General features: G+C 72.6%; 213 protein-coding genes, 1 tRNA gene and 2 pseudogenes (1 of these 216 only partly in view). 136 read left to right on the top strand and 80 right to left on the bottom strand.

Annotated features, from left to right (window positions below; all coding sequences use genetic code 11):
* Positions 1 to 266 precede the first annotated feature (266 nt).
* From ACGFZN_RS22195 to ACGFZN_RS22145, 11 genes are all read left to right on the top strand, one after another.
* Positions 267 to 1,916: a CTP synthase gene (locus tag ACGFZN_RS22195; protein ID WP_393860211.1), complete on the top strand. Its 1,650-nt coding sequence runs from the start codon at positions 267 to 269 to the stop codon at positions 1,914 to 1,916.
* Between the two features lie 84 nt (positions 1,917 to 2,000).
* Positions 2,001 to 2,627: an NUDIX domain-containing protein gene (locus ACGFZN_RS22190; RefSeq protein ID WP_393860185.1), complete on the top strand. Its 627-nt coding sequence runs from the start codon at positions 2,001 to 2,003 to the stop codon at positions 2,625 to 2,627.
* A 181-nt stretch (positions 2,628 to 2,808) separates the two neighbouring features.
* Positions 2,809 to 4,869: a tetratricopeptide repeat protein gene (locus tag ACGFZN_RS22185; RefSeq protein ID WP_393860184.1), complete on the top strand. Its 2,061-nt coding sequence runs from the start codon at positions 2,809 to 2,811 to the stop codon at positions 4,867 to 4,869.
* A gap of 144 nt (positions 4,870 to 5,013) precedes the next feature.
* A complete protein-coding gene (gene ald / locus ACGFZN_RS22180; protein WP_393860210.1) occupies positions 5,014 to 6,129 on the top strand; it encodes an alanine dehydrogenase in 1,116 nt (371 codons plus the stop codon).
* A gap of 413 nt (positions 6,130 to 6,542) precedes the next feature.
* The gene (locus ACGFZN_RS22175) at positions 6,543 to 7,676 is read left to right on the top strand and encodes a ParA family protein (protein ID WP_330340898.1); all 1,134 of its coding nucleotides are present in this window, start codon (positions 6,543 to 6,545) and stop codon (positions 7,674 to 7,676) included.
* Positions 7,661 to 8,221: a hypothetical protein gene (locus tag ACGFZN_RS22170; RefSeq protein WP_393860183.1), complete on the top strand. Its 561-nt coding sequence runs from the start codon at positions 7,661 to 7,663 to the stop codon at positions 8,219 to 8,221. Before ACGFZN_RS22175 ends, ACGFZN_RS22170 begins: the two co-directional genes overlap by 16 nt.
* Positions 8,222 to 8,239: 18 nt before the next feature.
* On the top strand, positions 8,240 to 9,274 hold the full coding sequence (locus ACGFZN_RS22165) for a segregation and condensation protein A (protein WP_393860182.1): 1,035 nt from the start codon (positions 8,240 to 8,242) through the stop codon (positions 9,272 to 9,274).
* On the top strand, positions 9,271 to 9,918 hold the full coding sequence (gene scpB, locus ACGFZN_RS22160; protein WP_393860181.1) for an SMC-Scp complex subunit ScpB: 648 nt from the start codon (positions 9,271 to 9,273) through the stop codon (positions 9,916 to 9,918). The genes ACGFZN_RS22165 and scpB overlap by 4 nt, the downstream gene beginning before the upstream one ends.
* Before the next feature lie 12 nt (positions 9,919 to 9,930).
* A complete protein-coding gene (locus ACGFZN_RS22155; protein ID WP_393860180.1) occupies positions 9,931 to 10,992 on the top strand; it encodes a pseudouridine synthase in 1,062 nt (353 codons plus the stop codon).
* Between the two features lie 67 nt (positions 10,993 to 11,059).
* The gene (locus tag ACGFZN_RS22150) at positions 11,060 to 12,067 is read left to right on the top strand and encodes an ADP-ribosylglycohydrolase family protein (RefSeq protein WP_393860179.1); all 1,008 of its coding nucleotides are present in this window, start codon (positions 11,060 to 11,062) and stop codon (positions 12,065 to 12,067) included.
* Between the two features lie 4 nt (positions 12,068 to 12,071).
* On the top strand, positions 12,072 to 12,821 hold the full coding sequence (locus ACGFZN_RS22145; RefSeq protein ID WP_393860178.1) for a DNA polymerase beta superfamily protein: 750 nt from the start codon (positions 12,072 to 12,074) through the stop codon (positions 12,819 to 12,821).
* A 60-nt stretch (positions 12,822 to 12,881) separates the two neighbouring features.
* Here ACGFZN_RS22145 and ACGFZN_RS22140 read toward each other — a convergent pair whose 3' ends face one another.
* The gene (locus ACGFZN_RS22140) at positions 12,882 to 13,583 is read right to left on the bottom strand and encodes a DNA polymerase beta superfamily protein (protein ID WP_393860177.1); all 702 of its coding nucleotides are present in this window, start codon (positions 13,581 to 13,583) and stop codon (positions 12,882 to 12,884) included.
* 22 nt (positions 13,584 to 13,605) lie between these two features.
* Entirely contained in the window at positions 13,606 to 14,034 is a 429-nt protein-coding gene (locus ACGFZN_RS22135) for a Rieske (2Fe-2S) protein (protein ID WP_393860176.1), read from the bottom strand.
* 154 nt (positions 14,035 to 14,188) lie between these two features.
* On the opposite strand from ACGFZN_RS22135, the gene aroH reads away from it, so the two are divergent.
* From aroH to der, 5 genes are all read left to right on the top strand, one after another.
* Positions 14,189 to 14,551 (top strand): chorismate mutase, encoded by a 363-nt coding sequence (gene aroH / locus ACGFZN_RS22130; protein ID WP_393860175.1) that lies wholly within the window; start codon positions 14,189 to 14,191, stop codon positions 14,549 to 14,551.
* A complete protein-coding gene (locus ACGFZN_RS22125) occupies positions 14,548 to 15,633 on the top strand; it encodes a prephenate dehydrogenase (RefSeq protein ID WP_393860174.1) in 1,086 nt (361 codons plus the stop codon). Before aroH ends, ACGFZN_RS22125 begins: the two co-directional genes overlap by 4 nt.
* 116 nt (positions 15,634 to 15,749) lie before the next feature.
* Positions 15,750 to 16,445, top strand: coding sequence for a (d)CMP kinase (gene cmk / locus ACGFZN_RS22120; RefSeq protein WP_393860173.1), 696 nt, complete (start codon positions 15,750 to 15,752; stop codon positions 16,443 to 16,445).
* 53 nt (positions 16,446 to 16,498) lie between these two features.
* A complete protein-coding gene (locus tag ACGFZN_RS22115; RefSeq protein WP_393860209.1) occupies positions 16,499 to 17,101 on the top strand; it encodes a lysophospholipid acyltransferase family protein in 603 nt (200 codons plus the stop codon).
* Positions 17,102 to 17,164: 63 nt separating this feature from the next.
* A complete protein-coding gene (gene der / locus ACGFZN_RS22110) occupies positions 17,165 to 18,649 on the top strand; it encodes a ribosome biogenesis GTPase Der (RefSeq protein ID WP_393860172.1) in 1,485 nt (494 codons plus the stop codon).
* Positions 18,650 to 18,713: 64 nt separating this feature from the next.
* Here der and ACGFZN_RS22105 read toward each other — a convergent pair whose 3' ends face one another.
* Positions 18,714 to 19,118, bottom strand: a complete 405-nt coding sequence (locus ACGFZN_RS22105) for a hypothetical protein (protein ID WP_393860171.1) — start codon at positions 19,116 to 19,118, stop codon at positions 18,714 to 18,716.
* 109 nt (positions 19,119 to 19,227) lie between these two features.
* Entirely contained in the window at positions 19,228 to 20,028 is an 801-nt protein-coding gene (locus tag ACGFZN_RS22100; RefSeq protein WP_393860170.1) for a hypothetical protein, read from the bottom strand.
* Positions 20,029 to 20,567: 539 nt separating this feature from the next.
* On the opposite strand from ACGFZN_RS22100, the gene ACGFZN_RS22095 reads away from it, so the two are divergent.
* On the top strand, positions 20,568 to 21,230 hold the full coding sequence (locus ACGFZN_RS22095) for a transglycosylase family protein (protein ID WP_393860169.1): 663 nt from the start codon (positions 20,568 to 20,570) through the stop codon (positions 21,228 to 21,230).
* 444 nt (positions 21,231 to 21,674) lie between these two features.
* Complete coding sequence (locus ACGFZN_RS22090) at positions 21,675 to 21,890, top strand: I78 family peptidase inhibitor (RefSeq protein ID WP_330340914.1); 216 nt, start codon at positions 21,675 to 21,677, stop codon at positions 21,888 to 21,890.
* Positions 21,891 to 22,015: 125 nt separating this feature from the next.
* Here ACGFZN_RS22090 and ACGFZN_RS22085 read toward each other — a convergent pair whose 3' ends face one another.
* Positions 22,016 to 23,044 carry a phosphatase PAP2 family protein gene (locus ACGFZN_RS22085; RefSeq protein ID WP_393860168.1) on the bottom strand — a complete coding sequence of 343 codons (1,029 nt, stop codon included), beginning with the start codon at positions 23,042 to 23,044 and terminating at the stop codon, positions 22,016 to 22,018.
* Positions 23,045 to 23,281: 237 nt separating this feature from the next.
* The gene (locus ACGFZN_RS22080) at positions 23,282 to 24,592 is read right to left on the bottom strand and encodes a glycosyltransferase family 39 protein (RefSeq protein ID WP_393860167.1); all 1,311 of its coding nucleotides are present in this window, start codon (positions 24,590 to 24,592) and stop codon (positions 23,282 to 23,284) included.
* A gap of 259 nt (positions 24,593 to 24,851) precedes the next feature.
* Here ACGFZN_RS22080 and ACGFZN_RS22075 point away from each other — a divergent pair, with 259 nt between their 5' ends.
* Together ACGFZN_RS22075 and ACGFZN_RS22070 are read left to right on the top strand one after the other, a co-directional pair.
* On the top strand, positions 24,852 to 26,468 hold the full coding sequence (locus ACGFZN_RS22075) for an MFS transporter (RefSeq protein ID WP_393860166.1): 1,617 nt from the start codon (positions 24,852 to 24,854) through the stop codon (positions 26,466 to 26,468).
* 87 nt (positions 26,469 to 26,555) lie between these two features.
* Positions 26,556 to 27,746: an acyl-CoA dehydrogenase family protein gene (locus ACGFZN_RS22070; RefSeq protein WP_393860165.1), complete on the top strand. Its 1,191-nt coding sequence runs from the start codon at positions 26,556 to 26,558 to the stop codon at positions 27,744 to 27,746.
* A gap of 37 nt (positions 27,747 to 27,783) precedes the next feature.
* On the opposite strand, the gene ACGFZN_RS22065 is transcribed toward ACGFZN_RS22070, so the two are convergent.
* Positions 27,784 to 28,221 carry a cell division protein SepF gene (locus ACGFZN_RS22065; protein WP_330340919.1) on the bottom strand — a complete coding sequence of 146 codons (438 nt, stop codon included), beginning with the start codon at positions 28,219 to 28,221 and terminating at the stop codon, positions 27,784 to 27,786.
* Positions 28,222 to 28,490: 269 nt separating this feature from the next.
* Here ACGFZN_RS22065 and ACGFZN_RS22060 point away from each other — a divergent pair, with 269 nt between their 5' ends.
* The 8 genes from ACGFZN_RS22060 to ACGFZN_RS22025 all read left to right on the top strand — a co-directional run bounded on the left by ACGFZN_RS22060 (position 28,491) and on the right by ACGFZN_RS22025 (position 39,498).
* Complete coding sequence (locus tag ACGFZN_RS22060) at positions 28,491 to 29,660, top strand: DUF5685 family protein (RefSeq protein WP_393860164.1); 1,170 nt, start codon at positions 28,491 to 28,493, stop codon at positions 29,658 to 29,660.
* 375 nt (positions 29,661 to 30,035) lie between these two features.
* Positions 30,036 to 31,862 carry an FAD/NAD(P)-binding protein gene (locus ACGFZN_RS22055; RefSeq protein WP_393860163.1) on the top strand — a complete coding sequence of 609 codons (1,827 nt, stop codon included), beginning with the start codon at positions 30,036 to 30,038 and terminating at the stop codon, positions 31,860 to 31,862.
* A 134-nt stretch (positions 31,863 to 31,996) separates the two neighbouring features.
* Positions 31,997 to 32,218 carry a hypothetical protein gene (locus tag ACGFZN_RS22050; RefSeq protein WP_393860162.1) on the top strand — a complete coding sequence of 74 codons (222 nt, stop codon included), beginning with the start codon at positions 31,997 to 31,999 and terminating at the stop codon, positions 32,216 to 32,218.
* The gene (locus ACGFZN_RS22045; protein ID WP_393860161.1) at positions 32,215 to 32,349 is read left to right on the top strand and encodes a hypothetical protein; all 135 of its coding nucleotides are present in this window, start codon (positions 32,215 to 32,217) and stop codon (positions 32,347 to 32,349) included. The genes ACGFZN_RS22050 and ACGFZN_RS22045 overlap by 4 nt, the downstream gene beginning before the upstream one ends.
* 182 nt (positions 32,350 to 32,531) lie before the next feature.
* Positions 32,532 to 33,431, top strand: a complete 900-nt coding sequence (locus ACGFZN_RS22040; RefSeq protein ID WP_393860160.1) for a S1 family peptidase — start codon at positions 32,532 to 32,534, stop codon at positions 33,429 to 33,431.
* Between the two features lie 334 nt (positions 33,432 to 33,765).
* The gene (locus ACGFZN_RS22035; protein WP_393860159.1) at positions 33,766 to 34,848 is read left to right on the top strand and encodes a S1 family peptidase; all 1,083 of its coding nucleotides are present in this window, start codon (positions 33,766 to 33,768) and stop codon (positions 34,846 to 34,848) included.
* A 223-nt stretch (positions 34,849 to 35,071) separates the two neighbouring features.
* Positions 35,072 to 38,491 carry a DNA polymerase III subunit alpha gene (locus tag ACGFZN_RS22030; protein ID WP_393860208.1) on the top strand — a complete coding sequence of 1,140 codons (3,420 nt, stop codon included), beginning with the start codon at positions 35,072 to 35,074 and terminating at the stop codon, positions 38,489 to 38,491.
* Positions 38,488 to 39,498 carry a hypothetical protein gene (locus ACGFZN_RS22025; protein WP_393860158.1) on the top strand — a complete coding sequence of 337 codons (1,011 nt, stop codon included), beginning with the start codon at positions 38,488 to 38,490 and terminating at the stop codon, positions 39,496 to 39,498. The genes ACGFZN_RS22030 and ACGFZN_RS22025 overlap by 4 nt, the downstream gene beginning before the upstream one ends.
* On the opposite strand, the gene ACGFZN_RS22020 is transcribed toward ACGFZN_RS22025, so the two are convergent.
* Positions 39,476 to 39,850 (bottom strand): cupin domain-containing protein, encoded by a 375-nt coding sequence (locus ACGFZN_RS22020; RefSeq protein WP_393860157.1) that lies wholly within the window; start codon positions 39,848 to 39,850, stop codon positions 39,476 to 39,478. The genes ACGFZN_RS22025 and ACGFZN_RS22020 overlap by 23 nt on opposite strands.
* Positions 39,851 to 39,935: 85 nt before the next feature.
* Between ACGFZN_RS22020 and ACGFZN_RS22015 the strand changes: the two genes are divergently transcribed.
* From ACGFZN_RS22015 to ACGFZN_RS22005, 3 genes are all read left to right on the top strand, one after another.
* Positions 39,936 to 40,382, top strand: a complete 447-nt coding sequence (locus tag ACGFZN_RS22015; RefSeq protein ID WP_393860156.1) for a MarR family winged helix-turn-helix transcriptional regulator — start codon at positions 39,936 to 39,938, stop codon at positions 40,380 to 40,382.
* Between the two features lie 157 nt (positions 40,383 to 40,539).
* Positions 40,540 to 41,406, top strand: coding sequence for an esterase/lipase family protein (locus tag ACGFZN_RS22010; RefSeq protein ID WP_393860155.1), 867 nt, complete (start codon positions 40,540 to 40,542; stop codon positions 41,404 to 41,406).
* Positions 41,407 to 41,618: 212 nt separating this feature from the next.
* Entirely contained in the window at positions 41,619 to 42,077 is a 459-nt protein-coding gene (locus ACGFZN_RS22005) for a GNAT family N-acetyltransferase (protein ID WP_393860154.1), read from the top strand.
* A gap of 22 nt (positions 42,078 to 42,099) precedes the next feature.
* On the opposite strand, the gene ACGFZN_RS22000 is transcribed toward ACGFZN_RS22005, so the two are convergent.
* Positions 42,100 to 42,234, bottom strand: a complete 135-nt coding sequence (locus ACGFZN_RS22000) for a hypothetical protein (RefSeq protein WP_393860153.1) — start codon at positions 42,232 to 42,234, stop codon at positions 42,100 to 42,102.
* Positions 42,235 to 42,346: 112 nt separating this feature from the next.
* Between ACGFZN_RS22000 and ACGFZN_RS21995 the strand changes: the two genes are divergently transcribed.
* The gene (locus tag ACGFZN_RS21995; RefSeq protein ID WP_393860152.1) at positions 42,347 to 42,970 is read left to right on the top strand and encodes a class I SAM-dependent methyltransferase; all 624 of its coding nucleotides are present in this window, start codon (positions 42,347 to 42,349) and stop codon (positions 42,968 to 42,970) included.
* A 34-nt stretch (positions 42,971 to 43,004) separates the two neighbouring features.
* On the opposite strand, the gene ACGFZN_RS21990 is transcribed toward ACGFZN_RS21995, so the two are convergent.
* Together ACGFZN_RS21990 and ACGFZN_RS21985 are read right to left on the bottom strand one after the other, a co-directional pair.
* Positions 43,005 to 43,505 carry a DUF402 domain-containing protein gene (locus ACGFZN_RS21990; protein WP_393860151.1) on the bottom strand — a complete coding sequence of 167 codons (501 nt, stop codon included), beginning with the start codon at positions 43,503 to 43,505 and terminating at the stop codon, positions 43,005 to 43,007.
* A complete protein-coding gene (locus ACGFZN_RS21985) occupies positions 43,486 to 44,415 on the bottom strand; it encodes a GNAT family N-acetyltransferase (protein ID WP_393860150.1) in 930 nt (309 codons plus the stop codon). Before ACGFZN_RS21985 ends, ACGFZN_RS21990 begins: the two co-directional genes overlap by 20 nt.
* Before the next feature lie 71 nt (positions 44,416 to 44,486).
* Here ACGFZN_RS21985 and ACGFZN_RS21980 point away from each other — a divergent pair, with 71 nt between their 5' ends.
* The gene (locus ACGFZN_RS21980; RefSeq protein WP_393860149.1) at positions 44,487 to 44,855 is read left to right on the top strand and encodes a GntR family transcriptional regulator; all 369 of its coding nucleotides are present in this window, start codon (positions 44,487 to 44,489) and stop codon (positions 44,853 to 44,855) included.
* A gap of 14 nt (positions 44,856 to 44,869) precedes the next feature.
* On the opposite strand, the gene ACGFZN_RS21975 is transcribed toward ACGFZN_RS21980, so the two are convergent.
* From ACGFZN_RS21975 to ACGFZN_RS21960, 4 genes are all read right to left on the bottom strand, one after another.
* Positions 44,870 to 45,640 (bottom strand): DUF72 domain-containing protein, encoded by a 771-nt coding sequence (locus ACGFZN_RS21975; RefSeq protein WP_393860148.1) that lies wholly within the window; start codon positions 45,638 to 45,640, stop codon positions 44,870 to 44,872.
* Positions 45,641 to 45,655: 15 nt separating this feature from the next.
* Positions 45,656 to 46,750, bottom strand: a complete 1,095-nt coding sequence (locus ACGFZN_RS21970; RefSeq protein ID WP_393860147.1) for a DUF5925 domain-containing protein — start codon at positions 46,748 to 46,750, stop codon at positions 45,656 to 45,658.
* A 127-nt stretch (positions 46,751 to 46,877) separates the two neighbouring features.
* Complete coding sequence (locus tag ACGFZN_RS21965) at positions 46,878 to 48,029, bottom strand: hypothetical protein (RefSeq protein ID WP_393860146.1); 1,152 nt, start codon at positions 48,027 to 48,029, stop codon at positions 46,878 to 46,880.
* Complete coding sequence (locus ACGFZN_RS21960) at positions 48,026 to 49,465, bottom strand: hypothetical protein (protein WP_393860145.1); 1,440 nt, start codon at positions 49,463 to 49,465, stop codon at positions 48,026 to 48,028. The genes ACGFZN_RS21965 and ACGFZN_RS21960 overlap by 4 nt, the downstream gene beginning before the upstream one ends.
* Positions 49,466 to 49,734: 269 nt before the next feature.
* Between ACGFZN_RS21960 and ACGFZN_RS21955 the strand changes: the two genes are divergently transcribed.
* A complete protein-coding gene (locus tag ACGFZN_RS21955; protein WP_393860144.1) occupies positions 49,735 to 51,153 on the top strand; it encodes a xylan 1,4-beta-xylosidase in 1,419 nt (472 codons plus the stop codon).
* 18 nt (positions 51,154 to 51,171) lie between these two features.
* On the opposite strand, the gene ACGFZN_RS21950 is transcribed toward ACGFZN_RS21955, so the two are convergent.
* The 5 genes from ACGFZN_RS21950 to ACGFZN_RS21930 all read right to left on the bottom strand — a co-directional run bounded on the left by ACGFZN_RS21950 (position 51,172) and on the right by ACGFZN_RS21930 (position 58,333).
* Positions 51,172 to 54,972, bottom strand: coding sequence for a lipopolysaccharide biosynthesis protein (locus ACGFZN_RS21950; protein ID WP_393860143.1), 3,801 nt, complete (start codon positions 54,970 to 54,972; stop codon positions 51,172 to 51,174).
* Positions 54,965 to 55,765 carry a polysaccharide deacetylase family protein gene (locus ACGFZN_RS21945; protein WP_393860142.1) on the bottom strand — a complete coding sequence of 267 codons (801 nt, stop codon included), beginning with the start codon at positions 55,763 to 55,765 and terminating at the stop codon, positions 54,965 to 54,967. Before ACGFZN_RS21945 ends, ACGFZN_RS21950 begins: the two co-directional genes overlap by 8 nt.
* Positions 55,758 to 56,747, bottom strand: a complete 990-nt coding sequence (locus ACGFZN_RS21940) for a glycosyltransferase (protein WP_393860141.1) — start codon at positions 56,745 to 56,747, stop codon at positions 55,758 to 55,760. The genes ACGFZN_RS21945 and ACGFZN_RS21940 overlap by 8 nt, the downstream gene beginning before the upstream one ends.
* Positions 56,744 to 57,565: a glycosyltransferase family 2 protein gene (locus ACGFZN_RS21935; RefSeq protein ID WP_393860140.1), complete on the bottom strand. Its 822-nt coding sequence runs from the start codon at positions 57,563 to 57,565 to the stop codon at positions 56,744 to 56,746. The genes ACGFZN_RS21940 and ACGFZN_RS21935 overlap by 4 nt, the downstream gene beginning before the upstream one ends.
* A gap of 369 nt (positions 57,566 to 57,934) precedes the next feature.
* Positions 57,935 to 58,333, bottom strand: a complete 399-nt coding sequence (locus ACGFZN_RS21930; RefSeq protein WP_393860139.1) for a hypothetical protein — start codon at positions 58,331 to 58,333, stop codon at positions 57,935 to 57,937.
* Positions 58,334 to 58,617: 284 nt separating this feature from the next.
* On the opposite strand from ACGFZN_RS21930, the gene ACGFZN_RS21925 reads away from it, so the two are divergent.
* Positions 58,618 to 59,412, top strand: coding sequence for an SGNH/GDSL hydrolase family protein (locus ACGFZN_RS21925; RefSeq protein WP_393860138.1), 795 nt, complete (start codon positions 58,618 to 58,620; stop codon positions 59,410 to 59,412).
* Between the two features lie 18 nt (positions 59,413 to 59,430).
* Here the strand turns inward: ACGFZN_RS21925 and ACGFZN_RS21920 are convergent, their stop codons facing one another.
* The gene (locus tag ACGFZN_RS21920; protein WP_393860137.1) at positions 59,431 to 61,056 is read right to left on the bottom strand and encodes a serine/threonine-protein kinase; all 1,626 of its coding nucleotides are present in this window, start codon (positions 61,054 to 61,056) and stop codon (positions 59,431 to 59,433) included.
* 167 nt (positions 61,057 to 61,223) lie between these two features.
* A complete protein-coding gene (locus ACGFZN_RS21915; protein ID WP_393860136.1) occupies positions 61,224 to 61,400 on the bottom strand; it encodes a hypothetical protein in 177 nt (58 codons plus the stop codon).
* Positions 61,401 to 61,646: 246 nt separating this feature from the next.
* Between ACGFZN_RS21915 and ACGFZN_RS21910 the strand changes: the two genes are divergently transcribed.
* Positions 61,647 to 62,240: a sigma-70 family RNA polymerase sigma factor gene (locus ACGFZN_RS21910; protein WP_393860207.1), complete on the top strand. Its 594-nt coding sequence runs from the start codon at positions 61,647 to 61,649 to the stop codon at positions 62,238 to 62,240.
* Positions 62,237 to 63,055: an anti-sigma factor domain-containing protein gene (locus tag ACGFZN_RS21905; RefSeq protein ID WP_393860135.1), complete on the top strand. Its 819-nt coding sequence runs from the start codon at positions 62,237 to 62,239 to the stop codon at positions 63,053 to 63,055. The genes ACGFZN_RS21910 and ACGFZN_RS21905 overlap by 4 nt, the downstream gene beginning before the upstream one ends.
* Before the next feature lie 169 nt (positions 63,056 to 63,224).
* On the opposite strand, the gene ACGFZN_RS21900 is transcribed toward ACGFZN_RS21905, so the two are convergent.
* A complete protein-coding gene (locus tag ACGFZN_RS21900; protein ID WP_393860134.1) occupies positions 63,225 to 63,359 on the bottom strand; it encodes a hypothetical protein in 135 nt (44 codons plus the stop codon).
* A gap of 176 nt (positions 63,360 to 63,535) precedes the next feature.
* Positions 63,536 to 64,744 carry a CaiB/BaiF CoA transferase family protein gene (locus tag ACGFZN_RS21895; protein WP_393860133.1) on the bottom strand — a complete coding sequence of 403 codons (1,209 nt, stop codon included), beginning with the start codon at positions 64,742 to 64,744 and terminating at the stop codon, positions 63,536 to 63,538.
* A gap of 87 nt (positions 64,745 to 64,831) precedes the next feature.
* On the opposite strand from ACGFZN_RS21895, the gene ACGFZN_RS21890 reads away from it, so the two are divergent.
* Entirely contained in the window at positions 64,832 to 65,341 is a 510-nt protein-coding gene (locus ACGFZN_RS21890) for a nucleotidyltransferase domain-containing protein (protein ID WP_393860132.1), read from the top strand.
* Here ACGFZN_RS21890 and ACGFZN_RS21885 read toward each other — a convergent pair.
* The 3 genes from ACGFZN_RS21885 to hmgA form a co-directional block, all read right to left on the bottom strand.
* The gene (locus tag ACGFZN_RS21885) at positions 65,338 to 66,489 is read right to left on the bottom strand and encodes a type ISP restriction/modification enzyme (protein ID WP_393860131.1); all 1,152 of its coding nucleotides are present in this window, start codon (positions 66,487 to 66,489) and stop codon (positions 65,338 to 65,340) included. The genes ACGFZN_RS21890 and ACGFZN_RS21885 overlap by 4 nt on opposite strands.
* Positions 66,490 to 66,514: 25 nt before the next feature.
* Positions 66,515 to 67,264, bottom strand: a complete 750-nt coding sequence (locus ACGFZN_RS21880) for a GntR family transcriptional regulator (RefSeq protein WP_393860130.1) — start codon at positions 67,262 to 67,264, stop codon at positions 66,515 to 66,517.
* 100 nt (positions 67,265 to 67,364) lie between these two features.
* Entirely contained in the window at positions 67,365 to 68,675 is a 1,311-nt protein-coding gene (gene hmgA, locus ACGFZN_RS21875) for a homogentisate 1,2-dioxygenase (protein ID WP_393860129.1), read from the bottom strand.
* Positions 68,676 to 68,932: 257 nt separating this feature from the next.
* Here hmgA and ACGFZN_RS21870 point away from each other — a divergent pair, with 257 nt between their 5' ends.
* The 10 genes from ACGFZN_RS21870 to ACGFZN_RS21825 all read left to right on the top strand — a co-directional run bounded on the left by ACGFZN_RS21870 (position 68,933) and on the right by ACGFZN_RS21825 (position 80,814).
* Complete coding sequence (locus ACGFZN_RS21870) at positions 68,933 to 69,484, top strand: hypothetical protein (protein ID WP_393860128.1); 552 nt, start codon at positions 68,933 to 68,935, stop codon at positions 69,482 to 69,484.
* Between the two features lie 64 nt (positions 69,485 to 69,548).
* Complete coding sequence (locus tag ACGFZN_RS21865; RefSeq protein WP_393860127.1) at positions 69,549 to 70,166, top strand: TetR family transcriptional regulator; 618 nt, start codon at positions 69,549 to 69,551, stop codon at positions 70,164 to 70,166.
* Positions 70,167 to 70,290: 124 nt separating this feature from the next.
* Positions 70,291 to 72,522, top strand: coding sequence for a molybdopterin oxidoreductase family protein (locus tag ACGFZN_RS21860; RefSeq protein WP_393860126.1), 2,232 nt, complete (start codon positions 70,291 to 70,293; stop codon positions 72,520 to 72,522).
* A gap of 124 nt (positions 72,523 to 72,646) precedes the next feature.
* A complete protein-coding gene (locus ACGFZN_RS21855; RefSeq protein ID WP_393860125.1) occupies positions 72,647 to 74,035 on the top strand; it encodes a CitMHS family transporter in 1,389 nt (462 codons plus the stop codon).
* Positions 74,036 to 74,058: 23 nt separating this feature from the next.
* On the top strand, positions 74,059 to 75,294 hold the full coding sequence (locus ACGFZN_RS21850) for an MFS transporter (protein WP_393860124.1): 1,236 nt from the start codon (positions 74,059 to 74,061) through the stop codon (positions 75,292 to 75,294).
* Positions 75,295 to 75,394: 100 nt separating this feature from the next.
* Positions 75,395 to 76,072, top strand: a complete 678-nt coding sequence (locus ACGFZN_RS21845; protein ID WP_393860123.1) for a hypothetical protein — start codon at positions 75,395 to 75,397, stop codon at positions 76,070 to 76,072.
* Entirely contained in the window at positions 76,059 to 76,721 is a 663-nt protein-coding gene (locus ACGFZN_RS21840) for a class F sortase (RefSeq protein WP_393860122.1), read from the top strand. The genes ACGFZN_RS21845 and ACGFZN_RS21840 overlap by 14 nt, the downstream gene beginning before the upstream one ends.
* Positions 76,722 to 76,855: 134 nt before the next feature.
* Positions 76,856 to 78,202, top strand: coding sequence for an ABC transporter ATP-binding protein (locus tag ACGFZN_RS21835; protein ID WP_393860121.1), 1,347 nt, complete (start codon positions 76,856 to 76,858; stop codon positions 78,200 to 78,202).
* A gap of 125 nt (positions 78,203 to 78,327) precedes the next feature.
* Positions 78,328 to 79,716, top strand: a complete 1,389-nt coding sequence (locus ACGFZN_RS21830; protein WP_393860120.1) for an aldehyde dehydrogenase family protein — start codon at positions 78,328 to 78,330, stop codon at positions 79,714 to 79,716.
* A gap of 15 nt (positions 79,717 to 79,731) precedes the next feature.
* Entirely contained in the window at positions 79,732 to 80,814 is a 1,083-nt protein-coding gene (locus ACGFZN_RS21825; RefSeq protein ID WP_393860119.1) for a Zn-dependent alcohol dehydrogenase, read from the top strand.
* 177 nt (positions 80,815 to 80,991) lie between these two features.
* Here ACGFZN_RS21825 and ACGFZN_RS21820 read toward each other — a convergent pair whose 3' ends face one another.
* Together ACGFZN_RS21820 and ACGFZN_RS21815 are read right to left on the bottom strand one after the other, a co-directional pair.
* A complete protein-coding gene (locus ACGFZN_RS21820; RefSeq protein WP_393860118.1) occupies positions 80,992 to 81,705 on the bottom strand; it encodes an ArsR/SmtB family transcription factor in 714 nt (237 codons plus the stop codon).
* Positions 81,706 to 81,745: 40 nt separating this feature from the next.
* Positions 81,746 to 82,393 carry a TetR/AcrR family transcriptional regulator gene (locus ACGFZN_RS21815; protein WP_393860117.1) on the bottom strand — a complete coding sequence of 216 codons (648 nt, stop codon included), beginning with the start codon at positions 82,391 to 82,393 and terminating at the stop codon, positions 81,746 to 81,748.
* A gap of 116 nt (positions 82,394 to 82,509) precedes the next feature.
* Here ACGFZN_RS21815 and ACGFZN_RS21810 point away from each other — a divergent pair, with 116 nt between their 5' ends.
* The 3 genes from ACGFZN_RS21810 to ACGFZN_RS21800 all read left to right on the top strand — a co-directional run bounded on the left by ACGFZN_RS21810 (position 82,510) and on the right by ACGFZN_RS21800 (position 84,730).
* A complete protein-coding gene (locus ACGFZN_RS21810) occupies positions 82,510 to 83,661 on the top strand; it encodes an acyl-CoA dehydrogenase family protein (RefSeq protein WP_393860206.1) in 1,152 nt (383 codons plus the stop codon).
* 84 nt (positions 83,662 to 83,745) lie between these two features.
* Positions 83,746 to 84,033, top strand: a complete 288-nt coding sequence (locus ACGFZN_RS21805) for a YiaA/YiaB family inner membrane protein (RefSeq protein WP_069783954.1) — start codon at positions 83,746 to 83,748, stop codon at positions 84,031 to 84,033.
* Between the two features lie 73 nt (positions 84,034 to 84,106).
* Entirely contained in the window at positions 84,107 to 84,730 is a 624-nt protein-coding gene (locus tag ACGFZN_RS21800; protein WP_393860116.1) for a TetR/AcrR family transcriptional regulator, read from the top strand.
* Between the two features lie 9 nt (positions 84,731 to 84,739).
* On the opposite strand, the gene ACGFZN_RS21795 is transcribed toward ACGFZN_RS21800, so the two are convergent.
* Positions 84,740 to 85,201 carry a MaoC family dehydratase gene (locus tag ACGFZN_RS21795; RefSeq protein WP_393860115.1) on the bottom strand — a complete coding sequence of 154 codons (462 nt, stop codon included), beginning with the start codon at positions 85,199 to 85,201 and terminating at the stop codon, positions 84,740 to 84,742.
* Between the two features lie 102 nt (positions 85,202 to 85,303).
* Here ACGFZN_RS21795 and soxR point away from each other — a divergent pair, with 102 nt between their 5' ends.
* A complete protein-coding gene (soxR, locus tag ACGFZN_RS21790) occupies positions 85,304 to 85,762 on the top strand; it encodes a redox-sensitive transcriptional activator SoxR (RefSeq protein WP_393860114.1) in 459 nt (152 codons plus the stop codon).
* 45 nt (positions 85,763 to 85,807) lie between these two features.
* Here soxR and ACGFZN_RS21785 read toward each other — a convergent pair.
* Positions 85,808 to 86,253: pseudogene (locus ACGFZN_RS21785) on the bottom strand (hypothetical protein); the annotation flags it as partial.
* A 103-nt stretch (positions 86,254 to 86,356) separates the two neighbouring features.
* On the opposite strand from ACGFZN_RS21785, the gene ACGFZN_RS21780 reads away from it, so the two are divergent.
* Positions 86,357 to 87,091, top strand: a complete 735-nt coding sequence (locus ACGFZN_RS21780) for a hypothetical protein (protein WP_393860113.1) — start codon at positions 86,357 to 86,359, stop codon at positions 87,089 to 87,091.
* Here ACGFZN_RS21780 and ACGFZN_RS21775 read toward each other — a convergent pair.
* Positions 87,037 to 87,765, bottom strand: coding sequence for a 3-keto-5-aminohexanoate cleavage protein (locus ACGFZN_RS21775; protein ID WP_393860112.1), 729 nt, complete (start codon positions 87,763 to 87,765; stop codon positions 87,037 to 87,039). The genes ACGFZN_RS21780 and ACGFZN_RS21775 overlap by 55 nt on opposite strands.
* Positions 87,766 to 87,882: 117 nt before the next feature.
* Entirely contained in the window at positions 87,883 to 88,485 is a 603-nt protein-coding gene (locus tag ACGFZN_RS21770; protein ID WP_393860111.1) for a hypothetical protein, read from the bottom strand.
* A gap of 220 nt (positions 88,486 to 88,705) precedes the next feature.
* On the opposite strand from ACGFZN_RS21770, the gene ACGFZN_RS21765 reads away from it, so the two are divergent.
* Positions 88,706 to 91,492, top strand: a complete 2,787-nt coding sequence (locus tag ACGFZN_RS21765) for a penicillin acylase family protein (protein ID WP_393860110.1) — start codon at positions 88,706 to 88,708, stop codon at positions 91,490 to 91,492.
* 76 nt (positions 91,493 to 91,568) lie between these two features.
* On the opposite strand, the gene ACGFZN_RS21760 is transcribed toward ACGFZN_RS21765, so the two are convergent.
* On the bottom strand, positions 91,569 to 92,873 hold the full coding sequence (locus ACGFZN_RS21760; RefSeq protein ID WP_393860109.1) for a serine-threonine protein kinase: 1,305 nt from the start codon (positions 92,871 to 92,873) through the stop codon (positions 91,569 to 91,571).
* Positions 92,874 to 92,970: 97 nt separating this feature from the next.
* Entirely contained in the window at positions 92,971 to 94,203 is a 1,233-nt protein-coding gene (locus ACGFZN_RS21755; protein WP_393860108.1) for an exo-beta-N-acetylmuramidase NamZ domain-containing protein, read from the bottom strand.
* Positions 94,204 to 94,307: 104 nt separating this feature from the next.
* On the opposite strand from ACGFZN_RS21755, the gene ACGFZN_RS21750 reads away from it, so the two are divergent.
* Genes ACGFZN_RS21750 through ACGFZN_RS21740 form a run of 3 tightly spaced genes read left to right on the top strand, consistent with a single transcriptional unit; the run spans position 94,308 to position 97,365 of the window.
* Positions 94,308 to 95,081 (top strand): SDR family oxidoreductase, encoded by a 774-nt coding sequence (locus tag ACGFZN_RS21750; protein WP_393860107.1) that lies wholly within the window; start codon positions 94,308 to 94,310, stop codon positions 95,079 to 95,081.
* On the top strand, positions 95,078 to 96,745 hold the full coding sequence (locus ACGFZN_RS21745) for a class I adenylate-forming enzyme family protein (RefSeq protein ID WP_393860106.1): 1,668 nt from the start codon (positions 95,078 to 95,080) through the stop codon (positions 96,743 to 96,745). Before ACGFZN_RS21750 ends, ACGFZN_RS21745 begins: the two co-directional genes overlap by 4 nt.
* 26 nt (positions 96,746 to 96,771) lie before the next feature.
* Complete coding sequence (locus tag ACGFZN_RS21740; RefSeq protein ID WP_393860105.1) at positions 96,772 to 97,365, top strand: TetR/AcrR family transcriptional regulator; 594 nt, start codon at positions 96,772 to 96,774, stop codon at positions 97,363 to 97,365.
* A 60-nt stretch (positions 97,366 to 97,425) separates the two neighbouring features.
* On the opposite strand, the gene ACGFZN_RS21735 is transcribed toward ACGFZN_RS21740, so the two are convergent.
* From ACGFZN_RS21735 to ACGFZN_RS21725, 3 genes are all read right to left on the bottom strand, one after another.
* The gene (locus ACGFZN_RS21735) at positions 97,426 to 98,640 is read right to left on the bottom strand and encodes an acyl-CoA dehydrogenase family protein (protein ID WP_393860104.1); all 1,215 of its coding nucleotides are present in this window, start codon (positions 98,638 to 98,640) and stop codon (positions 97,426 to 97,428) included.
* Between the two features lie 6 nt (positions 98,641 to 98,646).
* On the bottom strand, positions 98,647 to 99,669 hold the full coding sequence (locus ACGFZN_RS21730) for a phosphotransferase family protein (RefSeq protein ID WP_393860103.1): 1,023 nt from the start codon (positions 99,667 to 99,669) through the stop codon (positions 98,647 to 98,649).
* Positions 99,670 to 99,856: 187 nt separating this feature from the next.
* On the bottom strand, positions 99,857 to 100,156 hold the full coding sequence (locus ACGFZN_RS21725; protein WP_393860102.1) for a hypothetical protein: 300 nt from the start codon (positions 100,154 to 100,156) through the stop codon (positions 99,857 to 99,859).
* Positions 100,157 to 100,212: 56 nt separating this feature from the next.
* Here ACGFZN_RS21725 and ACGFZN_RS21720 point away from each other — a divergent pair, with 56 nt between their 5' ends.
* Entirely contained in the window at positions 100,213 to 101,217 is a 1,005-nt protein-coding gene (locus tag ACGFZN_RS21720) for an NADP-dependent oxidoreductase (protein WP_393860101.1), read from the top strand.
* On the opposite strand, the gene ACGFZN_RS21715 is transcribed toward ACGFZN_RS21720, so the two are convergent.
* Genes ACGFZN_RS21715 through ACGFZN_RS21700 form a run of 4 tightly spaced genes read right to left on the bottom strand, consistent with a single transcriptional unit; the run spans position 101,214 to position 103,391 of the window.
* A complete protein-coding gene (locus tag ACGFZN_RS21715; protein WP_393860100.1) occupies positions 101,214 to 101,537 on the bottom strand; it encodes a DUF202 domain-containing protein in 324 nt (107 codons plus the stop codon). The two genes, ACGFZN_RS21720 and ACGFZN_RS21715, sit on opposite strands and share 4 nt — an antisense overlap.
* A complete protein-coding gene (locus tag ACGFZN_RS21710; RefSeq protein ID WP_393860099.1) occupies positions 101,525 to 101,917 on the bottom strand; it encodes a YidH family protein in 393 nt (130 codons plus the stop codon). Before ACGFZN_RS21710 ends, ACGFZN_RS21715 begins: the two co-directional genes overlap by 13 nt.
* 21 nt (positions 101,918 to 101,938) lie before the next feature.
* Entirely contained in the window at positions 101,939 to 102,454 is a 516-nt protein-coding gene (locus ACGFZN_RS21705) for an NUDIX domain-containing protein (RefSeq protein WP_393860098.1), read from the bottom strand.
* A 22-nt stretch (positions 102,455 to 102,476) separates the two neighbouring features.
* A complete protein-coding gene (locus ACGFZN_RS21700; RefSeq protein WP_393860097.1) occupies positions 102,477 to 103,391 on the bottom strand; it encodes a DMT family transporter in 915 nt (304 codons plus the stop codon).
* Positions 103,392 to 103,700: 309 nt separating this feature from the next.
* Between ACGFZN_RS21700 and ACGFZN_RS21695 the strand changes: the two genes are divergently transcribed.
* From ACGFZN_RS21695 to ACGFZN_RS21685, 3 genes are all read left to right on the top strand, one after another.
* Positions 103,701 to 104,678: a hypothetical protein gene (locus ACGFZN_RS21695; protein WP_393860096.1), complete on the top strand. Its 978-nt coding sequence runs from the start codon at positions 103,701 to 103,703 to the stop codon at positions 104,676 to 104,678.
* Positions 104,679 to 104,780: 102 nt separating this feature from the next.
* A complete protein-coding gene (locus ACGFZN_RS21690; RefSeq protein WP_393860095.1) occupies positions 104,781 to 105,509 on the top strand; it encodes a molybdopterin-dependent oxidoreductase in 729 nt (242 codons plus the stop codon).
* Positions 105,493 to 106,119, top strand: coding sequence for a cytochrome b/b6 domain-containing protein (locus ACGFZN_RS21685; RefSeq protein WP_393860094.1), 627 nt, complete (start codon positions 105,493 to 105,495; stop codon positions 106,117 to 106,119). Before ACGFZN_RS21690 ends, ACGFZN_RS21685 begins: the two co-directional genes overlap by 17 nt.
* On the opposite strand, the gene ACGFZN_RS21680 is transcribed toward ACGFZN_RS21685, so the two are convergent.
* Genes ACGFZN_RS21680 through ACGFZN_RS21665 form a run of 4 tightly spaced genes read right to left on the bottom strand, consistent with a single transcriptional unit; the run spans position 106,116 to position 109,879 of the window.
* Entirely contained in the window at positions 106,116 to 107,138 is a 1,023-nt protein-coding gene (locus tag ACGFZN_RS21680) for an L-idonate 5-dehydrogenase (RefSeq protein ID WP_393860093.1), read from the bottom strand. The genes ACGFZN_RS21685 and ACGFZN_RS21680 overlap by 4 nt on opposite strands.
* Before the next feature lie 14 nt (positions 107,139 to 107,152).
* Complete coding sequence (locus tag ACGFZN_RS21675) at positions 107,153 to 107,914, bottom strand: SDR family oxidoreductase (protein WP_393860092.1); 762 nt, start codon at positions 107,912 to 107,914, stop codon at positions 107,153 to 107,155.
* 10 nt (positions 107,915 to 107,924) lie between these two features.
* A complete protein-coding gene (locus ACGFZN_RS21670; RefSeq protein WP_393860091.1) occupies positions 107,925 to 109,322 on the bottom strand; it encodes a gluconate:H+ symporter in 1,398 nt (465 codons plus the stop codon).
* A 38-nt stretch (positions 109,323 to 109,360) separates the two neighbouring features.
* Positions 109,361 to 109,879 carry a gluconokinase gene (locus ACGFZN_RS21665; RefSeq protein WP_393860090.1) on the bottom strand — a complete coding sequence of 173 codons (519 nt, stop codon included), beginning with the start codon at positions 109,877 to 109,879 and terminating at the stop codon, positions 109,361 to 109,363.
* A gap of 141 nt (positions 109,880 to 110,020) precedes the next feature.
* Here ACGFZN_RS21665 and ACGFZN_RS21660 point away from each other — a divergent pair, with 141 nt between their 5' ends.
* Positions 110,021 to 110,722: a FadR/GntR family transcriptional regulator gene (locus tag ACGFZN_RS21660; protein WP_393860089.1), complete on the top strand. Its 702-nt coding sequence runs from the start codon at positions 110,021 to 110,023 to the stop codon at positions 110,720 to 110,722.
* A 21-nt stretch (positions 110,723 to 110,743) separates the two neighbouring features.
* On the opposite strand, the gene ACGFZN_RS21655 is transcribed toward ACGFZN_RS21660, so the two are convergent.
* Positions 110,744 to 111,118 (bottom strand): YchJ family protein, encoded by a 375-nt coding sequence (locus ACGFZN_RS21655; protein ID WP_393860088.1) that lies wholly within the window; start codon positions 111,116 to 111,118, stop codon positions 110,744 to 110,746.
* A gap of 88 nt (positions 111,119 to 111,206) precedes the next feature.
* On the opposite strand from ACGFZN_RS21655, the gene ACGFZN_RS21650 reads away from it, so the two are divergent.
* A complete protein-coding gene (locus ACGFZN_RS21650; protein WP_393860087.1) occupies positions 111,207 to 111,521 on the top strand; it encodes a dsRBD fold-containing protein in 315 nt (104 codons plus the stop codon).
* A gap of 30 nt (positions 111,522 to 111,551) precedes the next feature.
* On the opposite strand, the gene polX is transcribed toward ACGFZN_RS21650, so the two are convergent.
* A complete protein-coding gene (gene polX, locus ACGFZN_RS21645; RefSeq protein WP_393860086.1) occupies positions 111,552 to 113,273 on the bottom strand; it encodes a DNA polymerase/3'-5' exonuclease PolX in 1,722 nt (573 codons plus the stop codon).
* 63 nt (positions 113,274 to 113,336) lie between these two features.
* Positions 113,337 to 113,424, bottom strand: a tRNA-Leu gene (locus ACGFZN_RS21640).
* Between the two features lie 214 nt (positions 113,425 to 113,638).
* On the opposite strand from ACGFZN_RS21640, the gene ACGFZN_RS21635 reads away from it, so the two are divergent.
* The 3 genes from ACGFZN_RS21635 (at position 113,639) to ACGFZN_RS21625 (ending at position 116,363) form a co-directional block, all read left to right on the top strand.
* Positions 113,639 to 114,964: a M20/M25/M40 family metallo-hydrolase gene (locus tag ACGFZN_RS21635; protein ID WP_393860085.1), complete on the top strand. Its 1,326-nt coding sequence runs from the start codon at positions 113,639 to 113,641 to the stop codon at positions 114,962 to 114,964.
* A gap of 144 nt (positions 114,965 to 115,108) precedes the next feature.
* A complete protein-coding gene (gene chpH / locus ACGFZN_RS21630) occupies positions 115,109 to 115,342 on the top strand; it encodes a chaplin ChpH (RefSeq protein WP_351804149.1) in 234 nt (77 codons plus the stop codon).
* A 211-nt stretch (positions 115,343 to 115,553) separates the two neighbouring features.
* A complete protein-coding gene (locus tag ACGFZN_RS21625; RefSeq protein ID WP_393860084.1) occupies positions 115,554 to 116,363 on the top strand; it encodes a chaplin in 810 nt (269 codons plus the stop codon).
* Between the two features lie 67 nt (positions 116,364 to 116,430).
* Here ACGFZN_RS21625 and ACGFZN_RS21620 read toward each other — a convergent pair whose 3' ends face one another.
* Positions 116,431 to 116,619, bottom strand: coding sequence for a DUF5703 family protein (locus ACGFZN_RS21620; protein ID WP_043407302.1), 189 nt, complete (start codon positions 116,617 to 116,619; stop codon positions 116,431 to 116,433).
* A 47-nt stretch (positions 116,620 to 116,666) separates the two neighbouring features.
* Here ACGFZN_RS21620 and ACGFZN_RS21615 point away from each other — a divergent pair, with 47 nt between their 5' ends.
* Positions 116,667 to 117,401: a hypothetical protein gene (locus ACGFZN_RS21615; protein ID WP_393860083.1), complete on the top strand. Its 735-nt coding sequence runs from the start codon at positions 116,667 to 116,669 to the stop codon at positions 117,399 to 117,401.
* Between the two features lie 168 nt (positions 117,402 to 117,569).
* Here the strand turns inward: ACGFZN_RS21615 and ACGFZN_RS21610 are convergent, their stop codons facing one another.
* Both ACGFZN_RS21610 and ACGFZN_RS21605 read right to left on the bottom strand, forming a co-directional pair.
* Positions 117,570 to 119,987 (bottom strand): helix-hairpin-helix domain-containing protein, encoded by a 2,418-nt coding sequence (locus ACGFZN_RS21610; protein ID WP_393860082.1) that lies wholly within the window; start codon positions 119,985 to 119,987, stop codon positions 117,570 to 117,572.
* Entirely contained in the window at positions 119,984 to 120,967 is a 984-nt protein-coding gene (locus tag ACGFZN_RS21605) for an aldo/keto reductase (RefSeq protein ID WP_393860081.1), read from the bottom strand. Before ACGFZN_RS21605 ends, ACGFZN_RS21610 begins: the two co-directional genes overlap by 4 nt.
* Before the next feature lie 137 nt (positions 120,968 to 121,104).
* On the opposite strand from ACGFZN_RS21605, the gene ACGFZN_RS21600 reads away from it, so the two are divergent.
* Both ACGFZN_RS21600 and ACGFZN_RS21595 read left to right on the top strand, forming a co-directional pair.
* Positions 121,105 to 122,160 carry an LLM class F420-dependent oxidoreductase gene (locus tag ACGFZN_RS21600; RefSeq protein WP_393860080.1) on the top strand — a complete coding sequence of 352 codons (1,056 nt, stop codon included), beginning with the start codon at positions 121,105 to 121,107 and terminating at the stop codon, positions 122,158 to 122,160.
* Positions 122,161 to 122,408: 248 nt separating this feature from the next.
* Positions 122,409 to 123,197: a ferritin-like domain-containing protein gene (locus ACGFZN_RS21595; RefSeq protein WP_393860079.1), complete on the top strand. Its 789-nt coding sequence runs from the start codon at positions 122,409 to 122,411 to the stop codon at positions 123,195 to 123,197.
* A 16-nt stretch (positions 123,198 to 123,213) separates the two neighbouring features.
* Here ACGFZN_RS21595 and corA read toward each other — a convergent pair whose 3' ends face one another.
* Positions 123,214 to 124,209, bottom strand: a complete 996-nt coding sequence (gene corA / locus ACGFZN_RS21590) for a magnesium/cobalt transporter CorA (protein WP_393860078.1) — start codon at positions 124,207 to 124,209, stop codon at positions 123,214 to 123,216.
* 62 nt (positions 124,210 to 124,271) lie between these two features.
* Between corA and ACGFZN_RS21585 the strand changes: the two genes are divergently transcribed.
* From ACGFZN_RS21585 to mshC, 4 genes are all read left to right on the top strand, one after another.
* The gene (locus ACGFZN_RS21585) at positions 124,272 to 124,958 is read left to right on the top strand and encodes a histidine phosphatase family protein (protein WP_393860077.1); all 687 of its coding nucleotides are present in this window, start codon (positions 124,272 to 124,274) and stop codon (positions 124,956 to 124,958) included.
* 98 nt (positions 124,959 to 125,056) lie between these two features.
* Positions 125,057 to 125,647 (top strand): DUF3090 domain-containing protein, encoded by a 591-nt coding sequence (locus ACGFZN_RS21580; RefSeq protein WP_393860076.1) that lies wholly within the window; start codon positions 125,057 to 125,059, stop codon positions 125,645 to 125,647.
* Positions 125,611 to 126,450: an SCO1664 family protein gene (locus ACGFZN_RS21575; protein ID WP_393860075.1), complete on the top strand. Its 840-nt coding sequence runs from the start codon at positions 125,611 to 125,613 to the stop codon at positions 126,448 to 126,450. The genes ACGFZN_RS21580 and ACGFZN_RS21575 overlap by 37 nt, the downstream gene beginning before the upstream one ends.
* A 125-nt stretch (positions 126,451 to 126,575) precedes the next feature.
* Positions 126,576 to 127,805 (top strand): cysteine--1-D-myo-inosityl 2-amino-2-deoxy-alpha-D-glucopyranoside ligase, encoded by a 1,230-nt coding sequence (gene mshC / locus ACGFZN_RS21570; protein ID WP_393860074.1) that lies wholly within the window; start codon positions 126,576 to 126,578, stop codon positions 127,803 to 127,805.
* Positions 127,806 to 127,914: 109 nt separating this feature from the next.
* On the opposite strand, the gene ACGFZN_RS21565 is transcribed toward mshC, so the two are convergent.
* The 6 genes from ACGFZN_RS21565 to ACGFZN_RS21540 all read right to left on the bottom strand — a co-directional run bounded on the left by ACGFZN_RS21565 (position 127,915) and on the right by ACGFZN_RS21540 (position 135,069).
* A complete protein-coding gene (locus ACGFZN_RS21565) occupies positions 127,915 to 128,826 on the bottom strand; it encodes a PAC2 family protein (protein WP_393860073.1) in 912 nt (303 codons plus the stop codon).
* A gap of 163 nt (positions 128,827 to 128,989) precedes the next feature.
* A complete protein-coding gene (locus tag ACGFZN_RS21560; protein WP_393860072.1) occupies positions 128,990 to 129,661 on the bottom strand; it encodes a FadR/GntR family transcriptional regulator in 672 nt (223 codons plus the stop codon).
* 223 nt (positions 129,662 to 129,884) lie between these two features.
* A complete protein-coding gene (locus ACGFZN_RS21555; RefSeq protein WP_393860071.1) occupies positions 129,885 to 131,501 on the bottom strand; it encodes an FAD-dependent oxidoreductase in 1,617 nt (538 codons plus the stop codon).
* 48 nt (positions 131,502 to 131,549) lie between these two features.
* Positions 131,550 to 133,088 carry a glycerol kinase GlpK gene (gene glpK, locus ACGFZN_RS21550; RefSeq protein ID WP_393860070.1) on the bottom strand — a complete coding sequence of 513 codons (1,539 nt, stop codon included), beginning with the start codon at positions 133,086 to 133,088 and terminating at the stop codon, positions 131,550 to 131,552.
* A 63-nt stretch (positions 133,089 to 133,151) separates the two neighbouring features.
* On the bottom strand, positions 133,152 to 133,946 hold the full coding sequence (locus ACGFZN_RS21545) for an MIP/aquaporin family protein (RefSeq protein WP_393860069.1): 795 nt from the start codon (positions 133,944 to 133,946) through the stop codon (positions 133,152 to 133,154).
* A 358-nt stretch (positions 133,947 to 134,304) separates the two neighbouring features.
* Positions 134,305 to 135,069 (bottom strand): IclR family transcriptional regulator, encoded by a 765-nt coding sequence (locus ACGFZN_RS21540; protein WP_393860068.1) that lies wholly within the window; start codon positions 135,067 to 135,069, stop codon positions 134,305 to 134,307.
* Between the two features lie 295 nt (positions 135,070 to 135,364).
* Here ACGFZN_RS21540 and metH point away from each other — a divergent pair, with 295 nt between their 5' ends.
* The 4 genes from metH to ACGFZN_RS21520 all read left to right on the top strand — a co-directional run bounded on the left by metH (position 135,365) and on the right by ACGFZN_RS21520 (position 143,476).
* Positions 135,365 to 138,880: a methionine synthase gene (gene metH, locus ACGFZN_RS21535; protein WP_393860067.1), complete on the top strand. Its 3,516-nt coding sequence runs from the start codon at positions 135,365 to 135,367 to the stop codon at positions 138,878 to 138,880.
* Positions 138,881 to 139,056: 176 nt separating this feature from the next.
* Positions 139,057 to 139,758 carry an HAD family hydrolase gene (locus ACGFZN_RS21530; RefSeq protein ID WP_393860066.1) on the top strand — a complete coding sequence of 234 codons (702 nt, stop codon included), beginning with the start codon at positions 139,057 to 139,059 and terminating at the stop codon, positions 139,756 to 139,758.
* A gap of 436 nt (positions 139,759 to 140,194) precedes the next feature.
* Positions 140,195 to 141,799, top strand: a complete 1,605-nt coding sequence (locus tag ACGFZN_RS21525) for an ABC transporter substrate-binding protein (RefSeq protein WP_393860065.1) — start codon at positions 140,195 to 140,197, stop codon at positions 141,797 to 141,799.
* 96 nt (positions 141,800 to 141,895) lie between these two features.
* Positions 141,896 to 143,476, top strand: coding sequence for an ABC transporter substrate-binding protein (locus ACGFZN_RS21520; RefSeq protein ID WP_393860064.1), 1,581 nt, complete (start codon positions 141,896 to 141,898; stop codon positions 143,474 to 143,476).
* 88 nt (positions 143,477 to 143,564) lie between these two features.
* Here ACGFZN_RS21520 and ACGFZN_RS21515 read toward each other — a convergent pair whose 3' ends face one another.
* The gene (locus ACGFZN_RS21515; RefSeq protein ID WP_393860063.1) at positions 143,565 to 144,236 is read right to left on the bottom strand and encodes a response regulator; all 672 of its coding nucleotides are present in this window, start codon (positions 144,234 to 144,236) and stop codon (positions 143,565 to 143,567) included.
* A gap of 53 nt (positions 144,237 to 144,289) precedes the next feature.
* A pseudogene (locus tag ACGFZN_RS21510) lies at positions 144,290 to 145,108 on the bottom strand (RecB family exonuclease); the annotation flags it as partial.
* A 619-nt stretch (positions 145,109 to 145,727) separates the two neighbouring features.
* On the opposite strand from ACGFZN_RS21510, the gene ACGFZN_RS21505 reads away from it, so the two are divergent.
* From ACGFZN_RS21505 to ACGFZN_RS21490, 4 genes are all read left to right on the top strand, one after another.
* Positions 145,728 to 145,964 carry a hypothetical protein gene (locus ACGFZN_RS21505; RefSeq protein WP_393860062.1) on the top strand — a complete coding sequence of 79 codons (237 nt, stop codon included), beginning with the start codon at positions 145,728 to 145,730 and terminating at the stop codon, positions 145,962 to 145,964.
* Positions 145,965 to 146,114: 150 nt separating this feature from the next.
* Positions 146,115 to 147,722, top strand: coding sequence for a site-2 protease family protein (locus ACGFZN_RS21500; RefSeq protein ID WP_393860061.1), 1,608 nt, complete (start codon positions 146,115 to 146,117; stop codon positions 147,720 to 147,722).
* Between the two features lie 38 nt (positions 147,723 to 147,760).
* Positions 147,761 to 148,663: a tRNA (adenine-N1)-methyltransferase gene (locus tag ACGFZN_RS21495; protein WP_393860060.1), complete on the top strand. Its 903-nt coding sequence runs from the start codon at positions 147,761 to 147,763 to the stop codon at positions 148,661 to 148,663.
* 244 nt (positions 148,664 to 148,907) lie between these two features.
* Positions 148,908 to 149,489, top strand: a complete 582-nt coding sequence (locus ACGFZN_RS21490) for a hypothetical protein (protein ID WP_393860059.1) — start codon at positions 148,908 to 148,910, stop codon at positions 149,487 to 149,489.
* Positions 149,490 to 149,508: 19 nt separating this feature from the next.
* On the opposite strand, the gene ACGFZN_RS21485 is transcribed toward ACGFZN_RS21490, so the two are convergent.
* A complete protein-coding gene (locus ACGFZN_RS21485) occupies positions 149,509 to 149,811 on the bottom strand; it encodes a ferredoxin (protein WP_393860058.1) in 303 nt (100 codons plus the stop codon).
* A 528-nt stretch (positions 149,812 to 150,339) separates the two neighbouring features.
* Here ACGFZN_RS21485 and arc point away from each other — a divergent pair.
* The 6 genes from arc (at position 150,340) to prcA (ending at position 156,509) form a co-directional block, all read left to right on the top strand.
* Positions 150,340 to 152,106: a proteasome ATPase gene (gene arc / locus ACGFZN_RS21480; RefSeq protein ID WP_393860057.1), complete on the top strand. Its 1,767-nt coding sequence runs from the start codon at positions 150,340 to 150,342 to the stop codon at positions 152,104 to 152,106.
* A 232-nt stretch (positions 152,107 to 152,338) separates the two neighbouring features.
* Entirely contained in the window at positions 152,339 to 153,850 is a 1,512-nt protein-coding gene (gene dop, locus ACGFZN_RS21475; protein ID WP_393860056.1) for a depupylase/deamidase Dop, read from the top strand.
* A gap of 172 nt (positions 153,851 to 154,022) precedes the next feature.
* Positions 154,023 to 154,241 (top strand): ubiquitin-like protein Pup, encoded by a 219-nt coding sequence (locus ACGFZN_RS21470; protein WP_393860055.1) that lies wholly within the window; start codon positions 154,023 to 154,025, stop codon positions 154,239 to 154,241.
* A gap of 49 nt (positions 154,242 to 154,290) precedes the next feature.
* Positions 154,291 to 154,896: an endonuclease VII domain-containing protein gene (locus ACGFZN_RS21465; protein ID WP_393860054.1), complete on the top strand. Its 606-nt coding sequence runs from the start codon at positions 154,291 to 154,293 to the stop codon at positions 154,894 to 154,896.
* Positions 154,848 to 155,693 carry a proteasome subunit beta gene (gene prcB, locus ACGFZN_RS21460; RefSeq protein ID WP_393860053.1) on the top strand — a complete coding sequence of 282 codons (846 nt, stop codon included), beginning with the start codon at positions 154,848 to 154,850 and terminating at the stop codon, positions 155,691 to 155,693. The genes ACGFZN_RS21465 and prcB overlap by 49 nt, the downstream gene beginning before the upstream one ends.
* Positions 155,694 to 155,756: 63 nt before the next feature.
* On the top strand, positions 155,757 to 156,509 hold the full coding sequence (prcA, locus tag ACGFZN_RS21455) for a proteasome subunit alpha (RefSeq protein ID WP_393860052.1): 753 nt from the start codon (positions 155,757 to 155,759) through the stop codon (positions 156,507 to 156,509).
* Positions 156,510 to 156,600: 91 nt separating this feature from the next.
* Here the strand turns inward: prcA and ACGFZN_RS21450 are convergent, their stop codons facing one another.
* Complete coding sequence (locus ACGFZN_RS21450) at positions 156,601 to 157,617, bottom strand: LacI family DNA-binding transcriptional regulator (protein ID WP_393860051.1); 1,017 nt, start codon at positions 157,615 to 157,617, stop codon at positions 156,601 to 156,603.
* Positions 157,618 to 157,711: 94 nt separating this feature from the next.
* Here ACGFZN_RS21450 and ACGFZN_RS21445 point away from each other — a divergent pair, with 94 nt between their 5' ends.
* From ACGFZN_RS21445 to ACGFZN_RS21370, 16 genes are all read left to right on the top strand, one after another.
* On the top strand, positions 157,712 to 158,971 hold the full coding sequence (locus ACGFZN_RS21445; protein ID WP_393860050.1) for an MFS transporter: 1,260 nt from the start codon (positions 157,712 to 157,714) through the stop codon (positions 158,969 to 158,971).
* Between the two features lie 9 nt (positions 158,972 to 158,980).
* The gene (gene pafA / locus ACGFZN_RS21440; protein ID WP_330341031.1) at positions 158,981 to 160,342 is read left to right on the top strand and encodes a Pup--protein ligase; all 1,362 of its coding nucleotides are present in this window, start codon (positions 158,981 to 158,983) and stop codon (positions 160,340 to 160,342) included.
* Positions 160,343 to 160,485: 143 nt separating this feature from the next.
* Positions 160,486 to 161,496 carry an FKBP-type peptidyl-prolyl cis-trans isomerase gene (locus ACGFZN_RS21435; protein WP_393860049.1) on the top strand — a complete coding sequence of 337 codons (1,011 nt, stop codon included), beginning with the start codon at positions 160,486 to 160,488 and terminating at the stop codon, positions 161,494 to 161,496.
* A 130-nt stretch (positions 161,497 to 161,626) separates the two neighbouring features.
* Positions 161,627 to 161,998 carry an FKBP-type peptidyl-prolyl cis-trans isomerase gene (locus tag ACGFZN_RS21430; RefSeq protein WP_393860048.1) on the top strand — a complete coding sequence of 124 codons (372 nt, stop codon included), beginning with the start codon at positions 161,627 to 161,629 and terminating at the stop codon, positions 161,996 to 161,998.
* 181 nt (positions 161,999 to 162,179) lie between these two features.
* A complete protein-coding gene (locus ACGFZN_RS21425; protein WP_330341034.1) occupies positions 162,180 to 163,133 on the top strand; it encodes a WYL domain-containing protein in 954 nt (317 codons plus the stop codon).
* 14 nt (positions 163,134 to 163,147) lie between these two features.
* Entirely contained in the window at positions 163,148 to 164,140 is a 993-nt protein-coding gene (locus tag ACGFZN_RS21420; protein ID WP_393860047.1) for a helix-turn-helix transcriptional regulator, read from the top strand.
* A gap of 110 nt (positions 164,141 to 164,250) precedes the next feature.
* Positions 164,251 to 164,511, top strand: a complete 261-nt coding sequence (locus tag ACGFZN_RS21415) for a hypothetical protein (RefSeq protein WP_393860205.1) — start codon at positions 164,251 to 164,253, stop codon at positions 164,509 to 164,511.
* Positions 164,512 to 164,553: 42 nt separating this feature from the next.
* Entirely contained in the window at positions 164,554 to 164,748 is a 195-nt protein-coding gene (locus ACGFZN_RS21410) for a hypothetical protein (RefSeq protein ID WP_393860046.1), read from the top strand.
* 284 nt (positions 164,749 to 165,032) lie between these two features.
* Positions 165,033 to 165,320 carry a Sec-independent protein translocase subunit TatA gene (gene tatA / locus ACGFZN_RS21405; RefSeq protein ID WP_393860045.1) on the top strand — a complete coding sequence of 96 codons (288 nt, stop codon included), beginning with the start codon at positions 165,033 to 165,035 and terminating at the stop codon, positions 165,318 to 165,320.
* Positions 165,321 to 165,368: 48 nt separating this feature from the next.
* Positions 165,369 to 166,310, top strand: a complete 942-nt coding sequence (gene tatC / locus ACGFZN_RS21400) for a twin-arginine translocase subunit TatC (RefSeq protein ID WP_393860044.1) — start codon at positions 165,369 to 165,371, stop codon at positions 166,308 to 166,310.
* Positions 166,311 to 166,401: 91 nt separating this feature from the next.
* Positions 166,402 to 169,254, top strand: a complete 2,853-nt coding sequence (locus ACGFZN_RS21395) for a DEAD/DEAH box helicase (protein WP_393860043.1) — start codon at positions 166,402 to 166,404, stop codon at positions 169,252 to 169,254.
* Between the two features lie 385 nt (positions 169,255 to 169,639).
* Positions 169,640 to 171,307 (top strand): sensor histidine kinase, encoded by a 1,668-nt coding sequence (locus tag ACGFZN_RS21390; RefSeq protein ID WP_393860042.1) that lies wholly within the window; start codon positions 169,640 to 169,642, stop codon positions 171,305 to 171,307.
* Positions 171,304 to 171,708 carry a roadblock/LC7 domain-containing protein gene (locus tag ACGFZN_RS21385; protein ID WP_393860041.1) on the top strand — a complete coding sequence of 135 codons (405 nt, stop codon included), beginning with the start codon at positions 171,304 to 171,306 and terminating at the stop codon, positions 171,706 to 171,708. The genes ACGFZN_RS21390 and ACGFZN_RS21385 overlap by 4 nt, the downstream gene beginning before the upstream one ends.
* Entirely contained in the window at positions 171,705 to 172,124 is a 420-nt protein-coding gene (locus ACGFZN_RS21380) for a DUF742 domain-containing protein (protein ID WP_393860040.1), read from the top strand. The genes ACGFZN_RS21385 and ACGFZN_RS21380 overlap by 4 nt, the downstream gene beginning before the upstream one ends.
* Complete coding sequence (locus ACGFZN_RS21375) at positions 172,105 to 172,725, top strand: ATP/GTP-binding protein (RefSeq protein WP_393860039.1); 621 nt, start codon at positions 172,105 to 172,107, stop codon at positions 172,723 to 172,725. Before ACGFZN_RS21380 ends, ACGFZN_RS21375 begins: the two co-directional genes overlap by 20 nt.
* 73 nt (positions 172,726 to 172,798) lie before the next feature.
* The gene (locus tag ACGFZN_RS21370; RefSeq protein WP_393860038.1) at positions 172,799 to 174,265 is read left to right on the top strand and encodes a cytochrome P450; all 1,467 of its coding nucleotides are present in this window, start codon (positions 172,799 to 172,801) and stop codon (positions 174,263 to 174,265) included.
* Between the two features lie 725 nt (positions 174,266 to 174,990).
* Here the strand turns inward: ACGFZN_RS21370 and ACGFZN_RS21365 are convergent.
* On the bottom strand, positions 174,991 to 175,992 hold the full coding sequence (locus ACGFZN_RS21365) for an RluA family pseudouridine synthase (RefSeq protein WP_393860037.1): 1,002 nt from the start codon (positions 175,990 to 175,992) through the stop codon (positions 174,991 to 174,993).
* Between the two features lie 64 nt (positions 175,993 to 176,056).
* Here ACGFZN_RS21365 and ACGFZN_RS21360 point away from each other — a divergent pair, with 64 nt between their 5' ends.
* From ACGFZN_RS21360 to ACGFZN_RS21340, 5 genes are all read left to right on the top strand, one after another.
* The gene (locus tag ACGFZN_RS21360; RefSeq protein ID WP_393860036.1) at positions 176,057 to 176,638 is read left to right on the top strand and encodes a GNAT family N-acetyltransferase; all 582 of its coding nucleotides are present in this window, start codon (positions 176,057 to 176,059) and stop codon (positions 176,636 to 176,638) included.
* Positions 176,639 to 176,740: 102 nt separating this feature from the next.
* Positions 176,741 to 177,364, top strand: coding sequence for a PadR family transcriptional regulator (locus tag ACGFZN_RS21355; RefSeq protein ID WP_393860204.1), 624 nt, complete (start codon positions 176,741 to 176,743; stop codon positions 177,362 to 177,364).
* Positions 177,365 to 177,536: 172 nt separating this feature from the next.
* Complete coding sequence (locus tag ACGFZN_RS21350) at positions 177,537 to 178,544, top strand: ATP-binding cassette domain-containing protein (RefSeq protein ID WP_393860035.1); 1,008 nt, start codon at positions 177,537 to 177,539, stop codon at positions 178,542 to 178,544.
* Positions 178,541 to 179,317 carry an ABC transporter permease gene (locus tag ACGFZN_RS21345; protein WP_393860034.1) on the top strand — a complete coding sequence of 259 codons (777 nt, stop codon included), beginning with the start codon at positions 178,541 to 178,543 and terminating at the stop codon, positions 179,315 to 179,317. Before ACGFZN_RS21350 ends, ACGFZN_RS21345 begins: the two co-directional genes overlap by 4 nt.
* A gap of 11 nt (positions 179,318 to 179,328) precedes the next feature.
* On the top strand, positions 179,329 to 180,261 hold the full coding sequence (locus tag ACGFZN_RS21340; protein ID WP_393860033.1) for a 5'-nucleotidase: 933 nt from the start codon (positions 179,329 to 179,331) through the stop codon (positions 180,259 to 180,261).
* 12 nt (positions 180,262 to 180,273) lie between these two features.
* Here the strand turns inward: ACGFZN_RS21340 and ACGFZN_RS21335 are convergent, their stop codons facing one another.
* The 3 genes from ACGFZN_RS21335 to ACGFZN_RS21325 form a co-directional block, all read right to left on the bottom strand.
* On the bottom strand, positions 180,274 to 181,119 hold the full coding sequence (locus ACGFZN_RS21335) for a siderophore-interacting protein (protein WP_393860032.1): 846 nt from the start codon (positions 181,117 to 181,119) through the stop codon (positions 180,274 to 180,276).
* Positions 181,120 to 181,229: 110 nt separating this feature from the next.
* The gene (locus tag ACGFZN_RS21330; RefSeq protein WP_393860031.1) at positions 181,230 to 182,159 is read right to left on the bottom strand and encodes a 5'-3' exonuclease H3TH domain-containing protein; all 930 of its coding nucleotides are present in this window, start codon (positions 182,157 to 182,159) and stop codon (positions 181,230 to 181,232) included.
* A 29-nt stretch (positions 182,160 to 182,188) separates the two neighbouring features.
* Positions 182,189 to 182,545, bottom strand: a complete 357-nt coding sequence (locus ACGFZN_RS21325) for a hypothetical protein (RefSeq protein ID WP_393860030.1) — start codon at positions 182,543 to 182,545, stop codon at positions 182,189 to 182,191.
* Positions 182,546 to 182,677: 132 nt separating this feature from the next.
* On the opposite strand from ACGFZN_RS21325, the gene ACGFZN_RS21320 reads away from it, so the two are divergent.
* The 4 genes from ACGFZN_RS21320 to ACGFZN_RS21305 all read left to right on the top strand — a co-directional run bounded on the left by ACGFZN_RS21320 (position 182,678) and on the right by ACGFZN_RS21305 (position 187,273).
* Complete coding sequence (locus ACGFZN_RS21320; protein WP_393860029.1) at positions 182,678 to 183,760, top strand: glycine betaine/L-proline ABC transporter ATP-binding protein; 1,083 nt, start codon at positions 182,678 to 182,680, stop codon at positions 183,758 to 183,760.
* The gene (locus ACGFZN_RS21315) at positions 183,753 to 185,570 is read left to right on the top strand and encodes an ABC transporter permease/substrate binding protein (RefSeq protein ID WP_393860028.1); all 1,818 of its coding nucleotides are present in this window, start codon (positions 183,753 to 183,755) and stop codon (positions 185,568 to 185,570) included. The genes ACGFZN_RS21320 and ACGFZN_RS21315 overlap by 8 nt, the downstream gene beginning before the upstream one ends.
* Positions 185,571 to 185,981: 411 nt before the next feature.
* Positions 185,982 to 186,554 carry a helix-turn-helix domain-containing protein gene (locus tag ACGFZN_RS21310; RefSeq protein ID WP_393860027.1) on the top strand — a complete coding sequence of 191 codons (573 nt, stop codon included), beginning with the start codon at positions 185,982 to 185,984 and terminating at the stop codon, positions 186,552 to 186,554.
* A complete protein-coding gene (locus ACGFZN_RS21305) occupies positions 186,554 to 187,273 on the top strand; it encodes a helical backbone metal receptor (protein ID WP_393860026.1) in 720 nt (239 codons plus the stop codon). The genes ACGFZN_RS21310 and ACGFZN_RS21305 overlap by 1 nt, the downstream gene beginning before the upstream one ends.
* On the opposite strand, the gene ACGFZN_RS21300 is transcribed toward ACGFZN_RS21305, so the two are convergent.
* Positions 187,221 to 188,351 carry a TDT family transporter gene (locus ACGFZN_RS21300; RefSeq protein ID WP_393860025.1) on the bottom strand — a complete coding sequence of 377 codons (1,131 nt, stop codon included), beginning with the start codon at positions 188,349 to 188,351 and terminating at the stop codon, positions 187,221 to 187,223. The two genes, ACGFZN_RS21305 and ACGFZN_RS21300, sit on opposite strands and share 53 nt — an antisense overlap.
* 79 nt (positions 188,352 to 188,430) lie before the next feature.
* On the opposite strand from ACGFZN_RS21300, the gene ACGFZN_RS21295 reads away from it, so the two are divergent.
* Positions 188,431 to 189,387 carry a LysR family transcriptional regulator gene (locus ACGFZN_RS21295; protein ID WP_393860203.1) on the top strand — a complete coding sequence of 319 codons (957 nt, stop codon included), beginning with the start codon at positions 188,431 to 188,433 and terminating at the stop codon, positions 189,385 to 189,387.
* 324 nt (positions 189,388 to 189,711) lie between these two features.
* Here ACGFZN_RS21295 and ACGFZN_RS21290 read toward each other — a convergent pair whose 3' ends face one another.
* Positions 189,712 to 190,410, bottom strand: a complete 699-nt coding sequence (locus ACGFZN_RS21290) for a gamma-glutamyl-gamma-aminobutyrate hydrolase family protein (RefSeq protein ID WP_393860024.1) — start codon at positions 190,408 to 190,410, stop codon at positions 189,712 to 189,714.
* A 47-nt stretch (positions 190,411 to 190,457) separates the two neighbouring features.
* Positions 190,458 to 191,195 carry a FadR/GntR family transcriptional regulator gene (locus ACGFZN_RS21285; protein ID WP_393860023.1) on the bottom strand — a complete coding sequence of 246 codons (738 nt, stop codon included), beginning with the start codon at positions 191,193 to 191,195 and terminating at the stop codon, positions 190,458 to 190,460.
* Between the two features lie 98 nt (positions 191,196 to 191,293).
* Between ACGFZN_RS21285 and ACGFZN_RS21280 the strand changes: the two genes are divergently transcribed.
* From ACGFZN_RS21280 to ACGFZN_RS21270, 3 genes are read left to right on the top strand one after another with little or no spacing between them, the layout of a single operon-like run.
* The gene (locus tag ACGFZN_RS21280) at positions 191,294 to 192,658 is read left to right on the top strand and encodes a glutamine synthetase family protein (RefSeq protein ID WP_393860022.1); all 1,365 of its coding nucleotides are present in this window, start codon (positions 191,294 to 191,296) and stop codon (positions 192,656 to 192,658) included.
* A gap of 11 nt (positions 192,659 to 192,669) precedes the next feature.
* Complete coding sequence (locus tag ACGFZN_RS21275) at positions 192,670 to 194,043, top strand: aldehyde dehydrogenase family protein (RefSeq protein WP_393860021.1); 1,374 nt, start codon at positions 192,670 to 192,672, stop codon at positions 194,041 to 194,043.
* The gene (locus ACGFZN_RS21270) at positions 194,040 to 194,822 is read left to right on the top strand and encodes a 3-oxoacyl-ACP reductase (protein WP_393860020.1); all 783 of its coding nucleotides are present in this window, start codon (positions 194,040 to 194,042) and stop codon (positions 194,820 to 194,822) included. The genes ACGFZN_RS21275 and ACGFZN_RS21270 overlap by 4 nt, the downstream gene beginning before the upstream one ends.
* Before the next feature lie 9 nt (positions 194,823 to 194,831).
* Here ACGFZN_RS21270 and ACGFZN_RS21265 read toward each other — a convergent pair whose 3' ends face one another.
* Positions 194,832 to 196,034: an amino acid deaminase/aldolase gene (locus ACGFZN_RS21265; protein WP_393860019.1), complete on the bottom strand. Its 1,203-nt coding sequence runs from the start codon at positions 196,032 to 196,034 to the stop codon at positions 194,832 to 194,834.
* A 1,631-nt stretch (positions 196,035 to 197,665) separates the two neighbouring features.
* Between ACGFZN_RS21265 and ACGFZN_RS21260 the strand changes: the two genes are divergently transcribed.
* On the top strand, positions 197,666 to 198,466 hold the full coding sequence (locus ACGFZN_RS21260) for a hypothetical protein (protein WP_393860018.1): 801 nt from the start codon (positions 197,666 to 197,668) through the stop codon (positions 198,464 to 198,466).
* The gene (gene mycP, locus ACGFZN_RS21255) at positions 198,463 to 199,656 is read left to right on the top strand and encodes a type VII secretion-associated serine protease mycosin (RefSeq protein ID WP_393860017.1); all 1,194 of its coding nucleotides are present in this window, start codon (positions 198,463 to 198,465) and stop codon (positions 199,654 to 199,656) included. The genes ACGFZN_RS21260 and mycP overlap by 4 nt, the downstream gene beginning before the upstream one ends.
* 44 nt (positions 199,657 to 199,700) lie before the next feature.
* Here mycP and ACGFZN_RS21250 read toward each other — a convergent pair whose 3' ends face one another.
* Positions 199,701 to 200,657 carry a serine hydrolase gene (locus ACGFZN_RS21250; protein WP_393860016.1) on the bottom strand — a complete coding sequence of 319 codons (957 nt, stop codon included), beginning with the start codon at positions 200,655 to 200,657 and terminating at the stop codon, positions 199,701 to 199,703.
* A 153-nt stretch (positions 200,658 to 200,810) separates the two neighbouring features.
* Here ACGFZN_RS21250 and ACGFZN_RS21245 point away from each other — a divergent pair, with 153 nt between their 5' ends.
* On the top strand, positions 200,811 to 201,542 hold the full coding sequence (locus ACGFZN_RS21245) for an SseB family protein (RefSeq protein ID WP_393860015.1): 732 nt from the start codon (positions 200,811 to 200,813) through the stop codon (positions 201,540 to 201,542).
* A 1-nt stretch (position 201,543) separates the two neighbouring features.
* Here the strand turns inward: ACGFZN_RS21245 and ACGFZN_RS21240 are convergent, their stop codons facing one another.
* The gene (locus ACGFZN_RS21240; protein ID WP_393860014.1) at positions 201,544 to 201,909 is read right to left on the bottom strand and encodes a DUF1844 domain-containing protein; all 366 of its coding nucleotides are present in this window, start codon (positions 201,907 to 201,909) and stop codon (positions 201,544 to 201,546) included.
* Positions 201,910 to 202,286: 377 nt separating this feature from the next.
* Here ACGFZN_RS21240 and infC point away from each other — a divergent pair, with 377 nt between their 5' ends.
* The 7 genes from infC (at position 202,287) to pheT (ending at position 209,741) form a co-directional block, all read left to right on the top strand.
* Entirely contained in the window at positions 202,287 to 202,949 is a 663-nt protein-coding gene (gene infC, locus ACGFZN_RS21235; protein ID WP_225098250.1) for a translation initiation factor IF-3, read from the top strand.
* A gap of 113 nt (positions 202,950 to 203,062) precedes the next feature.
* Complete coding sequence (gene rpmI / locus ACGFZN_RS21230) at positions 203,063 to 203,257, top strand: 50S ribosomal protein L35 (RefSeq protein ID WP_003977225.1); 195 nt, start codon at positions 203,063 to 203,065, stop codon at positions 203,255 to 203,257.
* Between the two features lie 97 nt (positions 203,258 to 203,354).
* Positions 203,355 to 203,738, top strand: a complete 384-nt coding sequence (rplT, locus tag ACGFZN_RS21225) for a 50S ribosomal protein L20 (protein WP_004002577.1) — start codon at positions 203,355 to 203,357, stop codon at positions 203,736 to 203,738.
* A 192-nt stretch (positions 203,739 to 203,930) separates the two neighbouring features.
* Positions 203,931 to 204,785, top strand: a complete 855-nt coding sequence (locus tag ACGFZN_RS21220; protein ID WP_393860013.1) for a TrmH family RNA methyltransferase — start codon at positions 203,931 to 203,933, stop codon at positions 204,783 to 204,785.
* A 51-nt stretch (positions 204,786 to 204,836) separates the two neighbouring features.
* A complete protein-coding gene (locus tag ACGFZN_RS21215) occupies positions 204,837 to 205,970 on the top strand; it encodes an ATP-binding protein (protein ID WP_393860012.1) in 1,134 nt (377 codons plus the stop codon).
* Positions 205,971 to 206,097: 127 nt separating this feature from the next.
* Positions 206,098 to 207,219: a phenylalanine--tRNA ligase subunit alpha gene (gene pheS, locus ACGFZN_RS21210; protein WP_393860011.1), complete on the top strand. Its 1,122-nt coding sequence runs from the start codon at positions 206,098 to 206,100 to the stop codon at positions 207,217 to 207,219.
* Complete coding sequence (gene pheT / locus ACGFZN_RS21205; protein ID WP_393860010.1) at positions 207,219 to 209,741, top strand: phenylalanine--tRNA ligase subunit beta; 2,523 nt, start codon at positions 207,219 to 207,221, stop codon at positions 209,739 to 209,741. The genes pheS and pheT overlap by 1 nt, the downstream gene beginning before the upstream one ends.
* A gap of 183 nt (positions 209,742 to 209,924) precedes the next feature.
* On the opposite strand, the gene ACGFZN_RS21200 is transcribed toward pheT, so the two are convergent.
* Entirely contained in the window at positions 209,925 to 212,333 is a 2,409-nt protein-coding gene (locus ACGFZN_RS21200; protein WP_393860009.1) for an ATP-binding protein, read from the bottom strand.
* Between the two features lie 202 nt (positions 212,334 to 212,535).
* Here ACGFZN_RS21200 and ACGFZN_RS21195 point away from each other — a divergent pair, with 202 nt between their 5' ends.
* The 5 genes from ACGFZN_RS21195 to ACGFZN_RS21175 all read left to right on the top strand — a co-directional run bounded on the left by ACGFZN_RS21195 (position 212,536) and on the right by ACGFZN_RS21175 (position 216,943).
* Positions 212,536 to 212,991 carry a carboxymuconolactone decarboxylase family protein gene (locus tag ACGFZN_RS21195; RefSeq protein ID WP_393860008.1) on the top strand — a complete coding sequence of 152 codons (456 nt, stop codon included), beginning with the start codon at positions 212,536 to 212,538 and terminating at the stop codon, positions 212,989 to 212,991.
* 119 nt (positions 212,992 to 213,110) lie between these two features.
* The gene (locus ACGFZN_RS21190) at positions 213,111 to 213,506 is read left to right on the top strand and encodes an iron chaperone (RefSeq protein WP_393860202.1); all 396 of its coding nucleotides are present in this window, start codon (positions 213,111 to 213,113) and stop codon (positions 213,504 to 213,506) included.
* Positions 213,507 to 213,697: 191 nt separating this feature from the next.
* Positions 213,698 to 214,807, top strand: a complete 1,110-nt coding sequence (locus ACGFZN_RS21185) for a PP2C family protein-serine/threonine phosphatase (protein WP_393860007.1) — start codon at positions 213,698 to 213,700, stop codon at positions 214,805 to 214,807.
* 193 nt (positions 214,808 to 215,000) lie between these two features.
* Positions 215,001 to 216,341, top strand: coding sequence for a transcriptional regulator (locus ACGFZN_RS21180; RefSeq protein WP_393860006.1), 1,341 nt, complete (start codon positions 215,001 to 215,003; stop codon positions 216,339 to 216,341).
* A 65-nt stretch (positions 216,342 to 216,406) separates the two neighbouring features.
* Positions 216,407 to 216,943: an NUDIX domain-containing protein gene (locus tag ACGFZN_RS21175; RefSeq protein ID WP_360161070.1), complete on the top strand. Its 537-nt coding sequence runs from the start codon at positions 216,407 to 216,409 to the stop codon at positions 216,941 to 216,943.
* Between the two features lie 13 nt (positions 216,944 to 216,956).
* On the opposite strand, the gene ACGFZN_RS21170 is transcribed toward ACGFZN_RS21175, so the two are convergent.
* The gene (locus ACGFZN_RS21170; RefSeq protein WP_393860005.1) at positions 216,957 to 217,214 is read right to left on the bottom strand and encodes a hypothetical protein; all 258 of its coding nucleotides are present in this window, start codon (positions 217,212 to 217,214) and stop codon (positions 216,957 to 216,959) included.
* Positions 217,215 to 217,445: 231 nt separating this feature from the next.
* Positions 217,446 to 218,321 (bottom strand): 3-hydroxybutyryl-CoA dehydrogenase, encoded by an 876-nt coding sequence (locus tag ACGFZN_RS21165; RefSeq protein ID WP_393860004.1) that lies wholly within the window; start codon positions 218,319 to 218,321, stop codon positions 217,446 to 217,448.
* A gap of 170 nt (positions 218,322 to 218,491) precedes the next feature.
* Here ACGFZN_RS21165 and ACGFZN_RS21160 point away from each other — a divergent pair, with 170 nt between their 5' ends.
* Positions 218,492 to 219,739 (top strand): glycoside hydrolase family 10 protein, encoded by a 1,248-nt coding sequence (locus ACGFZN_RS21160; RefSeq protein WP_393860003.1) that lies wholly within the window; start codon positions 218,492 to 218,494, stop codon positions 219,737 to 219,739.
* Here ACGFZN_RS21160 and ACGFZN_RS21155 read toward each other — a convergent pair.
* Together ACGFZN_RS21155 and ACGFZN_RS21150 are read right to left on the bottom strand one after the other, a co-directional pair.
* Positions 219,709 to 219,930, bottom strand: coding sequence for a DUF1918 domain-containing protein (locus ACGFZN_RS21155; protein ID WP_393860002.1), 222 nt, complete (start codon positions 219,928 to 219,930; stop codon positions 219,709 to 219,711). The genes ACGFZN_RS21160 and ACGFZN_RS21155 overlap by 31 nt on opposite strands.
* Before the next feature lie 20 nt (positions 219,931 to 219,950).
* Positions 219,951 to 220,862 carry a DMT family transporter gene (locus ACGFZN_RS21150; RefSeq protein ID WP_393860001.1) on the bottom strand — a complete coding sequence of 304 codons (912 nt, stop codon included), beginning with the start codon at positions 220,860 to 220,862 and terminating at the stop codon, positions 219,951 to 219,953.
* Here ACGFZN_RS21150 and ACGFZN_RS21145 point away from each other — a divergent pair.
* Positions 220,861 to 222,294 (top strand): PLP-dependent aminotransferase family protein, encoded by a 1,434-nt coding sequence (locus tag ACGFZN_RS21145; protein ID WP_393860000.1) that lies wholly within the window; start codon positions 220,861 to 220,863, stop codon positions 222,292 to 222,294. The genes ACGFZN_RS21150 and ACGFZN_RS21145 overlap by 2 nt on opposite strands.
* On the opposite strand, the gene ACGFZN_RS21140 is transcribed toward ACGFZN_RS21145, so the two are convergent.
* Positions 222,291 to 222,905, bottom strand: coding sequence for a DUF6461 domain-containing protein (locus ACGFZN_RS21140; protein WP_393859999.1), 615 nt, complete (start codon positions 222,903 to 222,905; stop codon positions 222,291 to 222,293). The genes ACGFZN_RS21145 and ACGFZN_RS21140 overlap by 4 nt on opposite strands.
* A 94-nt stretch (positions 222,906 to 222,999) precedes the next feature.
* Here ACGFZN_RS21140 and ACGFZN_RS21135 point away from each other — a divergent pair, with 94 nt between their 5' ends.
* Together ACGFZN_RS21135 and ACGFZN_RS21130 are read left to right on the top strand one after the other, a co-directional pair.
* Positions 223,000 to 223,449, top strand: a complete 450-nt coding sequence (locus tag ACGFZN_RS21135) for a GNAT family N-acetyltransferase (protein WP_393859998.1) — start codon at positions 223,000 to 223,002, stop codon at positions 223,447 to 223,449.
* 73 nt (positions 223,450 to 223,522) lie between these two features.
* Positions 223,523 to 224,116 (top strand): histidine phosphatase family protein, encoded by a 594-nt coding sequence (locus ACGFZN_RS21130; RefSeq protein ID WP_393859997.1) that lies wholly within the window; start codon positions 223,523 to 223,525, stop codon positions 224,114 to 224,116.
* On the opposite strand, the gene ACGFZN_RS21125 is transcribed toward ACGFZN_RS21130, so the two are convergent.
* Positions 224,113 to 224,565 (bottom strand): DUF6314 family protein, encoded by a 453-nt coding sequence (locus ACGFZN_RS21125; protein WP_393859996.1) that lies wholly within the window; start codon positions 224,563 to 224,565, stop codon positions 224,113 to 224,115. The two genes, ACGFZN_RS21130 and ACGFZN_RS21125, sit on opposite strands and share 4 nt — an antisense overlap.
* Positions 224,566 to 224,881: 316 nt before the next feature.
* Between ACGFZN_RS21125 and ACGFZN_RS21120 the strand changes: the two genes are divergently transcribed.
* On the top strand, positions 224,882 to 225,445 hold the 5' end (the start) of the coding sequence (locus tag ACGFZN_RS21120) for a YfhO family protein (RefSeq protein WP_393859995.1). It continues 1,983 nt past the right edge of the window; 564 of the gene's 2,547 nt are visible here — the first part of the coding sequence; its start codon is at positions 224,882 to 224,884; its stop codon lies beyond the right edge, outside the window.

Here is a 225,445-nt window from a genome sequence, read left to right as displayed (position 1 = left end):
GTGGTGACACGTGTGGCGGGAGGGCCGCTGCGGGTGCCCGCGGGCTCCCGGGCGCCGTCCGGCGGGGGCGCCCCGTGCCCGGTCGGACGCGGAGCGTGGCCGGGAGCCATCCCGGCCGGGCGCTGATACCCTGGTAGCCCGTGGACCGGTGGGCCCCGAAGGAAAAAGGGGCGTCCCCCGAACCGCAGCGACGGCACCCCCGGACTCGTCCGGACCGAAGGCCGTACCGCACGACAGACCGCGACCACGGGAGCCCCCTCTTGGCCATGCCGCCGAAATCTACGACGACCAAGCACATCTTCGTCACCGGGGGTGTCGCCTCCTCGCTCGGCAAGGGCCTCACCGCCTCCAGCCTGGGCATGCTGCTCAAGGCCCGCGGCCTGCGCGTCGTGATGCAGAAGCTGGACCCGTACCTGAACGTCGACCCGGGCACGATGAACCCCTTCCAGCACGGTGAGGTGTTCGTCACCAACGACGGCGCCGAGACCGACCTGGACATTGGACACTACGAGCGCTTCCTCGACCGCGACCTGGACGGCACCGCCAACGTCACTACAGGCCAGGTGTACTCCACGGTCATCGCCAAGGAGCGGCGCGGCGAGTACCTGGGCGACACCGTGCAGGTCATCCCGCACATCACCAACGAGATCAAGCACCGCATCCGGCGCATGGCCACCGACGAGGTGGACGTCGTCATCACCGAGGTCGGCGGCACCGTCGGCGACATCGAGTCGCTGCCGTTCCTGGAGACCGTCCGCCAGGTCCGCCACGAGGTCGGCCGCGACAACGTCTTCGTGGTGCACATCTCGCTGCTGCCCTACATCGGCCCCTCCGGCGAGCTGAAGACCAAGCCGACCCAGCACTCCGTCGCCGCGCTGCGCAACATCGGCATCCAGCCCGACGCGATCGTGCTGCGCTGCGACCGCGAGGTCCCGACCGCCATCAAGCGCAAGATCTCGCTGATGTGCGACGTCGACGAGGCCGCCGTCGTGGCCTGCCCCGACGCCCGCTCGATCTACGACATCCCGAAGACCGTGCACGGCGAGGGCCTGGACGCCTACGTGGTGCGCAAGCTCGACCTGCCGTTCCGCGACGTCGACTGGACGACCTGGGACGACCTGCTCGACCGCGTCCACAACCCCGAGCACGAGATCACCCTCGCGCTGGTCGGCAAGTACATCGACCTGCCCGACGCCTATCTGTCGGTGACCGAGGCGCTGCGCGCCGGCGGCTTCGCCAACCGCGCCCGCGTGAAGATCAAGTGGGTGACCTCGGACGACTGCAAGACCCCGGCCGGCGCCAAGGCCCAGCTGTCCGACGTCGACGGCATCTGCATCCCCGGCGGCTTCGGCGACCGCGGTGTGCTCGGCAAGGTCGGCGCGATCAAGTACGCCCGCGAGAACAAGATCCCGCTGCTCGGCCTCTGCCTCGGCCTGCAGTGCATCGTGATCGAGGCCGCGCGCAACCTGGCCGGCATCCCGGACGCCAACTCCACCGAGTTCGACCCGGCCACCGCCCACCCGGTCATCTCCACCATGGCCGAGCAGCTGGACATCGTCGCCGGCGAGGGCGACATGGGCGGCACCATGCGTCTCGGCATGTACCCGGCCAAGCTCGCCGAGGGCTCGATCGTGCGCGAGGTGTACGACGGCAAGGAGTACGTCGAGGAGCGGCACCGCCACCGCTACGAGGTCAACAACGCCTACCGCGCGGAGCTGGAGAAGAAGGCGGGCATCCTGTTCTCCGGCACCTCGCCCGACGGCAAGCTCGTGGAGTACGTGGAGTACCCGCGCGACGTGCACCCCTACCTGGTCGCCACGCAGGCGCACCCGGAGCTGCGCTCGCGGCCGACGCGTCCGCACCCGTTGTTCGCCGGCCTGGTGAAGGCCGCCGTCGAGCGGAAGATCTCGCAGTAACACAACAGTTGTACGGTGGCCGGGGCGCGCGGGTTCAAGACGATCGCGCCCCGGCCGCTTCGCGCACGTGTGGAAGGACAGGGCATGACGATCAAGGACACCCCAGAGGAGTGGGAGATCCGGGCGACCGAGATCCCCTTCCGGGGCAACAAGACCTCCGTCCGCACCGACGACGTGGTCATGCCCGACGGCTCGGTGGTCCGCCGCGACTACCAGGTCCACCCCGGCTCGGTCGCCGTCCTCGCCCTGGACGAGGAGGACCGGGTGCTGCTGATCAACCAGTACCGCCACCCGGTGCGGCACAAGCTGTGGGAGATCCCGGCCGGCCTGCTCGACGTGCCCGGCGAGAACCCGCTGCACGCCGCCCAGCGAGAGCTGTACGAGGAGGCGCACGTCAAGGCCGAGGACTGGCGGGTGCTCACCGACGTGTACACCACGCCCGGCGGCTGCGACGAGGCGGTGCGGATCTTCCTCGCCCGCGGCCTGTCCGACGCCGAGGGGGAGCGGTTCGCCGCGGAGCACGAGGAGACCGACATGGAGCACGCGCGCGTGCCGGTCGAGGAGCTGGTGCGCCGGGTGCTGGCCGGGGACGTGCACAACAACTGCCTGGTCGTCGGCGTGCTGTCCCTGGTGGCCGCCCGCGCGGGCGACGGCCTCGACGCGCTCCGCCCGGCCGACGCCCCGTGGCCGGCCCGCCCCTTCCAGTCCTGAGGGCGGTCTTCCCCCCTTCCACCGCGGCCGTTCGGCCCACTGGTGTGACGATCGCCTGATCCGATCAGGGGACGTTTCGGCCGCGCCCGTCACGGCACGTCGCAGAGCGTGAACTAGGCTCTGAAGGGCTCGTACCGGAAGATCCGGTGAGCTTGCGTGAGGTGGGACGGGAGCGTGGCCCGTGACGGATCAGGCGGTGGACACAGGCGGCGTACGGCTCTCGGCGCAGGGCGGCCCGCACGACCATTTCCTGGGCCGCGTACGGGAGTTGAAGGAGCTGCGCGCCGACATCGAGCGCGCCGGCCTCGACACCCTCTCCGGCCGCAAGGCGCCACGCGCGCGCGTGCTGCTGATCGCGGGCCGCCCCGGCTCCGGCCGCACCGCCCTCGCCGAGGAACTCGTACGCCAGGTCGCACACCGTTACCCCGACGGGGTGCTGCGGACCCGGCTCAGCGAGCCCGACGGCACCCCCGTCCCGCTCGTGCGCGCCGCCCGCGACCTGCTCACCGCGCTGCAGCGGCCGGCCCCCGCCGGCGCCGCCGAGGACGACCTGACCGAGGCGCTGCGCACCGCCCTCGCCGGCCGGCGCGCGGTGCTGCTCCTGGACGACGCGGCCGGCGCCGAGCAGGTCGACGCGCTGCTCCCCGAGGCCCCCGACTGCCTGGTGGTGGCCGTCTCCTCCGGCCCGCTCACCGGCATCGCCGACGTCCGCCCCTGCACCCTGGGCGGCCTGGACACCAAGTCCGCGGTGGAACTCCTCACCCGCTACGCCGGCGGCGTGCGCATCACGGTCGACCCGAGGGCCGCCGAGAGCCTGGCCGAGGCCTGCCAGGGCCACCCCGCCGCCCTGGTGCTGGCCGGCGGCTGGCTCGCCGCCCGGCCCCAGGCGGCCCTGTCCGACCTCGCCAAGCGGCTGAACACCGACGACGGCACGGACGCCGCCCCGCCGGCCCGCCTCTTCCGGCACGTCCACGCCGACCTGGCCGCCCCGGCCGCCCGGATACTGCGCCTGCTCTGCCTCGCCCCGGCCGGCCTCGTCGACCCGCACACCGCCTCCGCCCTGGCCGGCTGCTCGGTGGACGCCGCCCGCGCCGCCCTGGACGACTTCGTCGCCCTCGGTCTGCTGCGCACGGTGGACTCCCCGCTGCCCCAGTACGACGTCCCCGGCTGGCTGCACCCGCTGCTGCGCGCCCGCGCCGAGGCCCAGGAGCGGCCCGCCGAGCTGCAGCTGGCCCGCGCCCGGATGCTGGAGCGCACGGTACGGCTGCTGCAGGCCTGCCGGGCGATCACCGAGACGGACAGCCCGCAGGCCCGCGAGAAGCTCAACGCGATGCCCCGCGAGATCCGCTTCCCGAACCCCAGGGCCGCCGCCGACTGGCTGCGGGTGCGGCGCCCCGCGCTGCTGGCGTCCGCGCGGCTCGCGGTGGCCGACGGAGAGCTGGACAACCTCGCGAGACGGCTGATGTCCCAGCTGGTCAGGGCCATGGTGGCGCACGAGGGCACCCAGGCCGCGGCCGCCGACCTGTACGACGTGCACGGCCTCGTCCTGGACGTCGCCGAGCGGCAGGGACTGGCCCGGGAGCAGGCGGCGGCCCTGCTCAACCTGGGCGACGTGGACGCGCGGACCGGCCGTACCCGCGAGGCGCTGGCACGGTACCGGTCGGCTCTGGACGCCGGACGCAGAGCACATGACCCGTATGCGACCGGCCGCGCAATGGAATCCGTAGGTGCCGCCTACCAGGAACTGGGGGACCACGACCGGGCCGCCGACTGGTTCGGCCGGGCGCTGGCCGAGCGGCTGGCCCGCGGCGAGCACGAGCCGGCCGCCCGCCTCTACGGCCGCATCGCCACCGCCCACGCCCACGCGGGCCGCCACGACGAGGCCCTCAGGAACTGGCGGGCCGCCGTCGCCGGCTACCGCAGGAGCGGCGATACGGCCGCCCACGCGCGGGCGTTGAGCGAGCTGGCCCGCGTGCTCGAGCAGGCGGGGCGGCCCGAGGAGGCGCTGCGCACCTGTCACGAGGCGGTGGAGTGCGCGCGGCGCGCCGACGAACCACGCCTGCACGCGGCGCTCCAGCTCCGGCTCGCCGACACCCTCGAGCACCTCGGCGACCCCACCGCCGCCCGTCTGCACCGCGTGGCGGCCGAGCGCATGCTGGCCGAGGAGGCCCCGGAGGACGAGACAGACGCGGAACAGGACGCTAACGCCTGCGAAATCCGTAGTGCATCCAGCCAAGATTAATGCAATGAAAGGCTAGACAGCCGGAACACCTTCATTAAACTGGCTCTGCCGCACGTTCCTGCGGTGTCTCCCGGTATGCCCCCGCATGTCTGGGTACGTCTGTAAAGCACCCCCATACCCTCTGAGCCAAGGACCGTGATCGACGTGAAGGTCGGCATCCCCCGCGAGGTCAAGAACAACGAGTTCCGGGTGGCCATCACCCCCGCCGGTGTGCACGAGCTGGTGCGCAACGGGCACCAGGTCGTCGTCGAGCGGGGCGCCGGCCTCGGTTCCTCGATCACGGACGAGGAGTACACCTCCGCCGGTGCCGCCATCCTCGACACCGCCGACGAGGTGTGGGCCACCGCCGACCTGCTGCTGAAGGTCAAGGAGCCCATCGCGGAGGAGTACCACCGCCTCCGCAAGGACCAGATCCTCTTCACCTACCTGCACCTGGCCGCCTCCAAGGAGTGCACGGACGCGCTCATCGAGTCCGGCACCACCGCCATCGCCTACGAGACCGTCGAGCTGCCGAACCGCTCGCTGCCGCTGCTCGCCCCGATGTCCGAGGTCGCGGGCCGCCTCGCCCCGCAGGTCGGCGCCTACCACCTGATGCGCGCGGCCGGCGGCCGCGGCGTGCTGCCCGGCGGCGTCCCCGGCGTGACCCCGGCCAAGGCCGTCGTCATCGGCGGCGGCGTCTCCGGCTGGAACGCCACCCAGGTCGCCGTCGGCATGGGCTTCGACGTGACCCTGCTCGACCGCGACATCAACAAGCTGCGCGAGGCCGACAAGATCTTCGGCACGAAGGTCAAGGCGATCATGTCCAACTCCTTCGAGCTGGAGAAGGCCGTCCTCGACGCCGACCTCGTCATCGGCGCGGTCCTCATCCCGGGCGCCAAGGCCCCGAAGCTGGTCACCAACGAGCTGGTGGCCCGCATGAAGCCCGGAAGTGTCCTTGTCGACATCGCGATCGACCAGGGCGGCTGCTTCGAGGACTCCCACCCGACGACGCACGCCGAGCCGACCTTCCAGGTGCACAACTCGGTCTTCTACTGCGTCGCCAACATGCCCGGCGCGGTGCCCAACACCTCCACCAACGCCCTCACCAACGCGACGCTGCCCTACATCGTCTCCCTCGCCAACAACGGCTGGGTCGAGGCGCTGCGCCGTGACGCCGCGCTCGCCAAGGGTCTCAACACCCATGACGGCAAGGTCGTTTACAAGGAGGTCGCCGAGGCGCACGGTCTGGAGCACGTGGAGCTGGAGACCCTGCTCGGCTGACCCTCCGACCTGCCGAGTCGCCAAATCGCCAGGGCGTGAAAGGCGATTCGTCAACACGGCTCGTCAACGGCGCGCACCCGGCCGGACCTTGCCCGACAAGGTCCGGCCGGATGTGTGTATGGTCACTTGGCGACTCTTGGTCAACTCGCCTCGAACGCAACTCTTCGACCGATTCGTACACCGGTGAAACCTGCTGTGCGACGGCCGTACGCCCTTGACAGCGAGATGTTTCATTGCCGACACATCCTGCCGGGTCCGGCGGATTGTGTTGCTGCGGACCGCCGACACGCCATAGAGTCGCCAACCGTCGGCATGGTGCCACGCTGACCTTGTCTAGAAGTTTCCTGGTCACCAAGGAGGTAAGACGACTTGTGAATGAGTCGACATTTTCTCCCGGGGGTGGTCAACCAGGAATGCCTGCACGGGGCCAGGGCCCCGCGGGATTCGAGGCTGTCGGCTCCGTAGCTGTGCGCACCTTCGCAGCCCACCAGAGTTCCGGTCCGCAGGCGGCCGGGACAGCACACCAGAGCATGGATGGCCATCACGTGAACGCCATGGCCGGCGACGGAAGTGGCGCGCCCCACAACCACTTCGCCGACTACGACGAACTGCCCGAGGGGCACTTCTACGACCCCGACGCCGAGTACGAGCCCGATCCCGAGTACGCGGCCACGCTCGCGCCCGACGCGGCCCGCCAGCGCCGCGAGCGCATCGGCCCGACCGGACGCCCGCTGCCGTACTTCCCGATCCCGGGCCCGCTGACCGACCACGGCCCCGCGAAGATCATCGCGATGTGCAACCAGAAGGGCGGCGTCGGCAAGACCACGTCGACCATCAACCTGGGCGCCGCGCTCGCGGAGTACGGCCGGCGCGTGCTGCTCGTGGACTTCGACCCGCAGGGCGCGCTGTCGGTGGGTCTGGGCGTCAACCCGATGGAACTCGACCTGACGGTCTACAACCTGCTCATGGAGCGGGGCATGTCCGCCGACGAGGTCCTGCTGAAGACGGCGGTCCCCAACATGGACCTGCTGCCCTCCAACATCGACCTGTCGGCGGCCGAGGTCCAGCTGGTCTCCGAGGTCGCCCGCGAGTCGACGCTGCAGCGCGCCCTGAAGCCGCTGATGCCCGACTACGACTACATCGTGATCGACTGCCAGCCCTCGCTCGGCCTGCTCACGGTCAACGCGCTGACGGCCGCTCACAAGGTGATCGTGCCGCTGGAGTGCGAGTTCTTCGCCCTGCGCGGTGTGGCCCTGCTGACCGAGACCATCGAGAAGGTCCAGGAGCGGCTCAACCCCGAGCTGGAACTGGACGGCATCCTCGCCACGATGTACGACTCGCGCACGGTCCACAGCCGTGAGGTCCTGGCGCGTGTGGTCGAGGCGTTCGACGACCACGTCTACCACACGGTCATCGGCCGCACGGTCCGCTTCCCGGAGACCACGGTCGCCGGTGAGCCGATCACCACCTACGCCTCCAACTCCGTCGGCGCCGCCGCCTACCGCCAGCTCGCCAGGGAGGTGCTCGCCCGGTGTCACGCCGAGTGAGTCTGCCCGGGGCCGACGAACTCTTCCGTACGACAGGAGGGATGGCGCTTCAGCCGTCGACTCCCCGGCGGCCGGCGGGCGGTGAGGCCCGGGTGCCGGCGCCGGCGGGGGAGAGCGACGACGTGGCCGCCGCCGAGGACGCGCCGCAGTCGGTGCCGGTCCAGGGCGGTGACGGCGAGGGCGCCGAGCACGTCGCGGCGGAGGCCGAGCAGGACGGGGCCGGCGAGTCCCGCACCCGCCCGGCGCGCCGGCAGCCGGCGCAGGAGGCCTCCGGCGCCCCCGCCGTCGCCGCGCAGCCGCGCAAGCGCGGGCGGGCGGCGGCGCGGCGGCCCAGCGGACGCGAGCGGCACGACGAGAAGATCACGGTCTATGTGTCGGCCGAGGAGCTGATGGACCTGGAGCACGCGCGTCTCGTGCTCCGCGGCGAGCACGGTCTCGCCGTCGACCGCGGGCGGATCGTCCGCGAGGCGGTGGCCGTGGTCCTGGCCGACCTGGAGTCCCGCGGGGACGCGAGCATCCTCGTACGGCGGCTGCGCGGGCGGTAGGGGTAGCCTGCGGGGGCCATGACCTCGAACGACCATCCCCTCCCCGGCGCCGGCGCCGGCCGTCGGCGTGCGCTGGGGCGGGGGCCGGGCGCTCCCCGGGTCGAACCGGTGGCCGCACCGGAGCCGGGACCCGAAGAGGTGGAACCGGAGGCCGTCGCACCGGAACCGGAACCCGAAGAGGCGGCTCCCGAGGCCGTCGTACCGGAGCCGGAGCCGGCGCCCTCCGGGGACGAGCCGCCCTCCGGCGGTGTCTTCAAGGTCCGCCTCGCCAACTTCGAGGGCCCCTTCGACCTGCTCCTGCAGCTGATCTCCAAGCACAAGCTGGACGTCACCGAGGTCGCCCTCTCGAAGGTCACCGACGAGTTCATGGCGCACATCCGGGCCATGGGACCCGACTGGGACCTGGACCAGACGACCGAGTTCCTCGTCGTCGCCGCCACCCTCCTCGACCTCAAGGCGGCCCGGCTGCTGCCAGCCGCCGAGGTGGAGGACGAGGCCGACCTGGCGCTGCTGGAGGCGCGGGACCTGCTGTTCGCGCGGCTGCTGCAGTACCGGGCGTACAAGCGGATCGCGGACATCTTCAGCGCGCGCCTCGACGACGAGGCCCGCCGCCGGCCCCGCACCGTCGGCCTGGAGCCGCACCACGCCGAGCTGCTGCCCGAGGTGGTCATCAGCATCGGCCCCGAGGGGTTCGCCAGGCTCGCCGTCAAGGCGATGCAGCCCAAGCCGAAGCCGCAGGTGTACGTCGACCACATCCACGCCCCGCTGGTCAGCGTGCAGGAGCAGGCCGGGATCGTGGTGGCCCGGCTGAAGGAGCTGGGCGAGGCCAGCTTCCGGGCGCTGGTCGAGGACACCGAGGACACCCTGACCGTCGTGGCCCGGTTCCTCGCCCTGCTGGAGCTGTACCGCGAGAAGGCCGTCGCCCTGGAGCAGGAGGCCGCGCTCGGGGAGCTGCTCGTGCGCTGGACCGGCGGCGACGCCGACACGGCCCCGATGGTCACCGACGAGTTCGACCGCCCGCCCGAGCGGCCCGAGGAGGAGAAGAAGGCATGAGCGAGACCACCGAGCTGCCCCCGGGGCTGCGCGGCGTCGCCGATCTCGGCCTCAAGCCCGCCCTGGAGGCGATGCTCATGGTCGTGGACGAGCCCGCGACCGAGGAGCACCTGGCGAGGCTGCTGGAGCGGCCGCGACGGCAGGTCGCGGACGCGCTGCGGGAGCTGGCCGACGAGTACACCGTGCAGGGGCGCGGCTTCGAGCTGCGGTTCGTCGCGGGCGGCTGGCGCTTCTACACCCGCGCCGAGTACGCGCCCGCCGTGGACCGGCTCGTCCTGGACGGCCAGACCGCCCGGCTCACCCAGGCCGCGCTGGAGACCCTCGCGGTGGTCGCCTACCGCCAGCCGGTCAGCCGCAGCCGTGTCTCCGCGGTGCGCGGAGTGAACTGCGACGGGGTCATGCGCACCCTCCTGCAGCGGGGTCTGGTCGAGGAGGCGGGCACGGAACCCGAAACAGGTGCGATCCTGTACAGGACGACGAACTACTTCCTGGAGCGGATGGGCCTGCGCGGCCTGGACGAGCTTCCGGAGCTCGCGCCCTTCCTCCCGGAGGCGGAGGCGATCGAGGCCGAGACCCAGGAGGGAGTCCCGTCGTTCGACCCGGACGCGCCCGACGCGCCCGGCACCGAGGACGCAGACGACTAAGACGGAACTTTGATGCGAAGCAGCGGCAGCGGCAAGAGTGGCGGACGCGGTAACCACCGCGGCGCCGGCAACAACCGGGACGAGCGGCAGGGGCAGGGCCGTCCCCGCAAGCCCCGCCCCGAGGAGCGCCGCTACGACGTGGGCCCCGGCGCCACCAAGGACGGCCCCAAGGCCGGGCGCGGCGGCGCGGCCCGCGGCGGCGCCAAGGGCGGCCCGAAGCAACCCCAGCAGCGCGGCCGTACGGCCCCGGCGCGCCCGCGCGAGTACGAGGCGCAGGTCGAGGAGCGCAACCGGCAGCGGTACGCCGGCAAGAAGGACGTCCAGCTGCCCAAGACCTTCCCCGGCGCCGAGCAGGAGGGCGAGCGGCTGCAGAAGGTCCTCGCCCGGGCCGGCTACGGCTCGCGGCGGGCCTGCGAGGAGCTGGTCGAGCAGGCGCGGGTCGAGGTCAACGGCGAGATCGTGCTGGAGCAGGGCCGCCGGGTGGACCCGGAGAAGGACGAGATCAAGGTCGACGGCCTGACGGTCGCCACGCAGTCGTACCAGTTCTTCTCGCTGAACAAGCCCGCCGGTGTCGTCTCCACCATGGAGGACCCGGAGGGCCGCCAGTGCCTCGGCGACTACGTGACCAACCGTGAGACGCGGCTCTTCCACGTCGGCCGGCTGGACACCGAGACCGAGGGCGTCATCCTGCTCACCAACCACGGCGAGCTGGCGCACCGGCTCACCCACCCCAGGTACGGCGTGAAGAAGACCTATCTCGCGCACATCGTCGGCCCGATCCCGCGGGACCTCGGCAAGCGCCTGAAGGACGGCATCCAGCTCGAGGACGGGTACGCGCGCGCGGACCACTTCCGGGTCGTGGAGCAGACCGGCAAGAACTACCTGGTCGAGGTCACCCTGCACGAGGGCCGCAAGCACATCGTGCGGCGCATGCTGGCGGAGGCCGGCTTCCCGGTGGACAAGCTGGTCCGCACCGCCTTCGGCCCGATCACCCTCGGCGACCAGAAGTCGGGCTGGCTGCGCCGCCTGTCCAACACCGAGGTCGGCATGCTGATGAAGGAAGTCGACCTGTAAAGCCGCTTGTGGCCGAGCGCCATCCCCCTTTATGGTCAGGATGACGATAAAGGGGGATGGTGATCCTATGTCCAAGCGCGCCGCCACCGGGGCACTGCTCGGCCTCGCCCTCGGGGACGCCCTCGGCTTCCCGGCCGAGTTCAATGACGTGCCGCAGATCCTCGCCAAGTGCGGGCCCTGGCGGGAGATGGAGCTGCCGAAGCGCGCATTCGTCTCCGACGACACCCAGATGTCCCTCGCCGTCGGGCGCGCGCTTCGGACGGCCATGGAACGCGGGTATCTCGGCCCGAAGCGGCTGGAGCGGCCGCTGCGCGAGGAGTTCGTGGACTGGTACCACTCCCCGGACAACAACCGCGCCCCGGGCCGTACCTGCATGGCCGCGTGCAGCGTGCTCGGGACCGAGGGGCTGCCGTGGCAGGAAGCGAGCCTGATCGACTCCAAGGGCTGCGGCGCCAACATGCGGGTCGCCCCCGTCGGCCTCGCCCCGGGCCTGAGCGACGACCAGCGGGCCGGCGCCGCCCAGTTGCAGTCCGCGCTGACCCACGGCCACCCGACCGCCCTGGCCGCCTCCGACCTCACCGCCCACGCCGTGCACCTGCTCGCCCAGGGCGCCGACCCCGCCGGGCTCGTCGGACGGCTGCGGTCGTACGCCTACGACCACCGCACCCACTACCACCACGCCTGGCTCGGCGACCTGTGGACCCGCTCGCAGGACACCGGCCCCGAGGAGTTCATCGCGCGCGGCTGGGACGAGTGCCTGGAGATCCTCGTGCGGCTCCAGCAGGCCGTGGGCAGCGTCTCCCCGGAGACCGACCCGTGCCTGGCCACAGGAGAGGGCTGGACCGCCGAAGAGGCCTTCGCCACCGGGCTGCTGTGCTTCCTGATGTTCCCGGACGAGCCCGTCACCGCGCTGCGCCGGGCCGCCTGCTCCTCCGGCGACTCCGACTCCATCGCCTGCCTCACCGGCGCCTTCGCGGGCGCCTGGCTGGGCGCGGAGGCCTGGCCCGCCGACTGGACGGAACGGATCGAGTACCGGGGCGACCTGTTGGCGCTGGGAACGCTCTGGGACGCTTAGGCCCATGATCGACGACCTCGACATCGACCTGAGGCCCGTGGTCGCGGAGCAGCCCGACCCCCTGCTGTTCGCGACCGTCTCCGGAGCCCATCTGTACGGCTTCCCCTCGCAGGACTCGGACGTGGACCTGCGCGGCGTGCATCTGCTGCCGGCGGCCGACCTCGTCGGGCTGCGCGAGCCGGAGGAGACCCGCTCCCGGGCCTGGGTGGCCTACGGCGTCGAACTGGACCTCGTCACCCACGACCTGCGCAAGTTCGTCCGGCTGCTGCTCCGCCGCAACGGCTACGTGCTGGAGCAGCTGCTGTCGCCGCTGGTCGTGCACACCGGTGAGGCGCACCGGGAACTGACCGCACTCGCCCCCGGCGTCCTCACCAGCCACCACGCCCACCACTACCGCGGATTCGCGGTGACCCAGTGGCGGCTGTTCGAGAAGACCGGCGAACTCAAGCCGCTGCTCTACACGTTCCGGGTGCTGCTCACCGGCATCCACCTCATGCGCAGCGGCGAGGTGCAGGCCCATCTGCCCACCCTGCTGGACACGGTCGGCGCTCCCGCGTACGTGCCCGAACTGATAGCCGCCAAGCGCGAACGGGAGCACGGGGCCGCCGACGTCGACCACGCGCGCGTGGAGGCCGACGTGGAGCGCCTGCACGCCGTGCTCGACGAGGCGCAGGCCGCCTCGTCCCTGCCGGACGCGCCCGGTGCCCACGACGCCCTGCACGACTTCGTGGTCCGGGTCCGCCTGGAGAGCTGACCGCCGGCGCCGAGGGGGAGAGCTGCCGACCGCGCGGCGCCGGGGTGTTCCGCCGTACGTCTAGAGCCCGGGCGGCGCCGTCCGGAGCGCCGAGGCCCGGCGGGTGCGGAACAGGAAGTCGGCCACACGGGCCTCGTCCGGCTCGGGCGGGAGGGGGCTGCGGGCGAGGGCCTGCTCCGTCTCCGCGCCGAGCCGGGCCATCCACGCCTCCACCCCGGCCCAGGAGAGCTCGCCCCGCTTCACCGCGAGCAGCGGCTCGCGCTGGTCGCCGACGTCGATCCGCAGCTCGCCGGTGCGCAGCAGGTCGCGGGCGCTCATCAGCAGGCGCAGCAGATGCATGGCGTGCTTCCAGCGCGGGGCGCCGGTGGTGCGGACGTCGGCGTCCAGCTTCCGGCGCTGGCCGAGGGCGTACCGGGTGAAGGTGTCGTGGGCCCGGCGGGAGAGGAAGGCGCCGCGCAGGGACAGCAGTTCCCGGCCGGTGTCGTCCACGTGCTCCACCAGCGGGGAGTGCAGGCACTCCAGGATGTTCGGGTTGCCGCGCAGCGCCAGCGCGCAGAACCGCTCCAGCTCCCAGGAGAACCGCTCCTCGCCCGGCCCCTCCACATGCGTCGGCGGCTTATCGAACCGCCAGAACAGGGCGGTGGGGGCGAGGAACACACCCCGCCGGTCGGTGTCGCTCGCGTCCGTCGCCAGACCAAAGGCCCGGGACCCCATGACACAGGCGTAGACGGTGTGGTCGCGTACCAGGGTCTCGGGGTGCATGCCGGGAGCGTACGACGCCCCCTCACGTCAGTTTGATCGAATTTCCCTGCACCTTGATCGACTTCGGCGGGAGCGGACGGGTCGCCGGGCCGTGCGCCACCGAGCCGTCGGCGATGCGGAACCTGCTGCCGTGGCAGGGGCAGTCGATCGTGCCGTCGGCGACCCTGTTCACCGTGCAGCCCTGGTGGGTGCAGATCGCCGAGAAGGCCTTGAAGTCGCCCTTCTTCGGCTGGGTGACGACCACCTTCTGGTCCTTGAAGACCTTGCCGCCGCCCTCCGGGATGTCACTGGTCTTCCCCAGGTCCCCGCCGCTCTTGACGCCGCTGCCGCTCTCCGTGGTGCTGGTGCTGCCGCCGCCGCTCTTGTTGCTGCCGCATGCCGCGACGGGCACGGCGAGCGCCACCGCCGCACCCGTCACCAGAACCGTGCGCCGCCTCACGTCCTCGGTCACTGCCGCCTCCGTACATCTGTCGACATCTGCAGAAATCGATGCAAAGGACTCTCCGTATCGTCTCAGCGATCGGGCGCCGCGCATCTCGGGCGCGCGGGCTGACTACGCTTGACGGACCAGGAACAGATCCGCATGTCAGCAGGGGAGCAGCGCCGTGGCGGTACGAGCGGTCCGGGGGGCCGTCCAACTCGAACGGGACGAGGCCGGGCACATGGACGAGCAGGTCGGCGCCCTGATCACCGCCGTCCTGGAGCGGAACGGGCTGAGCCACGACGACCTGATCAGCATCTGGTTCACCGCCACCCCCGACCTGCACAGCGACTTCCCGGCGGCCGCCGCCCGCAAGCTCGGCATCGTCGACGTCCCCCTGATCTGCGCCCAGGAACTGGACATCGAGGGCGCCATGCCCCGCGTCGTACGGCTCCTCGCGCACATCGAGTCGGACCGGCCCCGATCCGAGATCAACCACGTCTACCTGGGCGCCGCGGCCGCCCTGCGCAAGGACATCGCCCAGTGAGAACCGCCCTCGTCATCGGCACCGGCCTGATCGGCACCTCCGCCGCCCTGGCCCTGACGCAGCGCGGGGTCACCGTCCACCTCGCCGACCACGACCCCGAGCAGGCCCGCACGGCCGCAGCGCTGGGCGCCGGCACCGCCGAGGCGCCCGGGGGCCCGGTCGACCTGGCGATCGTGGCCGCCCCGCCCGCCCATGTGGCCGGCGTCCTCGCCGACGCCATGCGCCGGGGCGTGGCCCGCGGCTACGCCGACGTGGCCAGCGTCAAGGGCGGCCCGCGCCGGGAGCTGGAGGCGCTCGGCCTGGACCTGTCGGCGTACATCGGCACCCACCCCATGTCCGGGCGGGAGAAGTCCGGCCCGCTGGCCGCGACCGGCGACCTCTTCGAGGGCCGCCCCTGGGTGCTCACCCCGACCCGGGACACCGACACCGAGGTGCTGAACCTGGCCCTGGAGCTGGTCTCGCACTGCAGGGCAGTGCCGGTCGTCATGGACTCCGACGCCCACGACCGCGCCGTCGCCCTCGTCTCCCACATGCCCCACCTGGTGTCCAGCATGGTCGCGGCCCGCCTGGAGCACGCCGAGGAGGCCGCCGTACGGCTGTGCGGGCAGGGCATCCGGGACGTGACCCGGATCGCCGCCTCCGACCCGCGCATGTGGATCGACATCCTCTCCGCGAACCCGGGCCCGGTCGCCGACCTGCTCTCCGACGTCGCCGCCGACCTCGGCGAGACCGTCGAGGCCCTGCGCGCCCTGCAGTCCTCCGACGAGGCCAAGCGGCGCGAGGGCAGCGCCGGCATCGAGGACGTGCTGCGCCGCGGGAACGCGGGCCAGGTGCGGGTACCCGGCAAGCACGGGTCGGCGCCGCGCGTGTACGAGACCGTCGCCGTCCTCATCGACGACCAGCCCGGCCAGCTGGCCCGCATCTTCGCCGACGCGGGACGGGCCGGGGTCAACATCGAGGACGTGCGGATCGAGCACGCCACCGGGCAGCAGGCGGGCCTGGTGCAGCTCATGGTCGAGCCGAAGGCGGCGCCGGTGCTGACGGAGGCGCTGCGGGAGCGGGGCTGGGCGCTGCGGCAGTAGGGCGCCCGGCGCCGCGGGCGCACGCGTCCGGACGAGTGACCCGTACCCAGTAACCTTGTGCAGGGCGCTCTCGCCCTCTCGCACCCGCCCGCACCGCACCAGGAAGGTGTCCCTCCGTGGAAAACGGCGCCGCCCCGTCCGCCAAGCCCGTGATCGTCGCGATCGACGGTCCCTCCGGCACGGGCAAGTCGAGCACGTCGAAGGCCGTCGCCGCACAGCTCGGCCTGAGCTACCTGGACACCGGCGCCCAGTACCGGGCGATCACCTGGTGGATGGTGAACAACGGCATCGACCTGGAGGACCCCTCCGCCGTCGCCGCCGTCGCGGGCAAGCCGGAGATCGTCTCCGGCACCGACCCGGCCGACCCCACCATCACGGTCGACGGCGTCGACGTGGCCGGCCCGATCCGCACCCAGGAGGTCACCTCCAAGGTCAGCGCGGTCAGCGCGGTGCCCGAGGTGCGCTCCCGGATCACCGAGCTGCAGCGCTCGATCGCCGCCGGTGCCGCCCGCGGCATCGTGGTCGAGGGCCGGGACATCGGTACGACGGTCCTGCCGGACGCCGACCTGAAGATCTTCCTCACCGCCTCCCCGGAGGCCCGTGCGGCCCGCCGCAGCGGCGAACTGAAGGGTGCCGACCTGCACGCCACCCGTGAGGCGCTGATCAAGCGGGACGCGGCCGACTCCTCCCGCAAGACCTCGCCCCTCGCCAAGGCCGACGACGCGGTCGAGGTGGACACCACCGAGCTCACCCTCGCCCAGGTCATCGAGTGCGTCGTCACCCTGGTCGAGGAGAAGCGGGCCGGGAAGTGAGCCTGCCGTCCGCCAGGGGCGCCGAGGTCGGGCGGCGCATCGGCGTCGGCCTGATGCACGGGCTGTTCCGGCCACGCGTGCTCGGCACCTGGAAGGTGCCCGCCACCGGCCCGGTGATCTTCGCCGTCAACCACTCCCACAACATCGACGGCCCGATGGTCATGGGCGTGGCGCCCCGGCCGACGCACTTCCTGATCAAGAAGGAGGCGTTCGTCGGCCCCCTCGACCCCTTCCTGACCGGCATCGGCCAGCTGAAGGTGGACCGCTCGTCCGCCGACCGCGCCGCGATCAGCCAGGCCCTCGGCGTGCTCCAGGCCGGGGGAGTGCTGGGCATCTTCCCGGAGGGCACCCGGGGCGAGGGCGACTTCGCTTCCCTGCGCGCCGGGCTCGCCTACTTCGCGGTCCGCAGCGGGGCGCCGATCGTGCCCGTCGCGGTCCTGGGAAGCGCGGAGCGGCCCGGACGGTTGACAAAGGCGCTGCCCCCGCTGCGCTCGCGCATCGACGTCGTCTTCGGCGACCCTTTCGACGCGGGAGACGGCAGCGGGCGGCGTACGCGCGCGGCGCTGGACGAGGCGACCGAGCGCATCCAGAAGCAGCTCACCAGCCACCTGGAAAACGCCAGGCGCCTCACCGGGCGCCGGGCGACACTTGAGTAGTGGATCAGCCCAAGCGGGGCTTCTCCACCGATCACCACGAATGAACAACGAGGTACGGACTTCATGAACGACGACATCCAGCCCGGCGACTCGGCTGAGCACGAGTACGACCACGGGGCTCTCGGCGACGCCGAGTACGCGGAGTTCATGGAGCTCGCCGCGGAAGAGGGCTTCGACATCGAGGACGTCGAGGGCGCCATCGAGGCGGCGGGCCACGGCCCGCTGCCCGTGCTCGCCGTCGTCGGCCGCCCCAATGTCGGCAAGTCGACCCTGGTCAACCGGATCATCGGCCGCCGCGAGGCGGTCGTCGAGGACCGGCCGGGCGTCACCCGCGACCGCGTCACCTACGAGGCCGAGTGGGCCGGCCGTCGCTTCAAGGTCGTCGACACCGGCGGCTGGGAGCAGGACGTCCTCGGCATCGACGCCTCCGTGGCCGCGCAGGCCGAGTACGCGATCGAGGCGGCCGACGCCGTCGTCTTCGTCGTGGACGCCAAGGTCGGCGCGACCGACACCGACGAGGCGGTCGTCCGGCTGCTGCGCAAGGCCGGCAAGCCGGTCGTGCTGTGCGCCAACAAGGTCGACGGGCCGAGCGGCGAGGCCGACGCGGCCTACCTGTGGAGCCTCGGCCTCGGCGAGCCGCACCCCGTCTCCGCGCTGCACGGCCGCGGCACCGGCGACATGCTCGACGCCGTCCTGGAGGTGCTGCCGGACGCGCCGCGCGAGACCTTCGGCGGCAGCGGCATCGGCGGCCCGCGCCGCATCGCCCTGATCGGCCGGCCGAACGTCGGCAAGTCCTCGCTGCTGAACAAGGTGGCCGGCGAGGAGCGCGTCGTCGTCAACGAACTGGCGGGCACCACCCGCGACCCGGTCGACGAGATGATCGAACTCGGCGGCACGACGTGGAAGTTCGTGGACACCGCCGGCATCCGCAAGCGTGTCCACCTCCAGCAGGGCGCCGACTACTACGCCTCCCTGCGCACGGCCGCCGCCGTGGAGAAGGCCGAGGTCGCGGTCGTCCTGATCGACGCCTCCGAGTCCATCTCGGTGCAGGACCAGCGGATCGTCACGATGGCCGTCGAGGCGGGCCGCGCGCTGGTCATCGCCTACAACAAGTGGGACACCCTCGACGAGGAGCGCCGCTACTACCTGGAACGGGAGATCGAGACCGAGCTGGGCCAGGTCTCCTGGGCCCCGCGGGTGAACGTCTCGGCGCGCACCGGCCGGCACATGGAGAAGCTGGTCCCGGCGATCGAGACCGCCCTCGCCGGCTGGGAGACCCGCGTCCCCACCGGCCGGCTCAACGCCTTCCTCGGAGAGCTGGTCTCCGCCCACCCGCACCCGATCCGGGGCGGCAAGCAGCCGCGCATCCTCTTCGGCACCCAGGCCGGCACCAAGCCCCCGCGGTTCGTCCTGTTCGCGTCCGGCTTCATCGAGGCGGGCTACCGGCGCTTCATCGAGCGCCGCCTGCGCGAGGAGTTCGGCTTCGAGGGCACCCCGATCCACATCTCGGTGCGGGTCCGCGAGAAGCGCGGCGCGAAGAAGAAGTGACGCCGGTACGGCGTGAAGGGCGGCCCCCGGTCCTCCGGGTGCCGCCCTTCACGCCGTGTGCCGGTCACGCGCCCCGGCGCGGTCCCGGCGGCAGCGCCGCCGGGACGTGCTGCATCCCGGTGTCCTGCTGCCGCCCCAGCGTGCCGACCCGCTGCCACTGCGACGGGGACTGCTGCCGCGCGCTGTAGGCCCCCGCGCTGTAGGCGCTGTACGAGCTGCTGAACGAGCCCGCCCGATGCCCGCCGTAGCCCCCCGTGCGGTCCGGGAGGTGCCCGAACGGGCAGAACCTCAGCCCCTCCTCCCCGCTGCGGTCGCCCGGCAGCGTGCGGAAGCTCTTGACCCACTCGGCGTAGAGCGAGTCGTAGATCGGCGTGGCCGAGCCTCCACCACCCCCGTCCTGCGCCAACCGGGCGGAGGGAACAGAGACGTAGGCGGACCGGCGGGGCGGGGAGGTGTCGTATGCGTGCACGTATGTCCAAACGAGCGGATCCCCGAAGAGATGCGGTTCTGTTACTTTCCAGGGGCGCGGGGCCGGGTGGACGCGCGCCCCGGCCGCCCGGGTGTCCGGGCGGAAGGACTCACGTGCCCGCGAGAGGCAGCGCCGCCGCCACCAGCCTTCCGTTCGCCGCCGCCTTGTCGAGGGACTCCCGCAGCAGATCCTCCCGCGGCTGGCGCCCGATCGACCCCACCGGCGCCGCGAACAGCAGCACCTGCTGGTGCTTGTTGGCGGCGGCCCGCCAGCTGTCCGTCACCTGCAGCGGCTGGTGCGCCTGCCACCAGGCGACCGGTTGGCCCCCGTGCGCCGAGGGCTGGAGCACCGCGTGCAGCTGCCCGACGGCGAGCAGCACCGACCAGCCGTGCAGCACCGGCGGCACCGAGGTGAGCCCGGTCACCGGCATGAACCCCTGCTCGATGAGCAGCGCGAGGAACTCGTCGCCGGGACCGGTGGAGCCGGGCCTGACGATCGGGGAGGTCGGCTCGACGACGAGCGCGGGGTGCAACTCGCCCTCGATCAGGACGAGTCCGCTGGTCACGCCGAGCACCGCCTGCTCGGGCACGGCCCGCTGCGGCTCGGCCGCGGCGGCGGAGCCCGAGCCGTCGGCGACGCCGCCGATGGAGCGGACGGCGCCCTGCAACTGCTCCTCGGTGACCTGGACGACCTGCGAGGGCAGGCAGCTGGCGTGGGCGAAGGCGAGGACGGCGGTCTCGTCGCCGACGAACAGAACGGTGCTGGTGCGCTCCTGCTCGGAGTCGCCCGGGGTGCGGCAGGACGTGCAGTCGTAACTGCCCGGGGCGTTCTCTCCGGCGAGCAGCCGGTCGGCCTCTTCGTCGCCGATCTCGGCGCGTACGGCGTCGCTGACGTCGAGCATGCGCGGCACGGTGGCTCCCTCGGGATGTGGCGCTGGGTCGGCCGGGTGGCTCCCGGCCGCTGAGTCCCGGGGTTCCGGGCTCATGAAGAAGACAACGGACGTCCTGTGGTGGGAGTCACGCCCCGCGGGCGACCTGTTCGAACCAACCGGCGCACACGGTCACCGGAACTCCGGAATTCGCTACTCACGGTCAACTCGTCGCCCTGTCAAGGAACTTGAAGAGGTGAAGTGAGTCACAGACCCCTGCCGCCGTCGGTCGACAAATCAGGAAATCGGGGAATGTAGTGGGTGGCTGAAAATCGCCGATACCGGTGGTAACGGGCAACTGGCCTCGCATGACGGGGCGTTGGTTGATTCCGGCGGCTCGTCCTCCCTACATTCCTCCGCCGTGTGCAACGAGCACCGCTCGGGCACGTCCGACGCCCGGCACCGGCACAGCACCATCGCCGGCACCGGTCACGCGGACGGGGCGGGCACGACGAACCGCGGTCCTGCGCGGCGAGGCGTGCTCCGCCTGGGGGAGCCCGGGTTCGTGGAGAGGGAATTACATGTCCGAGTGTGCCGATACCACCCGCAGCACCGCCCGTCCCGAGGGCACCCGCAAGGGCCGTACGACCGCCGCGCTGGCCGGAGCCGCGCTGCTCGCCCCGCTGGGACTGCTCGCCGCCACCGGCAACGCCGCCGCGGCGGACGACGGAGTGTGGGACCGCATCGCCCAGTGCGAGAGCGGCGGCAACTGGCACATCAACACCGGCAACGGCTACTACGGCGGGCTCCAGTTCTCCGCCGGCACCTGGCGCGCGTACGGCGGCACCGCCTACGCCCCGACGGCCGACCAGGCCTCCCGCCAGGCGCAGATCGCCGTCGCCGGCAAGGTCCAGCAGGCCCAGGGCTGGGGCGCCTGGCCGGTCTGCTCGGCCCGCGCCGGAGCCTCCGGCGCGGCCCCGGCGGCCGCGACCACCGGTGGCAGCGCCGACAAGGGCAGCGTGACGACGAAGTCCGCCCCGGCGAAGACCCCGCAGCGTCCGACCGGCCACACCAACCGCAGCGAGTCCCGCGGCACGGGTGACTACACCGTCCGCGAGGGCGACACCCTGAGCACCATCGCCGCCCGGCACGGCACCACCTGGCAGCGGATCTACGCCGCCAACAAGAAGGTCATCGGCGACGACCCGAACCTGATCGTGCCCGGCCAGCGCCTCGCGCTCTGACCGACGCGCACCCGCCCGAAACAGCCGCTGCTCCTCGAGGGCAGGGGCTGTTTCGCGTTCCCCGACGGACTCGGCGGACTCGGCCGCGTGCCGGCCGACTCGCGCACCGCCTGTGCCGGGGCGCCCTGCGGCACGGGGCGCACGCGCAGATGTGCTGAATCCGTGAAAATTCCTATGCCGCGTCAGTTGCCCCGGCATCACTGGCGGATTCGCGGGTAATCGCACACACGGTCCCGTCCGCGGCGGGCTCGCCGGGCTTTCCGCGGGGCAATTCGGCGGGTCGCCCGGGCGTGCGTGAATTCTGTCCGATAACCGCAGCGGGCCGCCCGGAAACCCCCGTACGTGTGACCGGGTTCGAGGGAATCGAAGGCCGGGAAGCTGTGACAGAAGTGTGACGGGAGCCGGATACGGCTCTTACCTCGCGCTGCGCGGTAGCGTGGCGGCATGGCATCGATTCCCACTCCGCCAGCGGAGCCCCAGGACAGTCCGGAAGGGTACGTCGGCCTGGATGCCGAGAACGCCGAGCGGCTCGCCCGGCAACGGGGCTGGTCGACGGTGCGGTCGCTGCCGCCGGGCGCGATCATCACCATGGAGTACCGGGTGGGGCGGCTGAACTTCGAGGTGCGGGACGGCGTGGTGGCCCGCGCCTGGAAGGGCTGAGGGCCGCCACCGGACACCCCGGACACCCCGCGCACATGGCGAAGGCCCCGTCTCCCTCTTCCGGGAGCGGGGCCTTCGCCGTGTGCGCGGGCCGTCGTGCGTACCGGGCCCGCTGCCGGCCGGGGTCAGCCGCCCGTCAGCGGGCGGGCCGGCTGGCCCGTGCCGCGGGGCAGGCGGTGGTCGGTGTGCGGGGGGCGGCGGCTGCCGGCCGGGGTGACCGGGGTGCGCTCCGCGCGGGACGTGTGCGGTCCCGGAGCCAGATGCGCCGGGGCCCTGGCGGCGCGGGCCGAGGCGACCGGTTCGCGGACCGGGGCGGGCTGCTCCGCCGGCGCGCCGCGCGGTCTGAGCACCACCGGGGTGACGGGGACGGCCGGTTCGGGCACGGGCCGGCTGCGGCGGGCGCGCCAGCGGTCGCGCAGGTCGAACAGCCACACCTCGGCCCGGGCGATCAGCGGCTCGAACCACGGCAGGGCGAGCAGGATCAGCAGGCCGGCGGCCCAGCCCAGCAGCACGTCGCTCAGCCAGTGCGTACCGAGGTAGACGGTGGTGAGGCCGACGCCGAGCGAGGTGATCGCGGACAGCGCCGACAGCCAGCGGCGCGCTCGCGGGGTGGAGGCCAGATAGGCCAGGATGCCCCAGGTCACGACCGCGTTGGCGGTGTGGCCGCTGGGGAATATATCGCCGCCCAGGCCCATCTCGTTCGAGCCGATCACGGTCGCGTAGTGCGGACCGAGGCGCCCCATGCCGTACTTGGCGGCGCCGACCGTGATGTTCAGCAGCAGCAGGGAGGTGGCCAGGGTGAGCAGCGGGCGCAGCGTGTGCTGCCGCCAGGAGCGCCAGCCGAGCCAGGCCGCGACCATCACCGCGGTGGGGCCGCGCTGGCCGAGCACCACGTAGTAGTCGAGGAAGGCGTGGATCTGCGGCCACTGCTGGTACGGCCGGAAGAACATGACCTGCCAGTCGAGCCGGACCAGCCAGGACGTGATGACCACGGCCCACACGATCGCGAGGTAGAAAGCCAGGGTCGCGGTGAACAGCACGACCCGGTGCCGGCTCATCCTCGGCACATCGATGTGGGCCGGTCGTTCCGGCTCACGGTCGAGTCTGGCGAACACCCGGTCCAGACGCCGGGTGAGGTTTCGTTCGGTACGCACCCAATCGACGTTACAGCGAGTGAGGTGTGGTCCCGGTCGAAACAGCGGCTTTGTGATGACGATGTGATGTGGGAAACCTCTCAAGGGCGGCCCGAATTCCGGTGATTCCGCAATCCTGTGAGCGGGTTCCCTGCAATTCCTTTGATCATGCCGGGTGTTGTTTATATAGCGCTTATGAATGCGTTAACCCGGTCCTGGGGTGGAATTCTCCGCGGCGTCATCGGCCGGCCGGGGCGGTCACGGGGGGCCGGAGCCGTTCAGCCAGAACGCGCCGTAGACCGCAGCGGCGACCGCCAGTACGGCCGTGACCAGCACGGATCGGGACGTGCGCAGCCGGGCGAGGGCGCCGGCGAGCGGCAGCAGCACCGGGAAGGCGGGCATCAGCAGCCGCGGTTTGGAACCGAAGTAGCTCGACGCGCACAGGGCGAGCGCCAGGACGACGCCCGTGTACACCAGCAGTTCGACCGGCTGTCGCCGGCGGAGGCCGGCCAGGTACAGCCACAGCAGCAGGGCGACGCCCACGACCAGCCCGGCGCCGGCGAACGCGGACGGAATTGACGTGAACTTGTCGGCCACGAAGCGCGCGAAGGCGTAACCGCCGTCGAACCCGTTGCGCCACCCGGCCTGAACGTCCAGATACCCGAGCGGTCCCTTCCCGGTCCGCTGCCCGACCCAGAGCACGTAACCGGCGGCCCCGAGCGGCGCGATGAGCATGCCCAGCGCCCGCCGCCAGGGCGGGGCATATGGGGCTTGCGTGTCGCCGGGGGTCCAAGTGGTCCCTGAGTGCGTGGATATGTCCACCGTGCGCTCCGGTGTGCGCGCCGATGCGCGCGGGCCGTCGGAGGCGCCCGGCTCGCGCGCCGGGGCGTGTGCGGCACCCTGCGCGCCGGGCGGGCGCATCCTGCTCCGGTCTCGTCCGTACGACACCACGCCCGACACCCACACCGCCGCGACCACCGCGACCCCGACCGGGCGGGTCAGCCCCGCCAGCGCCGCCAGGGCGCCGGCGGTGATCCACCGGCCGGTGGCCAGCGCGTACAGCGACCAGGCCGCCAGCGCCGTGAACAGCGACTCGCTGTACGCCATGGACTGCACGACCCCGACCGGCAGCACCGCCCACAGCAGCGCGGCGAAGATCCCCGTCCGGGCGCCGTACACCCGCTCGGCGACGGCGAAGATCCCGCAGGCGGCGGCGAGCGAGGCGAGCAGGCTCACGGCGAAGCCGGCGTCCGCGTACGACAGCGGCGTCAGGGCGTGCAGCGACCGCTCCAGCCACGGCAGCAGCGGGAAGAACGCGAGGTTGGAGTGGACGTCGCCGTTCGGCAGCCGCACCTCGTAGCCGTACCCCAGCTCGGCGACCCGCGTGTACCAGAGCGCGTCCCAGCGCGCGGTCAGCAGGGTGTACGCGCTCTTGCCGCGCGCGGCGCTCCACAGCGCCAGCGCCAGCAGCCCCAGGGCCCGCACCGCCGCATAGCCCAGCAGGGCCGGCGCGGCACGGCGCAGAAGAGGGGCGTGGGGCGTGGCCACGCGCGCGTCAAGATCGGTCACGCACCCGATTATCGACGGCCGGCGGAACCGGACCGGCCGCCGGGGCGTGGGCACGAGGGGCCGGCGTGGCGTACGCCACACGGGTTCCGTCCTGCGTGTGAGAGGTCCGCCACGTAACCCCGCGGTCGACTCGCGTACGCTGACGAGTCACCCGCGCCGGGTTGCGCGGGCCGGAGACCCCGCTCCTCTCCGGCCGTGCGACAGGGAGTCCCCACCCCGTCGGTCCGCCCCGCGTGAGGCACTTCTGGGAGGTACGTACATGTCCGGGACGACCACGGCTGCCGTACGGCCACGCCGTAGGACGGCCGGGCCCGGTGCGAACCGCTGGGTCGTCCTCGTCGTCCTCTGCGTCAGCCTGCTGCTCGTCGCCCTCGACGCGACCGTGCTGCACGTGGCGGTCCCCGCCGTCACCGAGGACCTCAGGCCCAGCGGCATGGAGCTGCTGTGGATCGTCGACGTCTATCCGCTGGTCTGCGCCTCGCTGCTGATCCTCTTCGGCACCCTCGGCGACCGGGTCGGCCGCAGACGCGTCCTGCTGCTCGGCTACGGCCTGTTCGGCGTCGCCTCGGCGGCGGCCGCCCTCGCCCAGACCCCCGGGACGCTGATCCTCGCGCGTGCCCTGCTCGGCACCGGCGGCGCCATGATCATGCCCGCGACGCTGTCGATCCTGCGTCAGGTCTTCCCCGACCGGCGCGAGCGGGCGCTCGCGATCGGCATCTGGAGCGCGGTGGCCGCCGTCGGCGCGGCCGTCGGCCCGCTGCTCGGCGGCTTCCTGCTGGAGCACTTCTGGTGGGGCGCGGTCTTCCTCGTCAACATCCCGCTGATGCTGGTCAGCCTGCCGGTGGGCCGGATCCTGCTGCCCGAGTCGTACGGCGACCGGGACGGCCCCTGGGACGTCGTCGGCGCCCTGACGGCGGCCGGCGGTCTCTTCGGCGTCGTGCTCGGCGTGAAGCGGCTGGGCGGCGGCGAGGCGCCGGCGAGCCCCTTCACCGTGCTGCCGCTGCTGGCCGGCGCGGCCCTCCTCGTGCTGTTCGTACGGCGGCAACGGCGGCTCGCGCACCCGCTGGTGGACCTGCGGATGTTCCGCCGGCCCGGGTTCAGCACCGCGGTGGGCTGCATCGTGCTGGCGATGCTCGCGCTCGTCGGCCTGGAGCTGATCGCCGCCCAGTACCTGCAGCTGGTGCTCGGCCTCTCCCCGCTCCAGACCGGTCTGCGGCTGCTGCCGCTGACCGTCGCGGCGATGGCGGCGGGCCTGGCGGGCGCGCGGATGCTGCGCCGCTTCGGGCCGCGCCGGATGGTGTGCTTCGGCTTCTGCCTCACCGCCGCCGCGGTGCTGACGCTCACCGCGATGGGCGCCGACGACGACGCGCCGCTGCTGCTGTCCGGTTTCGTGCTGCTCGGCTTCGGCCTGGAGACCACGCTGTTCGGGGCGTACGAGTCGATGCTCAGCGAGTGCCCGGCCGACCAGGCCGGCGGCGGGGCCGCGATCGGCGAGACGTCGTACCAGCTCGGCGCGGGCATCGGCATCGCGCTGCTGGGAAGCGTGATGAACGCCGCCTACGCGCCGCAGCTGCGCCAGGTGCCCGGCGTTCCCCGGCACGCCTCCCGGGCGGCCGGCCACTCGCTCGGCGAGGCATACGAGGTCGCCGGACGGCTGGGCGGACCCACCGGCGAGGCGCTGCGCCGGGTCGCGCGGGACGCCTTCGTGCACGGGCTGCATGTGACGCTGCTGGTGAGCGCGGGTCTGTTGCTGCTGGGCGCGCTGATGGCGCTGCGGCTGCCGCGGGTCATGCAGTGCGCGGAGCCGCAGCGGGCGGCGGTGGAGCTGCCCGCGCCGAGGGAAAGGGAAGCGGCGGAGCCGAAGGTCTCGGCCTGACGCACTGGACGTGCGGGAGACTGCGCCGTAACGTCGGCCCCGAAACGTAACTAGCGGTGCTAGTTTTCTTGTGCCGGAGGGTGTCCCATGTCCGCGTCGCCGAAGCCGCCCGCCTTCGACCCCGCCGATCCGCTCGGGATCGACGACCTGCTGGAACCGGAAGACCTGGCCGTACGGGACACCGTGCGGACCTGGGCGGCGGACCGGGTGCTGCCGCACATCGCCGAGTGGTACGAGCGGGGCGAGCTGCCCGGCATCCGCGAACTGGCCAGGGAACTGGGCGGCATCGGGGCGCTCGGGATGTCGCTCAGCGGCTACGGGTGCGCCGGGGCCAGCGCCGTGCAGTACGGCCTGGCCTGCCTGGAGCTGGAGGCCGCGGACTCGGGCATCCGGTCCCTGGTCTCCGTGCAGGGTTCCCTCGCCATGTACGCGATCCACCGGTTCGGCAGCGAGGAGCAGAAGCAGCAGTGGCTGCCGCGCATGGCGGCAGGAGAGGTCATCGGCTGCTTCGGGCTCACCGAGCCCGACCACGGCTCCGACCCCGCCTCCATGCGCACCCACGCCAAGCGCGACGGCGGCGACTGGGTGCTGAACGGCCGCAAGATGTGGATCACCAACGGCTCGGTCGCCGGGGTCGCCGTCGTCTGGGCGCAGACCGAGGACGGCATCCGCGGTTTCGTGGTGCCCGCCGGCACCCCCGGCTTCTCGGCGCCGGAGATCAAGCACAAGTGGTCCCTGCGCGCCTCCGTCACCAGCGAACTGGTACTGGACGACGTACGGCTGCCCGCAGACGCCGTACTCCCGGAGGTCACCGGACTGCGCGGCCCGCTCAGCTGTCTGTCCCACGCCCGCTACGGCATCGTCTGGGGCGCGATGGGCGCGGCGCGCAGCAGCTTCGAGGCGGCCCTGGAGTACGCGCGGACCCGGGAGCAGTTCGGGCGGCCCATCGGGGGCTTCCAGCTCACCCAGGCCAAGCTCGCCGACATGGCGGTCGAACTGCACAAGGGGATCCTGCTCGCCCACCATCTGGGGCGGCGGATGGACGCCGGCCGCCTGCGCCCCGAGCAGGTCAGCTTCGGCAAGCTCAACAACGTCCGCGAGGCCATCGAGATCTGCCGTACGGCGCGGACGGTCCTCGGTGCCAACGGGATCTCCCTCGAATACCCCGTGATGCGGCACGCGACCAACCTGGAATCGGTGCTCACCTACGAGGGCACCGTCGAGATGCACCAGCTGGTGCTGGGCAAGGCGCTCACCGGGCTCGACGCCTTCCGGTGAGCCTCCACGCGAGGCAGGGCCGGTGAGCGGCCCTGCCTCAGCTCTGGTTGAAGAAGCCGTCCTCGCGGTGCGCGGCCGGCTCGCCGCTGACGATCTCCGTGTTCGCCGGCGTCAGCAGGAAGACGCGGGTCGCGACCCGCTCGATCGTGCCGCGCAGACCGAAGGTCAGCCCCGCCGCGAAGTCCACCACGCGCTTGGCGTCGGCGGGTTCCATCGCCGTGAGGTTCATGATGACCGGGACGCCGTCCCGGAACAGCTCGCCGATGGCGCGGGCGTCCCGGAAGCTGTCCGGGGTGACCGTGCCGATCCGGCGGCCCTTCTCCTCGGCCGTGTCCGACGCCACCTTCACCCGGGGGTCCGTGACCCAGGCGTCCCCGGACTCGGTGCCCTCGGAGTACTCGTCGTCGTAGTAACGCTCGTCATCGTTGTCGTCGACGAGGCCGAGCCACGCACTCGCCTTGCGTACCGATCCCATGGACGCCTCCTCTCACAGCGGTCTTTTTTCTGCTCTCCGCGTCCCTATGGTCATCCATGATGCGGACGGCGCGCCAAGTGAATAGACGCCGCGCGGGGGGTTTGTGACGGTACTGGTGCACAGCCGATCCGTCGAGAGTCCTTGTGCCCCAAGGGTCGCGACTCATACGGCTGCTGACTGAGAGTGAAATATGATTGTCGGCGGCGGATGGGTGATGATCGGTGCGTCCGGGTGAACGTCAACGTCGTACCACATCACGGGGGATCGTCGTGTTCGGAATCGTCAGACCGTGCGCTCATCGACTCGGGGAAAGCCTGAAGGCCGAGTGGATGGCGCACTTGTGCGGGCTCTGCCTCGCGCTGCGCCGCGATCACGGACAGTTCGCGAGAGTCGTGACCAACTACGACGGGCTGCTCATCTCGGTCCTGACAGAGGCTCAGACCGGACGGACCGCCGACGGCCGCCGTACGGCCGGGCCGTGTGCGCTGCGCGGGCTGCGCACCGCGTCCGTCGCCCGGGGCGAGGGCGCCCGGCTCGCGGCCGCCGTCTCGCTGGTGCTGGCCGCGGCGAAGGTGCGCGACCACGTCGCCGACCGGGACGGACTGCTGGCCCGCAGGCCCGTGGCCGCCGCCGCCCGCCGGGTCGCCGCCGGCTGGGGCAGGGCCGGAGCCGGCAGCGGCGCCGCGGTCGGCTTCGACACCGGCGTCCTCGTCGAGGCCGTCGACCGGCAGCTCGGCCTGGAGGCCCTCGCCGGGTACGGCACCCCGATCCTGACCGTCACCGAGCCGACCGAGACCGCGACCGCCGCCGCCTTCGCGCACACCGCGGTGCTGGCCGGCCGGCCCGGCAACCAGGCGCCGCTCGCGGAGGCCGGCCGGCTCTTCGGGCGGCTCGCGCATCTGCTGGACGCCGTGGAGGACCAGCAGGCCGACGCCGCGTCGGGCGCCTGGAACCCGCTGACCGCCACCGGCACCTCCCGGGCCGAGGCCCGCAGGCTCGCCGACGACGCCGTGCACGGCATCCGGCTCGCCCTGCGCGACGCCGAGTTCACCGACGGCAGGCTGGTCCATCTGCTGTTCGCGCACGAGCTGCGGCGCTCCGTCGACCGGGCCTTCGGCACGCAGACGTGCGGGCACGCGCCCGAGGCCGCGTTCGGGCCGCCGCCGGGCCGGCCGGCGCCCACGCCGCCGGGCCACCCCTACGGCGACCCCTTCGGCGGGCAGCCCCCTGGCCCGGAGCGGCGCGGCTTCTGGGCCGGCTGCGCGGCCGCCTTCGGCCTGTGCTGCACCTGCAAGGTGTGCTGCGCCGACGAGTTCGAGGGCCCCTGGTCGCGGAAGCGGCGCGAGGGCGCCTGCGCCAACTGCGACTGCGGCGACTGCGACCTGTCGTGTTGTGAGATCTGTGAGTGCTGCGAGTGCTGTTCGTGCTGTGACTGCTGAGCAGGAGGGGGAGGGGTGCTCGTGTGAAGGCGGAGGCAAGAGGAAGGAGAACGCGAGCGCGTCGCCCGCGGTACGGGCGCATGCAGAGGGTCGGCTCAACAGGAAGAGGACCACACACGACCGAAGTCGATGTGGGAGCGCGTGACCAGCCACTGCTGCGGATGCATGGGCCAAGTGGAACAGGCATCCGGTTCCGCGTCAACCGGCATGAGACGTACGGCTCACAGTACGGACAGCCTTGACAGTGCACCGAAACGCACGCGTACTCTCGACGGACGGTCCTGCTGAGGGGCTCGGCCGTACCGCGCCGCACGGCGCGCCCGTGTGAAGGCACCACCCGTGTTCTGACGTCTCTTCGCGTCACGGAGCCTTCGCATGTCATCCGACACCCTCGCCCATTCCCCCGCCGCGCCGGGGACCCCCGACCCCGCGCACGCCCCGTCGAGGCCCTCGCTGGTGATCGTCGGAGCCGGTCCGCGGGGGACCGGGCTTCTGGAGCGCATCGCCGCCAACGCGCCCGAGCTGTACGCCGGTCCGGGCCTCGACATCCATCTGGTCGACCCGCATCCGCCGGGCGGCGGCCGCATCTGGCGCCAGGCCCAGTCACCGCTGCTGTGGATGAACTCGCACGCCGAGGACGTCACCATGTTCACCGACGAGACGGTGACCATGGACGGCCCGGTGCGCGAGGGCCCCACCCTGCACGAGTGGGCCGGCCTCGACGGCGCCGCCTTCGCCGACCGGCAGCTCCAGGGCCGCTATCTGCGCTGGGTGTACGAGCGGGCACGGGCGGAGCTGCCCGAGAGCATCACCGTCCACCACCACGCCCGGCGCGCCGTGCGGATCAGCGGGCCGCGCGACGCACGCCAGCAGGTCTGGCTGGAGGGCCGGCCGCAGCCCCTCCTCGCCGACCTCGTGATCCTCGCGCTCGGCCACCTCGACGCCGAACTCGACCATGAGCAGGCCGCGTTGTCCGCCTACGCCCGCGAGCACGGACTGGTGCACCTGCCGCCCGACTTCACCGCCGACACCGACCTGAGCGCGCTGCGGCCCGGCGAACCCGTCCTCGTACGCGGCTTCGGGCTGGCCTTCGTCGACCTCATGGTGCTGCTCACCGAGGGCCGTGGCGGGCGGTACGAGGGCGACGCCTATCTGCCCTCGGGCCGGGAACCGGTGCTCTACGTCGGCTCCCGGCGGGGAGTGCCGTACCACTCGAAGATCGGCTACGACTGGACCGGCGACCGCCCCCCGCTGCCCCGCTTCCTGGGGCCGGCCGAGATCGCGGGCCTGCTGGCCAGGCCGGAGGGCTTCGACTTCCGGCGCGATGTGTGGCCGCTGGTGGAGAAGGAACTGGGCTTCGCCCACTACCACCGGCTGTTCACCGCCCACGCCGAGCGCACGGCGATGGCCTGGGCCGATTTCGAGGAGAAGTACGCGGCCGCCGCCGGCCCCGCCGAGACCCGGGCGCTCGTCGCCGCCGCCGTGCCCGACCCCGCCGACCGGCTCGACCTCGCCGCGCTCGACCGCCCGCTCGACGGGGTGCGGTACGCCTCGCACGAGGACTTCCAGGACGGCCTGCGCGCCTACATCGAAGGCGACCTGAACCGGCGCCACGACCCCGCGCACAGCGCCGACCTGGGCGTCTTCCTCGGACTGCTCTCCGTCTACGGCCAGCTCGTCCGCCTGGGGAACACCGGACCCTGGTGGCACGGCTTCTTCAGCTATCTGGCGTCCGGGCCGCCCGGACCCCGGCTGCGGCAGATGCTCGCGCTGTCCCGGGCCGGCCTGCTCAGATTCGTCGGCGCCGACATGGCCGTCACCGCCGAGCACGGCGTGTTCCGGGCCGGCAGCCCGACCGTGCCCGGCTTCCGCGTCGAGGCCCGCGCCCTGGTCGAGGCCCGGCTGCCCGAGCCCACCGTCCGGCGGGCCCGCGACAGCCTGCTGCGCCGGCTGCACGCCGACGGCGCGGCCGAGACCCCCGAAGGACTGCTCCGGGTCGACCCCGTCGACGGCCGGATCCTCGACGGCGCCGGACGGCCGCACCCCCGCCGCTTCGCACTCGGCCCGTACACCGACGCCCGCACCCCCGGCGCCTTCACCCGGCCCCGCACCGGGGGCCCCGCGTTCCGGCAGAACGACGCCGCGGCGCGCTCGGCGCTGGCCTTCCTGAGCAGGACACCGGTGGAGGGGGGCGGACGGTGAGCGGCACGGTTCCGGGTGCCGGTCCGGGGACGGTGTGACGTGGGGTCAGGGGGTGCACTTACTGGATCGGGGACTATCCGGAGGGTCGAATTCCGGACATTCCCGGGAACTGGGCGGCGGTCGGCGACGGGATCGTGCTCACCGCCGCCGAGGGTGACGGTCTGACCGCGGACGGGCGGCCCTTCGCGGACGAGGTCCGGCTCGCCGCCGACCGCGCGCCGGCGGAGGAGGCCCGCGTCGCGTTCGGTGAGAAGCGGCTCTTCACGCTGGTGCGCGAGGGCGTCTGGGGAGTGCGGGTCTACGACCCCGGTCCGCGGCCCGGCGGTCCTTCCGGGCATCGGACGGGCGGGAGTTGACGCTGCGGGTCGCGAGGCAGGGCGACGGGTCGCTGTGGGCGGCGTTCGCCGACGGCACCAGCGGCGACACCGGTTTCCGGTTCCGCTTCCGCCATCCGGCCGCGCCGGCCGCGCAGGGCGCCGTCGCGTAAAGGTGGTTTAAAGGCCAACGGCCGAAAGGCACTCTTGTGTCGACCGGTCGTTCGGCCGAATACTCCCCCTCAGCGCTTGCCGGGGGGCATACGTGTTCGGAACCCCGCCGTTCCTCCTGGCTGCGCCTCACCGGGCCCCGACCCCACGCGGGCCCCCGACTTCCCCTGGGAGGGAACGACAAGTGAGGATCAAGCGCACCACTCCCCGCAGCGGTCTCGCGAGACGGACCCGGCTGATCGCCGTGGCCACCGGCCTGCTGGCCGCGGGCGCGTTCGCCGCCCCCACGGCGAACGCGAGCGACGCGCACACCTTCAGCGCAGCCCAGCTCACCAAGGCGGACTCCGCCATCCTCAAGGCCGACATACCGGGTACGGCCTGGGCGGTGGACAGCAAGAACGACCGCGTCGTCGTCACCGTCGACAGCACGGTGTCCAAGGCCGAGATCGCCAAGATCAAGCAGCAGGCCGGCGCGAACGCGGGCGCGCTCACCATCAAGCACACCCCCGGCAAGTTCAACAAGCTGATCAGCGGCGGCGACGCCATCTACGGCGGCCAGTACCGCTGCTCGCTCGGCTTCAACGTGCACAGCGGCAGCACGTACTACTTCCTCACCGCGGGACACTGCGGCCAGGTGGCGTCCACCTGGTACAGCAACTCCAGCCACACCACCGTGCTCGGCACCAACGTGGGCTACAGCTTCCCGGGCAACGACTTCGCGCTGGTGCGGTACACCAACTCCTCGGTCTCGCACCCGAGCGCCGTGGGCAGCCAGTCCATCACGAGCGCGGCGACGCCGTCCGTGGGGCAGACCGTGTACCGGCGCGGCTCCACCACGGGCACGCACAGCGGTCGGGTGACCGCGCTGAACGCCACCGTGAACTACGGCGGCGGGGACGTGGTCTACGGGCTGATCCAGACCACGGTGTGCGCCGAGGGCGGCGACAGCGGTGGTCCGCTGTACGCCGGGACCGTGGCGTACGGGCTGACGTCGGGCGGCAGCGGTGACTGCACCTCCGGCGGTACGACGTTCTTCCAGCCGGTGACCGAGGCGTTGAGCTACTACGGCGTCACGCTGCCGTAGCGGGTCCGACTCCGGCTTTCCGGAAAGCCCCTGCAGGCCTTGCGGCGTGCGGGGGCTTCTTCTGTGCGCGGGGGGATCGCGTTCGGTTTCGGACAGGTGGTGTCGGACGCGTTCGGTGTGGGTTCCGTGGGTGTTGTGTTTGCTGTGCGAATTGCTTTGCCGTGACCGTGTGCAGTCAAGTAGGGAGGGGTGTGCAAGCCCTCTCTACGCGCGTCCGGAAGTCAACCTTGTGTGCTCCCTGTGCCGTTCGGAAGAGTGGGCCCTCGTCAACCAGCCTTCCCGGTCCGTCGAGTCCCCACAACTCGCGGGCCATCCCCCCACAGGAGGACGTGAGTTGAAGCACCGACGCATACCCCGGCGGCGGGCCGCCGTGGCCGGTGCGGGAATCGCCGCACTGGTCGCCGCGGGGGTCACCTTGCAGAATGCGAACGCCAGCGAGCCTGCGAAGCCGGCTCCGGAGGTGAAGGCCCTGTCCGCTCCGGCGGCCGGAAACCTCGCCTCCACGCTGCTGGACCACCTCGGATCCCGGGCCGCCGGCAGCTACTACGACGCCTCGGCCGGGAACCTCGTCGTCGACGTGGTCGACCGGAGCGCGGCGAAGGCCGTCGAGGCGGCCGGGGCGAGGGCGAGACTCGTCGCCAACTCACTGGCCGCGCTCGACGGCGCGCGGACCACGCTGAAGAGGGACGCGGCCATACCGGGGACGTCCTGGGCCACCGACCCGGTGAGCAACAAGGTCGTCGTCACCGCCGACAAGACGGTGTCCGGTGCCGAGTGGGCCAAGCTGAGCAAGGTCGTCGACGGGCTCGGCGGCGCGGCGGAACTGAAGCGGTCGAAGGGGGAGTTCAAGCCCTTCATCGCCGGCGGGGACGCGATCAGCGGGTCCGGCGGGCGCTGCTCGCTCGGGTTCAACGTGGTCAAGGACGGGCAGCCGTACTTCCTGACCGCCGGGCACTGCACCGCCGCCATCTCCACCTGGTCGGACTCGAGCGGGAACGAGATCGGGCAGAACGCGGAGTCCCACTTCCCGGGGACCGACTTCGGGCTCGTGAAGTACACGTCGCAGGCGGACCATCCGAGCGAGGTCGACCTGTACAACGGGTCCACGCAGAAGATCACCGGCGCCGCCGAGGCCACGGTGGGGATGAAGGTGACGCGCAGCGGGTCGACGACCCATGTGCACGACGGGACGGTCACCGGGCTGAACGCCACGGTGAACTACCAGGAGGGCACCGTCAGCGGGCTCATCCAGACGGACGTGTGCGCCGAGCCCGGGGACAGCGGCGGGTCGCTGTTCTCGGGGAGTAATGCGATCGGGCTGACGTCCGGGGGGAGCGGTGACTGCACCTCCGGCGGGGAGACGTTCTTCCAGCCGGTGACCGCCGCGCTGTCCGCGACGGGAGCGCAGATCGGGTAGTCCGCTCGCTTCGGTTCGTTCGTTCACCAGGCCCCGCCCCCGCACATCCGCGGGGGCGGGGCTTCCGTGCGCCTGCGTGTCATGTCCCCACCCCTCTCGCAAAGGGTTTGCGCAGGTGGGAGGGGGGTGAACGGATGTCGTACACGCGTTCGAGAATGGGGGTATGGTGGGGGTGGAAGTAGGGAACTGATGTTCGAGAGGCGTGCGAGTGCGGGAGGTGCGTGTGCCGGGCTTCGCGCATCTGCGCACCGTCTCCGGGTTCTCCGTGCGGTACGGGGCATCCCACCCGGAGCGGCTGGCCGAGCGTGCCTCGGAGCGGGGGATGGACGTCCTCGCGCTCACCGATCGCGACACCCTCGCCGGTGCCGTGCGCTTCGCCAAGGCCTGCGCCGGGGTGGGGGTGCGGCCCGTGTTCGGGGTGGATCTGGCGATCGGCGAGGCCGTACGGCCCGCGCGGCGCAAGACGCCGGTGCGGGGTGGGGCCTTCGTGGACGAGTCGGCTCCTCGTGCGACCTTTCTCGCCCGGGACGGGGGGCGGGGGTGGGCCGATCTGTGCCGGATCGTCACGGCCGCGCATGCGGGTGAGGGCGCGCCTTCGCTGCCCTGGTCCGCGCATCGAGGAGGCGGGCTCGTCGTGCTGCTCGGGCCCGGGTCGGATGTCGGGCGGGCTCTCGCGGCGGGCCGGCCGGACCGGGCCGCGCGGCTGCTCGGGGCGTGGCGGGAGGTCTACGGCGACGCGCTGCGGCTGGAGGCCGTCTGGCACGGGCGTGAGGGCACGGGGCCCGGCTCGCTGCGGCTGGCCGCCCGTACCGTCGGCTTCGCCGCCGAGCAGAGGGTGCGGCCGGTGCTCAGCAACGCCGTCCGGTACGCCGATCCCGGGGCGGGACCCGTCGCCGACGTGCTGGATGCGGCGCGGCGGCTGGTGCCGATCGATCCGCGCGGGGAGCTGGACTCCGGGGAGGCCTGGCTGAAGGACGCGCAGGCGATGGCGAGGGTGGCCGAGCGGGTGGTGGAGGCCGCCGGGTACCGGCGGGAGGCCGCCCTGCGGCTGGTGGAGCAGACCCTGGCCACGGCCGAGGAGTGCCGGGTCGATCCCGAAGGGGATCTGGGGATCGGGACCGTCCACTTTCCCGAGGCGCATCTGGTGGGGGCCGGCCGGCGCACCGCCCAGCGGGCGCTCGCCTCACGGGCGGTGGCGGGGATGGTGCGGCTCGGCTACGGCGGGCGGCGTGCGTACTGGGAGCGGATGCACCACGAGCTGGACATCATCGCCCATCACGGGTTCGCTTCGTACTTCCTGACGGTGGCTCAGGTCGTCGGCGACGTGCGGGAGATGGGGATCCGGGTGGCCGCCCGGGGGTCCGGGGCGGGATCCCTCGTCAACCATCTGCTGGGTATCGCCCAGGCCGATCCGGTCGAGCACGGGCTGCTGATGGAGCGCTTCCTGTCCAAGGAGCGCGTGGTCCTGCCCGACATCGACATCGATGTGGAGTCCGCCCGGCGGCTGGAGGTGTACCGGGCGATCATCCGCCGGTTCGGCGAGGAGCGGGTGGCGACCGTGTCCATGCCGGAGACCTACCGGGTGCGGCACGCCATCCGGGACGTGGGCGCCGCCCTGTCCATGGACCCGGCGGAGATCGACCGCATCGCCAAGTCCTTCCCGCACATCCGGGCCCGGGACGCGCGCGCCGCGCTGGAGGAGCTGCCCGAGCTGAAGCGGCTCGCGGCGGAGAAGAAGCGGTACGGCAGGCTGTGGGAGCTGGTCGAGGCGCTCGACGCCCTGCCGCGCGGCGTCGCCATGCACCCGTGCGGGGTGCTGCTGTCCGACGCCTCCCTCCTCGCGCGTACGCCGGTGGTGCCCACCAGCGGTGAGGGGCTGCCGATGTCGCAGTTCGACAAGGAGGACGTGGAGGAACTGGGCCTGCTCAAGCTCGATGTGCTGGGCGTGCGGATGCAGTCGGCCATGGCGCACGCGGTCGCCGAGGTGGAGCGGGCGACGGGGGAGCGGATCGATCTTGACGCGGTGCCGGCCGGGGACCCGGAGACGTATCGGCTGATCCGGTCCACCGAGACGCTGGGGTGCTTCCAGATCGAGTCGCCGGGGCAGCGCGACCTGGTGGGGCGGCTGCAGCCGAGCACCTTTCACGATCTGGTCGTCGACATCTCGCTGTTCCGGCCCGGACCCGTCGCCGCCGACATGGTGCGGCCGTTCATCGAGGCGCGGCACGGGCGGGCGCCGGTGCGCTACCCGCACCCCGACCTGGAGGAGCCGCTGAAGGGGACGTACGGGGTCGTCGTCTTCCACGAGCAGGTCATCGACATCGTCGCCATCATGACCGGATGCGGGCGGGGCGAGGCCGACCGGGTGCGGCGGGGGTTGTCCGACCCGGAGTCGCAGGGGCGGATCAGGGTGTGGTTCGCGCAGCAGGCCGCGGCCCGGGGATACGACGCGGAAACGATCCGGCGTACCTGGGAGATCGTGGAGGCCTTCGGGTCGTACGGATTCTGCAAGGCGCACGCGGTCGCCTTCGCCGTGCCCACCTATCAGTCGGCCTGGCTGAAGGCCCATCACCCGGCCGCCTTCTACGCCGGGCTGCTCACCCATGACCCGGGAATGTATCCCAAGCGGCTGCTGCTGGCCGATGCGCGGCGGCGCGGGGTGCCGATCCTGCCGCTGGACGTCAATGTGTCCGGGGTCGCCCATCGGATCGAACTGGTGTCTGAATCAAGGGTGTGGGGGCTGCGGCTCGCCCTGTCCGACGTGCACGGCATCAGCGAGGCCGAGGCGAAGCGGATCGCGGACGGACAGCCGTACTCCTCCCTGGTGGACTTCTGGGAGCGGGCCCGGCCGAGCCGGCCGCTGGCGCACCGGCTCGCCCAGGTGGGCGCGTTGGACGCCTTCGGCGCCAACCGGCGTGACCTGCAACTGCACCTGACCGAGCTGCACCGGGGGGCCCGGGGCGGTGGCGGCGGTCAGCTGCCGCTGGCAGGCGGCCGGAAGACCGCGCCGGCGGGGCTGCCGGACCTGACCTCGGCGGAGCGGCTCAGCGCCGAGCTGGGCGTGCTGTCCATGGACGCCTCGCGCAATCTGATGGACGACCACCGGGAGTTCCTGAAGGAGCTGGGCGTGGTCTCCGCGCGCCGGCTGCGCGAGGCGCGGCACGGCGAGACCGTGCTGGTCGCCGGCGCCAAGGCGGCCACCCAGACGCCGCCGATCCGCTCCGGCAAGCGGGTCATCTTCTCCACGCTGGACGACGGCACCGGACTGGTCGACCTCGCGTTCTTCGACGACTCGCACGACGCGTGCGCCCACACCGTCTTCCACTCGTGGCTGCTGCTGGTGCGCGGCGTGGTGCAGCGGCGCGGTCCGCGCAGCCTGAGCGTGGTGGGCTCCGCCGCCTGGAACCTCGCCGAGCTGGCGGAACTGCGGGCCGAGGGCGGCCTCGAGGAGGTGGCGGCGCGGCTCGCGGAGCCGCCGGCCGAGGGCGCGGGCGGCGATCCGACCGGCGGGCGGCGGATCCAGCTGCCGACCGGATACCAGATGCATCCGTGGGCCGACCTGCGGCCCGCGGGGCAGGAGGCCTCACAAGGGCCTGCTGCCGTACGGAAGTTGTGGCACCAGAGTCCGGGGAGTGCGGGATGACCATTCTCTGCGTACGTTTCCAGCTGCCGCCGGCGCACGAGGCGGCCCTGCCGGGACTGCTCGGACTGCTGGAGGAGTTCACTCCGGTCGTCGAGGCGCTGCCCCCGGACGGGGCGCTGGCCGATCTGCGCGGCGCCGAGCGGTACTTCGGGCGCAGCGCGGTGGAGCTGGCCTCGGTGATCCGGGTGCGGGCGCTCGCGCGGTTCGGCGTCGACTGCGTGATCGGCGCCGGTCCGGGCCCGATGCTGGCCCGCGTGGCGCTCGGCGCCGCCCGGCCCGGGGTGACCTGCGCGGTGCCGGAGGACGCCGTCGCCGAGTTCCTCGCCGACAAGCCCGTCGCCGCACTGCCCGGCGTCGGCACGGCGACCGCCCGCACCCTGAGCGAGTACGGCCTGGACACCCTGGGCCTGGTCGCCGCCGCGCCGCTGTCCACCCTCCAGCGGCTGATCGGCGCCAAGGCCGGGCGCGAGCTGCGCGAGAAGGCGAGCGGCATCGACCGGGGCCGGGTCGTGCCGAACGCCGTGTCCCGGTCGCTGGCGACGGAACGCGCCTTCGACCTCGACGAGCTCAACCCCGGCCTGCACCGCACGGCACTGCTGTCGGCCGCCGAGGAACTGGGCGCCCGGCTGCGCGCGGTGCGGAAGATCTGCCGCACCCTGACCCTCACCGTCCGCTACGCCGACCGGTCCTCGACCACCCGCAGCCGCACCCTGAAGGAGCCGACCGCGCACTCGGCGGCCCTGACCAGGGCGGCCTACGGCATGTACGAGGCGCTCGGCCTGCAGCGCGCCCGGGTCCGCGCGCTCGTCCTGCGCGCCGAGGGCCTGGCCCCCGCCGACCAGGCCTCCTACCAGCTCACCTTCGATCCCGTGGACGAGAAGGTGCGCCGGGTCGAGGAGGTCGCGGACCGCGCACGGGCCAGGTTCGGGCCCAGGGCGGTGATGCCGGGGGCGCTGGGGCGCCGCGGCGGGGGCTCCTCGCCGGTCAATTGGCCCAGGGCGGCGTGATGCGGGTGCCGTCGGCCAGCTCCGCCTCCAGGCCGACGGAGGTGGTGACCCAGGACAGCGCGGTGTGACCGGTCGGGTTCTCCACGGTGAGGGTCGTGCCCGGGCTGACGATCACCGTGTCGCCCGCGCCGATCCGCTCGGTGCGGCCGTCGAGGGTGATCAGCAGCTCGCCGACGAGCAGATGGAAGATCTCCTCCCGGCTGACGGTGTGGGCGGGCGCCTTCGTCCCCGCCGGTATCTCCCCGCGCCAGGCGCAGAGTTCCGTGCTGCCGGTGAGCGGGGAGGCGTACGAGACGAAGCGGGCGCCGTGGATCTCGTGGGTGGTGGCCTCGGACGAGCGGACGACGGGCATGGCGGTGATCTCCTCTGATGGTCAAGCGGCTTGACTATATGGTCAAGCCGCTTGACCACTCTGTCAAGGGTGTTTCAATGCCTGCGTGCAGAACTCCGAAGCCATGGCCCTGTCCGCCGCCCTGCTCGCCGTCGCCGGCGACCTCACTCAGCGCATCCATGACGGGGTGGTGGCGCGCGGGTTCGCCGATCTGCGGCCGGCGCACGGGTTCGCCTTCGCGCGACTGGGCCCGGACGGCGCCACCGTCACCGACCTCGCGGCGCACCTGGGGGTGACCAAGCAGGCGGCGAGCCAGCTCGTGGACGAGATCGTGCGCAAGGGGTACGCCGAGCGGCGGCCGCACCCGCAGGACGCGCGGGCCCGGCTGATCGTGCTGACCGAGCGCGGCCGGGCCTGCACCCGGGCGGCGGAGGAGGCGGCGGCCGAGGTCGTGGGGGGATGGGCCGAACTGCTGGGCGAGGGTGAAGTGCGCGTGTGGGGGGAGCGTTTGGCGCGGATCGCTCCCTATGGTCCTGTCAGGCCCGCCTGGTGACGATCCGTCGGCGTTCGGTTATCACTGGAAGTTTTTTACTGACGCGTAACTTCACACGCGCACTACTCGCCCGTAACTTGACGAGTGAACAGCATCCTCGTGATCCGGATCACAGGGTAAGGCCCCCACCTCCCTTGAGCCGCAAGGAGATCACCCGATGCTGCCCTGGAAGCGAGCGTTCAGACCCCTCGCCGCGCTGCTCCTCACCGCCGCCGCCCTCACCGTTCCCGCCGCCACCGCCACCGCTGCCGCCGACTCCGCCCCCACGAGCGGCTGGAACGACTTCTCCTGCAAGCCCTCCGCCGCCCATCCCCGCCCGGTGATCCTGGTCCACGGCACCCTGGGCAACTCGGTCGACAACTGGCTCTCCCTCGCCCCCTACCTGGAGAGCCGCGGATACTGCGTCTACTCCCTGGACTACGGCCAACTGGCCGGCGTCCCCGTCTTCCACGGCCTCGGCCCCATCGACGCGTCGGCCCAGCAGCTGTCGGCCTACGTGGACAGGGTGCTCGCCGCGACCGGAGCCGCCAAGGCCGACCTGGTCGGCCACTCCCAGGGCGGCATGATGCCCCGCTACTACCTGAAGTTCCTCGGCGGAGCCGCCAAGGTGAACGCCCTCGTCGGCATCGCCCCCGACAACCACGGCGCCACCCTGAGCGGCCTGACCAACCTGCTGCCGTACTTCCCCGGCGCCTCCGACCTGATCAAGGCCACCACCCCCGGCCTCGCCGACCAGGTACCCGGCTCCGACTTCCTCACCAAGCTCAACGCGGGCGGCGACACCGTACCCGGAGTGCACTACACCGTCATCGCCACCAAGTACGACGAGGTGGCGACCCCCTGGCAGAGCCAGTACCTGAGCGGCTCCGACGTCCACAACGTCCTGCTGCAGGACCTGTGCCCCGTCGACCTGTCCGAGCACGTCGTCATCGGCCTGTTCGACCGCATCGCCTTCCACGAGGTGGCCAACGCGCTCGACCCGGCCCACGCCACCGCCACCACCTGCGCGTCCGCGCTCAGCTGAGCCGCCGCCGGGGCCCGTCCGGCCTGAGCCGCCGGACAGGCCCCGGAACCTCACCGGCGGACGGTGCTTCGGCGGGGCGGGAACCCGTGGGGGCGCATGTCGAAACTAGCCCCGGAGGACCGGGAAGTCGCCTGCTGGAGGCCTGCGGGGGAGATCCTTATGGTGGCGTTAAGGGGGTGCTCAGGCTGCGCTCAGGTAGGTAGCGTGCGTCCATGATCGAGGAGAACGCGGAGGGCGTCCGGGCGGCCGTCGCCGCCGATGTGCCGGCCGTCGCGGCCGTGACGGACGCGGCCTACCGCCCCTACGTCGAGCGCATCGGCGTGGTGCCGCAGCCCATGGAGGCCGACCACGCCGCGAACGTGGCCGCCGGCAGGGTGTTCGTCACCGGCGAGCCCGTCCACGGGCTGGTCGTGATCGAGGCGCGCGCCGGCCATCTCTTCCTGGACAGCATCGCCGTCCACCCCGGCGCCCACGGCACGGGCGTCGGACGCCGTCTGCTGCGCTTCGTCGAGGCACGCGCGCGTGAGCTGGGCCTCGGCGAGATCAGGCTCTACACGAACGCGTTGATGTGGGAGAACCAGAAGATCTATCCGAAGTACGGATACGAGGTCGTGGAACGCCGTGTCGACGGGCCCTACGACCGGATCCACTACCGCAAGCGGCTGGACTGACGGCCCTGCGGGCGCTCGCCCCTCAGCCGTCGGGCCACCAGGTGCGGGCGATGTCCCTGCGCACCTCGGGGCGGCCCACGGGCCGGTCCTCGGACTCGTCGCGGACGCGGCGGCCGTCCGTCTTCTTCAGGGGCTTGTGCACGGTGACGCGGCGCATGGCTGCCTCCTTCAGTGCCTACCGGGTTTCCGTGATGTCACGGTGGTAGACGCTCTCGGCGAGAGTTCCTCATCGGAGCGGGATTGTCAGTGGCGGGTGTCACTCTGTGAGCATGACGAATCCGCAGGAGAACACGGATGCGCCGGGTGCCCCCGAGGTCGACTGGGACGCCGAGGCCGCGGCCTTCGACGAGGAGCCGGACCACGGCCTGCGCGACCCCGAGACCCGCGCGGCCTGGGCGGCGCGGCTCGGTGCCTGGCTGCCCGAGCGCCCCGCCGACGTCCTCGACCTCGGCTGCGGCACCGGCAGCCTGTCGCTCCTCGCGGCCGAGCAGGGACACCGGGTGACGGGGGTCGACGCGTCACCGGCGATGGTCGAGCGGGCCCGCGCCAAGCTCGCCGGCCGCGACGCCGTCGTCCTGCGCGGCCAGGCCGCGGCCCCGCCGGTGGGGGAGCAGCGCTTCGACGTCGTCCTCGTACGGCACGTGCTGTGGACGCTGCCCCGGCCCGACCGGGTGCTGCGGCACTGGCGCGACCTGCTGCGCCCACGGGGCCGCTTCGTCCTGGTCGAGGGCGTCTGGGGCACGACGAGCCCGGTGGGCATCCCCGCCGGCCGGCTCACCGCCCTCCTGGCGCCGCTCACCGCGGACATACGCGTGGAGCGGCTGTCCGGCGACTCCGTGCTGTGGGGCAAGGAGGTGGAGGACGAACGGTACGCGGTCGTGGCGAGGGTGTGACGCGGTGCCCCGGGCCGGTCCGCTTGCCTCCGGGTCAGGCGAGCAGGCGGCCGAAGCCGCCGGAGCGGGCCAGCTCCTCCAGCTCCTCCAGGGCGGCCACCGCGGCGGACGCGGCCTCGGGATCCGTCCGCGACAGACCGCTCTCGGCGAACTCGTCCTCGTCCAGACGCCGTACGTCCGTGCCGTCGGCGGAGCGCCACAGGTCCAGGTCGAGGTCCTCCACGACCAGCTCACCGCCGGTGCGGACGGCCGGACGCGTGATGTCGCAGTACCAGCCCTTCACGGTGCCGTCGACGGCGCGCACCTCCTTCACCGAGTACCACCGGTTCCGCCAGTAGTACTCGGTGAACAGGTCGCCCGGCTCGAAGCGGACGAAGCCGAAGTCGCGGACGCCGGAGCCCGCCCACGGGGCGCGTACGGCGATACGGGTGCCGTCGTCCTGGAGCAGCTCGGCCGGGTAACGGATCTTCGTGCGGCCCGCCTTGACCAGGACCACCTCCAACCGGTCCGCCGGTTCAGGCGAGTTCACGGACATAGCGCACCTCCGTCGCGCAGATCTCGTAGCCGAGCCACTTGTTGATCGCGATCATGGGTCCGTTGCCGGCGTCGTTGCCGGTGAAGGCCTCGGTGAGACCGGCGGCGCGGGCCCGGTACAACGAGTGGATCTTGGCGAGCTTGGCCAGGCCGCGCCCGCGGTGGGCGCGGGCGGTGCCGGTCATGGCGGTGGAGTAGCCGGTGGCGCCGTCCGTGTAGGCCACGCTGAAGGCGACCGGACGGCCGCCGGCGCACGCGGCCACCGTCAGCTCGCGGTTCAGCAGCGGATGCTTCCAGTACTGCTCGATCCAGGCGTCGTAGTCCGCGTACGCCACATCCACGTCGCTGGGCTCGTCCTGCATGGTCTCCGCGTCCAGCGCGAACAGCGGACGCGGATCGTCCGCGAAGTCCGCGGCCGTGCGCAGCTCGACGCCCGGCGGAGCCGGGGGCAGCGGAGGCAGGGACGCGCCCGCCAGATCGAGGCGGAGGAAGTGGGCGGGCCGGGCGGCCCGATAGCCGTGCCGCTCCGCAAAGGCGCGGTTGGCCGGCTCGTCGAGGACCCAGCTGAGCAGCCGGGTCGCCCCCTGAGCGGCGAGGTGCTCCTCGGCCGCCCGCAGCAGCAGCCCGCCGGCCCCGCGACCGGTCCGATCGGGCCGGACGTAGATGCTCAGCAGGCCCTGGCCCGGCTCGCTGCTGTCATGAGCCAGGTGCACCTGGGCCGCACCGATCACCTCGCCGTCCTCCTCGGCGACCAGCGGGCGGTAGCGGGCGTCGGGCGGCATGTGGAGGGCGTTGTGGCGGACCGAGTCCGCGGTGAACAGGATGTAGGGCAGGGCGAGACGGCGGACCCGGGCGAAGCCCTCGGTGTCCGCCGGGGCGTCGGGGTTCAGGTCGCGCACGATCACTGTCATGGTGAGGCACCGTACGGGGCCGCGTGCCGGGGATGCCTCTCATTTTCCGCCGGGTACGGGACAATCGGCCCGTGAGCCTGAAGATCCGCATCGATGACAGCGCGCCCCCGTACGAGCAGGTGCGGGCGCAGATTTCCGAGCAGGCGCGGTCCGGCGCGCTGCCGGTGGGGTACCGGCTGCCGACCGTGCGGGGGCTGGCCGAGTCCCTGGGCCTCGCGGTGAACACGGTGGCCAAGGCGTACCGGGCGCTGGAGGGCGACGGAGTGATCGAGACGCGGGGGCGCAACGGAACGTTCGTGGCCGCCGCCGGCTCGGCCGCGGAACGCGAGGCTTCCCTGGCCGCCCAGACGTACGCGGAGCGGGTACGGCGGCTGGGGCTGGGGGAGTCGGAGGCGCTGGCCGCCGTGCGCGACGCCCTGCGGGCGGCTTACGGGGCGTAAGGCACCGGCGTGCGTCACCGGCGTTGGGCGGCCTCCGGAACGCGTGTCACCCTCAGCCCCGCCCGTTCCGCCGCTCTGCCGAAGGCCACCGCGTCCTGCACCGCCGCGCCGCCCGGGTCGTTGTTGAAGTAGGCGTACACGTCCTCTCCCCGCTCCCAGGTCGTCGCGACACGGTCGACCCAGGTCTCCAGGGACCGCTTGCCGTAGCGGGGCCAGGGCCGGGCGCGGCCCTGGTGGAAGCGGACGTAACCCCAGTCGGCGGTGCGCCACAGCGGGGTGACCGGGCGGGCCAGGACGTCCGCCCAGCACAGGGCCGCGCCCCGGGCCGACAGGACCGCGCGCACCTCGGGCGTCCACCAGGAGTCGTGGCGCGGCTCGACCGCGACCCTCGTGCCGGACGGGAAGCGGGCCAGGCAGGCGTCCAGCAGGGCCGGGTCCGCGCGCAGCGTCGGCGGGAGCTGGAGCAGGACGGGGCCCAGGCGGTCGCCCAGGCCCGCCGCGTGGCTCATCAGGCGGTGGACCGGCTCCTCCGGCTCCTTCAGGCGCTTGATGTGGGTGAGGAAGCGGCTGGCCTTGACCGCGACCACGAAGTCCTCCGGCACCCGTTCCCGCCACGCCGCGAAGGTCTCGTAGGACGGCAGCCGGTAGAACGCGTTGTTGATCTCCACCGTCGCGAAGAGACGCGTGTACTCCTCCAGCCACAGCCGCGCCGGGACCCCGGCCGGATACACGAGGTCCCGCCAGTCCTTGTACTGCCACCCGGAGGTGCCGACGAGCAAGGTCACAGCACCATCAAAGCACTACAGGTACAGGCCCGCGTCCGCGCCGTCGCGCGCCCCGGGCACCGAGGCCGGCACCGTGCCCCGGCGCAGTGCGTACAGCTCGGCCAGGGTCGCCCCGTCCCGCCCCACGCCCTCCTCGGTGCCGAGCCACTCCACGGCCTCGCGCCGGGTCAGCGGGCCCACCTCGATGCGGGCCAGGCAGCGGCCCGGGCGGACCACGGCCGGGTGCAGCCGCTCCAGGTCCTCGTTGGTGGTGACGCCGACCAGGACGTTGCGGCCCTGGCCGAGGAGGCCGTCGGTGAGGTTCAGCAGCCGGGACAGGGCCTGGCCCGCGGTGTGCTTGGCCTCGCCGCGGATCAGTTCGTCGCAGTCCTCCAGCAGCAGCAGCCGCCAGCGGCCCTTGCCCGCGCCGTCCTCCTCGCCGATCGCGATGTCCATCAGATAGCCGACGTCGCTGAACAGCCGCTCCGGGTCCAGGACGCAGTCGACCTGGCACCAGTCGCGCCAGGAGCGGGCCAGCGTGCGCAGCGCGGAGGTCTTGCCGGTGCCGGGCGGCCCGTGCAGCAGGAGCAGACGGCCCGCGATGTCCTCGGGGGTCGTCCCCATCAGCCGGTCCATCGCCTGCGCCACCGGCGCGGTGTAGTTGGACCGCACCTCGTCCCAGGTGCCCGCGGAGATCTGCCGGGTGGTGCGGTGCGGGCCGCGCCGCGGGGAGACGTACCAGAAGCCCATCGTCACGTTCTCGGGCTGGGGTTCGGGCTCGTCGGCGGCGCCGTCCGTGGCCTGGTCGAGGACCTTCTCGGCCAGTTCCGCGCTGGTCGCGGTCACCGTGACGTCCGCGCCGCGGCTCCAGCGGGACACCAGCAGGGTCCAGCCGTCGCCCTCGGCCAGGGTGGCGCTGCGGTCGTCGTCGCGGGCGACCCGCAGCACCCGGGCGCCGTCGGGCAGCAGGGTCGCGCCGGAGCGGACGCGGTCGATGTTCACCGCGTGCGAGTACGGCTGCTCGCCCGTCGCGAAGCGGCCGAGGAACAGCGCGTCGACGACGTCGGAGGGCGAGTCGGAGTCGTCGACGTTGAGCCGGATCGGCAGAGCGTCGTGTGGGTTCGCAGACATGCGGCCATGATCCGGCACAGGTGGGCTCCGCGCACGGTATTTCGGCTCGGGCCGCGAAGAGTGGCTGACCGGCCGTGGGCCGTCCGTGGCCGGCCGCTCCCGCTCGGCCGGGCCGGTCGCGCCCCTCTCATCCGGTGCGGGTCCGTCCTTGCCTGCGGTATCCGTCCAGGACGTCCTGGCGGAGCAGGAAGCCGAAGCCGGCGGACTCGAGCCGCAGCCCCAGCTGGGCCGGTGTGATGCCGAGACCGGCGGCGGTGCCGGCCAGGTGCCAGTCGTGGGCGGCGAGCATGGTGAGAAGGTGACCGCGGCGCACCTGGTTCTCCGACAGCCGGAAGGTCTTGAGGTAGGCGATCCTGCCGCTGTCGTCGGTGATGGCCTCACCGATGTGGTTCTCCTGCTTGGGCCGGAACGCCGGCAGGAAGCGGGAGAGCGTGAAGCGCCCCATCCGGTGGACCGTCTGCCAGGTGTACGCCTGCTCCAGCAGGCCGGCCGGCATGGTCGTGTCGTGGAAACGCGCCCAGGACTGCTCCTGTTCGGCAACCGCCGTGCGCAGGTCGGCCAGGGAGCGGACGCGCGCGTCGGGGATGCGTGCCCGGAAGTCCCGCACCGGCGGCATCAGCGTGGCGTAGTGGTGGATGAGTTCGCCGTACAGGTCCAGCAGGAGTGTGGGGTGCAGGGCGCGGTAGTCGTCGGGATGCGGGACCGCGAACGCGGCCGCGAGCGCGTCGGCGACGTACACCAGCACGCCGCACTGGCCGGGGTGGATCTCGAAGATGCGCAGCGCGTGGGCGAGTCCGCGTATGTCGGCGCCGGCGCAGGCTTCCTCGGCGCGCGGGGAGAGCCCGTGGCGGACGGCGCGCTGCGACCACTCCTCCCAGGCGATGGAGGGCCCGCCGAAGTGCAGTGCCAGATAGCCCTCCAGCGCCAGGTGCAGGGGGAGGAACCGCAGCCGGTCCTTGGCCTGGCGGCGGGCCATGCCGCGGTGGAAGCGCAGGCCCATGACGGCGGCGGGAGCCGAGTCGGCGTCGGCGGAGAGCTGGGTGCCGTAGGCCGCCGCCGGCGTGCCGTCGGCCGTCCACGTGGCGACGAAACCGTGCGGGACGTAGGAGACATAGGCGTGGCGCGGGCCGACCTCGACCAGACCGGTCGTGTCGCCGTAGAGCTGCGGGCGCAGACACAGGTCCTCTACGGGTTCCGCACGCACGAGCGGCACCAGACGGACGGCGCCCCACACCTGTGCGGGGCGGGTGGCCAGGCCGGTCAGGTCCAGTGTGGTCATCGCGCCCGCTCCCGGTCGTGGCCGCGCAGCATGCGGGCGGCACGGGTGTCCATGTAGGCGATCAGTTCGGCCAGGCCGGTGCGGCCTTCCGCGAACTGGGCGAGTTCCACCAGCGCGGGAAGGTCCTCGGCGTCCCGGATGCCCGCGGTGGGCACCGCCGGGGACAGGCGGCGCACGTCGAAGTCGGCCGCGTCGTAGACGGGGTTGAGATGCACGATGCCGGTACGCCGCTCGGGGTCGAGCCGGGTCCGCCAGATGCGCAGCACCTCGGCGGCCAGGCCGGGAGGCGCGTTGTCCCATCCGTCGGAGACGATCACCAGCCGGGACGGTGCGGTGTCCAGCGCGTCGAGGATCCGCCGGCCCACCGGCGTCGGCCCGTACGGATGCGTCAGCAGTGCGTCGGTCCGCCCGGACGTCCACAGCCCGGTGTACTCGCCGGCGAGGGCCGCGAGCAGATAGTGGCAGGCCAGGGCCACGGCCAGCGGCCGGCGGCGCTTGTGGACCGAACCGGAGGCGGAAAAGCTGTCGTCCAGGACGGCGGTGACCCTGCCCCAGGTTCCCCGGTGGGCTCCGGCCACCCGGCCGGCGGCCGACTCCAGGGCACGGGTCAGCTCGGCACGCCGGCGCAGGCGGTCCCCGGCCGGCAGGGAGAGCACATAGGCCGCCAGCCGGGTCAGCGGCATCGTGGCCAGGTCCGCCTGCAGCTCGGTGACCCCGTTCCTGTGTGCGGACTCCTGCAGCCGCAGGGTCTCCAGCCGGGTCATCCGCGGGGCCATGCGCTTGAGGAAGACGTCCCGGGGGATGCCGTGCCGGGCGGCGAAGCCCTCGGCGGCCGTGTACGGCAGCTCGTACAGGGCGGCCTGCTCGTAGTGGGCGCGGCGCCACGTCTCCAGGAGAGGCGTCGCATAGTGCTTGCGGGTCAGCGGCGCGAAGAGGAACGCCCCCAGCTCCTCGCCGGCGGGGGCGAGGTGCGCGTGGCGAAGGGCGCGCTTGAGGGCGCTGCGGTACTTCACGGCGTCGAACGCCGGATCCGGTCGGGCGGACAGCCAGTCGCGCATGATCGCGCGGGTGCGGCGGTTGTTCACCCCGGCCCGGCGCAGGGCGTCGAACAGCCGGTACACGCGCGGGGGCGGCAGCGTCGCCAGACGGCGCGCGATCAGCCGGCCCTCGCTGCGGCGCTGCTCGGCCGTGGCGTCCCCGGCGGTCTCCAGCAGCCGTCGGACGACGAGGGCCGCGTTGTGGTCGTTGATGTCGAGCGCGAGGACCCTGGCGTACAGGTCACGGTAGTTGCCCAGCATGTACGCGTGCAGGAAGTCCAGGGACAGCCGCTGCTCGCCCGCGTCGCTGTGGAACTCTCCCTGGCCGGTGGAGGTGATCGCCGCGTTGACGAAGAGCAGCACGTCCTCGGCCGCGATGAGGTCCCCGTACGAATCCATCCGACTCTTTCCCCCGTGGACGCGGATGCCGGCCGGGGAATGGGGGCACGAGCTGCGAATCATTGCTTTACAGGCAGGTTCCGGAAGTCGCGCCGGAGTCCCGCGGCCGGCCACAGGACCGTAACAGAGCAGGCCACACGCCCTCCACCGACTTGTCTGCCCGCCGGCACGGGGCACAGCGGCCGGCACCACGGGAGCGGTTCGCTCGTCCGGCTCCAGACCGCGCAATCCCTGCCGGAGGCCACGCCTCCGCCGTTACTGTGTCCCTGATGGGACGTCATGGGTGGGATTCTGATACTCGGCGGTGGCGGCTCACCGCCCTGCTCGGTGTGGGCGCCGCCGTACTGGCGCTGGCGGTGACCCTGTTCGGCACGCTGTCCGGCGGACCCAGCACGGCCGGGACCACCCGCGACGGCGACAAGGTGCACGGCACCCCCGCGAGCTCCGGCGCGAGACCGGAGCCGTACGTCGGCTGGGGCTTCACGCACACCCAGTACAGCGCCGACGAAGGCGCCGGCGCGGCCACGGAGCGCGTGCGCTGGCTGCTGGGGCAGAACGGCGGGCTGGCGCAGAACCAGGCCATCATGGGCTGGGGCGCCGACAATCCCGAACCGGTCCAGGGGCACTACGACTTCGGCGCGCTGGACCGCCGTGTCGACTTCATCCGCGCCTCCGGCGGCACCCCGGTCATCACGCTGTGCTGCTCACCGGACTGGATGAAGGGCGGCAAGCCCGGCGCCGGCAACACGAACTGGAGCCAGGCGGCGCTGGAGACGGCGCCCACCCCCGGCCACTACCAGGACTTCGCCGACCTCGCCGCGACCGTCGCCCGGCGCTATCCGGACGTGAAGCACTTCATCGTCTGGAACGAGTTCAAGGGCTTCTGGAACGACGCAAAGTCGCGCTGGGACTACGAGGGCTACACCACAATGTACAACCTCGTGTACCGAGCGCTGAAGAAGGTCGGCAAGGACATCATGGTCGGCGGGCCGTACCTGGTGATGGACAGCCTCGACCCGCGCGACCCGCACGCCTCCGGCGCGCTGAAGGGCCCCTGGGGCGCCATGGACCAGCGGGTCCTCGACGCCTTCTCCTACTGGAACGCGCACAAGGCGGGCGCCGACTTCACCGTGGTCGACGGCTCCAGCTACACCAACGACGACGAACTGCTGCCCGACGAGTTCGCCGCCACCGGCAAACTGACGGCCGTCAGCGCGTGGGTACGGCGGCAGACGCACGACCTGCCGCTGTGGTGGGCCGAGTACTACGTGGAGCCCGCCGACGGCAAGGACGACCGCAAGGGCTGGACCGAGCCGCACCGGGTGGCCGTGCAGGCCGCGGGCATGATCGCCCTGGTCGAGGGCGGCGCCGACTCCGGCTTCTACTGGAACCCGGAGGAGAAGACCGGCTCCGGCTGCGCCGGCTGCCTGTGGACGCCCACCGACAGCGCGGGCGGCGGCACGGCCCTGCCCATGTTCGGCCTGGTGTCCCGGTTCGCCAGGGCGTTCCCGCCCGGCACCCGGTACGAGACGGTGCGTATCGCGCCGGACGACGTGCCCAACGTGCGCGTCCTGGCCACCGCCAGGACGGTGCTGGTGGTCAACACCCTGAACCGGACGATCAGCGCCCAGGTCGACGGCCGACGGTTCGACATGGGGCCGTACGAGGTGAAGTGGCTCGACCGCTGAGCGGCCGGGCCACCCGCCTCACTTCAGGGTCAGGAACCGCTGCACCAGCGAGGCCAGCACCACCGCCAGCAGCGGCAGCGCGAACCAGAAGGTGCCCTGCAGCAGCCGCAGTTGCCGCACGCCGGGCCGGACCGCGACCCGTACGACCTCCCGCGCGGCCAGCAGCAGGATCAGCACGACGGCGGCCAGCGCGCCGACCACCGACCACGGGGTCCAGGTGATCCGCGGCCCGATCGGGCCCGGGTGCGGCCGCGGTACGGCGCCGGCCGGCCGCTTGCGCAGCGCGTACACGGTGACGTCGTCGTTGACCAGGACTTTGGTCAGCTCCTGGCGGTCGTCCAGGTTCTCGACCAGCCGGGGCTCCCAGGTGGCCGGATAGCCGGCGTCGAGCCGCAGATAGGTCACCTGGCTGCGGTTGACCATCAGGTACGAGTTCGGGCCGGCGTCCTTGAGCGCCTTGACCAGGCCCGACACCAGCACCGGGTCGACGGGGGCGAGGGTGGGGACGTAGTCCACCCGCTCCATGTCCTTCGCGCCCCACGGCATCGCCGGAGTCACGTCGTTGACCGTGTCCTGGGTCAGCCACAGCAGCCGTACGGTCGGCCTGTCGTGCGCGTACACCCAGTTCATGGCCGCGACCTCGCCGGGCCGGGTCCGCTCGAACGACTCGTTGCCCCAGCGGGCCACAAGGAACCCGCCGACGAGCAGCAGCCCGGCGAGCAGCGCGGCCAGTGGGGCGAGGCTCATCCGGTCCTTCGCGCGCTCCTCGGCCGTGGCCCCGGTGCGCGGGAACAGGGCGAGGGCGCCGAGCAGGGCCGCGCCCGGCACGGCGAACATGAAGACGCGCAGCGCCATCTCGCCGCCGTACGACTGCATGCCGAAGCCCAGGAACGGCACGAAGGTCAGCACCAGCAGCGAGCGTTCGCGGTAGCGGTGCGAGCGCCGGCGCCACCAGCCCCAGCAGGCGAACGCCATGACCGAGCCGGCCAGCAGCACCCGGGTGTAGAGCACCAGTTTGTGGGTGGAGTCGCCGCCCTGGATCCGGCCGGAGACGGAGGTGGAGACATTGCTGCCGACGCCGCCGACCCCGCCGAACAGGTCGTCGAAGTGCCCGGACCAGTACGGCTCGGCCATGAAGCCCACCCAGACCGCGACCAGCACCGCGAACAGCAGGGGCAGGCCGCGCAGTTCGGATCGGCCGAGCAGGACGAGCGCGGCGAGCACGCCGAGCATGACGAACGGGGTGAGCTGGTGCGCGGGCACGCTCGCCGCGTACAGGCCGATCAGCAGGAGCAGCAGCACGGCCCGCTGCCGCCGGCCGGCCGGTTCCACCTCGGCCTCGCCCGGCCGGAACCTCGTCCAGATCACGCGGGGCGGGCGGAACCAGACCAGCAGGACCGCCACGAACACCAGGTACAGCAGATAGGTGAAGCCCTGCGGGGAGAAGTAGTCCTGGCCGACCCAGCCGCACAGCACGAACAGCCAGACGCCGGTCCACTTCGCCCGCCAGCCCGCCCTCAGCGACCGGGTGAGCAGGAACATCGGGGCCAGGTAGGCGAGCTGGATCGCCGTCGGCCACCAGCGGATGACCTCGGTGAAGTCGGTGACCCCGCAGGCCCGGCCGACGAACGCGGCCACCGCGAAGAATCCCGGCCAGCTCCAGCGGGCGTCCAGGTCGGGTACGGCGGACCCGGTGCGGTCGATGTAGTCGAGGAACCCCAGGTGCTGCCAGGCCGTCGGGAACCGCGGCGCGGTCTCGATCACGGCGGGCAGCGCGTGCAGCGACACGACCGTCGCGAGCAGCGTGAGCAGCAGCAGCGCCCGGTGCTCCCGGCGCAGCCAGAGCAGCGCGGCGAACACGGTGACCAGCAGGGCCGCTCCGACGAGGGTCGGCAGCGGCAGCACCGACACCAGCCCGAGGCCGCCCATCCGGTCCAGGTCGGCCTCGCCGAGCCGCAGCGCGGGCACCCAGTACAGCAGCAGCGCGGCGATCAGCAGACAGCCGAGGACGACACCGCTGCGGGTGGGCAGCAGCCGCCCCCGCACGGAGACCGGTGCCGGCGGCTCCTCGGGCGCGGCTTCGAGCGGTACGGCCGCCGGCGCGGGCTCCGGCACGGGCGGATCGGTCGTCCCCATGGGGTCGATCCTGCCCACCGACGCTTCCAGTTCCTCCTCGGTGAACGGCGCGTCCACCTCCACCGCCTCCCGGCCGGGAGAGGCCTCGCCGCGCGGTTCCCTCTCCTCCACCGGCAGTCCCAGCCGGGGCGCCGGCGTGCCGGCGGGCGGGGTGCCGGGGCCCGGGCGGACGTCCGGGCGGCGTTCCACATGGTCGAAGTCGACCTGGACGCCCAGGGCGAGGGTGTCGGAGTCCAGCGCCCAGGCCGGGCTGTGCCGGCGCGCGGGGGAGCCGGCCGGTACCTCGGGCGCCCCCAGGTCGGCGAGGTCGCCGTCGGGCGGCGCCGTGTCCGGCACGGCGTCCGCCCCGGCGCGGACCGTCTTCCACAGCCTCGGCGCGGAGATCGCCGCGACCACGGCGAGGCTGCCGGCCTCGGCGACGCCCGCGCCGGTCAGCCCCATCCGGGGCAGGAGCAGCAGCGTCAGGCCCAGCACCAGCACGCACAGCAGGCCCTGCAGCCAGGCCAGTCCGGCGGTGCGGCTGCGCGCCCGCAGCACCGCGAAGTACGTCTCGATCACCACGCGCAGCACCGAGCCGACCGCGAGCCAGCGCAGCAGCGGGGTCGCCGCGTGCGCGTAGCCCGAGCCGAACACGCCGAGAATCCAGGGCGCGCCGATGATCCACAGGGCGGCGATCGGCAGCATGATCCGGGCCATCCGCTTCAGCGCGGCGCGGGTGAAGGCGGCCAGCCGGGCCGGGTCGTGCGAGCCCTCGACCGTCAGGGACGCGCCCATGTTGATGGCGAGGAGGTCGGTGGTGCCGCCGATGGTGGTGGCGATGTAGAAGTAGGCGTTCTCCGCCGAGCTGACCTGCGCGGCGACGATCACCGGGACGAGGTAGATCACGGCGAGCGAGAACAGCGAACCGGTGTAGTCACCGGCCAGGAACCGGCCGACCTGGCGCAGCGTCGGCGGCTGGACGCGGCCCTCGGTGGCCTTGGTGTGCCGGGGCACGAGCCGCCGGAACACCAGCCAGCCCAGCGGCACCACCGAGGTGGCGATCGCGGCCACCCAGGAGACGAAGACGCCGCTGGTCGGGATGGCGACGGCGAACGCGACCAGCAGGGCCAGCTTGACGGCCGAGAACACGGTGTTGCCGACCGGCACCCAGGTCGCGCTGCGCAGCCCGGTCAGCACCCCGTCCTGCAGGGTGAGCACGTTCCAGGCGACGACGGCCGCCACGAAGCCGAGCCCGTTGACCGTCCCGTGCAGGAACCGGTACGACGGCCCCCAGGTGTCCAGGGTCAGCAGGAAGACCCCCGCCGCCACCGCCACCAGCAGCGAACTGCCCGCGTAGGTACGGAAGACGAGCGTGCCGGTGCGTGCTCCGGCGATGGGGATGAAGCGGGCGAGGGCGCCGGTGAGGGTCACCGCCGTCAGCCCGGCGAGGAACTTCATCGCGGCGATGGCGGCCGACCCCTGGCCGACCGCCGACTCGGAGTACCAGCGTGCCGCGGCCAGCCAGAAGCCGAGCCCGAGGACGGCGGAGATGCCGGTGTTCAGCATCAGCGCGTAGGCGTTGCGGAACAGCGGGCTGCCGCCGGGGGACCGGCCGGTGCCGGGCAGCCGCAGGCGGCGCCCCGGCTTCTCGGGCGCCTCGGCACCGGTCGTGGCGGACTCGGTCGTGGTGGTCGTGTCAGACACGGGAACGGATGGCCTTCCGGCGGACCTGGCGGGCTCTGCGGACGAGGGCGTACCCCTTGGTGAGGGCACGGTCCCTGGCGAAGGTGCGGGCGATGGACCGGCCGTGGAGCAGCCGCTCGAACTCCTCCACGCCGGTGGAGCGCCGGACCGTGACCCGCCGCAGCGCGTACGGCCCCTGGCGGCGGCGGGCGAGGCCGTTGCCGACGGCGAGCGCCTGGGCGTACCCGCCGGCGCGCACCGCCTCGCGGACCCGGCGGTCGGAGTAGCCGTACGGGTAGGCGAACGAGGCGGGGCGGGCGCCGAGTTCGCCGGCCACGATGTCGGTGCAGCGGGTCAGCTCGGTGCGCAGCGCGGCGTCGTCGAGCTGGTCGAGCTGCGGGTGGGTGTGGCTGTGCCCGCCGATCTCGACGCCGGCGGCGGCGAGGTCCCGCACCTGCGGCCAGTCCAGCATGGTGTCCAGGCCGCCCCCGGTGTCGTGGGCGCCCCTGATCCAGCCGGTGGAGACGAACAGGGTGGCCGGAAAGCCGTGCTTGGCGAGGACGGGCAGCGCGTGCCGGTGCACGCCCTCGTAGCCGTCGTCGAAGGTGATCAGCACCGGCCGGGCGGGCAGCGGCCGGCCGGAGCGCCAGCGGGCCGCGAGGCCGGCGGTGGTGACCGGGGTCAGGCCCAGGTCGCCGATGAGCGCCATCTGCTCCGCGAACGCCTCCGGCGCGACCGACAGGGCGCGGGTGGCGTCGTTGGGCGCGGACGCCACGGAGTGGTACATGAGGATGGGTACGGGGGTGTCAGCCATGAGCGCCCTCCTCGATCGGCGCCACCGAGAACGCCGTACCGCCCCGCCGTGCCCGCAGGCTGCCGATCGCGTAGCCGCCGGCGGCGCTCAGCACCCCGGCGACGATCGCCCCCGCGCGGCCCGCGCCGCCCGGCCGGGCCAGCAGGGCGTCCCGCAGGCCGCGAGCGATCCCCGCGGGCAGGACCCGGGTGGTGTACCGGCGTTCGGACTCCAGGCCCTTGTCCGCGCCGACGCTCCTCGCGACCAGCGCCTTGGACAGGCCCTCGGCGTAGGTGCGGGTGCGGAAGTAGGCGAAGTGCTCGCGCGGTTCGGGGACCCGGTGGTGGATGACCGCGCGGTCGTCGATGAGCAGGACGGCGTCGGGGCGGGCGCGGGTGAGGCGGATGCACAGCTCCGTCTCCTCGCAGCCGAGCGGGCGGCGGTCGCCGTCGCGCCCGATGCCGGTGGCGAAGCCGCCCGCCGCCTCGAACGCCGTACGCCGGAAGGAGGCGTTGCCGCCGAGCACGTTGCGCACCCGGACGCGGCCCGGCGGCAGCCCCCGGTAGGTGCAGCCGACGACCCAGTCGAACTCCTCCGGGAACCAGGCGGGGCGCCGGCCCGACGCCCAGACGGGCACCGTGCGGCCGCCGACCGCCATGACCCGCGGGTCGGCGTAGCCCTCGGCGAAGCGGCGCAGCCAGTCCCGTTCGGCCACGGCGTCGTCGTCGAGGAAGGCGATGACCTCGGCGCGGGAGGCGGCGATGCCGGTGTTGCGGCCGGCGGACAGGCCGCGCGGTCCGGCGTTGGCCAGCACCCGGACGCCCTGAGTCTCCTTGTACTCGCGCTCCAGCCGGTCCTTCAGCACCGGGTTGTGGTCCACGACCAGGAGCGTCTCCAGCGCCGGATACGACTGCGCGCGCACCGAGGAGACCGCCGCGAGGATGTCCTCCCAGCGGTCCTCGGTGTACACGCAGATCACGACACAGATGCCGGGATCTCTCAAGACACCTCTCCCCGCACCGTGTCGAGCATCGGCGAGTGGTGTTCCTGGCGGCGCAGTTCACGCCGGTTGGAGCGCTCCTTGAGGATGACCTTGAGCACCCGGAACCCGTCGCGCACGGCCCGCAGATTGCTGGTGCCGTGGATGCGCAGGTACTCGTGGCTCGGGATCTCCTGGACCTTCAGGCCGGCCTTGACCACTCTGATGTTCATCAGCGTCTCGACCTCGAAGCCGGTGCAGTCGAGGTCGATCTTGTCCAGGCAGTGCCGCCAGAACGCGTTGTAGCCGTAGCACAGGTCGGTGTAGCGCGCTCCGAACTTGCGGTTGACGACCGTGCACAGCGCCCAGTTGCCGAGCTTGCGGATGAAGGTCATGTCGTCGGTGCCGCCGCCGTTGGCGAAGCGCGAGCCCTTGGCGAAGTCGGCGCCGGAGACCAGCGCGGAGACGTAGCTGACGATCTCGCCGCCGTCGGCCGAGCCGTCCGCGTCGACCATCACGATGATGTCACCTGTGCACGCCTCGAACCCGGTGATCAGGGCATCCCCCTTGCCCCGGCCCTGCTGTCCGACGACCTTGACGTCCGGCCACAGCGAGCGGGCCACCTCCACCGTGTCGTCGGTGGAGTTGCCGTCCACCAGGACGACTTCGTGTATCCAGTCCGGGAGCGTCTTGAAGACGTAGGGCAGGTTCTCCGCCTCGTTCATGGCGGGGATCACCACGCTCACCGGCGGAGTGATCGCCAGATGGGAGGAGATCGGCCGGTAGTGAGCGGCGATTAAGGGATCTTGCCCGGCACTCGGCGGGCGCAGGACGGAACTCATGAGTCTTTTCCCTCTCGTCCGGTGGGCCGCCCACCCCCGGGCAGCCCGGATCTGTGTCCGGTTCGAAAGGGGGGTTCTCATCTTCGGCGCGGTGAACTGATCTCCGTGCACGCCGATGAGCTGGCAAAGCTGGCCGGTCCGCCGGAGAAAGACGGCAGCCGGTCGCGCGGCACGGCTCGGTCACAGTTGCGGTCACCGAGCACGGCACCCCCCCTACCGCGCCCCGCGCCGGTGGACGCCGCGGCCCCTGAGCCCTCCCCTGGTGCCGTGTGCCGACGTGCCGGTGCGGGTGAGATGTATGACGGTATTGACGATTGAACCGTATCGGCAACCCCTGGGGGCTGACTCACGGTTTTGTTGGTTTGGCCGTTACACAACTTTGGCCGCTGTTGCTCGGCTATGTGTGCGTTTTCCGGAAATTCGTTCCCGGAGCACGACCAGGAGCAGAAGCAGCACGCTCAGCACGGTCACCGCGACCAGCCCGCCGCGGACCGACCAGCGGTGGACCGCGAGCATGCCCTGGGCAACCAGCATGTCGACGACGACCGAGCCCGCAAGCGCGCACAGCGTCCGGGCGAAGGGATCCAGCCCGCGCAGTGCCGCGGCGAGTGCCACGGCCGGCGCCGCCAGCAGGAAGAACAGCGTGCACGGGCCGCGCAGCCAGGACGCGGAATCGGTGAGAGCGAGCAGCGCGCCACACCCCGCGACGGCGGTCGCGGCCCCCGTGAGCAGCGGCAATGAAGATGTCTTGATGCGGATGGTCTGCATTGGCGACTTTGCCCCCCGACGCGCCGGATGCCGGGCTTCAATGTGGCCCAGCGCCGGGGAGGGCGTCAAGACGGACGGTCCGTCTTTGAACATTCATGAGAACCCGCCGAACTCCGCCGGGTTGACGTGGTGTCAACAGATTTGGCATGCATACGCAATAGATGAGCGGTGAACGTCTCGCGTTGATCCTGTTGAGACCACAAAAGTTTTGGCATGGACACTTCCCGTCAACACGCGTAGTTGCTACCACAGTTCTGGCAGAGATCCTGCTAAAGGGAGGTTCCATGAGACGTTCCCGACTTACCGGATTCGTGACCTCGCTCCTCCTCGCCGCCGGCCTCGGTCTGGCCGGAGCCGGTCACGCGACGGCCGCGACCGGCGGCTATGTGGCCCTCGGCGACTCCTATTCCTCCGGAGTCGGCGCGGGCAGCTACATCAGCTCCAGCGGCTCCTGCGACCGCAGCACCAACGCGTACCCGTACCTGTGGAACGCCGCGCACAGCCCGTCCTCGTTCGCGTTCAACGCCTGCTCGGGCGCCACGACGGACGACGTCATGGCGAACCAGCTCGGCTCCCTGAACTCCTCCACCTCACTGGTGTCCATCAGCATCGGCGGCAACGACGCGGGCTTCTCCGACGTCATGACGACCTGTGTGCTCCAGTCGGACAGCGACTGCCTCGCCAGGATCGCCACCGCCGAGGCGTACGTCGACAACACGCTCCCCGGCAAGCTGGACACCGTCTACAACGCGATCAGCGCCAAGGCCCCCAACGCCCGGGTGGTCGTCCTCAGCTATCCCCGCTTCTACCTGCTCGGCCAGACCTGCCTCGGACTCTCCGACACCAAGCGGTCCGCGATCAACGGCGCGGCCGACTACATCGACGCCGCCATCCAGAAGCGCGTCCAGGCCCACGGCTTCGTCTTCGGCGACGTCCGCTCCGCCTTCTCCACCCACGAGATCTGCTCCGGCAGCTCGTGGCTGCACAGCGTGAACTGGCTCGACATCAGCGAGTCGTACCACCCCACCGCGGCCGGCCAGTCCGGCGGTTATCTGCCGGTGTTCACCAACAACGCCTGACCCGGACGGCCTCGCCCCTCAGGGTGAACTCTCCGGCGAGCCGGAGCCCGAGGGGGAGGCCGTGCCCGACGGGGTGTCCGTCGGCGACGCCGTCGTGCAGTCCACCGAGAACGGCACCTGGTTCGACGTGGTCTGCACGGGCGCGCGCACCTTCACACCGACCTGGTCCCCGCTCGAAGCGCCGCCCCGGTACACCGTCAGCGTCACCCGCACCTGCCGGGTCCTCCCGCCGCCCTCCGGGAACGACAGCGTCTGCCACCCCGGGTCGGACACCGATCCCCGTGTCGTCACCCACCGGTACTCCACCTGCGCCGGCAGCCTTCCCACCGTGAACGTCGCCGTGAACGAGGGCGTCTGCGCGGCCGGCGGCGGACAGCTCCCGGAGTACGCCGTGTGCGCGCCCGTCACCGTGACCCGCACGGACTGCTCCGGCTGCGTACTCGGCGACCCGCTGCTGCTCGCGGCCGAGGGCGTCGCCGCACCCGAGTCCGTCCCGCCGTGGGTGGCCGGCGTCCGCGCGCCGCCGCTCGCCCGGCCGGTGCCGCCCGCGTTCCCCTGGTCGCCGTCGCCGTGGTGGAGCAGCGCGTACGTGAGCCCGGCCAGCGCCAGGACCAGCACCAGGACGCCGGCCACCAGCACCGCGACCGTGCGCCGCCCGCGCTCCGGCGCGCCGGACGACGTGGCCGCCGTGGTGCCGGACAGGGGCAGCGGCGGGGTGGGGGAGGGCGGCCCGGACTCCTCGTACGGCTGCCCCGGCCACGCGGCGACGGTCGGCGCGGCGTACGGCGGCAGCGGCGTGGTGACCGCCTCCGGCGCTCCTCCGGCCGCGACGATCCGCAGGTCGTGCTCCGCCCGTTCGGCGTCGATGCGCTCCGCGGGGTCCTTGCGCAGCAGCCCCTCGATGACGCCGGCCAGCGGCCCGGCCCGGCGCGGCGGCGGCAGCTCCTCGTCCACCACGGCGCGCAGGGTGCTGAGCGGGGTGTCGTACCGGAACGGGGAGACGCCCTCCACCGCCGCGTACAGCAGCACCCCCAGCGACCACAGGTCCGACTCCGGGCCAGGAGTCCGCCCGAGCGCCCGCTCCGGAGCGAGGAACTCCGGGGAGCCGATCACCTCGCCGGTCATGGTCAGCGCGGAGCTGCCCTCGACCGTGGCGATCCCGAAGTCGGTCAGCACCACCCGGCCGTCGTTGGCCAGCAGCACGTTGGCCGGCTTCACGTCCCGGTGCAGCACCCCGGCGGCGTGCGCGGCGCGCAGCGCGGACAGCACCTCCGCGCCGACGTGCGCGGCCCGCTGCGGCGTCAGGGGACCCTCCGCCTCCAGCCGGTCGGCGAGCGACAGGCCGCGCACCAGCTCCATCACGACCCAGGGCCGGCCGCCCTCCACGGCCACGTCGTACACCGTGACCACGTTGCGGTTGGCGACCCGGGCCGCCGCCCAGGCCTCCCGCTCCAGGCGCGCGTACAACCGCTCCACGTCGGAGGCGGGCAGCCCGGCCGGGGCCCGCACCTCCTTGACGGCCACCTCGCGGTGCAGCACCTCGTCCCGGGCGCGCCACACCGTCCCCATGCCGCCCTCGCCGAGCGGGGACAGCAGACGGTAGCGGCCCGCGATCACCCGTTCGCGGCCGGGCTCTTCGGTCACGGTCTCCCCCCAGACACGTCGCGCGTATCCCTGTCGCCCGTTTTCTCAAAGTAGCTCAGCCGGGCACGGATGCGGCCCCCTCGCACACCAATCCGGCGCCCAGGACCCTCCCGGCCGCGCGCGGGCGTGCGCGGGCGGCCGGGAGCGTCTGTCGAGACGGGCGTGGGCTACACCGCTCGGCGGGACGCCATCGCGGCGAACCGCCGCAGCGCGGCGACACGCGGATCGGGGGCGTCCACCGCCGCACCGCTGCCCAACGGCCCGTCCGCTTCGAGGCGTTGCCCGGCAGCCGGTTCCGTGCCGCTCCGGTTGTCGCTGTCGGTGTGCCGGCTGTGCGCGTCCATGGCGTCTCCCGTGTGCGTCGGCCGTGTGCGAGGCGCGGCCCGCCGTGGGGGAGGGGGAAGTGCGGGCCGCGCCGGTCCGGGGTGGGCGGGGTCGTCCGCCCGGTGCCGCCCCGGCTTTCACGGACAGGTCTTCGGAGCCGGCCCGCCGTGCGGATTGGCCGGCCGGGAAAAACTTCCGGGCCGCCGCCGACCCGCGTTTTCGGCCCGCCGATCCGTATCACCCGCGGGAGGTGTGCGTTCGTGCGGATGCGTGGAGTGCGCGGAAGAGCCGGCTGCGGGCACGGGGAGGCGACCGGTGAGCGGGCGGACGAGCTGCTGGTGCTCGTCGCCGGCGGCGACCAGCGGGCGTTCGAGGACCTGTACGCGCTGGTGTCCGGGCCGGTGTACGGACTCGTACGGCGGGTGGTGCGCGACCCCGCCCAGGCCGAGGAGGTCGCCCAGGAGGTCCTGCTCGAGACCTGGCGGCAGGCCGCCCGGTACGACCCCGGCCGGGGCAGCGCGCTGTCCTGGATCCTCACCCTGGCCCACCGCCGTGCCGTCGACCGGGTGCGCAGCGCCCGCGCCGCCGGGATGCGCGAGCAGCGCGAGGCCCTGCGCGCCGGGGAGCCCGCCTTCGACCAGGTCGCGGAGGAGGTCGAGGCCGGCATGGAACGCGAGTGGGTGCGCCGCTGCCTGCGCCGCCTGACGGACCTGCAACGCCAGTCCGTGACCCTCGCCTACTACGACGGCTACACCTACCGCGAGGTCGCCGAGCGGCTCTCGCTGCCGCTCGGCACGGTCAAGACGCGCATGCGCGACGGACTCACCCGGCTCCGCGAGTGCCTGGGAGGAGCCGTATGAGCGTCCTCGGCCACCTGCTGCGCCGCGAGGGCCCGCACTCCCTGGCCGCGCCCTACGTCCTCGACGCCCTCGAACCGGCCGAGCGGCGCCGGTTCGTGAAACACCTGCGGGGCTGCGACCGCTGCACCTGCGAGGTGCGGGAACTGGCCGAGGACGCGGTGCGCCTGGCCTGGTCCACCGCGGCCCACGCGCCCCCCGCGCTGCGCGACCGGGTGCTGGCCGCCGTACGCACCACCCCGCAGGAGCGGGGCCGGACGCCCGCGCCGCAGCGCACGGCCCAGCTGCCGCCGCACGTCTGGGGCGCCCAGCCGCCGCCGGGACGCACCCGTACGCCCCGCACGCGCCCGCTGTTCGTGCCGCTGGCCACGGCCACCGCGGCGGCGGCCCTCGTCGTCGCCTCGCTCTTCGCCGTGCAGGCCCAGCGCACCCAGGGCCGGCTGGACGCGGAGCGGTCGCGGGCACGTGAGATCGCCCACGTTCTCGCCGCCCCCGACGCCCGCGCCGCCACCAGCGAGGACACCCGGGGCCGCGGAATCGGAGTGATCGCTTCCGCCGCGCAGGGGGAAGCCGTCGTCACCCTCAGCGGATACGGCGCCCCGCCCGCCGGGCGCGTCCACCAGCTCTGGCTCATGCGCCCGCGCGCGCAACCGCGCTCCCTCGGGCTCTTCGCGGGCGACACGCCCTTGGTCGCCCAAGGTCTCGGCGCCTCCGCCACGTCACTCGCCGTGACCGTCGAACCTGACGGCGGCTCAGCACAGCCCACCGGCCAGCCCATTGTCCAACTCACCCTGAAATCGGTCGGATTCGGAGAGTAGTCAACGACGGATGGTCAACCTCCTTGCGGGGAAGGTGAATCCTGTGGCCGAGATACACGCGTGCCCCACTGGGGCGATAGGGTTACTCTGCCCGGGCCGGGTGGACTCGTACGGGTGGGGAGTGACATGGAGCAGATAACAGTGCGCAGCAGGGCCAGGGTCCCTGCGATCACCTGCGGGAGCAGCGCGACCAGTTCGCGCCTCGACCGCCATCTGTCGGTGCTGGCGGGCCCCGCCATACCGCAGCGGGAGACGGTCGAGGCGACCTCGCTGATGCGTGAGCTGACGGCGCGTGACACCGCACACCAGAGCAGCGACCGGGGCAGGCGGGTCAGCCGTGTCTCCCTGTTCGCGCCGCTGCGCCGGCTGCGCCGCTCGCTGTTCGGCGGCCACTGACCGGTCGCCGCGCCGCCCCCTGGCCACCTCGAGCCGCCCTCGACCTGGCAGGCGGCCGACCCAGTCCTACCGCAAGGCCGGCGCTCAGGCCGCCACACCGTCCCGGCGCATCGCTGCGATCTCGTCGTCCGTCATCCCCACGGCACGCAGCAGCGGCCCGGTGTGCTGCCCGAGCGCCGGCACCTCACCCATCCGTGCCTCGTCCCCGCCCGGCAGCGTGATGGGAGGCAGCAGCGCCTTCAGCGGCCCGACCGGCGACTCCACCTCGCGCCACCGCTCCCGGGCCGCGAGCTGCGGGTGCGCGGCCAGGTCCCGCAGATCCCGCAGCCGGGCGCAGGCGATGCCCGCCTTCTCCAGCCGCGTCAGCGCCTCCTCGGTGTCCAGCGCGCCGAGCGCCCGTGCCACCAGCTCGTCCGTCGTCTCCCGGTTCGCCACTCGTGCCGCGTTCGTCGCGTACGCCGGGTCGCTCGCCAACTCCGGGCGCCCCATGACCTGTTCGGCCAGCCGCCGCCACTCCCGGTCGTTCTGCACCGACACCAGGACCCGCCCGCCGTCCGCCGTCGCGTAGGCGTCGTACGGCGCGATGACGGCGTGCGCCAGGCCGGTGCGCGCCGGCGGCTCACCCCCGTGCATCGTGTGGTGCAGCGGATGCCCCAGCCACTCGGCGAGGGACTCCAGCATCGACACCTCCACCGGCCCGCCGCGCCCGGTCGTCCCCCGCCGCACCAGGGCCGCGAGGACGCCCGAGAACGCGTACATGGCCGCCGCGATGTCCGCCGCCGGGATCCCGGCCTTCACCGGCTGCTCAGGCGTCCCGGTCACCGACACCAGCCCGGCCTCGCACTGCACGAGCATGTCGTAGGCCCGCTTGTCCGCGTACGGCCCCGAGGAGCCGTATCCGGAGATGTCCACCGCGATCAGCCGTGGATGGGCCGCGCACAGCGTGGCCGCGTCGAGGCCGAGCCGGGCCGCCGCACCGTGCGCGAGGTTCTGCACGAACACGTCCGCGCCCGCGATCAGCCGCCGCACGGCCTGAAGGCCCCGCGGGTCCTTCAGGTCCAGGGCGACGGACTCCTTGCCGCGGTTGCACCACACGAAGTGCGAGGCGAGGCCGCGGGCCGCCGTGTCGTACCCGCGCGCGAAGTCGCCGCCGTCGACCCGCTCGACCTTGATGACCCGGGCGCCCAGATCGGCGAGCTGCCGGGTCGCGAACGGCGCGGACACGGCCTGTTCGACGGCGACGACGGTGAGGCCCGCGAGGGGCAGGGGCTGGGTGTCCGTGCGCTGTTCCATGCCCGGATCATGGCCCCTGACCGGCGGGTCTGTCAGCAGGGCCGGAAACGGCCCCTGCTCGCCCCCGCGCCCCCGTAGGGTGCGGCCGTGGACCAACTGGACCTGATCGCCGAGACGTTGCGAGCCGCCGGCCGGCACGGCATCCCGCTGTGGCTGCGGGGCGGCTGGGCGATGGACTTCTTCCTCGGCGAGGTCACCCGGGAGCACGGGGACGTCGACTGGTTCGCCCGCGCCCAGGACGCCGCGCCGCTCGCCGGGATGCTGCTCGGGCTCGGTCACGCACCGGTCCCCGGGCCCCCGCCCGGCCTGCAGCTGGACTTCGTCAAGGACGGGCTGGACAGCAGTTTCACGCTCGTGGACCGCGACGCGGCCGGCCGCGTGGTCGTGGCGGGCGGACCCTGGGCCGGAACGCCCTGGCCGGACGGCCTGCTGGACGGCGCGACGGGCCGTATCGGGGACGTCGAGGCGCCGATCGTCAGCGCGGCCGCGCAGATCGAGATCAAGCGCATGATGCCGGTCTGGGACCCCTCCCGGCCCCGCCGGGCCAAGGACGCCGAGGACACAGCCCGGCTGGAGGCCGCCCTCGAGCGGCGCTAGATCAGCGCGAACTGGCCTTCCGGGCCCTCCTCGTGGTGGTCCAGGACCGAGGCCGGGCGGCGGGACGCCTCCGGCACCGGCAGGACGCCCGCCCGCCGCAGCTCGGCCGCGCCGATCGCCGACGTCACCTTCAACTCCGCGCGCAGCGGCCGCAGTTCCGCCAGCAAGGTGAGGACCGTGATCAGTTCCAGCAGCTCCGACGTCCAGGTCTGGGGCCAGCCGGCCGGCCGGATCGCGGCCAGGGTGCCCGGTTCCGGCGCCGTCGTGCGGGCCGCGAACCAGGACTCCAGCACCCGGGCGCCGGCCACCTCGTACTCCCAGGCCTGAGGCGGGACGGGCGAGATACGGCCCTCGTCGAGGTGGAGGGTCTCCTCGTCGGGGTCGTAGCGCAGGGTGAGGGGCCGGACCGGCAGGGGCGCGCGGACGTAGGGGCGGCGGCCGCCGGGCAGCTTGGGGCGTTCCCCGTCGCGGCGCATCAGCCACAGCATGCGGCGGCCGAGCTCGACGCCGGCCGTCCATACGGCGGGGTCGTCGGTGAGCGGGACGGTCAGGTCGGGGGCGGCGGCCGCCAGGATCCAGGCGAGGACGTCGGCCGGAGCGGCCGGCTCGCCCAGGCGGCCGGCGAGGTGGTCCGTGAGACCGGGTGCGAGGTTCGGCTCCGCGCCGCCGGGGCGGCGGTACAGGGGGCGGATGCGCCCGGTGCGGAGGGTGGGGAGCAGGGAGGTCGCCAGCAGGGGATCCTCGCCGCCCGTCTCCACCGTGAAGACCTGGCGGGCGTCCGCCACCCGCCACAGCTCCGGCCGTGCGACGTCGATCAGCCGGTGGTCCGGGATCAGCCACTGCTCGTCGAAGGGCGCCGCGAGGACGCGGACCGGCTCGGCGCAGGGGCCCTCGGCGCGGGCGAGCCGGCCGGTGCCGGTGGACTGGCCGGGGAGCTGGCCCACCGCCGAGTCGAGGGTGCGGGCGCGGGTCGGCTCGAACAGCGCCTCGCGGTCGGGGCCGCCGGCCTTCAGCAGGGCGTCCCAACGCGCCTTCAGGCAGGCGGGGTCGGGCGCCGTCGGCCAGGCGCGGCCCGGCCGCAGCGGTGCGACGGACCACGGCATGAGGTCCGCCAGCAGCGGAGCGTCGTCGTGCGTCACGCAGGGCATCGTACGGCCTGACCGGGAGCCCGTATCAGGTCGCGTCCAGGGTCACGGTGAACGAGAACCGGTCCCCGCGGTAGTGGATCACCGCCACGTCCAGCACCCGGCCGTCGCTGTCGTACGTCACGCCCGTGTAGTGCAGGATCGGGCTCAGCAGCGGCACCTTCAGGAGCCGGGCGGTCTCCGGGTCGGCGAGCCGCGCCTCCACCGTGTCCGTGATACGGCTGATGTCCGCCCCGACCACGTCCCGCAGCACCTTGGTCATCGGCCAGCGGATCAGGTCCTCCAGGTGGATCCGCTCGGCGAGTTCGGGGCGGACGTGGTTGACGGCGTGGTTGGTCGGCTCGCCGGTCTTCTCGTCGCTGCGCAGCCGGTGGTAGGCGGCCACCTCCGCGAGGTCCGGGAAGTACTCGGCGAGAGCGGCCGGCACGGGTACGTTTCCATGGTCCAGCAGCTCGGTCGTCATCCCCGACTGCTGGGCCACGATGGCGTCCACCGAGCCCAGCAGCCGCACCGGCGCGCCCCGCCGGACGTCCGGCTCGATGAACGTGCCGCGCCGCCGGTGCCGGCTGATCAGTCCCTCGTCCTCCAGCTCCTTCAGCGCCTGCCGCATCGTCAGCACGCTCACGCCGTAGTGTTCCGCCAGCCGCTCCTCCGTGGGCAGCCGCAGCGGGTCCTCGGGGGAGCGGCCGAGTATCGAGGCGCGCAGCGACTGCGACACCTGGTACCACAGCGGCAGCTTGCGGTTCAGGACGATGGAGTCCGGGGCGAAGGAGGTCACTCGGTTATCCGTACCGGTCGATGAACGGGAGACGCAACAGCGCTGTCAGGGCGCTGCCGGGGCGGCGCTGCCGGTCACTGCCAGGCGCTGCCAGGCGCTGTCAGCCGCGGAAATGGCTCTCGAGTCCCTTCCAGACGTCGTCGTAGCGCTGCTGGAGGTGGTCCGCGGACGCCGCGTGCGCGGTGAGGGTCACCGGCCAGCGGGTCTCGAACATGAAGGCCAGGCCGTCGTCCACCTTCTGCGGCCGCAGGTCCGCCGTGCTGGCCCGGTCGAAGGTCTCCCGGTCCGGGCCGTGCGCCGACATCATGTTGTGCAGGGAGCCGCCGCCCGGCACGAAGCCCTCCGCCTTGGCGTCGTACGCGCCCTCGATCAGGCCCATGTACTCGCTCATCACGTTCCGGTGGAAGTACGGCGGCCGGAAGGTGTCCTCGCCCACCAGCCAGCGCGGGGCGAAGACGACGAAGTCGACCCCGGCCAGGCCCGGGGTGTCCGAGGGGGAGGTCAGGACCGTGAAGATGGACGGGTCGGGGTGGTCGTAGGAGATGGTGCCGATCACATTGAAACGGCGCAGATCGTAGACGTACGGCACATGGTTGCCGTGCCAGGCGACCACGTCGAGCGGGGAGTGGTCGTAGGTCGCCGTCCACAGGTTGCCGCAGAACTTGCCGACCACCTCCACCGGGCCGGTCACGTCCTCGTACGCGGCGACCGGGGCCTGGAAGTCCCGCGCGTTGGCGAGGCCGTTGGCGCCGATCGGGCCGAGGTCGGGGAGCCGGAAGGGCGCGCCGTAGTTCTCGCACACATAGCCCCGGGCGGAGTCGTCCAGCAGTTCCGCACGGAAGCGCACCCCGCGGGGGATCAGCGCCACCTGGGCCGGGTCGACGGCCAGCCGGCCGAACTCGGTGTGCAGCAGCAGCCCGCCGCGCTCCGGCACGATGAGCAGTTCGCCGTCGGCGTCGGAGAAGACGCGCTCCATCGAGGCGTTGGCGTGGTACAGGTGCACGGCCATGCCGGTGCGCTGGGTGGCGTCGCCGTTGCCGCCGAGCGTCCACAGGCCGGCGAGGAAGTCGGTGCCGGCCGGCGGCTCGGGGAGCGGGTTCCAGCGCAGCCGGTTCGGGTCGGGCACGGTCTCGGTGAAGGGGGCCGTGCGGATCGCGCCGTTGCCGGTGCGGGTGAACGCCGGGTGCGCGGCCGAGGGGCGGATGCGGTAGAGCCAGGAGCGCCGGTTGTGCGCCCGCGGCTCGGTGAACGCGGTACCGCTCAGCTGCTCCGCGTAGAGCCCGAGCGGCGCCCGCTGCGGCGAGTTGCGGCCCTCGGGCAGCGCGCCGGGCACCGCCTCGGAGGCGTGCTCGTTGCCGAATCCGGTCAGGTACGACAGCCCCGCCGCGGTCTTCCGCGCTTCCCCGCTCATGATCGCTCCCTCGCGCTCCTGATTCCTATGCAATACCGTAGGAATAGGTGGGTGGCGGATGCAAGAGGGCGACGGGGGTCCACTGGGGAGGAGGACGCGCACGCCCCGCTCGAGGGGAGGCGCACCGCACCGCCGCACACGCCCGCACTGCGCTCCCCGGAACGCCGCGCCTACTCCGTCAGGCGGACGTCCAGGGCCTGCCGGAACCCGACTTCAGGCGGATTCGGCCGCCCGGCGCGTTGTCCTACTCTCCCGGCATGCCCAGGACGCCGTGGACCCGCAGGACGCTCGCCGCACTCGCGGCGGCCGTCCTGCTGCCGCTCGGCGCGGCGAGCTGCGCCTCCGGTCACCACGGCGGCGGCGGGATCTCGCCCTCCCCGGTCGGCAAGATCCTCGACGGCACCGACGACACCGGCCGCCATCTGCGCGAGGTCGGCACGAAGGACGCGCCCCAGGTCGCCGTCGAGGTGACCCCGGACCCGGCCGGCGGCTGGGACGTGCGGCTGACCTTCCGTCACTTCCGCTGCTCACCGCCGGGCTCCGGGACGACGGCGGTGAGCGGGCGCGGGCTCGTGCACCTCTTCCTCGACGGCCACCGGATCGCCCGGCTGCGCTCCCACGACCACCACCTGCCCGGCGGCCTCGTCCCGCACGGCACCCACCACGTCACCGCTCGCCTGTACGCCGACGACGGCACCGTCTGGGCCGTGCACGGCAAGCCGGTGCAGAGCACCGCCGACATCACGGTGTCGGACCCGGACCCGGCCGGAACCCCGGAGGGTACGGCGACCCCGGCCACCCGGACATGAGTGCACCGGCCACTGTTCTGCGTACAGGAGGGCGAGGTTCACCACACTCCGGCGGGGAGGCATCATGAGGTCCGTGCCCCACGCGACATCGCTCCGCCGCGCGCCCGTCCAGCGGCGCAGCGCCGAACGGCTCACCAGGATCCTGGACGCCTGCGCCGAACTCCTCGACGAGGTCGGCTACGACGACCTGAGCACCCGCGCCGTCGCCCAGCGCGCCGGTGTGCCCATCGGCTCGGTCTACCGGTTCTTCGGCAACAAGCGGCAGATGGCCGACGCCCTCGCCCAGCGCAACCTGGAGCGGTACAGCGAGCGGGTCACCGAGCGGCTGAAGAAGGCGGACAAGGGCGACTGGCGGGCCGCGATGGACGCGGTCCTGGACGAGTACCTGGCCATGAAGCGCACCGCCGCCGGCTTCTCCCTCGTCGACTTCGGCAACCAGATACCGGTCGGCGCCCGGCATGCCGAACCCAACACCCGCGTCGCCGACCGCCTCACCGACCTGCTCTCCGGCTACCTCGGCCGCACCCCCGACGACCATCTGCGCCGCGTCTTCCTGGTCGCCGTGGAGAGCGCGGACACCCTCGTCCACCTCGCCTTCCGCACCGACCCGCACGGCGACGAGGCGATCATCACCGAGACCCGCGAGCTGCTGCGGGCGTATCTGGCCCGCGTGCTCGACTGACGTTCCTCGACTGACATTCACCGAAGAGGCCTCCCCTCCATGCATACCGGTCGGTATGCTCGCCCCGTGGGCCCGAGCCCGTCCGTGCTCGCCCCGGCACCGCCGCCGACCCCCGGGAGGACCCGTGTCCCGCACCGCCCTGCGAATCTGCCCCCTGTGCGAGGCCACCTGCGGGCTGACCCTGACCATCGAGGGCACCCGGGTCACCGGCGCCCGCGGTGACCGCGAGGACGTCTTCAGCAAGGGGTTCATCTGCCCCAAGGGCGCCTCGTTCGGGGCCGTCGACTCCGATCCCGACCGGCTGCGCAGCCCGCTCGTGCGCAGGGACGGCGAACTGCGCGAGGCCACCTGGGAGGAGGCCTTCGACGCGGTCGCCGCAGGGCTGCGCCCGGTGGTGGAGGGGCACGGCCCAAACTCCGTCGGCGTGGTCCTCGGCAACCCCAACGTGCACACGGTCGCCGGCGCCCTCTACCCGCCGGTGCTCCTCGCCGGCCTGCGCACCCGCAGCCTGTTCACCGCCTCCACGGTCGACCAGATGCCCAAGCATGTCTCCAGCGGGCTGCTCTTCGGCGACGCGAACGCCATCCCGGTGCCCGACCTCGACCGCACCGACCACCTGCTGCTCATCGGCGCCAACCCGCTGGAGTCCAACGGCAGTCTGTGCACCGCACCCGACTTCCCCGGCAAGCTGAAGGCGCTCAAGGCCCGCGGCGGCCACCTCACCGTGGTGGACCCGCGCCGCACCCGCACCGCCCGGCTCGCCGACCGGCACCTGGCGATCCGCCCCGGCACCGACGCCCTGCTGCTCGCGGCGATGGCACACACCCTCTTCGAGGAGGACCTGGCCGGCCTCGCCCACCTCGCACCGCACGTCCAGGGCCTCGACGAACTCCGGGAGGCCATGAGGGACTTCACCCCCGAGGCCGTCGCCGAGGCGTGCGACATCGACGCGCCGGCCATCCGCACCCTCGCCCGCGAGCTGGCCGCCGCCTCCACCGCCGCCGTCTACGCCCGCATCGGCAGCTGCACCGTGCCGCACGGCACCCTGGCCAGCTGGCTGGTGGACGTCCTCAACATCCTCACCGGCAACCTGGACCGGCCCGGCGGCGCCCTCTTCCCGCAGGCCGCCACCGACAGGACACCCCGCCCGGCGGGACCCGGCCGGGGCTTCACGCTCGGCCGCTGGCACTCCCGGGTGCGCCGACTGCCCGAGGCCAAGGGAGAGTTGCCGCTCTCCGCGCTCGCCGAGGAGATCGACACCGCGACCGACGTGGGCGAGCCGGTCCGCGCGCTGATCGTCGTCGCCGCCAACCCGGTGCTGTCCGCGCCCGACGGCGACCGCCTCGACAAGGCGCTGGACTCGCTGGACTTCATGGTCAGCGTCGACCCGTACCTGAACGAGACGTCCCGCCACGCCGACGTCGTCCTGCCCCCGCCCCCGCCGTCCCAGAGCCCGCACCACGACTTCGCCTTCAACACCCTCGCCGTGCGCAACCAGGTCCGCTACAGCCGCCCCGCCGTCCCGCTGGAGCCGGGCCGGATGGCCGAGAGCGAGATCCTCGCCCGGCTGGTCCTCGCGGCCACCGGCATGCACGGCGCCGACCCGGCCGCCGTCGACGCCATGGTCGTCGAGCAGACCCTCGGCAAGGCCGTACAGCAGGAGCACTCACCCGTGTACGGCCGCGATCCGCGGGACCTCGCCGGGCAGCTGACCGGGGAGAACGGTCCCGAGCGGCGGCTGGACATGATGCTGCGCCTCGGCCCGTACGGCGACGGCTTCGGCGTACGGCCGGACGGTCTGAGCCTGGACAGGCTGCTCGCCCATCCGCACGGCATCGACCTCGGCCCGCTGCGCCCGCGCCTGCCGCAGCCGCTGAAGACCGCGAGCGGCAAGGTGGAGCTGCTGCCCGGGCCGATCGCCGCCGAGCTGCCCCGGCTCCACCGAGCCCTGCGCGAACGCCCCGAGGGCTTCGTGCTCGTCGGCCGCCGCCATCTGCGCTCCAACAACAGCTGGATGCACAACGTGCCGGCCCTCACCGGCGGATCCAACCGCTGCACCCTGCACATCCACCCCGAGGACGCGGCCCGGCTCGGCGTCCGCGACGGAGCGGACGTCCGCGTCAAGGGCGCCGGGGGAGAGGTGGTGGCGCCGGCCGAGGTCACCGACGCCGTCCGGCCCGGTGTGGTGAGCCTGCCGCACGGCTGGGGCCACGACCGCCCCGGAACCCGGACCAGGCACGCCGCGAAGGACCCCGGCGTCAACGTCAACCAGCTCCTCGACGGCAGCCTGCTCGACCCGCTCTCCGGCAACGCGGTGCTCAACGGCGTCCCCGTGCAGCTGGCCGCAAGCCTGTGACCTGGAATTTCGCGCTTATTGCTCACGCTTCAACATCTTGTTAACGCCGATCGACGGGACCTAACGTCAACGCACCGCCGACCCCCAGGTGGGATGTTCAAGGGCGAACGTTAGGTATCCACTCATGCTCACCATCCTCGGCTTCGCCATGATCGCGACCTTCCTGGTCCTGATCATGGTGAAGAAGATGTCGCCGATCGCGGCGCTCGTGCTCATACCCGCGCTGTTCTGCGTGTGCGTGGGCAAGGGCGGCAGACTCGGCGACTACGTCATCGACGGCGTCACCGGCCTCGCCCCCACCGCGGCGATGCTCATGTTCGCGATCGTCTACTTCGGCGTGATGATCGACGTCGGCCTCTTCGACCCGGTCGTGCGGGGCATCCTGAAGTTCTGCAAGGCCGACCCGCTGCGCATCGTCGTGGGTACGGCGGTCCTCGCCGCGATCGTCTCCCTGGACGGCGACGGCTCCACCACCTTCATGATCACCGTCTCGGCGATGTACCCGCTGTACAAGCGCCTGAAGATGTCCCTGGTCGTGATGACCGGTGTGGCCGCCATGGCCAACGGCGTGATGAACACGCTGCCCTGGGGCGGCCCGACCGCGCGTGCCGCCACCGCGCTGAAGGTGGACGCGAGCGACATCTTCGTGCCGATGATCCCGGCCCTCGCCGTGGGCCTGCTGTTCGTCCTCGTCCTCGCCTGGGTCCTCGGCCGCCGCGAGCGCAGGCGGCTCGGTGTGCTCACCCTGGACGAGGTGCTGGTGGAGGAGCCCGCCGAGGCCGTTCTGGTGGGCGCCGGCTCCGGTACGGCACCGGCCCGCAGCGGCGGCTCCGGCCCCGGCCTGCCCGAGGGCCCGGACGGCGACGACGGCTTCCAGGGCCTCGATCCGCACCGCCCGACCCTGCGTCCGAAGCTGTACTGGTTCAACGCGCTGCTCACCGTCGTGCTGCTCACCGCCATGATCATGGAGTGGCTGCCGATCCCGGTGCTGTTCCTGCTCGGCGCGGCCCTCGCCCTGACCGTCAACTTCCCGCACATGCCCGACCAGAAGGCCCGGATCGCCGCCCACGCCGAGAACGTGCTCAACGTCTCCGGCATGGTCTTCGCCGCCGCCGTCTTCACCGGCGTGCTCCAGGGCACCGGCATGGTCGACCACATGGCGACCTGGCTGGTGGACAACATCCCGGCCGGCATGGGCCCGCACATGGCCCTGGTCACCGGCGTGCTGAGCATCCCGCTGACGTACTTCATGTCCAACGACGGCTTCTACTTCGGCATCCTGCCCGTGCTCGCCGAGGCCGGCCACGCGCACGGCGTCTCCACCCTGGAGATCGCCCGCGCCTCGATCGTCGGCCAGCCCCTCCACATGTCCAGCCCGCTCGTCCCCGCCGTCTACGTCCTGGTCGGCATGGCCAGGGTCGAGTTCGGCGACCACACCCGGTTCGTGGTCAAGTGGGCCGCCCTGACATCCCTGGTGGTGCTCGGGGCAGGGATCCTGTTCGGCATCGTCTGACGCTCCGGGAAGGGGACCGTTCCATGGCGCCCGGTGGGAACCGCGGCTGGCTGCTCCGGCTCGTCCTCGCCTTCGGCTTCGCGCAGGGCGCGGTGTCGATGGCCCGGCCCGCCGTCTCCTACCGGGCGCTCGCGCTGGGCGCCGACGAGCGGGCGGTCGGTGTCATCGCCGGCGTGTACGCGCTGCTGCCCCTGTTCGCCGCCGTACCGCTCGGCCGGCGCACCGACCACGGCCGCTGCGCGCCGCTGCTGCCGGCCGGCGTGGTCCTGATCTCCGGCGGCTGCGCGCTCAGCGGACTGGCCGGCTCCCTGTGGGCCATGGCCCTGTGGAGCGGGGTGATGGGCCTCGGTCACCTGTGCTTCGTCATCGGCGCCCAGTCGCTGGTCGCCCGCCAGTCCGCGCCGCACGAACAGGACCGCAACTTCGGCCACTTCACCATCGGTGCGTCCCTCGGCCAGCTCATCGGCCCGGTCGCCGCCGGCGCCCTGATCGGCGGCTCCGACCGGGCGCACAGCAGCGCCCTCGCCCTGGTGGCGGCGGGCGCGGGCGCGGCGGCCGCCTTCGCCTCGCTGTGGCGCATCGAGGACCGTACGGCCGTCACGTCCCGCGTGCCGGACGGCGATCGGGTGCCGGTGGGCCGCATCCTGCGCGCCCGGGGCGTCCGCGCGGGCATGCTGATCAGCCTCTCCGTGCTGTCCGCGACGGACGTCCTGACCGCGTACCTCCCGGTGGTCGGCGACCACCGGGGCATCGCGCCCTCGGTGGTCGGCGTCCTGCTGAGCCTGCGCGCGGGCGCCACGATCGCCTGCCGGCTGGTCCTCACCCCGCTGCTCCGGCTGCTCGGCCGCCCCGCCCTGCTCACTCTCACCTGCCTGCTCGCGGCCCTGCTGTGCGCGGGGGTGGCGCTGCCGGTGCCGGCGTGGGCGCTCGGGGCGATGCTCACGGTCCTGGGGTTCTGCCTGGGGGTGGGTCAGCCGCTGTCGATGACGACGGTGGTGCAGGCGGCGCCCGAGGAGGCCCGCTCCACAGCGCTCGCACTGCGCCTGACCGGCAACCGGCTCGGCCAGGTGGCGGCGCCGGCCGCCGCGGGCCTGGTCGCGGGCCTGGCCGGGGTGGCGGCGCCGTTCGTGATGCTGGGCGCGTCGCTGCTGCTGTCCGCGGGGGTGGCGGTGCGGTCGCCGCTGGCACCCGAGAAGCCGGGGCGGGCGGCCGGGCAGGAGGCCGGGCGGCCGGGATTGCGCCGCACGAGCGATCTCTGACGACGCGCCGGGTGTCGGGTCGTCAGATGGTGGGCGCATCAAGCACAGTCCAGGCGAAAGAGCGATTTGTATGAAAATCGTCTGACGCGGAGGAATGTGCATGCCCACCCTGACATCACCACGTGTTTCCGGGCCCCGCGCGGGCGCCGCTGTCGTCCTCACCGCCCTCGCCGCGGCGGGCGTGTCGTGGGTGGTGGCACCGACCGCGGCCGCCCTCGGGGAGAACGGCGACATCAGGATCCAGCCCGTGGGCGACCACCCCGACGAGGGCACCGACGCCCCGGTGGTGTGCAAGTTCCGGCTGGACGCCGTCAACTTCGACTCACTGCCCACCATCGCCTACACCATCACCCCGCAGCCTCCGCTGCCCACCGCGGCCACCACCGCCGGCACCATCCAGCTCGGCGGGGGCTCCGGCCGCACGGACGTCATCGGGCTGGCCGACGGGCAGTACACGCTCACCTGGATCGTGGGCACTCCCAGCATCACCAAGGAGAAGATCTTCCGGGTCAGCTGCCGCGGCCGCAGACACGAGGAGCGGCCCGGACCGGGCGGGGCGATCGCCGACGACCACCGTGACGACCACCGCGACGACGGCGCATGGGGCCGGGGCGACCACGGCGACCCGCGCGGCGGCGTGCACGCGGGCGGCGGCGGCCTGATCGACAAGGCCGCGGCCTACACGCCGGTGGCCGCCGCGGGCGCCGTGGGCCTCACCGCTATCGGCGGTGCCGTGTACTTCCGGCGCAGCCGCCGGCGGCCCCATGGCGCCGCGTAGGCGGAGGAGAAGGCCCTGGTACCGGACCCGCGCCTACCGACTCGCCAGGACGGCCCTGCTGGTCACCGTCCTGGTGACGGTCACCGGCCGGTGCGGGGGGCACGGCGGGGGCGGCGGCCCCGACGCGGCGGCGGCCGCCGGCCCCGGGTCCGCGCAGTCCGACGGGCGCCCCACGCCCCCGCCCCGCCCGCTGCCCCGGTCCCGGCCGACCTCCTTCCGCATCCCCTCGCTCGGGGTCACGGCCCCGGTCCAGGGCGTCGGTCTGGACCAGGAGGGGCGCCTGGAGACACCGCCCGTCGACCAGCCCAAGCTGGTCGGCTGGTACGAGGGCGGCGCCACCCCGGGTGAGTCCGGCACTGCGATCGCCGTCGGCCACCGCGACACCACCACCGGTCCCGCCGTCTTCGCGGCGCTCGCCTACGTCAAGCCCGGCAAGCCCATCGAGGTCCGCCGCGCCGACGGCCGTACCGCCGTGTACACCGTGGACCGGGTGAAGGTCTTCGACAAGACGGGCTTTCCGGACAAGGAGGTCTACGGCCGCACCCGGCGCCCCGAACTGCGGGTGCTGACCTGCGGCGGCTTCTACAGCCGGCGGACCGGCTACACGAGCAACGTGGTGGTCTTCGCCCACCTGACCGCGACCAAGTGAGCCGGCCGTGCCGCACGAGTCTTCCCCCCGCCGGGCACATTCCGTTAACTTCCGTGACCGACAGGCCCCGTTCGACCCGCACGGGGCCTTCGGACCACGGAGCGGCGTAGCTCCGGACCCCGGGGGCGGCAGCCATGACACGCGCCATCGCACTGCACGACGTGAGCAAGGCCTACGCACGCGGCCCACGCGTGGTCGACGGGCTCTCGCTGGACATCGCTCCCGGCGAGTTCCTGGTCCTGCTCGGACCGTCCGGCTGCGGCAAGTCCACCGTGCTGCGGATGATCGCCGGGCTGGAGGACATCGACGAGGGCGAGCTGCTGCTCGACGGCGAGTACGCCAACGACTGGCTGCCCTCCGAGCGCGGCATGGCCATGGTGTTCCAGAACTTCGCCCTCTATCCGAACATGACCAGCGCCGACAACATCGGCTTCCCGCTGCGCATCGAGGACCCCGGCGCCGACCCCCGCCCGCGCGTCGGCGCCACCGCCCGCATGCTCGGCATCGAGGAACTGCTCGACCGCTTCCCGAGCCAGCTGTCCGGCGGAGAGCGGCAGCGGGTGGCGATGGGCCGGGCCATCGCACGCCGCCCCTCCGCCTTCCTGATGGACGAGCCGCTGTCCAACCTCGACGCCAAGCTGCGCAACCATCTGCGCGCCGAGATCTCCCAGCTCACCAGGGAGCTGGGCGTCACCACGGTGTACGTCACCCACGACCAGACCGAGGCGATGTCGCTGGGCGACCGGGTCGCCGTACTGCGCGGCGGAGTGCTCCAGCAGGTCGGCACCCCGCGCGCCGTCTACGCACTGCCCCGCAACGTCTTCACCGCCGCCTTCATCGGCACCCCGCGCATCAATCTGCTGCGCGGTCTGGTGCGGGCCCCGCTGGACGGCGCGATGACGATCAGCCTCGGCAAGCAGGCCCTGCGGCTTCCCGAACCCCTGTCCCTGGACCACCAGTTGCTGCGCGTGCAGCAGGGCCGCGAGGTGATCGTGGGGCTGCGCTCGGAGGCGGTCCGCATCGCCAAGCACAGCGCCGCCCGGCCGGGCGAGGTCGCGCTGACCGGTCTCGTGGAGCACGTGGAGTTCCAGGGCCACGAGATGCTCGTGCACTTCGACACCGGCTCCCGGCCCGCCGTCGTACCCGAGCTGGAGGCCCCGCGCCCCGCCGCCCGGCCGGTGCGGCGGCGCCGCAGGGAGGGCCCGAACGTGCTGGACCGGCTGCTGGAGCGGGCGGGTTCGCGGCGCGCCGGTCCGGTGGTGACGCTCGACCACCCCGGGGACGCCGAGCCCGAGCGCGAGCCCGCACCCCCGGAGGGCCGGCTCCCCGGCGACCTGGTGGTCCGCACCACCCCCGACCTCCGGCTGCACCACGGCATGCAGGTCCCGCTCCTGGTGGACCTCGCCCATCTCTTCGTCTTCGACCAGCAGGGAGAGCGCATCTGCCCGTCCCCCGACCGGCTGCCCGACCTGGACGAGTGAGCCCCGGCACAGGCGCGCGTGAGCGCCGGCCGCCCCGGCGATGATGTCCTGGTACCTCTGGCGCCAGAAAACTAACATCGCTAGTTTGTGTGCCGGACGACGCAGACCCGCCGGGAGGAAGCAGCATGAAGGCACACGACGGCCTCTACATCGACGGGGCCTGGCGCCCCGCCGAATCCACGGACGTCATCGAGGTCGTGAACCCCGCCGACGAGCAGGTCATCGCGAGCGTGCCGGCCGGCGGCGCCCTGGACGTCGACACCGCCGTAGGCGCCGCCCGCGCCGCCCTGCCCGGCTGGTCGGCCACGCCCCCGGCCGAGCGCGCCGCCCGCCTGAGCGCCTTGCGGGACGTCCTCGCGGCCCGCAAGGACGAGATCGCCGAGACGGTCACCGCCGAACTGGGCTCCCCCCTGCAGTTCTCCCAGGCCGTGCACGCGGCGGTGCCGATCGCGGTGGCCGGCTCCTACGCAGAGCTGGCCGCGACCCACTCCTTCGAGGAGAAGGTCGGCAACTCCACCGTCCTGCACGAGCCCGTCGGCGTGGTCGGCGCGATCACGCCCTGGAACTACCCCCTGCACCAGATCGTCGCCAAGGTGGCCCCCGCGCTCGCCGCCGGCTGCACGGTCGTCCTCAAGCCCGCCGAGGACACTCCGCTCACCGCCCGGCTCTTCGCCGAGGCCGTCCACGAGGCCGGCGTGCCCGCCGGTGTGTTCAACCTGGTCACCGGGCTCGGTCCGGTCGCCGGCCAGGCCCTCGCCGAGCACCCCGACGTCGACCTGGTCTCCTTCACCGGCTCCACCGCCGTCGGCCGGCGGATCGGCGCGGTGGCGGGCGGGGCCGTCAAGAAGGTGGCCCTCGAACTCGGCGGCAAGTCCGCCAACGTCATCCTGCCCAGCGCCGACCTCGCCAAGGCGGTGAACGTCGGTGTCGCCAACGTGATGTCCAACTCCGGCCAGACGTGCAGCGCCTGGACCCGCATGCTGGTCCACCGCGACCAGTACGACCAGGCCGTCGAGCTGGCCGCCGCGGCCGCCGCCAAGTACGGCGACCGCATCGGGCCGCTGGTCAACGCCAAGCAGCAGCAGCGGGTGCGCGGTTACATCGAGAAGGGCGTCGCCGAGGGCGCCCGGCTGGTCGCGGGCGGTCCCGACTCCCCGCGCGAGAAGGGCTACTACGTCAGCCCGACCGTGTTCGCCGACGTCACCCCAGAGATGACGATCGCCCAGGAGGAGATCTTCGGCCCCGTCCTGTCGGTCCTGCGGTACGACGACGAGGAGGACGCCCTGCGCATCGCCAACGGCACGGTCTACGGCCTCGCGGGCGCCGTCTGGGCCGGCGACGAGGCCGAGGCGGTGGCCTTCGCCCGGCGCATGGACACCGGCCAGGTCGACATCAACGGCGGCCGGTTCAACCCGCTGGCCCCCTTCGGCGGCTACAAGCAGTCCGGGGTCGGCCGGGAACTCGGCGCGCACGGACTCAGCGAGTACCTCCAGACCAAGTCCCTCCAGTTCTAAGGAAGCACGCGACCCATGGCCGTACGAGCCGCCGTCCTGCCCGCCATCGGCGCACCCCTGGAGATCACCGGCATCGAGCTGCCCGACCCGGGCCCCGGACAGGTCCGGGTCCGCCTCGCCGCCGCCGGCGTCTGCCACTCCGACCTGTCCCTGTCCAACGGCACCATGCGCGTCCCGGTCCCGGCCGTCCTCGGCCACGAGGGCGCCGGCACGGTCGTGGCCGTCGGCGAGGGTGTCGCGCAGGTCGCCGAGGGTGACCCCGTCGTCCTGAACTGGGCTCCCTCCTGCGGCAGCTGCCACGCCTGCGCGCTCGGCGAGGTGTGGCTGTGCGCCAACGCCCTGAACGGCGCCGCCGACGTCTACGCCCGCACCGCCGACGGCACCGAGCTGCACCCCGGCCTGAACGTCGCCGCGTTCGCCGAGGAGACCGTCGTCCCCGCGTCCTGCGTGCTGCCGCTGCCCCAGGGCGTGCCCCTGACCGACGCCGCCCTCCTCGGCTGCGCCGTCCTCACCGGCTACGGCGCCGTCCACCACTCGGCGCGGGTCAGCGAGGGCGAGACGGTGGCCGTGTTCGGCGTGGGCGGGGTCGGTCTCGCCACCCTCCAGTCGGCCCGCATCGCGGGCGCGTCCCGCATCGTCGCCGTCGACGTCTCCCCGGAGAAGGAGCAGCTGGCCCGCGCGGCCGGCGCCACCGACTACGTCCTCGCCTCCGAGAACACCCCCCGGGAGATCCGCGCCCTCACCGGCAAGCAGGGCGTCGACGTCTCCATCGAGTGCGTGGGCCGCGCGGTGTCGATCCGCGCCGCCTGGGAGTCCACCCGCCGGGGCGGCCGTACGACGGTCGTCGGCATCGGCGGCAAGGACCAGGAGGTCACCTTCAACGCCCTGGAGATCTTCCACTGGGGCCGCACCCTGTCCGGCTGCGTCTACGGCAACAGCGACCCGGCCCGCGACCTGCCGTTGCTCGCCGAGCACGTACGGCAGGGCCGCCTGGACCTCTCCGCGCTCGTCACCGAGCGCATCGCCCTCGACGGCATCCCGGCCGCCTTCGAGAACATGCTCGCGGGCAAGGGCGGCCGCGCGCTGGTGGTCTTCTGACGGCTCAGCCGGCCTTCTCGGACGTCTCCGGGCGCGGCTCCTCACCGGCCGCGCCCCGGACCGTCCGGCCCCCGCGCGCCCGGAACAGCGCCCCGAAGGTGCGCGGGGAACTGCGCGAGCAGCCACGAACGAACCGCGCCCGGCAGCCCACAGGACCCGCCGCCCCAGTGGCCGCCCTCAGCTCAGGGCACTGGAAGGAATGCCCAGCAGCGCCGATAGCTCCCGCTCCCCCGACGGAGTCACCTTCACCGCCCGCTCGGAGCCGATCCGCACGCACCACCCCGCCTCCAGCGCATGCCGGCACAGCGCCGCCCCCGCCGCCCCCGCGAGATGGGGCCGCCGCTCGGTCCAGTCCAGGCACGCACGGGCCAGCGGACGCCGGCCCGGGACCTCGAGCGGTATCCCGACCGCGCCGAACCACTCCAGCCCCGCGTCCGTCAGCGCGAACCCCGTGTCCTGCCGCAGCAGCCCCCGCAGGGTCAGCGCCTCGGTGACCGCGATCCCGAGCCGCCCGGCGAGATGGTCGTAGCAGGTACGGCCCCGGGCCATGGCCGATCCGGCGCTCGACTCGCGCAGGCTGCGCGGAGGGCGCTTTCCGGCCGCCGGAGGCAGCTGTGCCGCGAGGTCCTCCACGAGCTGCGCCACATGCGCGTCGGCCAGCCGCACATACCGGTGCCGGCCCTGCCGCTCCTCGGCGAGCAGGCCTCCGGCGACCAGCTTGCCCAGATGCTCGCTGAGCGTCGACGCGGCGACCCCGGCGCGCCGGGCCAGCTCGCCGGCGGTCCAGGCCCGCCCGTCGAGCAGCGCCAGCAGACAGGTGGCCCGGGTCTCGTCGGCGATCAGGGAGGCCAGCGCGGCGAGGCCCGCGGCCTGCGCATCCTTGGCGGTCATGCGTCCAGCATGCGGCAGGAACACTTCGGTCGTCGCCGCATCATCCGCGCACGCTCTGCCGCACCTGCTGGTACTGCTGCGCCAGCCCGTCCAGCAGCGCCGCCAGACCCGTCTCGAAGGCCCGCTCGTCGATCTTCTCCTGCTGCTCGGCGAGCAGATGGGCCTGGCCGAGATGGGGGTAGTCGGCGGGGTCGTACGCGCTCGCGTCGTCCACGAAGCCCCCGGCGAACGAGCCGAGCGCGGAGCCCATGATGAAGTACCGCATCAGCGCGCCGATGGAGGTCGCCTGGGCGGGCGGCCAGCCCGCGTCGACCATCGCGCCGTAGACCGCGTCGGCGAGGCGGAGCGCGGCGGGCCGGCGGCCGGGGCCGCGCGCCAGGACCGGGACGATGTTCGGGTGGTCGCGCAGGGCGGCCCGGTAGGAGACGGCCCAGTCGTGCAGCGCGGTGCGCCAGTCGCGGCCGTCCTCGAACATCGACAGGTCCACCAGGGAGCTGACCGAGTCGGCGACCGCCTCCAGGATCTCGTCCTTGGTGCGGAAGTGGTTGTAGAGCGAGGGCCCGCTGACCCCCAGTTCGGCGGCGAGCCGGCGGGTGGAGACGGCCGCCAGTCCCTCCCGGTCCACGAGGTCCCGGGCCGTCTCGACGATCCGGTCGGTGCTGAGGAGGGGCTTGCGCGGTCGGGCCATGGCGCACATAGTAGGGCTGCGGCTGTAAACTAGCAGTGCTAATTTAAATGTACGTCTTTCAAGATCTGTCCCGGATCCCTTCCCCGGATCCGTTCTTCCTGTGGGGTGATCGCGTGGTGAACCTGGAGCTGAGCGAGGAGCAGGCCGCCGTACGGCAGCTCGCCCGGGACTTCGTGCAGCGCGAGATCGCCCCGCACGTCGTGGCCTGGGACCGCGCCGAGGAGGTCGACCGGGGCATCGTGAAGAAGCTCGGCGAGGTCGGCTTCCTCGGCCTGACCGTCGACGAGGAGTACGGCGGCTCGGGCGGCGACCACCTCGCGTACTGCCTGGTCACCGAGGAGCTGGGACGCGGCGACTCCTCCGTGCGCGGGATCGTGTCCGTCTCCCTCGGGCTCGTCGCCAAGACGATCGCCGCCTGGGGAAGCGAGGAGCAGAAGCGGCGCTGGCTGCCGGGGCTGACCGCCGGGGAGTACGTCGGCTGCTTCGGCCTGACCGAGCCCGGCACCGGCTCGGACGCGGGCAACCTCGCCACCCGCGCCGTACGCGACGGCGACGACTACGTCGTCAACGGCACCAAGATGTTCATCACCAACGGCACCTGGGCCGACGTCGTCCTGCTCTTCGCCCGCTCCACCGACGCCCCCGGCCACAAGGGCGTCTCCGCCTTCCTGGTGCCCACCGACACGCCCGGCCTGACCCGCCGCACCATCCACGGCAAGCTCGGCCTGCGCGGCCAGGCCACCGCCGAGCTCGTCCTCGAAGACGTCCGGGTGCCCGCGTCCGCGATGCTCGGAGAGGAGGGCAAGGGATTCTCCGTGGCCATGTCCGCGCTGGCCAAGGGGCGGATGTCGGTGGCCGCGGGCTGCGTCGGCATCGCGCAGGCCGCACTCGACGCGGCCGTGCGCTACGCCGGTGAGCGCGAGCAGTTCGGCAAGCCCATCGCCCGCCACCAGCTGGTGCAGGAGCTGATCAGCGACATCGCCGTCGACGTGGACGCCGCCCGGCTGCTCACCTGGCGGGTCGCCGACCTGATCGACCGCGGCCGGCCCTTCGCCGTCGAGGCCTCCAAGGCCAAGCTGTTCGCCTCCGAGGCCGCCGTCCGCGCCGCCAACAACGCCCTTCAGGTCTTCGGCGGCTACGGCTACATCGACGAGTACCCGGCCGGCAAACTCCTGCGCGACGCCCGCGTGATGACCCTCTACGAGGGCACCAGCCAGATCCAGAAGCTGCTCATCGGCCGCGCCCTGACCGGAGTGTCGGCGTTCTGAGCGGCCGGCCTGAGTACGCCGCCGGTATCCGGTCTGAGTATCCGTGCGGATGTGGCGCGGGCCACGTCCGCCGATGCTCTTCCCATGAGTGACACACCGGTCAAGCAGCAGAGCACGGCCGCCTTCTACGGCCAGGCCGTCGCCTCCTTCGCGGTCGCCATGTCCGCCACGGCCATCGGCATCTACCAGCTCGACACCAGCGCCTGGGTCCGGGGCTTCCTCGCCATCGCGGTCCTCTACCTGGTCACCTCCGCCTTCACCCTCGCCAAGGTGATCCGGGACCGCCAGGAGGCCGGGCAGATCGTCAGCCGGGTCGACCAGGCCCGGCTGGAGAAGCTCCTCGCCGAGCACGACCCCTTCGAGAAGATCTGAGCAGGCATGCTAAGCGCTCGCTCACCGTCGGCGGTATGGTGGTGCTCCTGTCACCGAGAGGGGCGAGCGAGCGATGAGTACGGCGGAGGAGACGACCGGCGGCGAAGTGGAGCCGTGGGAAGAGGTCACCCCGGACGCGGCCCGGCGGCTGCTCGTCGCCGCCGTGGAGGCCTTCGCCGAGCGCGGCTACCACGCGACGACCACCCGCGACATCGCGGGCCGGGCCGGCATGAGTCCGGCCGCGCTCTACATCCACTACAAGACCAAGGAAGAACTGCTCCACCGGATCAGCCGGATCGGCCACGACAAGGCCCTCGACATCCTGCGCACCGCCGCGTGGCGGGAGGGCACCGCGGCCGAGCGGCTGGCCGACGCGGTCAGCTCCTTCGTCCGCTGGCACGCGGGGCGGCGCACCACCGCGCGGGTCGTGCAGTACGAGCTCGACGCGCTCGGCCCCGAGGCCCGCGCGGAGATCGTCGCGCTGCGCCGGCAGGTCGACGCCGAGGTGCGCGGGATCATCGAGGACGGCGTCGCCTCCGGCGAGTTCGACGTGCTGGACGTCCAGGGCACCACGCTCGCCGTGCTGTCGCTGTGCATCGACGTGGCCCGCTGGTTCAGCGTCAACGGCCCGTTCACCCCCGAGGAGGTCGGCGCGCTCTACGCCGACCTCGTGCTCCGCATGGTCGGGGCGAAGTAGCCGCGGCGGCTACAGGTAGTACCGGGCCACCGACTCCGCGACGCACACCGGCTTGTCGCCGCCCTCGCGCTCCACGGTGAAGGCGACGCTCACCTGCACGCCGCCGGTGACGTCCTCGACGCCGGTGATCTTCGCGGTGGCGCGCAGCCGGGAGCCGACCGGGACGGGGGCGGGGAAGCGGACCTTGTTGGTGCCGTAGTTCACGCCCATCTTCACGCCCTCGACCCGGATCAGCTGAGGCCCGAAGAGCGGCAGCAGCGAGAGGGTCAGGTAGCCATGGGCGATGGTCGTCCCAAACGGTCCCGCGGCGGCCTTCTCCGGGTCCACGTGGATCCACTGGTGGTCGCCGGTGGCCTCGGCGAACAGGTCGATGCGCTTCTGGTCCACCTCCAGCCAGTCGGTGTACCCCAGCTGCTCGCCGACGGCGGCCTTCAGCTCGTCGGGGGAGGTGAAGGTCCTCGGTTCTGCCATGTCCCGGCCTCTCGCTCGCGTCTCGCTCATCTCTAAGCAACTGCTTAGCATGGTCGGGTGCGGAGCCTGTGTCAACGGCACGCTGCCGCTAGGCTCGGTGGAGTGCCGCAGATTCCCGAGAAGATCCATGAGCTGACCGTCGGCCAGTTGTCCGCGCGCAGCGGCGCCGCGGTGTCCGCGCTGCACTTCTACGAGTCCAAGGGCCTGATCGGCAGCCGCCGCACGGCCGGCAACCAGCGCCGGTACAGCCGCGACACCCTGCGCAGGGTGGCCTTCATCCGCGCGGCCCAGCGGGTCGGCATCCCGCTGGCCACGATCCGCGACGCGCTGGCGGAACTTCCGGAGGAGCGGACGCCGACGCGGGAGGACTGGGCGCGGCTGTCCGAGAAGTGGCGCTCGGAACTCGACGAACGCATCAAGCAGCTGAACCGCCTGCGCGACCACCTGACCGACTGCATCGGCTGCGGATGCCTTTCGCTGGAGAACTGCGTGCTGTCCAACCCGGACGACGTGTTCGGCGAGCGGCTGACCGGATCGCGGTTGCTGGCCGAGGGCCGGTGAGACCCGGCTCCGGGGGAGAGGGGTACACCCCCGGCCGACCGGACCTCACTCGCACTCGGTGCCGTCCTTGCGCGTCAGGTACGCCGGACCGACCGCCTCGGCGATCACCCGTCCCCCGGTCACCGCGGTGTACCGCTCGACGGCGGCCCGTATCACCACGCGCTCCCGCAGATGCAGCCCCCGCCTGGACACCGTCGCCCGGCCGCTCGTGAACTCCGGCACCCGGCCGCTCGTGAACTCCGGCACCCGCTCGATGCCGTACGGCCCCGCGTCCAGCCGCGGCACCACCGTCTCGGCCGCCGTCCGCGCCAGGTCGACGTCCGCCGGCGCCCTCGGCCGGCACACGATCCCCTGCGACAGCTCGCCGCGCAGCCGTACCGGCTTGACCCGGTTGGCCTCGCCGCCCGCCGCCCGCCGCCCGCCGGCCGCCCGGTCAGCCCCAGCTCCTCGATCAGCCCGGGCGGCAGCACGGACTGCTCGGGGATGTAAACGCACGGGAATCGGGTGGAGCGAGCGGATGTGCCGCTGGTAGCGTCGGTCCCTTCGGCCGGCGGGGACGCCGGGCGCGGAGCAGGGAACGGGGGCCGAACTCCCATGCGCACGCCCGCACTTGCCGCCGCTCTGGCGGATGTCGACACCGTCTTCAACGGCTTCGCCAGTCCCACCGAGACCGGTTGCGAGCGCTGTTTCACGCCGGAGGAGACGGCCTGCCTGCGCACGCCGTACACCCGTCTTCCGCCCGGCCTGCTGAGCCGCTTCCTGCGCAAGGCGCCGGACCACTTCGACGACCACGCCGCCGTCATGCGGCGCCTGCTGCCCCAGACCGCGCACGCGATGGCGGACGGTGCCCTGGATGCCGTCGGGTGGGCGCCGCACGGGCTGGGCCGGGTGGACTGGCGGGCCTGGCCGGCCGAACAGGCGTCGGCCGTCGAGGCGTTCGTGCTCGCCTGGTGGCAGGACGTGCTCGCCGCGCCCGAGCCGCCGTACCCGGCCGAGGACGTCTTCGAGACCTGCGCCTCCATCCTGCGCACCACGACCCCGCTGCTCGAGCAGTGGCCGGCCGGTCCGGCCGCCGACGCGCACCTCGTGGACTGCGCCCGTGCCTGGCTGTACGACCTGGTCGACGACGAGTGGCCGCTGACCTGGTGGACCCCCGAGGACAAGGCCGCCGGGGTCGCCGAACTCCGGTCCTGGCTCGCCCGGCACGCTCCCGAGCGGCTGCGCGCCCGGGGCGAGAAGGACCTGGCGATCCGCGCCCGGCTCGTCGGGCTGCCCTACGACGAGCGCCGGCACGACCCGTACTGGACCAGCCCCTCGGCGACCAGCTGAGCGTTGCCGGACGCCCGCCGGCCGTCCGGCAGGAACAGGGTGTCCTCCAGGCCGATCCGGGTGCCCAGGCCGAGCCGGCCGGCCAGCCTCAGCACCGGCCAGGCGCCGCCCTCCTCGCCGTGCAGCAGCACCGGGCGGCCGTGGGCCGGGCCCAGGGCGGCGAGCAGTGAGCGCGCCGAGTCCTCGGCGGTCGCCGGGTCCGGGTCGGTCACCTCGGCCAGTACGCGCAGCACCCTCGGCCCGAGGGGCGAGGCCGCGAACCGGGCGGCGCCGTCGGTGCCGGACCAGATGCCCGCCTCCACGCCCACGCCCAGGGCGAGGAGCTGCCCGGCGACCGCTTCGGCGCCCGGCTCATGCCAGTTGACCGAGGCGAAGTCGGGCAGCACGGACCAGCTGCGCACCCGGGCGAGCCGGGCGGCGGGGTCGGGCTCCGCCCAGGCGCCGGTGGTCACACCGACCGGCACCCGCACCCGGGACCGTATCGCCTCCAGGGTCGCGGCGAGGACGCGCGGGGAGAGGGTGTCCCGCCCGCACGGCGTCTTCGGGTGGACGTGCACCTGCGTGGCCCCGGCCGCCACCGCCTGTGCCGCCGAACGGGCCAACTCCTCGGGCGACAACGGCACCACCGCGCCGTCGGCGGCCGAACGGCTTCCGTTGAGACACACCTGCACCATGCCCCGATGGTGCCAGGCGGCACCGACAGCCGGCCGGTACGCCGGCAGCGCAGGGGGCGCGGCACCCCCTGTACGCCCCCCTTCGAGAAAGTCCCCCGCCGGCCCGCGGCCCGGTGCTCAGGCCGACATCAGCAGTGCCCCCCGGCGGGCGGACTCCAGTGCCCGCGGGGTGAGGACCGGGCGCGGCACGAGGATGCCGCAGTCGGTGCAGACCGGACCGGAGGACGGCTCGTGGTCCAGGCCGTACCGCCAGACCAGTCGGTCGCCGTCGCAGACCGGGCAGGCGGAGCCCGGGTCCCGGTTCAGCGCGGTGATCAGCCGGCGCAGCACCTCCGCCAGCGGCTCGTGCGGGTGGACCCTCGGGTCGTCGCACCAGGCGACGCCGAAGCCGCCCCAGGTGAGCCGGTGCCAGTCGTCCACGCTGCCCGGCCGGCGCAGCCCGTCGTGCTTCTCCTTCCTGCGCCGCTCGGTGAAGTCGGTCTCGTAGGCGAGCCAGACGGACCGGGCCTCCTCCAGCTCCTCCAGTGCGGCCACGAGCCGCGCCGGGTCGGGGGAGCGGTCCTCGGGCCCGAAGCCCGCCCGGGAGCACAGATGGTCCCAGGTCGCCCGATGCCCGTAAGGGGCGAACTTCTCAAGGCACTTGCGCAGTGAGTACCGCCGCAGCGCCAGATCGCAGCGCGGATCTCGTACTTGTCTCGCCAGACTCCGGAAACCTGCCATCGCCCTGCACCTCCGTCACACCTGCACCTGTACTTCGGTCACTTCGGCGTCGTCGCACGGACGTCGCCGAATAGACGTATCGACAGGCGATTCGGCTCCATCTCTTCGTGTGGTCTTCTCGTGCGTTCTGCTTGCGGACTCCGGAAAGTGACGCATGTTCATCTTTAAACGTGGGGATACCGGCGGTAACGTTCGGCCACCTCTGTCGCTAGGAGCTGCCATGCCACGGCGAACCCCACGTATCACCCTGGACAGACTGAGAACGTCCCGCCGCTTCACCGGGTTCCTGAAGACGGCGTCCATATGCGTCCTCGTCGCCGGACTTCTCTCCCCCCTCACCCAGCAGGCGGCCGCCGCCACCGCCACCGCGCCGAACGACTACTGCGGCGGCCAGTGCTCGGACATCCTGCCGCCCGGCGAGAACGGCAACGCCACCCTCGCCCAGATCCTGCTCAACCAGGCCTTCGGCACCCAGCCCGCGCACGCCGAGGACCAGTTGGGTCCGTACGCGGGTCTGGCCACCGGCTACTCGGGCCTGACCGACTCGACCATCAACGGCTTCTTCAACGACGCGTCCTTCGGCGTCCCCTCCGACCAGGTCGCCTCCACCGAGAAGCCCGGCGGACGCGGCGACGTCACGATCGTCCGGGACAAGAAGACCGGTGTGCCGCACATCACAGGCACCACCCGGTACGGCACCGAGTACGGCGCCGGGTACGCGGCGGCCGAGGACCGGCTGTGGCTGATGGACGTCTTCCGGCACGTCGGCCGCGGCCAGCTGACCTCCTTCGCCGGCGGCGCCGCCGCCAACCAGGGCCTCGAGCAGCAGTTCTACCGCAACGCGCCCTACACCGAGGCCGACCTGCAGGCGCAGATCGACAACGCGGTCGCGAAGAACGGCGCCCGCGGGCAGCAGGCCCTCGCCGACGTCAAGGCCTATCTCGACGGCGTCAACGCCTACATCGACGCCTCCGACAGCGGCCGCTACTTCCCCGGCGAGTACGACCTCACCGGCCACAAGGACCCGATCACCAACGCCGGCACCATCGAGCACTTCAAGGTCACCGACCTCGTGGCGCTGGCCTCCGTCATCGGCTCCCTGTTCGGCTCCGGGGGCGGTGGCGAGGTCAACAACGCCCTCTCCCTGCTCGCCGCCCAGCAGAAGTACGGCGTCGAGGAGGGCACCAGGGTCTGGGAGTCCTTCCGCGAGCGCAACGACCCCGAGGCCGTGCTGACCGTCCACGACGGCCAGAGCTTCCCCTACGGCGGCAAACCCGCCGACGCCCAGGGCGAGGCCCTGCCCGACGCCGGCTCGGTCACCCAGGAACCGCTGGTCTACGACCGTACGGGCAGCGCCGCCACGGCCGCCGCCCGGAGCGCCTCGGCCACCGCGGCGAAGACCACGCTCGGCTCGGCCAGACGCGGCATGTCCAACGCGCTCGTCGTCAGCGGCAAGTACACCGCGAGCGGCCACCCGATCGCCGTCTTCGGGCCGCAGACCGGCTACTTCGCGCCGCAGCTGCTCATGCTCCAGGAGATCCAGGGCCCCGGCATCAGCGCCCGCGGCGCCTCCTTCGCCGGCCTGAGCATGTACGTCGAACTCGGGCGCGGCCAGGACTACTCCTGGAGCGCGACCACCTCCGGCCAGGACATCATCGACACCTACGCCGTCGAACTGTGCCAGGACGACCACCACTACCTGTACCGCGGCGCCTGCACGGCCATGGACCAGGTCGAGCAGAAGAACTCCTGGTCGCCGACGACGGCCGACAGCACACCGGCCGGCTCGTACACCATGCGGGTGTGGCGGACGAAGTACGGCCCGGTGGAGTACCGCGCGACCGTCGGCGGCAAGAAGGTCGCCTACACCACCCTGCGCTCGTCCTATCTGCACGAGGCCGACTCGATCATCGGCTTCCAGATGCTGAACGACCCCGGCTTCGTCAAGGGTCCTCAGGACTTCCAGGCCGCGGCCCAGCACATCAACTTCACCTTCAACTGGTTCTACGCCGACTCCCGGCACACCGCCTACTACAACAGCGGTGACAACCCGGTCCGGGCGTCCGGCGTCGACGCGGAGTTCCCGGTCTGGGCGCAGCCGGCGTACGAGTGGCGGAACTGGGACCCGGCCACCAACACCGCCGACTACACCCCGGCCTCGGCCCACCCCAACTCCGTCGACCAGGACTACTACATCTCCTGGAACAACAAGCAGGCCAAGGACTACACGACCGCGTCCTGGGGCGACGGGTCCGTGCACCGCGGCAACCTGCTCGAGGACCGGGTGAAGAAGCTGGTCGCGGCCGGCGGGGTGACCCGCGCCGAGCTGGTGCAGGCCATGGCCGACGCGGCCCTCGCCGACCTGCGCGCCGAGGACGTGCTGCCGAAGCTGCTGAAGGTGATCGACTCGTCCACGGTGACCGACCCCACGGCCGCCGCGGCGGTCGCCAAGCTGAAGGCGTGGGTGAACGCGGGCGCCAGGCGCACCGAGACGTCCGCCGGTTCGCACACCTATGCCGACGCCGACGCGATCCGCATCCTGGACGCCTGGTGGCCGCTGCTGGTCAAGGCCGAGTTCGAACCGGGCCTCGGCAGCGGTCTGTACGACGCCTTCACGAGCAGCCTGCCCGTCGACGAGGCGCCGTCCGCCGGACACGGCCCGACCGGCTCGCACGCGGGAAGCTCCTTCCAGTACGGCTGGTGGAGCTATGTCGACAAGGACATCCGGGCGGTGCTCGGGGAGAACGTGCGGGGCGGCCTCGCCGAGAAGTACTGCGGCAACGGCAGCCTCGGCGCCTGCCGGGACGTCCTGATCAGCACCCTGGACCAGGCGGCCGGGATGACCGCAGCGCAGGTCTACCCGGGCGACGACCAGTGCTCGGCCGGCGACCAGTGGTGCGCCGACTCGATCGTCCAGCGCACCCTGGGCGGCATCAAGCACGGAAAGATCAGCTGGCAGAACCGGCCGACGTTCCAGCAGGTCGTGGAGTACACGTCGCACCGGTGACCCGGCGTGGGCGCACCGGCACCGGCCGGCGGGTGCCGGCCGGCGCCGGTGGGCCCCTGCGGGTCCGGGCGGCGGGTCAGGTGATGCGGCCCGCCGCCAGAACCACCCGGGCCAGTTCGGGGTGCAGGATGTCGCTGTGTGCGCCGGCCGGCGGGCCGCCGCGGCGGACGACCGCGGCCGCGTCGACGTTGGCGCAGCCGCTCGCGGGAAGTTGGCCGGCCAGCGCCGCCGCGAGGTCGAGCCGTGCGGTCCCCGGCACCGCCTGCACCCCGTCGTGCCCCATCGCGCCCCACTCCGGTCCCAGCACGGCGGCGATCTCGTGGCCGAGACACGAGCGGTCGTCCCCGGCCAGCCGGGACGCCAGCGGATAGAACGTGCCGAGCGCCGTGTCGAAGTGGGAGTGGCAGCACACCAGCGGGCCGTCGATCCGCCGCTGCCGGCCGCGGAGCGCCCCCGCTCTGTCCGGGGCCTGCGGCAGCCGGTCCGCGAAGGCGTAGTGCGAGAAGGCGCCCTGGAGCAGGGTCACCGACTTCACCGTGCCCACCCCGTCGGGCAGCCCGAGCAGCGCGAACGACACCAGCCGGCCGCCGAAGCTGTGCCCGGCCAGATGCACCCGCACCCCGGGCGCCGCATCCGCCAACTGCCCGATCACCGGCCCGAGTCCGCGCTCGCCGACCGTGCCGGCCCGCCGTTTCATCGTGTAGTACGCGGCCTGCCGCAGCAGTTCCTTCGCGCCGTCCCAGGGGTTCGGGAGGCTGAAACCCTCACCCGGCGCGCCGGGCGAGGCGGCCGCCGCGAGCGCGCCGGCGAAGTCCGCGCAGGCGGTCGCCGGGTCCCCGGTGAACACGGCCGGCTCGCCGTCCTCGTCCGTGTCGGCAGCGCCCTGCCGCCGCCCGTCCTCGGCCAGCAGTGTGGCCAGCCGCCCGAACTCCCGCAACGCGCCGGTGCCGGCGGGCCGTTCGTCCAGCGTGCGGGCCAGCTGGTCGATCACCGAGGCCCGGCCGGGGAAGGCCGCGAGCAGCGCGCGCCGGGTGTCCTTGTCCAGCGCCGGACCGGAAGCGGCCCGGGCCTCCGTGGCGGCCACGGAGCGCGGGAAGTCCGGGATCGGCTCGTCGCTGAACCGCATCGACGGCCAGATCACCCCGACGTACCCGAGCCGGGCCCGGGGCGCGAGCGCGGGGACCGGAGCGAAGAAGCTCCGGTACAGCGCGGTCGCGCCCGAGCGGTCGTTGTTCCAGCCGTGGGCGAAGACGATCAGGTCACGGACGCCCCGCGCCGTGACCTGCGCCACCAGCCGGTCGCGTTCGGGGCCGTCCACGTCCCCGTCCGCGTCGAAGGTCAGCTCCCAGTAGGGAGTCACGCTCATCCCAGGATCCGCCATGCCAGGCTCCCTCGTCCCCCCGGAAACGATGCGTTGCGGGCGTATCGTCCTGCGCGGGGGCGAAGTTGGCCATACGGTACGGCTCATCCGGTGCGGCTCACCGGTACAGCAGGTACTCCCTGCGGATCCGCCGGAACGCGGCGAGCTCCTCCTGCCACGCGCCGGCCACCTCGTCCGTGCCGGCCCCCGCGTCGATCATCGTGCGCACCCGGGTGGAGCCGGTGAGCTTGTCGATCCAGTCGTCCGGCCGCCAGGCGAAGCCGTCCCAGACCTTCCTGGCGGTCACCAGCAGGGCGATCCCGGTGCGTACGGGGTCGTAGGCGGCCCGGTCGTGGACGTGGATCTGCACCCCGCCGACCGTCCTGCCCTGGAACTTGGAGAAGGTGGGCGCGAAGTACGCCTCGCGGAACCGCACGCCGGGCAGCGCGAGTTCGTTGACGGCGGCGGCCCAGCGGCCGTCGATGCCCTCGGCGCCGAGCAGTTCGAACGGCCTGGTGGTGCCCCGGCCCTCGGAGAGGTTGGTGCCCTCGAACATGCAGGTGCCGGAGTAGACGAGCGCGGTGTCCGGGGTCGGCATGTTCGGGCTCGGCGGCACCCAGGGCAGCGCGGCGGTGTCGTACCAGTCCGAGCGCTTCCAGCCGGTCATCAGGACGGTGTCCAGCTCGACCGGCCTGCTCAGGAACTCTCCGTTGAACAACCGCGCCAGCTCGGCGACGGTCATGCCGTGGGCCTGCGCGATCGGCTGCCGCCCGACGAACGTGGCGAACTCCTTGTGCAGCACCGGCCCGAGGGCCTGGCGGCCGGTCACCGGATTGGGCCGGTCGAGGACGACGAACCGCTTGCCCGCGAGCTGCGCGGCCTCCATGCAGTCGTACAGCGTCCAGATGTAGGTGTAGAAGCGGGCGCCGACGTCCTGGATGTCGAAGACGACCGTGTCGACGCCGGCGGCGGTGAAGACGTCGGCGAGCTGCTGTCCGCTCTTCAGGTACGTGTCGTAGACGGGCAGGCCGGTCGCCGGGTCGTCGTAGCGGCCTTCGGAGCCGCCGGCCTGCGCGGTGCCGCGGAAGCCGTGCTCCGGGCCGAAGACGGCGGTCAGCCGCACGCGGGGGTCGGCGTGCATGACGTCGACGATGTGCCGGACGTCGCGGGTGACGCCGGTGGGGTTGGTGACGATGCCGACGCGCGTGCCCTGCAGCAGGGCGTAGCCGTCGGCCGCTAGCCGCTCGAACCCGGTGTGCGGTTCGTCACGGCGGCCGGGCGTGGCGGGAGGGGACGCGGGAAGCGCCGCCACGGTTGCCGATGCGAGGAGGTTCCGTCTGGACAGATGCATGACCAGAGGTTGAGGCAGTGGGCCTTCCTTCACACATACCGACCGGTTAGTCTCGCGTGAGCGGAGCCGATGCGCGCCGCGCTGAGTCGTGTCGAAGGAGACCGATGGTGGAATCCGTGCAGGATGCGGGAGTGGTCGTCACCGGGGCCGGCGGAGGGATCGGCGCCGCGCTGGCCCGGCGCTTCGCCGCCGAGGGCGCCCGCGTGGTCGTGAACGACCTGGACGGCGACAAGGCCAAGGCGGTCGCCGAGGAGATCGGCGGGACCGCCGTGCCCGGAGACGCCTCCGCGATCGTCGGCGACGCCCGGGACGCGCTCGGCGGAGCCGTCGACGTCTACTGCGCCAACGCCGGCGTCGCCTTCGAGGACGGCGCCGCGGACGGCCCGCTCGACGAGCGGACCTGGGCGGTCTCCTGGGACGTCAACGTGATGGCGCACGTCCGCGCCGCCCACGAGCTGCTGCCGGACTGGCTGGAGCGCGGCGCCGGGCGGTTCGTGTCCACCGTGTCGGCCGCCGGACTGCTCACCATGATCGGCGCGCCCTCCTACAGCGTCACCAAGCACGGCGCCTACGCCTTCGCCGAGTGGCTGTCGCTGACCTACCGCCACCGCGGCCTGAAGGTGCACGCGATCTGCCCGCAGGGCGTGCGCACCGACATGCTGGCCGCCACCGGCAGCGCCGGCGACCTGGTGCTGCAGCCCACCGCGATCGAACCGGACGCCGTCGCCGACGCCCTGTTCCGGGGCATCGAGGAGGACCGCTTCCTGATCCTGCCGCACCCCGAGGTCGCCGAGTACTACGCGACGCGGGCCACCAGCCCCGACCGCTGGCTGGCCGGCATGAACCGCGTCCAGCGCACGTGGGAGGAGTCCCGGTGACCGCCTCCCGGTACGCGGCGCGCCCCTGGCTCGCCCTGCTCGACGACGCCCAGCGCGCCCCCATAGACCCCGCCGACTCGCTCGTGCACGCCCTGCGCACCGCCGTCGCCGAGGCGCCCGAGCGCACCTTCCTCGCCTACTTCGACGCCCGGCTGAGCTACCGCGAGGCGGACGAGCTGAGCGACTCCGTCGCCGCCCACCTCGCTGCCCGCGGCCTGGAGCCCGGCGACCGGGTGGCCGTGCTGCTGCAGAACTCCCCGCACTTCGTGCTCGCCGTCCTCGGCGCCTGGAAGGCCGGCGCGACCGTCGTCCCGGTCAACCCCATGTACAAGTCGGGCGAGATGGGGCACATCCTGCACGACGCCGAGGTGACCGCGCTGATCTGCTCCGACCGCGCGTGGGAGGGGTACCTCAGGAAGACCGCCGCCGACTCGCCGGTGCGGATCGTGCTCACCGCGACCGAGCGGGACTTCCAGACCCGCGACGACGCGCGCGTGCTCGGTTTCGAGCGCCTGCCCCAGGCGCCGGACGCCGACGACCTGGTGGCCGTCGCCCGGCAGGGCGGCACGGCGCCCGCGGGCCGCGACCCGCGCCCCGGCGACATCGCGCTGATCAGCTACACGTCCGGTACGAGCGGCACGCCCAAGGGCGCCACCAACACACACGGCAACATCATGCACAACGCCGAGCGGCAGCGGACCGGGCTCGCGCTGCCCGAGGCGCCCGTCTACTACGCGCTCGCGCCGCTGTTCCACATCACCGGCATGGTGTGCCAGTTCGGCGCCTGCCTGAACAGCGCCGGCACCCTGGTCCTCACCTACCGCTTCGAGCCCGGAGTGGTCCTGGAGGCCTTCGCCGAGCACCACCCGCACTACACGGTCGGACCGTCGACGGCGTTCATGGCACTGGCCGCCCGCCCGGACGCCACCCCGGAGCACTTCGCCTCCTTCGTCAACATCTCCTCCGGCGGAGCGCCGGTGCCCCCGGCCCTGGTGGAGACGTTCCGCGAGCGCTTCGGGCCGTACATCCGGGTCGGCTACGGCCTCACCGAGTGCACCGCCCCCTGCGCCTCGGTGCCGCCCGGCCTGGAGGCGCCCGTGGACCCCGTCTCCGGGACGCTGTCGGTGGGCCTGCCCGGCGCCGACACGGTCGTCCGGATCGTGGACGAGCGCGGCGAGGAGGTGCCCTTCGGGGAGCAGGGCGAGATCGTCGTACGCGGGCCCCAGGTGGTCCCCGGCTACTGGCGGCGCCCGGACGCCACCGCCGAGTCCTTCCCGGACGGCGAGCTGCGCACCGGCGACATCGGCTTCATGGACGAGCAGGGCTGGCTCTACGTCGTCGACCGCAAGAAGGACATGATCAACGCGTCCGGCTTCAAGGTGTGGCCCCGCGAGGTCGAGGACGTGCTGTACACCCACCCGGCGGTGCGCGAGGCGGCCGTCGTCGGTGTCCCGGACGGCTACCGTGGCGAGACGGTGCGGGCGTACATCAGCCTGCGGCCGGGCGCCGAGGCGACCCCGGACGAACTCGCGGCGTACTGCAAGGAGAGACTGGCCGCCTACAAATACCCGCGTCAGGTGGAGATCCTGCCCGATCTGCCCAAGACGGCGAGTGGCAAGATCCTCCGTCGGGAACTGCGTTCCCGCGCGCAGGACATTCGGTAAGCATCACGGAAAGGCAGGTGGCGGCAGTGCCCAGGACGACGGACGGAGACGGGACGCCCGTTCCGCAGCGGCTGCTGGCCGCCGCCACCCGGCTCTTCGCCGAGCAGGGCTACGACCGCACCTCCGTGCAGGAGATCGTGGAGGCGGCCGGCGTCACCAAGGGGGCGCTGTACCACTACTTCGGCTCCAAGGACGACCTCCTGCACGAGGTGTACGCGCGCGTGCTGCGCATCCAGCAGGAACGGCTCGACCACTTCGCCGGCATGGACGCGCCGGTGGAGGAACGGCTCAGAGCCGCCGCGGCGGACGTGGTCGTCACGACGATCGACAACCTCGACGACGCGTCGATCTTCTTCCGGTCCATGCACCACCTCAGCCCGGAGAAGAACAAGCAGGTGCGCGCCGAGCGCCGGCGCTACCACGAACGCTTCCGCGCGCTGATCGAGGAGGGCCAGAAGGCGGGCGTCTTCTCCACGGCGACCCCGGCCGACCTGGTGGTGGACTACCACTTCGGCTCCGTCCACCACCTGTCCACCTGGTACCGCCCGGACGGCCCCCTCGCCCCGCAGCAGGTCGCCGACCACCTCGCCGACCTGCTGCTGCGCGCGCTGCGTCCGTGAGAGCAACGAAGTGAAGTGAGGGGCGGCCGCCCAGGGCGGCCGCCCCTCACCCGTGCTCCCTCACAGGTACTTCTTCAGCTCCCGGCGCGCCAGCGAGCGCTGGTGCACCTCGTCCGGGCCGTCGGCCAGCATCAGGGTGCGGGCGCTCGCGTACAGCTCGGCCAGCGGGAAGTCCTGACTCACCCCGCCCGCGCCGTGCAGCTGGATCGCCCGGTCCAGGATGCCGACCACCGCGCGCGGCGTGGCGATCTTGATGGCCTGGATCTCGGTGTGCGCGCCTTTGTTGCCGACGGTGTCCATCAGCCAGGCCGTCTTCAGCACCAGCAGCCTGAGCTGCTCCACCGTGACCCGCGCGTCGGCGATCCAGTTCTGGACCACTCCCTGCTGGGCCAGCGCCTTGCCGAAGGCCGTACGGGCGACGGCCCGCCGGCACATCAGCTCGATCGCCCGCTCGGCCATGCCGATCAGCCGCATGCAGTGGTGGATCCGGCCGGGGCCGAGCCGGGCCTGGGCGATGGCGAAGCCGCCGCCCTCCTCGCCGATCAGGTTCGACACCGGCACGCGCGCGTGGTCGAAGACCACTTCGGCGTGGCCGCCGTGCGAGTGGTCCTCGTAGCCGAAGACCTGCATGGCGCGCTTGACGGTGACGCCGGGGGTGTCGCGCGGGACGAGGACCATGGACTGCTGGCGGCGGATGTCGGCGCCGTCGGGGTCCGTCTTGCCCATCACGATGAAGATCCTGCAGTCCGGGTTCATCGCCCCGGAGATGTACCACTTGCGGCCGGTGATGACGTACTCGTCGCCGTCCCGCTCGATGTGCGTGGTGATGTTGGTGGCGTCGGAGGAGGCGACCTCCGGCTCGGTCATCGCGAACGCCGAGCGGATCTCGCCGGCGAGCAGCGGCTCCAGCCACTGCTTCTTCTGCCGCTCGTCGCCGAACTGCGCCAGCACCTCCATGTTGCCCGTGTCGGGCGCCGCGCAGTTGGTCGCGGTGGGCGCCAGGTGCGGGGAGCGGCCGGTGATCTCGGCGAGCGGGGCGTACTGGAGGTTGGTGAGTCCCGCGCCGTACTCGGCGTCGGGCAGGAAGAGGTTCCACAGGCCCTGCCTGCGGGCCTCGGCCTTCAGCTCCCCGACCACGGCCGGGGTGTCCCACGGGGAGGCCAGCGCGGCCCGCTGCTCCTCCGCCACCGGCTCGGCCGGGTAGACGTACTCGTCCATGAAGGCCAGCAGCTTGGCGCGCAGCTCCTCGGTGCGCGCGTCGAACGCGAAGTCCATGACCGGTCAGCCTTCCTGGAGAGTGGTCAGTCCGTGGTCGATGAAGACGGGCACGAGGTCCCCGATCCGGTCGAAGCCGCGTCCGACCGTCTGGCCGAGCGTGTACCGGTAGTGGATGCCCTCGAGGATGACGGCGAGCTTGAACCAGGCGAACGCCTCGTACCAGGAGACGGCCGAGACGTCCCGGCCCGAGCGCTCGGCGTACCGCTGGACGAGCTCCTCGGGAGAGGGGTGTCCGGGCGCCTCGGCGGTGGTGGAGACGGGGGAGTGGGCCATGCCCAGCGGCCGGCTGTACATCACCAGCAGGCCGAGGTCGGTGAGCGGGTCGCCGAGGGTGGACATCTCCCAGTCGAGGATCGCGTTGATCCGGTCGTCGTCCCCGATGAGGACGTTGTCGAGCCGGTAGTCGCCGTGCACGACGGCGGGGGCGGGCGAGTGCGGCAGCTCCCGGCCCAGGGCCGCGTGCAGTTCGTCGATGCCGGCCAGCTCGCGGTTGCGGGAGGCGTCCAGCTGCTTGCCCCACCGGCGCAGCTGCCGGTCCAGGAAGCCCTCAGGCCGGCCGAAGTCCTCGAGGCCCACCCCGGCGGGGTCCACCGCGTGCAGCTCGACCAGCGTGTCCACCAGGGACAGCACCGCGTTGCGGGTGCGCTCGGCGCCCAGCGGGGCGAGCTGCTGTGCCGTGCGGTACGGGGTGCCCTCGACGAACTCCATGACGTAGAACGGCGCCCCGAGCACGTCCTCGTCCTCGCACAGCAGCACCGGGCGCGGGACCGGTACGTTCGTCGGGTACAGCGCGTCGATCACGCGGTGCTCGCGCCGCATGTCGTGGGCGGTGGCCAGGACGTGGCCGAGCGGCGGCCGTCGTACGACCCACCGGGAGGCGCCGTCGGAGACCGCGTAGGTGAGGTTCGACCGTCCGCCCTCGATCAGCCGGCCGGTCAGGGGGCCGGTCACCAGACCGGGGCGCTCGCGGTCGAGCTGGGCGCGCAGCCGGTCCAGGTCGAGTCCGGGCGGGTGGTCGGCGCTCATACATCACTCCTACGAACGGGTGAACACGATGCAGCCATGATGCCGACCGGTCGGTATGCCGTCCAGTAGGTGTACCCGCCACAAGGCGAAACGTGACGGGAGCCACGATAGGCCGACGGCCTCCCGGCGCGCTGCCGGAAAGCCGTCGGCCTGTTCCCGTGTGTTCCCCGCCAAGGGGTTCAAGGGGTCAGTGGTCGTCCCAGTGGCCCTCGTGCTCGGCGTGCCGGTGGCCGCCGTGCAGATAGTCGACGTGGTCGCCGTGGCGCACCTGGGCGTGCCCGCACTCGTCGTAGTGCACGTGCTCGTGGCCCTGGTGGACGGTGTGCCCGCCCGGTTCGCACTCGTCCCAGTGACCCGCGTGCTCGCGGTGCAGATGCCCGTCGTGCGCGTAGTCCAGGTGGTCGCCGTGCGACACCGCGTTGTGCCCGCAGCCCGGACCGTGGCGGTGCGTGCCGTGCTCGGTGTGTTCCTGATGAGGGGTGGTCATGGTGCCCGCCTTCGTACCGCTTGCGTGGCGCACGAGTACCCCGGAGGGTCGAGGACATGAAGGGCATCAGCTACCGCCGCTACGGCGGACCCGAGGTGCTGGAGTACGGCGAGGTGCGCGACCCGAAGGTCGGCCCCGACCAGGTGCTGGTCCAGGTCCGCGCCGCGGCCGTCAACCCGGTCGACTGGAAGTGCCGCGAGGGCCATCTGGACGCCGTCCTGGACGCCGTCTTCCCGGTGGTCCCCGGCTGGGATGTCAGCGGAGTGGTCGTCCGGCCCGGCGCCGCGGTCACCGAGTTCGCCGCCGGCGACGAGGTCGTCGGCTACTGCCGCGAGGACTTCCTGTCCCGCGGCACCTTCGCCGAGTACGTCGCCGCGCCCGTGCGCACCCTGGCCCGCAAGCCGCGCACCCTGTCCTTCGAGGAGGCCGCCGGTCTGCCGCTCGCCGGGCTCACCGCCTACCAGGTGCTGGTCAAGGCGCTCCAGGTGCGGAGCGGGGAGACCGTGCTGGTGCACGCGGCGGCCGGCGGGGTCGGCTCCCTCGCCGTGCAGATCGCCGTCCACCTGGGAGCCCGGACCATCGGCACGGCGAGCGACCGCAACCACGCCTACGTCCGCGGCCTCGGCGGCGAGCCGGTGGCCTACGGCGAGGGCCTGGCCTCACGGGTGCGCGCGCTGGCCCCGGACGGGGTGGACGCGGTCTTCGACACCGTCGGCGGCGACACTTTGAAGACCTCCGCCAACCTGCTCGCTCCGGAGGGCCGGATGGCGTCGATCGCCGACCCGGAGGTGGTGCGTTACGGCGGCCGCTACTGCTTCGTCCGCCCGGACGCCCAGGACCTGGGCACCCTCGCCGCCCTCGCCGACAGGGGCGTGATCTCGGTGCACGTCCAGGAGACCTTCCCGCTGGAGCGGGCGGCGGACGCGCAGCGGCTGAACCAGGAGGGCCGCACCCGCGGGAAGATCGTGGTCACCGTCGGCCGGCAGGAGGCGGAGGGCGCCGTCTGGGCCAGGGACGAGGAGCGCCTGCTGTACGGCGCCGGCCAGAACGGCATGCTCTAGACGACCAGCGCCGCCGCGCACACCGCCAGCGCCACCGCGCACAGCGCCGCCGCCGCCGCGTGCCGGGGGGCGAGCGCCGCCGGGCGGGGAGCGGCCGCAAGGGCCCGGATCCGGCGGTTGGCCACCAGCAGAAAGCCCAGGAACAGCGCGCAGCACAGGACGCAGACGGTCACACCGGCGGGCGTCGGACCGCCGTGCAGGGTGGTCTTCACGGCGAGGACGGCGGCCACCGCGGCCGAGAGGGTCGTACGGCGCCAGGCCAGCCGGGTGCGTTCCGGCTGCAGCCCGGGATCGCGCCGGGCCGGGCTCACCCCGCCCATCCGGCCAGCACCACGACGACCATCGCCACGGCCACCACCGCGACCACCAGCCCGAGCAGCGCCGGGAACCGGGACGCGGGCAGGTCCTCGCCGCGCCGGATCGCCCGCTCGCAGCGCACCCAGTGGTTCACCGCGCGCAGGGAGCACAGCACGCCGGCGCCGAGCAGCGCGAGCGCGAGACCGGCCCGCCACGCCCAGCGCAGATGGGGCAGGAACTGGTCCACCGCGAATCCGCCGCCGATCAGCGCGAGCGCCGTGCGCAGCCAGGCGAGGAAGGTGCGCTCGTTGGCCAGGGAGAAGCGGTAGTCGGGCGTGCCGCCCTCGTCCCGCACCCGCTCCGGCGCGAACCACAGCCGGATGTTCGTCACGAAGTCGCTCACGCGGCCGACCCTACCGGGCGGTCACCGGGCCGGGCGGAAGGCCTTCAGCCGCTCGTACGCCGCCAGCCCGTCCGGCACCCACTCCCATTCCCCGAGCCGCCGCTCGACCTCCTCCTCGGTCAGGAAGCCGTACCACTGGACCTCCTCGGCCTGCGGGTGCACGGGCAGCTCGCAGCGCACCTCGTACACCGCCGACCACCAGCTGTTCCCGGCGCCGTCGTCGTACAGGAACTTGAACAGGAAGTCCGGCCGGGGCAGGCCCGTCACGCCCAGCTCCTCCTCGGCCTCCCGCAGCGCGGCCTCGTCGTAGGACTCGCCCGCCCCGACCACGCCGCCGACGAACATGTCGTACAGCGCGGGGAAGACCAGCTTGGTGGCGGTGCGCCGGTGCACGAAGAGCCGGCCGGCCGCGTCCCGGGCCCGGACGAACACACAGCGGTGGCGCAGTCCGCGGGCGTAGGCCTCGCCGCGCGGGCACCGGGCGATCACCTGGTCGTTCTCGTCGACGATGTCGAGGATCTCGTCAGCGGGGTTCATGCGGCCCATCCAAGCAGAGGCCTCAGCGGCGCTGCAGGTCCCGGGCCGGGGGCTCCGCCTCGGCCGGGCCGCACGGCATCGCCGGGTGCATCCCGAGCAGCACGATGCCCGCGACCACCGCCACCAGACCGGCCGCCTCCCAGGCCAGCGCACCGGTGTCGGTGCGCAGCCGGTCGCCGAGGAAACCGACGCCGCACAGGATCCCGGCGAGCGGCTCGGCCGCGGTGAGCGCGGGCAGCGACATGCGCAGCGGGGCCGTCTCGAAGGCGCTCTGCACCAGCAGCAGCCCGGTCGCCCCGCACACCAGCACCCCGTACGGCTGCCAGCCGGTGAACAGCTCGGCGAAGCCGCCCGCGGAGAACCGGGTGCCGCTCACCCGCGTCAGCGCGTCCTGCACGCCGTACAACAGCCCGGCGGCGGTGGCCAGCAGCACCGGGCCCCAGCTCAGCCGGGACCGTTTGGCGTACGTCGTGAGCACCAGGGCGGCGCCCACCATCGCGCCGATGATCAGCCAGTGCCGCAGCGGGTCGGCGATGGCGTGGCCCGCCCGCGGCTCACCGGCCAGGATGAACGCGCTCACCCCGCCCGCGAGCAGCAGCAGCCCGGCCCAGCCCTGGCGGCCCAGGGGCTGCTTGGTCTGGTGCCGGGACAGGGCGAGGGCGAACAGCAGGTTCGTCGCGAGCAGCGGTTCGACCAGGGAGATCTCGCCCTTGCCGAGGGCGACCGCGCCGAGCACCATCCCGGCGATCATCAGCCCCAGGCCGCCCAGCCAGCGCGGCACCCGCATCAGGTCGAGCAGCAGCCGGAACGTCAGGAAGTCGCTCAGCGGCGCCTTCTGCGCGGCGTTCTGCTGCAGGACGAATCCGAAGCCCAGACAGCAGGCGGCGCTCACGGCGAGAAGGAGAACCAGAACGGACACGCTGCGTACCTCGATCATCCGCCGGACCACGGGTGCGTAGTGGCCGACTGTAGCGCCCCCGGTACGGCATTGACCCGGAAGTGCGCGGACAGAGCAGTTGACCCGCCATCGTGGGGGGCCGGGCGGCCCGGCGCCATGGCGTACGCCACACAGGGGAACCGAACCCCGGGTCCGGCAGCGGTGTCCACCTGGGTGGAGTTACTCAAGTTCCTTGTGAGCAGCGGTAGTTGAAGTAGTGATCAGCCGGTTCGGCTTGACGCAAACCTTGGCTGAGGGTTTGCTGTGCGTGATCGGCCGATGGCAGCTGGAGAAACAGGAAGTCCCGCGGTGCCCCCACTCCCCTCCGTGCTCGGCACCCGCCGGGCCCTCACGGACCCCTCCGGCGACGCCGCCCCGGACCACTCCGGCGCCTTCGACCCCGCCCTCGACGACGCCGAACTGCGCACCGCCCGCGCCGCGTCGGCCCAGGGCCGGCGCCAGGCCGCCCGCTCCCTGCTGCGGCACACCGGCGACGACTGGGACCGCCGCGGCCACCGCCTCACCGTGCTCGCCCGGGAACCGTACGCCGCGGCGTGGGCCCGCGACTGGCTGCAGGCCGACCCCGGCAGCGCCGACGCCGCCGCCCTGTACGCCCTCGCCCTGGTCCGGCACGCCCTGCGCGGCAAGGAGGACCCCGGCCGGGCCCGCGAGGCCTGCGCCGACGCCGCCGCGCTCGCCCCCGCCGACCCCACCCCCTGGCTGGGCTTACTCCGGCTGGCCCGCAGCCTCGGCCCGGAGCGCGAGGTGCTGGCCGCCTTCGCCGAGCTGCGCCGCCGCCACCCCGAGCACCACCACGCCCACCATCTGCTCCTCGCCCGCCTCGCCGAACGCCCCGCAGGCGGCCGGGCGCCCGAGGACCACGAGGTCTACGACCGCGCCGAGCTGGCCGCCGCCGAGGCCCCCGCCGACTCCCCGCTCGCCGTCCTGCCCCTCGTCGCCTACGCCGAGCGCTACCGGGTCCTCGCCGCCACCGGCCTCGCCCCGGCCGACCCCGCCGCCTCCGGCCACTGGTCCGGCCCCCGGGCCCGCCGCCTCCTGCGCACCTGCTTCGACTGGTGGCTGGAGTGGGAGCACGACGAACACCCCCGCCGCCACATCGACCTCAACCACCTCGCCTTCGCCCTGTCCAGCGCCGGCCGCCCCGCCGAGGCCGCGGTCCTCTTCCGGCGCATCGGCCCGCACGCCACCCGCGCGCCCTGGTCCTACGCCCACCGCGACCCGCGGGCGGCCTTCCACGAGGCCCGCACCCGCGCGCTCGGCCACTGAACGCCACGCCGCCGCGCCCCGTACACAAGAAGTGATTACAGAAGTCTGACCGCCCACCCCGGCTCCCTGGCCCCCCACAGCCCCGAGTGCTCGAATGAGAACGTGAACTCCGAACGATCCGAGGAACAGGGCGGCACGCCCATCGGCCGCCGCGTCTTCCTCGGCACCCTCGGCCTGGGCGTGCTCGGCGTCGCCGCCGCGCCCGCGCTGCAACGCGGCCTGGACGGCGTCCTCGGCGCCGTCGCCGGCAAGGACCCGACGGGCCTGACCGGCCTGCTGCCGAACGGCGGCGGCTTCCGCTACTACTCCGTCGCCGCGTCCGTGCCGCGCCTGACCGCCGCCGACTACCACCTGAAGGTCGGCGGCCTGGTCGACCGCCCGCACACCTACACCCTGGCCGATCTGCGCGCCCTGCCGCAGACCCGGCTGGTCAGGGACGTCCAGTGCGTCACCGGCTGGCGGGTCCCCGGCACCCCCTTCGAAGGCGTACGCCTCTCCGATCTGCTGGACGCCGCCGGGGTCCGGCCCACCGCGAAGGCGGTCCACTTCACCTGCTTCGACGGCGCCTACACCGAGAGCCTCACCCTCGACCAGGCCCGCCGCCCGGACGTCCTGGTCGCGCTGCGCATGCAGGACAAGGACATCTCCCACGACCACGGCGGCCCGGTCCGCCTCTACGTCGCCCCCATGTACTTCTACAAGTCCGCCAAGTGGCTCTCCGGGATCACGGTCACCGACCATGTGCAGCCCGGCTACTGGGAACACCTCGGCTACGACGTCGACGCCTGGGTCGGCCGGTCGAACGGACGCACCGATGAGCCTACGAGCTGACGCCCCGGCGCCGACCGCCGCCCGCGTCCACCGCTTCACCCGGGCCGAACGCTGGGTCCACCGCACGACGGCCGCGCTGATGGGCGTCTGCGTGGCCACCGCGGCCGTCCTCTACATCCCCCAGCTGGCGGTCCTGGTGGGCCGCCGCGAACTGGTCGTCCGCGTCCACGAATGCGCCGGGCTCGCCCTGCCCGTCCCGGTGCTGCTGGGCCTCGCCTCCCGCGCCTTCCGCGCCGACCTGCGCTTCCTCAACCGCTTCGGCCCGCACGACAGACTCTGGCTGCGCGCCGCGCTGGCCCGCGACAAACGCCATTCCTCCCGTCCGGCGGGCAAGTTCAACGCCGGCCAGAAGATCTACGCCGCCTGGATCGCCGGCGCCACCCTGGTCATGCTCGGCACCGGCCTGCTGATGTGGTTCACCCACCTCGCGCCGCTGATGTGGCGCACCTCGGCGACCTTCGTCCACGACTGGCTCGCCCTGACCATCGGCGTGGTCCTGGCCGGCCACATCGGCATGGCACTCGGTGACCCGGAGGCGCGGCGGGGCCTGCGCACGGGGACGGTGAGCAGACAGTGGGCGAAGCGGGAGCACCCGCTGTGGCGGCCCTAGCCGCCGAACTCCAGCAGCACCTTGCAGGACCGGCTCCGGTCCGCGGCCAGCACGAACGCGTCCCCGGCCTCCGCCACCGGAACCACGGCACTGACCAGCCCGTCGAACTCCCCCCGCCCGGCCAGCAGTTCCAGCGCGTCGTCGAACTCCGCGCCGAACCGGAACGCCCCCCGCAGCTCGATCTCCCGGCTCACCAGCAGGTTCCCGGCGAACGGCGACTGCCCCGGCGGCAGCATCCCCAGCTGCACGACCACGCCCCCGCGTCGCACCAGCCGCAGGCACGTGTCGAGGCCGGCCGCGACCCCCGACGCCTCGACGGCCACGTCCACCTCCTCCGGCCACCCGGCGTCCCCCGGATCGTCGGCCCGTACCAGCGTGTCGGCCCCGGCGACGGCGGCGTACGCCAGCGCCCGGGGCACGAGGTCGGTCACCGTCACCCGTGCCGCGCCGGCCGCCTTCGCCGCCGCGACCACCAGGCAGCCGATCGGCCCGGCCCCGGTCACCAGCACATGCCGGCCGGTCACGTCCCCGGCCCGCCGTACCGCGTGCAGCGCCACAGACAACGGCTCGGCGAGCGCTGCCCGGCGCAGACCGAGCCCCTCCGGCAGCGCCCGCACCTGCCCGGCCGGTACGGCGATCCGCTCGGCGAAGCCGCCCTGGACGTGTGGGAAGCCCGCGCTGCCCAGATAGCGGGTGTCCCGGCACACGTTGGCCCGCCCGGCGGCGCACTCCGGGCAGCGCCCGCACGGCGTGGCGGGGTGCACGGCGACCGCCGTACCCGGCGCGGGACCGGTGGCTCCGGGGCCGTAGGACACCACCGTGCCCACCACCTCGTGCCCGAGCACCATCGGCTCCCGGAGCCGGAAGTCGCCGACCCCGCCGTGCCGCCAGTAGTGCAGATCGGAGCCGCACACCCCGCCGTAGCGGACGGCCACCAGGACCTCGCCGGGCCCGGGCCGCGGCACCGGCAGCTCCGCCACGCGCAGGTCGCCCGCGCCGTGGATCACACAACCCGGCATCGCCGCGGCCCCTTTCACAGCACGCTCGTCATGCCGCCGTCGACGTACAGGACCTGGCCGCCGACGAAGTCCGCGGCCGGCGAGGCGAGGAAGAGCAGTCCGCCCACCAGGTCCTCGGTGCGGCCCCAGCGGCCGGCCGGGGTGCGCCGGCGGACCCAGGCGCTGAACTCCTCGTCCTCCACCAGCGGCCGGGTCAGCTCGGTCTCGATGTAGCCCGGCCCGAGGCCGTTGACCTGCACGCCGTACGGCCCCCAGTCCGCGCACATGCCCTTGGTGAGCATCTTCAGTGCGCCCTTGGCGGCCGCGTACGGCGCGATGCCGGGCCGGACGACCTCGCTCTGCAGCGAGCAGATGTTGACGATCTTGCCGTGGCCGCGCCGCGTCATCCGCCGGGCGGCCTCGCGGCCGACGAGGAAGGCACCGGTGAGGTTGGTGTCCAGGATCCGGTGCCAGTCGGCGTCGGTGAACTCCAGCAGGGGCGCGCGCAGTTGCATGCCCGCGTTGTTGACGAGGATGTCGAGCGGGCCCACCCGCTCCTCGACGTCCGCGATCCCGGCGGCCACGGACGGCCCGTCGGTCACGTCGAACACCGCGGTGTGGATCCGGTCCCCGGGCAGCTCGCGGGCCGCCTCGGCCAGCCGGTCCGGGTCGCGCCCGTTGAGGACCACCGTGCAGCCGGCCTCGGCCAGGCCCCGTGCCAGCGCGAGGCCGATGCCCCGGCTGGAGCCGGTGACCAGGGCGGTGCGGCCGGCGATGTCGAAGAGCGGGTGACTCATCGCCGTACCCCTACAGGATCAGCGACAGGACCAGGACCAGAGCGCCGGCGACCACCGAGAGGATGGTCTCCATGAGCGACCAGGTCTTCACCGTCTGCCCGACGCTCAGCCCGAAGTACTCCTTCACCAGCCAGAAGCCGGCGTCGTTGACGAAGCTGAAGAAGAGCGAGCCGGCGCCGATCGCCAGGACGAGCAGCGCGGTGTGGGTGGTCGACGTGCCGGCCGCGAGCGGCGCGATCAGACCGGCGGCGGAGACCGTCGCCACCGTCGCCGAGCCCGTCGCCAGCCGGATCACCACGGCGATCAGCCAGGCGAGCAGCACCGCCGGGATCGACCAGTCCTTGGAGACGTCCAGGATCATCTGGCCGACACCGGAGTCGATCAGCGTCTGCTTGAAGCCGCCGCCCGCGCCGACGATCAGCAGGATGCCGGCGATCGGCATCAGGCCCTTCTCGACGGTGTGCTGCAGCCGCTCCTTGCTGAACCCGGCGGGCCGGCCCAGCGTGAAGAAGCCGACGAGCACGGCGGCGAGCAGGGCGATCATCGGGGAACCGATGACGTCGAAGACGCGCTGGGTGTGGTCCGCCGGGTCGTCCACGACGATGTCCACCAGCGCCTTGAGCAGCATCAGCACCACGGGCAGCAGCACCGTCGACAGGGTCGCGCCGAAGCCCGGACGGCGCTGGAGCTCCTCCGAGGGCCGCTGCGGCAGCATCCGCTCGGGCGCCGGGACGTCCACCCAGCGGGCCGCGACCTTCGAGAACAGCGGACCGGCGACGATCACCGACGGTATGGCGACCAGGATGCCGAGCGCCAGGGTCACGCCCAGGTTGGCCTTCAGCGCGTCGATGGCGACCAGCGGGCCGGGGTGCGGCGGGATCAGGCCGTGCATCACGGACAGACCGGCGAGCGCCGGGATGCCGATGCGCATCAGGGAGTAGTTGCCGCGCTTGGCGACCATGAGCACGACCGGGATCAGCAGCACGATCCCGACCTCGAAGAACAGCGGCAGGCCGATCACGGAGGCGATCAGCACCATCGCCCACGGCATCGCCCGCCCCCCGGCCTTGGCGAGGATCGTGTCCACGATCTGGTCGGCGCCGCCGGAGTCGGCGAGGAGCTTGCCCAGGATCGCCCCGAGCGCGATCAGGACGCCCACGCCGGCCACCGTGGAGCCGAGCCCGGTGGTGAAGCTGGTGATGGCCTTGTCGAGCGGTGCTCCGGCGACCGCCCCGAGCGCCAGCGACCCGATGGTCAGCGCCAGGAAGGCATGGAGCTTGAACTTGGTGATGAGCAGGACGATCACGGCGATGCCCACCAGGACGGCGATGCCCAGCTGGGCGTGTCCGGCGGAGGTGATCGGCGGAGGCGCGTCCGCTGCCAGCATCTCGACGCTGAGTCTGGTCACGGGGTTCCCTTGCGGTTACGGGGGGACGGGGGTGAGTGCTACGCGGTGGTGTCGGGAAGCGCCTCGAGTGCCTTCGCGGCACGCTCGGTGATCTCCTGCGGGCTGCCGGCGACGTCCACGGCGACTCCCGCCTCGTCCGGGCCCAGCGGCTCCAGCGTGGCGAACTGGGAGTCCAGCAGCGCGGTCGGCATGAAGTGCCCCTGCCGCTGCGTCATCCGCTCCTCGATCAGCTTGCGGTCGCCGGTGAGGTGCACGAACACCACGCCGGGAGCGGCGGCCCTGAGCCGGTCGCGGTACGACCGCTTCAGCGCGGAGCTGCTGACCACCCCGCCCAGTCCGGCCCGCCCGTGCGCCCACTGGCCGATGGCGTCCAGCCACGGCCACCGGTCGCTGTCGTCGAGCGGGATCCCGGCCGACATCTTGTCGATGTTGGCCTGCGGGTGGAAGTCGTCGCCCTCGGCGTACGGGACGCCCAGCCGCGCGGCGAGCAGGGGACCGATCGTGGTCTTGCCCGTCCCCGCGACGCCCATCACGACGACGACCTGGGGGGTTCGCATGTACTGCCTCGCTGTCTTCCTCGACATCCGACGCCACGGCGGCGTCGCCACACTGAAACCCATTAGGTACGACGAATTCAAGAGTCTGTGACATATAAGTCTGACTTTTTCAGCCGGTGATCCACGCCGTACGCTGAGTGCATGACCACACCGGGCCGGGGGCTGCACGGCCGTGTACTGGACACCCTCGGCCCCGCGATCACGGCGGGCGAGTACCCGCCGGGCAGCGTGCTGCGCACCGACGAGCTGGCACAGCACTTCGAGGTGTCACGCTCCGTGATGCGCGAGGCGGTCCGGGTCCTGGAGTCCATGCACCTGGTCGCGTCCCGCCGCCGCGTCGGCGTCACCGTCCGCCCGAAGTCCGAGTGGAACGTCTACGACCCCCAGGTCATCCGCTGGCGTCTGGCGGGCGCCGACCGCCCGCACCAGCTGCGCTCGCTGACCGTGCTGCGCGGCGCGATCGAACCGGTCGCGGCCGGCCTCACCGCCAAGCACGCCACGGCCGAGCAGTGCGCCGAACTCACCGAGCGCGCGCTCGGCATGGTCGCCAACTCACGCGGCCACCGGCTCGAGGAGTACCTGGTGCACGACATCGCCTTCCACCGGGTCATCCTGAACGCCTCGGGCAACGAGATGTTCGCCCGGCTCGGCGACGTCGTCGCGGAGGTCCTCGCCGGCCGCACCCATCACGAGGTCATGTTCGAGGACCCCGACCCGGCCGCGGTCACCCTGCACGTGCAGGTGGCGGAGGCCGTCCGCGCGGGCGACGCCGCCCGCGCCGAGGAGCTGACCCGGCAGATCACCGTCGGCGCCCTCCAGGAACTGGACATCCTGGCGCCCTAGTTCCCGCGGAGGGGCACGGCCTCAGTCCAGGAAGTCCCCGTCCACGTACACCCACGCCCCGCCGACCCGCTCGAACCGGCTGCGCTCGTGCAGCGAACCGCCCCGGTAGGAGGCGCGGAAGGTCACCGTGCCCGCGGTGTGGAAGGCGGACCCGTCGGTGGTGTCCAGGATCTCCAGCCCCGTCCACCGCATCCGCGGATCCAGCTCCAGTCGCTCGGGCCGGGTCTGCGGATGCCAGGTCCGCAGCAGATACCCGGCGTCCCCCTTCACGAACGCGCTGCACCGCGAGCGCATCAGCGACTCGGCGGTCGGCGCGCTCCCGGCCCCCGTGTGGAACCGGCCGCAGCAGGCGTCGTAGGACCGGGGGAGTCCGCAGGGGCAGGCACGCGAGGTCATGGGCACATTCTGCCCGCACGACAGGAGGCGTCCGCCCCCGGCCGGGTGCACAGTGGAAGGGCAGTGCAGCCCAGGGAGGCGGACGACGATGACCCGACCCGCGATGAGCCGTCCTCCGGCCGTCAAGGAATGGCGGCTGAACCTCTACCTCTCCGAACACGATCCGGAGACCACCGCCCGGATCGTCCTGGACACCGGCGACAACGTCCTGGAGGGCCGCGCCGAGGCCCGCCGCAGCCCCTACGACCCGGACGTGCCCGAGATAGGCGACGAACTCGCCGCCGGACGCGCCCTGATCGCCATGGGCCGCAGGCTGCTGCGCGCCGCCGACGGGGACATCAGGGCGGTCGGAGCGGCCGACGCCGAGGAGGACCTGTCCCCGCTGTGGCTCGACCGCGGATGACACGTACCGCCGGCCCCCGCGTCACCGAAGTCACCGGCCCTTGCGCAGGAACCGGCGCAGCTTCGTCAGCGGCCAGGTGTTGATCACGTCGTCCCCGGTGAGCCAGCCGCGCTGCGCGGTGCCGACGCCGTAGCGCAGCTGCGCGAGGTGCGGGATGGAGTGCGCGTCGGTGTTCACGGCGAACCTCACCCCGTGCTCCCGCGCGCGCAGGACGTCCTCGTCGCGCAGGTCCAGGCGGTCCGGCTGGGCGTTGACCTCCAGCGCCGTGCCGGTGCGCGCACAGGCCGCGAACACCTCGTCCCAGTCGGCGTCGACCCCCGGCCGCTTGCCGATCAGCCGGGTCGTGGGGTGCCCGATGATGTTCACACACGGGTGCTCGCAGGCCCGCACCAGCCGCCGGGTCATCGCCTTCCGGTCCAGGTCGAAGTGCGAGTGCAGCGAGGCCACGCACAGGTCGAAGCCGGCCAGGAAGTCCTCCGGCCAGTCCACCCCGCCGTCCGGATCGATGTTCAGCTCCGTGCCGTGCAGCAGCCGCATCCCGCGGTGCGCGCCGTCCAGCTCCCGCACCCGCTCCCGCTGGGCGAGGATCTTCTCGTCGGTCATGCGCTGCATGTAGAGGTTCGGCGCGTGGTCGGTGACCGCGTAGTACGCGTAACCGCGCTCGGCGGCGGCCGCCACCATCTCCTCCAGCGGGGCCAGGCCGTCGGTGAGATCGGTGTGGGTGTGCAGGTCGCCGCGGATGTCCCGCTCCGTCACCACCTCGGGCAGCTCACCGTTCAGGGCGGCCTCGATCTCCCCGCGGTCCTCCCGCAGCGCCGGCGTGATCCACGGCAGCCCGAGCCGGGCGTACACCTCCTGCTCGGTCCGCGAGGCCAGCGACTCCCCGCTCTCCGCGTCGAACAGGCCGTACTCGGACAGCTTCAGCCCCTGGTGCACGGCGATGGTGCGGGTGCGGATGTTGTGCGCCTTGGAACCGGTGAAGTACTGCAGCGCCGCGCCCCACGACCCCGGCGGCACCACCCGCAGATCGACCTGGAGCCCCTTGCCCGTGCGGACCGACGTCTTCTTCGAACCCCGCGCGACGACCTCCGCGGTGGCCGGCAGCTCGCACAGCGCCGCCATGAACGGCTCCGGCCTCTCCGCGGCGACCAGCAGATCCAGATCCCCCACGGTCTCCCGCATCCGCCGCAGCGAGCCGGCGTACGCGCAGCGCGTGCACCCGGTCACCCCGGACAGCTCGGCGAGGATCTCCTCGGCCGTGTCCAGCGCCAGCGACAGCGGCACCCGGGCGCCCGCCCGCTGCAGCAGCTCGATGCCGTGCCGGATGTTCTCCTGCGTCTTCTCGCCGAAGCCCTTCAGATCGGCCAGTGCGTCCGCCTCGATCGCCGCCGCCAGCTCGTTCACCGACGAGATGTGCAGGTCCTCGTAGAGCCGCAGCGCCTTCTTCGGACCCAGGGTGGGAATCGTGATCAGCTCCCGCACCCCGGCGGGGATCCTCGCCCGCCGCTCCTCGACCACCGCCATCTTCCCCGTGCGCAGGTACTCGGCCACCTTGTCGGCGATCGACTTGCCCACGTTCGGGATCTCCCTCAGCCCGTCCTCGTCGAGCCCGGAGATGTCGGCCGGATACCCGCCGATGGCACGCGCGGCCTTCTCGTAGGCGCGCGCCCTGAAGGCGTCGCCTCCCGTGATCGCGACGAGGTCCGCGTACTCCTGCAGGAGCGCCTCGACCTCGTCATTGGGCCGGGCCACCCCTCAAGTGTGGAACCCGGCCCCGGGGAGAAGCAAAAGGCCCCTGCAGAGCAGGGGCCTCGCTGGTGTCCGAGGGGGGACTTGAACCCCCACGCCCGATAAAGGGCACTAGCACCTCAAGCTAGCGCGTCTGCCATTCCGCCACCCGGACAAGGTGTCTGTCGTGCTCGGGACCCTTTCGGCGGGGTCTCCCTCGCGGCGACGAAGGAAACATTACCAGGCTTTCGGAGGTGGCCGATCACCCCGGCCCCCGGCGCCGGCCGTGCGTGAACGGCGTGTGACGGGCGGGCACCGGTCTTGGGCGGTGGACGGGACAGAGGGAGGATGTGGAGGACCACCAGCAGCGACAGCGCGGGAGGAAGCACGTGAGCGACACGGGCACGACCAGGAACGTCACCGGCGAGGACGAGGTCGTGGACCTCTGCCGCGAGCTGATCCGGTTCGACACCAGCAACTACGGCGACCACTCGGGCCCCGGCGAGCGCCAGGCCGCCGAGTGGGCCGCCGAGAAGCTCGCCGAGGTGGGGCTCGAGCCGGAGATCTACGAGTCGCACCCCGGCCGCGCCTCCACGGTGGCCCGCATCGAGGGCGAGGACCCGTCCCGGCCCGCGCTGCTCATCCACGGCCACCTGGACGTCGTACCGGCCAACGCCGTCGACTGGACCCACGACCCGTTCTCCGGGGAGATCGCCGACGGCTGCGTCTGGGGGCGCGGCGCGGTCGACATGAAGGACATGGACGCCATGACCCTCGCGGTCGTGCGCGACCGGCTGCGCAGCGGGCGCCGGCCCCCGCGGGACGTCGTCGTCGCCTTCCTCGCCGACGAGGAGGCCGGCGGCACCTACGGCGCCCGCTACCTGGTCGACCACCACCCCGAGCTGTTCGAGGGCGTCACCGAGGCGATCAGCGAGGTCGGCGGCTTCTCGTTCACGGTGAACGAGCAGCGCCGGCTCTATCTGATCCAGACGGCCGAGAAGGGCATGCACTGGATGAAGCTGACCGTCGCCGGCACCGCCGGGCACGGCTCGATGATCCACCGGGACAACGCCATCACCGAGCTGTCCGAGGCCGTCGCCCGGGTCGGCCGGCACAAGTTCCCGGTGCGGGTCACCAAGACCACCCGGGCCTTCCTCGACGAACTGGGCGACGCGCTCGGCACCGAACTGGACCCGGAGGACATGGAGTCCACCCTGGCCAAGCTCGGCGGCATCGCCAAGCTGATCGGCGCCACCCTGAGCAACACTGCCAACCCGACCCAGCTCAACGCCGGTTACAAGGTCAACGTCATCCCCGGCGAGGCCACCGCGCACATCGACGGCCGCTTCCTGCCCGGTCACGAGGAGGAGTTCCTCGCCGACCTCGACCGGCTGCTCGGCCCCCGTGTGCACCGCGAGGACGTGCACGCCGACAAGGCCGTCGAGACCGGCTTCGACGGGGCGCTGGTGGAGGCCATGCAGTCCGCGCTGCTCGCCGAGGACCCCACCGCCAAGGCGATCCCCTACATGCTCTCCGGCGGCACCGACGCCAAGTCCTTCGACGACCTCGGCATCCGCGGCTTCGGCTTCGCCCCCCTGAAGCTGCCGCCGGAGCTGGACTTCGCCGGCATGTTCCACGGCGTGGACGAGCGGGTGCCGGTGGACGGGCTGCGGTTCGGGGTGCGGGTGCTCGACCGGTTCATCGACGCGTCGTGAGCCCTGCCGGGGGAATTCGGGCGGCCGTGCGAGGGTGACTGAGAAGGGTGAATGCGACCATAAGCTCGTAGCTCCATTACTCCCTCCTCGTTACAGGTGATGCGATCCCGCACCTTGGGATCGCTTTGCCAACAAGGAGGAATAATGATCAAGAAGGTCGTCGCTGCTGCGGCTGCCACCGGTGGGCTGGTTCTCGCGGGCGCGGGCCTCGCCGTCGCCGACTCCGGTGCCCAGGGTGCCGCCGTGCACTCCCCGGGTGTCGTCTCCGGCAACGTCATCCAGGTGCCCGTGCACGTGCCGGTGAACGTCTGCGGCAACACGGTCAACGTGATCGGGCTCCTGAACCCCGCCTTCGGCAACACCTGCGTCAACCACTGACGCCGGCTCCCTGGAGGGGACCGTCGGTCCCGAGGGGGCGTCCTTGACGAGCCGTCGGCCTCGGAGTGCGCGCCATGCGCTCCGAGGCCGACCGGCCTTTCCGACCGGTCCGTTCTCTTTCGGATCTCCTCCGGAAATCTTCCGGAACACTTCCGGATCTCTTCCGGGCCGGTCGCTTATCGGGAAAACGAAGGCAGGGGGGAACTCAGCAATGCGACAGGGCACCCGCAAGGGCCTGATGACCATGGCCGCCGCGACCGGTGTGATCGCCGCCGCGAGCGGCTACGCCCACGCCGACGCGGGCGCGTCCGGCGCCGCCGCCGGCTCACCCGGCGTACTGTCCGGCAACACGGTGCAGGCGCCGGTGCACGTGCCGGTGAACGTGTGCGGCAACACCGTGAACGTCGTCGGACTGCTCAACCCGTCCGCGGGCAACACCTGCGCCAACCACGGCGGCTCCTCGGCGGGCCACGGCGGCTCCGGTGGCTCGCACGCGCGCGGCCACACCTCGGGCTCGCCCGGCGTGGGCTCCGGCAACACCGTGCAGGTGCCGATCGACGTCCCGGTGAACGTCTGCGGCAACAGCGTCAACGTGATCGGAGCCGGCAACGCCGTCAAGGGCAACGACTGCGGCAACGCAGGCCACGGCCACGGCAACCCGCCCGGACAGCCGGGCCATCCCGGTCACCCGGGACACCCCGGGCACCCCGGTCATCCGGGGCACCCTGGCCACCCCGGGCACCCCGGTCATCCGGGCCACCCCGGCACTCCGGGCAAGCCGGGCCGGCCGACTCACCCGGGAACTCCGTCGACCCCGCCCGGCCAGGGCGGGCACACGCCCGGCGGCCCGCAGGGGTCGACCCAGGTGAAGCAGACGGGCGGGCGCTCCGCCCAGCCGCTGACCGACGCCCAGCTCGCGCACACCGGCAGCGATCTGCCGCTGGGCCTCGCGCTGCCCGTCGGCGCGGGCGCGCTCCTCGCGGGCGCGGTGCTCTACCGCAAGGCCCGGGCCATGGGGTAGCGGTCACCCCGGAAACGGAGCGGGCCCCGTCGGCATGGCGGGGCCCGCTCCGTTCAGACGGCCTGTCTCACCACGTGGCCCGCACCTGGCGGATGATCCGCCGGCGCAACCGCACCTTGCGGCTGCCGTCACGCAGCAGGCTCAGTCGGTCCAACTCCCAGTGTCCGTACTCGGCATGGTCCGTCAGCAGACGCGTCGCCTCCTTGCGGGACACCCCGCGAGGCACGTACACGTCGACAAATTCGTATTCCGGCATCGCATCTATTGTGCGGGCTGGGGCCCGGTACGGATAGCGTCTGCAGTATGTCTGATGCTGCGCAGCCCACCGCTGCCGAGGTACGCGCCGCCGCCGAGGCGATCAAGACCGCGCTCGACCGTCATCTGGCCGCGGTCGAACGCAGGTCGGGAGAGGACGACCCGGCCGTGCTGGAGGCGTTCAACCAGCTGGCCGCGGCCGCCGAGGTGTACGACGAGCTGCTCTACGACCGTTACGACGAGGTCACGCCCTTCGAGATCCCCGGTGCGGAGGAGCTGCCGCCGTACGCGGGCCCCGAGGAACCGCACGCGATCAGCGTGCTGATCCGCCGCGACTACGCCGTGGTGGAACCGCAGCGGCTGCTGGCGCAGGCGCAGCGGGTCGAGGCGGCGGAGTACGAGGCGCCGGGCGGCCTGTCCGAGGAGGCCGCCGGGACGGTTCCGGGCGCGCTCGGCATCCTGTTCGGCGAGTTCGAGCCCGACGAGATCGCCTCCCGGCACAAGGAGTTCGGCCTGGAGGAGGGCGACTCCACGCTCTGGGTCACCGCGGCGGAGGAGGCCCCCGAGGCGGGGGAGTGGCTGGACGCGCCGTTCGATCACATCGACCCGCAGGGAGTGGTCTGCCGGTTCGACGTCAGCGCGGTCTTCGACGACGAGGACGACTCCGACGAGGAGGAAGACCTCGAGTTCGTCGAGGACGAGGACGAGGACGAAGCCGAGGCCGAGGATGAGGTCGAAGACCACGAGGCCGTGGACGACGAGGTCGAGAACGTCGAGAGGTGAGCGAGCCTAGGGGCGGGCGCCGACAGGTGAGGGCGCCGGCCGGCGGTGCCGAGCGGTCGGAGGCCGCTGTGGCGCTGTCGGTTCCGACCTCCATGCCCCCCTTGGCTGGTGCCGTTCCGGCCGCGGACAGCTTGCGCGGCCGGAACGGGATGCGCGGCCCGGGGAAGCTCAGCTCGCCGGCATCTGGGTGCGCAGCAGCGTCTGCAGCCGGGTGGTGCGGGGCTTGGCCGAAGTCTCCGCCACCGCCTTCGGCAGGGCCTGCTCCACACCGTGCACCACGGACAGATGCCGCTCCGCCCGGCCGAACGCCGTGTAGACCCAGGGCCTGCTGAGCGCCTGCGCCGCGTCGCCGGGCAGCACCACGACCGCCGCCGGCCAGCGCGCGCCCACCGCCTGGTGCGCGGTCAGCGCCCAGCCGTGCCGCACGGCGCTCTCCACCCACTCGCGGGGTACGACCACCGGGACGCCCGCGCACTTCAGGTGCAGCCCGTCCGCGTCCGCCTTCACCACCACGCCCGGTACCGTACGGCCCGGGGCGGGGGAGTAGGCGATCCGGTCGCCGGGGTCGAAGCCGCCGAAGCGGCCGGGGCCGGGGTTGAGGCGTTCCTTGAGCGCGGAGTTGAGGGCGCGGGTGCCCGCCGCGCCGCCGTGGCCCGGGGTGATCACCACCGTCTCGCCGGCCGGGACCCCGATCGCCCGCGGCACCGAGTCCGCGACCAGCTGGACCGTCCGGTGCACGGCCTCGCCCGCGTCCCGCACCGGGACGATGACGATCTCCTTGCCCGGAGCGGCGACCTGGTTCAGCTCGCCGACGCCGATGCCGGAGACCAGCTCGCCGATCGGCCCCGGGTCGGGGACGCGCGAGGCGATCTGCGGGACGACGCGTGCGGCGAGGAGGTCGGCGAAGACCCGCCCCGGCCCGGCCGACCAGAGCAGCGCCGGGTCGCCGCTGAGCACCAGCCGGGCCCCGTCGGGCAGCGACTCCACCAGCGTCGCCGCGCTCTCCACGTCGAGCTGCGGCGCGTCCAGCACGACCAGCAGATCCAGCTCCAGCGCCCCGTCCGCGTCCCGCCCGGGACCCTCCGCCCCGGCCAGCAGTCCGGCGACCGTACCCACGCCGAGCTCCGCGGCGACGGCGGCGTGCGCCTGCTCCTCGGACGCGGCGCCGGTGCCCGTGCCCGCGTCGGGCCGGGCCGGGGCTGTGGCCGACAGGGCGGCGGTGAGGCGGCGGCGGCCGTCGGGGGTGTGGCAGACGGCGAAGGCCCGCAGGCCCGCGGCGCGCGCGGCGGAGAGCAGCGCGGCCGGTTCCGCGCGGGCGGCCTCCCCGCCGGTGTGCAGCACCAGGCCGTGCCCGGCGACCGCGCGGGCCAGCTCGGCGGCGCCGCCGGACACGGCGCCGGCGGCCGACGCCCAGGCCTGCTCGCCCTCCTTGGACAGCGAGTTGACCAGCCGGGCCAGTCCGTCGGCGAGGCTCTCCTCGGCCAGTGCGTACCGCTCGAGGCCGACGAGGACCCGGACCGGGCGCTCGTCCTCCCCGTCGCCGTCGTCGCCGGCCGTCTGCGGCGCAGCCGCCCCCGGCTCGTCCAGGGCGTCCTGGAACGCCAGGGCCTCGCCCTCCGCGAGCGTGCCCTGCACCGCCGCGTCCGGGTCCGGCACGCTCTGCCGGGCCAGGGCCGCGGTGAGCGCGGGCAGTTCCAGCGCGGTGTGCCCGGCCAGGGCCGCCTGTTCCAGCAGCCAGACGGTGACCGCGCGGCCGCGCCGCTCGTCGCCGGGCCCGCAGGCGGCGCCGAGCAGCGCCCGCGCGAAGCCGTCGGCCTGGTCGGGCCGTACGCCGCCGACCCGCAGCAGCTGCCAGGGATCCTCGCGGAGCACGGCGTCGGCGCCCTCGCCGAGCGCAGCGGCCACCTGGGCGGCGAGGGCCTCGGGCGCGCCGCCCTCGGCCAGCACCCGGCGGACGGTCTCGACGGTCTCCGGCGCGGGCGCGGCGGCCGGAACGCCCGCGGGCGCGGCGGGGACGGGCTGCGGCCGGCGCACGGGCTCGGGGGCCGGGCGGCGCGGCGCCGGCGCGGGCTCGGCGAACACCGTGGCCACCGGCTTCTCACCGCTCTCCACCGCCCGCACCGCCGCGAGCAGGTCGGCGGCCTTGCCGCTGAGCTTGGCGCCGCTCTCGATCGGGCCCCTCTTCTCCGCCTTGCGCCGCTCGATCCGCTCCCGCTCGAGCCGCTGCGCCGCCAACTCGGCCTCGGCCTCGGACAACTGCGACGCCTCACCGGCACCGCCCTCGCCTTCGGCTCCGCCGTCAGCGTCAGCGTCCGCGCTCGCACCCGACCGGTCCCCGGCGTCGCTCGCATCCGCGTCCGTGCCGTTCTCGGCGTCGCTCGCGCCCCCGCCGCGGGCAGCCCCTGCCGTCTCCGTGTCTTCGCTCCCGGCGTCGGACCCGCCGTGCCCGCCCTCCGCGGGCTCCTGCGCCGCACCGGCGCCGGTGTCCGCACGGCTCGGCCCGGGGGCCGCCTTCTGCCCGGCGGTCTCCGGAACGTCCGGTGTCCCCGGCCCGGCTTTCTCCGTGGTCTCCGGCTCCGTGCTCACAGCGTGCTCCAGTCGTGATCGGGATAGCGGTGCACGGGCGCCGACACATCGTCCAGCGCCCGGCAGATCTCGTCAGGAAGACTAAGGGCCTCCACTGACAACGCCGCCGTGAGCTGCTGTGCGTTGCGCGCGCCGACGATCGGCGCGGCCACGCCGGGCCGGTCCCGGACCCAGGCGAGGGCCACCTGCAGCGGGGTGACCGCGAGCCCGTCGGCGGCCGTGGTCACCGCGTCCACGATGCGGCTGGCCGTGTCGTCCAGATACGGCTCGACGAACGGCGCGAGGTGCTCGGAGGCGCCGCGCGAGTCCGGGGGAGTGGCGTGCCGGTACTTGCCGGTCAGCACGCCCCTGCCGAGCGGCGAGGAGGGCAGCAGGCCCACGCCGAGATCCAGCGCGGCGGGCAGCACCTCCCGCTCCACGCCCCGCTGCAGCAGCGAGTACTCCATCTGCGTGCTGGCCAGCCGGGTGCGCGTGCCCGGCGCCGCGAGCTGCCAGGTCGCGGCCTTGGCGAGCTGCCAGCCGCAGAAGTTGGAGACGCCCGCGTACCGGGCGCGGCCGCTGCCGACCGCCAGGTCCAGGGCCTGGAGGGTCTCCTCCAGCGGGGTCTCGGGGTCGAAGGCGTGGATGTGCCACACGTCGACGTAGTCGGTGCCCAGGCGGGCCAGGGAGGCGTCGAGCGCGGCGAGCAGATGGCCGCGGGAGCCGTCGAAACGGCGGTCGGGGTCGGGCACGCTGCCGGCCTTGGTGGAGATCACCAGGTCCCGGCGCGGCACCAGGCCGTCCATCAGCCGTCCGAGCAGATACTCCGCCTCCCCGTCGCCGTACACGTCCGCGGTGTCGACGAGGGTGCCGCCGGCCTCCCAGAACGCCTTCAGCATGTCCGCGGCGTCGTGCTCGTCGGTGTCCCGGCCCCAGGTCAGGGTGCCGAGTCCGATGCGGGACACGCGCAGGCCGGTACGGCCCAGATGCCTCTGCTCCATGCGGGCGAGATTACTGGCCAGAACCGGTGCGGTGGGTGGCCTGTGGACAACCGGCGCCCTCGGCCGTGGCTGGGCGGGTGGCGAGGCGCTAGTGTCACCCCCACAGGGACGTTACTCACCGGTAAGAGGAGTCGGCGATGCAGCTCGGGATCAACCTCGGCTACTGGGGTGCCGGAATGGACGGGGACAATCTGGCCGTGGCCCAGGAGGCCGACCGGCTGGGCTTCTCCGTGTGCTGGGCCGCCGAGGCCTACGGATCCGACGCGGCGACCGTGCTGTCCTGGGTCGCCGCGCAGACCGAGCGCATCGACGTCGGCTCGGCCATCTTCCAGATCCCCGCCCGGCAGCCCGCGATGACCGCGATGACCGCCGCGACGCTCGACTCGCTCTCCGGCGGCCGCTTCCGGCTCGGCCTCGGCGTCTCCGGCCCGCAGGTCTCCGAGGGCTGGTACGGCGTCAAGTTCGACAAGCCGCTCGCCCGCACCCGCGAGTACGTGGAGATCGTGCGCAAGGCCATGACCCGGGAGCGGCTGACGTACGAGGGCGAGCACTGGACGCTGCCGCTGCCCGGCGGCCCGGGCAAGCCGATCAAGCTGACCGTGCACCCGCAGCGCGAGCACATCCCGCTGTACATCGCGGCGATCGGGCCGAAGAACCTGGAGCAGACCGGCGAGATCGCCGACGGCGCCCTGCTGATCTTCCCCTCCGCCGGCCACCTGGAGGAGACCACGCTGAAGTACCTGCGCGCGGGGCGCGAGAAGGCCGGCAAGACCCTCGACGGCTTCGACGTCTGCCCGACCCTGCCGATCGCCGTCGGCGACGACAAGGACGTGGCCCGCCTCGCCGACACCTTCCGCCCCTACACCGCGCTGTACGTCGGCGGCATGGGCAGCGCCAAGCAGAACTTCTACAACCAGCTCGCCCGGCGCATGGGATACGAGAAGGAGGCCGCGGAGATCCAGCAGAAGTACCTGGCGGGGGACAAGCAGGGCGCCGCCGCGGCGGTCCCGCAGGACCTCATCGACCAGACGACACTGCTCGGCTCCGTCGACCGCATCGCCGACCGGATGAAGGCCTACGCCGCCGCCGGCGTCACCACGCTCAGCCTGTCCCCGGCCGGCTTCACCCTGGAGGAGCGCCTCGCCTCGCTGCGGGCCGGCACGGAGGCCCTGGAACGCGCCGGCCTGGCCTAGCGGGAGCTTCAGCGGCCGTGGTGGGGGCTCGGGGGTCTTCCCCGCCACGGCCGTCACCGGGAACAACGCGCCGTGCGCCGTGCGGTTACGACTCCGGCGTCGCTTCTTTCGGCCTTTCGGCCCAGCCGCCGCGCACTCGTGTTGCGGCGCCCCTCCGGCCGCCCTTGACTCGGTCTTCACGGAAAGCCCGCGAAGTCGCCGCGGACCGCGGCGCGACGGTGCGCAGGCGGGCGGGAGAGGTGGCGTCCATGCTGTCGGCCAGGACCCTGTTCCAGGAGATCCTCGACCACGACGAGTCGTTCCGGCTGTTCTGCTCCATCGCCGCGGGCGGGGAGTCCCAGGGCGGCTGGGAGAACGGGCGGATCGCCGCACTGGTCCCGCTGGGCGAACGCGCCATGGCCCCGAAGATCGCCCGGCACGGCGCCGACGAGGACAAGCACGCGCGAATCTTCCTCGCGCTGCTGAAGAAGCGCGGTCTCACCCCCGTCGCCGTACCCCCCGAGACGGACTACACGATGCTGCTGGAGCGGCGCGGCATCGGCCTCGCCCACGACCGGCTCCGGCGGGACGAGCCGCTCACCGAGCGGGACGTCATCGTCTACCTCGCCCACAGCCGCGTCACCGAGCAGCGCGCCGCCGAGCAGATGAGGCTGCTGCTCAAGCACTTCGCCTACCACCCCGGGATCGGCCGGGCCGTCCGGATGATCGCCGACGACGAGGACAGGCACCTCGCCTACACCCACGAGGAACTGCTGCGGTTCGCCGCCGCCGGGCACGGCCCGCTGATCCGGCGCACCCTGCGCACCTGCGCCCTCGCCGAGATCCGCGTCCACCGGGACGTCAGCCTCGCCGTGATGGCCCGCATGCGCCGCATCCTCGGCTGGTCCCGCGCCCGGTACGCCCTGCTCGCCGCCGCCGTCCACGCCGTGTACGCCTACGAGCGCCTCGCCGGCCGGCGCCGCATGGTCACCCTGCGCATGCCCGCCCGCCGCGACCCCCTCGGCGGCCCCGCCGCCCCCGCGCACGAGTTCGCCTGAGCGGCGCGCGGCGGCCTCACAGCCAGCCGCGCCGCTTGAACAACCGGTACAGCAGCACCTCCAGCGCCGCCATCACCAGGATCACCGCCGGATACGACCACATCCAGTGCAGCTCGGGCATGTGGTCGAAGTTCATGCCGTAGATGCCCGCGATCATCGTCGGCACCGCGGCCATCGCCGCCCACGCCGAGATCTTGCGCATGTCGTCGTTCTGCCGCACGCTCATCTGCGCCAGATGAGCCGACAACACGTCCGACACCAGCCGGTCCAGGGCCTCCACGGACTCGTTCACGCGCGTGAGATGGTCGCCCACGTCCCGGAAGAACGGCCGCGCCTTCTCGTGCACGAACGGCACGGGGGCGCCGAACTGCCCGGTGCCCGCCAGCCGGCTCAGCGGCAGCGCCAGCGGGCCGGTGGCCCGGCGGAACTCCAGCACCTGCCGCTTGAAGCCGTAGATCCGGGACGCGGTGCCCCGCGAGCCGCCGCCGTCCGGCTGGAACACCTCCGCCTCCAGCTCCTCCAGATCGGTCCCCAGCTCCGTCGCCACCTCCAGATAGTGGTCGACGACCGCGTCGGAGATCGCGTACAGCACGGCGGTCGGACCCTTGTCCAGCATCTCCGGCTCCTCCTCCAGCCGGCGCCGCACGGCGGCCAGCGGCGAGCCCTCGCCGTGACGGACGGTGACCACGAAGCAGTCGCCGACGAACACCATGATCTCGCCTGCCGAGACGGTGTCGCTGCGCGCCTCGTACACGACCGGTTTCAGCACCATGAACAGCGAGTCGTCGTACACCTCGAGCTTGGGCCGCTGATGTGCCTTGAGCGCGTCCTCCACGGCCAGCGGATGCAACCCGAACTCCTGCGTGACCAGGTCGAACTCCCGCTCGGACGGCTCGTGCAGACCGATCCACACGAAGCCGCCGGCCGCGCGCGCCTCGGCCAGCGCGTCGGAGAAGTCCTCCGGTCCCTCGGTACGGTGCCCGTGCCGGTAGATGGCGCAGTCGACGATCACGGAGCGCATTCTCCCTTCGGCCGTTCCCCAGTGCCTGTCCTGATACCCCTACGCTGGGCGGCATGCCCACCCTGATCCTCGTCCGGCACGGACGCTCCACCGCCAACACCTCCGGTGTCCTCGCCGGCTGGACGCCCGGCGTCGCCCTGGACGAGCGCGGCGCCGCTCAGGCCGCCGCCCTGCCCGCACGGCTCGCCGCCCTGCCGGTCTCCGAGGTCGTCACCAGCCCCCTGCAGCGCTGCCAGGAGACCGTGCGGCCGCTGCTCGAGGCCCGCCCCGGCCTGCGCGCCCACACCGACGAGCGGATCGGGGAGTGCCACTACGGCGACTGGTCCGGCCGCAAGCTCGCCGAGCTCAAGGACGAGCCGCTGATGGAGGTCGTCCAGGCCCACCCGTCGGCCGCCGCCTTCCCCGGCGGCGAGTCGATGCGCGCCATGCAGACCCGCGCCGCCGAGGCCGTACGCGAGTGGAACGCGCGCGTGGAGCGCGACCACGGCGCCGACGCCGTGTACCTCATGTGCTCCCACGGTGACATCATCAAGTCCCTCGTCGCCGACGCCCTCGGACTGCACCTCGACCTCTTCCAGCGGATCTCCGTGGAACCGTGTTCCGTCACCGCGATCCGCTACACCCGGTTGCGGCCATTTCTCGTTCGCCTCGGCGACACCGGGGATTTCGCCTCCCTCGCCCCGCGCGAGGAACCCGCTGAGGGCGACGCACCGGTCGGAGGCGGTGCGGGCGCACCGTGATCGTCGGCCGCAGTAGGGTGAAGCGACCCACACCGTCGCCGATCCGCTGTGGCCCGCAGCCCCGAACCACTCGAACCCACTCTCACTGGAGACAGGACGTGTCCCGTCAGGTGTTCCTCTACGACCAGCCGGACCGTTTCGTGGCCGGCACGGTCGGACTGCCCGGACGCCGTACCTTCTTCCTCCAGGCCACCGCAGGCCCCCGGGTGACCAGCGTGGCTCTGGAGAAGACCCAGGTCGCCGCGCTCGCCGAGCGCATGGACGAACTGCTCGACGAAGTCGTACGCCGCAGTGGCGGCAGCGCCGCCGTCCCCGCCGTGGCGCCCACCGAGATCGCCGACACCGCCCCGCTGGAGACCCCCATCGAGGAGGAGTTCCGGGTCGGCACCATGGCGCTGGCCTGGGACGGCGAGGAACAGCGCATGATCGTCGAGGCGCAGGCCCTGGTGGAGCTGGACGCCGACACCGAGGAGGACCTCGCCGAGGCCGAGGAGCGGCTGCTCCAGGACGAGGAGAACGGACCCCCGATGCTGCGGGTCCGGCTGACCGGCGCGCAGGCCCGTGCCTTCGCCAAGCGTGCCCTCGACGTCGTCAACGCCGGAAGGCCGCCGTGCCCGCTGTGCAGCCTCCCGCTCGATCCGGAAGGACACGTATGTCCGCGCCAGAACGGATACCGCCGCGGAGCGTGACGCCCACCGGCGCCGCAGCCGGCCCGGCCGCCGCCGAGCTGCTCGCGCGCGGTGAGCTGACCGTGCGCGGCCGCATCCGCGAGGCGTCCAACGCCGCGCTGTTCTGCACCATCGCCCTCGACGGCCGCGAGGCCTCCTGCGTCTACAAGCCGGTCGCCGGGGAGCGCCCGCTGTGGGACTTCCCCGACGGCACGCTGGCCGCCCGCGAGGTGGCCGCCTACGAGGTCTCCGAGGCCACCGGCTGGGGCCTGGTCCCGCCGACCGTGCTGCGCGACGGCCCGTACGGCGAGGGCATGTGCCAGCTGTGGATCGACGTGCAGGCCGAGGCGGAGCTGCTCGCGCTGGTCGACGCCGAGGAAGCGGAGCCGGGCTGGAAGGCGATCGGCCTGGCCGACGTCGGCGAGGGCCGCACCGCGCTGCTGGTGCACGCCGACGACGAGCGGCTGCGCCGGCTCGCCGTCCTCGACGCGGTGATCAACAACGCCGACCGCAAGGGCGGCCATCTGCTGCCCACCCCCGACGGCCGGCTCTACGGCATCGACCACGGCGTCACCTTCAACGTCGAGAACAAGCTCCGCACGCTGCTGTGGGGCTGGGCCGGTGAACCGCTGACCGACGAGGCCGTCGAGGTCCTCAAAGGGCTCCAGGGGGCCCTCGACGGGCCGCTGGGCGAACGGCTGGCCGCACTGATCACCCCGGCCGAGATCGACGCCACACGCGCGCGTGTGGAGGCGCTGCTGACCACGGGCGTGCACCCGGAGCCGGGCGGCGAGTGGCCGGCCATCCCCTGGCCGCCCGTGTAGTCGGCGGGGTCCCGGGAGGCCGTCGCGCGCAAGCACATCGGCCGCGAAGGTACAAGACCGCACAACCGGCCATCCGGCGCGATCCCGTTCGTATGCGCAGCACGCGGCCGGTTAGGCTCAGGTACATGCATGCCTGGCCCGCTTCCGAGGTCCCCGCCCTGCCTGGTCAGGGCCGCGACCTGAGGATCCACGACACCGCGACCGGCGGCCTCGTCACCCTCGACCCCGGTCCCGTCGCCCGTATCTACGTCTGCGGCATCACCCCGTACGACGCGACCCACCTGGGTCACGCGGCGACCTACAACGCGTTCGACCTCGTTCAGCGCGTGTGGCTCGACACCAAGCGGCAGGTCCACTACGTCCAGAACGTCACCGACGTCGACGATCCGCTGCTGGAGCGCGCGGACCGGGACGGCGTCGACTGGGTCGCCCTCGCCGAGAAGGAGACGGCCCTGTTCCGCGAGGACATGACCGCCCTCCGGATGCTCCCGCCGCGGCACTACATAGGCGCCGTGGAGGCCATACCCGGGATCGTCCCGCTCGTGGAGCGGCTGCGCGACCTCGGCGCGGCCTACGAGCTGGAGGGCGACATCTACTTCTCCGTCGAGTCCGACCCGGACTTCGGCAAGGTCTCGCACCTCGACGCGGCCGCCATGCGGCTGCTGTCCGCCGAGCGCGGCGGCGACCCGGACCGTCCGGGCAAGAAGAACCCGCTGGACCCGATGCTGTGGATGGCGGCCCGCGAGGGCGAGCCCAGCTGGGACGGCGGCACCCTCGGCCGGGGCCGGCCCGGCTGGCACATCGAGTGCGTGGCCATCGCGCTGGACCACCTCGGCATGGGCTTCGACGTCCAGGGCGGCGGCTCCGACCTCGCCTTCCCGCACCACGAGATGGGCGCCTCGCACGCCCAGGTGCTCACCGGCGAGTTCCCCATGGCCAAGGCCTACGTCCACGCCGGCATGGTCGCCCTGCACGGCGAGAAGATGTCCAAGTCCAAGGGCAACCTGGTCTTCGTCTCCCAGCTCCGCCGCGACGGCGTCGACCCGGCCGCCATCCGCCTCGCTCTGCTGGCCCACCACTACCGCGCCGACTGGGAGTGGACCGACCAGGTCCTCCAGGACGCCGCAGCACGCCTGACCCGCTGGCGCTCCGCCGTCTCCCGCCCCGACGGCCCGTCCGCGGACGCGCTGCTGGAGGAGATCCGCGAGGCCCTCGCCGACGACCTCGACGCCCCCACCGCGCTGGCGGCCGTGGACCGCTGGGCGGCCCGGCAGGAGCAGGAGGGCGGCACGGACACGGGCGCACCGGGCCTGGTGACGCGGGCCGTGGACGCGCTGCTGGGAGTGGCCCTGTAAACACCGCGGGGGACAGCGCCCCGGCAGGGGCGGCATGAAGAAGGGGCGCTTCCCAGACCCGGGAACCGCCCCTTCGCCGTACCCGAGCCCGTGTCCGAGCCCCGGACCCTCAGTCCTCGGTGTCGTCCTCGTCGTCCTTGGAACCGCCGGGGGCAGGACGCGGCTTGCCGCCCGGAGGGCTGACGTCCCGCCGTCGCAGATACCGCTCGAACTCGCGGGCGATCGCCTCGCCCGACGCCTCCGGCAGCTCCGCGGTGTCCCGGGCCTCCTCCAGGGTCTGCACGTACTCGGCGACCTCGCTGTCCTCCGCGGCCAGCTGGTCCACGCCCACCTGCCAGGCGCGCGCGTCCTCCGGCAGCTCGCCCTGCGGGATGCGCAGGTCCAGCAGGTCCTCGAGGCGGTTGAGCAGCGCCAGCGTGGCCTTCGGGTTGGGCGGCTGGGAGACGTAGTGCGGCACGGCCGCCCACAGCGACACCGCCGGGACGCCGGCGTGCGCGCAGGCCTCCTGCAGGACGCCGACGATGCCGGTCGGGCCCTCGTACTTGGTCTCCTCCAGGTCCATGCGGCGGGCCAGGTCCGGGTCGGACGTCACCCCGCTGACCGGCACGGGACGCGTGTGCGGGGTGTCGCCGAGCAGGGCGCCCAGGATGACCACCAGCTCCACGCCCAGCTCGTGCGCGAAGCCGAGCAGCTCGTTGCAGAACGAGCGCCAGCGCATGGACGGTTCGATGCCGCGGACCAGCACCAGGTCGCGCGGCTTCTCGCCGCCGACCCGCACGACCGACAACCTGGTCGTCGGCCAGGTGATCTTGCGCACACCGGCGTCCATGAACACCGTGGGCCGGTTCACCTGGAAGTCGTAGTAGTCCTCGGCGTCCAGCGCCGCGAACACCTCGCCCTTCCATTCGCGTTCCAGATGCGCCACCGCCGTGGAGGCGGCGTCGCCGGCATCGTTCCAGCCCTCGAACGCGGCCACCATGACTGGGTCGATCAGCTCGGGAACCCCCTCCAGCTCGATCACCCAGTGCCTCCTTCCGACGTGCCCTCGCTTGACTCACCAACCTTACGGCGTCCGGCGGGGGCGCCCGCAGCCCCCGTGCGTGGGGGAGTGACCGGATCACTGCCCCGTTCACCGGGCCGGAACACCCCGCGGTACGATCCGCCCGGCACCGCCCCGGCCCAGCTCACAGCGTGGACCGCAGCCACTGCTCCACGCTCGCGATGTGCACGGTCGCCCAGGAGCGGGCCGCCTCGGCGTCCCGGTCGCGCAGCGCCGCCAGGATCGCCCGGTGCTCGCGCAGGGTGCGGCCGACCGCGTCCTCCTGGGTCAGGCCCCGCCAGATCCGGGCCCGCGTGGTCGGGCCCGACAGCCCGTCGAGCAGCGAGCACAGCACCGAGTTGCCCGCGCCGCGCACGATGCCGCGATGGAACCGAAGGTCGGCGGCGACCAGTTCCTCCACCGACGGATCGTCACCGAGGGCGTCCAACTCGGCCGTCAGCGCGTCCAGTTCGCGCTCGCCGATCCGGAAGGCGGCCATCGCGGTCGCGGCCGGCTCCAGGATGCGGCGCACCGCGAGGAACTCCAGCACGGTGTCGTCGCGGTGGAAGTCCACGACGAAGCTCAGCGCCTCCAGCAGCAACTGCGGGTCGAGGCTGGTGACATAGGTGCCGTCGCCCTGCCGCACGTCCAGGATCCGGATCAGCGACAGCGCCCGTACCGCCTCCCGCAGCGAGTTGCGCGACAGCCCCAGCTCGGCGGCGAGTTCGCTCTCCTTGGGCAGCCGGTCCCCGGGCCGCAGCGCACCGGAGACGATCATGCCCTTGATCTTCTCGATCGCCTCGTCGGTGACTGCCATGACCGGCCTCCCAGCGGCTCAGACATCGGATGTCCGAGCACATTATGCGGGCCGCGCGGAGGGGCGTTTCCCTGCCGAGGTCCTCCCTCTCCGGGCAGGAGAGAGGGGCGGCTCCATCGGCGGGAGCCGCCCCTCTCGTCGGTCCGGACCCGGTGCGGCGGGGTCCGGCGTCTCGGCGGCGGCCGGTCCCGGCCGGGGAGGAGGGACCGGTCGCCGCCGGGGCCTACTGCTTGTCGAGCAGGTCCTGGACCCTGGCCCTGACCTCGTCCGTGGCCAGGCCGCGGATGGTCAGCGTCGTACGGCGGCGCAGCACGTCGTCCGGCGTCTCGGCCCACTCGTGGTCGCGGGCCCACACGACCTGCGCCCAGATCTCCGGCGCGTCGGGGTGGACCCGCTCGGCCAGCTCGGGGTTCTCGTTGGCCAGGCGGGCGATGTCGAAGGCCAGCGAGCCGTAGTGGGTGGCCAGGTGCCTGGCGGTGTCGGCGGCCATGCGCGGGCCGGGCGCCGGGCGGTCGGTCAGCAGCCGGTGGGCGACCGCGCGCGGGTTGGCGATGCCGGGCAGCGGCAGCTTCTTCGGCAGCGAGGAGATCGGCTCGAAGTCGTCGCCGAGCGGCCGGCCGGGCAGCGACTCCAGCTTCTTCATGATCGTACGGCCGATGTGCCGGAACGTGGTCCACTTGCCGCCGGCGACGGACAGCATGCCGCCCCTGCCCTCGGTCACCACGGTCTCCCGCTTGGCCTTCGCGGTGTCGCCGGGGCCGCCCGGCAGCACCCTGAGGCCCGCGAACGCGTAGGTGATCAGTTCCCGCCGGAGCTGCTGGTCGCGGACGGAGAACGCGGCCTCGTCCAGGATCTGCGCTATGTCCTTGTCGGTGACGGACACCTCCGCCGGGTCGCCCTCGTACTCCTCGTCGGTGGTGCCGAGCAGCAGCATGTCCTCCCAGGGGAGGGCGAAGGTGATGCGGTACTTGTCGATGGGGGTGGCGAGCGCGGCCTTCCAGGGGGAGGTGCGCCGCAGCACCAGGTGGGCGCCCTTGGACAGACGGATGGACGGCGCCGCGTTCGGGTCCTCCATCCTCCGCAGGTGGTCGACCCAGGGGCCGGTCGCGTTCAGCACCAGACGGGCGTCGACACCGAACTCGTCGCCGGACAGGCGGTCCCTCAGCTCGGCGCCGGTGACCCGGCCCCGGGTGAAGCGCAGGCCGGTGACCTCGGCGTGGTTCAGCACGACCGCGCCCGCCTCGACGGCCGCGCGGACCGTCATCAGCGCCATGCGCGCGTCGTTCATCTGGTCGTCGCCGTACACGGCCACGGCCTTGAGGTTCTCGGTGCGCAGCTCGGGCACGTCCTGCGCCGCCTTGGCGGGGGAGAGCAGGTGGCCCACGCCGTCGCCGAACGCGGAGAGCGCGGAGTAGGCGAAGACGCCCGCGCCGAGCTTCGCCGCGCCGTGCGGGCCCCCCTTGTACACGGGGAGGTAGAAGGTGAGCGGGTTCGCCAGGTGGGGGGCCACCTGGCGGGAGACCGCACGGCGCTCGAAGTGGTTCTCCGCCACCAGCTTCACCGCGCCGGTCTGCAGATAGCGCAGGCCGCCGTGGAGCAGCTTGGAGGAGGCGGAGGAGGTGGCGCCGGCGAAGTCGCCGGCGTCGACCAGAGCCACCCTCAGGCCGGACTGCGCGGCGTGCCAGGCGGTGGAGATGCCCAGGATGCCGCCGCCGATCACCAGAAGGTCGTACGACGCCTTGGAGAGCTGCTCCCTGGTCTCGGCCCGGCTCGGGTTGGAGCCGGAGGCCGGGTGCGTCCCCAGGGCAGGCACGGAACTCAGGGTGGACTGACTGGTCATGTCGGGTACTTACTCCTCGTCAGAGATGTCTGAGCTGTTGTGGGCCGCTCAGCTCTCGTCCTCGATCCAGCCCATGGTCCGCTCGACGGCCTTGAGCCAGTTCTTGTACTCACGGTCGCGGGTCTCCGCGTCCATGCGGGGGGTCCACTCGGCGGCCCGGCGCCAGTTGGCGCGCAGTTCGTCGGTGCTGGACCAGAAGCCGACGGCGAGACCGGCGGCGTAGGCGGCGCCGAGGCAGGTGGTCTCGGCGACCATCGGGCGCACCACGGGCGCGTCCAGGACGTCGGCGAGCGTCTGCATCAGCAGGTTGTTCGCGGTCATGCCGCCGTCGACCTTGAGGGCCACCAGCTCGTCGCCGGAGTCCTTCACCATCGCGTCGGCGATCTCCCGGGTCTGCCAGGCGGTGGCCTCCAGGACGGCGCGCGCCAGGTGCGCCTTGGTGACGTACCGGGTCAGGCCGGCGATCACACCGCGGGCGTCGGAGCGCCAGTGCGGGGCGAACAGGCCGGAGAACGCCGGGACGAAGTAGGCGCCGCCGTTGTCCTCGACCGAGAGCGCGAGCGTCTCGATCTCGGCCGCGGTGGAGATCAGGCCCATCTGGTCGCGCATCCACTGCACCAGCGAGCCGGTGACGGCGATCGAGCCCTCCAGGGCGTAGACCGTCGGCTGGTCGCCGATCTTGTAGCCGACGGTGGTCAGCAGACCGGCGTAGGAGTTGATGATCTTGTCACCGGTGTTCATCACCATGAAGGTGCCGGTGCCGTAGGTGGACTTGGTCTCGCCCTCGGAGAAGCAGGTCTGGCCGAACAGGGCCGCCTGCTGGTCGCCGAGCGCGGAGGCGACCGGGATGCCGCCGAGCAGCTCGCCGAGCCTGCCGCCGGTGACCTCGCCGTAGACCTCGGCGGAGGAGCGGATCTCGGGCAGGATCTGCATCGGTACGCCGATGGACTCGCAGATCTTCTCGTCCCACTGCGTGGTGTGCAGGTTCATCAGAAGGGTGCGGGAGGCGTTGGTGACGTCGGTGACGTGGCGGCCGCCGTCGACGCCGCCCGTCAGGTTCCAGATGACCCAGGTGTCCATGGTGCCGAAGAGGATGTCCCCCGCTTCGGCGCGCTCCTTGAGGCCCTCGACGTTGTCGAGCAGCCAGCGGGCCTTGGGCCCGGCGAAGTACGAGGCCAGCGGGAGGCCGGTCTCGCGGCGGAAGCGGTCCTGGCCGACGTTGCGGCCCAGCTCCCGGCACAGGGCGTCGGTGCGGGTGTCCTGCCAGACGATGGCGTTGTGGACGGGCTCACCGGTGTTCCTGTCCCACAGCACGGTGGTCTCGCGCTGGTTGGTGATGCCGATGGCCTTGATGTCGTCACGGGTGATGCCGGCCTTGGCGACGGCTCCGGCGACGACTTCCTGGACGTTGGTCCAGATCTCGTTCGCGTCGTGCTCGACCCAGCCCGGCTTGGGGAAGATCTGCTCGTGCTCCTTCTGGTCGACGGAGACGATACGGCCGTCCCGGTCGAAGACGATGCAGCGCGAAGAGGTGGTGCCCTGGTCGATCGCGGCGATGAACGGGCCTGCGGTGTGGGCGTCGGTCACTGTGTGCTCCTGAAAGATCCGTAGTGAAGAGGCATGTCGTACGGCGCGTGCTTCGCGGTCGGGCTAGGCGAACGCGACGTTGTATATGCCTGCCGCGATGGCGCCGCCGACCAGCGGACCGACGACCGGGATCCAGGCGTACGACCAGTCGGAACCCCCCTTGTTGGGCAGGGGCAGCAGGGCGTGCACGATGCGCGGGCCCAGGTCGCGGGCCGGGTTGATCGCGTAGCCCGTCGGGCCGCCCAGCGAGAGGCCGATCGAGACCACGACGAGCGCGGTGATCAGGCCGCCGAGGATGCCGAGGCCGTTGCCCTTGTCGTTCAGGCCCTGCGTGAGGACCGCGAGGATCAGCACGATGGTGCCGATGATCTCGGTGGCCAGGTTCTGCGCCGCGTTCCGGATCTCCGGACCGGTGGAGAAGATGCCGAGGACCGGTCCCGCGCCCTTCTCCTGGGCCTCGACCGCCTTGGCCGTGGTGGCCTGCGCGCCGGGGCCGCCGACGATCTCCTTGTCGGTGAGGTGGGCGTGGAACTGGCCGTAGTAGGCGACCCACACCAGGGCCGCGCCGATCATCGCGCCGAGCAGCTGGCCGGCGAGATAGACCGGGACGTTGCTCCAGTCGCTGTTCTTGATCGCCAGGGCGACGGTGACGGCGGGGTTGAGATGTGCGCCGGAGAGCGGTCCCGAGATGTACACGGCCGTCATGACGGCGAAGCCCCACCCGAAGGCGATGGCGAGCCAGCCGGCGTTACGGGCCTTGGAGGCCTTCAGCGTGACGGCCGCGCAGACGCCGCCGCCGAGCAGGATGAGTATGGCGGTACCGATGGTCTCGCCGATGAAGATGTCGGAGCTGGACACCCGCGACTCCTTTGTCCTTCGTCCAGGGGTAGCCGAACCCCGGGTCCCTCCGGTGGTTCTGGCGCCCTCGGGGGGTGAGAGCGATGCCGGCCCTTGGCGTTGTCACACTCTAGCGCGTATTGCCGTTAGGTGTTCGACAATGCCGACCGATGGACGGGAGTCTCGCTTCGGCTTCACGCAGGAGTCAAGGGTTCTGTTATCGAAAACAGGATCGTTATTGATCGTCGGCGGTTATCACTCTTCGGCCCTTGACGTGGCATTCAGCCCATTTTGTCCACATCAGGGTAGGGCGAGAACCGGAACGCCGCCCGGCGTTCCGGTCGTGCCTCAGCGACTCAGGGGCCCCGCGGGGGGCCGCTCAGAACCGGCCCGCGCCCAGGTCCCTGGAGACCGCGCGGGCGCAGTCGCGCACCGCCGCGATCAGCTCCGGGCGGAGCTGGCCGTCCCGGCACAGCCGCTCCACCGCGCCCGTGATGCCGACCGCGCCCACCGGCATGCGGCGCCGGTCGTGGATGGGGGCCGCGACGGACGCCACGCCCTCCCAGGTCTCCTCGACGTCGGCCGCGTAGCCCCGCGCGCGCGTGAGGTCCAGCAGGCGCTCGAAGTCCTCGGGATCGCACACCGTGCGGTCCGTGAACGGCTTGCGGTCCGACTCCAGCGCCTCGCTGTGCGCGACCGGGTCGTAGGCGGAGAGCACCTTGCCCAGCGCCGTGGAGTGCAGCGGCTGCATGGCGCCGATCTCCAGCACCTGCCGGCTGTCGTCCGGCCGGAAGACGTGGTGCACGATCAGCACGCCCTGCTGGTGCACGACCCCCAGATAGACGCTCTCCCCGCTGGAGCGGGCCAGGTCGTCCGTCCACACCAGCGCCCGCGCCCGCAGCTCGTGCACGTCCAGGTACGTGGTGCCGAGGCGCAGCAGCTCCGCGCCCAGCTGGTAGCGCCCGGAGGCGTCGTCCTGCTCCACGAACCCCTCCTGCTGGAGGGTGCGCAGGATGCCGTGGGCGGTGCCCTTGGCGAGGCCCAGCGAGGAGGCGATGTCCGACAGGCCGAGCCGCCGTTCGCCGCCCGCGAGGAGCCGCAGCATCGCGGCCGCCCGTTCGAGCGACTGGATGTTCCGTGCCATCGCCGTCCTGCCTCCGTCCCCTTCGACTGCCGTACCGGCGCTTCGGATTCACGCCGTTCGGCAATGTCGAACACTACCGGTCCATGCCGACCTCCCGCTAATGGTCGGTCGGGACCTGTTACATCACACGTGACCCGGCCGTGGCGCCAGGGTCACCCGCGTCCGCGTCGTGGACGCCGCTGCCCATCCAAGCCGACTCCCGGTTACGCTGACGCCGTGCGGCATCCCCGCCCGCCAGGAAACGTGCCCGGGGGCGCCGCATAGCCGACAGCCGTCGCATCTAGGGAGCCCCTTCATGGCCTCGTCGCCGCCGTCCCCTTCCGCCGACAGCCGGACCCGTGCGTCCGCGCTCCGCCAGGCGCTCGCCACCCGCGTGGTGGTCGCCGACGGAGCCATGGGCACCATGCTCCAGGCACAGGACCCCACCCTCGAGGACTTCCAGCAGCTCGAGGGCTGCAACGAGATCCTCAACGTCACCCGCCCCGACATCGTCCGCTCCGTCCACGAGGCGTACTTCGCCGTGGGCGTCGACTGCGTCGAGACCAACACCTTCGGAGCCAACCACTCCGCCCTCGGCGAGTACGACATCTCCGAGCGCGTCCACGAGCTGTCCGAGGCCGGCGCCCGGGTCGCCCGCGAGGTCGCCGACGAGTTCACCGCACGAGACGGCCGCCAGCGCTGGGTGCTGGGCTCCATGGGCCCCGGCACCAAGCTGCCCACCCTCGGCCACGCCCCCTACACCACCCTGCGCGACGCCTACCAGCGCAACGCCGAGGGCCTGGTCACCGGCGGCGCCGACGCCCTGCTCGTGGAGACCACCCAGGACCTGCTGCAGACCAAGGCAGCCGTCCTCGGCGCCCGCCGCGCCCTCGACGCCCTCGGCCTCGACCTCCCGGTGATCGTCTCGGTGACCGTGGAGACCACCGGCACCATGCTGCTGGGCTCCGAGATCGGCGCCGCGCTCACCGCGCTGGAGCCGCTCGGCATCGACATGATCGGCCTGAACTGCGCCACCGGCCCGGCCGAGATGAGCGAGCACCTGCGCTACCTCGCCCGCAACGCCCGCATCCCGCTGTCCTGCATGCCCAACGCGGGCCTGCCCGTCCTCGGCAAGGACGGCGCCCACTACCCGCTGACCGCGCCCGAGCTCGCCGACGCCCAGGAGACCTTCGTCCGCGAGTACGGCCTGTCGTTGGTCGGTGGCTGCTGCGGTACGACGCCGGAGCACCTGCGCCAGGTCGTCGAGCGCGTCCAGGGCCGCACCCCGTCCGAGCGCCACCCGCGGCCCGAACCGGGCGCCGCCTCCCTCTACCAGAGCGTCCCCTTCCGCCAGGACACCTCCTACCTGGCCATCGGCGAGCGCACCAACGCCAACGGCTCCAGGAAGTTCCGCGAGGCCATGCTCGAGGGCCGCTGGGACGACTGCGTGGAGATGGCGCGCGAGCAGATCCGCGAGGGCGCGCACATGCTCGACCTGTGCGTGGACTACGTCGGCCGTGACGGCGTCGCCGACATGGAGGAACTCGCCGGCCGCTTCGCCACCGCCTCCACCCTGCCGATCGTCCTGGACTCCACCGAGGTCGACGTCATCCGGGCGGGCCTGGAGAAGCTCGGCGGCCGCGCGGTGATCAACTCGGTGAACTACGAGGACGGCGACGGCCCCGACTCCCGCTTCGCCAAGGTCACGGCCCTGGCCAGGGAGCACGGCGCCGCCCTGATCGCGCTCACCATCGACGAGGAGGGCCAGGCCCGCACCCCCGAGAAGAAGGTCGAGATCGCCGAACGGCTCATCGCCGACCTCACCGGGAACTGGGGCATCCGCGAGGAGGACATCCTCATCGACACCCTGACCTTCACCATCTGCACCGGTCAGGAGGAGTCCCGCAAGGACGGTCTCGCCACCATCGAGGCGATCCGCGAGCTGAAGAAGCGCCACCCGGACGTGCAGACCACCCTCGGCCTGTCCAACATCTCCTTCGGCCTCAACCCGGCCGCCCGCATCCTGCTGAACTCCGTCTTCCTCGACGAGTGCGTCAAGGCCGGCCTGGACTCGGCGATCGTGCACGCCTCCAAGATCCTGCCGATCGCCCGGTTCAGCGAGGAGGAGGTCAGCACCGCCCTCGACCTGATCCACGACCGCCGCCGCGAGGGCTACGACCCCCTGCAGAAGCTGATGCAGCTCTTCGAGGGCGCCACCGCCAAGTCCCTGAAGGCGGGCAAGGCCGAGGAACTGGCCGCCCTCCCGCTGGAGGAGCGCCTCAAGCGGCGCATCATCGACGGCGAGCGCAACGGCCTGGAACAGGACCTGGACGAGGCCCTGAAGGACCGCCCGGCCCTGGACATCGTCAACGACACCCTGCTGGACGGCATGAAGGTCGTCGGCGACCTGTTCGGCTCCGGCCAGATGCAGCTGCCGTTCGTCCTGCAGTCCGCCGAGGTCATGAAGGCCGCCGTCGCCTACCTCGAACCGCACATGGAGAAGTCCGACGCCGAGGGCAAGGGCACCATCGTGCTGGCCACCGTGCGCGGCGACGTCCACGACATCGGCAAGAACCTCGTCGACATCATCCTGTCCAACAACGGCTACAACGTGGTCAACCTGGGCATCAAGCAGCCGGTCTCCGCCATCCTGGAGGCCGCCGAGGAACACCGGGCCGACGTCATCGGCATGTCCGGCCTGCTGGTGAAGTCCACGGTGATCATGAAGGAGAACCTGGAGGAGCTCAACCAGCGCGGCCTCGCCGCCCGCTTCCCGGTCATCCTCGGCGGCGCCGCCCTCACCCGCGCCTACGTCGAACAGGACCTGCACGAGATCTACGAGGGCGAGGTCCGCTACGCCCGCGACGCCTTCGAGGGCCTGCGCCTGATGGACGCCCTCATCGGCGTCAAGCGCGGCGTGCCCGGCGCCAAGCTGCCCGAACTGCGCCAGCGCCGGGTACGGGCCACCCCCGCCGTCGAGACCGAGGAACGCCCCGAGGAGGGGCACGTCCGCTCCGACGTCGCCACCGACAACCCCGTGCCGGCCCCGCCGTTCTGGGGCACCCGGATCGTCAAGGGCATCCAGCTCAAGGAGTACGCGAGCTGGCTCGACGAGGGCGCCCTGTTCAAGGGCCAGTGGGGGCTCAAGCAGGCCCGCACCGGCGAGGGACCGTCGTACGAGGACCTGGTGGAGAGCGAGGGCCGCCCCCGGCTGCGCGGCCTGCTGGACCGGCTCCAGACGGAGAACCTGCTGGAGGCGGCCGTCGTCTACGGCTACTTCCCCTGCGTCTCCAAGGACGACGACCTGATCATCCTGGACGAACAGGGCAACGAGCGCACCCGGTTCACCTTCCCGCGCCAGCGCCGCGGCCGCCGGCTGTGCCTGGCCGACTTCTTCCGCCCGGAGGAGTCCGGCGAGACCGACGTCGTCGGCCTCCAGGTCGTCACCATCGGCTCCCGCATCGGCGAGGAGACCGCGAAGCTCTTCGCGGCCAACTCCTACCGCGACTACCTCGAACTGCACGGCCTGTCCGTCCAGCTGGCCGAGGCGCTCGCCGAGTACTGGCACGCACGCGTCCGCGCCGAACTCGGCTTCGCCGGTGAGGACCCGGCCGACATCGAGGACATGTTCGCGCTGAAGTACCGGGGCGCCCGCTTCTCCCTCGGCTACGGCGCCTGCCCCGACCTGGAGGACCGCGCCAAGATCGCGGAACTGCTGGACCCGGAGCGGATCGGCGTCCACCTGTCCGAGGAGTTCCAGCTGCACCCCGAGCAGTCCACGGACGCCATCGTCATCCATCACCCGGAGGCGAAGTACTTCAACGCCAGGTGAGTGCCGCGGCACGCCGACGGCCCCCTGGCCTGCGCAGAGGGTGATTTTCGGCATACCCCCGTGCGCGAGTGGTAAACGAGGCGTTTCCGTCGCCGGCGTCGTACACTGGTCGGTCCACTGCTGGCCGGTTCCCTGTCCGGGAACCGGCCTGCTCGTCCCTCAAGGAGGTGCGCCGGATGACCAGCACGGTTCCCGCGCTCGGAACCCGTACGGCCGAAGGCTCAGCCCTGCAGGCCGTGCTCCTCGACATGGACGGCACCCTGGTGGACACCGAGGGATTCTGGTGGGACGTCGAGGTCGAGGTCTTCGCCTCCCTCGGCCACACCCTGGACGACTCCTGGCGGCACGTCGTGGTCGGCGGCCCCATGACCCGCAGCGCCGGCTTCCTCATCGAGGCCACCGGCGCCGACATCACCCTCGCCGAGCTCAGCGTGCTGCTCAACGAGGGCTTCGAGGACCGCATCGACCGCGGCCTGCCGCTGATGCCGGGCGCCGCACGGCTCCTCGCCGAGCTCCACGAGCAGGCCATCCCCACCGCCCTGGTCTCCGCCTCCCACCGCCGCATCATCGACCGTGTGCTGAAGGTGCTGGGCCCCCACCACTTCGCCCTGTCCATCGCCGGCGACGAGGTCTCGCGCACCAAGCCCTTCCCCGACCCCTACCTGCTGGCCGCGGCCGGACTCGGTGCCCGGCCGGACAGATGCGCGGTCGTCGAGGACACCGCGACCGGCGTCGCCGCCGCCGAGGCCGCCGGCTGCCGCGTCGTCGCCGTGCCCTCCATCGCCCCCATCGGCCCCTCCGCCGGACGCACCGTGGTGAGCTCCCTGGAAGAGGTCGACCTGGCATTTCTCCGCGGTCTGATGGCGGAGAAGATCTGACCCTCACCGGGGGCACCCGCGGGCTCGGAGAGTTTGGCGGACACATTTCCGAGGAAGTACCCGAAGGTGGAATTCACAGACGGTCGTCCGGCCCGAATTCCACTGGCCGCCCGCGCAGTTGGAAATGTGACGTTCCCCACCCCGGCGGCCCTCGACAAGCCGGGACCCGTGTGCTGAACGCCCCCGTTCGGCCCGCAACGGCGGGTCTTTGTGTCCCGATTGATGGAACGCTGCACTAATCATGCCGCTGTCGGGTTTTCGGTGTGTCCGCAACCGGTTTCACTGCGTGATGGGGGGTCAACTCGCGTGGCCGTGAACCCCGCTGCGGGGGCCGACTAATCTCATCGCGAGAACATCACCGCAACCCCCGTGATCCGCGGCACACACCCATGCATGGCGGTTACACGGACCCGAACAGCTCTGGAGAAACTCCCGCATGAACCGCAAGACTTTGGTGCTGCCGGCCGTCGCCGGCCTGCTCACCCCGGTTCTCGCCGCGTGCGGCACATCCGACAGCGGGAGCAAGAGCTCGGACGCCATCGTCGTCGGCACCACCGACCAGTTCACGGCCACCAAGGACGCCCCGGCTCCCATCGACCCGGCCTACGCCTACGACGTCGGCACCTGGAACATCCTGCGCCAGACCGTGCAGACCCTGATGGCCCAGCCCAAGGGCGAGGGCGACCCCGTCCCCGACGCCGCCGAGAGCTGCTCCTTCACCGACAGCGGCAGCGAGCGCTACGCCTGCAAACTCCGCGACGGCCTGAAGTTCGCCAACGGCGACCCGGTCACCGCACAGGACGTCAAGTACTCCATCGAGCGCGCCCTGCGCATCAAGGCCAGCAGTGGTGTGTCCTCCCTGCTGAACACCATCGACACCATCGAGACCCAGGGCGACCGCGAGGTCATCTTCCACCTGAAGACCGCCGACGCCACGTTCCCGTACAAGCTGTCCACCCCGGTCGCGGGCATCGTCAACCCGAAGGACTACGCGAAGGACAAGCTCCGCGACGGCTTCGAGGTCGACGGCTCCGGCCCCTACACCTTCCACGCCGACGTCAGCGGCAACGCCGTCACCACCGCCACCTTCACCAAGAACCCCAACTACAAGGGCTCGGTGAAGGTGAACAACGACAAGGTGGAACTGCGCTCCTTCCCCGACGCCGAGGCCATGGGCGCCGCCATCGACAAGGGCGACATCGACGTCATGACCCGCACCATGTCGCCCGCCCAGATCCAGAAGCTGGACGCCGGCAGCGACGACAAGGTCGACCTGGTCGACATGCCGGGCCTGGAGATCCGCTACCTCGCCTTCGACACCAACGCGCCCACCGTCAAGTCCAAGGCCGTACGCCAGGCCATGGCCCAGCTCATCGACCGCGCGGAACTCGTCTCCAAGGTCTACGGCACCCAGGCCGAGCCGCTGTACTCGCTCGTGCCCGCCACCGTCACCGGCCACTCCAACTCGTTCTTCAACAAGTACGGCAACCCCAGCGTCGCCAAGGCCAAGGACCTGCTGACCAAGGCCGGCATCACCACCCCGGTCAAGCTCACCCTGCACTACACCACCGACCACTACGGCTCGGCCACCAAGCAGGAGTTCCAGATCCTGCAGAAGCAGCTCAACGACAGCGGCCTGTTCGACGCCTCCATCCAGGGCCACCCCTGGGCCGCCTTCCGCCCCGCCGAGCAGAAGGGCCGCTACGACGTCTACGGCATGGGCTGGTTCCCCGACTTCCCCGACGCCGACAACTTCCTCGCGCCCTTCCTCGACAAGGACAACTTCCTCGGCTCGCCCTACTCCAACACCACCATCCAGCGCACGCTGATCCCGGAGTCCCGCCGCGAGGCCGACCGCCTCAACGCCGCCAAGAGCCTGACCGAGATCCAGGACATCGTCGCCGACGACGTCCCCGTCCTGCCGCTGTGGCAGGGCAAGCAGTACGTCGCCGCACGCGACGACATCACGGGCGTCTCCTACGCCCTCAACTCCTCGTCTACGCTCCAGCTGTGGGAGCTCGGCCGCGGTGTGAGCGGCTGACGGCTCTCCCGTGCGGGGGCCGGCGACGGCTGCCCGGACTCCCCGGGGCCAGGACGGCGGCCCCGGGGGTGACGAACCGACGACAAGGCACAGCAAGTGAATATGCGCAACCAGTGGCCAGTCCTGCCCGCCGTGGCGGTACTGGCCTCCGGCCTGTTGACCGCCTGCGGCTCCGGGAGCGGTGACTCCGGGGGCACCGGCTCCTCCGTGGTGATGGGGATGTCCGACGACGTCCTCGCCACGGACCCCGCCTCCGGCTACGACCCGGGCTCCTGGCTGTTGTTCGACAACGTCTTCCAGTCGCTCCTCAGCTTCCCCAAGGGCGGGACCGAGCCGCAGCCGGAACTGGCCAGCGGGTGCACCTTCACCGACTCCCGGGCCACCGTCTACCGGTGCACGCTCAAGGACGGCCTGAAGTTCAGCAACGGCGACCCGCTCACCTCGAAGGACGTGAAGTTCTCCTTCGACCGCATGCTGAAGATCAACGACCCCTCCGGGCCCGCGATCATGTTCCCGATGCTCGGCAGCGTCGACACCCCGGACGCCAGGACGGTCGTCTTCCACCTGAAGACCTCCGACGCCACCTTCCCCAGCAAGATAGCCTCCGGCGCCGGCTCCATCGTCGACCACCGCCAGTACGCCGCGAACAGCCTGCGCACCGACCACAAGGCCATCGGCTCCGGCCCCTACAAGCTGGACTCCTTCGACAAGGACCAGGCCGTCTTCTCCGTCAACCCCAACTACAAGGGCACCGCCAAGGTCAAGAACTCCGGCGTCACCCTGAAGTTCTTCCACGGCGACCGCGCCGCCCTGAAGAAGGCGCTCCTCGGCGGCGACGTGGACATCGCCTACCGAGGCCTCACCGCCTCCGACATCGCCGGCATCGAGAACCAGGGCGGCGACAAGGGCCTCGACGTCATCGAGGGCACCAGCGCCGAAGTCCAGCACCTGGTCTTCAACATGAAGGACCCGGTCGCCGGAAAGCTCGGCGTCCGCAAGGCCATGGCCTACCTCGTCGACCGCGACGCCCTCATCAAGAACGTCTACCAGGGCACCGCCACCCCGCTGTACTCGATCATCCCCGCGGGCATCACCGGCCACAACACGGCCTTCTTCGACACCTACGGCGCCCGCCCCTCCCGGGCCAAGGCCGCCGCCGCCCTGCGCGCCGCCGGCATCACCGGCAAGGTCAGGCTCACCCTCTGGTCCACGCCGTCCCGTTACGGCCCCGCCACCGACGAGGAACTCGAGGCCATCGCCGGCCAGCTCAACGCCAGCGGCCTGTTCGACGCCGACGTCAAGTCCGTCCCCTTCGACCAGTACGAGAAGGACGTCGCCGCCGGCAAGTACGGCGTGTACGTCAAGGGCTGGGTGCCCGACTACCCGGACCCCGACAACTTCACCGCGCCGTTCTTCGGCAAGGGCAACGTGCTGGACAACCACTACGGCAACGCCACCATCACCGGCAGCCTCATGCCCGACACCGCCGCGCAGAGCGACCGCGCCGCCACCGACAAGGACTTCGCGCGGCTGCAGGACATCGTCGCCACCGACCTGCCCGTGCTGCCCGTCTGGCAGGCCAAGCAGTACGCCGTCGTCCACGACGGCGTCTACGGCCTGGAGTACTGCCTGGACGCCTCCACCGTGTTCCGGTTCTGGGAACTCAGCAAGAGCTGACACCCGCCCGCGCCACGGCACCGCCGGCGCCGCAGACACCGAGGGCGCCCTTCTCCACGCGGGAGGGGCGCCCTTCGCCGTCGTACCACTACTGCGCGCCGGGGCGCACCAGACCGCTCTCGTACGCGTACACCGCCGCCTGCACCCGGTCCCGCAGGCCCAGCTTGGTCAGCACATGCCCCACGTGCGTCTTCACCGTCGTCTCGCTGACGAACAGATCCGCCGCGATCTCCGCGTTCGACAGCCCGCGCGCCACCAGCTTCAGCACCTCCACCTCACGGTCGGTGAGGGTGTTCAGCGTGTCCGGCACCGGGTCCTCGCCGGATGGCAGATGCCCGGCGTACTTGTCCAGCAGCCGGCGCGTGATGCTCGGCGCCAGCATCGCCTCACCGGCCGCCACCACCCGGATCGCCTGCACCAGCTCGTTCGCCGGCGCGTCCTTCAGCAGGAAACCGCTCGCCCCGGCGCGCAGCGCCTCCACCACATACTCGTCCAGATCGAACGTCGTCAGCACCAGCACCTTCGCCGGACCGTCCCGGCCCGGCCCGGTGATCTGCCGGGTCGCCTCCACCCCGTCCATCCGCGGCATACGGATGTCCATCAGCACCACGTCCGGCTGCAGGGCCCGCACCTGGTCGAGAGCCTGCAGACCGTCACCGGCCTCGCCCACGACCGCGATGTCCTGCTCCGCCTCCAGGATCATCCGGAAACCCGTACGCAGCAGGGGCTGGTCGTCGACCAGTAGGACACGGATGGCCACGTGACACTCCTTCGCTAGTCGCGGCCCATTCTGCCCTGCCCGGGTTTTCCGGTTCACCCGGTCCCGGCCACCGGCAGCGGATACGGCGGGGGAGTGCCACCGAACTCCGGGCAGTGCGCCTGGTGGTCGCACCAGCCGCACAACTTGGTCGGCCGCGGCCGCCACTCCCCGGTCTCCGTGGCCTGCCGGATCGCGTCCCACAGCGCGTGCAGCTTGCGCTCCACCCGCTCCAGATCGGCGAGCACCGGGTCGTACGTCACCACGTCCCCGCTGCCCAGATACACCAGCTGCAGCCGCCGCGGCACCACCCGCTTCAGCCGCCACACCACCAGGGCGTAGAACTTCATCTGGAACAGCGCGCCCTCGGAGTACTCCGGCCGCGGCGCCTTGCCCGTCTTGTAGTCGACGATCCGGACCTCACCGGTCGGCGCCACGTCCACCCGGTCGATGATCCCGCGCAGCCGCAGCCCCGACTCCAGCTCGGCCTCGACGAACAGCTCCCGCTCGGCCGGCTCCAGCCGGGTCGGATCCTCCAGCGTGAACCAGCGCTCGACCAGCCGCTCGGCTTCCGCCAGCCACCCGGCCAGCCGCTCGCCGTCCGGATCGTCGGCGAACAGCTCCGTCACCTCCGGCCTGCTCTCCCGCAGCCGGTCCCACTGCCCCGGGATCAGCGCCTTCGCCCGCGGCGCGGTCCGCTCCGCCGCCGGCGCGTCGAACAGCCGCTCCAGCACCGCGTGCACCAGCGTGCCCCGGGTCGCCGCCGCGCTCGGCTTCTCCGGCAGCCGGTCGATCACCCGGAACCGGTACAACAGCGGGCACTGCATGAAATCGCTCGCCCGCGACGGGGACAAGGACGTCGGCGCAACAGCCACCCGCCCGCCCCCGGCGTCCGCCGGGACCGGGTCGACCGAGCCGGGGGCAGGGGACGCCGTGCTCGTGGACGCGCCCGGGCCGCCATGGGCCGCCGCGGCTGGGGCGGTGGTCGAGCGGGGGGCAGGGGTCGCTGAACTCGTGGCCGGACCGGGGGGCGCCGTGGCTGGGGCGGTGGTCGAGCGGGGGGTCGCCGCCGCTGTAGCTGTGGTCGGGCCCGACTCAGAGGGCCTTGTGGCAGTGGTCGAGCGGGGGACAGGAGTCTCTGCGGCTGTGGTCGGGCCGGACTCAGGGGGCCTTGTGGCCGTGGTCGAGCCGGAAGCAGGGTCCGCTGTGGATGTGGTCGAGCTCGACTCAGGGGGCCTTGTGGCCGTGGCCGAGCGGGGGGCAGGGGCCGCTGTGGACGTGGCCGAGCCGGGGACGGGGCGCGTTGCGGGCGTCGCCGAGCCGGGTGCAGGGGCTGCTGTCGCCGTCACCGAGCCGGGCTCAGGCTCCCCCGTGGTCGTCGCGGGATGCGGCTGAGCGGTTCCTGCGGTCGTCACGGAGTCCGGCTGGGCGGTTCCTGTGGCCGTCCCCGGGTCTGGGTCGGTGGTCGTCGCGGGATCGGGGTCGGCGGTTCCTGTGGTCGTCCCCCGGTCCGGGTCGGTGGTCGTCGCCGGGTCCGGGGCCGCCGTCCCCGTGGTCGTCGCCGAGGCACGCTCGGGCGTCGCCGCAGCCGTCGAGGGTCCCGGCACCGGAGCCGGCGCGGGCGTCGGCCGCGGCGCTCCGTCCGGGTCCGTCCGCCCGGCGCCGTCCGACCGGGCCCCCGTGTCCTCGATGCTGCTGTCCATGACCACAGACCTTACGGCCCGCCACTGACAGTGACCCAGCCGCCGCCGTGTTCGACCGTGCGGCCACGGGGCAAACACTAGGGGTGCCGGGGCAGAACACCTCGCCACGGCCGCATACCATCGACCACAGACCCTTCCGTTCCGCAGGTACGGAAGACGCTTCGAACGAGGGGACACCGTGGACGTGAGCGGCGGGAGCGGGCAGCCGCGGTCCGGCAACGACAAGCCGGCCGAGCACCCCGCGGGTCCGACGGCCCCGACGACCGACCCCACCGTCCCGGAGCCCCAGCCCCCCACGGACCACCACCGGGCCGAGACGGACGACACCCCGCCCTCTCGCCGGCCCGCCGAGCCCGGGGAGGACACGGCCGGCCCTCGTTCGGACACCGGCTCGGACACTGACCGCAGCGAGGACCGTACCGACGCCGCCGGCGAGGACGCCGCAGCCCAGCCCGGCACCGGCGGCGCCGGCGATGCCGCGGGCGCCGAGGGGCACGCCGGCCGCCCCCAGCCCCCCGGCACTCCCTCCCGACCGGACCACGCCCCCGGCGCCCCGCGAGACGAGCAGCACGAGCACCGGTCCCTCGCCCACTCCGGGATCGCCAAGGGCGAGCCGCCGCAGCCGCGGCCCAAGGAACCCGGCGGCGGCATCCTCATGGGACGGCCCTTCGGCGTGCCCGTGTACGTCGCCCCCAGCTGGTTCCTCGTCGCCGCACTGATCACCTGGGTCTTCGGCGGCCAGCTCGACCGCGTGCTCCCCGAACTGGGCGCCGCCCGCTACCTCGTCTCCCTGTTCTTCGCCGTCGCCTTCTACGCCTCCGTCCTGGTCCACGAGCTGGCCCACACCGTCGCCGCGATCCGCTTCAAACTCCCGGTCCGCCGCATCCAGCTCCAGTTCTTCGGCGGCGTCTCGGAGATCGAGAAGGAAGCCGAGACCCCCGGCCGCGAGTTCGTCCTCGCCTTCGTCGGCCCCCTGCTCTCCCTCGTCCTGGCCGGCCTGTTCTACCTCGCCATGAAACCCGTCGAGCCCGGCACCGTACCCGGCGTCCTGCTCGCCGGCCTGATGATCTCCAACCTCATCGTCGCGGTCTTCAACCTCCTGCCCGGCCTGCCCCTCGACGGCGGCCGCATGCTCCGCGCCGTCGTCTGGAAGATCACCGGCAGGCCCATGAGCGGCACCGTCGCCGCCGCCTGGGTCGGCCGCGCCCTCGCCGTCACCGTCCTCATCGGCCTGCCCCTGCTCAACCAGTCCGGCGCCCTCGGCGGCGGCAACACGGACACCGGCGGCATGGACACCGTCACCGACGCCCTGCTCGCCGCCATCCTCGCCGCCATCATCTGGACCGGCGCCGGCAACAGCCTGCGCATGGCCCGCCTGCGCGAACACCTCCCCGAGCTGCGCGCCCGCACCCTCACCCGGCGCGCCGTACCCGTGGAGACCGACACCCCGCTCTCCGAGGCCCTGCGCCGGGCCAACGCGGCCGGCGCCCGCGCCCTGGTCGTCGTCGACGCCCACGGCAGCCCCGTCTCCCTGGTCCGCGAGTCCGCCATCGTCGGCGTACCCGAACACCGCCGCCCCTGGGTCGCCGTCAGCGGCCTCGCCCAGGACCTCACCGAGGGCATGCGCGTCTCCGCGGAACTCGCCGGAGAAGAACTCCTCGACGTCCTGCGGGCCACCCCCGCCACCGAATACCTCGTCGTCGAGGAGACCGGCGAGATCTACGGCGTCCTGTCGGCGGCAGACGTCGAGCGCGCCTTCGTGAAGGCCATGGCCCGACCCAGCTAGTGGTCGGTGGACCGCCCCGCTGCCGGTAGTCTGGTCACATGTCCGAACCGACCGGTGCCGCCCGCAGGCGCGGGCCCTTCAAGGTCGGGGACCAGGTACAGCTGACCGACCCCAAGGGCCGCCACTACACGTTCACGCTCGAAGCCGGGAAGAACTTCCACACCCACAAGGGTTCCTTCCCGCACGACGAACTGATCGGCGCTCCCGAGGGCAGCGTTGTCCGCACCACCGGCAACGTCGCCTACCTCGCGCTGCGCCCCCTGCTCCCCGACTACGTCCTGTCCATGCCCCGCGGGGCAGCCGTCGTCTACCCCAAGGACGCGGGGCAGATCCTCGCCTTCGCCGACATCTTCCCCGGCGCGCGCGTCGTGGAGGCCGGCGTCGGCTCCGGCTCGCTCAGCAGCTTCCTGCTGCGCGCCATCGGCGACCAGGGCATGCTGCACTCCTACGAGCGCCGCGAGGACTTCGCCGAGATCGCCAAGCAGAACGTGGAGCGCTACTTCGGCGGCCCCCACCCCGCCTGGCAGCTCACCGTCGGCGACCTCCAGGACAACCTGTCCGACACCGACGTCGACCGCGTCATCCTCGACATGCTCGCCCCCTGGGAATGCCTGGACGCCGTCTCCAAGGCACTCGTCCCCGGCGGCATCCTCTGCTGCTACGTGGCCACCACCACCCAGCTCGCCCGGACCGTGGAATCCATCCGGGAGATCGGCTGCTTCAACGAGCCGACCGCCTGGGAGACCATGATCCGCAACTGGCACATCGAGGGCCTGGCCGTCCGCCCCGACCACCGGATGATCGGCCACACCGGCTTCCTGCTCACCGCCCGCCGCCTCGCCGACGGCGTCGAGCCCCCCATGCGCCGGCGACGCCCGGCCAAGGGCGCCTACGGCGAGGACTACGCCGGCCCCAACGCCGACGGCGGCACCGGCCGCTGACCCACCCGCACACAGCACAACGCACAGGCGCCGTGCCGCAGTTCCCCCACCCCGGTGGGAACTCCGGCACGGCGCCCGCGCGTTGACACGGCACCAGGACCCCCGCCCCCCACGGCCCAACCCCCGCCCCCCGCGCGGGGCCCCGCCTGCGGGAATCCTCCGACCCCGCCGTTCCCCCGCACTGTGACGTGTGGCACCATGCTGGCCACCCCCACCGGCACAGCCCTCACAGGAGACACTCCTCGTGCAGCAATCCGCCGTTCCGGAGCTCGCCCACGCGCAGACGCGGCCCATCCACTGGGTCGCCACCGCCACGGCCGTCGCCGGCGTCGTCGCCCTGTCCTCCGTCGTCCAGCCCGGATCGGCCACAGCCGCCCAGACCCACACCGACGTCCACCCCAGCACCGCCCCCGCGGCCGCCGCACCGCCCGGCACCGCCGGCGTCCACTTCCCGCTGCAGTGCGGACCCACCAAAGCCGTGGTCGTCAAGAAAGCCACCGGAGACCTCGACGGCGACGGCAGACCGGAAACCGTCGCCGTCGTCCACTGCGACGCCACCATGGGCACCCCGCCCGACGGCGTCTACGTCCTCACCCGCTCCGCCGACAGAACCGCACCCCGCATCGTCGCCACCCTCGTCGACCCCAAGGACCGGTTCACCGTCACCGACTTCTCGCTGCGCGCGGGCACCGTCTCCGCCACCCTCCTCGGCTACTCCTCCGACGCCGTCCCCAACTGCTGCCCCGACCTGAAGACCCCGACCGCCTGGCACTGGAACGGCACCGCGTTCCTGCGCACCACACCCGCCGGCACCCACAGCGTCTGAAACAGGGCCCGGCCCGGACTCACTCCGCGTCGGGCCCGTACACCTCGACGCTGTCCGAAACCCGCCGCACATGAATGCACTCGCCGGGACACTCCCGCGCCGAGTCCACCACATCCGCCAGCAACGGCAGCGGCACCGGCGCCGTCGCACCCGGAGCCTGCAACAGCTCCTCGCCCGCGCCCTTCACATAGGCCAGCCCGTCGATGTCCAGCTCGAACACCTCCGGGGCGTACTGGGCGCAGATCCCGTCGCCGGTACACAGATCCTGGTCGATCCAGACCTCCAGCGCCTCCCCGCCCGGGGCCTCCTGCTGCACGGTCACCTCTCCTGCCGTCGAGAACACCGCACGGATCCGGCACCACCAGGGCCAGCCGGGTCCGCACCAGCGGCTGTTGAACACCCCCGACCCTACCTCCGCCCACCAGCCGCGCACGCCCCACCGGCACCGGTGGTTTCCACCCCCGCCCGCCCGGGTACCAGCGCCGATCCAGGACGCACCGACCCGCCCCCGGCCACGGCACCCGACCGGTTCAAGCCGCGGCCGCACGTGACACCCACCGCCCGGACCGTCGCTCTGCGTGATGCACACAGAGCGCCCACCGGCCACCCGTTACCACAACCACCCGCCCGGAACGGACAACTCCGGCCACTACCGAAGGATTTTGACCACGCGATGCCCGGAACAAGCTGCTTCCACATCACGTTGAGTGGGTATCCCCTCCGTGCGAGGGAGAGCGCAACGGGTGACCGACGACACACCTTGACAGTCTTTGTGATCTAGGGGTTTCAATCGACACCCACCCAGGTAGGGTCTGGAAGCGTCCAGCTCCCCTTGGAGGAGGTGAGGACCGTGGCAGCCCACGACGACGACATGAACCGCGGCATCCGCCCGGGACGAGGGTCCGACGACCCGGCCGGGCAGATCGCCTACCTTGAGCAGGAGATCGCCGTCCTGCGACGCAAGCTCGCCGACTCTCCGCGACACACGAGGATTCTCGAAGAGCGGATCGTCGAGCTGCAGACCAACCTGGCCGGCGTGTCCGCCCAGAACGAACGGCTGGCCAACACCCTCCGCGAGGCCCGCGACCAGATCGTGGCCCTCAAGGAAGAGGTGGACCGGCTCGCCCAGCCGCCGGCCGGCTTCGGCGTCTTCCTGCAAGCCAACGAAGACGGCACCGCCGACATCTTCACCGGCGGCCGCAAACTCCGGGTGAACGTCAGCCCCAGCGTCGACCTCGACGACCTGCGGCGCGGCCAGGAAGTCATGCTCAACGAAGCGCTCAACGTGGTCGAGGCCATGGAGTTCGAGCGCGTCGGTGACATCGTCACCCTCAAGGAGATCCTCGAGGACGGCGAGCGCGCCCTCGTACTCGGACACACCGACGAAGAGCGCGTCGTACGCCTCGCCGAACCCCTGCTCGGCACCACCATCCGCGCCGGCGACGCCCTCCTGCTCGAACCCCGCTCGGGGTACGTCTACGAGGTCGTCCCCAAGAGCGAGGTCGAGGAACTGGTCCTCGAAGAGGTCCCCGACATCGGCTACGACCAGATCGGCGGCCTCGGCAACCAGATCGAGGCCATCCGGGACGCGGTCGAGCTGCCGTACCTCTACCCCGACCTGTTCAAGGAGCACGAGCTGCGCCCGCCCAAGGGCGTCCTGCTCTACGGCCCCCCCGGCTGCGGCAAGACACTCATCGCCAAAGCCGTCGCGAACTCGCTGGCCAAGAAGGTCGCCGAGGTCACCGGCCAGGCCGCAGGCAAGAGCTTCTTCCTCAACATCAAGGGCCCCGAGCTGCTCAACAAGTACGTCGGCGAGACCGAGCGGCAGATCCGCCTCGTCTTCCAGCGTGCCCGCGAGAAGGCCAGCGAGGGCACACCCGTCATCGTCTTCTTCGACGAGATGGAGTCCCTCTTCCGCACCCGCGGCTCCGGCGTCAGCTCGGACGTGGAGAACACCATCGTCCCGCAGCTGCTCGCCGAGATCGACGGCGTGGAAGGCCTGCAGAACGTGGTCGTCATCGGCGCCTCCAACCGCGAGGACATGATCGACCCCGCCATCCTGCGCCCTGGCCGGCTGGACGTGAAGATCAAGATCGAGCGTCCGGACGCCGAGGCCGCCAAGGACATCTTCGGCAAGTACCTCACCGAACGCCTCCCGCTGCACGCCGACGACCTCGCGGAACACGGCGGAGACAAGAGCGCCACGGTCCAGGGCATGATCCAGACCGCGGTCGAGCAGATGTACGCCGAATCCGAGGAGAACCGCTTCCTGGAAGTCACCTACGCCAACGGCGACAAGGAAGTCCTCTACTTCAAGGACTTCAACTCCGGCGCCATGATCGAGAACATCGTCGGCCGCGCCAAGAAGATGGCGATCAAGGACTTCCTCGAGAAGAGCCAGAAGGGCCTCCGCGTCTCCCACCTCCTCCAGGCCTGCGTGGACGAGTTCAAGGAGAACGAAGACCTGCCCAACACCACCAACCCCGACGACTGGGCCCGCATCTCCGGAAAGAAGGGCGAACGGATCGTCTACATCCGCACGCTCATCACCGGAAAGCAGGGCGCGGACACCGGACGCTCCATCGACACGGTGGCGAACACCGGTCAGTACCTGTAACGGCAGGGCGGCTGCGGGTGCCCTCACCGGGTACCCGCAGCCGACTGTTTTTCTGGCCACGACCGGAGCAGGCAATGACGCAAATGATCTCCCCACCAGCGCAAAGGCGTTCTAGGCTCGTTCCTACCGCCGAGTCGCGCAGTGCGGGGACGGGCACCGCACACGCACCGGAGCGCCAGCGGTACGTGAGCGGCGCCCACGACCGAGGGTGCCGCCGGGCAAGGAGGGCCGCATGACCGTACGGCGAGTAATGGGCATCGAGACGGAGTACGGGATCTCCGTCCCCGGCCACCCCAACGCCAATGCCATGCTCACCTCGTCCCAGATCGTCAACGCCTACGCGGCGGCGATGCACCGGGCCCGCCGGGCCCGCTGGGACTTCGAGGAGGAGAACCCGCTACGCGACGCCCGAGGCTTCGACCTCGCCCGGGAGGCCGCCGACTCCAGCCAGCTCACCGACGAGGACATCGGCCTCGCCAACGTCATCCTGACCAACGGAGCACGGCTCTACGTCGACCACGCCCACCCCGAATACAGCGCCCCCGAGGTCACCAACCCCCGCGACGCCGTCCTCTGGGACAAGGCCGGCGAACGCATCATGGCCGAGGCCGCCGAACGCGCCGCCCAGCTCCCCGGCGCCCAGCCCATCCACCTCTACAAGAACAACACCGACAACAAGGGCGCCAGCTACGGCACGCACGAGAACTACCTGATGAAGCGGGAGACCCCCTTCTCGGACATCGTGCGCCACCTGACCCCCTTCTTCGTCTCCCGCCAGGTCTTCGCCGGCGCCGGACGCGTCGGCATCGGCCAGGACGGCCACGAACACGGCTTCCAGCTCAGCCAGCGCGCCGACTACTTCGAAGTCGAGGTCGGCCTCGAGACCACCCTCAAACGGCCCATCATCAACACCCGCGACGAACCCCACGCCGACGCCGAGAAGTACCGCCGCCTGCATGTGATCATCGGCGACGCGAACCTCTCCGAGATCTCCACCTACCTCAAGCTGGGCACGACCAGCCTGGTCCTGTCCATGATCGAGGACGGCTTCATCGCCGTCGACCTCGCCGTCGACCAGCCCGTGCGCACCCTGCACCAGGTCTCCCACGACCCGTCGCTCAAACGACTGGTCACCCTCCGCAGCGGACGCACCCTGACCGCGGTACAGCTCCAGATGGAGTACTACGAGCTGTCCCGCAAATACGTCGAGGAACGCTACGGCGAGGACGCCGACGAACAGACCAAGGACATCCTCAGCCGCTGGGAGGACACCCTCACCCGGCTCGAGAACGACCCCATGAGCCTCGCCGGCGAGCTCGACTGGGTCGCCAAACGGGAACTCATGGAGGGCTACCGCCGCCGCGACAACCTCGACTGGGACGCCGCCCGGCTCCACCTCGTCGACCTGCAGTACGCCGACGTACGCCCCGAGAAGGGCCTCTACAACCGCCTCGCCGCCCGCGGCCGCATGAAGCGGCTCCTGGACGAGGCGGACGTCGAGCGGGCCATGAGGAAGCCGCCGGAGGACACCCGGGCCTACTTCCGCGGCCGCTGCCTGGAGCAGTACGCCGACGACGTCGCGGCGGCGAGCTGGGACTCGGTCATCTTCGACCTCCCCGGCCGGGACTCGCTCCAGCGCGTCCCAACCCTGGAGCCGCTACGCGGAACGCGAAATCACGTCAAGGAGCTGCTGGACCGCTGCCGCACCGCGGAAGACCTGGTCAGGGTCCTGTCCGGCGGGTGAGCGGGCCAGGGGGGTACTCGGTGCGGCCCGGGCGGACAGGGTGGAAATCCTGCCGCCCGGGAATCATCGAGATGGCCCCCGTACGTTGGAGAAACTGCGGGGCCGATGTCGGACCCGGCTTGTAGGGTCTGATCATCACCGATCGGCAGGCGAACTGAGCGGGGTGAGGGTTATGGCAACCAAGGACACCGGCGGCGGCCAGCAGAAGGCCACGCGCGCGACCGAAGAGGTCGAGGAGCAGACACAGGAAGCGCAGGCTTCGGAGGACCTCAAGGAGCGTCACGAGAAGCTGAGCGACGACGTGGACTCCGTCCTGGATGAAATCGACGACGTACTCGAGGAAAACGCCGAGGATTTCGTGCGGTCCTTCGTGCAAAAAGGTGGCGAGTAAAGGCTAAGCGGCCACATTGCCTTCGAAGTGAAGGTAGCGGGGGGAGTCGGTGGCTGAGGAGCCGAACGCGAAGGAGTGCCGGAAGTGCGGGCGCGCGTTGCCTCTTGCGGCCTTCGCTCGGGACAGGAATCGGCGGGACGGCCTCCAGGTGCATTGCCGGGAGTGCGTGGCGCAGTACAGCGCCGCGCACTACCGGCGCCGCCGGGAGGCCGAAGGGAAGACGGTCCGCGAGAAGGTGGCCGTGCCCGAAGGGCACAAGCTCTGCCGGATGTGCGGGGAGGTCGAACCGCACAGCGAGTGGCACCGCAACGCGACTGCTTCCGAGGGCCTGTCGACGCGCTGCAAGGCGTGCCGGGCCGCTCTGGGGCGGCAGGGCCATCTGAAGCGTCAGTACGGCCTGACCGAAGCCGAGCGCGACCGGTTGATCGCCTCCCAAGGGGGCGTGTGCTGCATATGTCTTGCGGCCCCACCCGCACATGTGGATCACTGCCATGAGACGGGTAGGGTCCGTGGCGTACTGTGCTTCAGCTGCAACGCTGCACTGGGGCAGTTCAAGGATCAGCCCGAGGTCATAAGGCGGGCTGCTGCATACGTGGAAGGAAACGCGTGGAAGCCAACACTCGTAGCACCGGGCGTCTACCAGCTGCCTTCCTGACGCCAGGGTCCTCCTCCTTCATGGACTTCCTCTCCGAGCACCAGCCCGAGCTGCTGCCCGGCAACCGGCAGCTGCCGCCCACGCAGGGGGTGATCGAGGCGCCGCACGGGACGACGATCGTCGCCGTGACCTTCCCGGGGGGCGTCGTGCTGGCCGGTGACCGCCGGGCCACCATGGGCAATGTGATCGCTCAGCGGGACATCGAGAAGGTGTTCCCGGCGGACGAGTACTCGGCCGTCGGCATCGCCGGCACCGCCGGTCTGGCGGTGGAGATGGTCAAGCTCTTCCAGCTGGAGCTGGAGCACTTCGAGAAGGTCGAGGGCGCCCAGCTGTCGCTGGAGGGCAAGGCGAACCGGCTGTCGACGATGATCCGGTCCAATCTGGGCATGGCGATGCAGGGCCTGGCCGTTGTGCCGCTGTTCGCCGGTTATGACCTGGACCGGGAGAAGGGTCGGATCTTCTCGTACGACGTGACGGGTGGCCGCTCGGAGGAGCAGAACTTCGCGGCGACGGGTTCGGGTTCGATCTTCGCGCGCGGTGCGATGAAGAAGCTGTTCCGTGACGATCTGACCGAGGAGCAGGCGACCACGCTGGTGGTGCAGGCTCTGTATGACGCGGCTGACGACGACTCGGCGACCGGTGGTCCCGATGTCGCCCGCCGGATCTACCCGATCATCACCGTGATCACCGAGGACGGTTTCCGCCGGCTGACGGAGGAGGAGTCCTCCGGGATCGCCCGTGCGGTGCTGCAGCGGCGGCTGGAGGAGCCGGACGGCCCGAAGGCGGCCCTGCTCTGACGGCGGGCCCCGGTTGTTTTCGAAGGTGATCCAGTGACCATGACAGAAAGGGACGGATAACCGGTGTCGACGCCGTTCTATGTCTCACCTCAGCAGGCCATGGCCGACCGGGCGGAGTACGCCCGCAAGGGCATCGCGCGTGGCCGGAGCCTGGTCGTGCTGCAGTACGCCGACGGCATTGTGTTCGTCGGTGAGAACCCGTCCCGTGCGCTGCACAAGTTCAGCGAGATCTATGACCGGATCGGTTTCGCGGCCGCCGGCAAGTACAACGAGTACGAGAATCTGCGGATCGGTGGTGTGCGGTATGCCGATCTGCGGGGTTATACCTATGACCGTGACGATGTGACCGCCCGTGGTCTGGCGAACGTGTACGCCCAGACGCTGGGCACGATCTTCTCCTCGGCGGCCGAGAAGCCGTACGAGGTGGAGCTGGTCGTGGCCGAGGTGGGGGAGACGCCGGCGGGTGACCAGATCTACCGGCTGCCGCATGACGGTTCGATCGTGGACGAGCACGGTTCGGTCGCGGTGGGCGGCAATGCGGAGCAGATCAGCGGTTTCCTCGATCAGCGGCATCGCGACGGCATGAGCCTGGCGGAGGCGCTGAAGCTGGCGGTGCAGGCGCTGTCGCGTGACACCAATGGCAGCGAGCGGGAGATTCCCGCGGAGCGTCTGGAGGTGGCGGTGCTGGACCGTACGCGTCCGCAGCGCCGCAAGTTCAAGCGGATCGTGGGGCGTCAGCTGTCGCGTCTGCTGGCGGCGGACGGCGCGGCCACGGAGGCGGAGAGTGCCGAGGAGGACGGTTCCGAGGAGGAGTGACGCCGTCGCTCGATCGTCTGCTCGTGTGTGCCCCGGCCGGGTCTCGGCCGGGGCACACGGCGTTCGGGGCCGCGGGGGTCTCGGGCAGGCTCTAGAGGGCCGGTGGTGGGGCGGTGGAGCCGCGGACGACGAGCTGGACCGGGATGTCGCCGCTGTCGGGCCGGCGGCCGTCCAGGACGGCGAGGAGGGCGTGCATGCCGCGTTCGCCGAAGCGTTCGGCGTCGAGTCGTATGGTGGTCAGTTCGGGGTCGATGGCGGTGGCGAGGCCGAGGTCGTCGACGCCGGTGACGGAGATGTCGTCGGGGATGCGCAGGCCGAGGCGGCGGATGGCCTTGTAGGCGCCGGCGGCGAGTTTGTCGTCGTCGCAGACGATGGCGGTGGGGCGGGGGCCGGGTGCGGTGAGCGCGGTCTCGGTGGCGGTGAGGGCGCCTTCGATGGAGATCGGGGCGCGGGCGGTCCGGAAGTGTGCGCCGGGTAGGGCCGCCATGCGTGTCGCCAGTTCTCTGGCGCGGATCTCGAAGGTCCAGGAGGGTACGTCGGCGGCGAGGTGCAGGATCCGGCGGTGGCCGAGTCCGGTCAGGTGCTCGGTGACCTGGCGGATGCCGTCGGTGATGTCGAGGTTGACGGTGGCGGCGCCGAGGCTGCCGTGGGGGTCGCTGTCGAGCATGACGAGGGGGAGCTGGTCGCCGCGGATGGCGGTGAGGGCGTCGGCGGCCATGGAGGAGGCGATGACGCCGTCGAGGGCGGCCTGTGCGGAGGCGAAGGGGTCGCGGGCGGGGCCGATGCCTTCGGGGGAGGGGTAGAGGACGACGCCGAAGCCGTGGTCGGCGGCGACGCGGGCGGCGCCGGTGTAGACGCCGGCGAAGAACTCGGTCGTGAGGGCGGGGACGACGAGCAGGACGGTGCGGGTGCGGCCGAGGCGGAGGTTGCGGGCGGCGAGGTTGGGGCGGTAGCCGAGGTCGCGTGCGGCGTCGCGGACGCGGGCGGCGGTGGTTTCGGAGACGCGGCCGCGCCATTTGTCGCCGAGGACGAGGGAGACGGCGGCCTGGGAGACTCCGGCCGCCTGGGCGACGTCGCGGCTGGTCGGGCGGGTGCTGCTGCGTGCCACCGGGGGCCTGCCTCTTCGTGTGGACGTGCGAACTGGGCACATGGTACGTATGACGGCGGGGGTTATACGTAAAACTTCCGCTGGAGGGCGGCACATGGCCACGGACTATCTGGAGATACTCCGGGCGCGGCACGCGCTCCGGCTGCTGACCGGCACCCTGGTGGGGCGGCTGCCGAACGCGACGGCTGCGATCGCGCTGGTGCTGTTCGTGCGCGCGGAAGGGGGCACCTACAGCCTCGCGGGCGCTCTGGCGGCGGTCTACGGCGTCGCCAACGCGGTCGGTCAGCCGGTGCTGGGCCGGCTGGTGGATCTGCACGGCCAGCCGCGTGTGCAGTTGCCGGCGGCTGTTCTGGCGGCCGGGTCGATGGCGGTGTTCGCCTTCTGCGGCACCGGCTCGCTGCCGCTGGCGTACGCGGCGGTGGGGGCGGCGGGTCTGTTCACGCCGCCGCTGGAGGGCGGTCTGCGGGCGCTGTGGCCGTCGGTGCTGCGCGGGGAGGAGCGGGTCCACACGGCGTACGCCCTGGACGCGATCGCGCAGGAGATCATGTTCACGGTGGGGCCGCTGCTGGTGACGCTGTGCGTGTCGGTGTGGGACGAGCGCGCGGCGCTGCTGGTGCTGAACCTGCTGGGGGTGCTGGGCGCGCTGTCGGTGGTGGTGTCGCCGCCTTCGCGGGCGTGGCGGTCGGCGCCGCGTGAGGCCCACTGGCTGGGCGCGCTGCGGTCGCCGGGCCTGCTGGCGCTGCTGGGCGCCTTTCTGTTCGTGGGGATCGCGCTGGGTTCCATCACGGTGGCGTCCGTGTCGTACGCCGACGGTCACGGTGGTGACGCGGTGTACGGCTGGATGATGGCGGGGCTGGGGCTCGGTGCGCTGCTGGGGGGCTCGGTGTACGGAGCCCGTGCCTGGGGTGGTTCGCCGGAGCGGCGACTGCGGGTGCTGGTGGCGTCTCTGGCGGTGTGTTACCTGCCGCTCACGCTGACGCCGCAGGCGGTGCCCATGGTGCTGCTGTCGGTGCTCTCCGGGGTGTTCCTGGCGCCGTGCATCGCCTGCGCGTTCATCATCGTGGACCGGCATGCGCCGAGCGGGACGGTGACGGAGGCGTTCTCGTGGCTCGTGACGACGTTCACGGTGGGCGCGTCGGTGGGGACGGGCGTGGCGGGGCCGGTGGTCCAGGCGGGTGGCACGGTGTGGGGGTTCGCGGTTCCGGGTGCGGCGGGAGCGGTGTCGTTGCTGGTGCTGCTGGCCACGGGGCGGGTCCTCACAGCTCCGGTGCGGGGCGGGGTCGTTGCGTCTTCATCGGAAAATGATCCAAATCGTGCTGTCGAACCCCGTTTCAGCTCGGGGGATCGGGCGTAATGTTCAGTCATGGACCGCCGCATTTTCGGGCTGGAGAACGAGTACGGCGTCACGTGCACGTTCAGGGGACAGCGGCGCCTGTCTCCTGACGAGGTGGCGCGGTACCTCTTCCGCCGTGTCGTGTCATGGGGCCGCAGCAGCAATGTCTTTCTGCGAAACGGCGCCCGGTTGTATCTCGACGTGGGCTCACATCCGGAATACGCGACACCCGAGTGTGACAATGTGATCGAGCTGGTCACCCACGACAAGGCCGGCGAGCGCATTCTCGAAGGACTCCTGGTGGACGCGGAACGACGCCTGCACGAGGAGGGAATCGCGGGCGACGTCTACCTGTTCAAGAACAACACGGACTCGGCGGGCAACTCCTACGGCTGCCACGAGAACTATCTGGTGGCGCGGCACGGGGAGTTCTCGCGGCTCGCGGACATCCTGATCCCGTTCCTGGTCACACGGCAGCTGCTGTGCGGCGCGGGGAAGGTGCTGCAGACGCCGCGTGGTGCGGTGTACTGCGTGAGTCAGCGGGCGGAGCACATCTGGGAGGGTGTGTCCTCGGCGACGACCCGTTCGAGGCCGATCATCAACACGCGTGACGAGCCGCACGCGGACGCGGAGCGTTACCGCAGGCTGCACGTCATCGTCGGTGACTCGAACATGTCCGAGACGACGATGCTGCTCAAGGTCGGTGCGACCGATCTGGTGCTGCGCATGATCGAGGCGGGCACGGTGATGCGCGACCTGACGCTGGAGAACCCGATCCGGGCGATCCGCGAGGTGAGCCACGACATCACCGGCCGGCGCAAGGTGCGGCTGGCGAGCGGCCGCGAGGCATCCGCGCTGGAGGTGCAGCGCGAGTACTTCGACAAGGCCGTGGACTTCTGCGACCGCCGCGGGATCCGCACGGGCACGGTCGCGCAGGTCCTGGAGCTGTGGGGCCGCACGCTGGACGCGATCGAGACCGAGGAGCTGGACCGGATCGCCACCGAGATCGACTGGGTGATGAAGTACAAGCTCATCGAGCGGTACCGGTCGAAGAACAACATGACGATGTCGCATCCGCGGGTCGCGCAGATAGACCTCGCCTACCACGACATCCACCGTCGTCGTGGCCTGTACTACCTGCTGGAGAAGAAGGGTCAGGCGGCCCGGGTCTGCAACGACTTGAAGATCTTCGAGGGCAAGTCGGTTCCGCCGCAGACGACTCGGGCGCGGCTGCGCGGCGACTTCATCCGGCGGGCACAGGAACAGCGCAGGGACTTCACGGTCGACTGGGTGCATCTGAAGCTCAACGACCAGGCGCAGCGCACCGTGTTGTGCAAGGACCCGTTCCGTTCGGTGGACGACCGGGTGGAGAAGCTGATCGCCGGAATGTAGTGCAAGACGGGTGAGTCAAGCGTTTCCGGTGTGAAATGCCGGAACGCCACACGGGCGTCGTACGTTTCTCGTACGGCGCCCTGCTCACGCCGTAGAGTTGCGCGCACGCCATCCGCAAGATCGACCGATTACGAGGCTCTTCCGTGCGCCGACGCTCACTTCTCCTCGCCGCCGTTCCCGCCGGACTGGTCACTGTGTCCGCGTGCGGTGACAACAAGTCCGGATCCAGCAAGGCCGGTGTCTCGCCGTCGCCGTCGCCGTCGGTGTCCACGGCTCCTCCGCCGAAGATCGTGGACGCTCCGCTGCCGGCGATCACGGGGGGCACGAAGTTCGGGGAGAAGCCGGCCGTGGCGAAGGGCCCCGGCGCGCCGTCGAAGGACCTGGCGGTGAAGACGGTGATCGCGGGCGGTGGCCGCGCGATCGCGGAGAACGACTTCATCCAGGCGAACTACCTGGGCCAGATCTGGGACACGGGCAAGGTCTTCGACAACTCCTACGACCGCAAGCGCCCGCTGGTGATGCAGCTCGCCCAGGGCAGCATCATCGACGGCTGGCGGTACGGGCTGGCGGGGAGGAAGACCGGCAGCCGGGTCCTGATGGCGGTGCCGCCGACCTGGGGTTACGGCAAGGAAGGCAACGCGCAGGCGGGGATCAAGGGCACGGACACGCTGGTGTTCGTGATCGACCTGATCGACTCGTTCAACTCCAAGAGCTCGGCGAAGGGCAGGGCGGTGCCGCAGACGGACGCCGCGCTGCCGAAGGTGGGCACGAACACCGACGGCGCGGTCCCGAAGGTGACGGTCCCGAAGACGGCGGCGCCGAAGAAGCTGGTGTCGACGTATGTCCTCGAGGGCGACGGGCCGGAGCTGAAGGCCGACCAGACGGTGCTGTGCCAGTTCCAGGGGCTGGTGTGGGACGGTGGCAAGACGTTTCAGCGGACGTACGGCTCGGGCCGGCTGAGCCAGTTCGCGCTGGAGCAGATGCAGCAGGCGGTGAAGGGGCTGGCGCAGGGGCTGACCGGCAAGAAGGTGGGCAGCCGGGTGCTGATCGTGGTGCCGCCGGAGCTGGGGTACGGCGACACTCCGCCGAGCGGTGGTGTCATCAAGAAGGGCTCGACGCTGGTGTTCACGGTGGACATCCTCGCCGCGATGTAGCAGGCGGTGACCGTCTCCCTGCCGTCTCCGTGCCGTGTTGGTGACGGGGCCGGTGTCCGTGGCGGGCGGCGGGCGGCCGGGATGAAAGACTGTCGGCGTTTCGTGTCGTACACAAGCAGGAGCTTTTGACGTGAGCATCGAGAAGCCCGAGATCGACTTCCCGGGCGGCGAGCCGCCGGCGGACCTCGAGATCAAGGACATCTGGGAGGGCGACGGGCCGGTGGCGCAGGCCGGCCAGACCGTCACCGTCCACTACGTGGGTGTCGCCTTCAGCACCGGCGAGGAGTTCGACGCCAGCTGGAACCGGGGCACCCCGTTCCGCTTCCCGCTGGGCGCGGGCCGGGTCATCGCGGGCTGGGACCAGGGTGTGCAGGGCATGAAGGTCGGCGGCCGCCGCCAGCTGACCATCCCCGCCCACCTCGCCTACGGCGACCAGAGCCCGACCCCGGCGATCAAGCCGGGCGAGACGCTGATCTTCGTGGTGGACCTGCTGGGCGTCTGATCCCCGCCGGATCCCCGCCCGGTCCCCACGGGACCGACACCTGATCGGCAGCCCGGATCCGACCGGATCCGATCACCTGGGGCCCATGCCTGTGCGGGCATGGGCCCTCGGCTTTTGCCGGTGCCCCCCGGAGCGGTACGGTCATCGGTCGGAAGCACCATAGGAAAGGCGAAGGGCGTCGATGGCCATTGCCAAGGCCGAGCGGCTGATGAACCTCGCGCTGTGTCTGCTCGGCACACGGCGGCCTCTGAGCAAGCGTGAGCTGCGCGAGTCCATCGAGGCCTACCTCGAAGCGGGCAGTGACGACTCCTTCAACCGGATGTTCGAGCGGGACAAGGACGACCTGCGCGAGCTGGGCCTGGTGATCGAGACGGTCGAGAACCTGGACGGCGAGGTCGGCTATCTCGCCCGCCGGGACAGCAACCGGCTGCCGCCCATCACCCTGGACGCCGAGGAGGCCGCGGCGCTCGGGCTCGCCGCGAAGGTGTGGCAGCAGGCCCGCCTGGCCGGGGCGGCCAGCGGCGCCCTGCAGAAGCTGCGGGCCGCGGGGCTGCCCGAGGACGTCGACCCGTACGAGGCGCACGGCGCCCTGGAGCCGCGTATCCCGGTGCACGAGGCCGCCTTCGAGCCGCTGATGCTGGCCTGCCGCGACCGCCGCCCGGTCGTCTTCGACTACCGCAAGGCCTCCGCCGCCCACCCCGAGCCCCGGCACGTCGAGCCGTGGGCGCTGGAGTGCTGGCGCGGCCACTGGTACCTGGCCGGCTGGGACCGCGACCGGGGCGCCGAGCGCGTCTTCCGGCTGTCCCGGATCACCGGCCGGGTCCGCTCGCGCGGCACGGGCTTCACCGCGCCGGTGCCCGACGTCGTCACCGTGCGGGAGACCGTCGCGAGCTGGGCGGGCGAGATCGCCGACGGCACGGCGCTGATCCGGCTGCGTTCCGGCGCCGGTTACCCCCTTCGGGCGAAGGCCACCCGGGTGCGGGAACTCGGCGACGGCTGGGACGAGTTGGAGATTCCGTACGGGCACGGCCTGGACGCCTGGCTGGTGGAGTTCGGGCCGGACGTGGTGGTGCTGGAGCCGGCCGAGCTGCGCGCCGACGTGGTGGACCGGCTGCGTGCCGTGGCCAAGGGCTGAGGGGGAGCGGGACTGTGGCAGGCAAACCGGTCAGGACGGTGAACGCCATCGACCAGACCCGGCGGATGCTGTCCCTGGTGACCTATCTCAGGGAGCGGCCCGGCGCGCGGATCGCGGACGTGGCGCGCGCCTTCGGCATCACCGAGGACGAGCTGGTCGCCGACCTGGATCTGCTGCCGATGTGCGGCACCAGCTTCCGCGGCGGCGATCTGCTGGACATCGACACCGACGGCGAGCGGATCTGGTGGCACAACCCGGCCGCGCTCGGCGAGGACGCGGCCGAGCCGCTGCGGCTGGCCGCCGACGAGGCGACCGCGCTGCTGGTGGCCGCGCGCGCCGTCTCGACCCTGCCCGGGCTGCGCGAGAGCGACCGGCAGGCCCTGCTGCGGGCCACCGCCAAGGTGGAGGCCGCCGCCGGTGAGGCCGCGGGCGCCAGCGCCCGGCTGTCGGTGACCTTCGAGTCCGAGGGCGGGGTCTTCGCCGACGTCGACCGGGCGATCTCCGAGCGCCGCCGGCTGTGGATCCGCTACTACTCCCCGGCCCGCGACGAGGTCACCGAGCGGGAGATCGACCCGATCCGCCTGGTCAGCGTCGGCCACACCTATGTGGAGGCCTGGTGCCGGCGCTCCGAGGCGCGGCGCACCTTCCGGCTGGACCGGGTCGCGGAGATCCGGATCCTGGACGAGCCGTCGGCGCCGCCCGAGGTGGAGCTGCGCGATCTGTCCGAGGCCCTGGTGCAGCCGGCCGCCGAGGACCCCGAGGTCGTGGTCGAGGTCGGGCCGGGCGGCCGCTGGGTGGCCGAGTACTACCCGCACGACAGCGCCGATGAGCTTCCCGACGGCGGGCTGCGTATCACCCTGCGCACCCCCGATCCGGCCTCGCTGCGCCGGCTGGCCCTCCGGCTCGGCCGCGACGGGCGGATCGTCTCCCCGCCGGAGCTGGCCGACAGCGCCCGCAGAGCGGCGGCGGAGGCGCTGGCGGCGTACGACACGGCGCAGCCGGCGTGAGCGGCCGGGGCGCCGAGCGCCCCCATGGCGCCGCGGCCGGCGAGGGCGCACCGCCGGCGGGCGAACGACCACGAGGAGGAGCGAGGCCTGTGAGCGAGCGTGCGGGTGAGATGACGGTGGCGGCCGCCTTCGCCGGGATGAGAAGAGCGGTCCCCGTGGTGTTCCGGGCGGGCTGCCCGGACTGCCGGGGCCGCTTCGAGCTGGCCGCGAGCGCGCTGCGCCTCGCCATCGGCGCGAGCAGCCGGACCACGTTCTACTCCTTCACCTGCCCCGAGTGCGGCGCGGCCGTCCGCAAGCCGGCGGGGGAGCGCATCGTCGAGCTGCTCACGGGCGGCGGGGTCAGGACGCTCAGGCTGCACTCCACGGCGTAGGCGGCTGCGGTCCGCCGCCGGGGACGGTTTAGTCTCGACGTCATGTTCTGGCCGATGTTCGCGGTAGCGCTGGGTTTCCTGGGTCTCGCGGTGCTGGGGGTGCTCGCCGTCCGGGTCTTTCTGGAGGCCCGGCGCCTCGGGCAGCAGGTCGCGGACTCCGCGCGCCGGATCAACAGGGCGGCGGAGGACCTGGAGCGGGCGGCGGTCAGTGCGGCACGGGCCGCCGATGCGCTGTGAGGCCCCGTAGGCCGGTCCGGCGCAGGCTGTCGATGCCCTGTGAGACCGCGCAGTCAATGCGCTTTGGGTCACTTCGCCCTGTCACCCGACCGGTCCGTCCAGGTACGCTGCAGATCGCGGCCCGGAGAGTTGAGGCGCGGTCCGCACAGAGAGCGGGAGTACGCACGGGGATTGTCCTACGTTCACCCCTGGGCGCTACGATCGCTGCCAGCACGATGGTCAGACACTTGTCCGACCCGTCGGACATGCCCCGCCGCCCCGCCTCAGTGAGAAGGTGAAGACTTATGTTCCGCAACGCACTTGAGCCGTGGCACATTGTGTTGCTGATCCTGGTGATCGTCCTCGTGTTCGGTTCCAAGAAGCTTCCGGACATGGCCCGCTCGCTCGGCAAGTCGGCGCGCATCCTCAAGAGCGAGGCCAAGGCGATGAAGGAAGAGGGCAAGGCGGCGTACAACTCCGCGGAGCCCGCCGAGGAGCAGACCCCGGCCCAGCGCACCATCCAGGCCGCGCCCGGCGACGTCAACAGCTCCCGGCCGGTCAGCGAGCCGACGGACACGACCACCCAGCGCTGACGCGAGGACCGGGAGATTCCGGTCCGCTGCACGAGATGAGGATGTGGGTTGCTCAAGTCTGCCCGCAAGCAGGAGAGGGATCCCGAGGGGCGGATGCCGCTCGCGGATCATTTGCGTGAGCTGCGCAACCGGCTCGCGAAGGGTGTCCTGGCGATTCTCGTGGTCACGATCGTGGCCGCGTTCTTCTACCAGGACATCATCAACTTCATCACCGAGCCGCTCCTGCGCTCGGTCGGCTGCTCGCAGTCCTTCGGGCAGCTGGCCAAGTCGAAGAACGTCCACTGCGCGCACCTCACGGTCAGCGGCCTGCTGACGCCCTTCACGCTGGCGCTGAAGGCCTCGCTGACCGCCGGCATCGTGGTGGCGTCGCCGATCTGGCTCTACCAGCTGTGGGCCTTCGTGGCGCCGGGCCTGCACCGCCACGAGAAGAAGTACGCCTACGGCTTCGTCGGCTTCGGCTTCCCGCTCTTCATCGGCGGTGGCTACGTCGCCTACCACGTGCTGCCCACCACGGCGAAGGTGATGATCGATCTCACGCCCAAGGGCGCGGAGAACCTGCTGCCGCTGGACAACATGCTCGACCTGGTGACGCGCATGGTGGTGGTCTTCGGCCTCGCCTTCGAGATGCCGCTGCTGCTCGTCATGCTCAACCTCACCGGCATCGTCTCCGGCAGACGCATGCTCGGCTGGTGGCGGGGCATGGTCGTCGGCATCGCCGCCTTCGCCGCCGTGGCCACGCCCGGCGCCGACCCGATCTCGATGCTGGCGCTCGCGGCGCCGATCTGGCTGCTGTTCTTCGTCGCCGTGGCCGTCTCGCTGTTCAACGACCGGCGCCGGGCGCGCCGGGAGGCCGAGGGCCCCGCCGACGACGAGGCCTCAGAACTGGACCTCACCCCCGAGGACATCGGCGAGATCGAGCCGGTGACCGCCAGCAGCGCCCCCGAGCCGCCGGGCACCGACCACGTCAACGGCTACGACGACGTGACCTGAGCCGCTCCGCACCGCACGGAACACCACGACGGCGCCCCCGCCCCGGAAGGGACGGGGCGCCGTCGTGGCAGGTGGGCCGACGTTCGGGATAATGATCGTCCTGTTGTCGGTGCGGCCCGGTACGCTCGAAAGCACGATGACAGAGGACCTCTCACCGGCCGAGCGGTACGCGGCAGCCCGCAGGCGGGCAGCCGAGCAGGCCACCGCGCTCGCGTCCTTCCGCGAGATGTACGACTTCGGCCTCGACCCCTTCCAGATCGAGGCCTGCCAGGCACTCGAGGCCGGCAAGGGCGTCCTGGTGGCCGCCCCCACCGGCTCCGGCAAGACGATCGTGGGCGAGTTCGCCGTCCACCTCGCCCTGCAGCAGGGCAAGAAGTGCTTCTACACGACACCCATCAAGGCGCTGTCGAACCAGAAGTACGCCGACCTGTGCCGCCGCTACGGCACCGGCAAGGTGGGCCTGCTCACCGGCGACAACAGCGTGAACTCCGAGGCGCCGGTGGTCGTGATGACCACCGAGGTCCTGCGGAACATGCTCTACGCCGGCTCCCAGACCCTGCTGGGCCTCGGCTACGTGGTCATGGACGAGGTGCACTACCTCTCCGACCGCTTCCGCGGCGCCGTCTGGGAAGAGGTGATCATCCACCTGCCCGAGTCGGTGACGCTGGTGTCACTGTCGGCGACCGTCTCCAACGCCGAGGAGTTCGGCGACTGGCTGGACACCGTCCGCGGCGACACCGAGGTGATCGTCTCCGAGCACCGGCCCGTGCCCCTGTTCCAGCACGTGCTCGCCGGACGGCGGATGTACGACCTGTTCGAGGAGGGGGAGGGCCACAAGAAGGCCGTCAACCCCGACCTGGCGCGCCTGGCCCGCATGGAGGCCACCAGACCGTCGTACCAGGACCGCAGACGCGGCAGGTCCATGCGCGAGGCCGACCGGGAGCGGGAGCGCCGGCAGCGCTCGCGGGTGTGGACACCGGGCCGGCCCGAGGTCATCGAGCGCCTGGACTCCGAGGGCCTGCTCCCGGCGATCACCTTCATCTTCAGCCGCGCCGCCTGCGAGGCCGCCGTCCAGCAGTGCCTGTACGCGGGCCTCAGGCTCAACGACGAGGAGGCGCGCGAACAGGTCCGCGCCCTGGTCGAGGAGCGCACCGCGCACATCGCGTCCGAGGACCTGCACGTCCTCGGCTACTACGAGTGGCTGGAGGGCCTGGAGCGCGGCATCGCCGCCCACCACGCGGGCATGCTGCCGACCTTCAAGGAGGTCGTGGAGGAACTGTTCGTCCGCGGCCTGGTCAAGGCGGTGTTCGCCACCGAGACCCTCGCGCTCGGCATCAACATGCCCGCCCGCTCGGTCGTGCTGGAAAAGCTCGTCAAGTGGAACGGCGAGCAGCACGCCGACATCACCCCCGGCGAGTACACCCAGCTCACCGGCCGCGCCGGCCGCCGGGGCATCGACGTCGAGGGCCACGCCGTCGTGCTGTGGCAGCGCGGCATGAGCCCCGAGCACCTCGCCGGTCTCGCGGGCACGCGCACGTACCCGCTGCGCTCCAGCTTCAAGCCGTCGTACAACATGGCGGTCAATCTGGTGGAGCAGTTCGGCCGGCACCGCTCCCGCGAGCTGCTGGAGACCTCCTTCGCGCAGTTCCAGGCGGACAGGTCGGTGGTCGGGATCTCCCGCCAGGTGCAGCGCAACGAAGAGGGTCTGGCCGGCTACAAGGCCTCCATGACGTGCCACCTCGGCGACTTCGAGGAGTACGCGCGGCTGCGCCGCGAGCTGAAGGACCGGGAGACCGAGCTGGCCCGGCAGGGCGCGGCCCAGCGCCGGGCGGAGGCCGCCGTCGCCCTGGAGAAGCTCAAGCCGGGCGACGTCATCCACGTGCCCACGGGCAAGTACGCGGGCCTCGCGCTGGTGCTGGACCCGGGCCTGCCCGCGGGCCGTTCCAACGGCCATCGCGGCTTCGACCACCACGACGGCCCGCGTCCACTGGTGCTGACCGCCGAACGGCAGGTCAAGCGGCTGGCGTCGATGGACTTCCCGGTGCCGGTGGAGCCGCTGGACCGGATGCGGATCCCGAAGTCGTTCAACCCGCGCTCGCCGCAGTCCCGCAGGGACCTGGCCTCGGCGCTGCGCACGAAGGCCGGGCACATCCCGCCGGAGCGGGCCCGCAAGAAGCGCTCGCAGGCCGCCGACGACCGCGAGATCGCCCGGCTGCGCACCGCGCTGCGCGCCCACCCCTGCCACGGCTGCGACGACCGCGAGGACCACGCCCGCTGGGCCGAGCGCTACCACCGGCTGCTGCGCGACACCTCGCAGCTGGAGCGCCGTATCGAGGGCCGTACGAACACCATCGCGCGGACCTTCGACCGGATCGTCGCGCTGCTGACCGAGCTGGACTATCTGCGCGGCGACGAGGTCACCGAGCACGGCAGACGGCTCGCCCGGCTGTACGGCGAACTGGACCTGCTGGCCAGCGAGTGCCTGCGCGAGCGGGTCTGGGAGGGGCTCAGCCCCGCCGAACTCGCCGCCTGCGTCTCGGCGCTGGTGTACGAGGCGCGGGTCGGCGACGACGCGATGGCGCCCAAGCTGCCCTCGGGCAAGGCGAAGGCCGCGCTCGGCGAGATGATCCGCATCTGGGGCCGGCTGGACGGTCTGGAGGAGGATTTCCGGATCAGCCAGACCGAGGGCGTCGGGCAGCGCGAGCCCGATCTGGGCTTCGCCTGGGCCGCGTACATGTGGGCCTCGGGCAAGGGCCTGGACGAGGTGCTGCGCGAGGCGGACATGCCCGCCGGTGACTTCGTGCGGTGGTGCAAGCAGGTCATCGACGTGCTGGGCCAGATCTCCGCGGCGGCTCCTACGGAGGACTCGACCGTGGGGAAGGCCGCGCGCAAGGCCACGGAGCAACTGCTGCGGGGTGTGGTCGCCTACTCGTCGGTGGGCTGACCGAGGGCCCTTTCCGGGCGGATGCGCGGGCTCCCCCGCAGGGGTGATCCGCATCCGGTCCGTGGCTCCGGTGTCAGGGGTCGTACGAGCCGTTCACCTATCACGGTGAGCGGCTTTCGTACGCTCGTGCGGCCTCACTGTGTGTGTTCGAACGAACGCCCGCCGTGCAAATGGAGCCGAGCGTACTCCTGCCGTACGGGCGATTTCAGGTGCTTGCCGAATATGACACGGCGATGATCCGGTCGGACTAAGCTCGCCCGCGGCGCACCGAGTTGAGGTGAATTCGTGCGCCTGTTCCCAATCATGCGTTAGATCCCGACAGTTCCATGAACCTTCCCCCCGCAAGCTCTTCCGACACCCAGCCGATTCGTCTCAGAAGGCATCCATGGTGAGTGTGCAGAAGCCTCCCGGTGGCCGTGAACGTCCCTACGCGCGCGTGCTGTTGCCGCCGGCCATAGTGATGGCCGCCGCGATCGGTGCGGCCCTCGCCCTGGGCCCGGCGTCGGCCCGGGTCGCCGTCGGCGCGGTCGGGGCCGTGGCCCTGCTCCTGATCCTCGCCACGGGCGCGGAGGCCGCCCGCCGCGGCAGGACGCTGCGCGCCGAACGGGCCGAGAACGCCCGGCACACCGCGTATCTGGAGCACCGGCTCGCCGCCCACGACGAGCTGATGATGCGCTTCGCCACCGAGGTCATCCCCAACGGCCATCTGCGGCTGCGGGCCGGGGAACCGCTGCGCGACGTGATGGTCAACGGCTACGACGTCGACCCCGAACTGCGCGCCCTGCCCGACTCCTACCGCCAGATGTTCCGGGCCGCGATGCGCGGCGCCGACCGCGAGATCTCGATGCGCGACGCCACCGAGCGCTCCTACGTGAGCATCGCCCGCCGCGTCCAGGCCATCGTCCACCAGCAGTCCAACGAACTGCGGGAGATGGAGGAGGACCACGGCCGCAACCCCGAGGTCTTCGACGACCTGCTGCGCATCGACCACGGCACCTCCCTGATCGGCCGGCTCGCCGACACCATCTCCGTCCTCGGCGGCGGCCGCCCCGGCCGGCAGTGGCCGCTGCCGGTCTCCCTCTACAGCACGCTGCGCGGCGCGATGTCGCGCATCCTGGAGTACCGCCGCATCCAGCTCAGCTCCATCGTCAACATCAACATCAAGGGCACCAGCGTCGAGCCGGTCATCCACGCCGCCGCCGAACTCCTCGACAACGCCACCCGCTACTCGCCGCCCACGGCCAAGGTGCACGTCACCGCCACCGAGGTGCAGGCAGGCATCGCCATCGAGATCGAGGACGCCGGCGTCAGCCTCACCGAGGAGTCCCGCGCCCGCATCGAGAAGATGATCGAGGACGCCAAGAACCTCGACGACGCGCACAACCTCGGCGACAGCCCCCGCCTCGGCCTCGCCGTCGTGGGACGGCTGTGCCGGATGTTCGACATGGAAGTCTCGCTGCGGGCCTCCGCCTACGGCGGCTGCCGCGCGATCCTCATCGTGCCCCGCGTGATGACCACCACCGAGCCCGGCGTGGGAGCCGCCCACGGCATCGGCGCGACCGGCACCCCGATGCCCGAGCTGGGCGCCGTCGAGGGCCCCAAGCGCCCGCCCAAGCGGCGCCGCCCCACCAGTCCCAAGATCCCGGCCGGGATCTCCATGGAGGACGACGTCCCGGTGGTCACCGAGTGGACGGCGGGCGGCCTGCCGCAGCGCCGCAGCCGGGTGAAGACCCCGATCAGCCAGCGCTTCGCCGAGCAGGCCGCGATCGAGCAGGCCGAGCGCGAGGGCAGGCCGACGATCTGGTCCCAGCCGAAGCCCGAACCCGAGCCCGAGATCGACGCCGAACGCAAGAGGCTCATGGACCGGCCGCTCGGCCAGGGCATCGAGGACTTCTGGAACGGCCTGCGCAAGGGCATGCCCGAGGACGCCACCGGGCCGGAACTGACCGACTTCACGCGGCACCCGGAAAAGTACGTGCACCTGCTCAACGACTACGCGGACGAGCCCGCCGAGGGCGCCACCGAGGCCGACGACGAGGGGGACCTCAAGTGATCCAGCAGCGAGGCAACATCGACTGGATGCTCAAGCAGCTCAACGACGGCGTGCCGGGCATCGAGATGATCGTGGTCCTCTCCGCGGACGGGCTGCGCATCGCCCGCTACGGCGGCGACCCCGACGCCGCCGACCGCGTCGCCGCCGCCTGCGCGGGCGTACAGAGCCTGGCCGGCGCCATCATCCAGGAACTGCCGGGCGCCGGTGATCTGAAGGTCGTCGTCTTCGAGATCGAGGGCGGCTACTTCTACCTCATGAACGCCGGCGACAACGCCTACCTCGCCGTCCTCGCCGACGTGACCTGCGAACCCGGCCGGATGAGCGGCATGATGCGCGACCTCGTCGTCCGGATCGGCGCCCATCTCACCAGTCCGCCCCGGCGGAACGGGCAGACCGTATGACTCCTCCACGACGCAAACGGCGCGAGCCGGCCCCCCCACCGCCACCACCCCGCCCGGCGCCGCCCGCACCCGCGGAGGGCCAGCCCGCACCCAAGAACCCCGAACGGCTCTACGCCGTAGCCGGATCCGAGGACGGCGCACGCGCCGAACTCGACCTCGTGACGCTGATCGTGGCGCGCGACGCGCCCGAGCCGGCCGCCTCACCGGAGCAGGCCGCCGTCCTGCGGCTGTGCGCCAACCCCCTGTCCGTGGCCGAGCTCTCGGCCTACCTGAACCTGCCGTTCAGCGCGATGACCGTCCTGATCACCGAGCTGATCACGGCCGAACTGGTGCAGGTGCGCGCCCCGGTCGTCCGCCAGGCGCTCCCCGACCGTTCACTCCTCGAAGCGGTGATGCATGGACTTCAACGCCTCTGACACCATCCCCGGCCCACGCACCGAGGACCACCTGCCGCACACCGCCCAGGCCGCGGTGAAGATCGTGATCGTGGGGGGCTTCGGCGTCGGCAAGACCACCATGGTCGGTTCCGTCAGCGAGATCAGACCGCTGACCACCGAGGAGACCATGACCCAGGCCGGCATCGGCGTGGACGACAACTACGGCTCCGAGTCCAAGACGGCGACCACCGTGGCCATGGACTTCGGCCGGATCAGCATCAGCGACAAACTGGTGCTCTACCTCTTCGGCACCCCCGGCCAGGAGCGCTTCTGGTTCCTGTGGAACGGGCTGTTCGAGGGCGCGCTCGGCGCGGTCGTCCTCGTCGACACCCGGCGCCTGGAGGTCAGCTTCGACGTGATGGGCCGGCTGGAGGAACGCGGCGTGCCCTTCGTCGTCGCCGTCAACTCCTTCCCGGACGCGCCCCGTTACCCCCTCGAGGAACTGCGCACCGCACTCGACCTGACCCCGGAGATCCCGATCGTCGACTGCGACGTACGCCGCCGGGCCTCCAGCAAGGAGGTCCTGATGACCCTGATGCGCTTCCTGCACTCCATCGCCCTGTCCCGCGCCCTCGCCTGACCGCGCGCCGACCGACGACCCCGACCGACGACCCCCGTTCCCGCACCGTCCTTTCGCTCCGGAGCGACACACCGTGACGTCTGAAACCCCCTCGCTGACCGGCACCGACCCCATCCCCGGACCGCCTCCCGGCTGCCCCGCGCACGGCCTCGGCCCCGGCGGGCTGCGCCGCCTGTACGGCCCCGACGCCGAGGACCTGGGCGCCCTCTACGAACGGCTGCGCGAGGAGCACGGCCCCGTGGCGCCCGTGCTGCTCCACGACGACGTACCCATGTGGGTCGTCCTCGGGCACGCCGAGAACCAGCACCTGGTGCGCAGCCCCTCCCTCTACACCCGGGACAGCCGGATCTGGAGCCCGCTGCTGGAGGGCATGGTCAAACCCGACCACCCGCTGATGCCGCACATCGCCTGGCAGCCCATCTGCTCGCACGCCGAGGGCGACGAACACGAGCGGCTGCGCGCGGCGGTCACGGCGGCCATGACCCCCATCGACCACCGCACCCTGCGCCGCCACATCGGCCGCTACACCCAGGGCCTGGTCAACAGGTTCTGCGAGCGCGGCCGGGCCGACCTGGTCTCCCAGTTCGCCGACCATCTGCCGATGGCCGTCATGTGCGAGATCCTCGGCATGCCCGAGGAGTACAACGACCGGATGGTGCAGGCCGCGCGGGACGCTCTGAAGGGCACCGAGACCGCCCTGCAGAGCCACGCCTACGTCATGGACGCGCTGAGCCGGCTCACCACCCGGCGCCGCGCCCAGCCCGAGGACGACTTCACCAGCCACCTCATCGCCCACCCGGCGGGGCTCAGCGACGACGAGGTCCGCGAACACCTGCGGCTCGTCCTGTTCGCGGCCTACGAGGCCACCGCGAACCTGCTCGCCAACGCGCTGCGCATGGTCCTGACCGAGCCCGGCTTCCGCGCCCGGCTCAGCGGCGGCCAGATGACGGTGCCGGAGGCGATCGAACAGTCCCTGTGGGACGAGCCGCCGTTCAGCACCGTGTTCGGCTACTACGCCAAGCAGGACACCGAGCTGGGCGGGCAGCGCATCCGCAAGGGGGACGGGCTGCTGTTCGCACCCGCGCCGGGCAACCTCGACCCGCGCATCCGCCCCGACCTGTCCGCGAGCATGCAGGGCAACCGCTCCCACCTCGCCTTCGGGGGCGGCCCGCACGAGTGCCCCGGCCAGGACATCGGCCGTGCCATCGCCGACGTCGGCGTCGACGCGCTGCTGACGCGGCTGTCCGACATCCAGCTCGACTGCCGCGTGGAGGAGTTGCGCTGGCGGTCGTCCATCGCCTCCCGGCACCTGGTGGCCCTGCCCGTGCGCTTCGAGCCGAAGCCGCAGCAGGACGTCGACATGCTGCCGAAACCGGGCGCCGTCCCGCCGCAGCGCACCTGGCAGACCGGCGCGCAGGGCTCCGCCCCGACCCCAGCCGCCCGCCCCACCCCGCCCGAGCCCTCCACCACGCCACCCCAGACACCCCCGCACCGCCCGAGCCTCTGGCGCCGCCTGCTCGACTGGTGGCGGGGGGAGTGAGGGGCGCTTCGCGGTAGGGCGAGGGGGAGGGGGGAGGTCACCTCGCGGCCGAGCCGGGGGGCGGCGCTTCGCCATCAGGCGGGGTGGCGGTTCGCGGTGAGGCGGCGGGGCTGAGGGGCGCTTCGTGGCCGGGCTGGGACGGCGCTTCGCTCTGGAGTGGTGGGGTGAAGGGTGCTTCGCGGCGGGGCCGGGGGGCGGTTCGCGATGAGGCGGCGGGGCTGGAGAGCGCTGCGCGGCCGAGCCGGAGGCACGCTCCCCCCTGAAGTGGTCGGGTGAAGCATGCTTCGCCATCAGGTGGGGACTGCGCTTCGCAGTGCAGCGGCGGGGCTGACGGGTGCTTCGTGGCCGGGCCTGAAGGGGAAGGCGGCGCTACGCGGTGATGCGGCGGGGAGGCCGCGAAGCGCCGAGGGCTTGTGCAGGGCCGGGTGCCGGCGTCGGCCGTCCGGTGCCGCGTCGCGGCTGGTCGGCCGTTTCCCGGGTCCCCGGCCTCTCCGAACCCGCGACCCAGATCCCGGGCCTCTCCGACTCCCCAGATCCCGGGCCTCTCCGAACCCGCTTCCCGAAGCCGTTTCCCGGGTCCCCGGCTTCACCGAACCCGTTTCCCGGGTCCCCGGCTTCACCGAACCCGCTCCCCAGGCCCCCGGCTTCACCGAACCCGCTCCGCAGACCCCCGGCCTCTCCGAACCCGCTCCCCTGGGGCCCGGCTTCGCCGAACCCGCCGCCCATCACCGCGGCAGCCGCGGCTCCGTGTGGCCTCCCGTGTCCGCCCCGCGGCCCTGGCCCCGGTCCGCCCAGGCGTCGTAGGACTCCCAGGCCTGGAGGGTGCGGCCGCTGACGAACGTGTGCTTCGCGCCGGTGACCGGATCGGTGAACTGCAGCCTGCGGGCGAGCAGTTGCAGGGGGCGCCGGAAGTCGCCGGGTGGTACCGGGGCGGTCACCTCCGGGTACAGCGGATCGCCGAGGATGGGTACGCCCAGGGCATTCAGATGCACCCTCAGCTGATGGGTCTGCCCGGTCGCCGGATGAAGCCGGTACCGGGCGAGACCGCCCCGGCGCCCGGCCAGTTCGACGTACGTCTCGGCGTTCGGCTCGCCCTCCACCTCCCGGGCCGCGTGCACCCCGCGCTCTTTCACGATCCGGCTGCGCACGGTCCGGGGGAGTTCCAGCGCGGGGTCGTACGGCGCGACCGCCTCGTACTCCTTGCGTACCCGGCGGTCCCGGAACAGGGTCTGGTACGCGCCGCGCTCCTCGGGCCGGACCGTGAACAGCACCAGCCCCGCCGTCAGCCGGTCCAGGCGGTGCGCGGCGGTCAGCGCCGGCAGGCCCAGCTCGCTGCGCAGCCGGGCCAGCGCGGTCTCGGCGACATGGCTGCCGCGCGGGGTGGTGGCGAGGAAGTGCGGCTTGTCGGCGACGACGATGTGCTCGTCCCGGTGGACGACCTCCACCGGGTACGGCACCGGCACCTCGGCCGGCAGCTCGCGGTGGAACCACACGAACATCCCCGGCACGTACGGCGCGTCCGGCGCCACCGGCCGCCCGTCGGCGCCGACGACCGACCCCGTCTCGAACATGGCCTCGACCATGCCGGGCGCGGCACCCGTCAGCCGCTGCACCAGATGCTCCCGCACGGTGGCCCACGTCCCGCCGTACGGCAGCCGCACCCGCACGGGGTCGACGCCGTCGCGCTGGGGGAGCGGGGCGGGCGGGGGCGGCGTACGGCGTCTCATCGGGGTCAAGGGTACGAGGCGGAATCCGGTGGGCCGCAGGCCGCGCGGGCGGCAGGATGCGATCATGCCGTATCTCAACAGGCCGGTGGTCCCCGCCGGCACCCTCGCCCGCATCCCCCAGCCTTCCCTGCCCACCGGCGACGGCCTGCTCCTGCGCCCCTGGCGCCCGAAGGACGCGCCCGCGGTGTACGCCGCGTTCCAGGACCCGCTGATGCACCAGTGGCACATCAGGTCCGCCGACTCCGAGGAGGAGGTCGCCGGCTGGATCGCTCAGTGGCGCAGCGGCTGGCAGGGCGAGCGCGAGGCCCACTGGGCCGTGGCGGACGCGGACACCGGTGCGCTTCTCGGCCGGGTCGCGCTGCGCGCCATCCTCCTCGGCGACGGCTGCGCCGAGGTCGCGTACTGGACGGTGCCGGCCGCGCGGGGACGCGGTGTCGCGGTGCGGGCCGCCACCACGCTGTCCCGCTGGGCGCTCGACGAGGTCGGCCTGCACCGGCTCGAACTGTCGCACGCCACCGCCAACCAGGCCTCCTGCCGGGTCGCCGTGAAGGCCGGCTTCCTCGCCGAGGGGACCCGGCGCAGCGCACTGCTGCGCGCCGACGGCTGGCACGACATGCACCTCCACGCGCGTGTGCAGGGTGACTGACCGCAGCTTCGGGCACGCGATACATCGTGTGTATTGACCAACGCGACTGGGACGCGATATGTTCGCTCACGGATATTCGGGAGCGAGGTGAGCGCCGTGGCCATGAAGCGCCGCAAGCCGGGCAACCCGCTGGCGCTCGCGGTGCTGGCGACCCTCTGGCAGAAGCCCATGCATCCGTACGAGATCGCCCGTACGCTGCGCCGCCAGGGCAAGGACACCAGCACGAAGATCAAGTACGGCTCGCTCTACACGGTCGTGCAGAACCTCGAGAAGCACGGCTTCGTCGAGGTGACCGACGTGGAGCGGGCGGGCAACCGCCCCGAGCGGACGGTGTACGGGCTGACCGACGCCGGGCGCGAGGAGCTGACCGAGTGGCTGTCGGACCTCATCGCCGTCCCGGTGAAGGAGTACCCGATCTTCGAGACCGCCCTCTCCCTCATGGGCGCCCTGCACCCGGACGAGGTCGTGCGGCTCCTGGAGGAGCGGCTCACCGCGCTGGAGATCCAGGTGGCGAGCGGCAGAGGCGCGCTGCAGAAGCTGTACGAGACGCTGCCGCGGCTCTTCCTCGTCGAGACCGAGTACCAACTGCACATGACCGAGGCGCAGGCCGCATGGGTCCGCGGCTTCCTGGCCGAGATCAAGGAGGGCACCCTGCCGAGGGTCGACGACTGGCGGCGCTACCACGAGACGGGCGAGCTGCCGCCGGACATCGCCGCGGCCACCTGACCCGAGAACACGACCCCGGCGGCGCTGTTGCAGCAGCTCCGCCGGGGTCTCGAACCCCGAAACGGATCCGCCGTGCGGCGGCTCCGGGCGATCGAGGTGCGGCACACCCAGGATAGCCCGGCGCTCTTCACGCGGATCTTCCGTCCTTCGCACCCGCAGGAGAGCAGTCGTCATGAACACCCGTGCGCCCGCAGTGGAGGCGCGCCAGCTGACCAAGACCTACCCCGGTGGTGTCACCGCGCTGAGCGGCATGGACATCACCGTGGCACCGGGCACCGTCTTCGGGCTCCTCGGCCCCAACGGCGCCGGCAAGTCCACCACTGTCAAGATCCTCACCACCCTCGCCCGCCCCGACTCCGGCACCGCCACCGTCGCCGGGCACGACGTGCTGCGCCACCCCGACCGGGTGCGCCGCGCGATCGGTGTGGTCGCCCAGCGCTCCGGCGCCGACCCGGTCGCCACCGGCCGGGAGAACCTGGACCTGCAGGGCCGGCTGTACGGACTGACCGGCGCCGCGCTGAACCGCCGGGTGGACGAGCTGCTGGAGCGGTTCGCCCTGGCCGACGCCGGCCACCGGCAGGTCAAGGGCTACTCGGGCGGTATGCGGCGCCGCCTCGACGTCGCCCTCGGGCTGGTGCACCGGCCCGAGGTCCTCTTCCTGGACGAGCCGACCACCGGCCTCGACCCCGAGGCGCGTGCGGCGATGTGGGAGGAGATCGGCCGGCTGGCCGGCGAGGAGGGCCTGACGATCCTGCTCACCACCCACTACCTGGAGGAGGCCGACCGGCTCGCCGAGCGCGTCGCGATCGTCGACCGCGGCCGGATCGTGGTCGAGGGCACCCCGGACGCCCTCAAGGGTGAACTGCGCGGCGACGCCGTCCGCCTGGAGCTCGCCGAACCTCTCGGCGAGGCCGGCCGCACCCTGCTCACCGGCACCCTGACCGCCCTGCCCGGCGTGCACGAGGCGCTCTGCGACGGGCGCCGGATCAGCGTCCGCGCCGACGACGGGGCGGCCCGCGTGCCCGCGCTGCTCACCGCACTGGACCGGGCCGGGGTCACCGTCACCTCGGCCACCGTCGCCCGGCCCTCGCTCGACGACGTCTACCTCCGTCACGCGGGCCGCCGCTACACGGACGCCGAGGCGGAGACCCGCGGCGCGCTCGCCGGAGGTGTGCGATGAGCGCCGCCCTCACCCAGACCTGGTACATGACGCAGCGCCAGCTGCGGGTGTTCGCCCGGCAGCCCGCCTACGCCGTCATCACCCTGGTCCAGCCGGTGATCTGGCTGTTCCTGTTCGGCAGCCTCTTCAAGAAGGTCGTCCAGCTGGGCGGCTTCGGCACCACCTCCTACCTGGACTACCTGGTGCCCGGCGTGGTGGTGATGAGTGCGCTCAGCTCCAACATGTGGGCGGGGATGGCCACCTTGGAGGAGATCCAGCGCGGCACCCTTGACCGCTTCCTGACCACCCCGGTCAGCCGGGCCGCCCTGATGAACGGCAACGTCGTCAACAACGGCCTGGTCACCGCGTTCCAGTCGCTGGTCATCGTGCTGCTCGGACTGCTCGGCGGCGCGGACTACCCCGGCGGCGCCGGCGGTGTGGCGGTCCTGGTGCTGGCCGCCGTGCTGCTCGGCACGGTCTTCGGGGCGCTGTCCAACGCGCTCGGCATGCTCGTGGGCGAACGGGAGTCGATCATCGGTATCAACACCTTCCTGCTGCTGCCGCTGACCTTCCTGTCCAGCGCGTTCATGGCGCCCTCGCAGATGCCCGGCTGGATGCGGCACGTCGCCGACTTCAACCCGCTGAACTGGGCCATGGTCGCGGGCCGTTCGGCGCTGTCCGCACAGCCCGACTGGGGTGTCGTCCTCGGCCGCTGCGGCGCGCTGCTGGGCCTGGCGACCGTGGCGGTGTGGCTGTCCATCCGCACCTTCCGCTCCTACCAGCGGTCGGTGTGATGATGTAGGGCATGCCGCCCTACGACCTCGCGAACCGGCTCGTCGTCGGTGTCGCCTCCAGCGCCCTGTTCGACCTGAGCGAGTCGGACGCCGTCTTCCGCGAGCAGGGCGAAGAGGCCTACCGGGCCCACCAGGAGGAGCACGTCGACGACACGCTCCCGCCCGGCGTGGCGTTCGCGTTCATCCGCAGGCTGCTGTCCCTGAACGACCTCGGCGAGCCCGACGACCCGCTCGTCGAGGTCATCATCCTCTCCCGCAACGACCCCGACACGGGCCTGAGGGTCATGCGGTCCATCCAGGCCCATGAACTGCCGGTCACCCGGGCCGTGTTCATGCAGGGTCGGTCACCCCACGCGTTCATGACCGCGCTGAACATGTCCCTGTTCCTGTCCGCGAACGGCGACGACGTGCGCGCGGCGGTCGCCGCCGGCCTGCCGGCCGGGCATGTGCTCGGGTCGTCGTACGCCGACGACCCCGACGACCCTGAACTGCGCATCGCGTTCGACTTCGACGGCGTCCTCGCCGGCGACGCCGCCGAGCGGGTGTACCAGTCCGGCGGCCTGGCGGAGTTCCGGGCCCACGAGACCCTCAACGCGGCCACCCCGCACGACCCCGGACCGCTGCGCGACTTCCTCGCCGGGGTGAACCGGATACAGCGCCGGGAGGAGGGGCGGCGCAGGACCGACCCCGGCTACCCGAGCCGGGTCCACGTCTCCATCGTGACCGCGCGGGCGGCGCCGGCCCACGAGAGGGCGGTGCGGAGCCTGAAGCAGTGGGGGCTGACCGTCAACGGCGCCTTCTTCCTCGGCGGCATCGACAAGGGCGCGGTGCTGAAGGTGCTCAGGCCGCACATCTTCTTCGACGACCAGGTGACCCATCTGCGCAGCACGTCCCGCACCACGCCCAGCGTGCACGTCCCGTTCGGGGCGATCAACGAGCCCTGAGCGGGCGCGCGTTCACGCCGCCGCGGCGCTGCTCTCCTGCTCGGCCTCGATCCGGGCGTTCCACTCCCGCTTGGAGGCCTGCCAGCCGTCCTCGTCGTGGCCCAGGCGCCAGTAGCCGGAGATCGACAGGTCCTCACGGGGGATGTTCAGCTCCACCCGCAGCAGCCGGCGCAGCTCCTTCACGAACCCCGCCTCGCCGTGCACGAACGCCTGCATCCGGCCCTCGGGGAACCGCAGCCCCCGTACGGCCTCGAGCAGCGCCTCGCCGACCGGCCGGTCCCCGCGGTGCAGCCAGACGACCTCGACATCGGAGTCGATCTTCTGCTCCTCCTCGGGGCCGGACACCTCCACGAAGGCATGGGCGCGGGCGCCTGCGGGCAGCGCCTCCAGGGACCGGGCGATGGCGGGGAGCGCGCTCTCGTCACCGGCGAGCAGGTGCCAGTCGGCGGCCGGGTCGGGCGCGTAGGCGCCGCCGGGGCCCATGAAGCGCACGGTCTCACCCGGCTGCACCCGGGTGGCCCACGGCCCGGCCAGGCCCTCGTCGCCGTGCACGACGAAGTCGAGGGTGAGCTCGCGGTGCCCGGGATCCCAGGCCCGCACGGTGTAGGTCCGGGTCACCGGCCACTGCTCGCGCGGGAACTCGGCCCGGATCCGCTCCATGTCGAAGGGCTCGGGATAGGTGACGCCCGCGGGGGAGAAGAGGAGCTTCACATAGTGGTCGGTGCAGGTGTCCGCCGAGAAGCCGGCCAGACCCTCACCGCCGAGCACCACCCGCTGCATGTGCGGGGTGAGCCGCTCGGTGCGGACCACATGGGCGGTGCGGGTCTTGCGCGGCTTTCGCGCGGGACGCTCTGCCATCACGACCTCCAGCAAATGGTTAGGTTTACCTAAGTTAGCATCCCCTCAGTGGTAACACCTCTCCCTCGAGTGCCGCCGGAGCGGCCTTTGCCGGAATATTCCGGTCAAGGTCACGCACGCTGCTCGGTGAGCGTGGTCACCAGCCGCTGCAACGAGCCCCCGAGCCCCCACCGTCCGGCCAGCTGCTCCAGGGCCGCCGGATCGCGCGGGGCGCGCGGCAGCGCAGTGTCGACCTCCGGCAGCGGCACGTCGTCGGCCACCCGCACCACCTTCGGCGCGACCGCGACGTACGGCCGGGCCTCGTCGAGCCGCCTGCGCTGCGACGGCGTGAGCTTCGCCGCCGGGTCGTCGACCGCCGTCATGATCCCGGCCAGGTCCCCGAACTCGGCGAGCAGCCTGGCGGCCGTCTTCTCGCCGATTCCGGCGACGCCCGGCAGGCCGTCGCTCGGATCGCCGCGCAGCAGCGCCAGATCCGCGTACCCCTGCCCGTCGACGCCATACTTCTCCCGCAGTACCGCCTCGTCGGTCAGCTGCAGCGTGCCGACGCCCTTGAGCGGATACAGCACCCGCACCCCGCGCGCGTCGTCCACCAGCTGGTACAGGTCACGGTCGCCGGTGACGATGTCCACCGGGCCCGTGGCACGCGCGGTGAACGTGCCGATCACGTCGTCCGCCTCGTACCCCGCGACGCCCACCCGGGCGATGCCGAGCGCGTCCAGCACCTCCTCGATGACCGGCACCTGCGGGGACAGGGTGTCCGGCACCTCCTCCGCGTCCGGCGCGTCCTCGTGCTCCTCGGCGACCCGGTGCGCCTTGTACGTGGGGATGAGGTCCACCCGCCACTGCGGCCGCCAGTCGGCGTCCATGCAGGCCACCAGGTGCTCCGGCCGGTGGTCCTTCACCAGCCGGTCGATGAAGTCCAGCAGCCCGCGCACGGCGTTCACCGGCGTGCCGTCCGGCGCCTTCACGGAGTCGGGGACGCCGAAGTAGGCGCGGAAGTACAGCGAAGCGGTGTCGAGGAGCATGAGTCGTCCGGTCACGCTCGCATCATGCCGCACCGCACCGACACTCACCCGGCCGGCGACAGCAGCCATCTCCAGCGCGGCCGCTCCGTGACCAGGACCGCGCAGGCCAGCGCGGTCACCGGCACGGCGGCCCACACCGGCCACACCCACCACGCGGAGACCACCGCGGCCGCGAGCTCCGTCAGCACGAACAGGACGGTGACCGCGCCGGGGACCGGCACCATCACGTTCTGCTTGTCGCCCGGCGTGGCGAACACCGCCGGGAGGCCGATGAGGACCACCAGCGACAGCACCGCGAGCGGCCACCCGTACGCGGCCAGTGCCCATGGAGTGGCCACCCAGGCGGCGAGTTCCGCGGCGAAACGGAACGCGGACGGAACACGGTCATCGGGTCGTTCCACTGCTTCCCCCCATCGGCAGCGTCCGGCCGCCACATCGTAGAGGCCCGATGTGAGGTGAGCCACTTAAAAGTTTGACCATCTCGATCGTGGGGAGGCGCCGCCACTGTCCAGACCCCCAGACGAGAGGTACGCGTGCACCCCAGGCTTGAGGCCGAGCACCTGTTCAAGGTCTTCGGCAGACGACCGGACCGAGCGGTGGACCGCCTGCGGCAGGGCGCCGACCGGGAGGAACTGCGCGCCGACGGCACCACGGCCGCCGTGATCGACGCCTCCTTCCGCGTCGGGGAGGGCGAGATCTTCGTCGTCATGGGCCTGTCGGGCTCCGGCAAGTCCACCCTGCTCCGCATGCTCAACGGCCTGCTGGAGCCGACCGCCGGCAGTGTCCGCTTCGACGGCCAGGACCTCACCGCGCTCACCGCCCGCGAGCTGCGCGAACTGCGCGCCAAGCGGATCAGCATGGTGTTCCAGCACTTCGCGCTGTTCCCGCACCGCAGCGTCCGCGACAACGCCGCCTACGGCCTCGCCGTGCAGGGCGTGCCCCGCGCCGAGCGCGAGCGCCGCGCCGACGAGGCGCTCGCCCTGTGCGGCCTGGCCGGCTGGGAGGACGCCTGGCCCGACGAGCTGTCCGGCGGCATGCAGCAGCGCGTCGGCCTCGCCCGCGCCCTCGCCACCGACGCCGACCTGCTGCTGATGGACGAGTCCTTCAGCGCCCTCGACCCGCTGATCCGCCGCGACATGCAGGACCAGCTCCTCGAACTGCAGAAGACCCTCAGGAAGACCATCGTCTTCATCACCCACGACCTCAACGAGGCCATGCGGCTCGGCGACCGCATCGCCGTCATGCGCGACGGCCGCATCGTGCAGACCGGCACCGCCGAGGACATCCTGCTGCGCCCCGAGAACGACTACGTCGCCTCCTTCATCCAGGACGTCGACCGCTCCCGCGTGCTGACGGCGGGCGCCCTCATGGACACCTCCGTCACGGCCGACGCCCCCCTGTGCGGCTGCGAGACCGCGACCCGCGAGACGCCGTTCACCGAGCTGTGCGCGATCAGCGCCCGGCTGTCCCACCGCGTCTGTGTCGTCGACGAGGCCAACCGCGTCATCGGCGTCGTCCCCCGGCAGCGCCTGGTCGGCTTCCTCGGCGAGGAGACGGCCGGCCCCGCGCCCTGTGACAACCCGGACGGGAAGGCGAAGGTGATCAGCCGTGCCTAGGATCCACCTCGGCGACTGGGTCGACTCCGGCGTCAACTGGCTGGTCGGCCACCTCTCCTGGCTCTTCGACGCCGTCAAGGCGGTCATGGAGGGCATGTACGACGGCATCGACGCCGCGCTCGGCGCGCCCCAGCCGCTGCTGATGGCCGGCATCCTCGCCGTCATCGCCTGGTGGCTGCGCGGCCTCACCGCCGGCGTCCTCGCCTTCGCAGGGTTCGCGCTGGTCGACTCGCTCGCCCTGTGGGACCAGGCGATGTCCACGCTCGCCCTGGTCCTCGTGGCGACCGTGATCGCGCTGGTGATCTCCCTCCCGCTCGGCGTCTGGGCCGCCCGCTCCAAGGCGGTGAGCGCCGCCGTACGCCCGGTCCTGGACCTGCTGCAGACCATGCCGTCGATGGTCCTGCTGATCCCGGCCATGCTCTTCTTCGGCCTCGGCACCGCGGCGGGCGTCGTCGCCACCCTGATCTTCGCGCTCGCCCCCGGCGTCCGCATGACCGAGCTGGGCATCCGCCAGGTCGACGCCGAACTGGTCGAGGCCGCCGAGGCGTTCGGCACCACACCGCGCGACATCCTCTGGCGGGTCCAGCTGCCGCTCGCCCTGCCGACCATCATGGCCGGCGTCAACCAGGTGATCATGCTCGGCCTGTCCATGGTCGTCATCGCCGGCATGGTCGGCACCGGCGGCCTCGGCGGCGCCGTCAACGAGGCCATCGGCCAGCTCGACATCGGCTACGGCTTCGAGGCGGGCGTCGGCATCGTCGTCCTCGCCATCTACCTCGACCGCGTCACCGGCGCCCTCGGCACCCAGCTGTCCCCGCTGGGCCGCAGGGCCGCCGCGAAGGCACGCACGCGTGCCTGGTCGTACCGGCCGCGCCCGGCCGTCGCCGTCGTCGGCGTGGTCGTCCTCGCGCTCGTCGCGGGCGGCATGGGGATCTTCGGCTCGCCCGCCGGCACCTCCTCCGAGGCCTCCGGCACGAACGTCGGCAAGGGCAAGGAGATCCGCATCGGCTACATCCCCTGGGACGAGGGCATCGCCTCCACCTTCCTGTGGAAGGAGATCCTGGAGGAACGCGGCTTCAAGGTCACCACCACCCAGTACGCGGCCGGCCCCCTCTACACCGGTCTCGCCACCGGCCAGCTCGACTTCGAAACCGACTCCTGGCTGCCCACCACCCACGCCGAGTACTGGAAGAAGTACGGCAAGCAGCTCGACGACCTCGGTTCCTGGTACGGCCCGACCTCCCTGGAGCTGACCGTCCCGTCCTATGTGAAGGACGTGAACTCCCTGGCGGACCTCAAGGCCCACGCCTCCGAGTTCGGCGGGAAGATCGTCGGCATCGAGCCCAGCGCGGGCGAGATGGGCCTGCTCAAGAGCAAGGTCCTCAAGGCGTACGGCCTCGACGGCTCCTACCAGGTGATCGACGGCTCCACCCCGGCCATGCTCGCCGAGCTCAAGCGCGCCTACTCCAAGAAGCAGCCGGTCGTCGTCACCCTGTGGTCCCCGCACTGGGCGTACAGCGACTACGGCCTGAAGAAGCTCAAGGACCCCGAGGGCGCCTGGGGCAGCGGCGACGGCGTGCACACCCTGGCCCGCAAGGGCTTCGCCGCCGGCGATCCGCAGGTCGGCAGCTGGCTGAAGCACTTCTCCATGACCGAGAAGCAGCTCACCGGCCTGGAGGCGCGGATCCAGAAGGCCGGCAAGGGCCACGAGCAGGACGCCGTCCGCGGCTGGCTGCGCGAGCACCCCGGCCTGGTCGACACCTGGGCCCCGGTCGCGGCGAAGGACGCCGGGAGCCGGGCGGCCGGGTGAGCCGAGAGCCCGGCGGCCGGGTGACCTGACGACTGGCCCGGACCGCCTCCCGAGGGGCGGGCACCGCCGGACGCCACCGCGCGTCCGGCGCGTGCCCGCCCCTCGCGGATTTCCGGCATGAGAAGGGCACGAGAAGGATCCGGACAATCACCGTACGTCACGTGCGGAGGCCCGCGGCCCGGCTGGAGAGGGTGTTCGCCGCCTGCGGGCCGGGAGTTCCGGTGGCGTCCGGCCCCTGGCACACTGGCGCGAACCGCGAGGGTGGGGGACTGGACATCATGCCGGGTTTGTGACAGCCGCGTGAAACGGTTTGCCGAACATGCGTAGGGTGCAGAGAAGTCATCGGAAGGGGTGCGCCGCGGAGCGGGCACCCGGAGAGCGGCACGACGAGCGAGGGAGGGAGCCGGAGCGATGGGCGACCACAAAGAGCAGCAGCCCGTGCGGGTGGGCGCGGCCGTCCGGCGGCGCCGTCGTGCCCTGGAGCTGACCCTCGCCGTCGTGGCCGAGCGCAGCGGCCTGTCGGTGCCCTTCCTCAGCCAGGTCGAGAACGACCGGGCCCGCCCCAGCCGCACCTCGCTGGAGCGGCTGGCCGACGCCCTGCGCACCACCGCCGTGGAGCTCCTCGCCGCCGCCGGCCCGGCGGCGAGCGTCGACGTCGTCCGCGCCGACCCGGCCGCCGAGGACGACTTCGCGCCCCGCACCCGTTCCCTGGTCCGCGGCCACCACCAGCTGCACGCCTCCGAGTTCACCGGCGACCACGACGCGGGCCGCGAGTTCCAGCACCGCAACGACGAGCTGATGTACGTCGCCGACGGCGCGGTGGAGATCGAGGCGGAGGGGCGCGCGTACCGCCTGGGCCGGGGTGACACCCTCTACCTGACGGGCGGGGTCAGGCACCGGTGGCGGGCGACGGTGCCGGACACCCGGGTGGTCGTCGTGGCGGTCGCCGAGCACATCGAGGCCGTGCAGGACAGGTCCCGTTAGTGCGGGTCGTCTCCCTGGTCCCGTCCCTCACGGAGGCGGTGGCCCGGACCCTGCCCGGCGCGCTCGTGGGCGCCACCGACTGGTGCACGCACCCCGCGGACCTCGGCGTCAGCAGGATCGGCGGCACCAAGAACCCCGCACTCGACCGCATCCTCGCCCTCGCCCCCGACCTGGTGATCGCCAACGAGGAGGAGAACCGCGCCCCCGATCTCGACGCCCTGCGTGCCGCGGGCCTCGCCGTGCTGGTCACCGAGGTGCGCAGCGTCCCGCAGGCCTTCGCGGAGCTGGACCGGGTCCTTCGGGCGTGCGGTGCGCCCGGGCGGCCCCGCTGGCTGACGGAGGCCGAGGCGGCCTGGGCCGCGCTGCCCGCGCCGGCCGGGCGCAGGACGGCGGTCGTGCCGGTCTGGCGCCGGCCCTGGATGGTCCTCGGCCGGGGCACCTTCGCCGGTGACGTGCTGGCCCGTCTCGGCGTGGACCACCTGTACGCCGGCCACCCCGACCGCTATCCCCGCGTGCCGCTCCAGGAACTCCGGTCGGCGGCGCCGGACCTGGTGGTGCTCCCCGACGAGCCGTACCGCTTCACCGCCGACGACGGCGCCGAGGCCTTCCCCGGCCTGCCCTGCGCCCTGGTCAGCGGGCGCCATCTGACCTGGTACGGCCCGTCCCTCATCGAGGCGCCGCGGGTGCTGTCCGAGGCGCTGCGAGCAGCGCGCCGCTGAGCAGGCCCCGTACGGTGCCGGAGGCGGCCGCGAGCCAGCCGGCGGCGAGCAGCGCGTACAGCCCGACGGCCAGCCCGTCGTACACCACCAGACCGGTGTGCCGGGCGAGCGACATCGCGCCGGTGACGCACGTGCCCACCGGGAAGGTGAACGCCCACCAGGTCATCGCGAAGCCCATGCCGTGCCGGCGCGCCCGCACCACGTGCGCCGCCGCCAGCGCCAGCCACAGCAGCGCGAACCCCATGACCGGCACCCCGTACAGGACGGCGAAGACGTCCAGACCGCGCGCGTACGGCGCCGGTACGACCCCCGCCGCCGCCGCGTCCGCGATCTTGCCGACCGCGGTGGTGGACTGCCCGAGCGGACCCAGGACGAGGAACAGCGTCGGTACCAGCGCGGGCGGCAGCGGGCCGGAGAGCAGCCGGCCGAAGACCAGCGGCAGCATCAGCAGCGTCGCGAACAGGCTCAGCCCGAACAGGGCGAGGCTGCCCAGCAGCAGGGTCGCGCGCGGCTGACCGGGCGGCACGTGCGGCACCAGCAGCGGGCCGAGCGCGGCCGACACCATCGGCGCGACCAGCGGCAGCAGCCACGCGGGGGCCGCCTGCGCGGGCTCGACCCGGTGCCGTACGGCCATCAGGTACGGCACGGCCACCGCGGCCGCCAGCCCGACCGCCGTACCCGCGGTGAACAGGACGGCGTCCAGCACGACGGCCGTGCGGGCGCCGATCACCTGCCGTCCGGCGGTCAGGGCCCCGCCGCCGACCGCCAGCAGGGCCATCGACAGACAGCCGTAGAAGGGCGCCACGGCCGGGTCGCGGAGATGGGCGCGGGCCTGGTCGCGGTGGCGGGCCCAGTGCAGGGAGCGGGCCGCCAGCAGGGCCGCCAGCATGATCAGGGACAGCACCCAGCAGGCGGCGAGGACGACGCGCGGCACCGCCGCGTGCGCGGGCAGCGCCACGCCGGCCGAGCCGAGGACGGCGGTGCCCATGACGGCGGCGTACCAGTTGGGGCCCAGGTGGCGGGCCCATGCGGCGGGCGTGGCTGAGGCGGCGGACAAGGGCTGGGCTGCGGTGACCATGGCCCCACGGTCCCGCCGTTGATCGTGCCTGACCAGGGAGTTCCCTCCTATGAGGACATAAGCTGGTCTTATGAGCGAGATGGCGGGGCGGCGAGAGCGCACAACGGATCGCACGGCACCGGAGCCCCCCGGGCCGGACCGCACGGCGTCGCTGGCCCACCGGGTGCCCGATCTGGCCGCCCTGGAGCTGCTGCTGGCGGTGGCGCGCCTCGGCAGTCTCGGGGCCGCGGCGCGCGAGGTCGGGATCACCCAGCCCGCCGCCAGCAGCCGGATCCGCTCCATGGAACGGCAGCTCGGCGTGGCCCTCGTCGACCGCTCGCCCCGCGGCTCCCGGCTCACGGACGCCGGCGCGCTGGTGACCGACTGGGCCCGCCGCGTCGTCGAGGCGGCGGCCGCCTTCGACGCGGGCGCGCGGGCACTGCGCGACCGGCGGGACTCGCGGCTGAGGGTGGCGGCGAGCATGACCATCGCCGAGTACCTGCTGCCCGGCTGGCTCCTCGCCCTGCACGCCGAGCGCCCCGACACCGCGGTGTCGCTCCTCGCCGGCAACTCGGCGAAGGTCGCGGAACTGCTGCTCGCGGGCGAGGCCGACCTCGGATTCGTGGAGGGCCTGTCCGTGCCCACGGGGCTCGACTCCGCCGTCATCGCCCGCGACCGCCTGATCGTCGTCACCGCGCCGGCCCATCCCTGGGCCCGCCGCCGGCGCCCCCTGACGGCGGACGAGCTGGCGGCCACCCCCCTGATCCTGCGGGAACGCGGCTCCGGCACCCGCCAGGTCCTCGACGCGGCGCTCGGCGGCCTCGCCCGCCCCCTGATCGAGCTGTCCTCCACCACGGCGGTCAAGGCGTCCGCGGTCAGCGGCGCCGGCCCCTCGGTCCTCAGCGAACTGGCCGTGGGGGAGGAACTGGCCATGCGGCGCCTGGTCAGCATCCCGGTCGAGGGCGTGTCCCTCCGCCGCGACCTGCGCGCGGTCTGGCCGACGGGCCACCGCCCCACGGGCCCGGCACGGGAGCTGCTCTCCCTGACCCGAGGATGACGCGCGCTCCGCGACTGGGCGGAATGCGTCCCGTGCCCGGCACCGGCAGGACGCATGGCGGGACTGCCCGCAGCGCCGGCGACGCTGCAACGCCCCAGGGGCGCGGGGAACTGCGCGACCAGCCACAACGCACCCGCACCCCGCAGACGCACCGCGACACGTCGGCGATACTCGAACCGGCACCCACCATGCCCGACACCCCGCAGACGGCCCGCGGCGCGACGCCGGCCCGGCACCCCCAAGGCGCGGGCACCCCGCAGCAGTCGGCTCCGCCGAAAACCCCTTGGCCAGGTGACGCAGCCACACGGCAGCCGGAGCCAACCGTCAACCCGTGGCGGAGCCGGCCGCGGTCACCAGCGCGCGCATCACTCGCACGTCCTCGCCCATCTCCGGGTGCCACTGCACGCCAAGCGCCCAGCTCCGGTCGGCCGGCAGTTCGATGGCCTCCACCGTGCCGTCCGCCGCGTAGGCCGACGGCAGCAGGCCCGCACCGAGGCGGTCCACGGCCTGGTGGTGGTAGGTCGGCACGGTCGTCTCCTCCGGGACGATCCCGGCGTACAGGCTGCCCGGCACCGGCTTGACCGGGTGGCCGCCGAACACGCCGACCACCTCCGCGTGCCCGTCCAGGTGCTGGACCAGCGTGCCGCCGAGCGCCACGTTCAGCAGCTGCATGCCCCGGCAGACGCCCAGCAGCGGCACCCCCGCCGCCAGCGCGGCGTCGATCAGCGCCAGCTCCCAGGCGTCCCGTTCGAGCGCCGGTGGCCCCGTGCGCGGGGAGCGCTCGGCGCCGTACCGGGCGGGGTCCACGTCCGGGCCGCCGGCGATCACCAGGCCGTCGAGCCGGGCCACCGTCTCCGCGGCGCGCTCGGGCGCGTCCGGCGGGAGCATCGCGGCCAGGCCGCCGGCCCGTTGCACCAGGCGCGGATAGCCGGCCGGCAGCAGCGCCGCGTCCAGCTCCCACACCCCCCACCGCGCGGCGGACTCCAGATAGGTGCTGACGCCGATCAGCGGTCGTACGGTCATGCCGCCCTCCCCGGAAGGCAAAGGTTTGGTTGCGTACCTTTACAGGGTCATGCGAGAAAGCCCCGCAGCAGGGCCGCCGTGCCCGCGCAGTGCTCGCGCATCATCTCCCGCGCGCCGTCCGCGTCCCCGTCCAGCACCGCCTCCACCAGCGCGGTGTGCTGGCGCTGCGAGTGCTCCAGGTTGCGCACCAGCAGCGGGATGCAGTCCAGCAGATCGTTCACCTGCGCCCGCACCGCCGCGTACTGCGCGGTCAGCGAGGGCGAGCCGCACAGCTCGGCGAGGGTCAGATGGAGCAGGGTGTCCTGGCGGCGGTAGTCCGCCAGCGGGGCGTCGTGCGTGCGGGCCAGCGCCTCGCGCAGCCGGTCCGCCCCGCCGTCGGTGAGACCGTGCGCCGCGCACAGCCCGGCCGCGCCCACCTCCAGCACCTCACGGAACCGCAGCACGTCCTCGAGGTCGACCCCGGCGACCCGGCGGCGCAGCTCGTCCTCGCCGCCGCCGTCCGCGCGCGGCAGCACGAACGTTCCGCCGTAGCGTCCACGCCGCGCCTGGACCAGCCCCTGGTCCTGGAGCACCTTCAGCACCTCGCGCAGCGTCACCCGGCTGATCCCGAGCCGCTCCGCCAGCTCCCGCTCGGCCGGCAGCCGCTCGCCGCCCGGCACCAGGCCGAGCCGCACGACCTGGAGGATCTGCTCCAGCGCCTCCTCGAAGCCGTTGCCCGCCCGCACCGGCCGCAGCACCGGAGCCAGCCGGTCGCCCACCGCCCGGGGGTGGCTCTCCCACGACATCCGGCCGTACCCCCTTCCCAGGCAATGGTTCCGAGCAATACCTTATGGCTCCCGGCTCGGCCGAAAAAGCGCTTCAGGCGCCGAAGGAGGCTTCTCCCGTGGCAGACCGCACACCCCCGCTCAGCGTCGAGGAACTGCACGCCCTCGTCGCGAGCGGTGAGATCGACACTGTCGTCCTGGCCTTCCCCGACATGCAAGGGCGCCTCCAGGGCAAGCGGTTCGCCGCCCGCTTCTTCCTCGACGAGGTCCTGCACCACGGCACCGAGGGCTGCAACTACCTCCTCGCCGTCGACACCGAGATGAACACCGTCGACGGCTACGCCATGTCCTCCTGGGACCGCGGCTACGGCGACTTCGCCCTGCACCCCGACCCCGCCACCCTGCGCCGCATCCCCTGGCACCCCGGCACCGCCCTGCTCCTCGCCGACCTCGCCTGGAACGACGGCTCACCGGTCCTCGCCGCCCCCCGCCAGATCCTGCGCCGCCAGCTGGAGCGGCTCGCCGCCCTCGGCTACACCGCCCAGGTCGGCACCGAGCTGGAGTTCATCGTCTTCAAGGACAGCTACGAGGCGGCCTGGGACGCCGGATACCGCGGCCTCACCCCGGCCAACCAGTACAACGTCGACTACTCCGTCCTCGGCACCGGCCGCATCGAGCCCCTGCTGCGCCGGCTGCGCAACGAGATGGCCGGCGCCGGCCTCACCGTCGAGTCCGCCAAGGGCGAGTGCAACCCCGGCCAGCACGAGATCGCCTTCCGCTACGACGAGGCCCTCGTCACCTGCGACCAGCACGCCCTCTACAAGACCGGAGCCAAGGAGATCGCCGCCCAGGAGGGCGTCTCGATCACCTTCATGGCCAAGTACAACGAGCGCGAGGGCAACTCCTGCCACATCCACCTCTCGCTCGCCGACGCCGACGGCAGGAACGTCATGGCGGGGGACGGCGAGGGCGGGATGTCGGACGTCATGCGGCACTTCCTCGCCGGGCAGCTCGCCGCGCTGCGCGACTTCTCGCTGCTGTACGCCCCGAACATCAACTCCTACAAGCGGTTCCAGCCGGGCTCCTTCGCCCCCACCGCCGTCGCCTGGGGCCACGACAACCGCACCTGCGCGCTCCGCGTCGTCGGCCACGGCCGCTCCCTGCGCTTCGAGAACCGCCTCCCCGGCGGCGACGTGAACCCGCACCTCGCCGTCGCCGGCCTGGTCGCGGCCGGCCTGCACGGCATCGAGCACAAGCTCGAACTGCCGGACCCCTGCCCCGGCAACGCCTACTCCGCCGAGTACGAGCACGTCCCGGCCACCCTGCGCGAGGCCGCCGAGCTGTGGGAGAACAGCCCCATCGCCAGGGCCGCCTTCGGCGACGAGGTCGTGGCCCACTACGGCAACATGGCGCGCGTCGAGCTCGCGGCCTTCGACGCCGCGGTCACCGACTGGGAGCTGCGCCGCTCCTTCGAACGCCTGTGAAAGGTCATCCCGTGACTGACCCGCACCAGCTCGTCGTCCTCAACCCCGCCACCGAGGAGGTCGTCGCCACCGTCCCGGCCGCGAGCGAGGAGGACGTCGCCGCCGCCGTCGTACGGGCCGCAGGTGCCCAGACCGGCTGGGCCGCCCTCGCACCCGCCGACCGGGCCCGGCTGCTGCGCCGCTTCGCCGACACCGTCGACGCGCACCTCGAGGAACTCGCCCGGCTGGAGGTCCGCGAGGCCGGCCACACCCTCGCGGGCGCCCGCTGGGAGGCCGGCAACGCCCGCGATCTGCTGCTGTACGCGGCCGGCGGCGCCGAACGCCTCCTCGGCAGGCAGATCCCGGTGCCCGGCGGCTGGAACGTCACCTTCCAGGAACCGCTCGGCGTCGTCGGCGTCATCGCCCCCTGGAACTTCCCGATGCCGATCGCCGCCTGGGGCTCCTTCCCGGCGCTCGCCGCCGGCAACGCGGTCGTCCTCAAACCCGCCGAGACCACCCCGCTCACCGCGCTCCGGCTCGCCGAACTCGCCCTGGAGGCAGGGCTGCCCGAGCACGTCTTCCAGGTGCTGCCCGGTCACGGCCACACCGCGGGACGCGCGCTCGTGGACCACCCGGACGTCGCCAAGATCGTGTTCACCGGGTCCACCCGCACCGGCCGCGAGGTCATGGAGCACTGCGCCCGCCTGGTCAAGCCGGTCACCCTCGAACTCGGCGGAAAGAGCCCCAACATCGTCTTCGCCGACGCCGATCTGCCCCGCGCCCTCGACCCGTTCTCCTTCCTGGACAACGCCGGCCAGGACTGCTGCGCCCGCACCCGCATCCTCGTGCAGGAACCGGTGCTGGAAGAGGCCCGCGCGTTCCTCGCCGACGCCCTCGCCTCCGTCGTCGTGGGCGACCCGGCCGACGACAGGACGCAGATGGGCCCGCTGATCTCCGGCCGGCAACTCGAGCGGGTGCGCTCCTACGTCCCCGAGGACGCCCCCGCCCTGCGCGGCACCGCACCCGACGGCCCCGGCTTCTGGTTCCCGCCGACCGTCCTGACGGGGGAGCGGCACGACGCCCCGGCGGCCCGCGAGGAGATCTTCGGGCCCGTCGCCGTCCTCCTCCCCTTCACCGACGAGGCCGACGCGATCCGCCTCGCCAACGACACCCCCTACGGCCTCTCCGGCTCCCTGTGGACGAAAGACCTCGGCCGCGCCCTGCGCGTCTCCCAGGCCGTCCGCGCCGGCAACCTGTCCGTCAACTCCCACTCCAGCGTCCGCTACTGGACCCCGTTCGGCGGCTACAAGCAGTCCGGCCTCGGCCGCGAACTGGGCCCCGACGCCCTGACCGCCTTCACCGAGACCAAGAACGTCTTCATCAGCACGGAGGGCCCCGCACAGTGACCGACAACAGTGTTTGCCGCCGCCTGGTCGGCCGTACCGCCGTCGTGACCGGAGCCGGCAGCGGCATCGGCCTCGCCACCGCCCGCCGGCTCGCCTCCGAGGGCGCCCACGTGGTCTGCGCGGACGTGGACGAGGTCCGCGGCAAGGCCGCCGCCGACGAGACCGGCGGACTCTTCGTGAAGACGGACGTCACCGACCCCGAGCAGGTCGAGGCGCTGTTCCGGACGGCGTACGACACCTACGGCAGCGTCGACGTCGCCTTCAACAACGCGGGCATCTCCCCGCCCGACGACGACTCCATCCTCGAGACCGGCCTGGAGGCCTGGAAGCGGGTCCAGGAGGTCAACCTCACCTCCGTCTACCTGTGCTGCAAGGCAGCCATCCCCTACATGCGCCGCCAGGGCAAGGGGTCCATCATCAACACCGCGTCCTTCGTCGCGCGGATGGGCGCGGCCACCTCGCAGATCTCCTACACGGCCTCCAAGGGCGGCGTCCTCGCCATGTCCCGCGAACTGGGCGTGCAGTTCGCGCGGGAGGGGATCCGGGTGAACGCCCTGTGCCCGGGGCCGGTCAACACCCCGCTGCTGCAGGAGCTGTTCGCCAAGGACCCGGAGCGGGCCGCCCGCCGGCTCGTCCACATCCCGGTCGGCCGGTTCGCCGAGGCCGAGGAGATCGCCGCCGCCGTCGCCTTCCTGGCCAGCGACGACTCCTCCTTCGTCAACGCCACCGACTTCCTCGTGGACGGCGGCATCGCGGGCGCGTACGTCACGCCCCTGTAGGCCGGCCGGTCACAGGAAGGTGCGCCCCTCACCCCGGTAGGTGGGCACGGCCGCGGTCACCGCGTCCCCCTCGACCAGGTGCAGGGTGTCGAACCGCTCGCACAGCTCGCCCGCCTTGGCGTGCCGGAACCACACCTTGTCGCCGATCAGCAGATCGTCGGCGGGCGGGCCGAGCAGCGGGGTCTGCACCTCGCCGGGGCCCTCCTGGGGGTCGTACGCCAGGCCCTCCGGCAGGTACGGCACCGGAAGCCGGTCGGGTCCGGCGGCGCCGGAGGCCGGGTAGCCGCCGCCGAGCACGGTGACGACCCCGACCCCCGGCCGCCGTACGACCGGCAGGGCGAACAGGGCCGCCGGACGGCCGGTGAACGACGTGTAGTTGTCGAAGAGCCGGGGCACGTACAGCCCCGAACCGGCGGCTATCTCCGTCACCGCGTCCTCGGCCGCGGTGTGCTGCACGCTGCCGGTGCCACCGCCGTTGACGAACTCCAGGTCCGGGACGACCGCCCGCACCGCGCGCACCACCGCGGCCCGCCGCTCGGCCAGTTCGCGCCGCGCCGCGGCCTGCATCAGCCGGATCGCCCGGGACCGCAGCGGACGCCCGGCCACGGCGTCCCCGACGCCCGCGATGTGCCCCTCGTACGCCATGATCCCCACCAGCCGGAAACCCGGCCGCCGGGCCACCGACCGGGCCAGCTCGGCCAGTTGGGCGGGGGAGTGCAGGGGGCTGCGCCGCGCGCCGACCCGGACCCGGCCGCCGAGCAGTTTCAGCGAGGTGTCCAACTCCAGGCAGATCCGCACGACTTCCCGCCCGCCGTCCCGCGCGGCGTCGATCAGGTCGAGCTGCGCGGGGTCGTCGACCATCACGGTGACGGCGCCGGCGAGCTTGGGATCGGCGGCCAGTTCCGCGTAACCGGCGCGGTCGGCGGACGGATAGGCCAGCAGGATGTCGTCGAACCCGGAACGCGCCAGCCACAGCGACTCCGCCAGCGTGAACGACATGATCCCCTGGAAGCCGTCCCTGGCCAGAACCCGTTCCAGCAGGGCACGGCAGCGGACCGACTTGCTGGCGACCCGGACCGGCTTGCCCGCGGCCCGGCGGACGAGATCGGCCGCGTTGGCGTCGAAGGCGTCCAGGTCCACGATCGCGAGAGGGGCGTCGAGAGGGGCGGTGGCCCGGTCGTAACGGGCCCGGTCGGCGGCGCGCGCAGTCATGCCGGAAGCCTGCCAGATGGGATTACCGCAGGGTAGGGGGACGTTCCGGGCAGATGCCCCGGCGCCCCGGACTGGTTCTGATTCCGGTCCGCGCAACCCGTAGAGTGACGCGCACGTACGCGGAACGCGCCCGGCCGCCTCACCTGAACCGGGATGCCGGTCCCGCCGTACGGGTATGCGTGCCCGGGACGGAGCTTCCGCGCCGGGCGCCACCGGGCGGCACAGCGGCCCGCGCACACGCAGCACGGCCCGGGCACGAGGAGAGGACGGCCCGGGGACCAGGAAACGGGGGGTGCATGACCACGGAAGCGCGCCACGCTCCCATCCCCCCACGCCCGTCCACTCCTCCCGACGACCCCGACGACGAGCCGTCGGTCTTCACCCCACGCCACGGCCGTCCGTCGCAGGGCGGCGCCGCGCAGGACAGGCACGCGTCCCGGGGCGGCACCGCGTACGAAGGGCACGCGCCCGGAGGCGCCGCCCCGGACCAGGACCGTTCGCCGGCCGGGGGTTTCGCGGGACGAGCGACGCCTTCTGCCGGGGCGGGCGCGGACAACGGCCCGGCTTCCGCCGTCGGGGCCGCGAGCGAAGGCTCGCACGTCGACGGGTCCGCGGGTGAGGGCTCGCACGTCGGCGGGCGGTCCGCGGGCGAGGGCTTGCAGTCCGGTGGGCGGTCTGCGGGCAATGGCCCGGGGTCTGCGGGTGAGGGCTTGCGCTCCGGTGGGCGGTCTGCGGGTGCCGGCGCGCCGGACGGGCGGGCCGCCGCGCGTGACGGCCGCACGTCCGGGAACTCCGGTTCCGGCCCCGCGATGCAGGCGCGGCCGGGCGCGCCGCGGCCCGTCGTGCCGGCGGCCGGCGTGCCCGTGAGCCCGCCTCCGCCGCCTGCCTCGGCCCGGTTCCCCGACGCTCCGCCCAGCGCGGGCCGTGAGGCGCGCCGCCCCGGAAAGGATCCCCGGCGGCCGGGAGCTCCGGCGGAGACCCCCTCCGAGACGACGGCCCGGCTCCGCCCGGTCACCGCGCAGGAGACGAGCCCCCGGCCCGGGCCGCCCACCGCGTCCGGACCTGCGAACGCGTCCGGTCCTGCGGTCCCGCCCAGTCCTGCCAACGCGTCCGGGGCTGCGTTCCCGCCGGGCTCCGTCGCCGGGTCGCGGTCCTCGGCCGGGCCTCGCTCTGACGTCCCCGCCCGGCCCGCGGTCCCGCCCAGTCCTGCCAACGCGTCCGGGGCTGCGTTCCCGCCGGGCTCCGTCGCCGGGTCGCGGTCCTCGGCCGGGCCTCGCCCTGACGCCCCCGCCCGGCCCCCGGTCCCGCCCAGCCCTGCCAACGCGTCCGGGGCTGTGGCCCCGCCGGGCTCCGTCGCCGGGTCGCGGTCCTCCGCCATGCCGCGCCCTGCCACCGCGTCCGGGCCCTCGGCCGCGGCCCGTCCCGTCACCCCCTCGGAGACCACCGCCCGGCTCCGGCCGGTGAGCGATGCCCCCGGGGCGCGGCGCGGCGGGGCGGTGTCTGCTGCCGGGGGCGGTGTCGCGGCGGCGGAGGGGCCGGCGTGGAGTCCTCTGACGCCTGCTGCTCCCGTTGGACCGCCGCCCGGGCCGGATCCGGCGCTGTCGTGGGGTGCCGGGGCGGCCGTACGGCCCGTGGTGTCGTTCGGGGAGCCGGAGGCCTTCACCGAGCGGCCGGGGCACCGGCCGGCGCCCCGGACCGCCGTCGCCGCCGCCTGCCTCGTGCTCGGCCTCGGTCTCATCGGCGGTGCCGCGACCGGGAGTTGGCTCACCGACGGCGGCGGGGACGCCACCGGCGGCGACCACTTCGCCACCGCCGGGGCGCTGTGGCACAGCGTGCCCGTCGACCAGCTCTTCCCGCCCACCGTCCAGGGCCCCGGCGCCGGCCCCGGCGGCGCCGACCGCACCTGGACCCGGATCGCCGTCGCCCCGGACAGCGGCTGCGCGCACGCCTTCGACCCGCTGCTGCAGAAGGTGCTCGCCCCCGTCGGCTGCCGTCGGCTGCTGCGCGCCACGTACACCGACGCCACCCAGAGCTATGTCACCACCGTCGGCCTGCTGTTCACCAAGGCCGACCCCGCCGCCATGTCCGCGCTCGCGCACCGCTTCCGCACCGAGCGCCTGGACCGCCGCGCCGACCTGATGCCACGGCCGTACGCGGCCGGGGGCACCGCCGCCGCCGGCTTCGGCGACCGGCAGCGGGCCTCCTGGACGATCTCCGTCCTCACCGACGCCCCCGTCGTCGTCTACGCCGTCTCCGGCTGGGCCGACGGCCGCGACGTCGACACGCCCCAGCCCGCCGCCGACGCCGTCGCCGACGGCGCCACCACCGCACCGGCCCAGGCCGGTCTCGGCAACGAGGCCCAGGGCCTGGCCGACCGCATCGAACGGCGGCTGCGCCAGAACCTCGGCACGGCCACGGAGAACCCCTCATGAGGCGAACGACGCCCGCGCACCGCGGCCGCCGCACGGCCCGCGCCGGCGCCGCCCTGAGCCTGCTGCTCACCGGCGCCCTCACCCTGCTGCCCGCCGGCGCGGCCCACGCCGACGGCATCCGCGCCCAGCAATGGGGGCTGTCCGCGCTGCACCTGGACCAGGCCTGGCGCGTCACCAAGGGCCGGGGCGTCACCGTCGCCGTCCTGGACACCGGCGTGGAGGCCGACCATCCGGACCTCGCCGGCAACGTCCTGCCCGCCAAGGACATGATCGGCTTCGGCGCCGGCCAGGGCGACCGCGACTGGGCCCGGCACGGCACCGCCATGGCCGGCATCATCGCCGGGCACGGCCACGGCCCGGGCCGCGGCGCCGGTGTCATGGGCGTCGCCCCCGAGGCGAAGATCCTGCCCGTGCGCGTGATCCTGGAGGACAACGACCCCGCCCGCGCCCGGGCCCGCACCACCCGCGGCAACGCCCTCGCCGACGGCATCCGCTGGGCCGCCGACCACGGCGCCGACGTCATCAACCTCTCCCTGGGCGACGACTCGAACTCAGCGCACCCCGAGGCCGGCGAGGACGAGGCCGTGCAGTACGCCCTGAAGAAGGGCGTGGTCGTCGTGGCCTCCGCGGGCAACGGCGGCGACAAGGGCGACCACATCTCCTACCCGGCCGCCTATCCCGGCGTCATCGCGGCGACCGCCGTGGACCGCTACGGCACCCGCGCGTCCTTCTCGACCCGCCGCTGGTATGCGACGGTCAGCGCGCCCGGCGTCGACGTGGTCATCGCCGACCCGGACCACAAGTACTACGCGGGCTGGGGCACCTCGGCCGCCTCCGCGTTCGTCTCCGGCGCGGTGGCCCTGGTCAGGGCGGCCCACCCCGAGCTGACCCCGGCCCAGATCAAGAAGCTCCTGGAGGACACCGCACGGGACGCGCCGGCCGGCGGCCGGGACGACTCCCGCGGCTTCGGCATGATCGACCCGGCGGCGGCCCTGCGCGCGGCCGACCGGCTGAAACCGCGGAGCCTGCGCGCAGCGGCGTACGGGAAGACGTACTTCGGCGACGGTCCGGACGCCCCCAAGGCCGCCTCCTCGACCGCCGACTGGGCGGGCCCCCTGGCCGGCGGCACCGGCGGGGTCCTCCTGGTGGCCGGCGTGGTGCTGTGGCGGGGGCGCCGGCAGACGGCCTGAGGGCGCCCCGTACGGCACGGTGGGCTCGCCCGCGGCTCACCCCCTCACGTGCCGGTGAACGCCGAGACCGCCGCCTCTGCCGCCGCCTCCACCAGCGCGATGCCCTTCGCCTGGCTCCCGGTGCCCTCCGACAGCACCGCCACCAGATAGCCGGCGCCGTCCACCGTGACCCGCCCGATGCTGTTCACGTCCCACAGACCCGTCGCACTGCGCGCCAGCCAGCCGTTCTTCAGTGCGCAGGAGCCGTCCTCCGCGACGGCCGACACGCCCCACCGCTGGTCCGGCTCGACCGACTCCATCAGCCCCCGCACATAGCTCCGGGAGGCCGCGCTCAGCTCGGACTCCTCCCCGAACACCTGCCGGAGCAGGAGCAGTTGATCGGCGGCCGTCGTCTGCGTCAGCCCCCACAGCCCGCCCTCGCCGCCGGAGGTCGAGGTCAGCCCGAAGCGCTTGTTCGCGGCGTCCAGGCCCGCCGCCCGCCCGATCGTGTGCCACAGCGCCGTCGCCGACGCGTTGTCGCTGTTCTCGATCATCTTCGTGGCGTACGACCGCTCGGCCGCCGTCAGCCGCCGGTCCGCGTCCTGCGCCTGGAGCAGCAGCGCGGCCAGGATGTCGACCTTCACGATGCTCGCCGTGTCGAAGGCCGCGTCCCCGTACGCGGCGCTCTCCCCGGAGTCCACGGCCAGCACCGCCGCCGACACCCGCGCGCCCGACGGCACCTGCAACGCCGCCATCGCCTTGCCCAGCAGCGCCGTCCGGTCCACCGCCGGCTCCGTCACGGGTTCCACCGAGGCCTCCTCGCCCGCCCCGGCCGAGGGGGAGGCCGAGGGCGTCGCCGCCGACGATACGGCCGCCGTCCCCGGGTGCGCCCGCTCCTTCACGTACACCGTGCCCCCGGCGGTCACCCCGGCCACGGCGACCAGGGCGAGCGCGAGGGACGGAAGCGGACGGCGCCGGGACGGGCGCGCACGACGGCCGCGGCGGGCTCTGGGGGACTCCATGCCCGCGATGCTCGGCGCGGGTGCTGTGCGCTCCGTCGGTCCGGGCTGAGACAGGGATCAGGGAATGCTGAGATTCCCGTGAAGACTCCCGTGCCCCGGGGCCGCGGACCGTGCCGACGGACGCGGTGACCGGTGGCGATAAGGTCGGTCACCGTGGCGAACAAGAACATTCCCGACCCCGGCTTCTCCGACGACGACGGCTCCGCCGACCCCCGGCTGAGCGCCGCGCTCGCGGCCTGGGCCGAGGACCGCGGCGCCCTCGGGCCGGTGCTGGAGGCACTGAAGGGCGCCCGCCTGCTCGTCCCGGTCGTCGCCGTGCTCGGCGAGGTGGAGGAGGACGAGAACGGGCTGCGCCGCGAGAAGACCAGCGACATGGCCGTACCCACCCTGAAGGCCGGCGACCGCACCGCGCTGCCCGCCTTCACCTCCACCGACTCCCTCGCCCGCTGGGACCCGGCGGCCCGCCCGGTCGCCGTACCCCTGCACCAGGCGCTGCAGGCCGCCGCGCACGAGAAGGCCGACACGGTGGTGCTGGACCTCGCCGGGCCCGTGCCGTTCGAGCTGACCGGCCCGGCGCTGCTCGCCCTCGCCGAGGGCCGCACCAGCACCGATCCGCTCGCCGACCCGGCGGTGATCGAGGCCGTCCGTACGGCCGTGGCGGCCGAGCCCGCCGTGCTGCGCGCCCACCTCGGGCCCGGGCGCGCCGACGGCACCCTCGCCCTCGTCGTCGACCCGGCCGCCCAGCCCGCCGAGGCAGCCCGCGCGGTCGCCGAGCGCCTGGCGGCCGACGAGACACTGAGGGCCCGCCTGGTGCGCGGCCTCGACCTGGCACTGCTGCCGGCCGGGACCTCGCCTCCGGGCGAGCCCCTGTACGTGAAGGGTTAGATCAGCCGTAGACCGGGCCGGTGTACTTCTCGCCCGGCCCCTGGCCCGGCTCGTCCGGCACGACGGACGCCTCGCGGAACGCCAGCTGCAGCGACTTCAGGCCGTCGCGCAGCGGGGCCGCGTGGAAGGAGCTGATCTCCGTCGCGCTCGCGTCCAGCAGGCCGGCGAGCGCGGTGATCAGCTTGCGGGCCTCGTCCAGGTCCTTGTACTTGTCGCCCTCCTCGCTCAGCCCGAGCTTCACCGCGGCGGCGCTCATCAGGTTGACGGCGACCGTCACGATCACCTCGACGGCGGGGACCTCGGCGATGTCCCGGGTCATCGCGTCGAAGTCGGGGTTCTCGGGATTCTCAGGAGGGGTCTCACTCATGCCCCACACGATAGGCCGTGCCGGATCACGGTTCTGCCGCGCCTTGTGAAGCGGTCTCCGGTTCGCCCTTGTCAAGCGATCCTGCTAATCTGGTTCACGACCGGCCGGGTGTGCCCTGCGTGCAACAGAGCTCCCGGCCCACAAGTGGAGGCTCCGAACTCCCACCTGACCGTCCTCCGGGACGGCGGGTCACCCGGTCAGGCGGCCACCATCGTTCCGTACGGACGATGGAGTCGCCCGAAAGCGCGCCCCGCGGCAATCGCGGCGGTGCTCCGGTAGTGCGTTGGAGCCCCGCCTGTGATCGTCCGGGGCATTTTTTCTGCTTCGGCGCGGTTAGGTCTAACGAAAAGACATACGCGGCTGTCCGCCAGACAACCGTGTGGTGCTACCGAGGAGGATCCATCAGCGCCGAGCCCCGCATCAACGACCGGATTCGCGTTCCCGAGGTGCGACTTGTCGGTCCCAGTGGCGAGCAGGTCGGCATCGTGCCGCTCGCGAAGGCACTGGAGCTTGCGCAGGAGTACGACCTCGACCTGGTCGAGGTCGCGGCGAACGCCCGTCCGCCCGTGTGCAAGCTCATGGACTACGGGAAGTTCAAGTACGAGTCGGCCATGAAGGCCCGTGAGGCGCGCAAGAACCAGGCGCACACGGTCATCAAGGAGATGAAGCTCCGGCCGAAGATCGACCCGCACGACTATGACACCAAGAAGGGTCACGTCGTCCGGTTCCTCAAGCAGGGCGACAAGGTCAAGATCACGATCATGTTCCGCGGCCGTGAGCAGTCCCGTCCCGAGCTGGGCTACCGACTGCTGCAGCGCCTCGCGGAGGACGTCCAGGACCTCGGTTTCGTCGAGTCGAACCCGAAGCAGGACGGCCGCAACATGATCATGGTCCTCGGTCCGCACAAGAAGAAGACCGAGGCCATGGCCGAGGCCCGGCAGGCACAGGAAGCCCGCAAGGCGGAGGCGAAGGCCCACCCCGGTCGTTCGCAGAACCCCGCCGAGGCCGAGGCGTCCGCCGAGGAGCCCGCCGAGGCGTGACCCCGGGGGACACCCGTCCCCAGTGGATGTAACCGAAAGAAGAGCGACGCTCCACAGTGCCCGGTTTTCGCGACCGGGCACCGGAGCGCCACCGACGAGGAGATAACGGCGCTATGCCGAAGAACAAGTCGCACAGCGGTGCCAGCAAGCGCTTCAAGATCACCGGCTCCGGCAAGGTGCTCCGCGAGCGCGCCGGCAAGCGCCACCTGCTCGAGCACAAGTCGTCCCGCGTCACGCGTCGCCTCACCGGCAACGCCGAGATGGCCCCGGGCGACGCCGCGAAGATCAAGAAGCTTCTCGGCAAGTGACCTGCGGCGCCGACTGAGCGCCGTACGTCTGGACCGGGACCGAATCGTTTCCGGGTCGTGTGACGACCACCACGACCCCGCTACAAGGAGTTAACAAGTGGCACGCGTCAAGCGGGCAGTCAACGCCCACAAGAAGCGCCGGGCGATCCTCGAGCAGGCCTCCGGCTACCGCGGTCAGCGTTCGCGCCTGTACCGCAAGGCCAAGGAGCAGGTCACCCACTCGCTGGTCTACAACTACAACGACCGCAAGAAGCGCAAGGGCGACTTCCGTCAGCTGTGGATCCAGCGCATCAACGCCGCTGCCCGCGCCAACGGCATCACCTACAACCGCTTCATCCAGGGTCTGAAGGCCGCGAACGTCGAGGTCGACCGCAAGATCCTGGCCGAGCTGGCCGTCAACGACGCCGGTGCGTTCGCCGCGCTCGTCGAGGTCGCGCAGAAGGCGCTGCCTTCGGACGTCAACGCGCCCAAGGCCGCGTGACGCTGCGCTGGCTTTAGCCGACGTTCACTGGACCCGCAGGCTTCACGGCTTGCGGGTCCTGTTGTTGGGTGGCTCGGTCGTTTTCCGGCCGCGGGCCGGCGGGGGCAGGCCGCGCAGTTCCCCGCGCCCCTTTCGGGGCGTTGCAGCCCTCGGCGCCACACAGTGAAGACTTTCTCGAAGGTGAAGAACAGGATGCCCACCCCCGAGCTGATCTCCCCCCGGTCCGCGCGTGTCGCCGCCGCCCGGCGGCTGGCCAAGCGGAACTTCCGGGGCAAGGACCGGCTGTTCCTCGCGGAGGGGCCGCAGGCCGTCAGGGAGGCGGCCGGGCATCGGGTGGACGGGGCCGCGACGCTCGTCGAGCTGTTCGCCACGGTGGAGGCCGCGGAGCGGTACGCCGACATCGTCGGGGCCGCGCGTGACGCGGGTGCCCGGGTGCAGCTCGCCTCCGAAGAGGTGATCGCGGACATCTCCACCACCGTCACCCCGCAGGGGCTCGTCGGGGTGTGCCGGTTCCTGGACGTGCCCTTCGAGGAGATCCTCGCCGCCCGGCCGAAACTGGTCGCCGTGCTGGCGCACGTGCGCGACCCCGGGAACGCCGGGACCGTGCTGCGGTGCGCCGACGCCGCCGGCGCCGAGGCCGTGATCCTCACCGACGCCTCCGTCGACCTGTACAACCCCAAGGCCGTACGCGCCTCCGTGGGCTCGCACTTCCATCTGCCCGTCGCCGTGGGCGTGCCCGTCGAGCGGGCCGTCGAAGGGCTGAAGGGGGCCGGGGTGCGGATCCTCGCCGCCGACGGGGCGGGGGACCGCGACCTGGACGAGGAGCTGGACAAGGGCAGCATGGGCGGGCCGACCGCCTGGGTGTTCGGCAACGAGGCCTGGGGGCTGCCGGAGGAGACCCGCGCGCTCACCGACGCCGTGGTGCGGGTGCCGATCCACGGCAAGGCCGAGAGCCTGAACCTCGCCACCGCCGCCGCCGTATGTCTCTACGCGTCGGCCCGCGCGCAGCGCGCCTCCGGAGGGTGCCGCTCCGTCACCCAGAGCTAGTAGGGTGACCAGCTCGGGGCCCTGCGCCGTCGAAAGAGGTGGGGTACGGGGATGAGTGTGGCCGGCACGAGCACCGCGCCGGAGGGACGGGACGCGCGGGGCGCCTTGGCGCCCCGGTGCGCAGAGCACCCCGGCATCGACCCCGACCAGCTGCCCGACGGCCTCGTCGTCGCCGACGAGCAGGGCCGTGTCGTCTGCTTCAACGCCGCCGCGGCGCGGATCGCCGCCGTACGCCCCGCCGACGCCCTCGGCCAGCCCCTGGAGAAGGCCCTGCCGTTAGAGGACCTGGAGGGCCGCCGCTGGTGGCAGCTCACCGATCCCTACGGCGGCCTCGCGATCCGCACCCGGCAGCCCGAGCGCAACCTGCTGCTGCCCGGAGGCAGGGAGGTGCTGGTCTCCGTCCGCTACGTGCGCGAGCGGCCCCTCGGGCCCGTCCGGCGGGTCGTCGTCTCGCTGCGGGACACCGAGGCCCGCCGCCGTACCGAGCGCAGCCACGCCGAGCTGATCGCGACGGTCGCCCACGAGCTGCGCTCCCCGCTCACCTCCGTCAAGGGATTCACCGCCACCCTCCTCGCCAAGTGGGAACGCTTCACCGACGACCAGAAGCGGCTGATGCTGGAGACCGTCGACGCCGACGCCGACCGCGTCACCCGGCTCATCGCCGAACTGCTGGACATCTCCCGGATCGACTCCGGGCGGCTGGAGGTGCGCCGCCAGCCCGTCGACATCGGGGCCGCCGTCTCCCGGCACATCCAGGCCTACGTCACGGCCGGCCAGCGGGCCGACCGCTTCCTGCTGCGCATCGAACAGCCCCTGCCCGCCCTGTGGGCCGACCCCGACAAGATCGACCAGGTGCTCAGCAACCTCATCGAAAATGCCGTGCGGCACGGCGAGGGAACCGTCACCATTGACGTCATGCCCTGCGCGTCCCCGCGCGAGGGCGAGCAGACCGGCACGTCGGTCACGGTGAGCGACGAGGGTCCCGGCATCCCGGAGGAGTCCATGAACCGCGTCTTCACCCGCTTCTGGCGGGGCAGCAAGCGCGGCGGCACCGGCCTCGGGCTCTATATCGTCAAGGGCATCGTCGAGGCCCACGGCGGCACCATCACGGTCGGCCGCGCCCCCGGCGGCGGCGCCGAGTTCCGATTTACGCTGCCCGTGGCCGCGCCGGCGTATCTCGCCTGACGACCCACGGGCGCATTCGCCTACCTCCGCCCCGTTAGACTCGGCCTTTGGCACCTTTGTGTCCTTCACACGGCCCACCAACGGTCACCGGGGACCATCCGCCAGCCAATCGGAAGCACGGGAAGAGATGTCGGCACCCAATAAGTCGTACGACCCTGTCGAGGTCGAGGCGTTGAAACCGGAAGAGATCGAGCGCATGCGGGACGAGGCGCTCGCCGCCTTCGCCGCCGCGGACTCCCTCGACGCGCTCCACGAGGCCAAGGTCGCCCACACCGGCCCCGCCTCCCCGCTGGCCCTCGCCAACCGCGAGATCGGCGCCCTGCCCCCGCACGCCAAGGCCGACGCCGGAAAGCGCGTCGGCATGGCCCGCGGCGCCGTGAACAAGGCCCTCGCCGCCCGCCAGGCCGAGCTGGAGGCCGAGCGCGACGCCCGCGTGCTGGTCGAGGAGGACGTCGACGTCACGCTGCCGTACGACCGCGTCCCGGCCGGCGCCCGCCACCCCCTCACCACGCTCTCGGAGCGTATCGAGGACATCTTCGTGGCCATGGGCTACGAGGTCGCCGAGGGCCCGCAGGCCGAGGCCGAGTGGTTCAACTTCGACGCCTTGAACATCGGCCCGGACCACCCGGCCCGCGGCGAGGCCGACACCTTCTTCGTGCAGGCCCCCGACGGCGGCACCGAGTCCGGTGTCGTCCTGCGCACCCACACCTCGCCCGTGCAGATCCGCTCGCTGCTGGAGCGCGACCTGCCGGTGCACGTGATCTGCCCCGGCGTCGTGTACCGCACCGACGAGCTGGACGCCACGCACACCCCCGTCTTCCGCCAGGTCGAGCTGCTCGCCGTGGACGAGGGCCTGACCATGGCCGACCTCAAGGGCACCCTGGACCACATGGTCCAGTCGCTGTTCGGCGAGGGCATGAAGACCCGGCTGCGGCCGAACTTCTTCCCCTTCACCGAGCCCAGCGCCGAGATGGACATGCTCTGCTACGTCTGCAAGGGCGAGTCCGTCGGCAACCCCGACCGGCCCTGCCGCACCTGCTCGTCCGAGGGCTGGATCGAGCTGGGCGGCTGCGGCATGGTCAACCCGCGGGTGCTCACCGCCTGCGGCGTCGACCCGGAGAAGTACAGCGGCTTCGCCTTCGGGTTCGGCATCGAGCGGATGCTGATGTTCCGCCACAACGTCGAGGACATGCGAGACATGGTCGAGGGTGACGTCCGGTTCACCCGGCCGTTCGGGATGGAGATCTGATGCGGGTCCCGCTTTCTTGGCTGCGGGAGTACGTCGACCTGCCGGCCACCGAGACCGGCCGCGACGTCCAGGCCAAGCTCATTTCGGCCGGCCTGGAGGTCGAGACCGTCGAACAGCTCGGCGCGGACCTCAAGGGCCCGCTGGTCGTCGGCCAGGTGCTGACCGTCGAGGAGCTGGAGGGCTTCAAGAAGCCGATCCGCTTCTGCACCGTCGACGTCGGCCAGGCCAACGGCACCGGCGAGCCCCAGGAGATCGTCTGCGGCGCCCGCAACTTCTCCGTCGGCGACAAGGTCGTCGTGGTCCTCCCCGGCGCCACGCTGCCCGGCGGCTTCTCCATCTCCGCCCGCAAGACCTACGGCAAGGTCTCGCACGGCATGATCTGCTCCAGCGACGAGCTGGGCATGGGCGACGACGGCAGCCACGGCATCATCGTGCTTCCGCCGGAGACCGAGGTCGGCAAGGACGCCATCGAGCTGCTGGAGCTGGTCGACGAGGTCCTGGACATCGCCGTCACCGCCAACCGCGGCGACTGCCTGTCCATCCGCGGCGTCGCCCGCGAGACCGCCATCGCCTACGGCCTGCCGCTGCGCGACCCCGCCCTGATCGACGTGCCGGCCCCGAACGCCTACGGCTACCCGGTCCAGGTCACCGACGCCTTCGGCTGCGACCGCTTCACCGCGCGCACCGTCACCGGCCTGCGCCCCGAGGCCCGCTCCCCGATCTGGCTGCAGCGCCGCCTGCAGAAGGTCGGCATGCGCCCGATCTCACTCGCCGTCGACGTCACGAACTACGTGATGATGGAGCTGGGCCAGCCCCTGCACGCCTACGACCGCTCACTGGTCCAGGGCACCATCGGCGTGCGCCGCGCCCAGGAGGGCGAGAAGCTCGTCACCCTCGACGGCGTCGAGCGCACGCTGCACGCCGAGGACCTGGTCATCACCGACGACCGCGGCCCGATCGGCCTGGCCGGCGTGATGGGCGGCGCCAACACGGAGATCGCCGACCACGAGGTCACCGAGAACGGCTCGAACGGCACCACGGACGTGGTCATCGAGGCGGCCCACTTCGACGCCGTCGCGATCGCCCGCACCTCCCGCCGGCAGAAGCTGCTCACCGAGGCGTCCCGCCGCTTCGAGCGCGGCGTCGACCCGCAGGCCGCCGCGGCCGCAGCGCAGCGCACGGTGGACCTGCTGGTGCTGCTCGCGGGCGGCACGGCGGAGGCCGGTGTCACCGAGATCGTCGCCCCCCCGGCCCCGCGCACCATCACCATCCCGGCCGACCACCCGGACAAGGTCGCGGGCGTCGTCTACGGCCGCGAGACCGTCGTACGCCGCCTCCAGCAGGTCGGCTGCGACGTGTACGGGCAGGACGAGCTGGTCGTCACCGTCCCGTCCTGGCGGCCCGACCTGGCCGACCCCAACGACCTGGCCGAAGAGGTCATCCGTCTGGAGGGCTACGAGAACCTGCCCTCCACGCTGCCCAAGCTCCCCTCCGGCCGCGGCCTGACCCACCGCCAGCGGCTGCACCGCCGGGTCGGCCGCGCGCTGGCCGGCGCCGGCTACGTCGAGGCGCCGAACTACCCCTTCCTCGGCGAGCAGGTCTTCGACCAGCTCGGCCTGGACGCCGACGACCCGGCCCGCCGCGTCGTCAAGCTGGTCAACCCGCTCAGCGACGAGGAGCCCGCGCTGCGCACGACGCTGCTGCCGGGCCTGCTCGGCGCGCTGCGGCGCAACGTCGGCCGGGGCTCGCACGACCTGGCGCTGTTCGAGACCGGGCTGGTGTTCCACCCCCGCGAGGAGCAGCGGGTCGCCACGCACCTGCCCGTCGACCGGCGGCCCACCGACGAGGAGATCGCCGCGCTGAACGCCGCGCTGCCCGAGCAGCCGCGGCATGTGGCCGTCGTCCTCGCCGGCGCCCGCGAGCAGGCCGGCTGGTGGGGCAAGGGGCGTCCGGCGGACTGGGCCGACGCGGTCGAGGCGGCGCGCGCCGTCGCCCGTGAGGCCGGCGCCGAACTGACCGTCCGCAAGGGCCAGTACGGCCCCTGGCACCCCGGCCGCTGCGCCGAGCTGGTGATCGGCGCGGACGGCGCGGAGCGGGTCGTCGGCCACGCGGGCGAGCTGCACCCGCGGGTGCTGAAGGCCCTGGGACTGCCCGAGCGCACCTGCGCGATGGAGCTGGACCTGGACGCCCTGGAGGCGGTGGGCGACGGCGTCCCGCAGGCGCCGCGGATCTCCGCGTTCCCGGTCGCCACGCAGGACGTCGCCCTCGTCGTCGACAAGCCGATCCCCTCCGCGGAGGTGGAGGCGGCGCTGCGCGAGGGCGCGGGTGAACTCCTCGAGGCCGTCCGGCTGTTCGACGTCTACGAGAACGCCGAGCAGCTGGGCGAGGGCAAGAAGTCCCTGGCGTACGCGCTCCGCTTCCGGGCCGGGGACCGCACGCTGACCGTGGACGAGGCTTCGGCTGCGCGGGATGCGGCCGTTGCCCTCGCGGGCGAGCGGACCGGGGCTGTGCTTCGGGGCTAGTCGCCGTAGGGGTACTGTGCGCGGCCGGCTGCGGGTTCGTCGTGGCCGGTCGCGCAGTTCCCCGCGCCCCTAACGGGGCGCAATTCGCCGTCGTAGCCTGCGGGCAGTCGTGCCGCTGGGGCGGCACGGGTGGGCGCAGGCGGCACCGCGCCAGCGCGGGCAAGCGGCCCAACCCCCGGGCAGTCAGCCCGCAGCGAGTGCTGCGATGCCCTCCTGCGCCAGCGCCTCCGCGTGCTGGTTGCCCAACCTCCGGGCCAGTTCCAGGGCCTCGCGGTGCAGTCGTAGCGCCTCTTCCGGGGCGCCCGCGAGGCGGTGCGTCTCGGCGTAGCCGTTGAGGAAGTGGATCTTCCAGTGTTCCTCGAACAGCTCGTCCAGCAGGGCGAACGCCTCCCGGTGGCTGGCCAGGGCCTCGTCGTAGTGGCCCATCTGCCGCAGTGCCACGCCCATGCAGTTGAGGCACCACGCCTGGTTGTTGAGGTGCCCGTCCTCGCGGGCCAGCGTCAGGGCCCGGCGCAGTTGCTCCGCCGACTCCTCCGGGGCCTCCCGCGCGACGGCCAGGCCGAGCGTGATCCGGGCCGTCAGGCCGGGCGGCCACGCGGCGTCGGTGTGGGCGAGGTCCAGCACCTGCCGGGCCAGCCGGGCCGCCTCCTCGCGGTGCCCCAGCTGGAGCAGGGTCCAGGCCTCCGCCGCGGCCGCGTGGGCCGCGCCCGCCGGGCAGCCGGCCCGCTCGTAGAGCTTCCCCGCCAGCCGGAACAGCTCGAGCGGTTCCTCGGCCTGGCCCGCGTCCCAGCTCAGATAGCCGCGGCGGACGGCGAGTTCGGCTTCCGCGCGTGCGTCGCCGGTCCGGGACAGCAGGCGGCCGGCCGTCTCGTACGCGGCGGCGGCCTGAGCCGTCCGCCCCGCGTTGTAGCGCGCGAAGCCGAGGTCGCTGTGCGCCTCGGCCAGCTGCACCGGATCGTCCAGGCGCTCGGCGGCGGACAGCGCACGCTCGAAGAGGACGTTGAGGTGGGTCGTGCCGCAGCGCCGCGCGAAGTAGGCCCGCAGGAAGCGCGGCAGCTCGCACACGTGCGCGTCGGCCCCGATCGCCGCCGCCGTCTCGAAGGCCGCGATCAGGTTCGCGTACTCGGTGACGTACCAGGCGAACGCCGCGTTCTTGTCCCTGAACCCGGGGAGCGCCGCCGGGCGCCGGCCGGCGGAGGGCGCCCGGCCGGGTGACAGGAACGGCATGGCCGCGTCGGCGGCGGCCGCCGCGTGCACGTAGTAGTCGAGCACCCGGCGAAGGGCCCGCTCCCGCTCGGCCGCCGGGTCCTGCTCCGCCGCGGCCCGTCGCGCGTGCTGGTGCACCAGGTCGTGCAGCCGGTAGCGGCCCGCCGTGGGCTGCTGGACGAGGTGCGCGTCGAGCAGGTCCTCCAGCATCGCCTGGGCGGTGTGCAGCGGCACGTCCGCCAGCGCCGCCGCCACGTACTCGTCGAAGGACTCCCCGGGCAGCAGGCCCAGCAGCCGGAACAGCCGGGCCTGGGACCGGTTCAGCTGCCGTACCGACATCGCGAGGGCCGTGCCGAACGCGGCGTCCAGCTCGCCCGCGCCCTGCGCCATCCGTTCGGCGAGGACGCCCACGGTCCAGCCCGGCCGGTGCCGCAGCCGCGCCCCGGCCAGCCGCAGGGCCAGCGGGAGGTTCCCGCACAGCCGCAGCACCTCGGCGGCGGACCCGGGATCGCGGGCCAGTCTGCCGTCGGGACCGCCGGGATCGCTGCTGGCCCGGGCCAGCAGCCGGGCGCCGTCCTCGGCGCTCAGCACGTCGAGCGAGACCGGCGGCACCTCGTCCAGCCCGAGGAGCCGGTTCCGGCTGGTGATCAGGGCGACGGAGGGGCCGGCGCCGGGCAGCAGCGGCCGCACCTGCTCGGCGTCGGCCGCGTTGTCCAGGACCACGACCACCCGGCGGCCGGCCAGTTCCGACCGCCAGCAGGCGGCCAGTTGCTCGATGCCCTCCTGCGGGACCTTCTCGGACGGCACGTCGAGGGCGCCGAGCAGCATCCGCAGCGCGGAGCCGGGGTCGAGCGGGGACCGGCCCTCGGTGAAGCCGTGCAGGTCCACATAGAGCTGCCCGTCCGGGTAGCCGGCGGCCAGCCGGTGGGCGGCGTGCACCGCGAGACAGGTCTTGCCGACGCCCGCCATGCCGTCGACGGACACCGCACGGTGGCTCTCGACGGCGGCCAGCACGGCGGCGAGCGGTTCCTCGCGCCCGGTGAAGTCCGGTACGTCGCGCGGCAGGTCGTTGCGGGCCGGGGGCCGGCCCTGGCGGCTGCTCTTCGGCGGGGCGGGCAACGGGTTGGAGGCGCGCTCCCAGACGGCGCGCAGGGGGCGCGGGTCGCGCCGCACCAGCCGGCACAGGGAGACCACCGCGGGCCAGGGCGGCACGGTCTGCCCGTTGAGGTAGCGGGACAGGGAGGAGGAGCTGAGGCCGCTGTCCCGGGCGAGGGCCCGTACGCCGAGCCCGGACAGGTCCTGCAGCAGCCGCAGCCGGGCCGCCAGCTCCTGATGAGGGTCGTTCCCCGCCGTGCGTCCGTGCGCGCCCGCTGTTCCCCCGGTCACCGTTCCCCCGTCCACCGTCCCCCGCCCTTCCGTCCCATCCGCGCGGAAGTCTTCCCGGCCAACTCCGCGCTGGTCAAGGCCGTTTCACCTGTCCCACGGCGTCCCACCGCCATGGCCCGGGCAGGCCGCAGCGGCTGTCATGGAGGCACGCCACGGCGCCGGGGGCGCCGGCCGGAGCACACCAGCAGAGGAGCACACCGCGATGCAGTCCCGCATGCAGAACCCCGCCGTCGTCCTGTCCGACGCGATGCAGCCCATCCAGCAGCTCATGAAGGCCGTGCACTCCGGCGGGGTGGACGGGCAGACCCTGGAGCTGGTGCATCTGCGGGTCAGCCAGATCAACGGATGCAGCGCCTGTGCGGACGCCGGCGCCAAGTCGGCCCGCAAGGCCGGGGTGAGCGACGAGCGGCTGGCCACGGTCGCCGCCTGGCGGGAGGCCCCGTACTTCTCCGACGAGGAGCGGGCGGCCCTCGCGCTGGCCGAGGCCGCGACCCGGCTCGCGGACCGTCCCGACGCGGTCGGCGACGACGTCTGGGACACGGCCGCCACCTACTACGACGAGAAGCAGCTCGCCGCGCTCGTCCTGATGACCGGCGTGACCAACCTGTTCAACCGGCTCAACGCCGCGACCCGCCAGATCGCCGGCGCCTGGGGCTGACCCCCGCGCCCCCGGACCACACCCACACCGAGAGGAAACCCGCTGTGAACGCCGTACCGAAGACCGCCGGGACCACCGCCGCCACGTCCGACGGATTCACGGACGAGGAGCGAGCCGCGATGAAGGAGCGGGCCAGGGAACTGAAGTCGTCCGCGCGGCGCGGATCGCGGGCCGCCAGGGCCGCCGAGGACGAGGCCGCCGTACTCGGCAAGATCGCCGGGATGCGGGAGCCGGACCGGGTGATGGCCGAACGGCTGCACGCCGTGGTCACGGCCGCCGCGCCGGAACTCGCCCCGAAGCTCTGGTACGGCATGCCCGCCTACGCCCTGGACGGCAAGGTCGTCTGCTTCTTCCAGAGCGCGGAGAAGTTCAAGTCCCGCTACGCGACCTTCGGTTTCAGCGACCGGGCCCGCCTCGACGAGGACAGCATGTGGCCGGCCTCCTACGCCCTGACGGAGCTGACCGCCGCCGGCGAGGCGAGGATCGCCGAACTCGTCCGGCGGGCCGTGCGCTGAACCCGCGCGGAAGGGCGTTCATCCCTTCGGAGACCCGCATAAATGCAGGTTGACCGGCGTGGGGCTCACTCGATCGGGTGGGAACCGGGGGTCATCCGGTCTCCTCGGGCCATGCCGTCGACAGAATCGGACCGGCCTTCCGGGGCCGGTCCGTCCGCCCTGTCAGGGACTCTCCATGGGGGACCAGTGGCATGATCCGCATCAAGGCACGGGCGCCCACCGCGCGGGGAGCCGTACTGCCCATGGTCTGGGGAGCCGTGGCGGTCGGTTACCGGTTCGGCTGTCCCCTCGCCCACCAGCAGGGGCTCGGCGCCCGCCTGCTCACCAGCGCCGTCTTCGTGGCCGTCGGCACCGGGCTGATCGTCCACGCCCGCCGGGCACCGCTGCGGGAGCTGCGGCAGGCCCGCCGGGTGGCACGGGCCGCCCAGAGCGTCGTCCTGCGGCCCCTGCCGCCCCGCCTCGACGGACTGAACCTCGCCGCGGCCCAGCTGTCCGCGGAGCGGGGCGCGTGCGTCGGCGGCGACCTGTACGAGGCGATCGCCACCGAGCACGGGGTGCGGGTGGTGATGGGTGACGTCCGAGGACACGGCCTGGCCGCGCTCGGCACCGTCGCCGCCGTCCTCGGCAGCTTCCGCGAGGCCGCCCACGACGAGCCCGGCCTCGACGGCGTGCTGCGCCGGCTGGACCGCGCCCTCGCCCGCCACCTGCGCGAGCGCGCCCGCGCCGAACACCCCGCGCACGGTGCCCCGGACCCGGACCACCCGGTCGCCGAGGAGTTCGTCACCGTGCTGCTCCTGGAGATCGACCGCACGGGAGAGGTGCGCGCCCTCAACTGCGGTCACCCCTGGCCGTACCGGCTCAGCGGCACCCGGGTCGAGCCGCTGGCGCGCGCCGAGCCCCTGCCGCCGCTCGGCCCCTTCCCGCTGCCGGCCGAGCTGGAGGCCCGGGCCTGCGGCCGGCTGGTTCCCGGCGAGTTCCTGGTCCTCTTCACGGACGGCGTGGAGGACGCGCGGGACGGCCGGGGCCGGTTCTTTCCGCTGCCGAAGGCGCTGAGAGACGTCGTACGGGACCATCCGGTCTCCGCGCAGACGGTCCTGGGCGCCCTTTTCACCGCGCTGTTGCACCACACGGCCGGCACTCCCACGGACGACCTGGCGCTGCTGGTCCTGCGCAACGACCGGAACCCGGCACGGTGCGCCCCGCTCGCGGCGCGGGACGGCGCCGTGTGCGGCTCCGCGGCACGGCCGGCGCCCGGCAACGCGCAGCCCACGACCAACGCCCAGCCCGCGCCCCGCCGTTGACGGCGCCCCGGCCTCTGCCCGGCCAAGCCACCGCTTTTCGAGGGGGAGCCGGCGGCTTGGCCGGAAGCCCAGTCAAGCCGAACACCACGCTGAGCGACACCGCATGCACCCTGCGGATGCGAGCACTCCGTTCACACCCCGTGCGAACCCGGACCCACTACGCTGAACCGCACAGGCCATTCGGGGGGCATCCATGCAGCCCAACACTCTGCTCGACGCGATCCTGGACGAGGCGGGGATCTCGCACGCCGGCCTCGCCGCCCACGTCAACCAGGCGGGCCGGAAACGGGGCCTCGCGCTGCGGTACGAACACACCGCCGTGGCGCGGTGGCTGAAGGGCCAGCGGCCGCGCGGCCAGGTACCCGACCTGATCTGCGAGGTGCTCGCGGCCCGCCTGCACCGGCCCGTCACCCTCGACGACATCGGCCTCGGCGTGCCCGGCGAACCGAGCACCCCGCACGCCGGCTCGCTGAACGGCTTCGTGGAGCGGGCGACCGCCCTGTGGCGCTCCGACGAACAGCAGCGGCCGCATGTGCTCGGCGCCCCCGCCGTCACCGGGACGCCCGCCGTGATGCCGGTGTGGGAGTGGGAGAACCCGCCCGAGGACGTCGACGTCTCCCGCGGCGGCCGGCACCGGGTCACGCCGGCCGACATCGAGATGCTGCGGGCCGCGCGCACGCACTACGAGCAGATGTACCGCAAGGCCGGCGGCATCGCGACCCGCAGCCGCATCGTCGGCTTCCTCAACGCCGAGGCCGCGCCGCTGCTGCGCGGCAGCTACACCGACGCCACCGGACGCCAACTGCACCGGGCCACCGGCGGCCTGGTGGCGATCGCGGGCATCTGCGCCTACGACTCCGACGCCCACGGGCTGGCCCAGCGCTACTTCCACCAGGCGCTCAGGCTCGCGAAGGCCAGCGGGGACCGGGGGCTGGGGGCGTACGTGATAGCGCTGCTGGTCAACCAGTCGCTGTTCATGCGGGAGTTCCGGCAGGCCGTCGCCTTCGCGGAGGCCGCGCTGCGCGCCGCCGGCAAGCACATCACCCCGGCGCTCGCCTCCGATCTGTACGCGATGCAGGCCAAGGCCTACGCCCACCTCGGCGACTCCGCCGGCGCGCTGTCCTGCATCCGGCGCGCGGAGGCGGCCGCCGAACGGATCCGGCGCGGTTACGAACCCGACGAGACCGGCTACGTCCAGCCGGGCCTGGTCAATGTGCAGGTGGCCGAGGCGCTGCTCAGCCTCGGCGAGCTGGCCGCCGCGGGGGAGCACGCGGTGGCGGCCGTCGACAACCCGGCCCACGACCGGGGCCGGGTGCACCGGCTCGCCATGCTCAGCACCATCGAGCTGCGCCAGGGCAACGCCGACAAAGCGGTGGCCACCGCCGTGCAGATGGCGGAGCAGGCACGCGGGATGGAGTCGCAGCGGCTGCGCGACAGACTCCGCGCGGTGCGCGAACACCTGGTGCGCTGTGGCTCGGCCGGCACCGCCGAAGCCGCCGAACTCATCGACGGAGCACTGCGCGTACCGCTGTAGGCCCACTGTGGGCACACAGTCCCTGCTGCGATATTGCCACTTACTCGGCGGAAGGTGGCAGAACCGTGCAGTGGACGAAACTGAACGAACAAACTGTGTATGCAAACCGGTGGTTCAGCGTCAATCTCGCAGATGTCGAGCTGCCGGACGGCCGGCATCTGGACCACTTCCTGATCCGGCTGCGGCCCGTGGCCGTGGCCACCGTGGTCAACGACGCCAACGAGGTGCTGCTGCTGTGGCGGCACCGTTTCATCACCGACAGCTGGGGGTGGGAACTGGCCGCGGGCGTCGTCGAGGACGGCGAGGACATAGCCGAAGCGGCCGCCAGGGAACTGGAGGAGGAGACCGGCTGGCGGCCGGGGCCCCTGCACCACCTGATGAGCGTGGAGCCGTCCAACGGCCTCACCGACGCCCGGCACCACATCTACTGGTCCGACCGGGGCGAGTACGTCGGGCACCCCGTGGACGACTTCGAGTCGGACCGACGGGAGTGGGTTCCGCTCAAACTCGTGCCCGACATGATCGCCCGTGGGGAGGTCCCGGCCGCCAACATGGCGGCCGCGTTACTCCTGCTGCACCACGCGAGGCTCGCCGAGGGCTAGCGGGCCTGGGCGCCTAGCGGCCCAGCGACTGCCAGACCGTCGCCACCAGCGCGCCCAGCGCGGTGAGCACGGCGAGGGAGGGCAGCGGCCAGCGTGTGTGTTCCAGCGAGACGATCCGGGAGTTCAGCTCGTCCAGCTCCTTGGCGGTCTCCTCGGTGCGATGGCTCAGCAACGCCAGCCCTCCCTCGACGCGGGCGTAGGCCACGTCGAGGCGGCGGCGTAACTCTGCGAGTTCTCCCTGGACCACGGGATGCTCCGGATCGGCGGTCACGAGTCCGCTCCTTTCTGTAGTCGAACGGGTGGTTCCGCGTCCCTTGCATGCGCATGAGGAGTCAACTCTCCTGGTGGGCGCGTGGGGAGCGTGTGCGAGCGGCATATGCGTGCCCGCCGCGCACACGGTGTGTGAAACAGACGGGCCCGGCACCGGGTTCGGTGCCGGGCCCGCGAGCGTCGCTCTGCGTGATCAGCCGTGGGGGAAAGCGATCAACCGTGGGAGAAGCGATCAGCCGTAGGTGTAGAAGCCCGAGCCGGTCTTCCGGCCCAGCCGGCCCGCCTCGACCATGCGCTGGAGCAGCGGGGGAGCGGCGTACAGGGGCTCCTTGTACTCGGCGTACATGCTGTTGGCGATGGAGACGATGGTGTCCAGGCCGATCAGGTCGGACAGCTTCAGCGGGCCCATCGGGTGGGCGCAGCCCATCTCCATGCCGTTGTCGATGTCCTCGCGGCTCGCGATGCCCGACTCGAACATCCGGATCGCGGAGAGCAGATACGGCACGAGCAGCGCGTTGACCACGAAGCCGGAGCGGTCCTGGGCGCGGATGGAGTGCTTGCCGAGCACCTTCTCGGCGAAGACCTGGGCGCGGCTGAGGGTGCCCTCGGAGGTGGTGAGCGCCGGGATCAGCTCGACGAGCTGCTGCACCGGGGCGGGGTTGAAGAAGTGGATGCCGACGACGTGGTCCGGGCGGGAGGTGGCGACCGCCAGCTTCACCAGCGGGATCGAGGAGGTGTTGGAGGCGAGGATCGCGTCCGGGCGGGTCACCACCTGGTCCAGCACCTGGAAGATCTCGGTCTTCACCGGCTCGCTCTCCACCACGGCCTCGATCACCAGGTCGCGGTCGGCGAACTCGCCGAGGTCGGTGGTGAAGGTGAGCCGCGCCTGGGTGGCGTCCCGCTCCTCCTCGGTGATCTTTCCGCGCTCGGCGGCCTTGGCCAGGGAGTTGAACAGCCGGGTGCGGCCGATCTCCAGGGCCTCACCGGTGGTCTCGGCGACCTTCACGTCCAGTCCGGCGCGGGCGCACACCTCGGCGATGCCCGCGCCCATCTGGCCGCAGCCCACGACTCCGACGCGCGTGATATCTCCCGATGGGAAGCCTGTCACATCGACCCCTTCGCTGGTTCTCCGGCTCGCTGGCAGGGCTTCCGGGTTCGGCGCCTGCTCCGATCGAGCACGTTACCGTCAAGTATCGATGATCGATCGGCGGGGTGGGGGCCATCCTGGGGCGCGGAACGATCCGTGACGATGCGGATCCCGAGCGTAAGGGTGTGCCGATGCCTCCACTGTCCCGGCGAGCCTTCGCCCTGGCCCTGCCGGCGCTGGTCGCGGCGCCGGGCGCCGCGGTCGCGGCCGAGCGCCGGCCCCGGCCCGGCGCGGACCGCCGGGCGCGCGCGGCCGCGGAGATGCGCGGAGTATGGCTGGCGACCGTGGCGGGCCGGGACTGGCCGTCCCGGCCCGGACTGCCGGCCGCCGAGCAGCGCAGGGAGCTGATCGCCCACCTCGACAGGGCGGCCCGCGACCGGCTCAACACGGTGATCTTCCAGGTGCGCCCCACCGCCGACGCCCTGTGGCCGTCCCCGTACGAGCCCTGGTCCGAGTTCCTCACCGGTACCCAGGGCCGGAGCCCCGGCTGGGACCCGCTCGGCACCGCGGTGCGGGAGGCCCACGCGCGGGGCCTGCAGCTGCACGCCTGGTTCAATCCGTACCGGATCGCGCTCCACGGCGACCTCGGCCGGCTCGCCGCCTCCCACCCGGCCCGCAGGCACCCCGACTGGGTGGTGCCGTACGCCGGCGGCCTCTACTACAACCCGGGCCTGCCCGAGGTCCGCGCGTTCGTCCGGCGGGCGATCCTGGACGCGGTCGCCCGCTATCCCGTCGACGCCGTCCACTTCGACGACTACTTCTACCCGTACCCGGTCGCCGGGCAGACCTTCGACGACGACGAGGCCTACGACCGCCACGGCGGCGGCTTCCCGGGCCGGGCCGCCTGGCGCCGCGCGAACATCGACGCGCTGATCAGGGAGACGGCCGCCGCCCTCCGGCGCGTGCGGCCCGGCACCCGGTTCGGGATCAGCCCCTTCGGGGTGTGGCGCAACGCCTCGGCCGACCCCCGCGGCTCGGACACCCGGGCGCGCGTGCAGTCGTACGACGACCTGTACGCCGACACCCGCGGCTGGGTGCGCCGCAACTGGATCGACTACGTCGTCCCGCAGCTGTACTGGCACATCGGCGCCGCCGGCACCGACTACGCCACGCTCCTCGCGTGGTGGGCGGACGTCGCGCGGGGCAGCCGGACGCGGCTCTACATCGGCGAGGCGCTGTACCGGGCGGGAGCGGCCGGGCAGCCCTCGGCCTGGCAGGACCCGGTCGAGCTGTCCCGGCACCTCACCCTCGCCGCCGGACACCCGCAGGTGCGCGGGCATGTCTTCTTCGCCGCCAGGGAGGTGGCGGCCGATCCGATCGGCGCGATGTCACGCGTGATCACCGACCACTACGGGCGGTCGGCGAGACCGCCGCGCTGATCCCTCTCCTCGTGGTGCTTGACCTGGCAGTCGGGTCCGGGGGACATGATCGCCTCGTGGCCGTCCTGGAAACGGACGCGATAGGGCGGGTTGCCCTCGGATCCGAGTACTTCGACCACTTCCGAGACCTGGTCGTGTTGGCCGACCACCCTGCCGTGCTGGACAAGACGGTCGCCCTTGGATGCACGCATCTCGCAGGCCCTCCTCATGATCACGACCGCTGGGTGACGGCGATGCAGACGAGCACGGCGACGGCGGTCAGGGGGGCCGCCGCCGTGAAGTGCTCGCCCAGCAGCAGCGCCGACCACACCAGTGTGAGCAGCGGCTGAGCCAACTGCAACTGGCTGGCCCGCGGGACGCCGATGTCCGCCATGCCCCGGTACCACACGACCAGGCCGAGGAACTGCGAGCCCAGCGCCACCCACAGCAGGCCGGCGATGCCGTGCCCGGTGAGGTGCACCGGCTCGTACGCCAGGGCCACCGCGGCGGCCGGCACGCTCAGCGGCAGGCACAGCACCAGCGCCCAGCCGATCACCTGCCAGCCCGGCATGACCCGGGCCAGCCTGCCGCCCTCGGTGTAGCCTGCCGCGCACACCAGCAGCGCCGCGAACAGATAGCCGTCGGCGAGCGTGAGCGCGCCGCCGCTCTGTGCGACGGTGAACGCGACCACGGCCGCGGCGCCCGCCAGCGCCGCCAGCCAGAACCGGCGCGAGGGGCGGCTGCCGGTGCGCAGGGCGGAGAACACGGCGGTGGTCAGCGGCAGCAGCCCCACCACGACGGCGGCGTGCGCGGTGGTGGAGGTCCGCAGGGCGAGCGTGGTCAGCATCGGGAAGCCGAACACGACACCGCCGGCGACGACGGCGAGGCCCGGCAGATGCCGGCGCTCCGGGAGCGGGATCCGCAGGGCGAGTAGGCAGCCGCCCGCCACGAGCGCCGCCAGGACGCTGCGCACGGCCACCAGCGACCAGGGGCCGAAGCCCTCCAGACCCCAGGCGGTGGCCGGGAAGGTCAGGGAGAAGGAGGCGACACCGAGGGCGGCGAGGCCGGTGCCGAGGCCCCGGCGCTCGCGGGGAGCGGTGACCGCTATCGGGCCGACGGCAGTAGCGCTACTCTGCGTTCTCATGCACCAGCGTAGCAGTGTCGGTGAACTGGCAGAACAGCTTCGGCGGGACCTCGACCGCTACTCCCCGGGCGGAAAGCTCCCGTCGAGCCGGGAGCTGGTCGAGCGGTTCCGGGTCAGCCCCGTGACCGTCTCCCGCGCGCTGGCCCAGCTGGCCGCCGAGGGGCTGGTCGTCACCCGGCCCGGAGCCGGCGCCTTCCGGGCCCGGCCGCGCACGGCGGAGACGCCCGCCGGGGACACCTCGTGGCAGGAGGTCGCGCTGAGCGCCGACGGCGCCACCGACCTCGTACCGCGCACCGTCGACGCCTCCGGGGTCACCGTCTCGCTGGCCGCGCCGCCGCCCGGCGTGCTGGAGTTCAACGGCGGCTATCTGCATCCCTCCCTCCAGCCGGAGCGGGCCATGGCCGCGGCCCTGGCCCGGGCCGGGCGGCGGCCCGGCGCCTGGGGGAGGCCGCCGCTGGAGGGGCTGCCGGAGCTGCGGGAGTGGTTCGCCCGCGACATCGGCGGGGGCGTCACGGCGGCCGAGGTGCTGATCGCGGCCGGCGGCCAGTCCGCGCTGGCCACCGCCCTGCGCGCACTCGCCCCGCCCGGCGCTCCGGTGCTCGTCGAGTCGCCCACCTACCCCGGCATGCTGGCCCTCGCCCGCGCGGCCGGCCTCCGGCCCGTCCCGGTGCCGGTCGACCCCGACGGCGTGCGCCCCGGCCTGCTCGCCGACGCCTTCCGGGCCAGCGGCGCCCGGGTGTTCGTCTGCCAGCCCCTGTTCCAGAACCCGACCGGCGCGGTGCTCGCCCCGGACCGGCGCGCCGAGGTGCTGCGCATCGCCCGCGAGGCCGGCGCCTTCGTCGTCGAGGACGACTTCGTACGGCGCCTGGTGCACGCCGACGCCGGCCCGCTGCCCCGCCCGCTCGCGGCCGACGACCCCGACGGCGTGGTGGTGCACGTCGGCTCGCTGACCAAGGCCACCTCGCCCAGCTTCCGGGTGAGCGCGCTGGCCGCCCGCGGCCCGGTGCTGGAGCGGCTGCGCGCCATCCAGGTCGTGGACAGCTTCTTCGTGCCCCGCCCGCTGCAGGAGGCGGCCCTGGAACTGGTCGGCTCCCCGGCCTGGTCCCGCCATCTGCGCGCGCTGGCACAGGAGTTGAAGGCGCGCCGGGACGCGATGACCACCGCGCTCGCCGCCCGGCTGCCCGAGCTCGCCCTGCCGCACATCCCCTCCGGCGGCTACCACCTCTGGCTGCGCCTGCCCGAGGGGACCGGCGAGAGCGCCCTTGCCGCGGCCGCCCTCCGCGCGGGCGTGGCCCTCACCCCCGGCCGCCCCTACTTCAGCGCCGAACCCCCCGCCGCCCACCTGCGGCTGAGCTTCGCCGCGGTCGCCGGGACCGGGGAGATCACCGAGGGCGTACGACGGCTCCGCGCGGCCTGCGACGAGGTGTTCTAGGGCAGGGTGACCATGCCGCAGGTGAACTCGAGCGACGCGAACAGCTCCGGGGTGAGGCGCACGCCGGTGATCCGGTGGGCGAGCGCGAAGGCGGCCTCGGTGTGCCCGGTGAAGTCCCGGTCGTCGTCCTCTCTCAGGTCGAAGCCCGACTCCTTCATCTCGGTGAGCAGCCCGTCCGGGTCACTGCCGTCGCGCTGGTGGGCGAACAGCGGCTCGAAGTGGAGCCGGGTCCGGCCGTCCTGGAACCAGTAGAAGTGGTCGACCGCGTTGACGTTCCGGAAGTGGGAGACGGCGCTGCGGCCGCGCGAGACCGGGGCCATCAGCTCCGTGGCCGTCCCCACGTAGCCGTTGTACTCGACCATCAGCGTCCAGTCGCCCACCGCGGCGGCACCGACCAGCAGCTGTTCGCCGTCGAACTCGTCCCAGGCGTCGTACGACGGCTCGGCCAGGGCCGGCACCCCGCTCACCGTCTCCTCCGGCTCGGCGCCCAGCCGCTCGAGCAGGTCGCGCGGGGCCATGTCGCCGACCAGGGTGACGCAGTAGGCGTCCAGCAGATCCGGGTGGTCCTGGCGCAGCCATGCGTAGTCGGCGGCCGTGGTGATCTCGCTCATGCCCCGCAGCATGCCACCCGCCACTGACAACGCCCTTGCCGGACCGGGTAAACGGAGTCGACGCCGGCGCCCTCGGCCTGTGAGGATCCGGGCCATGAGCGACACACCGGCCCTCCCCGAGGAGTACGAGTTCTCCGCCGACCCCGACCGCGTCGACGTGGCCCGCGTCCACGGCTGGCTGTCGGCCGACACCTACTGGGCGACCGGGCGGTCCCGCGAGACGCACGAGCGCGCAATGGCGGCCTCGCTGAACTTCGGGGTCTACGAACGGGCGTCCGGCACACAGGTCGCCTACGCGCGCGTGGTCACCGACCGGGCGCTGTTCGCCTGGCTCGCCGACGTCTACGTGGAGCCGGCGGTGCGCGGCAGGGGAGTCGGCACGGCCTTCGTCGCCGGTATCCGCGATCACCTCGCGCCGCTCGGTCTGCGCCGCATCCTGCTCGCCACGCAGGACGCCCACGGGGTGTACGCGAAGCTGGGTTTCCGGCCGCTGGACCGCCCGGACCAGTGGATGGTGCACCTTTTCGAGCGGCCGGCCCGGTGAGCAGCCGCTTACCCCCAGTAACTCACAGGTAACAGCTCTTGACCAGGGCACACAATCGGCACACCATCACCGCATGCCACTGAGGGTGACGTTCGTCGCCGCCGCGCGCAGCGCCCCGCTGCTGGCGGAGCGCTTCCAGGACGACCGGCCGCTGGACCAGGCCGGCTGGGACGAGGTGCAGCGCGCCGCCGCGGACCTGCTGCCGCTGGCGGCGGCCGAGCTGCGGTACTGCTCGCCCACGCAGCGCAGCCGGGCCACCGGTGACGCGCTGGGGTACGCCCCGCTGGTCCAACTGGCCCTGCGTGACTGCGACATGGGCCGCTGGAGCGGACTGACCCTGGGCGAGGCGATGGCCCGGGAGCCGGACGCGGTGGACGCCTGGCTCGCCGACCCGCGCGCCACCCCGCACGGCGGCGAGTCCCTGCTGGCGTTCATCTCGCGGGTCGGCGGCTGGCTGGACACCCGCCCGGCGGACGACGGCGGCCGGATCGTCGCCGTCGCCGAGCCCGCGGTGATCCGCGCGGCCCTGGTCTACGCCCTGAAGGCGCCGCCGTCGACCTACTGGAACATCGACGTGCGCCCGCTGTCCACGACCACCGTCACCGGCCACGGGGGCCGCTGGAACCTGCGCCTCGACGGGGTCCCGGCGCAGCTCTCGCACACCTAGGACCCGGCCTCGCGCACGTAGTCGGTGGTGAGCAGGAGGTCCTTCGCGGGGCCGCCGACCCGCCACACCGTGCGCCAGTGGCCGGCGTCCCGGACGGTGAACTCGCCCCGGTAGAGGTCGGCCGCGCACGGGTGCTCGGCGACCCAGTGCCCGGTGCCGAGGTCCAGCTCGTGGAAGGGCCGCCCGTCGGCGAACCGGACGTCGGCCGTGCCCGGCGCGGCCCCGGGCAGGAACCGCAGCGTACGCGTGGCCGGCCGGGTCACGCCCTGCCAGGTGAAGGCGCCGGACTCCTCGTGCAGCAGGCCTCCGCCGGGCAGCGCGGTGAAGTCGACGGCCCCTTGGAAACGGCCCTCGTCCCCGCTCGCCAGGTCCCGCACGTCCCGCTCGACACGCCAGCGGCCGGCGAGATGCGCCAGCACATCGGCCACCGGCCAGAACCCGCCGTCCATCACCCTGCCTTCCGTCGTGCGCCGCGGCCTTCCGGCGCCCACCGGGCCGCACCGAGCTTAGCGGCGCCGCCGGCCTCCGCCCCACCCGGGCCGCCGGCAGGTCCGCAAGGGTGGTTCACCGTAAAAACACCTCCCGTAAATCGGAGATTTCCCGGAACGTCATCGAATTCATCCGGTGTTTTCCGTATTCGGAGGACGGCGCTTCACTTTTCGGTGAGCGCACAACCAACGGGAAATCCGGGCCGTCTACGTCGGCGAAATAAAGGGACATGTATACGTGGGGGGCACAGGGGCGATGAGACCGGGTGGAAATCCGATGTCCCGTCCGGGGCGCGCCGCCGCGCTGCTCGGCGCGGCCGTCGCCGTCACCGCGTTCTGCGCCGGGGACGTCCTCGCCCGCAGTTACCCCTTCGGCCCCCGCACCCGCAGCGTCAACGACCTCGGCAACCAGTACGTGCCCTTCCACGCCCACCTGTGGGACCTGCTGCACGGCCGCGCCGACGGCGGCCTCCTCGTCAACTGGCAGTCCGGCTACGGCTCCAGCTTCCTGCCCGACCTCGGCACCTACCTCGGCAGTCCCTTCGCGCTGCTCGTCGCCGTCTTCCCCAGGGACCGGATCGACCTAGCCGTCTACGCCGTCACCGCCCTGAAGATCGCCTGCGCCGCGGCCGCCATGGCCTGTCTGCTGCTCGCCCTGCGGCCCGGCCGCTGGTGGGCGGCGGGCCTGCTCGGCGCCTCGTACGCGCTGTGCGGCTGGACCCTGGCCGACGCCGACTACAACCCGATGTGGCTCGACGGCCTGATCGCCCTGCCGCTGCTGTGCCTGGCCGGCGAGTGGGCGCTCGCGGGGCGCCGGCCGCTCCTCGGCGTCCTGGTCGTC

It is taken from the genome of Streptomyces sp. NPDC048192 (assembly GCF_043202415.1).
Lineage (GTDB): Bacteria > Actinomycetota > Actinomycetes > Streptomycetales > Streptomycetaceae > Streptomyces.
The sequence above is the reverse complement of the archived record's forward strand: the minus strand, read 5'-3'. Positions and strand labels throughout refer to the sequence as shown.

Coding starts and splice junctions, on each gene's coding strand:
- ACGFZN_RS22195 (WP_393860211.1), top strand. CDS start 267: ATGCCGCCGAAATCTACGACGACCAAGCACATCTTCGTCACCGGGGGT.
- ACGFZN_RS22190 (WP_393860185.1), top strand. CDS start 2,001: ATGACGATCAAGGACACCCCAGAGGAGTGGGAGATCCGGGCGACCGAG.
- ACGFZN_RS22175 (WP_330340898.1), top strand. CDS start 6,543: ATGCCTGCACGGGGCCAGGGCCCCGCGGGATTCGAGGCTGTCGGCTCC.
- ACGFZN_RS22165 (WP_393860182.1), top strand. CDS start 8,240: ATGACCTCGAACGACCATCCCCTCCCCGGCGCCGGCGCCGGCCGTCGG.
- scpB (WP_393860181.1), top strand. CDS start 9,271: ATGAGCGAGACCACCGAGCTGCCCCCGGGGCTGCGCGGCGTCGCCGAT.
- ACGFZN_RS22155 (WP_393860180.1), top strand. CDS start 9,931: ATGCGAAGCAGCGGCAGCGGCAAGAGTGGCGGACGCGGTAACCACCGC.
- ACGFZN_RS22150 (WP_393860179.1), top strand. CDS start 11,060: ATGTCCAAGCGCGCCGCCACCGGGGCACTGCTCGGCCTCGCCCTCGGG.
- ACGFZN_RS22145 (WP_393860178.1), top strand. CDS start 12,072: ATGATCGACGACCTCGACATCGACCTGAGGCCCGTGGTCGCGGAGCAG.
- ACGFZN_RS22140 (WP_393860177.1), bottom strand. CDS start 13,583: ATGCACCCCGAGACCCTGGTACGCGACCACACCGTCTACGCCTGTGTC.
- ACGFZN_RS22115 (WP_393860209.1), top strand. CDS start 16,499: ATGCACGGGCTGTTCCGGCCACGCGTGCTCGGCACCTGGAAGGTGCCC.
- der (WP_393860172.1), top strand. CDS start 17,165: ATGAACGACGACATCCAGCCCGGCGACTCGGCTGAGCACGAGTACGAC.
- ACGFZN_RS22095 (WP_393860169.1), top strand. CDS start 20,568: ATGTCCGAGTGTGCCGATACCACCCGCAGCACCGCCCGTCCCGAGGGC.
- ACGFZN_RS22090 (WP_330340914.1), top strand. CDS start 21,675: ATGGCATCGATTCCCACTCCGCCAGCGGAGCCCCAGGACAGTCCGGAA.
- ACGFZN_RS22075 (WP_393860166.1), top strand. CDS start 24,852: ATGTCCGGGACGACCACGGCTGCCGTACGGCCACGCCGTAGGACGGCC.
- ACGFZN_RS22070 (WP_393860165.1), top strand. CDS start 26,556: ATGTCCGCGTCGCCGAAGCCGCCCGCCTTCGACCCCGCCGATCCGCTC.
- ACGFZN_RS22065 (WP_330340919.1), bottom strand. CDS start 28,221: ATGGGATCGGTACGCAAGGCGAGTGCGTGGCTCGGCCTCGTCGACGAC.
- ACGFZN_RS22055 (WP_393860163.1), top strand. CDS start 30,036: ATGTCATCCGACACCCTCGCCCATTCCCCCGCCGCGCCGGGGACCCCC.
- ACGFZN_RS22025 (WP_393860158.1), top strand. CDS start 38,488: ATGACCATTCTCTGCGTACGTTTCCAGCTGCCGCCGGCGCACGAGGCG.
- ACGFZN_RS22020 (WP_393860157.1), bottom strand. CDS start 39,850: ATGCCCGTCGTCCGCTCGTCCGAGGCCACCACCCACGAGATCCACGGC.
- ACGFZN_RS22010 (WP_393860155.1), top strand. CDS start 40,540: ATGCTGCCCTGGAAGCGAGCGTTCAGACCCCTCGCCGCGCTGCTCCTC.
- ACGFZN_RS22005 (WP_393860154.1), top strand. CDS start 41,619: ATGATCGAGGAGAACGCGGAGGGCGTCCGGGCGGCCGTCGCCGCCGAT.
- ACGFZN_RS22000 (WP_393860153.1), bottom strand. CDS start 42,234: ATGCGCCGCGTCACCGTGCACAAGCCCCTGAAGAAGACGGACGGCCGC.
- ACGFZN_RS21995 (WP_393860152.1), top strand. CDS start 42,347: ATGACGAATCCGCAGGAGAACACGGATGCGCCGGGTGCCCCCGAGGTC.
- ACGFZN_RS21990 (WP_393860151.1), bottom strand. CDS start 43,505: ATGTCCGTGAACTCGCCTGAACCGGCGGACCGGTTGGAGGTGGTCCTG.
- ACGFZN_RS21985 (WP_393860150.1), bottom strand. CDS start 44,415: ATGACAGTGATCGTGCGCGACCTGAACCCCGACGCCCCGGCGGACACC.
- ACGFZN_RS21970 (WP_393860147.1), bottom strand. CDS start 46,750: ATGTCTGCGAACCCACACGACGCTCTGCCGATCCGGCTCAACGTCGAC.
- ACGFZN_RS21965 (WP_393860146.1), bottom strand. CDS start 48,029: ATGACCACACTGGACCTGACCGGCCTGGCCACCCGCCCCGCACAGGTG.
- ACGFZN_RS21960 (WP_393860145.1), bottom strand. CDS start 49,465: ATGGATTCGTACGGGGACCTCATCGCGGCCGAGGACGTGCTGCTCTTC.
- ACGFZN_RS21955 (WP_393860144.1), top strand. CDS start 49,735: ATGGGACGTCATGGGTGGGATTCTGATACTCGGCGGTGGCGGCTCACC.
- ACGFZN_RS21945 (WP_393860142.1), bottom strand. CDS start 55,765: ATGGCTGACACCCCCGTACCCATCCTCATGTACCACTCCGTGGCGTCC.
- ACGFZN_RS21935 (WP_393860140.1), bottom strand. CDS start 57,565: ATGAGTTCCGTCCTGCGCCCGCCGAGTGCCGGGCAAGATCCCTTAATC.
- ACGFZN_RS21930 (WP_393860139.1), bottom strand. CDS start 58,333: ATGCAGACCATCCGCATCAAGACATCTTCATTGCCGCTGCTCACGGGG.
- ACGFZN_RS21925 (WP_393860138.1), top strand. CDS start 58,618: ATGAGACGTTCCCGACTTACCGGATTCGTGACCTCGCTCCTCCTCGCC.
- ACGFZN_RS21915 (WP_393860136.1), bottom strand. CDS start 61,400: ATGGACGCGCACAGCCGGCACACCGACAGCGACAACCGGAGCGGCACG.
- ACGFZN_RS21910 (WP_393860207.1), top strand. CDS start 61,647: ATGCGTGGAGTGCGCGGAAGAGCCGGCTGCGGGCACGGGGAGGCGACC.
- ACGFZN_RS21905 (WP_393860135.1), top strand. CDS start 62,237: ATGAGCGTCCTCGGCCACCTGCTGCGCCGCGAGGGCCCGCACTCCCTG.
- ACGFZN_RS21895 (WP_393860133.1), bottom strand. CDS start 64,744: ATGGAACAGCGCACGGACACCCAGCCCCTGCCCCTCGCGGGCCTCACC.
- ACGFZN_RS21885 (WP_393860131.1), bottom strand. CDS start 66,489: ATGCCCTGCGTGACGCACGACGACGCTCCGCTGCTGGCGGACCTCATG.
- hmgA (WP_393860129.1), bottom strand. CDS start 68,675: ATGAGCGGGGAAGCGCGGAAGACCGCGGCGGGGCTGTCGTACCTGACC.
- ACGFZN_RS21870 (WP_393860128.1), top strand. CDS start 68,933: ATGCCCAGGACGCCGTGGACCCGCAGGACGCTCGCCGCACTCGCGGCG.
- ACGFZN_RS21865 (WP_393860127.1), top strand. CDS start 69,549: ATGAGGTCCGTGCCCCACGCGACATCGCTCCGCCGCGCGCCCGTCCAG.
- ACGFZN_RS21855 (WP_393860125.1), top strand. CDS start 72,647: ATGCTCACCATCCTCGGCTTCGCCATGATCGCGACCTTCCTGGTCCTG.
- ACGFZN_RS21850 (WP_393860124.1), top strand. CDS start 74,059: ATGGCGCCCGGTGGGAACCGCGGCTGGCTGCTCCGGCTCGTCCTCGCC.
- ACGFZN_RS21845 (WP_393860123.1), top strand. CDS start 75,395: ATGCCCACCCTGACATCACCACGTGTTTCCGGGCCCCGCGCGGGCGCC.
- ACGFZN_RS21840 (WP_393860122.1), top strand. CDS start 76,059: ATGGCGCCGCGTAGGCGGAGGAGAAGGCCCTGGTACCGGACCCGCGCC.
- ACGFZN_RS21835 (WP_393860121.1), top strand. CDS start 76,856: ATGACACGCGCCATCGCACTGCACGACGTGAGCAAGGCCTACGCACGC.
- ACGFZN_RS21830 (WP_393860120.1), top strand. CDS start 78,328: ATGAAGGCACACGACGGCCTCTACATCGACGGGGCCTGGCGCCCCGCC.
- ACGFZN_RS21825 (WP_393860119.1), top strand. CDS start 79,732: ATGGCCGTACGAGCCGCCGTCCTGCCCGCCATCGGCGCACCCCTGGAG.
- ACGFZN_RS21820 (WP_393860118.1), bottom strand. CDS start 81,705: ATGACCGCCAAGGATGCGCAGGCCGCGGGCCTCGCCGCGCTGGCCTCC.
- ACGFZN_RS21815 (WP_393860117.1), bottom strand. CDS start 82,393: ATGGCCCGACCGCGCAAGCCCCTCCTCAGCACCGACCGGATCGTCGAG.
- ACGFZN_RS21805 (WP_069783954.1), top strand. CDS start 83,746: ATGAGTGACACACCGGTCAAGCAGCAGAGCACGGCCGCCTTCTACGGC.
- ACGFZN_RS21800 (WP_393860116.1), top strand. CDS start 84,107: ATGAGTACGGCGGAGGAGACGACCGGCGGCGAAGTGGAGCCGTGGGAA.
- ACGFZN_RS21795 (WP_393860115.1), bottom strand. CDS start 85,201: ATGGCAGAACCGAGGACCTTCACCTCCCCCGACGAGCTGAAGGCCGCC.
- ACGFZN_RS21780 (WP_393860113.1), top strand. CDS start 86,357: ATGCGCACGCCCGCACTTGCCGCCGCTCTGGCGGATGTCGACACCGTC.
- ACGFZN_RS21775 (WP_393860112.1), bottom strand. CDS start 87,765: ATGGTGCAGGTGTGTCTCAACGGAAGCCGTTCGGCCGCCGACGGCGCG.
- ACGFZN_RS21770 (WP_393860111.1), bottom strand. CDS start 88,485: ATGGCAGGTTTCCGGAGTCTGGCGAGACAAGTACGAGATCCGCGCTGC.
- ACGFZN_RS21765 (WP_393860110.1), top strand. CDS start 88,706: ATGCCACGGCGAACCCCACGTATCACCCTGGACAGACTGAGAACGTCC.
- ACGFZN_RS21760 (WP_393860109.1), bottom strand. CDS start 92,873: ATGGCGGATCCTGGGATGAGCGTGACTCCCTACTGGGAGCTGACCTTC.
- ACGFZN_RS21755 (WP_393860108.1), bottom strand. CDS start 94,203: ATGCATCTGTCCAGACGGAACCTCCTCGCATCGGCAACCGTGGCGGCG.
- ACGFZN_RS21750 (WP_393860107.1), top strand. CDS start 94,308: ATGGTGGAATCCGTGCAGGATGCGGGAGTGGTCGTCACCGGGGCCGGC.
- ACGFZN_RS21735 (WP_393860104.1), bottom strand. CDS start 98,640: ATGGACTTCGCGTTCGACGCGCGCACCGAGGAGCTGCGCGCCAAGCTG.
- ACGFZN_RS21730 (WP_393860103.1), bottom strand. CDS start 99,669: ATGAGCGCCGACCACCCGCCCGGACTCGACCTGGACCGGCTGCGCGCC.
- ACGFZN_RS21725 (WP_393860102.1), bottom strand. CDS start 100,156: ATGACCACCCCTCATCAGGAACACACCGAGCACGGCACGCACCGCCAC.
- ACGFZN_RS21720 (WP_393860101.1), top strand. CDS start 100,213: ATGAAGGGCATCAGCTACCGCCGCTACGGCGGACCCGAGGTGCTGGAG.
- ACGFZN_RS21715 (WP_393860100.1), bottom strand. CDS start 101,537: ATGGGCGGGGTGAGCCCGGCCCGGCGCGATCCCGGGCTGCAGCCGGAA.
- ACGFZN_RS21705 (WP_393860098.1), bottom strand. CDS start 102,454: ATGAACCCCGCTGACGAGATCCTCGACATCGTCGACGAGAACGACCAG.
- ACGFZN_RS21700 (WP_393860097.1), bottom strand. CDS start 103,391: ATGATCGAGGTACGCAGCGTGTCCGTTCTGGTTCTCCTTCTCGCCGTG.
- ACGFZN_RS21685 (WP_393860094.1), top strand. CDS start 105,493: ATGAGCCTACGAGCTGACGCCCCGGCGCCGACCGCCGCCCGCGTCCAC.
- ACGFZN_RS21680 (WP_393860093.1), bottom strand. CDS start 107,138: ATGCCGGGTTGTGTGATCCACGGCGCGGGCGACCTGCGCGTGGCGGAG.
- ACGFZN_RS21675 (WP_393860092.1), bottom strand. CDS start 107,914: ATGAGTCACCCGCTCTTCGACATCGCCGGCCGCACCGCCCTGGTCACC.
- ACGFZN_RS21665 (WP_393860090.1), bottom strand. CDS start 109,879: ATGCGAACCCCCCAGGTCGTCGTCGTGATGGGCGTCGCGGGGACGGGC.
- ACGFZN_RS21660 (WP_393860089.1), top strand. CDS start 110,021: ATGACCACACCGGGCCGGGGGCTGCACGGCCGTGTACTGGACACCCTC.
- ACGFZN_RS21655 (WP_393860088.1), bottom strand. CDS start 111,118: ATGACCTCGCGTGCCTGCCCCTGCGGACTCCCCCGGTCCTACGACGCC.
- ACGFZN_RS21650 (WP_393860087.1), top strand. CDS start 111,207: ATGACCCGACCCGCGATGAGCCGTCCTCCGGCCGTCAAGGAATGGCGG.
- chpH (WP_351804149.1), top strand. CDS start 115,109: ATGATCAAGAAGGTCGTCGCTGCTGCGGCTGCCACCGGTGGGCTGGTT.
- ACGFZN_RS21625 (WP_393860084.1), top strand. CDS start 115,554: ATGCGACAGGGCACCCGCAAGGGCCTGATGACCATGGCCGCCGCGACC.
- ACGFZN_RS21620 (WP_043407302.1), bottom strand. CDS start 116,619: ATGCCGGAATACGAATTTGTCGACGTGTACGTGCCTCGCGGGGTGTCC.
- ACGFZN_RS21615 (WP_393860083.1), top strand. CDS start 116,667: ATGTCTGATGCTGCGCAGCCCACCGCTGCCGAGGTACGCGCCGCCGCC.
- ACGFZN_RS21605 (WP_393860081.1), bottom strand. CDS start 120,967: ATGGAGCAGAGGCATCTGGGCCGTACCGGCCTGCGCGTGTCCCGCATC.
- ACGFZN_RS21600 (WP_393860080.1), top strand. CDS start 121,105: ATGCAGCTCGGGATCAACCTCGGCTACTGGGGTGCCGGAATGGACGGG.
- ACGFZN_RS21595 (WP_393860079.1), top strand. CDS start 122,409: ATGCTGTCGGCCAGGACCCTGTTCCAGGAGATCCTCGACCACGACGAG.
- ACGFZN_RS21585 (WP_393860077.1), top strand. CDS start 124,272: ATGCCCACCCTGATCCTCGTCCGGCACGGACGCTCCACCGCCAACACC.
- ACGFZN_RS21575 (WP_393860075.1), top strand. CDS start 125,611: ATGTCCGCGCCAGAACGGATACCGCCGCGGAGCGTGACGCCCACCGGC.
- mshC (WP_393860074.1), top strand. CDS start 126,576: ATGCATGCCTGGCCCGCTTCCGAGGTCCCCGCCCTGCCTGGTCAGGGC.
- ACGFZN_RS21560 (WP_393860072.1), bottom strand. CDS start 129,661: ATGGCAGTCACCGACGAGGCGATCGAGAAGATCAAGGGCATGATCGTC.
- ACGFZN_RS21555 (WP_393860071.1), bottom strand. CDS start 131,501: ATGACCAGTCAGTCCACCCTGAGTTCCGTGCCTGCCCTGGGGACGCAC.
- ACGFZN_RS21540 (WP_393860068.1), bottom strand. CDS start 135,069: ATGGCACGGAACATCCAGTCGCTCGAACGGGCGGCCGCGATGCTGCGG.
- metH (WP_393860067.1), top strand. CDS start 135,365: ATGGCCTCGTCGCCGCCGTCCCCTTCCGCCGACAGCCGGACCCGTGCG.
- ACGFZN_RS21530 (WP_393860066.1), top strand. CDS start 139,057: ATGACCAGCACGGTTCCCGCGCTCGGAACCCGTACGGCCGAAGGCTCA.
- ACGFZN_RS21525 (WP_393860065.1), top strand. CDS start 140,195: ATGAACCGCAAGACTTTGGTGCTGCCGGCCGTCGCCGGCCTGCTCACC.
- ACGFZN_RS21495 (WP_393860060.1), top strand. CDS start 147,761: ATGTCCGAACCGACCGGTGCCGCCCGCAGGCGCGGGCCCTTCAAGGTC.
- dop (WP_393860056.1), top strand. CDS start 152,339: ATGACCGTACGGCGAGTAATGGGCATCGAGACGGAGTACGGGATCTCC.
- ACGFZN_RS21470 (WP_393860055.1), top strand. CDS start 154,023: ATGGCAACCAAGGACACCGGCGGCGGCCAGCAGAAGGCCACGCGCGCG.
- ACGFZN_RS21445 (WP_393860050.1), top strand. CDS start 157,712: ATGGCCACGGACTATCTGGAGATACTCCGGGCGCGGCACGCGCTCCGG.
- pafA (WP_330341031.1), top strand. CDS start 158,981: ATGGACCGCCGCATTTTCGGGCTGGAGAACGAGTACGGCGTCACGTGC.
- ACGFZN_RS21425 (WP_330341034.1), top strand. CDS start 162,180: ATGGCCATTGCCAAGGCCGAGCGGCTGATGAACCTCGCGCTGTGTCTG.
- ACGFZN_RS21415 (WP_393860205.1), top strand. CDS start 164,251: ATGACGGTGGCGGCCGCCTTCGCCGGGATGAGAAGAGCGGTCCCCGTG.
- ACGFZN_RS21410 (WP_393860046.1), top strand. CDS start 164,554: ATGTTCTGGCCGATGTTCGCGGTAGCGCTGGGTTTCCTGGGTCTCGCG.
- tatA (WP_393860045.1), top strand. CDS start 165,033: ATGTTCCGCAACGCACTTGAGCCGTGGCACATTGTGTTGCTGATCCTG.
- ACGFZN_RS21395 (WP_393860043.1), top strand. CDS start 166,402: ATGATCGTCCTGTTGTCGGTGCGGCCCGGTACGCTCGAAAGCACGATG.
- ACGFZN_RS21390 (WP_393860042.1), top strand. CDS start 169,640: ATGGTGAGTGTGCAGAAGCCTCCCGGTGGCCGTGAACGTCCCTACGCG.
- ACGFZN_RS21380 (WP_393860040.1), top strand. CDS start 171,705: ATGACTCCTCCACGACGCAAACGGCGCGAGCCGGCCCCCCCACCGCCA.
- ACGFZN_RS21375 (WP_393860039.1), top strand. CDS start 172,105: ATGGACTTCAACGCCTCTGACACCATCCCCGGCCCACGCACCGAGGAC.
- ACGFZN_RS21365 (WP_393860037.1), bottom strand. CDS start 175,992: ATGAGACGCCGTACGCCGCCCCCGCCCGCCCCGCTCCCCCAGCGCGAC.
- ACGFZN_RS21360 (WP_393860036.1), top strand. CDS start 176,057: ATGCCGTATCTCAACAGGCCGGTGGTCCCCGCCGGCACCCTCGCCCGC.
- ACGFZN_RS21355 (WP_393860204.1), top strand. CDS start 176,741: ATGAAGCGCCGCAAGCCGGGCAACCCGCTGGCGCTCGCGGTGCTGGCG.
- ACGFZN_RS21350 (WP_393860035.1), top strand. CDS start 177,537: ATGAACACCCGTGCGCCCGCAGTGGAGGCGCGCCAGCTGACCAAGACC.
- ACGFZN_RS21345 (WP_393860034.1), top strand. CDS start 178,541: ATGAGCGCCGCCCTCACCCAGACCTGGTACATGACGCAGCGCCAGCTG.
- ACGFZN_RS21340 (WP_393860033.1), top strand. CDS start 179,329: ATGCCGCCCTACGACCTCGCGAACCGGCTCGTCGTCGGTGTCGCCTCC.
- ACGFZN_RS21335 (WP_393860032.1), bottom strand. CDS start 181,119: ATGGCAGAGCGTCCCGCGCGAAAGCCGCGCAAGACCCGCACCGCCCAT.
- ACGFZN_RS21310 (WP_393860027.1), top strand. CDS start 185,982: ATGGGCGACCACAAAGAGCAGCAGCCCGTGCGGGTGGGCGCGGCCGTC.
- ACGFZN_RS21300 (WP_393860025.1), bottom strand. CDS start 188,351: ATGGTCACCGCAGCCCAGCCCTTGTCCGCCGCCTCAGCCACGCCCGCC.
- ACGFZN_RS21295 (WP_393860203.1), top strand. CDS start 188,431: ATGGCGGGGCGGCGAGAGCGCACAACGGATCGCACGGCACCGGAGCCC.
- ACGFZN_RS21290 (WP_393860024.1), bottom strand. CDS start 190,410: ATGACCGTACGACCGCTGATCGGCGTCAGCACCTATCTGGAGTCCGCC.
- ACGFZN_RS21285 (WP_393860023.1), bottom strand. CDS start 191,195: ATGTCGTGGGAGAGCCACCCCCGGGCGGTGGGCGACCGGCTGGCTCCG.
- ACGFZN_RS21265 (WP_393860019.1), bottom strand. CDS start 196,034: ATGACTGCGCGCGCCGCCGACCGGGCCCGTTACGACCGGGCCACCGCC.
- mycP (WP_393860017.1), top strand. CDS start 198,463: ATGAGGCGAACGACGCCCGCGCACCGCGGCCGCCGCACGGCCCGCGCC.
- ACGFZN_RS21250 (WP_393860016.1), bottom strand. CDS start 200,657: ATGGAGTCCCCCAGAGCCCGCCGCGGCCGTCGTGCGCGCCCGTCCCGG.
- ACGFZN_RS21240 (WP_393860014.1), bottom strand. CDS start 201,909: ATGAGTGAGACCCCTCCTGAGAATCCCGAGAACCCCGACTTCGACGCG.
- rpmI (WP_003977225.1), top strand. CDS start 203,063: ATGCCGAAGAACAAGTCGCACAGCGGTGCCAGCAAGCGCTTCAAGATC.
- ACGFZN_RS21220 (WP_393860013.1), top strand. CDS start 203,931: ATGCCCACCCCCGAGCTGATCTCCCCCCGGTCCGCGCGTGTCGCCGCC.
- ACGFZN_RS21215 (WP_393860012.1), top strand. CDS start 204,837: ATGAGTGTGGCCGGCACGAGCACCGCGCCGGAGGGACGGGACGCGCGG.
- pheS (WP_393860011.1), top strand. CDS start 206,098: ATGTCGGCACCCAATAAGTCGTACGACCCTGTCGAGGTCGAGGCGTTG.
- pheT (WP_393860010.1), top strand. CDS start 207,219: ATGCGGGTCCCGCTTTCTTGGCTGCGGGAGTACGTCGACCTGCCGGCC.
- ACGFZN_RS21195 (WP_393860008.1), top strand. CDS start 212,536: ATGCAGTCCCGCATGCAGAACCCCGCCGTCGTCCTGTCCGACGCGATG.
- ACGFZN_RS21190 (WP_393860202.1), top strand. CDS start 213,111: ATGAAGGAGCGGGCCAGGGAACTGAAGTCGTCCGCGCGGCGCGGATCG.
- ACGFZN_RS21185 (WP_393860007.1), top strand. CDS start 213,698: ATGATCCGCATCAAGGCACGGGCGCCCACCGCGCGGGGAGCCGTACTG.
- ACGFZN_RS21180 (WP_393860006.1), top strand. CDS start 215,001: ATGCAGCCCAACACTCTGCTCGACGCGATCCTGGACGAGGCGGGGATC.
- ACGFZN_RS21160 (WP_393860003.1), top strand. CDS start 218,492: ATGCCTCCACTGTCCCGGCGAGCCTTCGCCCTGGCCCTGCCGGCGCTG.
- ACGFZN_RS21155 (WP_393860002.1), bottom strand. CDS start 219,930: ATGCGTGCATCCAAGGGCGACCGTCTTGTCCAGCACGGCAGGGTGGTC.
- ACGFZN_RS21145 (WP_393860000.1), top strand. CDS start 220,861: ATGCACCAGCGTAGCAGTGTCGGTGAACTGGCAGAACAGCTTCGGCGG.
- ACGFZN_RS21150 (WP_393860001.1), bottom strand. CDS start 220,862: ATGAGAACGCAGAGTAGCGCTACTGCCGTCGGCCCGATAGCGGTCACC.
- ACGFZN_RS21140 (WP_393859999.1), bottom strand. CDS start 222,905: ATGAGCGAGATCACCACGGCCGCCGACTACGCATGGCTGCGCCAGGAC.
- ACGFZN_RS21135 (WP_393859998.1), top strand. CDS start 223,000: ATGAGCGACACACCGGCCCTCCCCGAGGAGTACGAGTTCTCCGCCGAC.
- ACGFZN_RS21130 (WP_393859997.1), top strand. CDS start 223,523: ATGCCACTGAGGGTGACGTTCGTCGCCGCCGCGCGCAGCGCCCCGCTG.
- ACGFZN_RS21125 (WP_393859996.1), bottom strand. CDS start 224,565: ATGGACGGCGGGTTCTGGCCGGTGGCCGATGTGCTGGCGCATCTCGCC.